The organism is uncultured Selenomonas sp., from assembly GCF_963528755.1.
Classification (GTDB): domain Bacteria; phylum Bacillota; class Negativicutes; order Selenomonadales; family Selenomonadaceae; genus Selenomonas.
The window spans coordinates 170,242-398,800 of record NZ_CAURXA010000002.1 but is presented as its reverse complement, the minus strand read 5'-3'; the positions used below and the strand labels follow the sequence as shown (position 1 = coordinate 398,800).

General features: G+C 56.8%; 204 protein-coding genes, 5 tRNA genes, 2 riboswitches and 1 other annotated feature. Of the genes, 168 read left to right on the top strand and 41 right to left on the bottom strand.

The window, feature by feature from the left end; translation table 11 throughout:
- From RWS31_RS04010 to RWS31_RS04000, 3 genes are all read left to right on the top strand, one after another.
- The coding region (locus RWS31_RS04010; RefSeq protein WP_314596268.1) for a hypothetical protein at positions 1-369 on the top strand (369 nt) is incomplete at its 5' end.
- A 256-nt stretch (positions 370-625) separates the two neighbouring features.
- Positions 626-829, top strand: coding sequence for a toxin-antitoxin system protein (locus RWS31_RS04005; RefSeq protein WP_314596267.1), 204 nt, complete (start codon positions 626-628; stop codon positions 827-829).
- A complete protein-coding gene (locus tag RWS31_RS04000) occupies positions 829-1,245 on the top strand; it encodes a PIN domain-containing protein (protein WP_314596310.1) in 417 nt (138 codons plus the stop codon). Before RWS31_RS04005 ends, RWS31_RS04000 begins: the two co-directional genes overlap by 1 nt.
- 72 nt (positions 1,246-1,317) lie before the next feature.
- Here the strand turns inward: RWS31_RS04000 and RWS31_RS03995 are convergent, their stop codons facing one another.
- The gene (locus RWS31_RS03995; protein WP_314596265.1) at positions 1,318-2,142 is read right to left on the bottom strand and encodes a flagellin; all 825 of its coding nucleotides are present in this window, start codon (positions 2,140-2,142) and stop codon (positions 1,318-1,320) included.
- 183 nt (positions 2,143-2,325) lie between these two features.
- On the opposite strand from RWS31_RS03995, the gene RWS31_RS03990 reads away from it, so the two are divergent.
- The 13 genes from RWS31_RS03990 (at position 2,326) to hydG (ending at position 16,868) form a co-directional block, all read left to right on the top strand.
- Complete coding sequence (locus tag RWS31_RS03990) at positions 2,326-2,478, top strand: hypothetical protein (RefSeq protein ID WP_314596263.1); 153 nt, start codon at positions 2,326-2,328, stop codon at positions 2,476-2,478.
- On the top strand, positions 2,475-2,888 hold the full coding sequence (locus tag RWS31_RS03985; protein WP_314596261.1) for a type II toxin-antitoxin system death-on-curing family toxin: 414 nt from the start codon (positions 2,475-2,477) through the stop codon (positions 2,886-2,888). Before RWS31_RS03990 ends, RWS31_RS03985 begins: the two co-directional genes overlap by 4 nt.
- On the top strand, positions 2,834-3,937 hold the full coding sequence (locus RWS31_RS03980) for an alcohol dehydrogenase catalytic domain-containing protein (RefSeq protein ID WP_314596259.1): 1,104 nt from the start codon (positions 2,834-2,836) through the stop codon (positions 3,935-3,937). The genes RWS31_RS03985 and RWS31_RS03980 overlap by 55 nt, the downstream gene beginning before the upstream one ends.
- Positions 3,930-5,798: a hypothetical protein gene (locus tag RWS31_RS03975; RefSeq protein ID WP_314596258.1), complete on the top strand. Its 1,869-nt coding sequence runs from the start codon at positions 3,930-3,932 to the stop codon at positions 5,796-5,798. The genes RWS31_RS03980 and RWS31_RS03975 overlap by 8 nt, the downstream gene beginning before the upstream one ends.
- A 135-nt stretch (positions 5,799-5,933) precedes the next feature.
- Entirely contained in the window at positions 5,934-6,869 is a 936-nt protein-coding gene (gene metA / locus RWS31_RS03970; protein WP_314596257.1) for a homoserine O-succinyltransferase, read from the top strand.
- Positions 6,870-6,909: 40 nt separating this feature from the next.
- Complete coding sequence (locus RWS31_RS03965; RefSeq protein ID WP_314596255.1) at positions 6,910-7,572, top strand: hypothetical protein; 663 nt, start codon at positions 6,910-6,912, stop codon at positions 7,570-7,572.
- The gene (gene hydE, locus RWS31_RS03960) at positions 7,538-8,578 is read left to right on the top strand and encodes a [FeFe] hydrogenase H-cluster radical SAM maturase HydE (RefSeq protein WP_314596253.1); all 1,041 of its coding nucleotides are present in this window, start codon (positions 7,538-7,540) and stop codon (positions 8,576-8,578) included. Before RWS31_RS03965 ends, hydE begins: the two co-directional genes overlap by 35 nt.
- 16 nt (positions 8,579-8,594) lie before the next feature.
- Positions 8,595-10,277 (top strand): biosynthetic-type acetolactate synthase large subunit, encoded by a 1,683-nt coding sequence (gene ilvB / locus RWS31_RS03955; protein WP_314596308.1) that lies wholly within the window; start codon positions 8,595-8,597, stop codon positions 10,275-10,277.
- 13 nt (positions 10,278-10,290) lie between these two features.
- A complete protein-coding gene (locus RWS31_RS03950) occupies positions 10,291-12,774 on the top strand; it encodes a sulfatase-like hydrolase/transferase (protein ID WP_314596251.1) in 2,484 nt (827 codons plus the stop codon).
- A gap of 62 nt (positions 12,775-12,836) precedes the next feature.
- Positions 12,837-13,337: an acetolactate synthase small subunit gene (ilvN, locus tag RWS31_RS03945; RefSeq protein ID WP_037367896.1), complete on the top strand. Its 501-nt coding sequence runs from the start codon at positions 12,837-12,839 to the stop codon at positions 13,335-13,337.
- 45 nt (positions 13,338-13,382) lie between these two features.
- Positions 13,383-14,510 carry a D-alanyl-D-alanine carboxypeptidase family protein gene (locus RWS31_RS03940; protein ID WP_314596249.1) on the top strand — a complete coding sequence of 376 codons (1,128 nt, stop codon included), beginning with the start codon at positions 13,383-13,385 and terminating at the stop codon, positions 14,508-14,510.
- An 18-nt stretch (positions 14,511-14,528) separates the two neighbouring features.
- On the top strand, positions 14,529-15,395 hold the full coding sequence (locus RWS31_RS03935; RefSeq protein WP_265070276.1) for a glycosyltransferase: 867 nt from the start codon (positions 14,529-14,531) through the stop codon (positions 15,393-15,395).
- 48 nt (positions 15,396-15,443) lie between these two features.
- The gene (gene hydG, locus RWS31_RS03930) at positions 15,444-16,868 is read left to right on the top strand and encodes a [FeFe] hydrogenase H-cluster radical SAM maturase HydG (protein WP_314596247.1); all 1,425 of its coding nucleotides are present in this window, start codon (positions 15,444-15,446) and stop codon (positions 16,866-16,868) included.
- Positions 16,869-16,947: 79 nt separating this feature from the next.
- Here hydG and RWS31_RS03925 read toward each other — a convergent pair whose 3' ends face one another.
- The 6 genes from RWS31_RS03925 to RWS31_RS03900 all read right to left on the bottom strand — a co-directional run bounded on the left by RWS31_RS03925 (position 16,948) and on the right by RWS31_RS03900 (position 24,380).
- A complete protein-coding gene (locus RWS31_RS03925) occupies positions 16,948-18,234 on the bottom strand; it encodes a hexokinase (protein ID WP_314596245.1) in 1,287 nt (428 codons plus the stop codon).
- A gap of 149 nt (positions 18,235-18,383) precedes the next feature.
- On the bottom strand, positions 18,384-19,157 hold the full coding sequence (locus RWS31_RS03920; protein WP_314596243.1) for an HAD family hydrolase: 774 nt from the start codon (positions 19,155-19,157) through the stop codon (positions 18,384-18,386).
- Entirely contained in the window at positions 19,154-20,818 is a 1,665-nt protein-coding gene (locus RWS31_RS03915) for an alpha-glucosidase (protein ID WP_314596241.1), read from the bottom strand. Before RWS31_RS03915 ends, RWS31_RS03920 begins: the two co-directional genes overlap by 4 nt.
- A gap of 63 nt (positions 20,819-20,881) precedes the next feature.
- Positions 20,882-22,996 carry an alpha-glucoside-specific PTS transporter subunit IIBC gene (locus RWS31_RS03910; protein WP_314596239.1) on the bottom strand — a complete coding sequence of 705 codons (2,115 nt, stop codon included), beginning with the start codon at positions 22,994-22,996 and terminating at the stop codon, positions 20,882-20,884.
- 177 nt (positions 22,997-23,173) lie between these two features.
- A complete protein-coding gene (locus RWS31_RS03905; protein ID WP_314596237.1) occupies positions 23,174-23,956 on the bottom strand; it encodes a MurR/RpiR family transcriptional regulator in 783 nt (260 codons plus the stop codon).
- A gap of 184 nt (positions 23,957-24,140) precedes the next feature.
- Positions 24,141-24,380 carry a DUF4405 domain-containing protein gene (locus RWS31_RS03900; protein WP_314596235.1) on the bottom strand — a complete coding sequence of 80 codons (240 nt, stop codon included), beginning with the start codon at positions 24,378-24,380 and terminating at the stop codon, positions 24,141-24,143.
- 394 nt (positions 24,381-24,774) lie between these two features.
- Here RWS31_RS03900 and RWS31_RS03895 point away from each other — a divergent pair.
- A tRNA-Tyr gene (locus RWS31_RS03895) sits at positions 24,775-24,860 on the top strand.
- 2 nt (positions 24,861-24,862) lie between these two features.
- Positions 24,863-24,939: transfer RNA gene (locus tag RWS31_RS03890), tRNA-Met, on the top strand.
- 49 nt (positions 24,940-24,988) lie between these two features.
- Here the strand turns inward: RWS31_RS03890 and RWS31_RS03885 are convergent.
- From RWS31_RS03885 to trpD, 4 genes are all read right to left on the bottom strand, one after another.
- On the bottom strand, positions 24,989-25,549 hold the full coding sequence (locus RWS31_RS03885; protein WP_314596234.1) for a LemA family protein: 561 nt from the start codon (positions 25,547-25,549) through the stop codon (positions 24,989-24,991).
- 112 nt (positions 25,550-25,661) lie between these two features.
- Positions 25,662-26,474, bottom strand: a complete 813-nt coding sequence (locus RWS31_RS03880; RefSeq protein WP_314596231.1) for a TPM domain-containing protein — start codon at positions 26,472-26,474, stop codon at positions 25,662-25,664.
- A 304-nt stretch (positions 26,475-26,778) separates the two neighbouring features.
- The gene (locus tag RWS31_RS03875; protein WP_314596229.1) at positions 26,779-28,056 is read right to left on the bottom strand and encodes an NAD(P)/FAD-dependent oxidoreductase; all 1,278 of its coding nucleotides are present in this window, start codon (positions 28,054-28,056) and stop codon (positions 26,779-26,781) included.
- Positions 28,057-28,228: 172 nt separating this feature from the next.
- A complete protein-coding gene (trpD, locus tag RWS31_RS03870) occupies positions 28,229-29,248 on the bottom strand; it encodes an anthranilate phosphoribosyltransferase (protein WP_314596227.1) in 1,020 nt (339 codons plus the stop codon).
- A 263-nt stretch (positions 29,249-29,511) separates the two neighbouring features.
- Here trpD and RWS31_RS03865 point away from each other — a divergent pair, with 263 nt between their 5' ends.
- From RWS31_RS03865 to RWS31_RS03790, 16 genes are all read left to right on the top strand, one after another.
- Entirely contained in the window at positions 29,512-30,372 is an 861-nt protein-coding gene (locus RWS31_RS03865) for a shikimate dehydrogenase (RefSeq protein ID WP_314596225.1), read from the top strand.
- A 161-nt stretch (positions 30,373-30,533) separates the two neighbouring features.
- A complete protein-coding gene (locus tag RWS31_RS03860) occupies positions 30,534-31,877 on the top strand; it encodes a GspE/PulE family protein (protein ID WP_314596223.1) in 1,344 nt (447 codons plus the stop codon).
- Positions 31,864-32,913 carry a PilT/PilU family type 4a pilus ATPase gene (locus RWS31_RS03855; protein ID WP_314596221.1) on the top strand — a complete coding sequence of 350 codons (1,050 nt, stop codon included), beginning with the start codon at positions 31,864-31,866 and terminating at the stop codon, positions 32,911-32,913. Before RWS31_RS03860 ends, RWS31_RS03855 begins: the two co-directional genes overlap by 14 nt.
- Positions 32,914-32,945: 32 nt before the next feature.
- Positions 32,946-34,139: a type II secretion system F family protein gene (locus tag RWS31_RS03850; protein ID WP_314596219.1), complete on the top strand. Its 1,194-nt coding sequence runs from the start codon at positions 32,946-32,948 to the stop codon at positions 34,137-34,139.
- 52 nt (positions 34,140-34,191) lie between these two features.
- Positions 34,192-34,725, top strand: a complete 534-nt coding sequence (locus RWS31_RS03845) for a prepilin-type N-terminal cleavage/methylation domain-containing protein (RefSeq protein ID WP_314596217.1) — start codon at positions 34,192-34,194, stop codon at positions 34,723-34,725.
- A 2-nt stretch (positions 34,726-34,727) separates the two neighbouring features.
- Positions 34,728-35,297 carry an A24 family peptidase gene (locus RWS31_RS03840; protein ID WP_314596305.1) on the top strand — a complete coding sequence of 190 codons (570 nt, stop codon included), beginning with the start codon at positions 34,728-34,730 and terminating at the stop codon, positions 35,295-35,297.
- Positions 35,297-35,779: a prepilin-type N-terminal cleavage/methylation domain-containing protein gene (locus tag RWS31_RS03835; protein ID WP_314596303.1), complete on the top strand. Its 483-nt coding sequence runs from the start codon at positions 35,297-35,299 to the stop codon at positions 35,777-35,779. Before RWS31_RS03840 ends, RWS31_RS03835 begins: the two co-directional genes overlap by 1 nt.
- Complete coding sequence (locus RWS31_RS03830; protein ID WP_314596216.1) at positions 35,776-36,171, top strand: TolQ protein; 396 nt, start codon at positions 35,776-35,778, stop codon at positions 36,169-36,171. The genes RWS31_RS03835 and RWS31_RS03830 overlap by 4 nt, the downstream gene beginning before the upstream one ends.
- Positions 36,158-36,778 (top strand): hypothetical protein, encoded by a 621-nt coding sequence (locus RWS31_RS03825; RefSeq protein WP_314596301.1) that lies wholly within the window; start codon positions 36,158-36,160, stop codon positions 36,776-36,778. Before RWS31_RS03830 ends, RWS31_RS03825 begins: the two co-directional genes overlap by 14 nt.
- On the top strand, positions 36,765-37,238 hold the full coding sequence (locus RWS31_RS03820; protein WP_314596214.1) for a transcriptional regulator: 474 nt from the start codon (positions 36,765-36,767) through the stop codon (positions 37,236-37,238). Before RWS31_RS03825 ends, RWS31_RS03820 begins: the two co-directional genes overlap by 14 nt.
- A gap of 21 nt (positions 37,239-37,259) precedes the next feature.
- On the top strand, positions 37,260-38,423 hold the full coding sequence (locus RWS31_RS03815) for a PilN domain-containing protein (protein WP_314596299.1): 1,164 nt from the start codon (positions 37,260-37,262) through the stop codon (positions 38,421-38,423).
- 25 nt (positions 38,424-38,448) lie between these two features.
- Positions 38,449-38,970, top strand: coding sequence for a type 4a pilus biogenesis protein PilO (locus tag RWS31_RS03810; RefSeq protein ID WP_314596212.1), 522 nt, complete (start codon positions 38,449-38,451; stop codon positions 38,968-38,970).
- Between the two features lie 277 nt (positions 38,971-39,247).
- Complete coding sequence (gene aroC / locus RWS31_RS03805; RefSeq protein WP_314596211.1) at positions 39,248-40,402, top strand: chorismate synthase; 1,155 nt, start codon at positions 39,248-39,250, stop codon at positions 40,400-40,402.
- Between the two features lies 1 nt (position 40,403).
- The gene (locus tag RWS31_RS03800) at positions 40,404-40,934 is read left to right on the top strand and encodes a shikimate kinase (RefSeq protein ID WP_314596209.1); all 531 of its coding nucleotides are present in this window, start codon (positions 40,404-40,406) and stop codon (positions 40,932-40,934) included.
- 1 nt (position 40,935) lies between these two features.
- On the top strand, positions 40,936-42,024 hold the full coding sequence (aroB, locus tag RWS31_RS03795; protein WP_314596297.1) for a 3-dehydroquinate synthase: 1,089 nt from the start codon (positions 40,936-40,938) through the stop codon (positions 42,022-42,024).
- Between the two features lie 290 nt (positions 42,025-42,314).
- Positions 42,315-42,515: a cold shock domain-containing protein gene (locus RWS31_RS03790; RefSeq protein WP_006190995.1), complete on the top strand. Its 201-nt coding sequence runs from the start codon at positions 42,315-42,317 to the stop codon at positions 42,513-42,515.
- Positions 42,516-42,890: 375 nt separating this feature from the next.
- Here the strand turns inward: RWS31_RS03790 and RWS31_RS03785 are convergent, their stop codons facing one another.
- Positions 42,891-43,934, bottom strand: coding sequence for a nuclease (locus RWS31_RS03785; RefSeq protein ID WP_314596296.1), 1,044 nt, complete (start codon positions 43,932-43,934; stop codon positions 42,891-42,893).
- A gap of 129 nt (positions 43,935-44,063) precedes the next feature.
- On the opposite strand from RWS31_RS03785, the gene hpf reads away from it, so the two are divergent.
- From hpf to RWS31_RS03720, 13 genes are all read left to right on the top strand, one after another.
- Positions 44,064-44,609 carry a ribosome hibernation-promoting factor, HPF/YfiA family gene (hpf, locus tag RWS31_RS03780; RefSeq protein ID WP_006190997.1) on the top strand — a complete coding sequence of 182 codons (546 nt, stop codon included), beginning with the start codon at positions 44,064-44,066 and terminating at the stop codon, positions 44,607-44,609.
- 474 nt (positions 44,610-45,083) lie between these two features.
- Positions 45,084-46,133 carry an MraY family glycosyltransferase gene (locus RWS31_RS03775; protein WP_314596206.1) on the top strand — a complete coding sequence of 350 codons (1,050 nt, stop codon included), beginning with the start codon at positions 45,084-45,086 and terminating at the stop codon, positions 46,131-46,133.
- 67 nt (positions 46,134-46,200) lie between these two features.
- A complete protein-coding gene (gene wecB, locus RWS31_RS03770) occupies positions 46,201-47,358 on the top strand; it encodes a non-hydrolyzing UDP-N-acetylglucosamine 2-epimerase (protein ID WP_314596204.1) in 1,158 nt (385 codons plus the stop codon).
- Positions 47,358-47,594, top strand: a complete 237-nt coding sequence (locus RWS31_RS03765; protein ID WP_314596202.1) for an AtpZ/AtpI family protein — start codon at positions 47,358-47,360, stop codon at positions 47,592-47,594. Before wecB ends, RWS31_RS03765 begins: the two co-directional genes overlap by 1 nt.
- Positions 47,595-48,118: 524 nt before the next feature.
- Positions 48,119-48,511 carry an ATP synthase subunit I gene (locus tag RWS31_RS03760; protein ID WP_314596200.1) on the top strand — a complete coding sequence of 131 codons (393 nt, stop codon included), beginning with the start codon at positions 48,119-48,121 and terminating at the stop codon, positions 48,509-48,511.
- A 68-nt stretch (positions 48,512-48,579) separates the two neighbouring features.
- Positions 48,580-49,338 carry a F0F1 ATP synthase subunit A gene (atpB, locus tag RWS31_RS03755; RefSeq protein ID WP_009647180.1) on the top strand — a complete coding sequence of 253 codons (759 nt, stop codon included), beginning with the start codon at positions 48,580-48,582 and terminating at the stop codon, positions 49,336-49,338.
- 58 nt (positions 49,339-49,396) lie between these two features.
- Positions 49,397-49,651: a F0F1 ATP synthase subunit C gene (gene atpE / locus RWS31_RS03750; RefSeq protein ID WP_009647169.1), complete on the top strand. Its 255-nt coding sequence runs from the start codon at positions 49,397-49,399 to the stop codon at positions 49,649-49,651.
- A 158-nt stretch (positions 49,652-49,809) separates the two neighbouring features.
- Complete coding sequence (gene atpF, locus RWS31_RS03745; protein WP_314596197.1) at positions 49,810-50,313, top strand: F0F1 ATP synthase subunit B; 504 nt, start codon at positions 49,810-49,812, stop codon at positions 50,311-50,313.
- Positions 50,307-50,849 (top strand): ATP synthase F1 subunit delta, encoded by a 543-nt coding sequence (gene atpH, locus RWS31_RS03740; protein ID WP_314596195.1) that lies wholly within the window; start codon positions 50,307-50,309, stop codon positions 50,847-50,849. Before atpF ends, atpH begins: the two co-directional genes overlap by 7 nt.
- A 22-nt stretch (positions 50,850-50,871) precedes the next feature.
- A complete protein-coding gene (gene atpA, locus RWS31_RS03735; protein ID WP_314596194.1) occupies positions 50,872-52,392 on the top strand; it encodes a F0F1 ATP synthase subunit alpha in 1,521 nt (506 codons plus the stop codon).
- Between the two features lie 17 nt (positions 52,393-52,409).
- On the top strand, positions 52,410-53,261 hold the full coding sequence (gene atpG, locus RWS31_RS03730; RefSeq protein ID WP_314596192.1) for an ATP synthase F1 subunit gamma: 852 nt from the start codon (positions 52,410-52,412) through the stop codon (positions 53,259-53,261).
- 12 nt (positions 53,262-53,273) lie between these two features.
- Positions 53,274-54,686: a F0F1 ATP synthase subunit beta gene (atpD, locus tag RWS31_RS03725; RefSeq protein WP_009647171.1), complete on the top strand. Its 1,413-nt coding sequence runs from the start codon at positions 53,274-53,276 to the stop codon at positions 54,684-54,686.
- 3 nt (positions 54,687-54,689) lie between these two features.
- Positions 54,690-55,115 carry a F0F1 ATP synthase subunit epsilon gene (locus tag RWS31_RS03720; RefSeq protein ID WP_314596189.1) on the top strand — a complete coding sequence of 142 codons (426 nt, stop codon included), beginning with the start codon at positions 54,690-54,692 and terminating at the stop codon, positions 55,113-55,115.
- Positions 55,116-55,192: 77 nt separating this feature from the next.
- Here RWS31_RS03720 and RWS31_RS03715 read toward each other — a convergent pair.
- Both RWS31_RS03715 and RWS31_RS03710 read right to left on the bottom strand, forming a co-directional pair.
- A tRNA-Ser gene (locus tag RWS31_RS03715) sits at positions 55,193-55,281 on the bottom strand.
- Between the two features lie 72 nt (positions 55,282-55,353).
- Positions 55,354-55,914: a TetR/AcrR family transcriptional regulator gene (locus RWS31_RS03710; protein ID WP_314596187.1), complete on the bottom strand. Its 561-nt coding sequence runs from the start codon at positions 55,912-55,914 to the stop codon at positions 55,354-55,356.
- A 181-nt stretch (positions 55,915-56,095) separates the two neighbouring features.
- On the opposite strand from RWS31_RS03710, the gene RWS31_RS03705 reads away from it, so the two are divergent.
- The 6 genes from RWS31_RS03705 to RWS31_RS03680 all read left to right on the top strand — a co-directional run bounded on the left by RWS31_RS03705 (position 56,096) and on the right by RWS31_RS03680 (position 81,287).
- Positions 56,096-58,075 (top strand): cation-translocating P-type ATPase, encoded by a 1,980-nt coding sequence (locus RWS31_RS03705; protein ID WP_314596185.1) that lies wholly within the window; start codon positions 56,096-56,098, stop codon positions 58,073-58,075.
- A 98-nt stretch (positions 58,076-58,173) separates the two neighbouring features.
- A riboswitch (cobalamin riboswitch) is annotated at positions 58,174-58,348 on the top strand.
- Between the two features lie 276 nt (positions 58,349-58,624).
- Positions 58,625-61,108 (top strand): TonB-dependent receptor plug domain-containing protein, encoded by a 2,484-nt coding sequence (locus tag RWS31_RS03700; RefSeq protein ID WP_314596183.1) that lies wholly within the window; start codon positions 58,625-58,627, stop codon positions 61,106-61,108.
- 12 nt (positions 61,109-61,120) lie between these two features.
- Positions 61,121-66,199 carry an autotransporter outer membrane beta-barrel domain-containing protein gene (locus RWS31_RS03695; RefSeq protein WP_314596181.1) on the top strand — a complete coding sequence of 1,693 codons (5,079 nt, stop codon included), beginning with the start codon at positions 61,121-61,123 and terminating at the stop codon, positions 66,197-66,199.
- A gap of 143 nt (positions 66,200-66,342) precedes the next feature.
- On the top strand, positions 66,343-77,565 hold the full coding sequence (locus RWS31_RS03690) for an autotransporter outer membrane beta-barrel domain-containing protein (RefSeq protein ID WP_314596179.1): 11,223 nt from the start codon (positions 66,343-66,345) through the stop codon (positions 77,563-77,565).
- A gap of 287 nt (positions 77,566-77,852) precedes the next feature.
- Positions 77,853-78,827, top strand: a complete 975-nt coding sequence (locus RWS31_RS03685) for a TIM barrel protein (protein WP_314596177.1) — start codon at positions 77,853-77,855, stop codon at positions 78,825-78,827.
- 119 nt (positions 78,828-78,946) lie between these two features.
- Positions 78,947-79,149: riboswitch (cobalamin riboswitch) on the top strand.
- Between the two features lie 227 nt (positions 79,150-79,376).
- On the top strand, positions 79,377-81,287 hold the full coding sequence (locus RWS31_RS03680; protein WP_314596175.1) for a TonB-dependent receptor: 1,911 nt from the start codon (positions 79,377-79,379) through the stop codon (positions 81,285-81,287).
- A gap of 242 nt (positions 81,288-81,529) precedes the next feature.
- Here the strand turns inward: RWS31_RS03680 and RWS31_RS03675 are convergent, their stop codons facing one another.
- The 4 genes from RWS31_RS03675 to RWS31_RS03660 form a co-directional block, all read right to left on the bottom strand.
- Positions 81,530-82,102 carry a chromate transporter gene (locus RWS31_RS03675; protein WP_314596173.1) on the bottom strand — a complete coding sequence of 191 codons (573 nt, stop codon included), beginning with the start codon at positions 82,100-82,102 and terminating at the stop codon, positions 81,530-81,532.
- A 12-nt stretch (positions 82,103-82,114) separates the two neighbouring features.
- On the bottom strand, positions 82,115-82,699 hold the full coding sequence (locus tag RWS31_RS03670; protein ID WP_314596171.1) for a chromate transporter: 585 nt from the start codon (positions 82,697-82,699) through the stop codon (positions 82,115-82,117).
- A gap of 131 nt (positions 82,700-82,830) precedes the next feature.
- A tRNA-Gly gene (locus RWS31_RS03665) sits at positions 82,831-82,904 on the bottom strand.
- A 90-nt stretch (positions 82,905-82,994) separates the two neighbouring features.
- The gene (locus tag RWS31_RS03660) at positions 82,995-85,595 is read right to left on the bottom strand and encodes a cell division FtsA domain-containing protein (protein ID WP_314596169.1); all 2,601 of its coding nucleotides are present in this window, start codon (positions 85,593-85,595) and stop codon (positions 82,995-82,997) included.
- A gap of 485 nt (positions 85,596-86,080) precedes the next feature.
- On the opposite strand from RWS31_RS03660, the gene RWS31_RS03655 reads away from it, so the two are divergent.
- Positions 86,081-87,346 carry a DAK2 domain-containing protein gene (locus tag RWS31_RS03655; RefSeq protein WP_314596167.1) on the top strand — a complete coding sequence of 422 codons (1,266 nt, stop codon included), beginning with the start codon at positions 86,081-86,083 and terminating at the stop codon, positions 87,344-87,346.
- 60 nt (positions 87,347-87,406) lie between these two features.
- On the opposite strand, the gene RWS31_RS03650 is transcribed toward RWS31_RS03655, so the two are convergent.
- Entirely contained in the window at positions 87,407-87,862 is a 456-nt protein-coding gene (locus tag RWS31_RS03650) for a DUF441 domain-containing protein (RefSeq protein ID WP_314596166.1), read from the bottom strand.
- Between the two features lie 110 nt (positions 87,863-87,972).
- Here RWS31_RS03650 and RWS31_RS03645 point away from each other — a divergent pair, with 110 nt between their 5' ends.
- Together RWS31_RS03645 and RWS31_RS03640 are read left to right on the top strand one after the other, a co-directional pair.
- Positions 87,973-88,287 carry a hypothetical protein gene (locus RWS31_RS03645; RefSeq protein WP_013740621.1) on the top strand — a complete coding sequence of 105 codons (315 nt, stop codon included), beginning with the start codon at positions 87,973-87,975 and terminating at the stop codon, positions 88,285-88,287.
- Between the two features lie 205 nt (positions 88,288-88,492).
- Positions 88,493-89,833, top strand: coding sequence for an anaerobic C4-dicarboxylate transporter (locus RWS31_RS03640; protein ID WP_314596164.1), 1,341 nt, complete (start codon positions 88,493-88,495; stop codon positions 89,831-89,833).
- 76 nt (positions 89,834-89,909) lie between these two features.
- Here the strand turns inward: RWS31_RS03640 and RWS31_RS03635 are convergent, their stop codons facing one another.
- The 4 genes from RWS31_RS03635 to RWS31_RS03620 form a co-directional block, all read right to left on the bottom strand.
- Positions 89,910-91,274, bottom strand: a complete 1,365-nt coding sequence (locus tag RWS31_RS03635; RefSeq protein WP_314596162.1) for a sodium:alanine symporter family protein — start codon at positions 91,272-91,274, stop codon at positions 89,910-89,912.
- Between the two features lie 341 nt (positions 91,275-91,615).
- Entirely contained in the window at positions 91,616-91,999 is a 384-nt protein-coding gene (panD, locus tag RWS31_RS03630) for an aspartate 1-decarboxylase (RefSeq protein ID WP_314596160.1), read from the bottom strand.
- Positions 91,990-92,850, bottom strand: a complete 861-nt coding sequence (panC, locus tag RWS31_RS03625) for a pantoate--beta-alanine ligase (RefSeq protein WP_314596158.1) — start codon at positions 92,848-92,850, stop codon at positions 91,990-91,992. Before panC ends, panD begins: the two co-directional genes overlap by 10 nt.
- A 21-nt stretch (positions 92,851-92,871) precedes the next feature.
- A complete protein-coding gene (locus RWS31_RS03620) occupies positions 92,872-93,837 on the bottom strand; it encodes a bile acid:sodium symporter family protein (RefSeq protein WP_314596293.1) in 966 nt (321 codons plus the stop codon).
- Positions 93,838-94,264: 427 nt separating this feature from the next.
- On the opposite strand from RWS31_RS03620, the gene RWS31_RS03615 reads away from it, so the two are divergent.
- From RWS31_RS03615 to RWS31_RS03570, 10 genes are all read left to right on the top strand, one after another.
- Entirely contained in the window at positions 94,265-95,185 is a 921-nt protein-coding gene (locus RWS31_RS03615) for a hypothetical protein (RefSeq protein ID WP_314596157.1), read from the top strand.
- 11 nt (positions 95,186-95,196) lie between these two features.
- Positions 95,197-96,750 (top strand): Tat pathway protein, encoded by a 1,554-nt coding sequence (locus RWS31_RS03610; protein WP_314596155.1) that lies wholly within the window; start codon positions 95,197-95,199, stop codon positions 96,748-96,750.
- A gap of 16 nt (positions 96,751-96,766) precedes the next feature.
- A complete protein-coding gene (locus tag RWS31_RS03605; RefSeq protein WP_314596153.1) occupies positions 96,767-97,774 on the top strand; it encodes a PfkB family carbohydrate kinase in 1,008 nt (335 codons plus the stop codon).
- A gap of 18 nt (positions 97,775-97,792) precedes the next feature.
- The gene (gene rfaE2, locus RWS31_RS03600) at positions 97,793-98,257 is read left to right on the top strand and encodes a D-glycero-beta-D-manno-heptose 1-phosphate adenylyltransferase (RefSeq protein ID WP_314596152.1); all 465 of its coding nucleotides are present in this window, start codon (positions 97,793-97,795) and stop codon (positions 98,255-98,257) included.
- A 33-nt stretch (positions 98,258-98,290) separates the two neighbouring features.
- Positions 98,291-99,313, top strand: coding sequence for a glycosyltransferase family 9 protein (locus RWS31_RS03595; protein ID WP_314596151.1), 1,023 nt, complete (start codon positions 98,291-98,293; stop codon positions 99,311-99,313).
- Between the two features lie 64 nt (positions 99,314-99,377).
- On the top strand, positions 99,378-100,493 hold the full coding sequence (locus RWS31_RS03590; protein WP_294176015.1) for a glycosyltransferase family 9 protein: 1,116 nt from the start codon (positions 99,378-99,380) through the stop codon (positions 100,491-100,493).
- A gap of 31 nt (positions 100,494-100,524) precedes the next feature.
- Entirely contained in the window at positions 100,525-101,523 is a 999-nt protein-coding gene (gene rfaE1 / locus RWS31_RS03585) for a D-glycero-beta-D-manno-heptose-7-phosphate kinase (RefSeq protein ID WP_294176013.1), read from the top strand.
- 54 nt (positions 101,524-101,577) lie between these two features.
- Complete coding sequence (rfaD, locus tag RWS31_RS03580; protein ID WP_294176012.1) at positions 101,578-102,549, top strand: ADP-glyceromanno-heptose 6-epimerase; 972 nt, start codon at positions 101,578-101,580, stop codon at positions 102,547-102,549.
- Complete coding sequence (locus RWS31_RS03575) at positions 102,539-103,057, top strand: HAD family hydrolase (protein WP_294176010.1); 519 nt, start codon at positions 102,539-102,541, stop codon at positions 103,055-103,057. Before rfaD ends, RWS31_RS03575 begins: the two co-directional genes overlap by 11 nt.
- 345 nt (positions 103,058-103,402) lie before the next feature.
- Complete coding sequence (locus RWS31_RS03570; RefSeq protein WP_314596149.1) at positions 103,403-104,578, top strand: glycosyltransferase; 1,176 nt, start codon at positions 103,403-103,405, stop codon at positions 104,576-104,578.
- Between the two features lie 78 nt (positions 104,579-104,656).
- On the opposite strand, the gene RWS31_RS03565 is transcribed toward RWS31_RS03570, so the two are convergent.
- From RWS31_RS03565 to RWS31_RS03555, 3 genes are read right to left on the bottom strand one after another with little or no spacing between them, the layout of a single operon-like run.
- Positions 104,657-105,694: a glycosyltransferase gene (locus tag RWS31_RS03565; RefSeq protein ID WP_314596148.1), complete on the bottom strand. Its 1,038-nt coding sequence runs from the start codon at positions 105,692-105,694 to the stop codon at positions 104,657-104,659.
- A complete protein-coding gene (locus tag RWS31_RS03560) occupies positions 105,691-106,746 on the bottom strand; it encodes a glycosyltransferase family 9 protein (RefSeq protein ID WP_294176005.1) in 1,056 nt (351 codons plus the stop codon). The genes RWS31_RS03565 and RWS31_RS03560 overlap by 4 nt, the downstream gene beginning before the upstream one ends.
- Positions 106,747-106,768: 22 nt before the next feature.
- Positions 106,769-107,731 (bottom strand): hypothetical protein, encoded by a 963-nt coding sequence (locus RWS31_RS03555; RefSeq protein WP_294176004.1) that lies wholly within the window; start codon positions 107,729-107,731, stop codon positions 106,769-106,771.
- 1,071 nt (positions 107,732-108,802) lie between these two features.
- Between RWS31_RS03555 and RWS31_RS03550 the strand changes: the two genes are divergently transcribed.
- The 9 genes from RWS31_RS03550 to RWS31_RS03510 all read left to right on the top strand — a co-directional run bounded on the left by RWS31_RS03550 (position 108,803) and on the right by RWS31_RS03510 (position 116,338).
- Positions 108,803-109,954 (top strand): LTA synthase family protein, encoded by a 1,152-nt coding sequence (locus RWS31_RS03550; RefSeq protein ID WP_314596144.1) that lies wholly within the window; start codon positions 108,803-108,805, stop codon positions 109,952-109,954.
- 12 nt (positions 109,955-109,966) lie between these two features.
- Positions 109,967-110,872 (top strand): beta-1,4-N-acetylgalactosaminyltransferase, encoded by a 906-nt coding sequence (locus tag RWS31_RS03545; RefSeq protein ID WP_294176000.1) that lies wholly within the window; start codon positions 109,967-109,969, stop codon positions 110,870-110,872.
- Positions 110,873-110,999: 127 nt separating this feature from the next.
- Positions 111,000-111,863: a VirK/YbjX family protein gene (locus tag RWS31_RS03540; protein ID WP_314596141.1), complete on the top strand. Its 864-nt coding sequence runs from the start codon at positions 111,000-111,002 to the stop codon at positions 111,861-111,863.
- A gap of 479 nt (positions 111,864-112,342) precedes the next feature.
- Complete coding sequence (locus RWS31_RS03535) at positions 112,343-113,569, top strand: AAA family ATPase (RefSeq protein ID WP_294175996.1); 1,227 nt, start codon at positions 112,343-112,345, stop codon at positions 113,567-113,569.
- Between the two features lie 12 nt (positions 113,570-113,581).
- Positions 113,582-114,238: a hypothetical protein gene (locus RWS31_RS03530; protein WP_314596139.1), complete on the top strand. Its 657-nt coding sequence runs from the start codon at positions 113,582-113,584 to the stop codon at positions 114,236-114,238.
- Between the two features lie 87 nt (positions 114,239-114,325).
- Entirely contained in the window at positions 114,326-114,640 is a 315-nt protein-coding gene (locus tag RWS31_RS03525; protein ID WP_294175992.1) for a nucleotidyltransferase family protein, read from the top strand.
- The gene (locus RWS31_RS03520) at positions 114,597-114,986 is read left to right on the top strand and encodes an HI0074 family nucleotidyltransferase substrate-binding subunit (protein ID WP_314596138.1); all 390 of its coding nucleotides are present in this window, start codon (positions 114,597-114,599) and stop codon (positions 114,984-114,986) included. The genes RWS31_RS03525 and RWS31_RS03520 overlap by 44 nt, the downstream gene beginning before the upstream one ends.
- A gap of 98 nt (positions 114,987-115,084) precedes the next feature.
- Positions 115,085-115,591 carry a flavin reductase family protein gene (locus RWS31_RS03515; RefSeq protein ID WP_294175990.1) on the top strand — a complete coding sequence of 169 codons (507 nt, stop codon included), beginning with the start codon at positions 115,085-115,087 and terminating at the stop codon, positions 115,589-115,591.
- Positions 115,592-115,609: 18 nt separating this feature from the next.
- A complete protein-coding gene (locus tag RWS31_RS03510; protein WP_294175988.1) occupies positions 115,610-116,338 on the top strand; it encodes a Crp/Fnr family transcriptional regulator in 729 nt (242 codons plus the stop codon).
- A gap of 67 nt (positions 116,339-116,405) precedes the next feature.
- Here the strand turns inward: RWS31_RS03510 and RWS31_RS03505 are convergent, their stop codons facing one another.
- The 3 genes from RWS31_RS03505 to RWS31_RS03495 form a co-directional block, all read right to left on the bottom strand.
- Complete coding sequence (locus tag RWS31_RS03505; protein ID WP_265070218.1) at positions 116,406-118,106, bottom strand: ribonuclease J; 1,701 nt, start codon at positions 118,104-118,106, stop codon at positions 116,406-116,408.
- A 240-nt stretch (positions 118,107-118,346) separates the two neighbouring features.
- On the bottom strand, positions 118,347-120,344 hold the full coding sequence (locus RWS31_RS03500; RefSeq protein ID WP_314596134.1) for a molybdopterin-dependent oxidoreductase: 1,998 nt from the start codon (positions 120,342-120,344) through the stop codon (positions 118,347-118,349).
- A 123-nt stretch (positions 120,345-120,467) separates the two neighbouring features.
- Complete coding sequence (locus RWS31_RS03495) at positions 120,468-122,243, bottom strand: MutS-related protein (protein WP_314596132.1); 1,776 nt, start codon at positions 122,241-122,243, stop codon at positions 120,468-120,470.
- Positions 122,244-122,413: 170 nt separating this feature from the next.
- Here RWS31_RS03495 and RWS31_RS03490 point away from each other — a divergent pair, with 170 nt between their 5' ends.
- From RWS31_RS03490 to RWS31_RS03445, 10 genes are all read left to right on the top strand, one after another.
- Entirely contained in the window at positions 122,414-122,680 is a 267-nt protein-coding gene (locus tag RWS31_RS03490; protein ID WP_314596131.1) for a type II toxin-antitoxin system RelB/DinJ family antitoxin, read from the top strand.
- 203 nt (positions 122,681-122,883) lie between these two features.
- Positions 122,884-123,537, top strand: coding sequence for a heme ABC exporter ATP-binding protein CcmA (gene ccmA, locus RWS31_RS03485; RefSeq protein WP_399553458.1), 654 nt, complete (start codon positions 122,884-122,886; stop codon positions 123,535-123,537).
- Positions 123,494-124,174 carry a heme exporter protein CcmB gene (locus RWS31_RS03480; protein WP_313971861.1) on the top strand — a complete coding sequence of 227 codons (681 nt, stop codon included), beginning with the start codon at positions 123,494-123,496 and terminating at the stop codon, positions 124,172-124,174. Before ccmA ends, RWS31_RS03480 begins: the two co-directional genes overlap by 44 nt.
- Positions 124,175-124,228: 54 nt before the next feature.
- Positions 124,229-124,846 carry a cytochrome c biogenesis protein CcsA gene (locus RWS31_RS03475; protein ID WP_313971860.1) on the top strand — a complete coding sequence of 206 codons (618 nt, stop codon included), beginning with the start codon at positions 124,229-124,231 and terminating at the stop codon, positions 124,844-124,846.
- A gap of 3 nt (positions 124,847-124,849) precedes the next feature.
- The gene (locus tag RWS31_RS03470; RefSeq protein WP_264919672.1) at positions 124,850-125,224 is read left to right on the top strand and encodes a cytochrome c maturation protein CcmE; all 375 of its coding nucleotides are present in this window, start codon (positions 124,850-124,852) and stop codon (positions 125,222-125,224) included.
- Positions 125,221-127,317 (top strand): cytochrome c biogenesis protein CcsA, encoded by a 2,097-nt coding sequence (gene ccsA / locus RWS31_RS03465; RefSeq protein ID WP_314596128.1) that lies wholly within the window; start codon positions 125,221-125,223, stop codon positions 127,315-127,317. Before RWS31_RS03470 ends, ccsA begins: the two co-directional genes overlap by 4 nt.
- 54 nt (positions 127,318-127,371) lie before the next feature.
- The gene (locus RWS31_RS03460; RefSeq protein WP_009645019.1) at positions 127,372-127,851 is read left to right on the top strand and encodes a NapC/NirT family cytochrome c; all 480 of its coding nucleotides are present in this window, start codon (positions 127,372-127,374) and stop codon (positions 127,849-127,851) included.
- The gene (locus RWS31_RS03455; protein ID WP_314596125.1) at positions 127,844-129,193 is read left to right on the top strand and encodes an ammonia-forming cytochrome c nitrite reductase subunit c552; all 1,350 of its coding nucleotides are present in this window, start codon (positions 127,844-127,846) and stop codon (positions 129,191-129,193) included. The genes RWS31_RS03460 and RWS31_RS03455 overlap by 8 nt, the downstream gene beginning before the upstream one ends.
- Positions 129,194-129,453: 260 nt before the next feature.
- Positions 129,454-133,503 carry an autotransporter domain-containing protein gene (locus tag RWS31_RS03450; RefSeq protein ID WP_314596123.1) on the top strand — a complete coding sequence of 1,350 codons (4,050 nt, stop codon included), beginning with the start codon at positions 129,454-129,456 and terminating at the stop codon, positions 133,501-133,503.
- A 195-nt stretch (positions 133,504-133,698) separates the two neighbouring features.
- Positions 133,699-134,991, top strand: coding sequence for an O-acetylhomoserine aminocarboxypropyltransferase/cysteine synthase family protein (locus RWS31_RS03445; RefSeq protein ID WP_314596121.1), 1,293 nt, complete (start codon positions 133,699-133,701; stop codon positions 134,989-134,991).
- Between the two features lie 62 nt (positions 134,992-135,053).
- On the opposite strand, the gene RWS31_RS03440 is transcribed toward RWS31_RS03445, so the two are convergent.
- Positions 135,054-135,488 (bottom strand): hypothetical protein, encoded by a 435-nt coding sequence (locus RWS31_RS03440; protein WP_009644940.1) that lies wholly within the window; start codon positions 135,486-135,488, stop codon positions 135,054-135,056.
- Positions 135,489-135,657: 169 nt separating this feature from the next.
- On the opposite strand from RWS31_RS03440, the gene RWS31_RS03435 reads away from it, so the two are divergent.
- Together RWS31_RS03435 and RWS31_RS03430 are read left to right on the top strand one after the other, a co-directional pair.
- Positions 135,658-136,584: a 2-dehydropantoate 2-reductase gene (locus RWS31_RS03435; protein WP_314596118.1), complete on the top strand. Its 927-nt coding sequence runs from the start codon at positions 135,658-135,660 to the stop codon at positions 136,582-136,584.
- Between the two features lie 16 nt (positions 136,585-136,600).
- A complete protein-coding gene (locus tag RWS31_RS03430) occupies positions 136,601-137,749 on the top strand; it encodes a glycerate kinase (protein WP_314596116.1) in 1,149 nt (382 codons plus the stop codon).
- Between the two features lie 54 nt (positions 137,750-137,803).
- On the opposite strand, the gene RWS31_RS03425 is transcribed toward RWS31_RS03430, so the two are convergent.
- Positions 137,804-137,880 (bottom strand) — tRNA-Val (locus RWS31_RS03425).
- 245 nt (positions 137,881-138,125) lie between these two features.
- On the opposite strand from RWS31_RS03425, the gene rnhA reads away from it, so the two are divergent.
- On the top strand, positions 138,126-138,830 hold the full coding sequence (gene rnhA / locus RWS31_RS03420; protein WP_314596114.1) for a ribonuclease HI: 705 nt from the start codon (positions 138,126-138,128) through the stop codon (positions 138,828-138,830).
- A gap of 36 nt (positions 138,831-138,866) precedes the next feature.
- Here rnhA and RWS31_RS03415 read toward each other — a convergent pair whose 3' ends face one another.
- The 3 genes from RWS31_RS03415 to RWS31_RS03405 are packed head-to-tail and all read right to left on the bottom strand — an operon-like array spanning position 138,867 to position 142,052.
- Complete coding sequence (locus RWS31_RS03415; RefSeq protein ID WP_314596112.1) at positions 138,867-140,333, bottom strand: DUF805 domain-containing protein; 1,467 nt, start codon at positions 140,331-140,333, stop codon at positions 138,867-138,869.
- Between the two features lie 21 nt (positions 140,334-140,354).
- A complete protein-coding gene (locus RWS31_RS03410) occupies positions 140,355-141,281 on the bottom strand; it encodes an exopolyphosphatase (protein ID WP_314596110.1) in 927 nt (308 codons plus the stop codon).
- 12 nt (positions 141,282-141,293) lie between these two features.
- A complete protein-coding gene (locus tag RWS31_RS03405; protein ID WP_314596108.1) occupies positions 141,294-142,052 on the bottom strand; it encodes a TSUP family transporter in 759 nt (252 codons plus the stop codon).
- A gap of 351 nt (positions 142,053-142,403) precedes the next feature.
- Between RWS31_RS03405 and uvrC the strand changes: the two genes are divergently transcribed.
- The 17 genes from uvrC (at position 142,404) to RWS31_RS03320 (ending at position 158,507) form a co-directional block, all read left to right on the top strand.
- Positions 142,404-144,227 carry an excinuclease ABC subunit UvrC gene (gene uvrC / locus RWS31_RS03400; RefSeq protein WP_314596106.1) on the top strand — a complete coding sequence of 608 codons (1,824 nt, stop codon included), beginning with the start codon at positions 142,404-142,406 and terminating at the stop codon, positions 144,225-144,227.
- A gap of 108 nt (positions 144,228-144,335) precedes the next feature.
- Positions 144,336-145,421 carry a recombinase RecA gene (gene recA, locus RWS31_RS03395; protein ID WP_314596104.1) on the top strand — a complete coding sequence of 362 codons (1,086 nt, stop codon included), beginning with the start codon at positions 144,336-144,338 and terminating at the stop codon, positions 145,419-145,421.
- Complete coding sequence (locus RWS31_RS03390) at positions 145,351-145,863, top strand: regulatory protein RecX (RefSeq protein WP_399553733.1); 513 nt, start codon at positions 145,351-145,353, stop codon at positions 145,861-145,863. The genes recA and RWS31_RS03390 overlap by 71 nt, the downstream gene beginning before the upstream one ends.
- Positions 145,864-145,876: 13 nt before the next feature.
- The gene (guaA, locus tag RWS31_RS03385) at positions 145,877-147,430 is read left to right on the top strand and encodes a glutamine-hydrolyzing GMP synthase (RefSeq protein ID WP_314596102.1); all 1,554 of its coding nucleotides are present in this window, start codon (positions 145,877-145,879) and stop codon (positions 147,428-147,430) included.
- A 294-nt stretch (positions 147,431-147,724) separates the two neighbouring features.
- Positions 147,725-148,063, top strand: a complete 339-nt coding sequence (locus tag RWS31_RS03380) for a transposase (protein WP_314596101.1) — start codon at positions 147,725-147,727, stop codon at positions 148,061-148,063.
- Entirely contained in the window at positions 148,060-148,968 is a 909-nt protein-coding gene (locus tag RWS31_RS03375) for an IS3 family transposase (protein WP_314595293.1), read from the top strand. The genes RWS31_RS03380 and RWS31_RS03375 overlap by 4 nt, the downstream gene beginning before the upstream one ends.
- A 311-nt stretch (positions 148,969-149,279) precedes the next feature.
- Positions 149,280-150,089, top strand: coding sequence for a hypothetical protein (locus tag RWS31_RS03370; RefSeq protein ID WP_314596099.1), 810 nt, complete (start codon positions 149,280-149,282; stop codon positions 150,087-150,089).
- Between the two features lie 311 nt (positions 150,090-150,400).
- Positions 150,401-151,054 carry a fructose-6-phosphate aldolase gene (gene fsa / locus RWS31_RS03365; protein ID WP_314596096.1) on the top strand — a complete coding sequence of 218 codons (654 nt, stop codon included), beginning with the start codon at positions 150,401-150,403 and terminating at the stop codon, positions 151,052-151,054.
- 15 nt (positions 151,055-151,069) lie between these two features.
- Entirely contained in the window at positions 151,070-151,906 is an 837-nt protein-coding gene (locus RWS31_RS03360) for a transketolase (protein ID WP_314596094.1), read from the top strand.
- The gene (locus tag RWS31_RS03355) at positions 151,894-152,853 is read left to right on the top strand and encodes a transketolase family protein (protein WP_314596093.1); all 960 of its coding nucleotides are present in this window, start codon (positions 151,894-151,896) and stop codon (positions 152,851-152,853) included. Before RWS31_RS03360 ends, RWS31_RS03355 begins: the two co-directional genes overlap by 13 nt.
- Positions 152,853-153,326: a ribose 5-phosphate isomerase B gene (rpiB, locus tag RWS31_RS03350; protein WP_314596092.1), complete on the top strand. Its 474-nt coding sequence runs from the start codon at positions 152,853-152,855 to the stop codon at positions 153,324-153,326. Before RWS31_RS03355 ends, rpiB begins: the two co-directional genes overlap by 1 nt.
- A gap of 41 nt (positions 153,327-153,367) precedes the next feature.
- Positions 153,368-154,630 carry a PTS transporter subunit IIC gene (locus tag RWS31_RS03345; RefSeq protein WP_314596090.1) on the top strand — a complete coding sequence of 421 codons (1,263 nt, stop codon included), beginning with the start codon at positions 153,368-153,370 and terminating at the stop codon, positions 154,628-154,630.
- A 223-nt stretch (positions 154,631-154,853) separates the two neighbouring features.
- Entirely contained in the window at positions 154,854-155,933 is a 1,080-nt protein-coding gene (locus tag RWS31_RS03340) for a 2-dehydropantoate 2-reductase N-terminal domain-containing protein (protein ID WP_314596088.1), read from the top strand.
- A gap of 17 nt (positions 155,934-155,950) precedes the next feature.
- A complete protein-coding gene (locus RWS31_RS03335) occupies positions 155,951-156,415 on the top strand; it encodes a PTS sugar transporter subunit IIA (protein ID WP_314596086.1) in 465 nt (154 codons plus the stop codon).
- Between the two features lie 15 nt (positions 156,416-156,430).
- Positions 156,431-156,733: a PTS sugar transporter subunit IIB gene (locus RWS31_RS03330; RefSeq protein WP_314596084.1), complete on the top strand. Its 303-nt coding sequence runs from the start codon at positions 156,431-156,433 to the stop codon at positions 156,731-156,733.
- 365 nt (positions 156,734-157,098) lie between these two features.
- On the top strand, positions 157,099-157,935 hold the full coding sequence (locus tag RWS31_RS03325; RefSeq protein WP_314596083.1) for a DeoR/GlpR family DNA-binding transcription regulator: 837 nt from the start codon (positions 157,099-157,101) through the stop codon (positions 157,933-157,935).
- A gap of 173 nt (positions 157,936-158,108) precedes the next feature.
- Positions 158,109-158,507: a hypothetical protein gene (locus tag RWS31_RS03320; RefSeq protein WP_314596081.1), complete on the top strand. Its 399-nt coding sequence runs from the start codon at positions 158,109-158,111 to the stop codon at positions 158,505-158,507.
- Positions 158,508-158,658: 151 nt separating this feature from the next.
- Here RWS31_RS03320 and RWS31_RS03315 read toward each other — a convergent pair whose 3' ends face one another.
- The 3 genes from RWS31_RS03315 to RWS31_RS03305 all read right to left on the bottom strand — a co-directional run bounded on the left by RWS31_RS03315 (position 158,659) and on the right by RWS31_RS03305 (position 160,636).
- Complete coding sequence (locus RWS31_RS03315; RefSeq protein ID WP_314596290.1) at positions 158,659-159,078, bottom strand: transposase; 420 nt, start codon at positions 159,076-159,078, stop codon at positions 158,659-158,661.
- Positions 159,075-159,602 carry a transposase gene (locus tag RWS31_RS03310; protein WP_314596080.1) on the bottom strand — a complete coding sequence of 176 codons (528 nt, stop codon included), beginning with the start codon at positions 159,600-159,602 and terminating at the stop codon, positions 159,075-159,077. Before RWS31_RS03310 ends, RWS31_RS03315 begins: the two co-directional genes overlap by 4 nt.
- Before the next feature lie 533 nt (positions 159,603-160,135).
- Positions 160,136-160,636 carry a methylated-DNA--[protein]-cysteine S-methyltransferase gene (locus RWS31_RS03305; RefSeq protein WP_294176975.1) on the bottom strand — a complete coding sequence of 167 codons (501 nt, stop codon included), beginning with the start codon at positions 160,634-160,636 and terminating at the stop codon, positions 160,136-160,138.
- 244 nt (positions 160,637-160,880) lie between these two features.
- Here RWS31_RS03305 and RWS31_RS03300 point away from each other — a divergent pair, with 244 nt between their 5' ends.
- The 16 genes from RWS31_RS03300 to RWS31_RS03225 all read left to right on the top strand — a co-directional run bounded on the left by RWS31_RS03300 (position 160,881) and on the right by RWS31_RS03225 (position 176,450).
- Positions 160,881-161,063: a hypothetical protein gene (locus RWS31_RS03300; protein ID WP_314596077.1), complete on the top strand. Its 183-nt coding sequence runs from the start codon at positions 160,881-160,883 to the stop codon at positions 161,061-161,063.
- 104 nt (positions 161,064-161,167) lie between these two features.
- Positions 161,168-161,482, top strand: a binding site (T-box leader).
- Positions 161,483-161,530: 48 nt separating this feature from the next.
- On the top strand, positions 161,531-162,151 hold the full coding sequence (locus tag RWS31_RS03295; RefSeq protein WP_314596075.1) for a phosphoribosylanthranilate isomerase: 621 nt from the start codon (positions 161,531-161,533) through the stop codon (positions 162,149-162,151).
- Positions 162,148-162,948, top strand: a complete 801-nt coding sequence (gene trpC, locus RWS31_RS03290) for an indole-3-glycerol phosphate synthase TrpC (RefSeq protein WP_314596073.1) — start codon at positions 162,148-162,150, stop codon at positions 162,946-162,948. The genes RWS31_RS03295 and trpC overlap by 4 nt, the downstream gene beginning before the upstream one ends.
- 57 nt (positions 162,949-163,005) lie before the next feature.
- Positions 163,006-164,193, top strand: coding sequence for a tryptophan synthase subunit beta (trpB, locus tag RWS31_RS03285; protein ID WP_314596071.1), 1,188 nt, complete (start codon positions 163,006-163,008; stop codon positions 164,191-164,193).
- Positions 164,190-164,987, top strand: coding sequence for a tryptophan synthase subunit alpha (trpA, locus tag RWS31_RS03280; protein ID WP_314596069.1), 798 nt, complete (start codon positions 164,190-164,192; stop codon positions 164,985-164,987). The genes trpB and trpA overlap by 4 nt, the downstream gene beginning before the upstream one ends.
- 16 nt (positions 164,988-165,003) lie before the next feature.
- Positions 165,004-166,500 carry an anthranilate synthase component I gene (gene trpE, locus RWS31_RS03275; RefSeq protein ID WP_399553734.1) on the top strand — a complete coding sequence of 499 codons (1,497 nt, stop codon included), beginning with the start codon at positions 165,004-165,006 and terminating at the stop codon, positions 166,498-166,500.
- Complete coding sequence (locus tag RWS31_RS03270; protein WP_294176960.1) at positions 166,484-167,053, top strand: aminodeoxychorismate/anthranilate synthase component II; 570 nt, start codon at positions 166,484-166,486, stop codon at positions 167,051-167,053. Before trpE ends, RWS31_RS03270 begins: the two co-directional genes overlap by 17 nt.
- Positions 167,054-167,337: 284 nt before the next feature.
- Entirely contained in the window at positions 167,338-167,703 is a 366-nt protein-coding gene (locus RWS31_RS03265; RefSeq protein ID WP_314596065.1) for a dihydropteroate synthase, read from the top strand.
- A 25-nt stretch (positions 167,704-167,728) separates the two neighbouring features.
- The gene (gene folB, locus RWS31_RS03260) at positions 167,729-168,091 is read left to right on the top strand and encodes a dihydroneopterin aldolase (protein WP_314596063.1); all 363 of its coding nucleotides are present in this window, start codon (positions 167,729-167,731) and stop codon (positions 168,089-168,091) included.
- Positions 168,092-168,153: 62 nt separating this feature from the next.
- Entirely contained in the window at positions 168,154-169,248 is a 1,095-nt protein-coding gene (gene dprA / locus RWS31_RS03255) for a DNA-processing protein DprA (RefSeq protein WP_314596060.1), read from the top strand.
- A 28-nt stretch (positions 169,249-169,276) separates the two neighbouring features.
- Entirely contained in the window at positions 169,277-171,730 is a 2,454-nt protein-coding gene (gene topA, locus RWS31_RS03250) for a type I DNA topoisomerase (RefSeq protein WP_314596058.1), read from the top strand.
- A complete protein-coding gene (trmFO, locus tag RWS31_RS03245; protein WP_314596057.1) occupies positions 171,727-173,040 on the top strand; it encodes a methylenetetrahydrofolate--tRNA-(uracil(54)-C(5))-methyltransferase (FADH(2)-oxidizing) TrmFO in 1,314 nt (437 codons plus the stop codon). The genes topA and trmFO overlap by 4 nt, the downstream gene beginning before the upstream one ends.
- Positions 173,041-173,051: 11 nt before the next feature.
- Positions 173,052-173,594, top strand: a complete 543-nt coding sequence (gene hslV, locus RWS31_RS03240; protein ID WP_009644931.1) for an ATP-dependent protease subunit HslV — start codon at positions 173,052-173,054, stop codon at positions 173,592-173,594.
- 19 nt (positions 173,595-173,613) lie between these two features.
- The gene (hslU, locus tag RWS31_RS03235; protein WP_314596288.1) at positions 173,614-175,014 is read left to right on the top strand and encodes an ATP-dependent protease ATPase subunit HslU; all 1,401 of its coding nucleotides are present in this window, start codon (positions 173,614-173,616) and stop codon (positions 175,012-175,014) included.
- Positions 175,015-175,041: 27 nt separating this feature from the next.
- Positions 175,042-175,473 carry a hypothetical protein gene (locus RWS31_RS03230; protein ID WP_314596054.1) on the top strand — a complete coding sequence of 144 codons (432 nt, stop codon included), beginning with the start codon at positions 175,042-175,044 and terminating at the stop codon, positions 175,471-175,473.
- A gap of 32 nt (positions 175,474-175,505) precedes the next feature.
- On the top strand, positions 175,506-176,450 hold the full coding sequence (locus RWS31_RS03225; protein ID WP_314596052.1) for a Dyp-type peroxidase: 945 nt from the start codon (positions 175,506-175,508) through the stop codon (positions 176,448-176,450).
- 97 nt (positions 176,451-176,547) lie between these two features.
- Here RWS31_RS03225 and RWS31_RS03220 read toward each other — a convergent pair whose 3' ends face one another.
- From RWS31_RS03220 to RWS31_RS03205, 4 genes are read right to left on the bottom strand one after another with little or no spacing between them, the layout of a single operon-like run.
- Complete coding sequence (locus tag RWS31_RS03220; RefSeq protein WP_314596051.1) at positions 176,548-177,669, bottom strand: ABC transporter permease; 1,122 nt, start codon at positions 177,667-177,669, stop codon at positions 176,548-176,550.
- Positions 177,666-178,787: an ABC transporter permease gene (locus tag RWS31_RS03215; RefSeq protein ID WP_314596050.1), complete on the bottom strand. Its 1,122-nt coding sequence runs from the start codon at positions 178,785-178,787 to the stop codon at positions 177,666-177,668. Before RWS31_RS03215 ends, RWS31_RS03220 begins: the two co-directional genes overlap by 4 nt.
- Positions 178,784-180,316, bottom strand: a complete 1,533-nt coding sequence (locus tag RWS31_RS03210) for an ATP-binding cassette domain-containing protein (protein ID WP_314596047.1) — start codon at positions 180,314-180,316, stop codon at positions 178,784-178,786. The genes RWS31_RS03215 and RWS31_RS03210 overlap by 4 nt, the downstream gene beginning before the upstream one ends.
- Positions 180,313-181,314, bottom strand: a complete 1,002-nt coding sequence (locus RWS31_RS03205; RefSeq protein WP_314596045.1) for an HlyD family efflux transporter periplasmic adaptor subunit — start codon at positions 181,312-181,314, stop codon at positions 180,313-180,315. Before RWS31_RS03205 ends, RWS31_RS03210 begins: the two co-directional genes overlap by 4 nt.
- A 218-nt stretch (positions 181,315-181,532) precedes the next feature.
- Between RWS31_RS03205 and RWS31_RS03200 the strand changes: the two genes are divergently transcribed.
- The 47 genes from RWS31_RS03200 (at position 181,533) to fliY (ending at position 228,458) form a co-directional block, all read left to right on the top strand.
- Positions 181,533-182,666, top strand: a complete 1,134-nt coding sequence (locus tag RWS31_RS03200; RefSeq protein WP_314596043.1) for an HD domain-containing phosphohydrolase — start codon at positions 181,533-181,535, stop codon at positions 182,664-182,666.
- A gap of 97 nt (positions 182,667-182,763) precedes the next feature.
- On the top strand, positions 182,764-183,264 hold the full coding sequence (locus RWS31_RS03195) for a DUF177 domain-containing protein (RefSeq protein ID WP_314596041.1): 501 nt from the start codon (positions 182,764-182,766) through the stop codon (positions 183,262-183,264).
- Between the two features lie 27 nt (positions 183,265-183,291).
- A complete protein-coding gene (gene rpmF, locus RWS31_RS03190; RefSeq protein ID WP_009644988.1) occupies positions 183,292-183,471 on the top strand; it encodes a 50S ribosomal protein L32 in 180 nt (59 codons plus the stop codon).
- Between the two features lie 132 nt (positions 183,472-183,603).
- Positions 183,604-184,674: a phosphate acyltransferase PlsX gene (gene plsX, locus RWS31_RS03185; protein ID WP_314596039.1), complete on the top strand. Its 1,071-nt coding sequence runs from the start codon at positions 183,604-183,606 to the stop codon at positions 184,672-184,674.
- A gap of 24 nt (positions 184,675-184,698) precedes the next feature.
- Positions 184,699-185,646, top strand: coding sequence for an enoyl-[acyl-carrier-protein] reductase FabK (gene fabK, locus RWS31_RS03180; RefSeq protein WP_314596037.1), 948 nt, complete (start codon positions 184,699-184,701; stop codon positions 185,644-185,646).
- A 46-nt stretch (positions 185,647-185,692) separates the two neighbouring features.
- Complete coding sequence (gene fabD, locus RWS31_RS03175; RefSeq protein ID WP_314596035.1) at positions 185,693-186,637, top strand: ACP S-malonyltransferase; 945 nt, start codon at positions 185,693-185,695, stop codon at positions 186,635-186,637.
- A gap of 1 nt (position 186,638) precedes the next feature.
- Positions 186,639-187,382, top strand: coding sequence for a 3-oxoacyl-[acyl-carrier-protein] reductase (gene fabG / locus RWS31_RS03170; protein ID WP_314596033.1), 744 nt, complete (start codon positions 186,639-186,641; stop codon positions 187,380-187,382).
- A 68-nt stretch (positions 187,383-187,450) separates the two neighbouring features.
- Positions 187,451-187,696 (top strand): acyl carrier protein, encoded by a 246-nt coding sequence (locus tag RWS31_RS03165; protein ID WP_006191257.1) that lies wholly within the window; start codon positions 187,451-187,453, stop codon positions 187,694-187,696.
- 410 nt (positions 187,697-188,106) lie between these two features.
- Positions 188,107-189,051 carry a nitronate monooxygenase gene (locus tag RWS31_RS03160; RefSeq protein WP_314596286.1) on the top strand — a complete coding sequence of 315 codons (945 nt, stop codon included), beginning with the start codon at positions 188,107-188,109 and terminating at the stop codon, positions 189,049-189,051.
- 59 nt (positions 189,052-189,110) lie between these two features.
- Positions 189,111-190,355: a beta-ketoacyl-ACP synthase II gene (gene fabF, locus RWS31_RS03155; protein WP_314596032.1), complete on the top strand. Its 1,245-nt coding sequence runs from the start codon at positions 189,111-189,113 to the stop codon at positions 190,353-190,355.
- Positions 190,352-191,080, top strand: coding sequence for a ribonuclease III (gene rnc, locus RWS31_RS03150; protein ID WP_314596030.1), 729 nt, complete (start codon positions 190,352-190,354; stop codon positions 191,078-191,080). The genes fabF and rnc overlap by 4 nt, the downstream gene beginning before the upstream one ends.
- 549 nt (positions 191,081-191,629) lie before the next feature.
- Positions 191,630-193,948, top strand: coding sequence for a TonB-dependent receptor (locus RWS31_RS03145; protein ID WP_314596028.1), 2,319 nt, complete (start codon positions 191,630-191,632; stop codon positions 193,946-193,948).
- Positions 193,949-194,037: 89 nt separating this feature from the next.
- On the top strand, positions 194,038-194,652 hold the full coding sequence (locus RWS31_RS03140; protein ID WP_314596026.1) for a MotA/TolQ/ExbB proton channel family protein: 615 nt from the start codon (positions 194,038-194,040) through the stop codon (positions 194,650-194,652).
- On the top strand, positions 194,649-195,053 hold the full coding sequence (locus RWS31_RS03135) for a biopolymer transporter ExbD (RefSeq protein WP_006191263.1): 405 nt from the start codon (positions 194,649-194,651) through the stop codon (positions 195,051-195,053). Before RWS31_RS03140 ends, RWS31_RS03135 begins: the two co-directional genes overlap by 4 nt.
- A 19-nt stretch (positions 195,054-195,072) precedes the next feature.
- Complete coding sequence (locus tag RWS31_RS03130; protein WP_314596024.1) at positions 195,073-195,909, top strand: TonB family protein; 837 nt, start codon at positions 195,073-195,075, stop codon at positions 195,907-195,909.
- A 169-nt stretch (positions 195,910-196,078) separates the two neighbouring features.
- Positions 196,079-196,594, top strand: a complete 516-nt coding sequence (locus RWS31_RS03125) for a flavodoxin family protein (RefSeq protein ID WP_314596023.1) — start codon at positions 196,079-196,081, stop codon at positions 196,592-196,594.
- A gap of 11 nt (positions 196,595-196,605) precedes the next feature.
- Complete coding sequence (gene hutW / locus RWS31_RS03120) at positions 196,606-198,231, top strand: heme anaerobic degradation radical SAM methyltransferase ChuW/HutW (RefSeq protein ID WP_314596021.1); 1,626 nt, start codon at positions 196,606-196,608, stop codon at positions 198,229-198,231.
- 242 nt (positions 198,232-198,473) lie between these two features.
- Positions 198,474-199,673, top strand: coding sequence for an efflux RND transporter periplasmic adaptor subunit (locus tag RWS31_RS03115; protein ID WP_314596019.1), 1,200 nt, complete (start codon positions 198,474-198,476; stop codon positions 199,671-199,673).
- A gap of 18 nt (positions 199,674-199,691) precedes the next feature.
- Entirely contained in the window at positions 199,692-202,889 is a 3,198-nt protein-coding gene (locus RWS31_RS03110) for a multidrug efflux RND transporter permease subunit (RefSeq protein ID WP_314596017.1), read from the top strand.
- A 176-nt stretch (positions 202,890-203,065) separates the two neighbouring features.
- Positions 203,066-203,173, top strand: coding sequence for a nitrate reductase (locus RWS31_RS03105; protein WP_314596016.1), 108 nt, complete (start codon positions 203,066-203,068; stop codon positions 203,171-203,173).
- Positions 203,174-203,460: 287 nt separating this feature from the next.
- Positions 203,461-204,105: an amino acid ABC transporter permease gene (locus RWS31_RS03100; protein ID WP_009644920.1), complete on the top strand. Its 645-nt coding sequence runs from the start codon at positions 203,461-203,463 to the stop codon at positions 204,103-204,105.
- Positions 204,086-204,862, top strand: a complete 777-nt coding sequence (locus tag RWS31_RS03095) for an amino acid ABC transporter ATP-binding protein (RefSeq protein ID WP_314596013.1) — start codon at positions 204,086-204,088, stop codon at positions 204,860-204,862. The genes RWS31_RS03100 and RWS31_RS03095 overlap by 20 nt, the downstream gene beginning before the upstream one ends.
- Positions 204,863-204,883: 21 nt before the next feature.
- Positions 204,884-206,065 carry an N-acetylmuramoyl-L-alanine amidase gene (locus RWS31_RS03090; RefSeq protein WP_314596011.1) on the top strand — a complete coding sequence of 394 codons (1,182 nt, stop codon included), beginning with the start codon at positions 204,884-204,886 and terminating at the stop codon, positions 206,063-206,065.
- 34 nt (positions 206,066-206,099) lie between these two features.
- Positions 206,100-207,191: a hypothetical protein gene (locus RWS31_RS03085; protein ID WP_314596009.1), complete on the top strand. Its 1,092-nt coding sequence runs from the start codon at positions 206,100-206,102 to the stop codon at positions 207,189-207,191.
- Between the two features lie 29 nt (positions 207,192-207,220).
- A complete protein-coding gene (locus tag RWS31_RS03080; RefSeq protein ID WP_314596007.1) occupies positions 207,221-208,168 on the top strand; it encodes a hypothetical protein in 948 nt (315 codons plus the stop codon).
- Positions 208,158-208,841 carry a glycosyltransferase family protein gene (locus RWS31_RS03075; protein ID WP_314596004.1) on the top strand — a complete coding sequence of 228 codons (684 nt, stop codon included), beginning with the start codon at positions 208,158-208,160 and terminating at the stop codon, positions 208,839-208,841. The genes RWS31_RS03080 and RWS31_RS03075 overlap by 11 nt, the downstream gene beginning before the upstream one ends.
- Before the next feature lie 26 nt (positions 208,842-208,867).
- Positions 208,868-210,976, top strand: a complete 2,109-nt coding sequence (locus RWS31_RS03070) for a hypothetical protein (RefSeq protein WP_314596001.1) — start codon at positions 208,868-208,870, stop codon at positions 210,974-210,976.
- 44 nt (positions 210,977-211,020) lie between these two features.
- Positions 211,021-211,764 carry an NAD-dependent protein deacylase gene (locus RWS31_RS03065; RefSeq protein WP_314595999.1) on the top strand — a complete coding sequence of 248 codons (744 nt, stop codon included), beginning with the start codon at positions 211,021-211,023 and terminating at the stop codon, positions 211,762-211,764.
- Between the two features lie 160 nt (positions 211,765-211,924).
- On the top strand, positions 211,925-212,701 hold the full coding sequence (gene codY / locus RWS31_RS03060) for a GTP-sensing pleiotropic transcriptional regulator CodY (RefSeq protein ID WP_314595998.1): 777 nt from the start codon (positions 211,925-211,927) through the stop codon (positions 212,699-212,701).
- A gap of 326 nt (positions 212,702-213,027) precedes the next feature.
- On the top strand, positions 213,028-213,441 hold the full coding sequence (flgB, locus tag RWS31_RS03055) for a flagellar basal body rod protein FlgB (protein WP_314595996.1): 414 nt from the start codon (positions 213,028-213,030) through the stop codon (positions 213,439-213,441).
- Positions 213,442-213,492: 51 nt separating this feature from the next.
- Entirely contained in the window at positions 213,493-213,936 is a 444-nt protein-coding gene (flgC, locus tag RWS31_RS03050) for a flagellar basal body rod protein FlgC (RefSeq protein WP_314595994.1), read from the top strand.
- A gap of 65 nt (positions 213,937-214,001) precedes the next feature.
- Positions 214,002-214,301, top strand: a complete 300-nt coding sequence (gene fliE / locus RWS31_RS03045) for a flagellar hook-basal body complex protein FliE (protein WP_006191290.1) — start codon at positions 214,002-214,004, stop codon at positions 214,299-214,301.
- Between the two features lie 73 nt (positions 214,302-214,374).
- Positions 214,375-215,964, top strand: a complete 1,590-nt coding sequence (gene fliF / locus RWS31_RS03040; RefSeq protein WP_314595992.1) for a flagellar basal-body MS-ring/collar protein FliF — start codon at positions 214,375-214,377, stop codon at positions 215,962-215,964.
- A 1-nt stretch (position 215,965) separates the two neighbouring features.
- Positions 215,966-216,982, top strand: coding sequence for a flagellar motor switch protein FliG (gene fliG, locus RWS31_RS03035; protein ID WP_314595990.1), 1,017 nt, complete (start codon positions 215,966-215,968; stop codon positions 216,980-216,982).
- Positions 216,983-216,998: 16 nt separating this feature from the next.
- Positions 216,999-217,766, top strand: coding sequence for a FliH/SctL family protein (locus RWS31_RS03030; protein WP_314595988.1), 768 nt, complete (start codon positions 216,999-217,001; stop codon positions 217,764-217,766).
- Positions 217,763-219,190 (top strand): flagellar protein export ATPase FliI, encoded by a 1,428-nt coding sequence (gene fliI / locus RWS31_RS03025; protein WP_314595986.1) that lies wholly within the window; start codon positions 217,763-217,765, stop codon positions 219,188-219,190. Before RWS31_RS03030 ends, fliI begins: the two co-directional genes overlap by 4 nt.
- Before the next feature lie 15 nt (positions 219,191-219,205).
- Positions 219,206-219,658, top strand: coding sequence for a flagellar FliJ family protein (locus tag RWS31_RS03020; protein WP_314595985.1), 453 nt, complete (start codon positions 219,206-219,208; stop codon positions 219,656-219,658).
- A 19-nt stretch (positions 219,659-219,677) separates the two neighbouring features.
- Positions 219,678-220,283, top strand: a complete 606-nt coding sequence (locus RWS31_RS03015; protein WP_314596284.1) for a lytic transglycosylase domain-containing protein — start codon at positions 219,678-219,680, stop codon at positions 220,281-220,283.
- 75 nt (positions 220,284-220,358) lie between these two features.
- A complete protein-coding gene (locus RWS31_RS03010; protein WP_314595983.1) occupies positions 220,359-220,985 on the top strand; it encodes a magnesium transporter MgtE N-terminal domain-containing protein in 627 nt (208 codons plus the stop codon).
- Positions 220,986-221,047: 62 nt separating this feature from the next.
- Positions 221,048-222,757 carry a flagellar hook-length control protein FliK gene (locus tag RWS31_RS03005; RefSeq protein ID WP_314595981.1) on the top strand — a complete coding sequence of 570 codons (1,710 nt, stop codon included), beginning with the start codon at positions 221,048-221,050 and terminating at the stop codon, positions 222,755-222,757.
- Between the two features lie 32 nt (positions 222,758-222,789).
- The gene (locus tag RWS31_RS03000) at positions 222,790-223,332 is read left to right on the top strand and encodes a flagellar hook capping FlgD N-terminal domain-containing protein (RefSeq protein WP_314595979.1); all 543 of its coding nucleotides are present in this window, start codon (positions 222,790-222,792) and stop codon (positions 223,330-223,332) included.
- 15 nt (positions 223,333-223,347) lie between these two features.
- Positions 223,348-223,722, top strand: a complete 375-nt coding sequence (locus RWS31_RS02995) for a TIGR02530 family flagellar biosynthesis protein (RefSeq protein WP_314595977.1) — start codon at positions 223,348-223,350, stop codon at positions 223,720-223,722.
- Between the two features lie 105 nt (positions 223,723-223,827).
- Complete coding sequence (locus RWS31_RS02990) at positions 223,828-225,321, top strand: flagellar hook protein FlgE (RefSeq protein WP_314595976.1); 1,494 nt, start codon at positions 223,828-223,830, stop codon at positions 225,319-225,321.
- A 156-nt stretch (positions 225,322-225,477) separates the two neighbouring features.
- Positions 225,478-225,678 carry a flagellar FlbD family protein gene (locus tag RWS31_RS02985; RefSeq protein WP_006191311.1) on the top strand — a complete coding sequence of 67 codons (201 nt, stop codon included), beginning with the start codon at positions 225,478-225,480 and terminating at the stop codon, positions 225,676-225,678.
- 58 nt (positions 225,679-225,736) lie between these two features.
- Positions 225,737-226,246: a flagellar basal body-associated FliL family protein gene (locus RWS31_RS02980; RefSeq protein ID WP_006191312.1), complete on the top strand. Its 510-nt coding sequence runs from the start codon at positions 225,737-225,739 to the stop codon at positions 226,244-226,246.
- A gap of 36 nt (positions 226,247-226,282) precedes the next feature.
- Positions 226,283-227,287, top strand: a complete 1,005-nt coding sequence (gene fliM / locus RWS31_RS02975; protein WP_314595971.1) for a flagellar motor switch protein FliM — start codon at positions 226,283-226,285, stop codon at positions 227,285-227,287.
- On the top strand, positions 227,280-228,458 hold the full coding sequence (gene fliY / locus RWS31_RS02970; RefSeq protein ID WP_314595968.1) for a flagellar motor switch phosphatase FliY: 1,179 nt from the start codon (positions 227,280-227,282) through the stop codon (positions 228,456-228,458). The genes fliM and fliY overlap by 8 nt, the downstream gene beginning before the upstream one ends.
- Positions 228,459-228,559: the final 101 nt, after the last annotated feature.

The following is a 228,559-nucleotide window of genomic DNA, read 5'->3' as shown; positions in this document are numbered from 1 at the left end:
GTTAAGCCGCAGGGCGCACAGTCTGGCGTAGCTGTCAGGCCGCAGGGTGCAGCAAGTGCTGTCGGTTCTGCAAGCAGCACTGTCGGTGCAGAAAGCGTCGTTGACCGCGGTCTTGCCGCAGCGGCGGGCATGAGCGTCGGCTCTTCGAGCGACGCTCGCACAGGCGCGAGCGGCAGTCGGCGGAGCACGGACTATTCGAGCGGTGCAGGCTCCTATGCGGACGGCTCTTCGAGAGCCGCTGACAGAGGCCTCGCCAATGCCCTGGGCAAGGGTGTGGGCAGTGCCGGCTACTACAGCGGCAAGGGCTACAGCCATACCAACGATGATGAAGAGGAGGAAATCAAGAAGAAGACGAAGGCGTCGGCATGATTGCCACGCGCGTCTGAGCATAAACTACACGCACAAACGTCCACTTTGTGGACATTGTGCGCCGCCCTTACCAGAAACCTAACCAATCAGTCTGCGCCCTTTGGGCTTGACCTCTTGGGGTTTCATGGTAAAGAAGGAGGCTCCCGCCGCAGCGGGAGCCTCCTTCTGCTATGTGCATGAGGGGTGGTTTATGATATAATGGAAATCGAAGAAGGGAGTGTTCGACATGAATGCATTACGTCAAGAGGCATTTCGTATGATGGAATCCATGCCCGACGAGGGAATGGCGGATTTGATCCGATACATGAATGAATATCATCGCAAATTCGCCGGGCGAGAGCAACGGCAATATGATGCTCGCGAGAAGGCATTCACCGTCTTGGAGAGCATGAAGCGCAAGGTTCCCGAGTTGGATTATGCTAGAGAACTTGCAGGGTACAGGGAGGAGAAGTATCTTTGATGCGGATCTTGCTGGACACGAACCTTTTGCTTGATTATTTAACGGAGCGAGAACCATTTTACCAGGCAGCATATCGAATTGTGTTAGGATGCAAAAATCGCGACTATGAGGGGATTGTGGCGGCTCATTCCATTGTGGATATGTTTTATATCCTTCGAAAGCATTTTACAAATTCGGAACGGCGCAAGCTTCTGTTGGCTTTTTTTGAAATTTTGCAAGTAGAGGCTGTTGATGGAGAGAAGTTGCGCACAGCTTTGAAAAATGGGATATTTGCTGATTTTGAGGACTGCTTGCAAGTCGAGTGTGCCAAATCTGCATCTGCTGATTTCATCATAACACGCAATGCCAAAGATTATGCTCTGAGTGATGTACCAATCTTGTCGCCAGAACAGTTCGTAGAGAAATTTGATAGATGAGAAGGCCTTTGAGTCATAAGGGAACCAGGCAATAAAAAATCCGACCGCGAGGTCGGATTTTTTTGTGCCATATCAGCGAAGCAGAGCCAGGGCAGAGTAGTGGGATGCCATCGTGTTCATCTGCGCCTTCTGAGCGAAGAGGAAGAGCTTCTGCTGCGTATCATTGTTCTTGAACTCGCTCGCGGCCTTTGCCATGTCGGTGCCGTTGCTCGTCGTCGAGGCGGCCGTGAGGTTTTCTTCCTGCGTGACGAAGTTTGCTGACTGGTAATTGAGGCGCTGCTGCGCCGCGCCGATGGTCGTCGCCTGGTCGAGTGTCTTATTGAGCGCCGTCGTGACCTTGTCGAGGGCATCGGCGATGCCGGCGTCCGTGCCGAGGTTCAGCGTGGACTTGCCGTTCGCGTCCGTCAAGCCGAGCGCGGAAGAGCGCATGTCACCGAGGTTCGTGATGCTCGTCGAGCCGTCGAGGGAGGCGACGTTCGCGGATTTCGAGCCGTCGAGGAGGTTCATGCCGTTGTACTGGATGCTGGCGTTGTCATTGAGCGTGGCGATCGTTTGATCGACCATCTTGCCGAGATCGTGGCGGTCGGAGTCACTGTTCGTACCGTTGGCGGCATTGAGGAGCGTCTGCTGCAGCTGGCCGAGCGCTTCGACGGAAGAGCTTACACCGCCCTCCGCCGTCTTGAGCATGGCGTTCGTGCGCTGCGAATTGGCATCCGACTGGCTGACGGAGGCGATATTCGCATTCATGCGCATGTCGATGGAATAGGCAGAAGGTCCGAATACGGCGGACGGGTGCTTCGTGCCGCTCGAAATCTGACGCGCGAGGTTGTTCGATGTATGGTTGATGCGGTTCAAGGTCGAGTGCTGGATGAGGTTGTTTCCGAGTGTGATCGCCATGAGGCTGCACATCCTTTCGTTGGTGACGATATGTTCATTCGTATACGCTCATTATAAAAGAAATTGAAAAAGAAAGCAAGACTTTTTAACTAGAAAAAGCAGAAGTAGGCGCGCACGGCAAAGTGTGGTATACTATAGGGCAAGGAAAAGAACGCATTTCCGAGGCGCGAGGAGGGGTGTGCCATGGGCAAGCCAATGACGAGTGCAAGAAATGAGGAAAAGATGGAAAGAAAGACGAGCCGGACGAGCCTCGAAGCGGCAAAGCTGATTCGGCAGGCTTCCATAGAGCTGATAAAGAAGAACGAGAAGCTCTACAAGGAGTTGGAGAACCGATGAGCAAGATTCAGTTGGTGGTGGACGATGTGCTTTATTTCCACGAGGAGATGGAACGCGCGTTCCGCATGGAGAAGGGCGTGCGCGACATGGGGCTGCTGGCCTCGGCGGTCAACGCGCCTTTCCAGAGCTTCGGCGGCGTGGAGCTTTATCCGACATTGACGGAGAAGGCGGCGCGGCTGTGCTACGGCATTGCGAAGAACCACCCGTTTTTTGACGGCAACAAGCGCACGGCGCTTCATTCGATGCTGGTGTTCCTTGCGGTCAATGGCTGTGCCTTGGAGGAAGAGGACGCTGTGCTCGAAGAGGTCATCATCGACGTGGCAGCGGGCAATATGGCGTCCGATGAGCTGGCAGCATGGCTGAGCGAGAAGATGCGGCGTCGGGAGATGGAAGGGATGTGGCATGGATGAAGGCATTGCGGCTGTACGGGGCGCGTGATCTGCGTCTGGAGGAAGTGGAGCGCCCCGAGCGCACGAAGGACGAGGTGTTGCTTGAGGTCAAGGCGTCGGGTATCAGCATGTCCGACGTCAAGAGCGTCTACGAGACGGGTGCGGCGGAGGGCAATGCGCCGCAGATTCTCGGTCATGAGTTCGCGGGGCGCATCGTCGAGGCGGAGGATGTCGCTCTTGTTGGCCGCGCAGCGGCGGCATATCCGATGCTCTTTTGCGGGCGCTGCATGGCGTGTCTTGACGGCAGGCCGCGCGACTGCGGCGAGATGCAGCTCTACGGCGCGGAGCGTGCGGGCGGTATGGCCGAGTTCGTGGCGGTGAAGAAGCAGAACCTCGTGTTTTTGCCGCCCGACGTGAGCTTTCGTGCGGCGGCGCTGACGGGAGCGGCTGCGGTGGCGCTGCATGCTTTCCGCAAGACGGGCGTAGGCCCTGGATCGACGCTCGTAGTCTTCGGACTCGGCTCGATCGGTCTGGCGCTGGCGAGCTGGGCGCGCGAGGCGGACGTCCGAAACATCGTGCTCGTGGCGCGAACGATGGAGAAGGCGGCGTTTGCTCGCTCGCTGGGCTTTTTGCAGTCGGTCGACATCGAGGGCTCGGACGTCTACAACTACGTCATGCGCCTGACGGGTGGGCGCGGCGCCGATGCGTGCATTGAGGGTCTCGGCGAGGGCGGTGCGCTGGAGACGGCGCTGCTGTCCGTGAAGCGCGGCGGGCGCGTCGTCGTCATGGGAAGGCCGGAGAAGAGCCTTGAGATGACGGGCCTCATGTACGATCTCTTGCTGCAGAAGGAGGTCGAGCTGCACGGCGCATGGAAGAGCAGCCTCAACACGCGCCCTGCCGAATGGCTCGACGCGATGAACGCGATGCGCAGCCATGCGGTCGATGCTGAGGCGCTCGTGACGCATACCTTTCCTTTTGAAAAATACGAGGAGGCGTTCGCCTTGCTGCACGACAAGCAGGAGATGTACTGCAAGGTGCTCTTCGTGAACGGGGAGGAAGCGCATGGCTAAGCGCGGCAAGCGTCAGAAGAGGGTGCAGGACGGCTCGGCGAAAAAGCCGCTTCCTGCGTCCGTAGGCGGCTCGCCTGCCGATTTGCTCGGCGAGGCGAGCCGCCTTTTTGCCGCCGCGCGGTACACGGATGTGCGTGCGCTGGCGGAGTCTGCGCTCGCCCCGACGGCGGGGGCGTCTGCCAGCGAGGCGGCTTTGCACGATCTCGTGGAGCTTCGCTATGTGTTGGCGGCGTCTCTCGTGCAGCTTGGCGACTATGGGGCGGCGCGTGCAGGAATCGCCCGTATTCGCGAGAGCGCTCCCGCACACCCCGGCGCGGCGCTGCAGGAGATCTACATCGAGAAAGCTGAGGGCAGGACGCGTACGGAGCTTAAGCATCTCGCGGCACTCATCTCGTATTTGGAGGAGCGTCTTGCTGAGAAGCTGCCCGCCCCGCTTGCCGCCTACTATCGAAAGTTCCTTGCGGAAAGCTATAGCCTTAGGGGTTCTGCGCTGACGCTCGCGGGAAGTGCCGCAGAGGGCGTCCGTGCTTTTCTCGCCGCGAGCCGAATGGAAGCGGATGAAGCGCAGGCCGTCGCGGAGTACAGCAACGCGCTCTTTGCGCTCAACTATGTCGCCGTGGAGAAGCGTGCGCCTTTTTCGGGGCTGGCCGAGGGCTTCGACGGCTTCTTTTCCCATGTGGAGCGCATGGCGCACACGAGGGTGCAGCACGCGCACGCGCGGCTTCGCATCGGCTATATCTCGCCCGATCTCCGCCATCACGCAGTCGCCTTCTTCCTGCTGCCGCTCCTTCGTGCCTTCGACCGCGAGCGGTTCGAGGTCTTCTGCTATGCGAACAACAGCGAGGACGCAGTGTCGCGCACGATGGCGCAGCAGCCGGGTGTTCACTGGAGGAATATCCTCGGGCTTTTGCCCGAGGAGGCAGCGCGGCTCGTCGCGGCAGACGAGATCGACATCCTCTGCGACCTCTCGGGGCACACGAAGGATAACTGCCTCGCCGTCCTCGCGCGAAAGCCCGCGCCCGTGCAGGTTACAGGGCTAGGCTACATGGGGCGCACGGGGCTTTCGACGATCGACTATTTGCTTGGGGATCGGGTGCTGGATGCGGCGGAGGAAGTGGAAGACGCGGCAGCCGAAAGGTGCCGCGGCGCGATGGAGGACGGCGCGTCGCAGGGCGCTCGGGAAGAGCGGAGCGAGCGTCCGCTCTCCCTGCCGCACAGTCACTTCTGCTACCTGCCGTTCGTCGCGATGCCAGACGTTGCGCCGCCGCCGTGCCTTTCGCGCGGGTATGTCACCTTCGGCTGCTTCAACAACTACAGCAAGGTCACGGACGCGATGCTGCTCCTATGGCGGCAGCTCTTGGCAGATGTGCCGGACGCGCGGCTGCTCTTGAAGAGCAGGCTCTTTGAGAGCGAAGAGGGGTGCTCGCTCGCCGTCGAGCGCTTCGAGCGGCTCGGCCTCGATGTGTCGCGCATCGAGCTTCGCGGCTTCTCTTCGGATTACCTCGCCGAGTACGCCGATATGGACATCGCACTCGACACTGCCCCTTATACGGGCGGCTTGACGACGTGCGAGGCGCTCTACATGGGCGTGCCCGTCGTGACGCTCAAGGGCGGGACGCATGGCGCAAGGTTCGGCGCGAGCCTCTTGAAGAATGCAGGGCTTGCCGAGCTTGTCGCCAAGAGTGAGCGAGAGTATGCGGAGATTGCCAAGCTCCTCGCCAGCTCGCCTGAAACGCTCCAAATGCTCCGAGAAAAACAGCGCGACATGCTCCTCGCCTCGCCGTTGATGAACTTTCGCCAATATGTGCAGGAAGTCGAGGCGGCATACGAAAAAGTATGGCAACGGTGGGAAGAGGCATAGAAAATTTCTTCGACGGCAGCTGTCGTTCTATAGGACGGGGAAAGGTTTAAAGGCGTTTGACACTTTTCCCTGTTCTATGCTAAACTGAATCACGATTGAGGCGGCTCGGCCGCTTGGGGAAAGCGAGGCGGTTTCGTGCCGATCAAAATACCGAATAGCTTGCCGGCGGCACATGTGCTGGAGAGCGAGAACATCTTCGTCATGGATGCGGAACGCGCCTACAGCCAGGACATCCGCCCGCTTAGGCTTCTGATCCTGAACCTCATGCCGAACAAGTCGGTGACGGAGACGCAGCTTCTGCGTCTTTTGGGCAATACGCCGCTGCAGGTCGAGGTCGACTTCATCTATACGGAGTCGTATGTGCCGCAGCATACGTCGCAGGACTATCTTGCGGAATTCTACGGCACGTTCGCCGAGGTGCGCCACAAGAAGTATGATGGCTTCATCATCACGGGTGCGCCCGTCGAGCAGATGGCCTTCGAGGAGGTCGCCTACTGGGAAGAGGTCGCCGAGATCATGGAGTGGAGCAAGAAGCACTGCTATTCGTCGTTCCATATCTGCTGGGGTGCGCAGGCGGGCCTCTACTACCACTACGGCATCGACAAGCAGGATACGGGAAAGAAGGTCTTCGGTGTCTACAAGCATCACCTTTGCGTCGAGCACGAGCGACTTTTCCGCGGTTTCGACGATGAGTTCTATGTGCCGCATTCGCGCCATACGGAGATGAAGAAGGCGGACATCAAGCGCGTGCCCGAGCTGACAATCCTCGCGGAGTCAGAGAGCCGCGCGGGCGTCTATGCGATTGCCAATATCGAAAAGAGGCAGTTCTTCATCACGGGTCATGCCGAGTATGATCCGCTTTCTTTGAAGCAGGAGTACGACCGCGATGTGGCGGCGGGGCTTCCGATCGAGATCCCACAGAATTACTACCCGGCGGACGATCCGACGCGGATGCCTGTCGTGCGCTGGCGCTCCGTGGCGAACCTCTTGTTTGCGAACTGGCTCAATTATTATGTGTATCAGGAGACTCCGTATGAACTGGACGGGCTCTATCATGCGGCGGATGATTGAGATTTTCTGTATGGCTGAAAGAAAAGGAGTGAAAGAAAAGATGAAGATGAAACGATGGATAGCCGCGCTCCTTCCCTTCGTTTTTTTCGCGGCGACGGCAGAGTCGGCGCCTCATGTGTCGCCGAATATCTATGAATGGGTGCAGTCCTCGGCGCGTGCCAATTACTTCTTCAACAAGAGCGTCATGCACTACGAGCTTCTTGCGAATGGTGTGTTGAACCCGCGCGTGCTCATCGTGCCGACCTTGCAGACATACGACGATGTGGCGATTGCCGATGTCGTTGCCAAGAGGCGCTGGCGCGGCGAATCGCTCGCTGGCTACGACGACCTTGTGGGTGAGGCGGAGTACTTGCGCATCGACCTTGCGGCGGGGACTTCGACCCTAGAGCGTGCCGACGATCTCAATAGCACATGGTCGTCCATCACGACGACGTTCCCAAAGAATGTAACGGTTATCAAGGATCTGCCTGAGAAGAGCTTGGAGCGCAAGTTCCTTGAAGCGGTACTCGCCTACGAACGAGGGCATCGCATGGAAATTGCCGCACAGACGAAGAAGACGCTGACGACGGATGATTTGAAGCGGATGGAAGAGCATGAGCGTGAGGATCTGACGGCGTCCTTGCTGGGAGGCTTCACACAGGCATCCAAAGAAAAGGTGCAAAAGGATCATGGGACAGAGGCTGATAGAAAAGGCGGAGAATGAGCATAGCTTGTGCGAGGAGGAGCTTGCCTGGCTTTTGACGTCTTCTGCTGCAGAAGAGCCTCTTGCCGCCGCTGCCGACCGTGTGCGGCGAAAGTATGTGGGCGACGGCGTGCATCTTCGCGGACTCATCGAGTTCACGAATATTTGCCGACAGAACTGCTTTTACTGCGGTCTGCGGCGCGAAAATGAAAGGGCAGAGCGCTATCGTCTGCGCCCGCGGGAGATCGTGCGTTTGGCACGAAATGCACGCAGCTATGGCTATCGGACGGTCGTGCTGCAGGGGGGCGAGGACGGCTATTGGCATGTCGAGCGGCTCGCCCCTGTCCTGCGCGAAATACGGGCTTTGGGGCTTGTCATCACGCTTTCCATCGGCGAGCGCACAAAAGAGGAGTATCGTGCGCTCAAGGAAGCGGGGGCAAGCCGTTTTTTGCTTCGTATTGAGACGACAGACCGCGAGCTTTACGAAAGGCTCGACCCGGGTATGAGCTGGGAGGCGCGCCGTGCATGCCTCGCTTCTCTGCGTGCACTCGGCTATGAGGTCGGCACAGGTTCGCTCGTGGGACTGCCTGGGCAGTCGGTCGAGTCTCTGGCTCGTGATATTCTCTTTTTTCGGGAGCTTGATGCGGACATGGTGGGCATCGGTCCCTTCATACCGAACGGCGATACGCCACTCGGCGAGGCGGCGGCGGGCGACATTCACTTGACGCGGCGCATGGTTTCGCTCTTGCGGCTTCTCCTGCCCGAGGCGAACATTCCGGCGACGACGGCGATGGAGACTTTGGAGCGCGGCGCACGTTCGCTCATCCTGCGCTCGGGCGCGAACGTCGTCATGCCGAATGTAACGGAGGGCGATTTTCGCCGCAAGTACGCGCTCTATCCGGGCAAGGCATGCGTCAAGGATACGCCCGAGCATTGCCGCGCGTGCTTGGGCGCACAGCTTTCGGTCATCGGTCGCTTCGTCGCCAAGGATGCGGGTTTTCGGCGCAGGAGAAGTATAGATTTGTGAGGTGTTTGCTTTGAAGATGAATGGGGCGCAGGCGGTTTTGGAGAGTCTGCGCAAGGAGGGTGTGCGCGTTGTTTTCGGCTATCCGGGCGGCGCGGTGCTTGACCTCTATGATGCGATTTACACGGAGAAGTTTCCCCATATCCTCGTGCGTCACGAGCAGGGAGCGGCTCATGCGGCGGACGGCTATGCGCGTGCGACAGGCGAGGTCGGCGTGTGCCTGGCGACGTCCGGCCCCGGCGGCACGAACCTCGTGACGGGCATCGCGACGGCGTACATGGATTCTGTCCCGCTCGTCTGTATCACGGGGCAGGTCGGCAATCCCTACATCGGCAAGGATTCCTTCCAAGAGGCGGACATCTGTGGCATCACGACACCGATCACGAAGCACAACTACCTCGTGAAGGCGGCGAAGGATTTGCCGCAAGTGCTGAAAGAAGCCTTTTTCATCGCGCGCACGGGGCGTCCGGGACCGGTTACAGTCGACATTGCCAAGGACGTCTTTACGCAGGAGCTGGATTATGTCTATCCTGAGAAGGTACACTTGAAGGGATATACGGCGGACTTTACGGGTGATGCATCGGAGGTCGAGGCGGCGGCTTTGGCGATCGCCGAGGCGAAACGGCCTCTCCTCATCCTCGGCGGCGGTGTGACGCTCTCAGACACGGCCGAGGATGTGCGCGAGATCCTGGATCTCACGGGGATTCCCTCGGTGACGACGCTCATGGGCATCGGCTGCGTGCCGGCTGCACGTGAAAACTTCCTCGGCATGGCGGGTATGCACGGCACATACGCGGCAAATATGGCGATCCAGGAATGCGATCTGCTCATCGCTGTCGGCATGCGTTTCGATGACCGCGTGACGAGCAGGATTCAGGGCTTCGCGCCTCGTGCGAAGATCGTGCACTTCGAGGTTGACCCCGTCGAGGTGAACAAGAATGTCGTCGTTGACTGCCGCGTGCTCGGCGACCTGCGCTGGTCATTGCCTCTCCTCAAGGAGAAGCTGGCAGCTCTGGGCGATTTGCGTGCACGCTTTTCCGGGTGGAGCCGCTACACGGTCGAGATGAACAATGAACAGCCGCTTTCCTACAAGAAGAAGGAAGGATGCATCATGCCGCAGCAGCTGATTGAGATGGTCAGCGAGCTTGCCGCTGACGATGCGATCATCGTGACTGACGTCGGCCAGCACCAGATGTGGGCGGCGCAGTACTACGATGCGAAGGAGCCGCGCCGCTTTCTGACGTCGGGCGGTCTCGGCACGATGGGCTACGGCCTGCCCGCCGCCATCGGCGCGAAGGTCGCGCGGCCCGGCCAGCAGGTCATCCTTTTCACGGGCGACGGAAGCATCATGATGAACTGTCAGGAGATGGCGACGGCAGCGGCGAACGGTGTTGCCGTGAAGATCATCGTCGTGCACAACCGCGTGCTCGGCATGGTCACGCAGTGGCAGCGCATGTTCTACGACAAGCATTACTCCCAGACGCTCCTGCCGGGCAGCACGGACTTCGTAAAGCTCGCCGAGGCGATGGGTGTCCAGGCTTGCCGCCTCCAAGATCCGGCAAGTCTCAAGGTGGATCTGGCAGCGGCCTTGACAAGCGATGTGCCAATACTCATCGACGTCATCGTGCCGGGCAATGTCGACGTCCTGCCGATGGTGCCGGGCGGCAAGTGTCTCGACGAAATGGTCTTGGAGAGCGAGTAGGGGAGAACGCGGGATGAATGAGAAAGAGGTGCAGCTGATCGGGCAGCTGCAGGAGGCGGCTGCTGCGGGAAAGGCGGAAGCCTTTCGGACAACGGTTCTGGCGCTCATGGAAGCGTACAACCGTGCGCCCGATGAGGAGCTTTTTTCTCTGTTGCATGATTTGCTCTATGTGCCGAATGCCGATGCTATGCGCGCGAACTATGAAAGAGCACGCACGACACTTTTCGATCGGGCGGTGAGACTGTCGGAAGTGGGGGCATCTCCGCAGGAATTTCCTGCGTATGAGGAACTGCCGTGTCGCTTGTTTCCCATTGATGCGGATGCTTCCGTGTTTTTCCTGAATGATGGGAAGTGCTTCTTGCTTCATGAAAGTGGTGCGCGTCTTTTGGATGCTGTGCAGAAGATGCTGCTTGATGCGCCGGAGTCTGAGCTTCTTCCACTCATGGCGGATGCTTTGCGCGAACAGCGCACGAATGCTCTTAGGCGGCAGCTTTTCTCGTGGCTTGAGCAACGCTCCTTTCCTCCTTCGGCGGAAGCAGCATTGGCAGAGTTCGCCGCCTTGAGCCATGATGCGTCTGCGCCTTTGCATATCGAAGCGGCTCTTCGTTTTGCAGCGGGCGATTTGACCGGAGCGCGTGTTTTGGCGGAGCGTGCGTATGCGCTTCGCCCTGTCCATGTGAGTTTGTGGCGGCTGCTCGTCGATCTCTATGACGCACAGGGCGAAGAAGAGCTTGCTGCGCGCTTCAAGGGGCTTTGCCACAAGCATACAGGGGAATTGCCGGGGCTGCCTATTCGCCTTGAGGACATGGCTGTGCGGCGTGCTTTTCTGATGGGAAGGCTGACGGTCTTTCAGACGCCTTTTTACGAGGAAGTCGAGCTGCTTCCCCAGGGAGGGATGGAGACGCATCGGCACACCTTGTTCGGCAGGTTTCTCCTTTCACCGAAAAAGAGAGGGAGAAGGCTGTGGTGCGGCATCTACAATACCGACATCTTTTTCAATATGCGTGCGGTGCGTTTGGCTTATCTGGAGTGTTCAGGCAGGAAAGATTTGGAGATTTACTCGAATATCACTTTTGACCTGCGAAAAGCGATGACGGAAACTTCTTTGACCGTTCATGTATCGCCTGATGTGCCTGTTCTTGTTGCTGTCGCTGTCACACCGCTCAAAGCCCAAAAAAAGGCTGCCATCACGCTCGATGACGGACGGATGCGCGGAGATTTCTATACGGGGGTCGGGGAATTCGGTCTTTTGCGCATGGAGAGAGACACGCGCCTTGTCTCTTCGGATGGTCCTTTCGTTGTGACGGAACCTGTGCGGCTCGTGCACAGTCCCAAGCGCAAGCGCCTGATTTTGAATCTTCTGCTCGATGGCTTGTCCTGGACGGCGATGCGCCGCGATGGATTCCACGCCATGCCGAATCTCATGCGCTTTTTTTCCAAAGGCGTGATCTTTGATCAGGCTTTTTCCGTCGCTGAGTACACATTTGCTTCTCTCAGTACGATGGAAACGGGAATGCATATGCATAGAAGCCAGGTTTTCCATGGGGATGTGTGGATGGAAATCCCTGCCGAAAACAAGGTGCTTTCCGAGCGCATGAAGGAGCTTGGCTACCATTGCGTGCAGACCATGGGAGACGCCACAGGCATAGACAATGGGCTCAAACGCGGTTATGACCGCATCGTCGCAGCTCCGTACATCACGTTTTCGGCGTACGAGGGCGTCAAGCGGACGATCGATCATCTCGATGCTTTTGATGAATGCGACAATTATGTATTCCTGCATGTGTCGGACTCGCATCCGGTCGTATCCTATGCCATTCCACCCCAGCCGAAAACGCAGGCGAAGCTTCCTTGGCAGGAACGTGTCTATGAAGGCGTGCCGAGAGAAAGGGCATTCGATCTCAATGGAAAACTGCGCAATGTGTATGACAACATGGCTGCCATCGAGCGCATGGACAGGGCGCTCGGTGAGCTTTTCCGCTATATCGAGGATCACTACGGGGAGGATGAGTACATCATCAACGCCTATTCCGACCATGGGGTTTCTATTCACAGCGAAGACCCGTTCTTCTTTAGCGACGAGCGCTGCGGCACGGCGTTCATGATGCGCGGTGCGGGCGTTCCCACCCTCGGTATGACGGATGAGCTCGTGAGCCTTCTCGATCTCCATGCCGTCGTCATGCACGAGGCGGGACTGCCCATGGATGAAACGCTTGATGCGAACCTGCCCGCCGCGTTTGGCGGCAGGGCGCGCGAATATGTGATCTCGAATTCCGTCTTCCCTGGGCAGACGTACAAGCTTGCAATCCGCACGAAGGAACATGAGTTTCGTTTGGAAACGAAGGAGTTTACGCGCATGGACGGCACGATCGATATGAGCGCCTATGTATGGCATCTGTATGAGCGAGAGGGGCATCGAGAGATTTGGAGCGACGCCTTGCGCGACAAGTTCCTCGCGATTGCGTGGCAGCATGTGGCATCGTTCGCCCATGTGTGATATGATGAGAGTGTCGCCTGAGATTCCTCCAGGCGGCGGGAAGGGCGGTTGAATCAAACATGATGCAGAAATTTTTCCTTGCGGCGCTCCTCGACAACAAGCCGGGCGTCCTCACGCATATATCGGGGCTGATCAGCCGCCGCGCGTTCAACATCGAGAGCATTTCGGCAGGCTATACGGAAGAACCGGACGTGACGCGCATCAACATCGTCGTGTCGGTCGAGGACGAACGCGAGCTAGCGCAGGTCACGACGCAGCTCGCGAAGCTCATCGACGTCATCAAGATCGTCAACCTCAGCGAGGTGGACTCGATCAAGCGTGAACTCGTCTTGATTAAGGTGCGCGCGACGAAGGAGACGCGCGCCGACATCATCAACGTCGTCAACATCTTCCGCGCACGTATCGTCGATGTGAGCAAGGAGAATGTCGTCATCGAGCTGACGGGCGAAGGCGACAAGATCGACGCTTTGTCCGAGGTGCTTTCGGAGTATGGCATCATCGAGATTGCACGCACGGGTGCCATCGCGCTGTCGCGCGGTCCTGTGCCGGTCAAGGAGATGTAAGGGGCGCGCTAGATCTAGCCGTGTTTCTGTAAGGGGGCAATTCTTTTGTTGGGACGTAAGGATTTCTTCTCTTTTCGTGGGTTCAAGCCGGACGGCGTGCGCCTTTTGGGACGTCACGCTTTGCGCACGACTGCGGGGGCGCTCGCGCTTTCGTATGCGCTACTGGGGGGCGTGCCCGCGCTCGCCGCGCACGCGCCCGTCGCGGTCGGCGAGCGTGCGCACGATGTCGGACAGACCGAGGTGCATACCGAACGGCAGCACGCCAGCTCGGCGCAGCGCACGATCGCCTTGGGGAAGTCGTCGCGGGAGCATGCGCCGAATGCCGAGCCAAAGACAGTTGAAGCCGCTGTGCCCGACGCCGCCCCTGCTACTTCCCTTGCGCCGTCTGTGTCGTCCGCAGCACTCGCCGCGCCGCCTGCCTCTGTGCGCTCGATGACGGCGGATGCGGCAATTCTCATGAACGCGAGGACGGGCGAGGTGCTCTACGAGAAGAACGGCGACAAGCGTGAGTACCCCGCGAGCATGACGAAGATGATGACATGCATCCTTTCGGTCGAGAGCGGCAGATCCGACCTCGCTGTGACGATCACGCCGTTTGCCGCCGACGTCGAGACGACGCGCGTGCGCCCGGGCGAGCAGGCGCGGCTTCGAGATCTCACGCGTCAGATGATGCTGATTTCCGATAACGGCGCGGCGCTCGCCATCGCCGAGACGCTCGGCGGATCGGAGGCGCAGTTCGCGGCGATGATGAATCGGAAGGCGCGGGAGATCGGCGCTTTTCATACGCATTTCGTCAATCCGAACGGCATGCCCGATGCGAACCATTATTCGACGGCGCATGACATCGCCCTCATTGCCGCCTATGGCCTCCGAAATCCTGAGTTCCGCAAGATCGTTGGCACGAAGGCGAGCACGATCTACTACTTGCAGCCCGCAGGCTACAAAACGTACTGCGAGAACACGAATGCGCTGCTCTACTCCTACCCGGGCTGCACGGGACTCAAGACGGGCTGGACGCGTGCGGCAGGGGGCTGCCTCGCAGCATCCGCCATGCGCGGCGATACGGAGCTGATCGCCGTCGTCATGCACTCGAACGACGAGGAGACGCGAGCATCGGAGGCCGCCGCGCTCCTTGACTACGGCTTCAGCGCCTTGGCAGAGGGGCGCTCATGATGGAGAGGAAGATTGAGAGTGAGATCATGGATGGAAAAGGGAAAATCGCATCAGCCGCTGGTTTCCATCGTCTTGCCCGTCTATAACGGAGAGAAGTATCTGCGTGAATCTTTGGATAGCATCTTGGCGCAGACGATGCAGGATTGGGAACTCATCGCTGTCGACGACTGCTCGCAGGATACGACGCCGCAGATCCTTGCCGAATATGCTGCGCACGACAGCCGCATTCGCATCGTGCGCAACAAGGAGAATCAACGTTTGCCGCGCTCTTTGAATATCGGCTTTGCCGAAGCGCACGGCATGTTTTTCACATGGACGAGCGATGATAATGCGTACGCACCCGAAGCACTTCACGAGATGGTTTCTTATCTGCAGCGTTTTCCCGAGTATATGATGGTCAATGCGGCGATGGAGCTTCTGTTTGAAGATGTGTCTGGAAAACAGCATCTTGTGGATACGGATCGCTTTGATGCTGATCCGTGGAAGATGCTTGTTCAGAATCGCATTGGTGCATGTTTCCTTTACCGTCGCAGCGTTCCGCAGGAAATTGGTGGTTATGATCCCGAGATGTTTCTCCTGGAAGATTATGACTACTGGCTGCGTATCCTCCTTCGCTATGGAAGGATCGGGCATATCAAAAAGGTTCTTTATCGATATCGTATTCATGAAGGAAGCCTTTCGGCGACGAAAGAAAAGGAGAGGGATAAGCAGGAGGTTCGCCTCATGCATAAGTGTTTGCCCGACATAACGTACCGTTTGCGCAATCATCCCGAAATCTTTCGCAAATATTTCTTGTTAGGCGTGCAGTCGGGGGAATGGAGCGAAGAGGAGATGACGCTCTTCCGTCGCGATTTGCCCGCACTCGTCGAAGAGGCGGGTTTGTAGGCAGACGACCTGGCATCTCGCCTGACCGATGTTTGAGGGGGCATAAGCATGACAACGTACGATCCGAAGTCCGCGCGTGCTGAGGAGTTCATCCATCACGAAGAAATCCTCGCGACGCTCGCGTGGGCGGAAGAGAACAAGGGAAATCGCGCACTCGTGGAGCAGCTTCTTTCGCGTGCCAAGGACTGCAGGGGACTCACGCACCGCGAGGCGGCGCTGCTGCTTGCCGTCGACGCGCCTGATCTCGTCGAGCGGATGCTCGCGCTCGCCAAGGAGATCAAGGAGGAGCTTTACGGCAAGCGCATCGTGCTCTTTGCACCGCTCTATCTGTCGAACTATTGCGTGAATGGCTGTGTTTACTGTCCCTACCATGCGAAGAACAAGCACATCCATCGCAAGAAGCTCACACAGGACGAGATTCGCCGTGAGGTCATCGCGTTGCAGGATATGGGGCACAAGCGCCTCGCGCTGGAGACAGGAGAAGACCCGCTGCATAATCCTTTAGAATACGTCCTGGAAAGCATCAAGACGATCTACTCAATCAAGCACAAGAACGGCGCGATCCGCCGCGTGAATGTCAACATCGCGGCGACGACGGTCGAAGACTACCGAAAGCTCAAGGAAGCGGGTATCGGCACTTATATCCTTTTTCAGGAGACGTACCACAAGGAAAATTACGAAAAGCTCCATCCGACAGGCCCAAAGCACGACTACGCATGGCATACGGAGGCGATGGACCGCGCGATGGAGGGCGGCATCGACGACGTGGGCTGCGGCGTGCTCTTCGGTCTCAATATGTACCGCTACGACTTCGTCGGCCTGCTGATGCATGCTGAGCATCTGGAAGCGCGTTTCGGCGTCGGCCCGCATACGATCAGCGTACCGCGCATTCGGCCAGCGGACGACATCGATCCAGGCGCGTTCTCCAACGCCATCGACGACGATACCTTCGCGAAGATCGTCGCCGTCATCCGCATCGCCGTGCCTTATACGGGCATGATCGTCTCGACGAGAGAGTCCGAGGAAAGCCGCAGGCGCGTCCTCGATCTCGGCATCTCGCAGATTTCGGGAGCATCCTCGACGAGCGTCGGCGGCTATGAGAAGCGGGAGAGTCCAGAGGAAAATTCAGCGCAGTTCGATGTCAACGACACGCGCACGCTGGACGAGGTCATCGAATGGCTCTTAGACCTCGGCTATGTGCCGAGCTTTTGCACCGCGTGCTACCGCGCGGGACGCACGGGCGACCGCTTCATGAGCCTCTGTAAGAGCGGGCAGATCAAGAACTGCTGTCTGCCGAACGCCCTGATGACCTTGAAGGAATACTTGGAGGACTACGCGAAGAAGACGACGCAGGAAAAGGGCGAGCGCGTCATACAGGAGCAGTGGCAGGACATCCCGAACCCCGCCGTCAAGAAGAAGGCGGCGCTCTACCTTAAGGAACTCGGCGACGGCATGAGAGACTTCCGCTTTTGAGGGGTGAAGGAAAGAAAAAGGCACTGCTGCATGGAATGTGTTTGTTCCATGCAGCAGCGCTTTTTTCTTTATAGGAAACTCACCCTTCCACCGTCATGGCGGCGGCGAGGGCGGCGCCGAGGGCGGAGCCGGTGTTTTCAAGGACGATGTGGATCTTTTCTGCTTCGTCGCCGAGGAGGTCGGTGAGCGCCTTCTTGAGGTTTTCGGCGACGAGGGGCATCTTTTCATAGACGGAGCCGTCGATGGCGATGTGCTGTTCCTTGATCTCCGCGCCATGTGTGCGATGGCGCACGATGCCTGCGAAGGTCGCGGCGACGAGGCGGGCGGAGCGCGCGATGATGATGCCCGCGAGATCTTGCAGCAGGTTCAGCTCAAGTGCATTGAATTTCTTGCCCGTCTTTTCTTCGAGGATGGCAGCGGCTTCGTGACGATCGAGGTAGGCATCGGCGACGATTGTGGACAGGTCGATGCTCGTGAAGGAGAAAGGAGCGGCCTTGCCGAGGATGTCGGCGAGCGCCTCGCCGTAGATTTCGCCGAGGTAGCGTCCCGAGACCATCTTTTCGAGGTGCTGTGCGCCGGGCTTTTCGGAGGTTTCGTCGATGTGCCTGTCATACTTCGTCGGGCGCAGCTTGCCGAAGCCGCCCGACTCCATGTTGATGACGGTGGGCGTTTCGGAGCCGTCGGGAAATTCTTCGAAGTAGCAGGTGTTCTGCCCCGTGGCGTAGATCGAGCCGATGTAGGCATTCGGCTTCTTGTAGGCGGCGGCGAGGAGCGTGGCGACGGTGTCGTTGATGACGGCGACGGGGATGACGTTTCTCGCGCCGCGCCGTGCGAGGGCTTCTTTGAGCAGGTCGTTGACGACCTTGCCCTCGACGCCCTGCGTCGCGAACTCCTTCGTCCAAGTGATGAGCTTGGCGTTGTAGAGGTCGGTCTGTACCGACGGGAAGGAGAAGGTGTGACCGAGCAGGTACGTCGTCGAGCGGTTGCTCTCGATGGCCTCGTCGATGAGTTCGGCGAGGAAGTCGAACATCTCTTCGGCAGTGGCGCTTTCAGCCACATAGTCGTAGACGCCCGGCTCGGTCAGGGGCTTCGCCGCCTTCTTGATGACCTGATACCTGCCGCCTCCGTGCAGGAGGATGTGCAGGGCGCGCACGTTCGTGCCGCCGAAATCGAGCGCGAGGAAATCGCCGATTTCCTTGCCCGTCGGCAGGGAGACATAGGAGCGCAGCATGCGCAGCGTGGAATCTTCGCCCTCAAGTCCCGCCTGCATTTCCGCTTCGAAGTCGGCGGAAATCTTCTGAAGCTCGTCGTCACTGATGCTGAAGTCGGCGAGCACTTCGTCGTATTTCTTCTTGTCCATGGTCATGGCTGCTCCTCCTTTAAAATGAGGGTTTCTCCGCTGAGCGGACCCCGGGTGGTCAACGTCAGCCAATCGCGCTTCGCCTTCGGCTCGCGTTCTTGGGACGTTTTCACATGCGACCTATTGCCTGTGCGGCTGCGCCCTTCGGGCTTGCCTTACAGATAGGTCAGCATCATTGCGCCGACGCTCGGGAAAACTTCCTTCGCCTGCTTCTGAATCGCTTCTCGCGCCGTCGTCAGTGTATAGCCGTCGAATGCCTTGAGCATCGGCAGGTCGTTCGTTTCGTCGCCGATGGCGAAAACTTCTGCGCCGTCCCAGCCCATGACGGAGAGCAGCGTGCGTATGCCCTGATCTTTGCCGACGCCGACGGGCGTGATGTCGAGGCTGCAGGCGTTCGGGTAGGCGTGGATCTTATCGCCGAGCCTCGCGTTGAGCGCGGCGGCGCAGGCGTCGGATTCGGCGGGAAGCGGGAAGCCCATGGAGAACTGTTGGATCTTCTTGAGCGTGCCGATCTCGGATTCCTCGATGTAGATGATGGGATAGTCCCATTCCTTTGCCTCACGCTCGATCCAAGAGCCTTCCGATTGGTGGCAAAGGTACGTCACGTCGGCCGCTGAAAAGGCAAAGTGGAAGGATTTTGTCGCCAGAGGCTCTTCGGCAATGGCGGCGAGGGCGGCCGGTTCGATCTCGGCCTGGAAGCGCACCGCCTCTTTCGCGTCGCGGATGATGCCGCCGTTGTTGCAGACCGTGTAGTCGAATTCCAGCCCGAACGCGAAGAGCTGCGGCACGAGCATACCGTAGTCGCGCCCCGAGATGACGCCGAACTTGTTGCCCGCCGCACGCCACTTCTTGACGGCCTGCAGCGTTTCCTCGTCGATCTTGCCGCCCCTGAGGAGCGTCCCGTCGTAATCGCTTGCAGCTACCTTCATTGTATCTCCTCCTCGTAAATCACGGCTTCCAATGGACGAAGCGAAGTCGTCGGCGCGTCCGCGTAGCTTCCGGCAAGGCGCGTGCCGCGAAGGAAACTTGCGGGAAGCGCCGCGTCCTTCGTGCTGAAGTTGACCGCCGTCTTGATGCGTGTCTTTCCCAGTGTGCGCGAGAACGCATAAATCTGCTCATTTTCTGTAAGAAGCTCTTCGTATACGCCGTCCAAAAGCGCAGGAATCGTTTCGCGCAGCTTGGCGAGATGGCGGTAGAAGTGCAGCACGGAGTCAGCGTCCTTTTCCTCGGCGGCAGCGTTGAGCGTGCGATAGTTCTCGTTGACGGGCAGCCATGGCGTGCCGCTCGTGAAGCCCGCATGTCTTTCGGCCGTCCACTGCATCGGCGTGCGTGCGTTGTCTCGGCTGTTGAAGTGGACGAAGCCCAGCGCTTCCTTCTTGGAGAAGCCATCTTCCAAAGCGAGCGCGTACTGGCCGTGCGACGAAATGTCGTCGTAGGCGTCGATGGAATCCCAAGCCACGTTCGTCATGCCGAGTTCTTCGCCCTCGTAGATGAAGGGCGTGCCGCGCAGCGTGAAGAGGACGGCGGCGAGCGCCTTGGCCGCGAGCTTCTTGTCCGCGCCCTTGGGGAAGAAGTAGTTGACGGAGCGTGCGCGGTCGTGGTTCTCGAAGTAGATGGGAAACCAACCTTCCTTGGCGGTGGCGTGTTGGCTAGCCGTGAGCGCGCGCTTGAGCTTTGTTAGAGGCCACGGCTGCGCCTTGTGCCAACATTCGCCGCCCTCGTAAGGAACGAGAACGTGGCTGAACTCGAAGAGCATGGAGAAGACGCCGTTCTCGCCGACCCACAGCGACAGCTCCTCGGGCGTGACGCCGTTCGCCTCGCCGACGGTGAAGATGTCGTGCCCGTCGAAGACGCGTGCGCGGAACTCGTGCAGGAAGTCGAGGATGCCCGGCGTGTTCGCCGTCATCTCGTGGATGCTCGTCATGCCGTCCGCCGCGTCCGGCTCGCCGTCTGCAAAGACGGCGGGCTTCTTGATGTAGGTGATGGCGTCGATGCGGAAGCCGCCGACGCCCTTTGCGAGCCAGAAGTTTGCGGCAGCAAAGAGCGCTTCCCTGACCTCGGGGTTCTCCCAGTTGAGATCGGGCTGCGCCTCGGCGAAGGTGTGCAGGTAGTATTGGCCGCGCTCCTCGCAGTACGTCCACGCAGAGCCGCCGAAGATGCCGCGCCAGTTCGTCGGGGCGCTGCCGTCCTCCTTCGCGTCGTGCCAGATATACCAGTCGCTCTTCGCGTTCGTGCGGCTCTTCTTCGACTCCAAGAACCACGGGTGCTGGTCGGAGGTGTGGTTGTAGACGAGATCCATGACGATGCGCATGCCGCGCTTCTTCGCTTCTGCGATCAGCTCTTCCATGTCGGCGAGCGTGCCGAAGTCGGGGTTGATGCCGCAATAGTCGCTGATGTCGTAGCCGTTGTCGACCATGGGTGACGGGTAGACGGGCGTGAGCCAAAGCGCGCCCGCGCCGAGCGACCTTAGATAGTCGAGCTTTTCCGTGATGCCGCGAAGATCGCCCGTGCCCTTGCCGTGCGTGTCGTTGAAGCTCTTCGGATAAATCTGGTAGACGGCGGTGTTCTGCCACCAATGCGTTGCTTTCATACGTTTTTCCTTTCCATTCAGCCCCCTGCCGTACGGGCAGGGGGCTGCGAGATTTGCCGTGCGTCAGAAGGTCAGGACGTCCGTCTTGCCGGCTTCTGCCGTCATGCCCGTATGCTTTTTCATCAGCGGGTATTCGCCCGAGTTTGTCACTGCCATGATGACCGTGTCCTGGTAGCCGGCTTCCTTGATCGTCGCGCGGTCGAACTTCACGAGCGGCGCACCCTGGCCGACCTTGTCGCCCGCACGGACGAGAAGCTCGAAGCCCTTGCCGCCGAGCTTCACCGTGTCGATTCCGATGTGGATGAGCATTTCCGCGCCGTTCGCGAGACGCAGTCCGACGGCGTGCAGCGAATCCTCCATGACCATCGTGACCTCGGCGGCGGCGGGCGCGACGACGAGATTGCCCGTCGGCTCGATGGCGACGCCGTCGCCCATCATCTTCTGCGAGAACATCTCATCCTTGACCTCGCTCATGTCGATGACCTTGCCGTCGGCGACTGCCGCGAAGGAAAGGGATTTTTCCGTGCCGACGGCGAGCTCCGTCGCATCGGATGCAGGCGCTGCGAGAAGCGCCTCGAAGCGCTCGCGCACCTGCGGCACGGAGAGGCCGACAATGACCTGAAACGCATGTCCGTTCCGCACGAGCCCGTGTGCACCCGCACGGGTGAAGACGGCGACTGGCTGCACGAGATCGGGATCTTCTACCGTCACGCGCAGGCGCGTCGCGCAGTTCGTGACGTCCTTGATGTTCGCGGGGCCGCCGAGTCCTTCGAGGAAGACCTTCGCCTTCACGTCGCGCTCGTCGAGCTTCATATCGGGTGCGGCGCCTGCAGCGGCGCCCGCAGCGTCCGCCTGCTTCGCCTTGTAGTCGGCTTTCGTGAAGAGCTTGTCCTCGACGTCGTCGTCCGTCCTGCCCGGCGTCTTGTAATCCTTGAAGCGGATGACAGCGCGGAAGACGAAGAAGTAGATGGCGGTGAAGCACAGGCCGACGCCGATCTGCGTGAGGTATGTCGCATAGTGGTAGGAGAAAAGAGGAATCCAGTTCTGCACGAAGCAGTCGATGAGGCCGCCGCCGAAGTTGCCCGAAAGCCCGATGGCGTAGAGCGTCGCCGAAAGCGTCGCCGAGAGGATCGCGTGCAGCAGGTAAAGGAGAGGCGCGACGAAGAGGAAGGTGAATTCCAGAGGCTCCGTGATGCCGCAGAGCATCGCCGTGATCGTCGCAGGAATCAGGAGAGCCGCCGTCTTCTTGCGCTTTTCAGGCTTGGCGCACGCGTAGATGGCGAGTGCCGCGCCTGGCAGCCCGAAGACTTTGCCGCTGCCGTGCAGCGCGAAGCCGCCCTCAGGGAAGAGGTCGCGCAAAGACTGCGCGCTCGTCATGAAGTCGTTGATGTGACCGAGCCAGTAGGCTTGGATGCCGCCGTCGACGACGGCAGGGCCGAACATGAACGGCAGGTAGATGAAGTGATGGAGGCCGGCGGGCAGCAGGATTTTTTCCGAGAACGTGTACGCCCAGACGCCGACGATGCCGCTCGTCTTGAGGAAGAACTGAAACTGCTCGATCGCGTGCTGTATCATCGGCCAGACGCAGCAGAAGATGAGAGCCATGGGGATCATGACGACGAAGCCGACGGCGACGACGAAGGCAGGGCCTTTGAAAATGCCGAGCCAATCGGGGATGTTCGTGTCGTAGAAGTGGTTGTGCAGATACGCCGTGCAGCACGCGATGAAGATCGCGCCGAGCATGCCCATGTCGAGCGTCTTGATGTTCGCGATCATGGCAAGTCCCGTGCCGGCGCCCGCCGCCTGGCTGTAGTCGACGCCGAATGCGCTGCCGTGCAGCGTGAGGATGGCGGAGATGAAGTAGTTGAAGAGCATGTAGATGACGAAGGATTCCATAGCGCAGCGCGCAGGCTCCTTCTTCGCGAAGCCGATGGGGACGGCGATGGCGAAGAGAATCGGCATCTGCACGAACACCGTCCACGCGCCTTGCTCGACGATGTACCAGAAATCGTACCATAGCGTGCCTTCGGCGGCGATTGCGCCGAGCAGCCCCGTGTTCTTGCAGACGATGGACACCGCCACCGTCAGACCGAAGAACGCGAACAGGATGACGGGCGTATACATCGCGCCGCCAAACCGCTGCATGTTCTGCATGAAGACGTCCTTGCTGAGTGACATGAGCTTACCTCCTCTGAAACACTGAAAACCCTTGTCTATTACGATAAAGGAAAATCGTTGAAAAAGCAAGCATTTCATGCCATTCGGGAGGCATGTACAGAGGTTGCAAGAAGGTACGAGCAGTGAAACTTGTTACAGAAGCCCCAAGAGGTCAAGCCAAAGGCGTAGACCGATTGGCTAGGCTTCTGTAAGGCTATTTTCCTGCTCGCTGCGGTAGAGACGGTAGTGGACGTAGAAGATCTCAAGCAGCAGGAAGTAGGCGAGCATGGACTTGAACGGCAGCCGCTCCTCGCTCTTGGGCAGGTTGAAGGCGGCGGGCACGACGTAGAGGTTCTCCGTCGAGCGGCTCGCGAGCGTGTTGTGCTGCATCTGTGTGATGGCGAGAAGCGGCACGCCCTTGAGATTCAGCTTCTCGGAGAACTCCTTGACGCGCTCGGACTCGCCCGAAAGCGAGATGAAGACGAAAAGATCGTCCGGCCCCGCCGTCTGATAGACGGAATAGAACTCCTCGCGCCCTGCAATCTCGCAGATGAAGACATTGTCGTAGAGGAAGAGGCGCTTGAGCTCCTGCATGACGTTCGTCTGCACATAGCCCGAAGCGTAGGCAAAGACACGGTGCGCCTCGTGGACGAGACGGCTCGCGCCGCGATAGTCGCGTGCCATGAGTTCGCGCCACGACTGGTCGTAGAATTGGCTCAGCGACGTCAGAATGTCGCGGTCGGGCTTTCCGCGCTCTTCGAGTTCCATCTTGAGCACCGTCTTCATCTCGCCGAAGCCATCGAAGCCGATCTTCTGCGCGAAGCGCACGACGGAAGCGCTCGAAACGGCGCAGAGCCGCGCGAGGTCATGGATGGAGGCGCGGCATGCCGTCTCCTTGTGGCTCTCGATGAAGCGCCAGATGCTCTTGTCGGCATCGCTGAGTTCGTTCAAGTGGAGATTGATGCGCTCAGGAAGCTGCATATTGCTCCGCTCCTTTCGTCGGTTTTGGCAAAAAACTTTATTTTAGTTAATCTTAACGTGTTTTCAGATGGCAGGCAAGTCACAATGCAAAAAAGTTGCACTTGACTTGATAATTCGCCAATAAAAAAGGAACCGGATGCGAAGCCACAGGGCTTTGTATCCGGTTCCTTTGCATCCGCCGAGGTTATTTGTGCTCTTTCTTGCCGAATATTTCCTTTGTCGTGCTGCGGAGCCACTTCCTGTTCCAGGTGAGGTGAAAAATGACGCCGATGGTCAGGAGATATGAAACATAGATATGAATGTTCTTGTTGACGCTCTTAGCGGGGCCGTCGGCGAAGACATGGAGATACATGAAGGTGCCCGTCACAAGGCAGATGATTATGCCGACAGCTAAGCCAAGAATCAGATAATAATTTTTTTTCATTGTCATTGCCTCCCAATGCAGATTGCTTATTTAAGAGAAGGACTATCAAATTCATTTTAGCACAAAATATTTTTTGTGTCATAAAAATACGGCAGTTTCTTCCAAAGTTTCGTCCAATTTTCCAGAATATGATTTGCCGCGCATAGAGAACGGCAAATTGCACCGATCTGATGCATTTCAGGTATCAGTATTTTTGATAAGGTATCAGAAGAAGAAAATTTTCTGGTATAGAAAGCTCATTTGAGAATAATATTTTTGGTATGCCGCAAAGAGAAATTTTTTCTCCTAAAGTTGGTGCATACGCCAAGGGCTAGCGTATGCACCGATTTTTCGCTTGACAGCCCGCAGAAAAGTCGCTATAATGACAATGCTTCGTCTTGCACGGGGCGTCCATGGGTAGGTGCCCGAGTGGTTAAAGGGAACAGACTGTAAATCTGTCATCTTCGGATTACGATGGTTCGAATCCATCCCTGCCCACCATCGGCGGCATAGCTCAGTTGGCTAGAGCATGCGGTTCATACCCGCAGTGTCCGGAGTTCAAATCTCTGTGCCGCCACCATGAAATGTAAAGCCCCCGCGCCGAAAGGTGCGGGGGCTTTTTGTGATTCTTAGAACTTCACTTCGGGGACGGCGTCTGCGCCCTCCTTCGCTTGGAACTGAGGCTTCTTCGTCATGCCCATGAAACCGGCGAGGAATACGCCGGGGAAGGTCGAGATGCGCACGTTGTATTCGCGCACTGCCTCGTTGTAGTCGCGCCGCGCGACGGCGATACGGTTCTCCGAGCCGGCCAGTTCGCGCATGAGTTCGAGGTACTGCGTGTTTGCCTTGAGATCGGGATATGCCTCGGCGATGGCGAAGAGGCGGCCGAGTGCGCCGGAAAGCTCTGCGTTTGCCGCATCCATCTGCTCGACGCCCTGCGCACCTGCGAGTTTGGTGCGTGCATTGACGACTTCCTCAATGACAGCCTTTTCGTGGACGTCATATCCCTTGACCGTATTCACGAGGTTCGGAATGAGGTCGCTGCGTCGCTGCATTTGGTTCTCGACCTGTCCGTACGACGCGTCGACGCTGATTTCAGATTCCTTCAGTCCGTTGTACAGGGAGAAAAAGCCGCCTACGACAATGATGACGACGACGACAGCGCCGAGCGCGATCAGTCCTTTGTTCATGTTGAAAACTCCTTTCTATTCCTGTAAAATACCGTGAAGTTTAGTGTGAAACTCCAAGAGGTCAAGCAGTAACTGCAGACCGATTGGCCAGGCTTCTGTAAGTGCGTGTAGTTTACCAGCCGTCTGACGCGCCGCCGCCGCCGGAAGAGCCGCCGCCGTAGTCGCCGCGCGAAGAACTGCCGCCGGAAGAGCTGCCGCCGTAGCCGCCGCCGTAATCGCCGCGCGAGGAGCCGCCGCCGGGGCCGAGCGCTTGGTTGAGGATGCCGAGAAGCCAGTTCAGGATGACGCCGAGCAGGATCATGCCGATGATGGCGAGGAAGAAGATGAAGACATTCATCAGGATGCTCGGTTCCTCTTCTTCATTCGTGGACGCTTTTTCAATCGTCTCGCTCACATCAGCGCCTGGTGCGACTCCTGCAGCACGGTAGGCGTAGGCGGCGAGCTTCTGATAGGCATTGAGCACGCCCTCGGAGTACTTCTCATCGCGGAAGTACGGCTTCATCTTGTCGAGGATCTCGCCCGCTCTGCCGTCCGTGATTTCGCCTTCAAGCCCGTAGCCGACTTCGATGCGGAACTTGCGATCCTCCTTGGCGATGAGCAGAAGGACACCGTTGTTTTGCTTCGCGTCGCCGATGCCCCAACTGCGGAAGAGTTCGTTTGCGTACGATTCGATGTCCGTGCCGTCCAAGGTGGCGACGGTCACGACGACGATTTCTGCCTTCGTTTTTTCGCGCAGCTCTTCGCCGATCTTCTCGATCTGTGCGCGATCCTCTGCTGAAACGATGTCTGCTGTGTCGACGATATATTCGCGCTGCGAGGGCTTAGGAAGCACGGCGGCATCGGCGGCTGAGCTGGCAAGCGCGAGGAGGCTGACGATGACGAAGAGGAAGGCGCATAGCTGTCGACGTGCGTGGAAGGTGTTCATTCGCTTCACATCCTTTTGTAGTGTATGTCTCCTGTGGGGAGTAGGAAGAGAGAAAACTGGTATGAATAGTATACGATAATTTTCGCTTATTATAGCATACGGGAAAACGATCGTATATCGGACAGAGTTCTTAATGTATCCATGGCTTGAAGTGAATTCCTTGCCGGTATCCTGTTTTCGGACCAAATAAAATTCTATTATATTTTACTCGAAGAGGAGAATTTGATTGTATCGATATCCTTGTGTTGACAAAACAGCCCGCCAAGGTTTTGCGCCTTGGCGGGCTGTTTGCGGTTCATGAGGGTTAGCGTGTGATCATGCGTCCGAGACGCGTGCCGAAGAGGTAGTTGAAGAACCATTTGAATGTGACGGAGACGTTGGCATGGAAGCCCGCCTTCGTCAGGAGGTGAATCCAAAGCCATGCCGACCACGCGAGGAAGCCTCTGCCGACGAGAGGGCCTGCAGACATGACGGCCTCGCTGTTGCCGATGATCGCCATGACGCCCTTGCTCTTGTAGTCGAGATGCTCAAGCGGCTCGCCCTTGAGCTTGTGCAGGATGTTGGCGGCGGCGACGTCGCCTCCAGCGAGTGCGACGGGCGCGAGCGTCGGCAGTGGATGTTCTTCGCCCGGTGGCGTGAAGCTTGAGCAGTCGCCGGCGGCGTAGATATTCTCGAAGCCTATGGCGTGCATCGTGTCATCGACGACGATACGGTGGCCACGGTCTTTTTGCACGTCAAGTCCGTCGAGGCAGTCGACGGGGCGCACGCCCGCCGCCCAGACGACGGTGCGCGTCCTGATTTCTTGCAGCGGCGCATCCTTGGGAGCGCTGAAGGGCTTGTAGCGAAGCGTTTCGCCGTCGTAGTCCGTGACCATCATCGAGCACTGCACGGCGACCTTTTTCTTTTCAAGCACGCGCACGGTCTCGTCGCGCAGCTTCTCAGGCATCATCATGAGGACGCCGGGGTCTGCGCCGATGAGATGGATTTCGACCTCGCTGAAGTCGATCGTATGGTACTCCTTTTGAAAGACGTCGTAGATGAGCTCTGAGAGGCCGCCCGAGCCTTCGACGCCGATGGGGCCTGCGCCGACAAAGACGAAGGTCAGAAGAGCCTTGCGCTTTGCCGCATCCTTTTCACGCGAGGCTTCTTCGAAGACCTTGAGGACGTGGCTGCGGATCTCGATGGAGTCGACGAGCGTCTTCAAGGGCAGGGAGTTTTCCTCGATGCTCTTCGAGCCGAAGAAGTTCGGCGTCGAGCCGAGCGCGATGATGAGATGATCGTAGTCGATCTCGCCCTGATCGGTGCGCACGGTCTGCGCCGCCGCGTCGATTCCCTCGATTTCGGCGAGCAGGAAGTTGACGTTCGAAGCGCTGCGGAAAAAGCCTCGGATCGGGTAGATGACCTCGTCCGCCGAGAGCATCGAGGTCGCCACCTGATAGAGCAGCGGCTGAAAGACCTGATAGTTGTTGTGGTCGATGATGAGGACATCGACCGCCTCGTTCGCGAGCTTTCGTGCCGCGCGTATGCCTGCAATGCCGCCGCCCAAGATGACGATGCGTGGTTTCGCTGCCTTTTCCGTCATGATTCATACCGCCTTTCCAGAAAAGTTTGTGGGGAACATTGTGAATCTTATGTGTTTTTCATTATACATCATTTTTATGGAAATGTAACATATCAATAATTTATATTGATATAAATAGCGGCAGGAAAGGCGTGAAGAAGCCCCCCAAGACTGCGGCTTGGGGGGCTTTTTCTCAGGCATTCGACTGTTCGATGAACTCCTGCAGTTTCTTCTCTGCCGCGCCGCTCTCGATGAGCGTGCGGGCTTTTTCGACGCCTTCCTTGATGGAGTCAGCCTTGCCGCCGATGTAGATGGCCGCGCCGGCATTCAAAAGCACGATGTTGGTCTTCGCGCCTTGCGCTCCCGTGAGGATGGCACGCGTCACGGCGGCGTTTTCTTTCGCCATGCCGCCGACGATCGCCGTCTTCTCGGCACGCTCGAGGCCGAAGTCCTCTGGAGCGATCATATACGTCTTGTACCAGCCGTCCTTGAACTCGGAGACCTTCGTCGGGGCGCTGATGGAGATCTCGTCGAGGCAGTCCGTGCCGTAGATGACCATGCCGCGCTGAACGCCGAGGTCGATGAGCACGCGGGTCAGCGGCTCCAGCAGATATTCATCGTAGACGCCGAGGATCATGCGCTCGGGGCGCGCGGGATTCGTCAAGGGGCCGAGGATGTTGAATACGGTGCGGATGCCGAGTTCCTTGCGGATAGCACCGACGTATTTCATTGAAGTGTGATACTTCTGCGCGAACATGAAGCACAGGCCGATGCTCTTGAGAAGCTTTGTGCATGTTTTGGGCGCGAGGTCGATGTTGACGCCGAGTGCTTCGAGGCAGTCGGCGGCGCCGCTTTTCGATGACGCTGCGCGGTTGCCGTGCTTAGCGACGGCGATGCCGGCGGCGGCGATGATGAAGGAGGCCGTCGTCGATATGTTGATGCTGCCCGCATGATCGCCGCCCGTACCGACGATTTCAAGCACTTCGATGCCAGGATGTTCGACGGCGAGTGCATGCTCGCGCATGGCGGCGGCAGAGCCGGCGATTTCTGCTGTCGTCTCAGCCTTGGCGCTCTTCGTCGAGAGTGCGGCGAGGTAGGCGGCGTTCTCAGTCGGACTCGTTTCGCCGCTCATGATTTCGTTCATTACGCAGTAAGCTTCTTCGTAGGTCAGATCGTGCTTGTTGACGATCTTTTGGATGGCTTCTTTTATCATGGCATAGCGCTCCTTTTCTGTTGGACATGTCCCTGCATTTTGGCACGGCAGGGTTGAATGTCATTTAGTATACTATGTGGGTAGGTTTTTTGCAACAAAGGACAGTGTTGAAAGAAGAGGGCTCTTTACAAAAAGATGTTTCCTTGCTACGATGAATAAAAAAGTGGCAGACAAGTAAATAGTAGGAAAAATTTAAAAATTCTAGGATAAATCCCCTATTGTGGAAAAAAGTGCTGCTTGCTACAATAAAGGAGAATACAATGATGTTTACAGGGAAGACAAAAAATCTTGCCGTCATCGGCTTGCCGATCGAGCATTCGCTTTCGCCGGCGATGCAGAATGCAGCGATTCGGGCGGCGGGAATGGACTATGCCTATGTCGCCTTGCCCGTCCTGCCCGAGAGGCTGGAAGACGGCGTGCGCGGCCTTCGTGCGCTGGGGTTTCGCGGCTTCAATGTGACGATTCCGCACAAGTCGGCGATCTTGCCGTTGTTGGATGAGGCAGACGAGGCGGCGCGTGCCATCGGGGCGGTCAATACGGTCGTGTGCGAGGCAGGCCGTCTCAAGGGCTTTAACACCGATGTGGAGGGTTTCCTTGGTGCGCTTGCGGCACGCGGTTTTTCCGTCGAGGGAAAGCGCGTCGTGTTCTTGGGCGCGGGCGGCGCGGCACGCGCGGCGCTTTACGGTTTGCTGCGCTCGGGCGCGGCGGAGGTCACGCTCGGCGTGCGAAATGCCCCGAAGGCGCGTCTCTTGGCTGAGGAATTCGCGCAGTACGGCGGGGTATGCGCTCTCGACTGGAACGAGGCGGCGTTCGAGGAAGCCGTCAGAAAGGCGGATCTCGTCGTCAATACGACGCCGCTCGGCATGGCGCCGCAGACGCAGGCGATGCCGCCCGTTCCTTGGCAGGCAGTGCATGAACGGACGTTTTTCTACGACATCATCTATACGCCCGCGAAGACGCAGTTCCTGCAGCGTGCGGAGTCGCTGGGCTGCCCGACGCTGAACGGCGAGGCGATGCTCGTGGGTCAGGGGGCGGCGGCGTTTCGCCTGTGGACGGGACGAGAGGCTGATTTTGCCGTGATGACGCACGCCCTGCGCGAGGCGCTGGAAGGAAAAAGGAAGTAACGCAAAGAAACAAAACAAAGAAGCAAAATAAAGAAAGTCAGCACGAAAGCCGAAGCAAGATGTTCATGGATAAGGAAGCGCGGATCAATGAAGTCGCCCGGATATGTGAAGACGGGTGACCGAATTTATCCGTGATTCCGCAGTCTTTTGGAGGCTCGAAGATGCAGAGGACAGAAGAGGATTCGTATCAGAGGCTGCTCCATCGCCTCGTACAGAGCGTGCGCACGGGAAGTGCGAGCCGTGCTCTGCCGAGGCAGGGAGAGCCGGGACGCGTGCCCGTCGTGGAGTTTGTCGATCGCATGATCGCGGAGGCTCTGCGCCTGCGGGCGAGCGATATCCACATAGAGCCTTTCGAGGGCGCCGTCCGCATCCGTTACCGTGTTGATGGAAGTTTATTGGAAACGCATGCACCGATCCCCCGGGAGGTGCATGCGTTTTTGCTTGCGCGATTGAAGGTCATGGCACATCTTGAAAGCGTGGAGCGCCGCGTGGCGCAGGACGGGCGCATATCGTATGTGCCGCCTGAGGGCGGCGAAGCCGTCGATCTTCGCCTGGCTACCTTGCCGCTCCTCGCGGGGGAGAAGGCGGTTCTTCGCATCCTGAACCGCTCGCACGCGCTTCTTTCCGTAGGGAATCTCGGGTTTTCCGTGCAGAATGAGATGATTTTCCGCCGCTTGTGCCATCAGCCCGGCGGCATGGTTCTGATCACGGGGCCGGTCAATTCGGGCAAGACGACGACGCTCTATGCGGCTCTCTCGGAGATCAATACGCCCGAACGCAACATCATGACGATCGAAGATCCGCCCGAGTACCGCATCGAGGGCGTCAATCAGATCCAGGTGAACAAGAAGACGGGCATGACGTATGCCGCAGGTCTTCGCGCCATGCTGCGCTCGGACATCGACGAGATCGTGCTCGGCGAGATCCGCGATGCGGAGACGGCGGAGATGGCGGTGCGTGCTGCGCTGACGGGTCATCTGCTCTTTTCGACGCTGCATACGAAGGACGCGCTCGGCGCGGTTTTCCGTCTGCTCGACATGGGCGTGCCCGCGTATCTTCTCGCGGCGGCTCTGACGGGCGTCGTTGCCCAGCGTCTCGTGCGCCGCTTGTGTCCGCACTGCCGCGAGCCGTCCGAGGAGGCGCTGCCCGCATGGGCCGAGGGGGCGTCGTCGACCAGACGGCTGTGGCGAGCCGCAGGCTGCGCGGCTTGCGGCGGCACGGGCTTTTCGGGGCGGCTCGCGCTGCAGGAACTGCTCGTCGTCGACGCGGCTCTGCAGCAGGCAATTGTGCATAGAGCGGGGCTTGAGGAGATGCGCGAGCTTGCCAAGCGGCAGGGCATGAGGACGCTGGCGGAGGACGGCATCGAAAAGGCGCTGCAAGGCCAGACGACGCTTTCGGAGGTGGTGCGCGTGCTCTACGGCGAGGCGGACGCAGCGGATTTTTCAGGAAATTTTTCGAGAGCGGCGAGAGGGCTTTGCGGAGGGGCTGACGATGGCGACATCTAGGATAGCGGACATCTTCACCGAAGGCTTTGCGCGAGGGGCGTCGGACGTGCATCTCGCAGCAGGGCAGCGTCCGTTTCTGCGGCTCGATGGCGAGATGACGCCGCTATCGGAGGATTCTTTGACGCAGACGGAGCTGCAGGATTTTCTCGCGCATATTCTGACCGAGGCGGAGCATGAGCGTCTGCGGCAGGAGAAGAGTCTGGATATTCCCCTCGCGCTCGAAGAGAGGCACTGTCGTGCGCATGTGTACGGCATGGGCGGTTCTTGGGCGATTGCCGTGCGCCTCCTGCCGCGAGAGATTCCGGCGCTTTCGAGCCTCGGCGTGCCGCCCGTGCTTTTTTCGCTCCTTAGGGCGCGAGACGGCCTGATTCTCGTCGGCGGGCGCACGGGAGCGGGCAAGTCGACGACGCTTGCGGCATTTATCGAGGAGATGAACAAAAGCCGCGCCGCGCACATCATCACGCTGGAAGATCCCGTCGAGTACGCTTTCGTGCCGAAGCGCTGCTTCATCAGTCAGCGCACGCTCGGCAGGGATTTTCCGTCGTTCCCGGCGGGGCTTCGGGATGCTTTGAGAGAAGATCCCGACGTGATCCTCATCGGAGAGATGCGCGAGCGCGAAACGGTGCGCATCGCGCTGCAGGCGGCGGAGTCGGGCTGCCTCGTTCTGGCGACGCTTCACACGAGGGATGCGGCGGAGGCGGTCCTTCGCATCGAGGGGATGTTCGCGGGCGAGGAGCAGCAGATGCGCCATCAGCTCGCGCTCGTGCTTCGCGCCATTTTCTCACAGCGGCTTCTGCCGCAGGCGGGCGGCGGGCGCGTGCTGGCGGCCGAAGCGCTCGTCGCCGCGCCCGCCGTGCGAAACCTCATCCGCACGGGCAGGGTCGCGCAGCTCCGAGGAGCTGTCCTCTCGGGCGGGGCGCAGGGCATGCAGACGATGGCGCAGTCCGTCGAGGGACTGCTTCGCGCGGGCAAGCTTACGCGCGAAGCGGCAGAGGCGGCGCTTGCCGACGGCGACGCCTTTGGCGAGGGGTGCTAGTACAGGGGGCTTGCGCGAAGGGAGGCGGCGATTTGGCGTCCTTTTCTTATACGGCGCGGACGGAAGCGGGAGACTTGCGGCGAGGCGAGGTGGAAGCCGCCACGCGCACGGAGGCGGCGCGGCTCATTCAGGCGCACGGACTCTTCGCCGTGGCTCTGCGGCGAAAGTCTGCGCTGCATCTCGCCCGCCGCCGCGCGGCAGATCGCAAGTACGCCATGGTGTTCTGCCGCGAGTTGGCGCTGATGCTTGCGGCGGGACTTGCCGCGAACGAGAGCCTGCAGCTCCTCGCGGCGGATGCGCCGCAAAAGAGGCGTGCGATGCTTTCGGATATGGCGCGGCGCATGGCGCATGGCGCGACGCTCGCCGAGGCGATGGCGCAGCACGGCGAGGTGTTCCCGCCGGCGATTTCCTCCCTCGTCTGTGCGGGGGAAGCGGGCGGCAGTCTGGAGCCTCTGTTGAAGCGCCTCGCCGACAAGGAGGAAAAGAGCTGGCGCGTGCGGGAGAAATTGCAGACGGCGCTCGTTTATCCTGCGCTGCTCGCATTGGCGGCGGTGTTCGCCGTGACGTTCATCTTCATTTTCGTGCTGCCGAACTTCGTCCACATGCTCGACGGTCTTGCCGTGGAGCTGCCCCTGCCGACGCGGCTCGTGCTCGGAATCGGCAGTCTCTTCGAGCGGCACGGCGGCGCAGTCCTTGCGGCTCTTTTCGTTTTCCCCTTGGCGCTTCGGCTTTTCTATCGCGAGAGACGGCTGCATTTTTTCGCTGACCGCCTTCTTTTGCGCCTGCCGCTTTTCGGCAGGCTGCGCCTCGACTTGGAGCTTATGACGCTCTTCGACACGCTCGCCGTCCTCATGGAGAGCGGCAGTGCGCTCCACGAGGCGCTTGCCGCTTCCGAAGGCGTCGTGCAGAACCGTTTCCTCGCCGCGCTTTTTTCGAGGGCGAGGCGCGAGGTTGAGCGCGGCGGTACGCTGGCCGCCGCCTTGGCGGGCAGCGTTGTGCCGCCGCTCGTCTGGGAGCTTGTGCGTGCGGGCGAGCATACGGGCGAGCTTGCGGCGATGCTCGAAAAGGCGGCCGATTTCTGCCGCTTTGCGGGCGAGATGCGCGCCGAGCGCATGGAGGCGATGTTGGAACCTCTGCTCGTGCTCTTTCTGGGAGCGATCGTCGGAACAGTTGTACTTGCAGTAGCTCTGCCATTGTTGGAGATGATCGGCTCTTACGGCTATTGAAAAGGATTGCATCGTATGACGGTTGAAGATTTTGAGATGGGAGGGATGTCGTATGTACGGATGTATGCTGCTCAAAAAGAAAATACGGCAGAAGGAGAGTGGGCGGCAAGGGGCGATGGCCGGCGCATTCGAGGCGCGGGACGAGAGTCGATGCAGGAGCGGACGAAAGAGGCGCAGCCCCTTAGGCGAGGAGGGCTTCACGCTCCTTGAAATGCTCCTCGTCATCTGCATCATCGGCGTGCTCGCCGCAGTCGCCGTGCCGAAGTTCTCGCAATCGATGACACTCGCGAATACGTCGAAGATTCAGGCCGACCTCAGCACGCTCAACACGGCGGTGGGGCTTTACCGCGCGGAAAAAGGCGTCGATCCGACGAAGCTTGATCAACTGAAGGATTACATCGTCAATCTCGATGCGCTGAAACCGCCGTCGGGAAGCTACTTCCTGCGCGATGGAAAGACGGAGGAGAAGGCTGGCGCAAGCTACGCGCTGACGAAAGGTTCGGACGGTGAGACGCAGGCGACACTGGACGAGCACCGCGTACAGGATTTCGGCAGGGCGGAAAAGAAAGAAGCGTCGGGCACTTGACGATGCACGGTTTTCAGCGCGTGAAGCCGCTGCCCTTTTGCGGCGAGGCGGCATTTGTCGGCGGGACGCTCTGTGCGGCGTTGTTTCTCTGGCGCATGGACGGTTTCGGCATGGTGTTCTTCCAGCGCTGGCTTTTCTTCGCATTTCTCTGGCGCATCTCCCTGCTCGACTGGCGGCACGGCCTCGTTTTTGACCGCCTCGTTTTGCCGTTCGGCGTCATCGGCATTGCGTTCTCGCTGTTTTCAGGCGCTCTGCCGCCGGAAAACTTCGTGTTCGCCGCTTTTCTCGCTGGCGGCTTCCTTTACCTCCTGCGCCTTGTTTCTCGCGGCGGCATGGGCGGCGGCGATGTGAAGCTTGGCTTCGCGCTGGGACCTTGGCTCGGCTTGGAGGGCGTCGCGCTCGCGCTCTTCCTCGCCTTTTTCAGCGGCGGACTCGCAGCCTTCTGCCTGCTGCTCTTCGGGCGTGAAAAGCGCGGGCGACGCATCGCCTTCGCGCCGTTTCTTGCCTTGGGCGCGGTTCTTTCCCTGCTTTTTGCCGACGATCTTCTTGCCTTTTATGGAGGGCTTCTGTGATGAAGGAGGAAGGCTTCACCCTTTTGGAATTGCTCGTCGTCTGCCTCATCCTCGCGCTTCTTGCAGCGTTTTCCGTGCCCGTCGTACGCGTGACGGAGCGCATGCGCTTGGAGCGCGAGGCGGCGCTTCTGGCAAGCGATTTTCGCTATCTGCAGGAGATTTCGCGCACGGAGCGCACGGCGGACGGCAAGGGCGAATGGAGGCTGCGCCCGAAACTCGTCGTGGAGGCGCATCGCTATTATTTCCTTCTGCCGTGGGCGGCGGGCGAGGTTTTGACGCATTCCTTTCCCGAAGACGTCTACGCTGTGCCGAGCGGTTCGAGTGCGCAGTCTGCGGCGACGTATTCGTTTGATTCGTCGGGCGATCCGAGCGGGACGAGCGCCTTGGGACACACGATCGAGCTGCAGTCGCCGCACTATTCGCTCGACGTCATCATCGATGAGGCGGGGCGCGTGCGCACGGAAAGCAGGCGATTGCCTTGAAGAGGTTGGACGAAGGCGGCTTCCTCGCCGCAGAGGTCGCTGTGCTCGCTTTCCTGTTGCTTTTTGCCGTGGCATCGCTCGCAGCTTTGGAGCACTCCGCCGCTCTCTTGGCGCACAGCGAGGCGGAAACGAGCGCGATGTTCTTGGCAGGAGGCGAGCTGGCAAGGATGGAGCAGCAGGCGAGGGCGCAGGGAAGCGGCGCGTCGTTGGGCGAACGGCAGCCGCATGAAGTCGAGGCGAATGGCAGAAATTTCACTTTGACGCCAAAGTTTTCTGCGCCGGGGGCGAGTCCTTCCGTTTGTCAGGCGAGCGTGCGCGTGACATGGCTTGAAAAAGGAGAAGTGCAGGAACTTTCCCTTGAAAGGACGGTGCAGTTTGGTGGCGGACGATAAGGGGCGAATCGTGCGGGAAAAATCGTGCGGGACGTGCCGGGAGAGCCGCGCTTCCTCCTTGAAGGAGGAGGGCGGCTATGTGCTGCTGGAGTTTCTGACGAGCTTTCCCGTTTACATCGTGCTGCTTGTCAGCCTTTTTGCGGTATGGCTGTTCTTTCTCAAGAGCTATGTCGTGCTCCTGGGCGACTGGGAACTGCAGCAGGAGATGCGCCTGACGCTTGAGCGCATCGCGCAGGATGCGTCGATGGCGACGCGCATCGAGTGCAGCGATCTGCATGCACTTCACATCGAGCGGTATGTCAATGGGAAGAAATCGACGACGGACTATGTGCTGCGCGAGGGCAGGAAGGGGCAGCCGCCGTACATCAGCAAGAAGGTATCGGGCGAAGACCATGGCTACTACGCGCCGCAGCCCATGACGGGCGGCAGCAACATCTTCGGCAATCTAGCCGTCGTCGATTTTCAATGTGTGCCGGAGAAGGGGCTTTTGCACCTGAGTCTTACGGGGGAGAATCGGCGCACGAAGAAGCGCGTGACATTTTCGACCGCCATCTGCCTGCCGCCGAAAGAGAAAGATAAGAAGGAGGCGCAAGGTGGCAAGACTTGATGAATGCGGCATGGCGTCTGCCTTCGCCCTTGCCGCCGTCCTGCTGCTGCTCGCGGGCACGGCGGCTCTGCTCGTGCTCTCCGGACACAACCGTCTCGCCGCGCGGGAGGCCGTGCAGACGACGCGCCTTCTGGAATCCGCGCGGAGCGGTGTGCGGCTGGGCGCGGCGCAGTTGGAAGAGGAGGCGGCTCTTCGGCGGCAGTTGGAGGAGGGAGCGCCTGAGGTGGAGGCGGCGTCCGGCCTTTTGGAGACAAATGACGCCTTCTATCGCGTGACGGTCAAGCGTTTGCCGACAGCAGATACGACGGACGGCGCGGCATATTTGCTGACGGCGGCAAGCTGGCCGAGGGCGGGGAGTGAGCGGCAGGCGACAGCGGAGATTTCCAGCAAGCGTGCGTATGCGGCGGCGCTCTACCACCTTGAGGGGACGCGGCTCTCATTCGTGCGCTGGGAGAGGTGAGGAGGAGATGCTTTGCGAAACATGCTGAGAAAGATGCGTGCGCTGCTGCGTGAGCCGCAGCGCGGGACAGTGGGCGTCTCTTTGACGGATGGCGGAATCTGTCTCGCCTGTCTTGCAGGAACGGAAGAATTTCAACGCAGGGAGGAGACGCTGCATCTTCCCTTGCCGCCGACAGAGGCGAAGGAGTCGCTTTGGCAGGAGGCGGCGGGCGTCATCCAAGTCGCTCTTGCCAAGCGCGGCTGGGAGAAGAGCCGCATCGCCGTCTGCCTGACGGAAGACGAGGTCTTTTCCTACAGCAGGGAGTTTCCTCCTTTGTCCGAGCGGGAGATGCGCGAGGCCGCGCGTTGGGATTTGCTTGCGAGTCTGCCGGATGCTCATGAGGAGGCGGCGTACTCGCTGGATTTTCGGCGCGTGGGCGAGAGGGAGGTCGTTCTGGCGGCCTTGCCGCGCGAAAAGGTGCGGGAAATTCATCGCGCTTTCTCGCATGAGGGACTCTGCCTTGCGTCCCTGTGCTTCTTGCCGACAGGAGCCGAAAGGGAAGCACCGGGCGCTTTTGCCGCAGACGGAATGAATTTGGCGGCGGACGATTTGCCGCAGGAAGAGGACGGGGCTGCTTTTTTGGCGGCGCAGGAAATCCTTTCGCGAGAGAAAAGTCACTTGGAACTGCTGCCTGAGTCGATGCGTCCGGCGGATTGGGCGTTCGGCAGGCTGGCCTCCCTGCTTGCGGGCATTTTCTTTTTCTGCATGGCGTCGATTTATGGCTGGAACGCTTGGCGCATCCATGAGCTGCAGGGAGAGGCGCAGAAAACCGCGCACGAGATGACGCTCCTCTCCGCTGAGAGGGCACGCATGGAGCAAGAGGCGCAGGAGGATGGACGCGCCGCGCAAAAGGAGCGCCAGCTCATTTCCTTGTCGAAAGGCGCTCTGCCGTGCCGCAGTCTCTTGGTGCATTTCGGCACGCGCACGGTCGAAGGCGCTTGGATTCGCGGACTGCGCGTCGTTGACGGTCATGCGGTCGAACTTGAGGGCGCGGCGACGAGCTACGACGCTCTGGCGGATTTCGTGCGCGTGTTGGAGGAGGACAAGGGCTTCTTCCGGGCGGCTCCCGTGCTGAAGAAGTCGGAGCGCAAGCAGGAAGCGGCGGGAGGCTCGCTCGTTTATTTTTCGTTGGAATTGAAGATATAGGGAATTTTCCAGAAAGGGTGAAGAAATGCGTTCGAAGATGCTTCTCTCGGCAATCTTTGCGCTGGCGCTGCTTCTGTGCACGGCATTCTTCCAACTGTGCTTTTTGCCGCAGCGTGCGGAAATCGCGAGGCTGGAGGAGGAAGCGGCGAAAGAGAAGGACGCGCTCGTCGCCGTGCAGAACTTCATGAACGCGCACGGCGACGGGGCGGAACGCGTAAAAGAGCGTGCCGCACGCAGCTCTGCGTTGGAAAAGCGCCTGCCCGCTCGCATGGGACAGGGCGATTTCCTCTCGCTCTTGGAGCGTGAAGCGCAGCATGAGAAGCTGACGCTCGCCGCCGTTGCACCCGGGCAGATCGAAGAGGAGGGCGGCGTTTCGCGCCTGCCGCTCGATGTGGAGTTGGACGGCGAATACTTTCATCTTCTTGCTTTTTTGAAGGATTTGGAAAAGAGCGAGCGCTTCGTCCGCATGGAGAGCACGGAGATCAAGAGCGAGGACGGCAGGCTTCATGTGAAGATGCGGCTTTCGATTTTTGCCGAGAAGGAATGAACGTCCCCTCAGCAGATATTTTAGGGGGTGCACAGGGGACGCTTCCTATTGTGCGCCGCCCTTAACGAAAGTTATCCAATCAGTCTACGCCCTTTGGGCTTGACTTCTTGGACTTTCATAGTAAGCTACACGCACAAACGTCCACTTCGTGGACATTGTGCGCCGCCCTTAATGAAAGTTACCCAATCAGTCTGCGCCCTTCGGGCTTGACTTCTTGGACTTTCATAGTAGACTAAATAAAGTTGGAAGGTTGTATTTTTGAAAGTGGGAAATCATATTGAGCACATTGCGTTTTTTGACGGCGGGCGAATCGCACGGCCCGTCTTTGACAGCCATCTTGGAGGGTATTCCAGCGGGGCTTTCGCTGAGATTGGAAAACATCAACCGTGACCTGGCGCGTCGCCAGCAGGGCTACGGGCGCGGCGGACGCATGAAGATCGAAACGGATACGGTGCGAATTCTCTCGGGCGTGCGCTTCGGCGAGACGATCGGCTCTCCTATTACGCTCTCGGTCGAGAACCGCGATTGGCAGAACTGGCAGGAACGCATGGCGGCGTTTGGCGAGGCGCACGGCGAGAAGGTGACGGCGGCGCGTCCCGGACACGCAGACCTCACGGGCGTTCGGAAGTACGCGCGTGAGGACATCCGCGACATCTTGGAGCGGGCGAGCGCGAGAGAGACGGCGATGCGCGTCGCCGTCGGCGCCGTGGCGAAGGAGCTTCTCTTCGCACTCGGCGTCACGGTCGAATCCGCTGTGCTCGACATCGGCGGCGTCGCTGCTGATGCAGCCAAGCGCGAGACGGGCGCGGCGCATAAGATGGCGTCGGAACTCAACTGCTTTGATGCTGAGGCTGAAGAGCGCATGAAAGAGAAGATTCGCGCGGCGAAAGAGGCGGGCGATACGCTCGGCGGCATCTTCGAGGTGCGAATCGCGGGTGCGCCGCTCGGACTCGGCAGCCACATCCAGTGGGACAGGCGTCTCGACGCGCGGTTTGCCGCCGCCATGATGTCGATTCAGGCCATCAAGGGCGTCGAGATTGGCGCTGGCTTCGGCTATGCGGCGCTCCCTGGCAGCGAGGCGCACGACGAGATGTTCTTGGGCGAGAACGACTCCGTCGTGCGCAGGACGAACCGCGCGGGCGGCCTTGAGGGCGGCATGACGAACGGCGAGGATATCGTCATTCGCGCCGTCATGAAGCCGATTCCGACGCTGATGAAGCCGCTTCATTCCGTTGACATCGAAAAAAAAGCGCCCGTGCTTGCCTCGAAGGAGCGCAGCGACGTCTGCGCCGTGCCCGCCGCCTCTGTCGTCGGCGAGGCGATGGCGGCCTTTGTGCTCGCCGAAGCCTTCATCGAGAAGTTTGACAGCGACAATATGCGCGACATGAAAGCGGATGTCGAAGCGTACAAGAAGCGCACGGAGGAGGCGTGAGATGAAGAACGTCGTATTGATCGGCTTCATGGGTACGGGCAAGACGAGCACGGGACGTGCGCTTGCACAGCGTCTCGGCCGTGCCTTCGTCGATCTCGACCGCATGATCGAGGAAGAGGCGGGGCGTTCGATTCCCGAGATCTTCGCCTCTGAGGGTGAGGCGGCTTTCCGCGCTTTGGAAAGGGAGGCGGTCAGGCGCACGGCCAAGCGCCGCGCTCTCGTGATTTCGACGGGCGGCGGCACGGTCAAAGACGCAGCGAATGTGGCGCTGCTCAAGGAGAACGGCGCGATCATCTGTTTGACGGCCTCTGTTGACGCCGTGCTCGCACGCACGGCTCATGTGGGCGATCGTCCCGTGCTCGATGCAAAGGATGCAGGAGATCGCCGGCAGGCGGTGGCAGACCTCATGGCGGAGCGCAGGGAGCTTTATGAGGTTGCGGATTACAGCGTTGACACGAGCGATCTTTCGCCGCTGCAGGTCGTCGATGACATCGCCGGCTATTTGAAGAGGGAAGGTGTTTTTCGTGCGTGAGATGCACAAGGTGCGCGTGGAACTTGGCGCGGCGAGTTACGACATCTTTATCGGCGAGAATCTTCTGCCGGAAATTTCCGATTTCGCAAAGGTGCAGAATTTCTCGCACAAGGCGCTCGTCATCTCCGATGAGAATGTCGGGAAGATTTATGGCGAGAGGACATTGGCAGCCTTGCGCGAGGCGGGATTGGAACCTGCGCTCCATCTCGTGCCCGCGGGTGAAGCCTCGAAGTCGCTTGTCGTTGTCGACGAGATTTTTACGCACGCCATCGAGCTGGGACTTGACCGCCGCTCGCCCGTATTCGCCTTGGGCGGCGGTGTCGTCGGCGACCTAGCGGGATTCATCGCTGCGACGTACATGCGCGGCGTGCCCTTCGTACAGCTGCCGACGAGCCTTCTCGCTCAGGTCGATTCAAGCGTCGGCGGCAAGGTCGCCGTCAACCATCGCCTCGGCAAGAATCTCATCGGAGCTTTCTACCAGCCCGCCGCCGTTTTCGCCGATCTCGCGACATTCGCCACTCTGCCCGAGCGTGAGATCCGCACAGGACTCGGCGAGATCATTAAGTATGGCATCATCTTTGACGCGGAAATTTTCGCCTATCTCGAAGATCATGCGGCAGACGTACTGCGCCTTTCGTATGATGCGGCGCTCTTCATGGTCGAGCGCTCGTGCGAAATCAAGGCGGAGGTTGTCGCCAAGGACGAGAAGGAAGGTGGCCTGCGCCGCATTTTGAACTACGGGCACACCATCGCTCATGCCATCGAGAAGGAAACGGGCTATGCGCGCTACAATCACGGCGAGGCCGTCGCCATCGGATCTTTGGGCGCGGCATACATCAGTGAGGCGCTCGGCATGATCGATGATGCCGACGTCCTGCGCGTGCGCCGTCTGACAGAGCGTCTGGGACTGCCCCTATTTGCCGAAGACTGCACGGTCGAAGGCCTCTATGCGGCGATCTTCCACGACAAGAAGACGGTCGACGGCAAAGTCAACTGGGTGCTCATGGAAGGCATCGGCAAGGTCTGCGTGCGAGACGATGTGCCAGAGAGCATCGTGCGCACGGCGATGGCACGTTGCTTGAGAATTTAGGGAGCGCTGATAAATTCAGCCGCCCATCTTCACGCATCTGCGCTGTCCTCTCGTCGTCGACAAATCCTCGACGTAGCACCGCTACGCCTGCGGTTTGTCTCCTCGACAGATACAGCGCATCTGTGCAAATCTGGGCGACCTCATTTTATCAGCGTTCCCTTAGAAAAAATGTGGCTTCCTCGTAATCATTTCTCCTATTTGATTGACAGATTAGATGGTAGGGTCTATAATGAAATTGCGTGAGTATCAGGCGCGGTTCTGCAACACACCAAGAAACAGGAGGAATTACTATGGTTGGTAAGGTCAAATGGTTCAGCGCAGAAAAGGGCTATGGTTTCATCGAGAGGGAAGACGGCGATGATGTTTTTGTCCATTTCTCTGCAATCCAGGGCGATGGATTCAAGACGTTGGCTGAGGGTCAGGGCGTAGAATTCGAGATCGTCGAAGGCGCACGCGGCCCGCAGGCTTCTAATGTCGTGAAGACGGCGTAAGCTACGCGAAAGCATATCGTGCTCCCTCAGAGAACGTTGATTGAACCACGCGTTTTCTGAAGTTTGGCAAAGACCGGCTCCGTTTGGAGCCGGTTCTTTTGTTTTCAAGCGAGGGGAACGAGTCGCTGAAAGAGAAATCTAAGGCTGGCACATGGAGCGGAGCGGTTCGCTTCATGTGCCAGCCTTAGATTTAAAGAAGCACTGATAAATTCAGCTACCCATCTTCACACATCTACACTGCCCTGTCGTCGTCGACAAATCCTCGATGTAGCCACTGCTACGCCTGCGGTTTGTCTCCTAGACAGGAACAGCGTATCTATGCAAATCTGGGCAACTTCATTTTATCAACGTTTCCTTAAGGCAAATTATATTCGTTCAAGATGGTTGGTTCTCCATTTTTAAGGCACGTATCTTGTCTGCCGATAAATTTGTGATGCGTGCGATCATTTCAATGGGTAAATTTTCTTTGAGCATCGAAAGGACAGTCGCTGTGCGATTGGTTTCGATTCCCTGCTCGATTCCTTGCTCGATTCCCTGCTCATAAATCCCCGTACTCAAATTGCACATTGTACTCAACTCCTCCTCTATATCGGTAGTCGTATCCAGATCAAATTCATCTTTCAGAAGTTTCTTTTTCTCTGCCATCGTCATTCTTGTATTCTTGAACAAGAGGCGCAGGAAGCGGATGAGCCAATCTTCGTGTGATTTTCGTTCTTCGCCAAGATAAATCGTTACAATGCTCATCAGGTCGTAATCGGTATGATTTTCCTTGTGACTGTTTAGAACGTGATGCTCGTTGATATCGTAGCGATTGATGGCGCTATTGCCATCGGGAGCATCCATGCAGAGCCAGATGGAGTAGACTTTCTTGATTTCGTCATAAGAAGATCCTGTGAACTCCGTTTCCTTTTGAGAAGAAAGTAAACGGCTTGCATAGTAGATGGCACGGCGCAAAAGTGCGTAACCAAGTTTTGTTCGACGCTGCGTTCTCTGTGCCTCGACGTTGATGATCAAGGTGATGAGTTCGCCTGATTTTGGAGCACGCGCGTGAAAGAGGATGTCGAAGCGAATCCAGCCTTCTGTGATGCCGACACTTTCCGTGGCATCGCCAAGAAATTCTTTTGGCGTATGCAGTGCGTTCCTTGCGGCATTCGTCTTGTCCCGCGCAACGGGAATCTCGCTGATTTGCGGCGAGCCTTCGATGTACTTTTCAGCTATGTCAGCGATGGCGACATCTTTGAATTCCGGCACGGTTCGCTTGAGCAGCCGAGCCATGATGGTTCTTTGTGAAAGCAGGCGTTTGGCGTGTTGGTCATAGGTTGGATTTTGATAAAGCGGCACATGACTCGCCGTCGAAGAACGGTCCTCTTGCTGCACGAAATCACCTTCTTTGTGCTTATTATAGCATTGAATATTCATTCCAGCCAGTGAAAACACATTGGATGACCCTCGTGAAAATTTTCAGAAACATTCTTTTCCAAAAGAAGGGTTTTGCGAGCGGAGGGAGAATATATACAGCAGAAGATACAGGAAAGGGGACATGTCACTATGGCCACATTCACGGTACGAGGGAAAAACATTGAGATCACCCCGTCGCTCAAGGATTATGTCGAGAAGCGTGTCGGCAAAATCACGAAGTATTTCGACGAGGTGGGCGAAATCTCGGTGCTCCTCACGGTTTCCAAAGGACGCCATATTGTCGAAGTCACTGTGCCCATCCCGGGTGGTGTTCTGCTTCGGGGCGAGGAGGCCACGATGGATATGTACACCTCCATCGACCTCGTCGTCGAGAAGCTTGAGCGTCAGATTCGCAAGCAGAAGACGCGCCTTGCCAAGCGTTTCCGCGGCGGCGGCTTCAAAGAAGAGGCCGTGCAGCAGATGGGTGCGATTCCCGTACAGGAGGAGGAAGGCGAGTTCCCGCTCGTAAAGACGAAGCGCTTCGTCGTGAAGCCCATGGATGTGCAGGAGGCAATCATGCAGATGAACCTCTTGAATCACAACTTCTTCGTGTTCCGCAACGCTGAGTCGGAGGAGATCAACGTCGTTTATCGCCGCACGGACGGCAAGTACGCCTTGATCGAGCCGGGAAATTAAGTTTTGTGTTTTGTGTTTGACTGCCCGCCGGTGCTTCGCGCCGGCGGGCTTTTCAATCAGTCTGCGCCCTACGGGCTTGACTTCTTGGGCTTTCATGATAAGCTACACGCACAAACGTCCACTTTGTGGACATTGTGCGCCGCCCTTATATGAAAGCAGCCAATCGATCTGCGCCCTGCGGGCTTGACTTCTTGGGCTTTCATGATAAACTTGATGGACATATGTTCAGCCGTCGCGCAAAGAGGCGCGGTTTATTTTTTGTGTCCGTTTCCAGCGATGGCGGCATCAAAACATCTCACTGTACATATGTCCACCCGCCTTATATGAAAGCAGCCAATCAGTCTGCGCCCTACGGGCTTGACTTCTTGGGCTTTCATGATACAATGGTTCATGAAAAAGTGGAGTGGCTGTTGAAAAGAAACGGTGACGCTTTTGGATGCGTCCTACGGGTATATAAAAGGGGTGCTGTTTTCCATGCCGAATCACGTTTTGGCGTTCCTCGTCGCCATGGTTGTCGCGGTTGCCGTGACGCCGGCGGTCATTTTTTTTGCGGAAAAAACGGGGGCGCTCGATGCGCCAGACGCGCGCAAGGTTCATAAGAAGCCGGTGCCGCGCATCGGTGGCGTCGGCATCTACATCGCCTTTATGGCTGCGATGCTCGGATTTATGGCATACGGGGAACTCTCGGATGAGGTTTTGACTGAACTGGCAGGACTCATGACGGGCGGCTCTCTCATCGTGCTTCTGGGACTCATCGACGACTACAAGAATCTGCCCGCGAAGGTCAAGCTCCTCGGGCAGATCGTCTGTGCCTGCGTGCTTGTCGCTTTCGATGTGCGCATCGACTTCATCACCGATCCGTTCGGCGATTATCTTTACCTTGAGTATCTTGCCATACCCGCGACGATTTTCTGGATCGTCGGTCTAACGAATACCGTGAACCTCATCGACGGCCTCGACGGCTTGGCGGCGGGCGTCGCCACCATCGCGTCTGTGACCATCTGTCTCGTCGCCCTGCAGCAGGGCTATGCGCTCGTCGCCGTGCTGACGGCGGCGCTTGCGGGAGCTGCCATCGGCTTCCTTTTCTACAACTTCAATCCGGCGAAGATCTTCATGGGGGACACGGGCAGCATGTTCCTCGGCTTCATGCTCGCGGGCATCTCCGTCATCGGTGCCGTCAAGAGCGCGGCGACGATCGCTCTCATCGTGCCGATCCTCGCGCTCGGGCTTCCTATCATGGATACGACATTCGCCATCGTGCGCCGCTATCGCGGCGGCGTGCCGATCTTCAAGCCGGACAAGGGACACCTGCATCACCGCCTGCTCGATCTCGGCTTCACGCAGCGCCAGGCGGTGCTCTTGATGTATATCATCAGCGCCCTCTTGGGTCTGAGTGCCGTCGCTTTGACGGAGGTTTCGGGCGGCATAGCGCTTCTCATCTTCGCTGGCGTCGTCGTCTCCGTGCTCTTCGGCGCGAAGAAGCTCGGTATCTTCCGCATGAACGATTCCGCCCAGACGCATTGATGCGGGGCGGAGTTTCTGCCATACTTTCCACGCGTTCGTTCCAGTGAGGGAAAAGGAGAACAAACCTATGAAGAAGATCAAGGTCATGACGGTTTTCGGCACGCGCCCCGAGGCGATCAAGATGGCGCCGATCGTACTCGAACTCAAGAAGCATGAGGCAGAGATAACGCCGCTCGTCGCTGTGACGGCGCAGCACCGCGAGATGCTCGATCAGGTGCTTTCGCTCTTTTCCATCACGCCCGACTACGATCTCGACATCATGGCGCAGGGACAGACGCTCTTCGACATTACGTCGAAGGCGCTCCTAGGACTCGATGGCGTTCTCACGAAGGAGAAGCCCGACATCGTACTCGTGCATGGCGACACGACGACGACGTTTGCAGGAGCATTGGCTTCTTACTATCATCAGACGGCAGTCGGCCATGTGGAGGCGGGGCTTCGTACACAGGACAAGTATTCGCCGTTTCCCGAGGAGATGAATCGCAAGCTCACGGGAGCGATCGCCGACCTCCATTTTGCGCCGACGATGACGGCAAAGGCGAATCTTCTGCGAGAGGGCGTGAGTGAAAGCCGCATCTTCGTCACGGGCAATACGGTCATCGACGCCCTGCAGCAGACGGTGCGCGAGGATTTCCGCTTCGACGATGCACTGCTCGACGGCCTCGGCGGCGGGGGGCGGCGCGTCGTTCTCGTGACGACGCATCGGCGTGAAAATCTCGGCGAGCCTATGCGTCACGCCTATAAGGCGCTCAAGGAGCTTGTAGAGGAACTTCCCGACATCGAAGCGGTGTTCCCTATGCACAAGAATCCCAAGGTGCGTGAAGTTGCCCGCGAAGAGCTCGGCGGCCTCGACCGCGTCCACCTCATTGATCCGTTGGACTACGAGCCGTTCGCAAACCTTATGGCACGGTCGCACCTTATTCTTACGGATTCGGGAGGCGTGCAGGAGGAGGCGCCGGCGCTCGGCAAGCCTGTGCTCGTGCTGCGCAATACGACGGAGCGGCCCGAAGCCGTGGAAGCGGGGACGGTGCGCCTCGTTGGCACGGATAAGGAGCGCGTCTACAGGGAAGCGAAGGAACTTCTGACCGACAACGCTGCTTACCAACGCATGAGTGGCGCCTGCAATCCTTACGGAGACGGTGAGGCCGCGCGCCGTATCATCCAGGCGATTCTCTACCACGCGGGTCTTTCCCATGAAAAGCCCGACATCTTCTCTGCTTGCTGATGGAACGGCAAACATCGCCGAAGGAGAAAGGGGCGCTCCGTCAAGCGCTCGACGCCTACCTCTTTTTGAGCGGCATCGGTATTTTCTTCTGCGCCGTTCTCGGCATTTGCATGTACGCGGGAAGTCTGGCTGATGAGGCCTTCGCTTTGGGACACAAGGGAATCTTTGCGGGAATCCTCGTGGGGTTTCCGCTCGCCCTCTTTTCCGTCTATCGGCGCGTGCGCCGTATGCGCTGACGATGTCGCGGGCAGTTTTCGCGCGGTGCATGAAGAAACACAGAAATAAGAAAAATTTTTCAAGAAAACTTAGAAGATGCTTAAGTGTAGCTCTCTTTTCTGCGATACATAGGTATAATGTCGCGTTCTCGTATAGCGGAAAATACTTGCCATTTCGTCGCTGCAAAGAGAGAAGCCAAGGCGAGTCTCTGCCGCGAATATTGACAAGATGAATTTATGAACTCTGCTATAATTCATATTGATTATTCGTTTATGAAAAGATAGACATTGTTTATATAATTGCTGTCTATTTTTAGCTATTTTATCATTTTTTAATTTTATATAGATTTCCGCTTGTTTTCGGCAGGGGAATAGCTTCTTTTGTCGAAACAGTAAAATAGCTGTGAAGGTTTCTTTAAAGGAAGAGCTGAGTTTATCAGTGATTTCTTAAGAAAGTGATGCGGCGGTTTGGGAATGCTGAGACATTCAGCGATTCCTTACAATGATATTCGCACCACGGCGCTTTTCCGCCGAAGGAGGAATATGTGAGGGAAGTCTTATCGGTATATATGAAGCGGCTCGCTGCATGGCTTCTTGGCTTTGCACTCATGGCACTTGCTTCGTTCGCCGCTGGCGGACGCGTGGGTCTCATTGGCGCATGGCTTATCGGCTATCTGGCGGCGGCAGTCTGTCTGTGGAATCTCGTATGGCGCACATGGCGGAGCACGACGCTGACCGCCGAACGCGCCAAGCGCGAGATGCGGCAGGGATTTGTTCTGCGGCTCGTCACGATTTTCATCGTGTTTTGGGCTGCCGTGCAGATCTCGACCGAGGTGTTCTTTACGGTGGTTTCGGGCTTTGCTCTATGCTACGTCGTGACGATGCTCCACATCATGCTGCTCGCGCTCGAAACGACCGATAGGGGAAAGGCGGACTGAGTCCGCGCTTTCTGGGGAGATGCTTTTCGGCGCTCTCCGAGATTTATCCGAAAGGGAGGTAGTTAAACATGCATGAAATCGGTGTTCGCGAAGTTATTCAGTTCGCCGGCATGACCTTCAATGAGGAAACCTTGATCATGACATGGATCACCATGGCGGTCGTCCTTCTCATCGCGATTCTCGCGACGCGCAATTTACAGCTCATTCCCTCGGGCTGGCAGAATGTGCTGGAGATGGTCGTCGTGTGGCTGCATGAGCAGATGGATGCGACGCTCGGACCGAAAGGCCGCTGGCTCGCACCGATGATCATCACCTTGTTCATGTTTCTCTTGGTTTCCAACTGGATCGGCCTCGTGCCGAAGATGGCGTCGCCGACGAATGACTTGAACACCACGTTGGGGCTAGCACTCTTTGTCGTCGCCTTGGTGCATGGCCTGGGCCTCTATATGGGAGGCATGAAGTACATCAAGCACTTCTTCCAGCCAACACCCGTCTTCGTCATCCTTAATATCATTGAGGAATTAGCGAAGCCCATTACTCTGGCCTTTCGTCTATTCGGCAATATCCTTGCAGGCGAGATACTCATCATCATCCTGCTGAAGCTCTTGCCGATTTGGATGCCTGTGCCGTCCGTCCTCTGGCTTGCTTTCAGTATCTTCATTGGTATGGTGCAGGCCGTCATTTTTACAATGCTTTCGATAGCGTACCTGTCAAATTCTTTCCATGCGAGTGAGGGAGAAGATCATGGACACGGCGTCAACGCCATGAGCGAGGGCGGTGCCCTGCTCGATGCGGCGGAAGCTATCCGCGCAGGCGGGGAGCATTGAAAGTGATGAGGATAGTTCCTTTCTGTTTTTGTATTGTACTTTAAGGAGGAAATTTTTCATGGAAAACGCGATTATGGTAGCAGCCGCTTTGATTGGCGCAGGTATTACGATGGGTCTTGCTGCGATCGGCGCTGGCATCGGCGACGGCCTTGTCACGGCGCGCTTCATCGAAGGCATCACGCGTCAGCCGGAGGCGAAGAATACCCTCTTCACGAATACGCTGATCTCCGTCGGTTTGATTGAGGCTATGGCGATCATCGCGACGGTTGTTGCCCTGATCATGCTCTATGCGAACCCGCTTCTGACGAAGTAAGGAGAGGCAAACATCTCTTTACTATGAAAGTCCAAGAAGTCAAGCCCGTAGGGCGCAGACTGAATGGGTAACTTTCATTAAGGGCGGCGCACTTTTGTCCACGAAGTGGACGTTTGTGCGCGTAGCTTACTTATTCGAAGAAAAGGGGGTACAGCAAATTGATCGATATAAATTGGACCCTTGCGGCTCAGATCCTGAACTTCCTGATTCTTGTCGTGCTGCTTCGCGCCTTTGCCTATAAGCCGATCGTCAACATGCTCGAGGAGCGTCAGAAGAAGATCGAAATGAGCCTTGCCAAAGCGGACGAGGACGTGGAAAAGGCCGAAGCCCTCAAGAAGGAATACGAGGATCAGCTCGCGAGCGCCCGCGTCAAGGCGCAAAACATCATCGACTCCGCTTCGCGTCAGGCGGCGGAAGAGCGCGATGAGAACGTCGTGAAGACGAAGCGCGATATTGAGCAGATGAAGAAGTCTGCGGCGGAGGAGATCGAGCGCGAGCGCCGCGCGGCAGCGGAGACGCTTCGCGCCGAGGTCGTTGCCCTTTCGATGGCGGCGGCGAGCAAGGTCATCGCGAAGAACCTCGACGAGAAGGCGAACGAGAGCCTCATCGCCGAGTTCGCCGATCGACTCGGCAACGAAAAGCTTGGTGATCTCTCATGCTGAATCTGCAACTGGCGAAAAAGTATTCGCGCGCCATTTTCGAGATTGCCGCGGATGAGAAGAAACTCAAGGAGTACGGCGAAGAACTCACGGGCGTGACGCGCACCGTATTCGATGAGCCGATGCTCCGAGGCTTCGCAACGAATCCGCAGGTGCCGCCTGAAGCGAAGAAATCGCTGTTCAAGAAGATTTTCTCGGGCGAACTCTCCTCGGATATTGAGAACTTCATCATGCTCTTGATCGACAAGCATCGCATGGACCTTCTGGAGGTCATAGATGCCCAGTATCAAGATTTTTCCAACGAGGCGCAGGGCATCGTCGTCGCGGACATCACGACGGCGCAACCGTTGACGGGAGAGCTGGAAAAGCTTCTTGCCGAAAAGCTCGAAAAGGCGACGGGGCGCAGCGTGAAGCTCAGGAAGCACATCGACGCCGCCATCATCGGCGGTGCGATCGCTCAGATCGGCGACAAGCGCATCGACGGCAGCGTACAGGGCAGACTTGCAGCACTGCGCGCCGAGATACTGGCGAACAAGTGAGAAATTGGGGTGACAGCATAAGATGAAAATGAATCCGGAAGAAATAACAGCCATCATCAAAGACCAGATCAAGAACTACAACGTCGATCTGAACGTTGATGATGTCGGCACTGTTATCGAGATCGGTGACGGCATCGCCCATATCCACGGCCTCACGAAAGCCATGGCAGGCGAGCTGCTCGATTTCGGCAATGATATATACGGTCTTGCCCTGAACCTCGATCAGGACGACGTCGGCGCCGTTATCTTGGGCGGCGACACGGAAATCAAGGAAGGTGCGACGGTCAAGTGCACGAAGAAGATCATGCAGGTGCCTGTCGGAGAAAACATGGTCGGCCGCGTCGTCGACGCTCTCGGGCGTCCGATCGACGGCAAGGGTCCCATTCAGGCGGCAGAGCATCGCGCTGTCGAGTTCCCCGCGCCGGGCATCGCGGACAGAAAGTCCGTCCATGAGCCGCTGCAGACAGGCCTCAAGGCGATCGACGGCCTCGTGCCGATCGGCCGCGGCCAGCGCGAGCTCATCATCGGCGACCGCGGCACGGGCAAGACGGCGATCGCCGTCGATACGATTTTGAACCAGAAGGGGCAGAACTGCATCTGCGTCTATGTTGCCATCGGCCAGAAGGCGTCGACGGTAGCACGCGTCGTCAAGACGCTCGAAGACGCTGGCGCGATGGAATATTCTATCGTCGTCGCTGCGACGGCGGCGGATAGCGCTCCCTTGCAATACCTTGCGCCGTACGCGGGCGTCGCTATGGCGGAGTACTTCATGTACAAGGGCGGTCATGCACTCTGCGTTTACGACGATTTGACGAAGCATGCCGCCGCTTACCGCGCGATGTCGCTTCTCCTGCGCCGTCCGCCGGGGCGTGAAGCCTATCCGGGCGATGTCTTCTACCTGCACTCGCGCCTCTTGGAGCGCGCGGCGAAGCTCTCCGATGAGCTTGGCGCAGGCTCCATCACGGCTCTGCCTGTCATCGAGACGCTGGCGGGCGACCTTTCGGCGTACATCCCGACGAACGTCATCTCCATCACCGACGGTCAGATCATGCTCGAAACCGACGCGTTCTACTCGGGCATCCGCCCAGCGATCAACGTCGGTCTCTCCGTCTCACGCGTCGGCGGTTCGGCGCAGATCAAGGCGATGAAGCAGGTCGCGGGCACGTTGCGCCTCGACCTCGCACAGTACCGTGAGCTCGCTGCCTTCGCGCAGTTCGGCTCTGACCTCGACAAGGCGACGAAGGAGCAGCTCGATCGCGGCGCACGCATGGTTGAGACCTTGAAGCAGCCGCAGTACACGCCGCTCGCCGTCGAGGATCAGGTGCTCGTGCTCTTCACAGCCGTGCGCGGCTTCCTCGCGGACATCCCCGTCGAGAAAGTCGTCAAGTTCCAAGAGGACTTCATCAAGTTCATGCACGCAAGCCATGCCGATATCGGTAAGAAAATCGCTGAGCAGAAGAAGCTTGACGATGCTTTGGAAGCCGAGATCAAGAAGTGCATCGAGGGGTTCAAGGAGACGATTTCTTACAGGGTCAAAGAATAATAGCGAGGTGATTCATTTTGGCTAGCTTGCAGGATATACGCCGAAGGATCAAGAGCGTAAAAAGCATCCAGCAGATCACGAACGCTATGAATATGATCGCGACCTCAAGGCTGCGCCGAGCCAAGGATGCGGCGACGAACAACCGCCCCTACGCGGAAAAGATGGCTGAGGTGGTCAAGGACATCGCGGCGAATGCCGGCGATTTCAGCCATCCGCTGTTGGAGACGCATCCGGACGGCAAGACGCTCTATCTCGTCTGCGCCGCTGACAAAGGGCTTGCGGGTGCTTATTCGAGCAACGTATTCAAGCTCGTCGCAAGTCTCATAGAGGACAAGTCGAAGACGACGCTTGTGACCGTGGGCCGCAAGGCGCGCGATCATTTCAAGCACAGAGGCTTCGATGTCGCGGAATCCTACATCGGCATCAGCGAGCGTCCGACTTACGAAGAAGCGCGCACGATCGCCCAAGATCTTACGAATCGCTTCACCGAAGGCGGCATCAAGGAGATCCACATGGTCTACACGCGCTTCATCTCGTCGATCAGCTGCGTGCCGGAAACGATGCAGCTCCTGCCCTTTGCAGGGCTCGGCGAGGCGAAGGAAGGCCCTCATGCGGAGTACATCTACGAGCCGTCGGCCGAGGAAGTCCTGGGCTTCCTGCTGCCGCAGTACCTCGTAACAACGGTGTACGCGGCGCTCTTGCAGTCCGCCGCGAGCGAACTCAGCTCCCGCATGAACGCGATGAGCAACGCGACGGACAACGCCGAAGAGCTCATCCGTAAGCTCGACCTGCACTACAACAAAGTGCGTCAGGCTGGCATAACCCGCGAGATCACCGAGATCGTGGGCGGTGCGGAAGCCTTGAAGTAAGGAGGTTTAGCATTGGCTAAAGGTAAAGTGGTACAGGTCATCGGACCTGTCGTAGATATCGAATTTCCAGCGGGAGAGCTGCCGGCCATCCTCAATGCCATTACGATCCAGGGTAAGGTGGAAGACCTCGACATCGACCTCGTCGTCGAAGTCATGCAGCATCTCGGCGACAGCGTCACGCGCTGCATCGCCATGAGCTCGACGGACGGCCTCATGCGTGGCATGGAAGCCGAAGACACGGGCGCGCCGATCAAGGTGCCCGTCGGCGATGCGTGCCTCGGGCGCGTTTTCAACGTGCTCGGCCGCACGGTCGACCACAATCCCGCTCCCGTCGGCAACAAGGAGTCGTGGCCGATCCATCGTCCGGCTCCGAAGTTCGATGAGCAGGAGACGTCGACGCAGATCCTTGAGACGGGCATCAAAGTCGTCGACCTCATCGCCCCGTACTCGCGCGGCGGCAAGATTGGCCTCTTCGGCGGTGCGGGCGTCGGCAAGACGGTTCTCATCATGGAGCTTATCCATAACATCGCGACCGAGCACGGCGGCTACTCCGTATTCGCCGGCGTCGGCGAGCGTACGCGTGAAGGCAACGACCTCTGGTCAGAAATGACGGAGTCTGGCGTTATCGACAAGACGGCGCTCGTCTACGGTCAGATGAACGAGCCGCCGGGAGCACGTATGCGCGTCGCCCTGACGGGTCTGACGATGGCGGAATACTTCCGCGATGTGCAGGGGCAGGACGTTCTGCTCTTCATCGACAACATCTTCCGCTTCATTCAGGCGGGTTCCGAGGTTTCGGCTCTTCTCGGCCGCATGCCTTCCGCCGTCGGCTACCAGCCGACATTGACGACGGACGTCGGCGCTCTGCAGGAGCGCATCACTTCGACGAAGAAAGGCTCGATCACGTCCGTGCAGGCGGTATATGTGCCTGCCGACGACTTGACGGACCCGGCGCCTGCAGCGACGTTCACGCATCTCGATGCGACGACCGTTCTTTCGCGCCAGATCGCCGAGCTCGGCATCTATCCCGCCGTCGATCCTTTGGATTCCACCTCGCGCATCCTCGACCCGAACGTCATCGGCGAGGATCACTACGAAGTCGCGCGCGGCGTGCAGGCGGTGCTTCAGAAGTACAAGGAGCTGCAGGACATCATCGCGATCCTCGGCATGGAGGAGCTTTCCGACGAGGACAAGCTCACCGTTGCGCGTGCGCGTAAGATCCAGCGCTTCCTGTCGCAGCCCTTTGCCGTCGCCGAAGTCTTCACGGGCTCGCCCGGCAAGTATGTGCCGCTGAAGGAAACGATCCGCGGCTTCAAGGAAATTCTCGAAGGCAAGTACGACGATCTGCCCGAGAACGCGTTCTACATGGTCGGCAACATCGACGAGGTCATCGAAAAAGCGGACAAGATCAAAAAGGAGGGATGATTCGTGGCTTCCATCAAGCTCGAAATTGTCTCCCCCGACCGGGTTGTCTACAGCGACGACATCGCCATGCTCATCGTGCGCTCGACGGGCGGTGAGCTCGGCATCCTGCCGCATCACGCGCCGCTTGTCACGGGACTGCTGCCCCATGCCATGCATGTGAAGTTCCCCGACCGCGAAGAACTCATCGCCGTCTCTGGCGGCTTCATGGAAGTGCAGCCCGAAAAGATCACGGTGCTCGCCTCGGCCGCCGAAGAGCCGATCGACATCGACATCAATCGCGCCCAGCGTGCTTATCAGAGAGCGAAGGAGCGCATCGAAGCGTTCCGCAGTGCCTCGGCGTCGAAGGAGATCGACCTCCAGCGTGCCGAAGCAGCTCTGAGCCGCGCCATCGCGCGGCTCGATGCGACGAAGACATCCTACGACAAGTAAGCAACCTCAAAAAAGACGGTGCATGAATCCGAAGATTCATGCACCGTCTTTTTATCTATGCGTCGTTTATTTCATCATGGCGGAGAGGGTGGGATTCGAACCCACGGTGCATTGCTGCATCACCGGTTTTCAAGACCGGCTCCATAAACCGCTCGGACACCTCTCCGTGACTTGCTGTACCATTTTAGCAAAAGGGGCGTGGACTGTCAATGCCTTTGTAGAGGTCGTTATAGCTATGTTAGAGAATCGGCTCAATCACGGCGCGAAAGCAGCGGTCGAGATCTTCGGGCGTCATCTTCCGGCCGCCCTTGATCCACCACAGTACCATTTCGACGAAGCTGCCCGTGATGTGGTTGACGAGGAAATCCTGCGGCACGGCGGGATTTTTCCTTCCGTGCGCGACGATGTGCAGGCGCACGAGCTCCTTCAAGCTGTCCTTGAAATAGCGCAGGATGATGTCGCTGCTCGCAGATGACAGCAGTCCGAGGATATTGCTGTCGTTTTCTTCGAGATGCTGCAGGAGGTGCAGGAAGACGGAGTGGGGCGCTTGGCCATCCGAGTACAGTCCGTGCGTGTGCGTGCGGTCCATTGCGCTGCCGACGATGTGGCCGAAAAGCTCCTCGCACAGAGCCTTGAGGAGATCGTCCTTCGTTTCGAAGTGCGCGTAGAAGGTCGTGCGTCCGATGTCGGCGCTGTCGATGATCTCCTGCACCGTGATCTTGTTGTAGCTCTTTTTTGCCGCAAGCTCGCTGAAAGCGGCAAAGATCGCCGCCTTCGTCTTTTTCTGCCGTCTGTCCATGGAATTCCCCTTCGCCGTACAAATTTATTGAGATGTTCCGTAAGAAACGCGGTGCTTCAATCATCCGTTGTTTTCTTGCGGACGTTTGCTTAGAATAATAAAGAACATTATGTTCTCTATTGCATTTATTGTACGAAAAAGGATGTCACCTTGTCAAGGAATAAGGAAATGGGGGATCTTTATGGCAGAAGCGAATGCGGTACAGGGAAAGAAACCTTTGCAGTCAAGCGGCTATGACTGCGACAGACTGCAAAGTGCGGCGGCGTTTCTCAAGAAGCTCAACGATTTTCTCGCGAGCCTTTCCATGACGCTCGTGGCAGCGGTGTTTCTGCTGCTCGATCTCGTGCCGCATGTGATGGAAGAGTTCGGCGCGGAAGCGGCGCCCATGCAGATTTTGCCGTTCGACCCCGCATGGGTTACGGTCGTCATCTGCGGCATTCCGCTGCTCTATCTGTCCGTTTGGCGCATCATTTACAATCGCGGCATCAGCAAGATCTCGTCGGCGCTTCTGATCTCGATGGCGATGCTTGCAGCGATCGCCATCGGCGATCTTTTCGCGGCGGGCGAGGTCGCCTTCATCATGGCGCTCGGTGCACTTCTCGAAGAGGCGATTACGGAGCGTGCGAAGAAGGGGCTGAAGAATCTCCTCGCGCTTTCGCCGACGCAGGGCCGGAGAATCCGAAACGGCAGGGAGGAAATGATCGCGCTCGAAGAGATCGTGCGCGGCGATGTGCTGCGCATCCTGCCCGGCGAACGGATTCCCGTGGACGGTACGATTCTCATAGGCGAGACTTCCATCGATCAGTCCGTCATGACGGGCGAATCCCTGCCCGTCGACAAGGGTGCAGGTGAAGAGGTCTTCTGCGGCACGCTCAACTGCTTCGGCTCAGTCGATGTCGAAGTGAAGGAGGTCGGCGAGTCGAGCTCCCTGCAAAGACTCATCCGCATGGTGCAGGAGGCCGAGGAGAAGCAGGCACCGATGCAGCGCATCGCCGACCGTTGGGCGAGCTGGCTCGTTCCCATCGTGCTTGTGCTCGCCGTCGGCGCCTATGCTGCGACGGCGAACATCATCATCGCCGTTACGCTGATGGTCGTCTTTTGCCCGTGCGCTCTCGTCTTGGCGACGCCCACGGCGATCATGGCGGCGATCGGACAGGCGACGAAGCGCGGCGTCATCATCAAATCGGGCGAGACCTTGGAAAAGATGGGCAAGGTCGATACGATCGCCTTCGACAAGACGGGCACATTGACCTGTGGCAAACTTTCCGTCAGCGATGTCCTGCCCTTTGATGAAGCTATCAAAGAAGAGGAATTGCTCCAAATCGTCGCCTCCGCTGAGGCGAGGAGCGAGCATCCGCTGGGCAAGGCGATCGTCACCCATGCGAAGGCACAGGACGTCGCGCTTGCGTCTTCGGAGGATTTTCGCATGACGGCAGGCAGGGGCGTCTCGGCAAAGGTCGCAGGGAGAAAACTCTTATGCGGCAGCGAGAGATACCTCGCGGAAAACGGCATCATGCCGGAAGCGTCGATGCGTGAAGCTTTGGAGCGCCTGCGCGCCGAAGGCAAGGCGCTCGTGCTCGCGGCGGAAGGGGAGAGGTGCATCGGTGCGCTCGCCCTCTCCGATACGCTGCGTCCCGAGGCGAAGGCGATGGTCGAGCGCCTGCACGCTATGGATGTGCGCACCGTACTCCTGACGGGCGACAACAAGGAAGCCGCCGCCTACTTTGCGAGCCAAGTCGGAATCGACGAGGTTCATGCGGGGCTTCTGCCCGAAGATAAGGTCGCACACGTCAGGAAACTGCAGGAAAAGGGGCGCAAGGTTCTGATGATCGGCGACGGCGTGAACGACGCACCCGCCTTGAAGTGTGCTGACGTCAGTGCGGCGATGGGCGCGATGGGAAGCGATATCGCCGTCGAAGCCGCTGACATAGCGCTGATGCGTGACGATGTTGGCGAGGTGCCCTACCTCAAGCGCCTCGCCAATGCCACGGCGACGACGATCAAGCTCAGCATAACGCTCTCAATGTGCATCAATTTCGCCGCCATCGTCCTGTCGCTCATGCAGAAGCTCAATCCTACGACGGGTGCACTCGTGCACAATGCCGGCTCGTGCTTCGTCGTCCTGATTGCGGCGCTGCTCTACGATAGGAAATTTGACTAGAGTTTTGCACATGGGATGTCGAATGAACTATACACAAAAAGAATCGTTGACAAACACGAAAGACTGTATTAAACTAGGACTAATGAAGTCATAAAAAATGAATATGACAGGGAATAGGTGTCGCAAGACTTAATAGGGAATCCGGTAGAAGCCGGAGCGGTCCCGCCACTGTAAGAGGAGTCCGCCAAGAAATACCACTGGAAAGCTTTCTGGGAAGGTTTGGCAGGGCGATGAATCTAAGCCAGGAGAACTGCCTGTTTCAACATCACCGTCGGCTTTGAGCTTTCCTCGAAGCCGGTACCTGCGAGCGATGGGTAGGGGATTTCGTCTATGAGTTTCGGGATAGATTTATCTCCGGTGCGTTTTGTCGCACCGTTTTTCTTTTCCATGAAAAATTCTGGCCGTCTGAACCTATGCTGTGGGTGCAGACGGTCTTTTTATTCGGGAGGGATAAATATATAAGACGGCATATCAAGAAGATATAGGAATTATTATCTATCTATTCTGAATATGATAGGACTATTTTGGGAAGGGCAAGGAGGCTGAATTATGTCAACAAGGAAAGAAAGGCGACTCATCGCAGGTGTTCTGTCAATGCTTACCGCAGGTGCATGGTTCTATCCAGCGACGGCGGGCGCGGCGAATGTGCCACAGGCGGCAGGGGAAGCGCAAGCGGCGGATGCCAAGGCGCAATACTATGAGACGGAGCCGATCACCGTCGAGGCGAAGCGTCCCGATTGGGAGGAAACGCTGTCGCCGGGTACGGTGACGGTCATTCGCCCCGAGGAGTTTCAGGGCGAGCAGAAGACGCTGCCCGATTTTCTCAAGATGGTGCCGGGTGTCCATGTACGTGAGGTCAACGGCAAGGGGCAGTATACGACGGTGACCGTGCGCGGCTCGACGGCAGCGCAGGTCGGCGTCTTCGTCGACGGCGTGCTGACGAACCTCGGCGGCGACGCGGCGGTCGACATCTCGACGATCCCCGTCAGCAACGTCGAGCGCATCGAAGTCTACCGCGGCTACATCCCCGCACGCTTCGGCGGCACCTTCATCGGCGGCGTCATCAACGTCGTGACGAAAAAGCCGACGGGCGCACACGGCTCGGCAGAAATCGGCCCCGGCTCCTTCGGCTCAAGGAAGGCGTCGGTCGAGATTACGGCGCCTGTCGGCTCGGGCAGTTTGCTCTTCGGATTGAATCACGAGTCGCGCGACGGGGATTTCCCGTATCACAGCTATGCGGCGGATCAGTGGTTTACGAATACGCAGGTGGGAAAGGACTACCTTGCGAATCAAAGCGAGCTGAATCAGCTTCTCGCAATGACACCGACAGAAATAGCGGCATATGAGGCTGCAAATGGCGGTTCCGGTATATGGCAAGCTACGATAGATGCCGACAGGCAGGCGCTCAGCGACAGCGAGAGCCTCGCAGAGGCGGCACGGAATGCAGAGCGCCGTCGACAATATAACGATTACAAGAATACCGATCTCCTCGTCAAATGGCAGAATAACGACTGGATGATCAAGGGAACCTACAAAACGGTCAACAGACACCTGCCCGACAGTCTCTGGGTTGATATGAAAAGTTACTACGACATGATTACGCCGGGACTGAAGGTCGATCGGGAAGATCTCTACAAACAAGACAGCCGGCGTCAGAAGATTCGCGCCTCGGAGCTCTTAGTGCAGCGCCGTTACATCGGGAAGCGCTTCGAATGGGGGTGGATGGCTGACTATCTGAACCAGAAAAAAGATTATCGCGCCGAGCACCTCTACACAGACACGACAAAAAAGTGGGATAACGTCCCCATGCGCGAGTGGAGTGAATATCGCTCGAATAAGTACAATGTGCAGCTCGATGGAACATACGAACTGGATAAACGCAATATGCTCGACTTCCAGATGAACTACTCGCACGAGCGCATGAATATACGCGGAGATGGCCTCGATAAGGTTATCGACGATGTGCAGGCGCAGATCGGTAACCTTTGGACGCAGATGCGCGATCAATTTGACCAGGACATCTTCAACATACAGATTCAGGATACGATCACGCTCGACAGGGAAAGTACATGGCAGCTGACGCCCGCCATCCGCTACAATCGCTCGAAGATCACGGGTTACAGCCGCTTCGGCAGATTCAATCCGGCAAAGACATACCATTGGATTCATCCGAAGGACGATCAGGTCGATGCGAAGGTGACATGGCAGCTTGCACTGAAAAAGAAATTCAATGACAGCTTCTCCATGCGCATGACGGGCGGCACCTATTTCCGCCTGCTCAATATGTACGAGATCGCGGGCGACGGCGCAGGCATCCTTCCCTCGCCGCGAGATTTCCGCGGCGAGAGCGCGGTGTTCCCGCAGCCGGAGGAAGGCAAGCAGTTTGACCTCAGCGCAATATGGAACGGCAAGGCGCTTGGCGCGGACAATCGGACGACGCTCACCTACTTCTGGCGCGATACGGATCGCATGCTCATGCTCTATCGCGCGGGACTTACGTATAGCTCTTATTTCAACGATGCGCGCGGCAAGGCGCACGGCATTGAGCTGCAGACGAATTTCCACTGGAAGAAGTTCGACCTTGATCTCGAGGGCACTTATCTCAAGATGAGTGCACAGCGCAAGGATTCAACGGTTCATTACGACTGGATGGACGTGCATCCGACCTTCCAGCCGGAATGGGAGGGAAATCTGCGCCTGACGTATCGTCCGACAAGCCAATGGCTCTTTTTCGGCGAGGCGCATTATCTCTCGAAGTACTACACGCATTATGCGCTTCCGACAACGAACGATGCCACTGAGCGCGAGCTTGCGGGTCGTCCGACGGAGCCGCTGACTACCGTCAACCTCGGTCTCAAGTGGTCGCCGCGCAAGGATATGACACTTTCGCTCGGCTGTAACGACGTGTTCGATCGAGGCCCGAAGCAGCGCGTCAACAGCCTGCAGCGCTTCGGCAGTGACCCGGGCAGCGTAAACATCGAGTATCCGCTGCAAGGACGCAGTTACTATATGACATTCCGCTATGAATTCTAGGGAGGGAATATTATGAAACCGCATTTTATCAAAGAGCAGCATGTGCGACTGACGGCGCTCGTCCTGGGTGGACTTCTCTACGGCTCAACTGCGTCTGCAGCAAACCTCGTCTCTACCATCCCATCCGACTACGGCAACAGCGAGATGGGGGCTGTGACAGGCTCGCGCGTGACGACGCATATCGATGCCGAAGGACATCCCGGCGTGCTGAAGAATCTGAACCGTGATCCTGCCTCCTTTGGTCTGCATCTGGCCGGCAAGAGCATGGTGTTTTTGCGCCAGTACACGTACAGTACGACGGAGCTTGAAGGGAATCTCCTCATCGATCCAAACTCCGAGGGTGCTGCAGCAGCTGTGGCGAGAGGCAAAGTCCTCGCCGTCCCGAATGCGCACGCAGCGGCAGGTACGGACACCCATATCTATGTGACGGGCTACGATCTCGGCAAGATCGGCGTCGTGCGACGTGTCGGCAACAAACTCTTTGAGAATCGTCCGGCAACCGTCGACCTCAAGGAGGACATCAAGAAATACTGCGGCTATAACTTCACGGAAACCTTCCAGAACCTTGACGAGGACAAGAACGGCGTAAAGGGCATGACCTATACGGGCGATCCCGCAAAGGCGGCGGTGCACGGCGAGGCGCTGCTCACCGTGGGGAAAAAACTCTATGTGGCGGCATCCGTCAACCCGCTCGGCGGCTATGACCCCTACGACGACGGCTTCCTCATGCAGTACGATATTCAGGATGACGGTACCCTGAAATTTGGCAGCTATACGCGCATCAGCCGCAATATCGACCAGGGCAGGCTCAACCGCTTCAACGATCATCTCCTCGTTTCGTGCATCGGCGGCTATCAGCACTACAACGGGACGGGAAACACACATTATACTGCCCTCAGCGTCGCAAAGATCGACGACAGCGGCAAATTGGTCGGCACGGAAAAGCGCAGCGTCAAACTGCCGACCGATGTGACGGCAACAGGTCAGGATATGCGCGATCTCAAGATCCTGCCCAACGGTACGGCCTATGTCATGACGTACAACCTCAGTCCGTCCGGCAGCAAAATCAGTGCGCATGTCTATCAGACGACCGTATCGAATCTGCTCTCCGATGATCCGAAGCCGTGGACCGATATTGTCGCCGTTGAGAATGAGGAAGGCTGGTTCGGCAAGCTCAATGCCGAGTACTATACGAAGCGCCTCTGGCTTGAGCTCGGCGATACGCTGCGCGCCTATGAGGATGGCGACGACACAGAGAGATACAAATGGCAGGCGAAAGATTTCTCCGACAACAAGGCATTCTCGCGCTTCAACAAGATCACGATGCTTGAGCCAGATCATGTCTATGGCGATACGGCATCCGTCGTGCTCGTGGCACCTGCGGCAGCAAACGATAAGGCTGTATGGAAGAGCGGCGCGGCACTTACGGACTCCGTCACGCAGACGCGGAACTTCGGCAGCGATGCCGTCATCAGCCTCGGCAAGGAGAAGCTCGGCGATTACAAGACGAATGTACTTGCAGGTATCTATGCTGATACGAAAGATGTTACGGTCACCACGCCTGGCACGCTGCATCTCCAAGTCGAGAACACTGTCGGCAATCCGACGGGAATCTATGCGGGCAAGGGGAAAAATGTCACGGTGAACGCCGGTGAAGTCAATATCGTCACCAAGGGATTTGCGGGCGGCAATACGCTGACGAATGCCATCCAGCTTGATGCAGCGAAGAACAAGGCTGCACAGATCATGCTCAATGCGCCCGTCAACATCTCAATGACGGGCGGTCTCGGCGGCAACGGTGTCGCTGTGCAGAAGAGCGACCGTCTCGGCGAAAAATCTTACGAGGCGAAAAAAGAGTCTTCCATTAGGATTGCCAAGGATTTGAAGATCGCGGGAGGATCAACCGACCAATGGGGTATTCCCATCAACCGTGAGAACGTATTCTCGCGCTTCAACAACGCCGGCATCCTCACGCAAGTCGAGAAGAGCAAAGTGACTGTAGACGGTAATGTGGATATGACCGTCTACGGCAACGGCGTAACGACGAATGCGAAGGACAGTAGTGTTCAGATTAGCGGCGGCTCGATCCAGGTTCCCGCTGGCATGAAATACAGCTACTATGCGCTCGGAGCTTATCAGGGCACGATCAATATGAATACGGGCGCAGACGGCGCTACACCTGGCACGCGGGATGTCCGCCTCGACGGCGACCTCTTCGCGCTGCCCACAGGTAAGCTGAATGTCGCCCTCACGACGGCGAATTCCAGACTACACGGACTCGTTGACAATGGCGGCACGGCGAGTCTCTATCTGCAGAACGGTGCTCTGTGGCAGAATGAGGGCCGCAATACGCGCTACTATCAGGATATTGAGGATGTTGGTGCAGGAACAGCGACCGGCACGGGAGCGGGAGCATCCTATATTGGCAAGAGCCGCGTCACAAACTTCCGCGGAGGTGCAACGGAGGCAGCACGCGGCGTCATCTTCCAAAAGGATGCGAATCCACTCAATATTGAAAACTACAGCGGTCACACACGTGTGCTTTTCGCTCATGAGGCAACGACACCGACGACGATACATGGCGGTGATCTCGTCATTGCACGTGCTGCTGCGAATAGCTCCATCACGTTGACGACGGATGCGACAGGATTGAATACCGAATCGAAGAAGGCAGTGGACAAGAATCTTGTGAGTGCGACGCTGAATGCACTGGCGAACAAGCTCTATTATATGGCATATACGACGAATGAACGTAATCTGACAGGCAAGACGGAAATCGCCGAGGGCCTTACGACGTCGGCGGTAAGCAGACGTGTGGAAAACATTACGTTCAACGCAGCAAATGGACAGGGGGGCTATGCTTACGCGCCCGCAGTCGATCCCAATCCGAAGCCGCAGCCCGATCCGAAGCCGCAGCCCGACCCGAAGCCGCAGCCTGATCCGAAGCCGCAGCCCGACCCGAAGCCGCAGCCTGATCCGAAGCCGCAGCCTGATCCGAAGCCGCAGCCCGACCCGAAGCCGCAGCCTGATCCGAAGCCGCAGCCTGATCCGAAGCCGCAGCCCGAACAAAGGACAGAATTCATGACGGGAATCACTGGCGGCGCTTCGGATACCGAGTATATCCAAGGCGGCGTGAAGAAGGCTGACGGCACATACGTTTTTCAGCGGACGGCGACGATCAAGACACCGACAGGCATTACGTCTTCAACGTCTTCCCCAGTCACCGTAACGATGGGAAGTGATGCGACTTTGAACATCCATGCTTCAAGGTACGGCGTCAATGCGGGCGAAAACAGCCGTGTGACCATAAGTGGCAGCCGCATTTCCATCGATATGGGAGATGTCACGAGCCGCCGCGTGATTCGCGCAGCAGCAGGTGCTATTGTTAATATCTCTTCAGGCTTTGACATCAAAGGCTCTATTGAGAACAGAGGCGGCGCCGTCACGTTGAGCGACATGGGCAAGACGAGCATGCTCGATGGTGATATCACGCAGTCGGACGGTACTCTGAATCTGAAGCTCAGAGGTGACAATTCCACGCTTCGGGGCAATATCCGTGCACGCGGCACGGTCGATATCGACCTTGCGGGAAAGAACGCCGTCTTTACGGGCAGCGTCAAAGAGCTGACACAGGCAGCAGCACTCCTGCGCGCAGCTGGGATGACAGCCGTCTCGTCAGACAGCTCATCAACGCGTAACGTCACGCTTGGCCCTACGGCGAAGTGGAATGTCACAGGAGCGTCTGACCTCACAAGCTTGAATGCACGGGGCGGCACGATTGTTCGTCAAGCGAATGGCGACTTGAATATCGTGAATTTCCAAGGCAAGGCGAAAGTCTTTTACAAGGGAAGCGCGACGGCGGACGGGACGTTGATGCTTACGCATGATGGGAAATTCACCGTGCAGAATGTGCTGGGTACAGGCAATGCCATTGCCTTCGTGACAGATGCTTTCAGCGGCAGCGATGAAGCTGACGAGAAAGTTGCAAAGTCTTTGGCGCAGCGTTTCGAATATCGCGGAGATGCAGCGAACATCGTGAAACAGAATGTCAATGGCCTGGGACTTGGCGTGACAATCGGAGACGGTATCACGAAATCCACGAAGCGTTATGCCATGCTTCTGAACACGAACGGTACGGCAGATGGCGTTATTGATATCGCAAAGACGGAATATGGCGATTATGAGACGAAGCTCATGAGCGGTGTCAAGTCGGCGATGACGGCATCGACGATGGCGTGGCGCGCTGAGGCGAACGATCTCATGAAACGCATGGGCGACCTCAGGCTCTCGCCGGAAGATGAAGGCGTCTGGGCGCGCGTCTACCGTGGCAAGTCGTCGAGCAACAAGGACAAGACAGACTTCCAGATGAACTACACGACGATCCAGGTCGGCTACGATAAGAAGGTCGGAGACGACTGGCGCGTCGGCATCGCCGGAAGCTACATGAAGGGAAGCTCCTCCTATGCGAGCGGCAATGGCAAAAACAAGGAAGGCAACTTCGGCGTCTACGGTACATGGACAGGGAAGAACGGCGAGTACGTCGACCTCATTGCGAAGATCGGCAGGCTCACAAACGAGTACACTGTCTACAACGACTTCGGTCACTACGTCAAGGGCGACTTCCACACATGGGGCGGCTCGCTCTCGGCAGAATACGGCAGGCGCATCAGCCTGAAGGGCGGCAGCTTCATCGAGCCGCAGATCGAGCTGATCTACAGCCATCTGAACGGCGTTGACTACACGGGCGACACGGACTATGTTGGCAGGAAGATGCATGTGCGCCAAGGGGCGATGAACAGCTTCGTCAGCCGCCTCGGTATCGGCTTCGGCCAGGAGACGGAGCGCGGCACATGGTTTTTGAAGGCGTCACTCTACCACGAATTTGCGGGCGACCTTTCGACGGACTACTCCGACGGCTTCACGCCGAAGAGCACGACACAGAGAGGCAGGGACACATGGGTCGGCATCCAGTTCGGCGGCACGATGAAGCTCAATGACAGGACGAGTCTCTACGGCGATTTTGAGAAGACCTTCGGCGGCGACATCAAGACCGATTGGCGCATTGACGCAGGACTTCGCTGGAGTTTCTAAAGAGTTTCATATTTTGAACGACAGCAGTTGAAATGTTGTGGGAAAACAAGAAGCCGCTTTACTTCAAGCTTCTTGTTTTCTCAATAACATGATAGTTTCTGGTCATGTGATTCGTGATTTAAAAAGAATAGGAGGCGGAAAGTATGAAGAAAGGGAGCTTTTTCAGACGGAAGCATTTGCCGCTGAGTGCGCTCGTTCTTGGCGGGTTGCTATATGCTTCGACCGCAAGCGCAGCGACGCTTGTGACGAGCATTGCGACGGACTATTCGGATGGTCAGATGGGCAGCTTGTCCGGCTCGCAGACGAATGGCTTCACGGACGATTCTCCGCAGGAGGGTGTTCTTAAGAATCTGGGCGGAGATGCATCTGTATTCAATTTTCATCAGCAGGGCACGAGCAAACTCCTGCTGAAGTACAGCTTGGGCGGTGAGACGACATATCGCCTCCTCGACCCGGATGCTCTCGGAGAATCATCCGAAGGAGCGAAGGGGAAACTGACTTCGGTGCAGAATCCTCATGCGGTGGCGGCAACAGACAACTTCATTTATGCGACGGGCTATGATCTCGGGAAGATCGGCGTCATTCGTGAAGACGGCGGCGCACTCAAGGAGCAGACGGCTACTGTCATCGATCTGAAAAATGATATCAAGCAGCATGCCGGTTATCAATTCACGGAAAGCTATACGAACAACGATACGGGAGAGACGGAGACAGGCAATCCCGCAGCTGCAAAGGTGCATGGCGAGGCGCTCCTCGTCGACGGACGCAATCTCTATGCAGCGGTCTCAGTCAATCCGACGGGCAGTTGGAACAGCTATGACGACGGCTTCCTCATGCAGTATAAGATCAAGGATGACGGCAGCCTGGAATTCGGCAGCTATACGCGCATCGGACGTAATACGGATCAAGCGCGGCTGAACAAGTTCAACGACCATATATTGCTCACGGCAATCGGCGGCAAGCAGAACAACGGTGCAGGCAATGCTTCCCATACGGAGATCAGTATTGCGCAAATAGGTACTGAGGGCAAACTATCGAGCATGGTGCAGAAGAAGGTGGAACTTCCTGCGGCTGTGAAATCGACGGGCGAAGATATGCGAGATTTGAAAGTCATGCCGAACGGCACGGCGTATGTCATGACGTACAATTTGTCGACATCTGGCGGTATTGATGCGCACGTCTATCAGACGACCGTATCGAACCTGCTCTCTGCTTCCCCGCAGGAATGGACGGAAGTGGCGTCTGCTCAAGGCATGGATGGCTATTTCGGCAAGCTTGATGCCGATCAGACCACACGGAATCTCTGGCTGGAGCTGGGCAATACGCTGCAGCGTTATGGAGACGGAGACAGTACGGCGACAGCCACTTGGCAGGCGAAAGATTTTTCTGCCAATAAGAATCATGCGAATTTCAACAAATTCCTTATGGTCAAGTCGGATCAGGTCAGCGGGAAGACGGCCTCTGTCGTACTTACGCTGCCGAAGGAACTTGGCGCTGTGACAAGGACTGCGGAAAGGAATGGAGATGCCGAATGGCTTGGTTATCCGGACATTACGGAATCTATCACAGAATCCCAAGACATTGATGCAGATACCGTTGTATCCATCGGAAAGGATAAGATTGGCAATCCCACCACAAACGTCGTAGCGGCCATCTATGCCAAGACGAATGACGTAACGATAAATGCAGATACGAATCCCCTGCAGCTTCAGGTGGAGAATACCGTAGGCAATCCAACGGGAATCTATGCTGGAGAAGGGAGCAACCTGACGCTGACAGCGGACAAGATCAATATCATCACGAAGGGTCTTGAAGGCGGCAACAGTTTGACGAATGCGATTCAGTTGGATGATTCGGCGGAGACCGGTCCGACTATGACGCTCAACGGTGATGTGAATATCTCAATGTCGGGCGGCCTTGGCGGCAACGGTGTAGCCGTTCAAATGCATGATCGCTTTGGAGAGCCGTCTGTAGGGACGGTTTCAGGTGCAGGCATCGACATCAATGGAAACCTGAAGATCGCTGGCACGGATACGGGGAAATGGGGTATCCCGCTCAATCGCGAGAACGTATTCTCGCGCTACAACAATGCCGGCATATTGACGCATACGAGCGGTTCTTATGTCAACGTCTCCGGTGACGTCGATATGACGGTCTACGGCAATGGCGTGTCGGCAGGGCGAGGCGGTGAAGGCGCTACGACGGTCACGATTGCCGGCGGCGGCAGGATTCAAGTGCCTGCCGGAACGAAGTACAGTTACTACGCTCTCGCTGCCTATGGCGGAGAGATCCGGATGAACTTGGGCGCTGATGGCAGGACGCCCGGCACGAGAGACGTACAGCTCGACGGCGACCTTTTTGCAGACAAGGACAGGGGAGGGGTGGGCGTTGCCCTCACAACAGACAAATCATGGCTGCACGGCCTCGTCGATACACAGTTCTCGAATCTTTACCTGCAAAACGGCGCGAAATGGCTCAACGAAGCACGAAACGAACGTTACTATCAGGACATAGAGGACATCGGCGCAGGTGAAGTCGTTGGTACGGGAAAAAGCAAGCGCTACATTGGCAGAAGCAATATTGGTCAATTCTTCGGCGGCACGAGTGCAGAAAAGCGCGGCATCATCTATCAGAAAGATGCGAAGCCCATCACGATGGGAAATTACAGCGGACATACGGTCGCTGTCTACGATCACGATGCGGCTGCCCCGACGACGTTTAAAGCCGGCGACATCGTCATCAACAAGGCGGTAGGTACGGAGAATGTCTTCACGCTCTTCACGGATGCGGGCGGCGTGACGGCAGCGAATCAGAACACGGTTCTCAATGCACTGGCGAACAAGCTGACGTACAAGAGCTATGCAGACGGCAAACTCTCGGGCAAGCTTTCCATCGGCGAGGGATTGACGCTTTCCTCCATCAACAAGGACATCACTTTCGCGAGTGAGAAGGGCAGCTACTCGGCAGGATCGCCGCCGACGCCTCCTTCGGGCAATGAGCAGACGACGACGGAGTTCACGAAGCGTCTCTTCGGTACGACGGATCAGGAATATGTCGATGCACATGTCAAGCAGGCGGACGGCACGTATCGCTTCACGAAGGATTCGACGATCACTTACAGGAATGGGGCAGCGATGACTCGGGGCGCGATCGCACCGAGTGCAGACGTCAAAATCGACGCGACGGGCCGCACCCTGACCGTAAAGACCGGCGGAGGGAGGGCAACCGTCAAGGAGTCGGCAGCCATCCAAAACGACAGCAAATCGCTCGACATCAAGGCCGGGACGCTGCGTCTCATCGCCAATGACACGATCTCGGCTGCCCCTTTGGGGTCCGCATGGGGCATCCGCACAGCGGGCGGCACGACGAATATTTCCGGCATGACAGAGATTGACGTCAGCGGTACGAAGGTCAGTAAGGCGGTGCAGGCGTTCAATGGCACAGTGACGCTTGACGGCTTGACGGCGGCGACGAATGACGCTGCCGAGGATGCGGCGTCCCTCGACGCGCGGAACAGCGGCAGGATCAATGTCAACATCGAAGATGACGTTGAAGGCGACAGCACGGTCAAGCTGAGCGGCAACATTGTTGCGCACGATGCAGGAAGCCGCGTCGATGCGGCACTCACGGGAGCCGACTCCTATCTGAAAGGACTTGCTTTTGGCAGCGGTACGCTCAACCTGTGGTTGAAGAACGGCGCAGCATGGCATAATGCGAATCGGAGCACTGTGCTGCCGACGGGGTACGCAGGCGGACGCATCGCGAAGCTGACTGGCGGCGATTCGGCGGCAGAGGCGGGCGTGATTTTCCAGAACGATGCGAAGGATATCACGATTGGAGATTACAGCGGCTATACGCGTGTATTCTACAAGCACGATGCGTCTGCGCCGAAAAACATCATCGGCGGCGCACTGCGCATCGCGCGCTCAGAGGCGGACAGCGGCGTCACGCTGACGACGGATCATGCGGGACTCGCTATGGATTCGACGGATGAAGATGATGTGAAGCTTGTTGATGAGACACTGAATGCGCTTGCAAACAAGCTCTGGTATGATGCGTACAAGACGAACGAGCGCAATCTCACAGGCAAGGTGGAGATCGCTGAGGGTCTGACCACGGCGTCTGCGAGCAAGCGCATTGAGAACATCACATTCGACCAGGCGACGGGGCAAGGCGGCTATACACCAGCGGCGGCAGGACAGACGACGACGGAGTTCACCACGCAGCTGACGGGTGACGAAGACAAGGATGAGGAATACGTCGATGCAAGGGTTCGTCAGGACGATGACAGCTATCGGTTCACGAAGGATTCGACGATTGCCTATCAAAACAATTCGCCTTCAAGAAGCGGCGCGATTCTTTCCAAAAAGAATCTGAATATCGACGCTTCGGATCATGTGCTGACGATCAAGACCGGCGGCGAGAGCGACAGAGTCACGGAATCTGCCGGCATCTGCCTCGCGCCCAAGAAGAAGGTCAATATCAAAGCAGGCACGCTTCGCTTGTTTGTGAACGATGAAAATTCTGCTGGCCCACTGAAAATGGCGTATGGCATCAAGGGTGATAAGGGGACACTCACCACTTCCGGCATGACCGAGATGGATGTTGGCGGTTCGGAAGTCAGCCATGGCGTCCATGCTTATATGGATGATGCCATGACACTGGACGGTCTCAGCGTCAAGGTGAACAAGGCGGCTGCGGATGCGGCGGCTCTCTATGCCGGCTATACGGGACGTCTCGGCATCAATGTCAAAGACGGTGCGGCAGGCAGCAGCGCCGTCCGCCTCGACGGAAACGTCGTCTCGCAGGATATGCAGAGCCGTATCGATGTCGCGCTTACAAACTCTTCATCGTACATCAAGGGTCTTGCCTACGGTGACGGCACACTCAACATGTGGCTGCAGAACGGCGCCGTATGGCGCAACGTGAACCAGGGCGCGGCGTTGCCGAAAGCCTATTGGGGCAGCCGCATCACCACGCTTGTCGGCGGCGCTTCGCCCGAGCGTGCGGGAATGATTTTCCAGAACGAGGCCAATACCATCGCTGTCGATCAGTACAGCGGCTACATGCGCGCGTTCTACGGGCATGACGCTGCCAATCCAAAGAAGGTCATCGGCGGTGCGCTGCTGATCGGCCATGCGAAGACGGGCAGCGGCATTACCATGACGACGGACAGCACGGGTTTGAATACAGCTGCCGGAGCATCTGCAGCCGAAAAGAAACTCGTGGATGAGACGCTCGGCGCACTGGCGAACAAACTTTGGTATCGTGCTTACAAGGACGGCGAGCGGAATCTTACGGGCAAGGTAGAAATCGCCGAAGGACTTACGGCGTCGTCTGCAAGCAAGCGCATTGAAAATATCGCGTTTGACGAGAATACCGGCAAGGGCGTTTACGGTACGCCGACTGCGCCCGGACAAGCGAAGACCGAGTTCACCACGGGCATCACAGGCGAGGCTTCACGAGATGTCGAATATACGGATGCCGGTGTACGTCAGGAAGACGGAAGTTACGTCTTTACGAAAGATACGAAGATCACGGCGGGAGAGACCGAGATCAAGGCCGGTGCGTGGCTGACCACATTCAGCGCAGCAATCTCGAATTCCGACGTAAAGACCCCTGTAAACATTGACCTCAAGGGCAAGAACCTCACGGTCAATACGAAGACCGATATCAGCACGGTGGGCATCACTGCGATTGGCAACGGGGCGCAGCTGAATATCGAGAACGCCGGCGCGATTACCGTCAATGCAGAAAATACGGGCGGTTCTCAGACAGCGGCGGTCTATGCCAACAGCGGCGGCAAGGTTCATATCAAAAACGGCGGCGGAGACCTTGAATCCAAGGTTCTCAAGGTGCGCGCCAACAATGTGAATACGAAGACGAACGTCGCCGTCATCAAGACGATGAACGGCGTGCCGGGCGCCGAGTCCAATATCACGATTGATGGACTCGTCGATGTCCTAGCGGAAGGCAACAAGGACAAGAACAGCGGTGCGAACGAAGCCGTTAGTGCCGTTGCCTCTACTATCGACATCGGCGGCGGCACGATCAAGACAGTCGGCGACACGTGGGCGGCGATTCGCGCCTATGGCGAATTCGTCACACAGAATACCGGCGTGGTCAATTTTAACGTCACGAAAGACGCATCCGGCATGGCGACCGGAGCCGGTAAGAACCGTGCCATCATCGAGGGCGATTTCTCCACGAACGGCGGCATGGGCACGAAGGGGCGCATCAGCGTCGGTCTCTCTACGCCCGAATCGTACTGGCACGGCAACTATGTCGATACGCACGGTTACGGCGTGACGCAGGGGCAATATGGCAGCGTCAACCTCTTCATGAAGAACGGATCCCATTGGAAGGGTTTTGCGAGCGGCGTTATGAACGTCGAGATGTCGGGTGCTGATACGAAGTGGACCGGCTTCAACATCGAAGACAATATGAAGCTTACGCTCAAGGACGGCGCGACATGGTACAATGCCGTCACCCCTGAGCAGAAGGGGTGGAAGGACGTCGCCGCCATCAGTCGGGTGAAAAACTTCAGCGGCAGCGGCGGCTTCATCGACATGACAGGCATGAATCGCTTCCTCGGTCTTGGTGACAGTCTCGACCAGACCGGCGTCCCAGGCGCCGCGGTACAGGGAAAATGCTCGGCCATCATTGAGAAGGGGGTCGGCGAAACGGGTAACCTCGAAATCGAGGAGTTCAGCGGCGATACGACCGTGCGCTACCGTCACGATGCCGCAGCGCCGACGACGGTCTATGGCGGCACGACCACCATCAAGAAAGCCGCGGCAGGCAGCAAGATCACGATGCTGACGGACAATGCCGGCCTCAATACAGAATCGACCAAGGCGGCGGATGTGAACCTCGTGAGCGCGACGCTGGATTCCCTTGCAAAGAAGCTCTGGTACGACGCCTACAAGACGAACGAGCGCAATCTCACGGGAAGGGCGACCATCGCTGAAGGTCTTACGGCATCGTCTGCAACGAAGCGCATCGAGAATATCACGTTCGACAAGACGACAGGGCAGGGCGGTTATGTTTATACGCCGCAGGCAGAAATATCGACCGACCCGATCACGAAGTCGGAGACGTTGACCTATGATCGTCAGGCGCTTGCAACACAGCCGAACGCGAAAGGCGGGACGGTTGTATCGGCACTCTATACGGACAATACGGCCTATGATAAGCAGCATCCGATGCTGGTCGATATGAACGGGCACAGCTTAAATATTGAAGCGAACAGCACAGTCAAGATTGCTGATGCAGTCTATATCGGCAGCAACAAGCATGTGAAAATCGTGAACAGTGGTGCAGGAAAGACGCTGACCGTCAGGGCCACGAATACGGATACGCGTGCCGCCAACGGCATCTATGCAGATGCGAATGCCAGCCTGCAGATTGATGCTCCCGTCAAGATCGAAGAAGTTCATACCAAAGGGTATAATGCGACAGCGATACAGACAACGAGCACGATCGGTACGAAGAGCAGTGTTGCCATCAATGGCGATCTTACGGTCGGTTCCGTTCGGGCGGATCGCGTGGACACTAAAAAACATCTTGCGGATGATGGACGCAACCTGGCGGCTTTGCAGACGACGGGTGATGAAACTTCCATCACGGTAAAAGGCAATGTTGATATCCAAAACATCAAGGGCAGCGTGTTGAAGGCGGTCGGAGCGAACAGTCTCATCGATGTTGGCGGCGGTACGATTTCAGCTGCCGAGGATGGCGACCACACGAAACAGTACTATGCTGTGCATGCTGAAAAGGGTACGGTGAATATCAACAGCCCCGCAGGCGTCAGCGGAAACCGGAAGACAAATATCACGGGCGATATGTATGTCACGCATGAATATGGCAAGAAAACCGTCGAGTACAGCGGCGGGCAGCTTGTGGACTTCGCCTCGAAAGGCGTGTTGAATGCGTCGTTGACGACGGTGGACTCTTCATGGACGGGAGCAGCGACATACGATGTCAATCGGACGGACTTCCAGAAGGGAGGCTTTTTGGCGCATGATGTTGGTCAGTTCAACTTGACCCTACGGAATAGTGCGCTCTGGACGAATGAACTGAGATCCAGTGCTGCGGACGCATGGAAGGGAAGCCACGTCACACATCTGACGGGCGGTTCATCGGAAGATCGTGCCGGGGTGATCTTCCAAAAGAATGACAAGGACATCACAATCGATGACTATATCGGTTATATGAAGATTCTCTTTGCGCATGACACAGCTGCACCGACGCAGATGAAGGGCGGCAATGTCGTCATCAACAAGGCGGCAGGGGGAAGCCGAGTCACACTGCGCACGGACAGCAACGGTCTTCGTACGGACTCGACGCTCATCGAAGATAAGAATCTCGTGAGTGCGACGCTGAACGCCCTCGCGAACAAGCTCTATTATACAGCGTATAAGAACGGTGAGAAGAGCCTGAGCGGCAAGGTGGAAATTGCTGAGGGGCTTACTTCGTCTGCCGCAGCGAAGCGCATTGAGGACATCACGTTTGACGCTGCGACGGGCAGAGGCGGCTACTCGTATACGCCGCTGCTCCCTCCGCCGCCATCGCAGACACAGAGCGATTTCACGACCGCCATCAACGGTGAGGAGACGCACGACACCGTATATGCAAACGCAGGTGTCCGCAGGTCGGATGGGCGCTATATCTTTACAAAAGACTCCACGATTACGACAGGCAAGGACATGATCGCAGCAGGCGCATGGATGAGCAATATCAGCGCGGCAATCTCAAGCGCCAATACGGGAAAGACGCTTGATGTCGATCTGGGCGGTAAGAACCTCGCCGTCAAGACGAAGACGGATGTCAGTACGACGGGCATCTCCGCCATCGGTAAGGGCTCCAAGGTTGACATCAAGAACGCTGGTACCATCTCCATCGATGCGGAGAGCACGAACTATGGACAGACAGCGACGCTCTTTGTCAACGGCGGCGGTGCGATCCATATCGCTAACGGCGGCGGCAATCTTGAGGACAAGGTGCTCAAGGTTCGTGCAAACGGGAACTATAAGACGAACGTCGCCGTCATCAAGTCGATGAATGGCGTGACGGGCGCTGAATCGAACATCACCATCGACGGTCTTGTCGACGTGCTCGCGGACGGAAACGACGCAGCAAATGGCAAGGGTGCGAACGAAGCGGTCAGCGCTGTCGCCTCGACCATCAACATCGGCGGCGGCACGATCAAGGCTGTAAACGGTGCATGGGCGGCGATCCGCGCCTACGGCGAGTTTGTATCGGACAACTATGGCACGGTCAACTTCAACGTCACAAAGGACGCCGGCGGTCTCGCGAACGGTGCTGGCACGAATCGCGCCGTCATCGAAGGCGATATCGTCACGAACGGCGGCATGGGTACGAAGGGGCGCGTTTCCGTCGGGCTTTCGACGGCAGACTCGCACTGGATTGGCAACTATGCCGATACGCGCGGCTACGGCGTGACGCCGGGGCAGCTCGGCGCCGTCAACCTCTTCATGAAGAACGGCTCCTATTGGAAGGGTTTTGCCAACGGCTCCATGAAGGTGGAGATGAGCGGTGCGGGCACGACGTGGACAGGCTTCCATATCGGCGAAAACCTGCAGCTCAAGCTCGCTAACGGCGCCATCTGGCACAACGCCATCACGCCGGAGCAGAAGGATCAGGACAGTAAGTCGGCAATCAGTAGGGTCAAGTACTTCACGGGCAGCGGCGGCTTCATCGACATGACAGGGACATACCGCTTCCTCGCATCAAGCAACAGCCTCTCCGGCGCACCCGTACAGACGGGATCGTCTGCAATCGAAGAAAAGGGTCTGGGCGAGACGGGTGACCTTACGATTGACAGCTACAGCGGCAATACGAAGGTACTCTATCGCCATGATGCCACGATGCCGACGACGGTTTACGGCGGTAGGCTCATGATCAAGAAAGCGGAGGCGAACAGCGCCATTACTCTGACGACGGACAACGCCGGACTCAATACGGAATCGACGAAGGCAACGGACAAGAACCTCGTGAGCCAGACGCTGAACTCCCTTGCGAACAAGCTCTGGTACGACGCGTACAAGGAGAGCGAGCGCAACCTCACAGGCAAGGCGGAGATCGCCGAAGGCCTCACGACATCGTCTGCAAGTAAGCGGTTGGAGAACATCACGTTCGATGAAGCGACGGGTCAAGGCGCCTACAAGTACACGCCGGCGGAGGATCCGAAACCAGATCCGAAGCCAGATCCGAAGCCGGATCCGAAACCAGATCCGAAACCAGATCCGAAGCCGGATCCGAAGCCGGATCCGAAACCGGATCCGAAGCCGGATCCGAAACCAGATCCGAAACCAGATCCGAAGCCGGATCCGAAACCAGATCCCAAGCCAGATCCGAAACCGAATCCGAAGCCGAATCCCAAGCCCAATCCGAAACCGAATCCGGATTCGAAGATTGAATACGGTGACTATGAGACGAAGCTTATGAGCGGCGTCAAATCGGCGATGACGGCATCGACGATGGCGTGGCGTGCCGAGGCGAACGATCTCATGAAGCGCATGGGCGATCTCAGGCTCTCGCCAGAAGGTGAGGGAATCTGGGCGCGTGTCTACCGCGGCAAGTCGTCGAGTAACAAGGACAAGATGAACTTCCAGATGAACTACACGACGATTCAGGTCGGCTACGACAAGAAGGTTGGAGACGACTGGCGTGTCGGGGTTGCCGGAAGCTACATGAAGGGAAGCTCCTCCTATGTGAGCGGTAATGGTACGAACAAGGAAGGTAATCTCGGTATCTATGGCACATGGACAGGCAAGAACGGTGAATATGTCGACATCATTGCGAAGATCGGCAGGCTCACGAACGAGTACACCGTCTACAATGATTTCGGTCACTATGTCAAGGGTGATTTCCACACATGGGGCGGATCGCTCTCGGCAGAATACGGCAGGCGCATCAGTCTGAAGGGCGGCAGCTTCATCGAACCGCAGATCGAGCTGATCTACAGCCATCTGAACGGTGTCAACTATACAGGTGAAACGGACTATGCTGGGCAGAAAATGTATGTGCGTCAAGGCGCGATGAACAGCTTCGTTGGCCGCCTCGGCGTCGGCTTCGGACAGGAGACGGAGCGTAGCACGTGGTTCCTGAAGGCGTCGCTCTATCATGAATTCGCGGGAGACCTCTCGACGGACTACTCCGACGGGTCTAGCCCATGGAAGACGACGCATCAGGACGGCAAGGACACCTGGGTTGGCATTCAGCTCGGCGGTACGACAAAATTGGGTGACAGGACGAGTCTCTACGGCACGTTCGAGAAGACCTTCGGCGGCGATATCAAGACGAATTGGCGCGTCGATGCGGGACTTCGTTGGAGCTTCTAAGGAATCCGCCGAAAGGAAGGACGAAAGAATGGAGGAGAATGGCGCCGCCGTAGGAACGGCATAAAAGAAAAAGAAGCGAAAAGCAGGGATTCTGCACGAAAAAGATTTCGTGCAGAATCCCTGTTATACTTTTGGAAGGAGCCGACATAAGAGGTCCGAGCTTATGTGCGGCTCCTTCTTCCTCCCCTCCAGATTCTTGACGTTGGATGTTCGTCTATGATAGACTGAACTTGCCATGTTTTTCAAAATGAAGGAATTTTTCAGACGATAATGAATCAGGAGATTTTATGCTGGAACTGGTGAATATATCGAATGCAGGCTGCGATATAGAGAACTTGCTGCAAAATAAAACGGAGGCCCTCCATGAATTCATTCAGCGCTACGGACTCGATGGCATCGAATTCATGCTCTGTGCGCCGTGGGATCGAGCGATGTATCCGCCCACGTATATCAAGGGCGTACATCTCCTTTTCTGGCCGTCGTGGCTGGATTTTTGGCGCGGGGATAAAGCTGCGCTCCTTGCAGAGTTCGGCACGGAGGAAAATATTCGCGCCTACTACGGCTCTCTTGATGTTGATGACTGGGTGGAATCGTGGAAAGAGAATCTGCGCCAAGCGGCGACTTGTCGGCCGCAGTATCTCGTCTTTCATGTCGCGCACAATGTGACATCGGAGATGTATACGCGCGAGTTCGCTCATACCGATGAGGAGGTCATCGAAGGGACGATCGATCTTGTCAATGAGATCGCAGCTGAGATACCGCAGGGAACGCGCCTGCTCTTTGAAAATCTCTGGTGGCCAGGGTTGACCTTTCAAAAGCCGCAGCTCGCGAGTGCGCTTTTGGAGCGCGTTTCCCATGCGGACACGGGCTTTATGCTTGATGTCGGGCATCTGATGAATACGAATGTCGATCTCACGAGCGAGGAAGATGGTGTACGCTATGTGAAGGAGATTTATCAAAACCTTGGTGAACTTGGCAAGCGAATCTACGGCGTGCATCTTCATCAATCGCTTTCGGGAAGTTATACGAAGCGCATGATGGAGGAGCATGCGGGCGAGCATCGCAGCCTGTCTTGGCAAGAAGCCATGGAATACGTCCTGCAGGTCGACCGCCATCAGCCATTTCAGACGGATGCGGCGCGGCGCATCGTCGATCTTATCTACCCTGACTATCTTGTGCACGAGTTCATACAGCGCTCGCGTACCGATTGGGAAGAAAAGCTGCAAACACAGCAAGAAGCTTTGCGGAATACGATTTCATAGAAACTGAATGTGTCTGTGCTTCCTTAAAGATCAGAGGTGCATACATTCATACATTCTGATATTCCTACTTGACAAGAGCATTGTTCAATGCTACGCTATTTTTTAGAAATCGATAAAACTTCATACAGATTGGATCAGGTGTCGCAAGACTTAATAGGGAATCCGGTATATGCCGGAGCGGTCCCGCCACTGTAGCAGCGAGCCGGTCTGCACGAGAGAATTTTGTGTTTCTTGAGATGGTCACTGAGGAGTCAATCCTTGGGAAGGCGCAGACAGGTGATGAACTGAAGCCAGGAGAACTGCCTGATCGACAGTCACCGTTTGACCTGCGAGCGATGGGGAGGAGATTTTCGGCAACGTATTTGCCTTTGGTCAAAGCGGCTTTTGCGATGCCGTTGTGATGGGAGTGCGCCCTTTCTGCGATGCAGGGAGGGCTTTTTTGTGTAGAAATGGGAATGTGTACTATTCTTGGTATTTATCCGTCGATAAAGCAAGAGCGGCGGCTGAATATAAATTTGTCTGTGGACAGAGTTTTAGGAGGAGATTGAAATGGGAAGAACAGGGTCGAGGAAGAAACTCGGCGCGACGGTGGCGGCGACACTTATGTTCACTGCTTTGTATCCTGTGGGAGGACAGGCGTTTGCTGCAGAATCGGAGTCGACGCAGGACGCCGTATCGGAGCATTCGCTCGACGAGACGGTCGTCACGGCGACGCGTACGCCAGTGCAAGAGCTCAAGGCGAATGCAAACATCACGGTCATCACGGGAAAGGATATAGAAAAGCGCCACTATACGGATCTGACGCAGGCTCTGCGCGATGTCCCGGGCGTCACGGTCAATGAGTATGCGCCGGCAGGGTATAATAACACCAATAAACTTTCAATCAATGGTTCTGATGCTGTCGTTGTTTTAGTCGATGGCGTGCGGCAAAATTATGCCGGCGGTGCGGGGGTGTCCTTGACATCGGCGCTGAAGGATCTCAGCGGCATTGACCGCATCGAAGTGCTGCACGGCTCGGCATCTACGCTCTATGGTTCGGATGCCAAGGGCGGCGTCATCAACATTATCACGAAGAAGGCGAAGAACGCGAAGGCGAAGGTCAGAGCCGCCTATGGCAGTTTCGGTAAGCAGCTTTACGGCATCGCCTACGAAGGCAGTGAGAATGGTCTTGATTGGCGGCTCAAATATCAGAAGGATAAGAGCAACGATTTCAAAGACGGGCATGGCAATAAAACCCCGTCTGCACAGAATGATGATTCGGTCAACGTGCATCTCGGCAAACAACTGAGCAAGGCATCCTATCTGGCATTCAATCTGCGCACCTATCAAGATGAGAGCCGTTACTTCAACGTATATGGGTGGCCTGCTCCAAAGATTGAGGATGTAGATGTCCATCACATCGCCGGCGATCTGCGTTGGGAGATTCAGATGGACGATACAACGAAAAACCAGATGATCTATGGTCGCAGCAAATATGATTATACGATAGGTAGCTCTGGCTCTACTATTTGGACGACGAAATTTAGCGATCAGTTGGATAAGCAAATCGGCGATCATACGTTGACGGTTGGCTTTGATTTTACAAAGGATGATACCCAGGGAAGCTCGCTGACAAATACCGGTCTGATAAATCGCTCCTTCTATTTGCAGGATCAGTGGAATATCCTACCTGTATTGAATCTCACGGCAGGCATTCGTCATGACAGCAGTTCCGGCTTTGGCAGCCATACAAGTCCGAGCGTCAGCCTTGGCTATGACATCACGCCGAAGACACACGCGTATGTGTCTTACAGTGGATATTTTTTAACACCGACACCGTATCAGCTCTATGCAAAGAATACATGGGGCGGTTCTGTTGATCCTGGAAATCCGAATCTTAAAGCAGAGTCGGGTAATACACAGGAGATCGGCATTGCTCATGACTTTGGCAAAGGACTGATCGCCACAGCACATTATTATCGTCGTCACTCCAAAGATCGTATCGGTTGGAGCACAAATAAATATCAAAATGTCGGTGATGAGGATGCGCATGGCTGGGATCTGCAGCTTGCGAAGCGCTTTGACTCGCATGTGAGCGTACGTCTTGGTTATACGAATACGCATGTTGATGCGACTGAGTCGCGCGAAGCAAATGTTGATGGTTATCTGCCGAAGCATCAGTGGAATATTGGTGTAGACTATCGCAATCGTGCGTTTGATTCCTCGCTTTTGGTGCGCGGCGTCTTTGATCTTAAGGGGAAAGATGTCAGCGGTTATGACTTTTTCCCTGCCAAGAACTATTGGGTCGTTGATCTCGGCATGAACTACAAGGTCATGGACACGACGAGGATTTATCTCAAGATCAATAATCTCTTCAATCAGTTCTATGCCGAGCAGTCTGCTGCAGATCCTACCCATCCTGAACGCTGGTATACGGCTCCGGGACGCAGCTTTGTCGTCGGTGTGGAGCATAGTTTCTAATCATTAAAAAGTGTCAAGCATATACCTTACGTCTATTCATATCGTCTGATTTATGGTATGGTAAGCCACACAAAAAAATGTCCAATTCGTGGATGTTGTGCGCCGCCATTACATGAAACCAGCAATCAGCCGGTGCACGTTGGGTTTGACCTGGCAGCCACGTCGAGGGAAAAGCGAACGAATCTATAAAAAGGAGCATCTGCGCGGGAAAATCCCTGCAGATGCTCCTTTTTGTTTTGTGGTTACATGCCGCCGTTCTTCAATATGCCGAAGAGCACGCCGAGCACGCCGGAGGCGGCGAGAATCGTGATGACGCCATATTTGTAGTGCATGGCGATCAGGGCGAAGGCGATGATGACGATGCTGCTCCATTCGGTCGCATCAAAACTTGTGGGAAGGCTCTCCGTGTTCCAGACGGCGAGCAGGATGAAGTCGATCGCCGCGCCGCAAATGAGAGCGATGACGGCGGGGCGCAGACCGTTCAGTATGCCGCGGATCGAGCCGATGTCGCCATACTTGAAGAAGAGCTTGGCGAGTGCGATGCCGAGGATCAGCGACGGGAAGGCGAAGCCCGCTGTCGCCGCGACGGCGCCCCAGGTGCCCGCGACTTTCATGCCCGCGAAGGTTGCGGCGTTGATGCCGATGGGACCGGGCGTCATCTGTGAGATCGTGAAGATGTCGATGAACTGGGCAAGCGTCAGCCAGCCGCGCTCATCGACGACGGCAGCTTGGATGAGCGGCATGGAAGCGTAGCCGCCGCCGACGCAGAAGATGCTGACCTTGGCAAACTCGAAGAAAAGCTGAAGATATATCATGATCGTGCCCCCTCAGCCGAATTTCCTGTCCTGCATGAGGACGAGGCCGATGATGCCGTCGATGATGATGAGCAGCATGATGTTGACATCGAAGAACACGTTGGCGACGAAAGTCGCGAGGATGATCGCCATGGGCAGCAGGAGGCGCGTTTTCGCCTGCTTGATGAAGAGGTCGATGGCGACCTTTAGGATGAGAGCTGTCGCGCCGCACTGCATACCTTTCAATGCGAGTTGCACCGTCGGATTGCTGGCAAAAGCGTCGTAGCAGCGAGCGATGACAGAAAGCGTGATGAGGGGCGGCAGCACCGTTGCGAGGAGCGCCGTCAAGGAGCCTGCGAGTCCCGCCATGCGGTAGCCGAGGATGATGCAGGCGTTGACGGCGACGATGCCCGGCATGGATTGCGCGATGGCGACCATGTCGAGAGCCTCCTTGTCGTCAATCCAGCCGTATTCATCGACGTACTTCGCCTTCAACAGTGGGATGATGACGAAACCGCCGCCGATGGTGACGGCACTGATGATGAAGGTGGAAGAAAAGAGCTTCCAGTAAAAATGCTTGGCATCACGAGGCGATGCCGGAACTTCTGTCTGCTTCATTGGGATTGCTCCTTTTTGAGGATCAGTCAGTTTCTGGCAAATGCAGTGCGAAATAATCGCAAAGCCTGCATTTTAGTGTGTGAGTTCTATACAAAAAGAGCTGCCGTTTCCGACAGCTCTAGGTTCTCGCATGGAGCGGGCAATGGGAGTCGAACCCACCTCTAAAGCTTGGGAAGCTTTCATTCTACCGATGAACTATGCCCGCGAACGTTACGCAGGATATTGTATCATAGATTGATGAGCGTGGCAAGGGGGAGTTTCAGAGGGCTTCGCCGCGTGCGGACTGCGCCCCGCTTTACGACTGCGTGGCTGCGCCTGGGATGCCGCTGAAGCCCGCGGGAGTCGTGGGCGCGGGCAAGGGCTTGATGACGATGTCGAGACGGTCGCCGTTCTTGATGGGGTCGGTGAAGACGACGGGACGGCGGTTGACGAAGATGGAGACGCTGACGCGGCTCGTGGCGGGCGGCGGCTCAAAGCCGACAGCGAGCAGAGCTTCGTTGACGGTCGTCGCCTTTTTTTCGGAAATTCTGTAGTAGACGGCGCTGCCGTCTTCGAGGTAGGTGCCGGGCGACGCCTTGTGACCGTTGACCTCAAGTTCCAGGGAGGCGGAGGGAATTTCGTACTCCTGATCGTTGTAGATGATGGTGACGGCGGACTGCAGGCGCGAGATGTCGAGCACGTCGCTGAGCTTTGGCTCTGCCGTCATTTGATATTCGATGCGATCGCCTTCATGAATCGGCTCGGAGATCGTTGCGGGCGCGTCGTTCAGCAGAATTTCGGGTGATACGACGTACTGCGCGGTGTTGTCATTGAGCGTGTAGCGGATCTTGCGGCCCGTCGGTGGGTAGCCGGCGGCTTTCAGAGCCTCGCCCAAGGTGCGCGGCTCCTTGCTCTCGACGATGTCGTTGTCGGCGAGCAGTCGATCAGGAGCGGCGGCTTCGCCGTTGACGTAGGCGGCCTGGTGGATGTGCGTCTCCTTGCCGTTGATTTCCAGCGGGAAGTCCGGCTCGATTTGCAGGAGGTCGGCGAGGCGCACTTCGGGCGTCTCGCCGTCCTTGCCGTGCGCGACGGTGATGCGGCAGCCCGCCTTGACGAGGGCGTCGAGCGTCGTGTCCTCTCCGTCGAGCTTCAGGATCGCCATGGAAGGAAGCGAGCCAGGGAAGAATTTCTTCTCGCCGTTGACTGTGACCATGAGGCCGAGTCCGGGACGACCGTTGTATTTCTTGAGCTGAATGCCGGCATTCAGAAGGGCGTCAGAGACGGTGAGGTCGCGGAAATTGAAGAGATTGATTTCCTGCTCATTGACATAGACGGAGAGAAAGTGCAGCAGGTTGATCGAGGCGATCTTCAGGATGCCCAAAGGGGTGACTGCATCGGGCGTTTGCAGTTCTGCTGGGATGGCCTCGACGCCGATGACACTTTCAGGATGGCGCACGGCGACGCGATTCTCTGGCACGGAGAGTGCCTTGGCGACGAGCGCGGCAAGTCCTGGTGTCTGCGATCCGCCGCCAACGAGCATGACAGCCTGCGGCGAGTCACCGTTGAGTTCGAGCACCTGGCGTGCGATGGAGTCGGCAAGGTTCTGGATATTCGGCATGATCGGTCCGATGACGTCGGAGGGGCCGAGGTCGTATTCCGTGCCGAGGATGTCGGTGAATTTCGATTCTCGCCCGGCGGAGGCGTTGCGCTTGACGTCTTCCGCCACGTTGAAGTCGAGGAGGTAGCGCTGGCTGATGGCCTCGGTGATCTCATCGCCCGCTAGAGGAACCATGCCGTAGGCGATGATGGAGCCGTTCTTCGTGATGGCGACGTCGGACGTACCTGCGCCGATGTCGACGAGCACGAGGTTTAGGTGACGCATCGTCGGCGGGATGAGGACGTTGATGGCGGCGATCGGCTCTAAGGTAAGCGCGTGCATCTCAAGGCCGACGTCCCGCAGAGCCGACTGCATGGAATCGATGACCTGGCGCGGCAAGAAGGTAGCGATGACGGTCGCTCTGGCGATTTTGCCGCGCTGACCGACGAGGCTCTTCAAGGGGATGTCATCGAGCGTGTACTGGATCGTACTATAGCCGACGCAATAGTAACGACCGGGGTCTTCGATGTCCTTGGAACTGGCGAGTTTCGCCTGCGCTGCCTGCACGCCCGAGAAGTCGAGGGCGCGCTGCTGCTCGTCGGTGATGACGCCGTTGATCTCGACGGAGGCTTCAGCGGTCATGGTGTAGAGGGCGCGGCCAGCAGCGGCGACGGAAGCGGACTTCAAAGGTCCCGTCGTCTTTTCCAGCTCGCGCTTGACCTCGCGGATGAGGTCGGCGACCTGCGGCACGTCGTGAATCTGGCCGTCGAGCATGGCGCGCGTCTTGTGCTCGCGGCGCACAGTCGCGAGGATGCGCATTTGCTCGTTGTCGAGTTTTTCAGCGACGATGCCGATGATGCTGCGCGTGCCGATGTCGAGCGCGAAGATCGGCTCGCCGTGCGGCTTCTTCTTCGTTCTTGCAGTCGAGGGTTCGGCAGTATTCTTTTTGGCGGTGCGCTTCGTCGTCTTCTTGGTGGCAGCTTTCGTGCCCTTGGCGCGCGTGCTCCTCGTCGCCGTCTTGGCGGCGGGCTTCCTGCCGCGTTTTTTGGCGGCGGGTTTTGCCGTATCGATAGGCGCTTCATCTGCAGCGTTGTTCGCTTCTTCCTTTGCGACGACCGCTACCGTATCGTTTGCATTGGCAGCGGTTTCTTCTCGTGTCTTTGCCGCATCCGGTGCGGAGAGTGCAGAGGTCTGCGTCCCCGCGGTTTCCGTTTCGTTTGGAAGGACACTCTCGCCTGAGGCGGCTTCGGAAACAATGGCTTCCGTGGCGAGACCTTTCAGTTCTTTTGTTTTCGCCGAGGTCTTTCTTGTTCTAGGCATCGAATGACTCCTTTGCTCGTCTCGCTTCCGCACGGCGCAGACATTTGTCGGCGCTTCTCCTGTGCCTTTCATGAGAAACTACACGCACAGACGTCCACTTTGTGGACATTGTGCGCCGCCCTTACATGAAAGAGCCAATCCGTCTGCGCCCTTTGGGCTTGCCTTCTTGGACTTTCATAGTAAACTTTCTGGACATATGTTCAGCCGCCGCGCGAAGCAGCACGAGTCATGTTCTTGCCCGGTTCCTGCGACAGCGCACCAAAGAGGCACATTGTACATATGTCCACACGCCTTACATGAAAGAGCCAATCAGTCTGCGCCCTTTGGGCTTGACTTCTTGGACTTTCATAGTAATTTAAATTGCGGAAATGGATTTATTGAGGTTTTATAGAAGGTTAATTCTCTTATTTCGCGAATACTATAAAAGAATCCTGTTTCTTGCAGGAAATTTTCTACAAATTATTTGAATGGAGAGAAGGGATCCTATGACGGGCAATCGAGAAGTCATTACGGGAAGCGACTTCAAACGCATGTTGAGTGGCGCTTACGGGGAGTTTCTTCTGGAATATGAGGGCATTGACGCGCTTTCAAGAAAGAGACAGGGGGAGCGCTCGGCGCTTCCAGGCACGCATGTGCTGCGCACGATGGGTGCGGCGGTCATGCCGCTCGTCGACGTGAAGGATGAGAGTATCGGCGGCCTTGCAAGGCGTGTGGCGAGCGCGGCGGTGCTTGGAGCGCGCGGTACGTCGGGTGTCGTGCTCGCACAGCTCCTGCGCGGCATCGCGAAGGGGCTGTCGGGAAAGAATGACGCGACTTCGTCAGAATTCGGCAAGGCGTTCCAGTACGGCATTCTCTACGCGCAGCGCGTACTGCCTCCGACAGTGGAAACGGTGCTTGTCGCCGCCGCCAAGGCAGTGGCGAAGGGCGCGTACCATGCGGTGCGCGCAAATCTTCCGATCGCAGAGATCCTGCAGACGGCGATTGACGAGGGACGGAAGGCTCTGGCGGAGGAAAAGCGCGAAGAGCCGGGGGCGCTCGTCATGCAGACGTTTTTGCAGGGTTGTATGAAGGGTCTCGATGGGCACTTCGTCTCGCCGGCTGTGAGCCTGTCGCTCGGTATGGGAGAAGATCGGCTTTCGATTCCTGACCCGCGCCGCGACCTTGTGCGCCCGTACTGCGTGACGTTTCGTATCGTTGAAAGCAAGGCGCGTGCGCGTGACGTCGAGCATCGCCTGCAGGAGGATTGCCGCTTCGTCGCCGTCGTGCACGATGAGCGCTCCCTGCTCGTCCATGTGCACACCGATCATCCGGGCGCCGTCGTCGAGCAGGCGATCGGCTGGGGCAAGCTGCAGTCGTTCCGTGTGACAGACATGGCGGAGGCGCATGCCTTGACGGCGGACTATGAGTCGCTACTGCCCGTCGCGCTCCTCGCCGTCGCGTCGGATGCAGCGCGCGGCCTGCGCTTGACGGAACTCGGCGCAAACGTCATCGTGCCGGGCAGGCGCGAGGAATGCCCGTCGGTAGCGGAACTCCTGCACGCGGCGCACAGCGACCTCGCGCGAACGTATGTGATCGTTGCGAGTGATTCCTCGATGGAGCTTGTGCTACGCCAGGCGAAACGCATCCTCGGCGAGCGCGTCGAGCTTGTGCTCGCAAAGGATGAGGCAGAGCAGGACAAGGCGGTCGCCCTCTACGACAAGAAGCGCACCGCCAAGGAGAATGCCAAGGCGATGCGCAAATTGTTGGAATGAAAGCCGTATGATTTAGGTAGTGAGAATGTGCCGGGATGCAGTTTGGCTGAGGTGAGCGAGCTATTTGATAGAGGCGAAAAGCTTCATCAGTGCGTAGGTCATGCCGCCCGCGATTAGAGGCCCGACGGCGACACCCTTGAAGAAGCACACGCCGATGATCGTGCCGATGATGAGTGCGGCGACGATGTGCGGATCATTTTTCAGTAGCTCGACGCCGCCGCCGCCCGCCATGGCGGCGAGAACGCCGCAGACGATGGCGGCGACGCCCAAGGGACTCTTGAAGGCGTCGATCATGTTGGCGATGGTCACGTCGCCCGTTGCAATCGGCACGAGGATGGCAGCCAAAAGAAGTACGATGCCCCAGTTCAGCCCATTGACGGAAAGGATGTCGAGCATTACCGTCAGCCCGAGAAGCTTCAGAACGAGCACGATGATGACGGCATAGGCGACCGTCGTATTGTGACCGATGATGCCGAGGGCGAGGATCAGGAGCAGCATGAGGTATTCGGAATACATGAAGAGCACCTTCTTTGTGTAGATGGAGAGAACATTGCCGCTGAGCCGGCGGATTTTCTATTGTATATATAGTATAGCGGAAAAACGAAGATAAGGAAAGGTGATAAAGCGTGTCAACGACTTACAGCGTAGCGATTCAGTACAAGAAGGAACTCGGCTACATCGAATACGATGCGGAAAAGAAGGCGGCAACCGTCGTCTTGGATGATGAGGACGGCCGTTGCGCCGTGGAAAAATATCTGGCCGAGAAGCATGAGATTGGCGTGCCGCACGAGAATCTGCGCGATTTCAGCAAGGAAATGATCGACCCGACGGCCGATGTCGAGAGCTTCAAGACAGCTCTGACGCGTCTTTGGGAAGCTACGGACGTCCACGTCGATTGGAGCCGTCCCGTTGACTATGTGAAGGAACATCGCAAGTATTGAGGAATGAAGGGAAAATTTTTTTCGGGGGGACGCTGCGGCGTCCTCTTTTTATTGCCTGTGGACGATTATTGTATTATAATCGTGCTATATGATCGGCAAGGCTTCTGAAATTCCATACGGAGGGAAGGATTTTGGTTTCCCCGATCAAGGCTGTTTGGGAAGGCGTCTTCTTGCGCTGCCCCGTGGGATTTTAGGAGGAATCTTTATGGAAATGGTTCTGGGCTTTCTCGTGATGCTCGGCTGTCTGCTCTTTGGTGTGCATCACGGCGGCATCGGGCTTGCCGTCATCAGCGGCATCGGACTTGCCGTTTACACCTTCGTCTTCGGCTACCAGCCGGGCGTGCCACCGATCTCCGTCATGCTGACGATTCTCGCGGTTGTCACATGCGCGGGCTTTTTGCAGACTTCGGGCGGCCTCACGGTCATGCTCAAGTACGCGGAGAGGCTTCTGCGCAACAACCCGAAGCAGGTCACGATCTTCGCACCCGTCACGACGTGGCTCCTGACGGTGCTCTGCGGCACGGGGCACGTTGTCTACACGATGTTTCCCATCATCTACGACGTGGCGATCAAGCAGGGCATCCGCCCCGAGCGCCCCATGGCGGTTTCTTCCGTCGCGGCGCAGATGGGAATATGCGGCTCGCCCGTGTCCGTTGCGGTCGTTTCCATCATCGCCTTTATGGCGCAGGCGGGGCACCATGTCTCCGTGCTGCAGGTGCTCGGCGTGACGATTCCGGCGACTTTGACTGGCGTCGTCTGCGCGGCGCTCTGGAGCTACCGCCGCGGCAAGGATCTGGAAAAGGACGAGGCGTTCCAAGAGTTCATCAAGGATCCGAAGAACAAGGAGTATGTCTACGGCGACTCGGAGAGTCTGCAGGGGCAGGAACTGCCGCGCTCGTATTACCATGCGATGTTCATCTTCTTCTTCGGCATCCTCGTCATCGCGATCCTTGGCAACGATCCCGATCTTCTGCCGCACTTTCCCGACAAACTCGGGCAGATGAAGGCGATTGACATGACCGAGGTCATCCAGATGATCATGCTCCTGATTGCTGCCGCCATCCTCCTTTTCTGCAAGGTGAAGGCGAAGGAGGTCGGCAACAGCCAGGTCTTCCGCTCGGGTATGGTTGCTCTGCTTTCCGTCTACGGCGTCGCGTGGATGGCGAACACGTACTTCAGCGCACATATGGCGATTCTCAAGGACTTCCTCGGCACGACCGTGCAGGCTTACCCGTGGGCCTATGCCATCATCGCTTTCTTCACGTCGAAGCTTGTCAACTCGCAGGCGGCGGCCATCGCCATCGTCGTGCCGATGGCGCTCAACGTCGGCGTCGACCCCGTGCTCATTATGTCGTTCATCTCTGCGTGCTACGGTTACTTCTTCCTGCCCACGTATCCTTCTGACCTCGCGTGCATCGGCTTTGATCGTTCGGGCACGACGCGCATCGGCAAGTATCTGCTGAACCACAGCTTCATGATCCCCGGCCTCATCGGCGTCATCTCCGGCTGCTGCGTAGGTTACGTGGTCGCGCATCTGATCTTCTGAGTTTGCAAAAACAAACGCCCTCGCGATACCATCCGTTTCTGGTATGGCGAGGGCGTTTCTTGCTTCGGTTCGAAGTTTACGAGTGTTTGATTCTCGAATGGCGCGAGACGTATTCCATGTAGAGTTTCGTTTCGCGCACGATGACGCCCGAGAGCAGGAGGAGCGCGATGAGGTTTGGAATCGCCATGAGGCCATTCACGATGTCGGCGAGAATCCAGATCGCTTCGAGTTTCAAGAATGCGCCCGAGGCGACGAGTGCGATGAAGATCAGGCGATACGGCAGCACGCCTTTGCGCTCGAAGAGGTAGATAATTGCGCGTTCGCCGTAGTAGTTCCAGCCGAGGATCGTCGTGAACGCGAAGAGCACGAGGGCGATCGTCAGAAGGTGGCTGCCGATTGCGCCGTAGCTTGCCGAGAAGGCGGCGCTCGTCATGGCGGCGCCCGCCGTATCCCCCGACCAGACGCCCGTCAGGACGAGTGCGAGTCCCGTCATCGTGCAGATGATGATCGTGTCGATGAAGGTGCCCGTCATGGAGATCAAGCCCTGCTCGGCCGGACGCTTCGTCTTCGAGGCGGCGGACGCAATCGGCGCTGAGCCGAGTCCCGATTCGTTCGAGAAGACGCCGCGCGCGATGCCGTTCTGCATTGCCATCATGATGGTTGAGCCGGCGAAGCCGCCGACAGCCGCTTCACCTGTAAAAGCGCTCTCGAGGATGAGGGCGATGGCGTGCGGCAGTGCGTCGATATTCACGACGATGAGGACGAGGGAAAGCGCGATGTAGGAAAGCGCCATGAAGGGGACGATGGCGGCGGCGACGCGCGCGATGCTCTTGAGGCCGCCGAGCGTGATGGCGGCGATGAGCGCCGTGATGGCGAAGTCCGTCGCCCAGCGCGGCACGCCGAACGAGATCTCGACACTGTCGACGATGGCGTTGACCTGCGGGAAGGTGCCGATGCCGAAGAAGGCGACGAGCACGCAGGCACACGCGAAGAAGATCGCCATGGGACGCCACGAGTGCCCGAGTCCCTTTTCGATGTAGAACATCGGGCCGCCCGCGATGTCGCCGTGGCTGTCCGTCGTGCGGTACTTGATGGCGAGCAGTCCTTCGGCGTACTTCGTCGCCATGCCGAAGAAGGCCGCCATCCACATCCAGAAGATCGCGCCCGGGCCGCCCGCCTTGACCGCCGTCGCAACGCCGACAATGTTGCCCGTGCCGACGGTCGCTGCGAGCGCGACGCACAGCGCCTTGAAGCTCGATACGTCGCCCTCGCCGCGATTCCTTGCGCGGAAGATCAAGGACAGTGCGAGCGGCAGGTGCACGACCTGCAGGAGGCGCAGGCGTACGGTAAGGAAGATGCCCGTCCCCACGAGCAGGGTGATGAGAGGCGGTCCCCAAAGCACCGAATCGATGGAATTGAGAAGAGGTATTAGATTTTCCATAAAATTCCCTCCATTGACAAAGGACAATAGTATATAAAATAACGAATTTTATGGTATCATAACTTACCTTGATTTGTAAAGGCTTTGAAAGAGAAAAACTCTCTGCGATGGAAAACTTTCAGGACATGTGTTCAGCCGTCGCACGGAGCAACATAGTTGCTTTTTCGCCCGTTTCTCGCAAAAGTCTCATCAAAGCGGCACGCTGTACACATGTCCTCACGCCCTTACAGAAGCCTATCCAATCGGTCTGCGCCTGCGGCTTGACCGATTGGGGCTTCATGGTAAACTTCTCCTCGCAGGGAGTTTTCTGCTCAGAAGGTGCGGCATGCAGCTGTCATTCGCTATGCGATCGTGCCGTGCTCTTCTGCTCCGCGCACTTCTCTCTGCTGATTCTTTTCGTCGAGCATGACGACGATGGGAGTGTGGGCGCGCGCTTCTTCTTCGGTCATCATGGCGTATGACATGATGATGACGATATCGCCGGGCTGCACGCAGCGTGCGGCAGCTCCGTTCAGGCATACGACGCCGGAGCCGCGTGCGCCTTTGATCACATACGTTTCGAGGCGTGCGCCGTTGTTGTTGTTGACGACTTGCACGCGTTCGTGCGGCAAGATGTGCGCTGCCTCCATGAGCGCTTCATCGATAGTGATGCTGCCCATGTAGGCGAGATTCGCTTCCGTGACGGTTGCACAATGGATTTTCGATTTCATCAAGTTCAGCAGCATGTTTCTTCCCCCAAAATGATATTGTCGATGAGGCGCGTCTTGCCGATGTATACAGCGACGGCGAGGAGCGCGCGCGCCTTTATTGTCTCGATTTCTTCAAGCTCCGGAAAGGAGTAAAGCTCTACATAGTCGATCTTTGCCAAGGGTTCTTTTGCAAGCTCAACGGCGGTAATCTCCTTGAGTACTTTCGTACGCTTTTCGCCTGTTTCGTAGGCATCGCGTGCTTCTCGCAGACTGCGCGAGAGGACGAGGGCGGCGGTGCGTTCATCGGGCGATAGGTAGGTGTTGCGCGAGCTGAGCGCAAGGCCTGATGCTTCGCGCACGATGGGCGCCATGACGATCTCGGCCGTGACGCCGAGGTCGGCGGTCATGCGGCGCAGGACGGCGACCTGCTGCGCGTCCTTTTGTCCGAAGAAAGCTCGGTCTGCGTGCGAGAGCAAGAGGAGCTTCAAGACGACGGTCGCCACGCCGCGAAAGTGCCCGGGACGTTTTGCACCGCAAAGTTTTTCCGTGAGCGTGCCCGTGACCTCGACATAGGTCGCATAGCCTGCGGGGTACATCGCCTCGGGGGCGGGGTGAAAGACGGCGTCGACGCCCGCAGCTTCGAGCTTTTCCGCATCGGCTTCAAAGGTGCGCGGGTAGGCGGCGAAGTCCTCGTTCGGGCCGAACTGCACGGGGTTGACAAAGATGGAAACGATGACGCGGTCGGCACTCTTTCGCGCCGCTTCGACGAGTGAGAGGTGCCCTGCGTGGAGTGCTCCCATCGTTGGTACGAGGGCGATCGTTTCCTTTGCGTTCTTGACGCTTTGCGCATAGGATTGGAGTTCTTTCGGTGTGGTCAGGATTTTCATCGGATTGCCTCCTGTGGCTTGTCAGAGGGAAACATCGGCGGAAATCTTGCTTTCGTCTGCATCATGGCGCGTGAACCAGTTCGCTGCAAGCGAGCCGGAAATGTTGTGCCAGACGCTGAAGAGCGCCGCGGGAATCGCGGCGGCGGGATTGAAGTAGAGGAGCGCGAGCGATGCCGCCATGCCGGAGTTCTGCATGCCGACTTCGATGCCGATGGCGCGTCGTTTCGGTGCAGAAAGTCCAAGCAGCCCGGCGAGTGCGTAGCCGAGTACGAGGCCGAATCCGTTGTGCAGGACGACGGCGAGGGCGACGAGCGTCCCGACTTCGGCAAGGCGCGGTGCGCTCATGGAGACGACGACGCCGACCAAGAGGGCGACGAGCAGAGCGGAGATGAGTGGCAGAACCGTCAGCGCGTATGCGACACGACGGCGGAAGAAATGGTTGAGTGCCGCGCCTAAGAGGACGGGCAGGAGCACCATTTCGGCGATGGAGAGCATCATCGCGGGAGCGTTGACGGCAATCTCTTCACCCGCTAAGAGGAGCGTCAGAAACGGTGTGACGAAGGGGGCGAGAAGCGTCGTCGCCATAGTCATGGTGACCGACAGGGCTACGTCGCCTTTGGCAAGGTAGGTGATGACGTTTGACGCCGTGCCTCCCGGGCAGGTGCCGACGAGAATTACGCCGACGGCAAGATCGGGCGACAGGGAAAACGCTTGGGTAAGGAGATAGGCGACGAGCGGCATGATGGTAAACTGTGCGAGTATGCCGATGCCCACATCCCACGGGTGATACACCAGATGGCGAAAGTCTTTGAGCTCGATCGTCATGCCCATGCCGAACATGACGATCCCAAGGAGAAGCGGCACCTGCGGCGCAATCCAAGAGAGCGACGCAGGAAAGACCGCACCCGCCGCGCCGACGAGAACGACGAGCCAGACCATGTTCTTGACGATGAAGCGACCAATGTTTTGCAAATGGATTCCTCCCATCAAAAAAGCCTTCCTGCCAGAAGACAGAAAGGTCAAAATGCATGCAGAACCAGCACGGCTATGTACCGTGCGTGCTGAAATTTTGTGCGACACCTTGCTGTCTCAGTCCCGAGGGATCTAAGCAGATGTTTACCGCTGCGGTATTTATTTGTGGCAGGGCGTGAAGCAGGGCGGGCGTCGCTCGCGCCTGCACGGTAAATACAGCGAAGTACGATTCCCTGAGGATATCATCTTCGCGACTCTTAAGATAGCATATCGGGTGGGAAAATGCAAGGGAATGTGTCGATCGTCTTTCGACGGAGGGATACGCGCTTATCCGAGTTTAGTGGACTTTTAAGGGAGGATTTCCCCGCTGTTTGCAGAATAAGGCATAAGAGAAATTCTATTTCGTAGGGAAAACTATGTTTGTCATAAAGGAGGAACTTCCATGTTCTTGAAAAAAATCATGAGCACGACTCTTTGCGCCGCGCTTTTTGTGACACAAGTCGGCATGGCGAGCGCCGCAGAGGAGACGGTGCAGGGAAAGCTTGCTGCCGTTGAGACGGAGACGTGGGGCGCGGAGCAGACGGGCGCGTTCCTCGACCGCATCAATCATTTGGAGAAGGACTATCTCGGCAAACACAACAAAGGATCCATGCTCGACCGCGTCAATATCGTCTACGATGACATCTACGACAACACGACAGGGCCCGGCCTCTTGACGCAGCTCAATGCCGTCGAATGGGGACTCATGCACGAGGTCAGCCCCAAGGCGGTGGATAAGCGCGTGACGGAGATGGAGATGGCGGTCGCAGGAAAGACGAGCGCAGGCACTTACAAGAAGCGCATCCAGGATCTCGGAACGGCGGCTTTCGGAGGCTACAGCGTGCCGCTTGAGCAGGTGACCGTGCCGAAGAACACTGTGATCAAGATCGCCTTGACGCAGGAGGTCAATGCGAAGAACCTCAAGGCGGGAGATACCATCCGCTACAAGGTCGCGGAGGATGTCGTGCAGGGTGGTATGCTTGTATTCGCCAAGGGGCAGCCAGGCGTGGGCACAGTGAAAAAGGTCACGCAGGCGCGCAACTTCGGCCGCGATGCGGAGATCGATGTAGACTTCCATACGACGAAGGCGATGGATGGCACTGAGGTAAAGACGTTCGTCGGCGAGGAATCGAAGCAGGAGATGAAGAGCTACGCCATAGCTGCCGGCGCGAGTGTTGCGGGTATGTTGCTTTTAGGGCCGATTGGCATCATCGGTGGCGCGTTCGTCAAGGGGAAGAATATCGAATTGCCGGAAGGGACGGAGCTCTTCATCCAGACGCAGGATGAGACCGTCCTCTATGCGATACCGACGACGGAAAAGTGAGAGGAATTTTCATGAAGATGATGGTTCGGCGCGATTTTCCTCGAAAGAGCGCCTTTTTGGCCGCAGTTTTTGCGACGTCCTGTCTGCCTTCGGTGGCGTTTGCGGAGTACCATTCGTCGACAGATACGGCGGCGGATGTCCTCGACTACATCGAAAACGAGCGGCGTGCGGCAAGGGAGAATCGCTTGTCGGAAGCGCAGGAACAGCTCGTCCGAGATACGGCAGCGATGCAGGCGCATCTGCGCCAGCCCATGGAAGCCCACCTGAAGCCTTTGCCCACAGCTTTCGAGGGCGACGAGCTGTTTTATGATCAGGTGACGGGCGAATTCTTCGCGCGAGGCAGCGTGAAGGTCACGGAGATCGACAATCGCCGCGTGCTTTCCGATGAGATCAAGGGAAACGCTCTCACGCAGGACGTGGTCGTCGAGAACGAGGCGCACATCCTGCAGGTGACGCCGGACATGGCACAAGTGGATGTTCGTGGCTGGAAGCTCTCCTACAACTACGGCACGGGCATCGGCAAGATCGAGGATGCTTCGGGAAAGGTTAACCATCAGTACGTCTCAGGCAAGCGCATCGAGGTCTATCCCGACAAGGTCATCATCCACGAGGGTCGCGCGACGAAATGTCATGCGAAGACGCCAGACTACAGTGTGAGTGCCGAGCGCATTGAGATTTATCCGAACGATAAGATCGTCTTCTACAACAGCGATCTTTGGCTCAAGAAGACGCGTGTCGGTCATCGCGATAAGTATACGGCAGACCTCCGTCCCGGGCACGAGGAGGCGCCGCCCTTCCCTTCGGTGAGGTACACGAAGTCGGACGGGCTCATTATCGAGCAGGATTTCGCATTTCCTGTGGCGAATCGTCTAGACTTTATCCCGACGCTCTTGGTATCGACGAAGGAAGGCGTGCATGGCAGGGCGGAACTTCGCTATGGTGGGCGCTATGGGACGCTGAGCCTGCAGTATGGCTATTGGCAGGACAACGATGACAGGTGGATTCGCCGTGAGCCAAGCCTGCATTACGAGTTTGGTTACCATTTCAAGGATGCGCCGATCGGCTGGGGAATCGAAGCAGACCACGGACGCTGGTACAACGACGGGATCAAGAGTACGCACACCTATGGAAAGATCGGTGTCTACCACGATCCGATTCCCTTGGGGAACGGGGCGGCGCTTTCGTTTGCGGCGGATTATTCCGTGAGGAAGGAATCATACGATCGATCGAAGATCTCGGGGTTCAGTTGGTCGGCTACGCTCGTGAAGAAGTTCAACGACCGATTGACGGCCTATGGAAAGTACAGTTACGCACAGATCTATGCAGGGAATTCGCTCTTCTACTACGATGTGGCGGATTACCATCGTGCGCTCTATGCAGGATTCAGCTATCAGCTGACGGAGCGCGACCGTTTCGTCTGTGGTACGGCGTATGACATCGACCGACACACGTTGGGTGACGTCGACTATTATTGGTATCATGATATGCATTGTGTGCAGCTCGTCACGCGCTACCGTGCGAAGCGCGACAGTTGGAGCATCCGGTTGAACTTCACGCCGTGGTGAGCAGAGGAGTGTGGGAATGGCAGCATCGGCAAAAGATCTGGTAGCGGCGGCAGAATGCCTGAGGGGCACACGCGTCTTGATTCTCGGCGATATGGTCGCCGACATCTACCTCGACGGGCGCATTTCGCGCATATCAAGGGAGGCGCCTGTGCTCGTCTTGGAGGAGATGGGTGAGCGTGTTGTCGCTGGCGGTGCGGCGAACGTCGCGCACAACGCTGCGACTTTGGGCGGCGCGGTATGCGCCTTCGGCATCTTGGGCGAAGATGCGGGCGGTGCGGGAATTTCTTCGGTGCTCTCTCATGCGGGTGTCGATACGGCGGGACTTCTGACTACTTCTGAACGACCGACGATTTCTAAGACGCGCGTCATCGCGGGCGGCAGGGCAACGGTCAGCCAGCAGATCGTGCGCATCGACAAGGAGAGCCGTGAGCCGCTTTCCTCTGCGCTGGCAGAGGAGTTGGAAGAGCGGCTCTTGCAGGCGTTGGCGCACGTCGATGCCGTCGTCCTGAGCGACTACGGCTCGGGTACGATCACGCAGGGAATTCGCGAGCGGCTTCTCGTTGCCTGCCGTGGGCGCGGCGTCCCGACGATCGTTGATTCGCGCTACAGCGTGCGATCTTTCTCGGGCGTCGACTATGTGAAACAGAACGACGCAGAGCTTGCCGCCGCCTTCGAGCGTCACTTCGATACGAAAGATGCGCTCGAAGAGGCGGCACGCGAGCTCATCGCCGAACTCGGTGCGAAAGGGGCGCTCATCACGCGCGGCGAAAAGGGTATGATGCTCTTTCTTGCCGACGGTGCAAGGCATGAGATTCCCGTGTCGGACAAGAGTGAAGTTTACGATGTCTCAGGCGCGGGTGATACGTGCGTCGCGGCGTTTATCCTCGCGCTCGCGGGCGGCGCCTTGCCGCTCGCGGCGGCGCAGCTGTCGAACATCGCCTCAGGTATCGCCGTGCGGAAGTTCGGCACGGCGACGGTCAGTGCAGCGGAACTTACGAGGAAGGTACGGGAGCTTTCCGTCTAAAATCTTAGGGGGATTCACATGCTGATACCGAAGGAAAGGATCGAGGACTTCTGCGCGACGCTGCGCGAAGCGGGGCAGCGCGTCGTCTTCACAAACGGCTGCTTCGACATCCTGCACGCAGGTCATGTGCGTTATTTGGAGGCGGCGCGTGCCTTGGGCGACTGCCTCGTGCTCGGACTTAATACCGACGCTTCCGTGCGCCGCTTGAAGGGCGAGACGCGCCCTGTCAACACGGAGCTTGATCGTGCGGCAGTCGTGGGTGCGCTCGTCGCCGTCGACTACGTCGTGCTCTTCGACGAGCCGACGGCGGAGTTGCTCATAGAGAAGGTGCGTCCTGCTGTTTATGCCAAGGGCGGCGACTACACGCGCGAGACTTTGCCTGAGGCGAAGATTGTTGAAAAATACGGCGGTGAGGTGCATTTCATCGACCTCGTGCCCGGACGCTCGACGACGAAGATCATCGAGAAGATTCATCAGAGATAGAAACAGGCTTGCAGGAGAAAGGCGGGAAGCTGCATGAAAAACATCCTCGTCGTCAAACTCAGCGCCATCGGCGACGTCATCCATGCGCTTCCCGTCTCCTATGCTGTCAAGGAGACGTTTCCGGATGCGCATCTGACGTGGGTCGTCGAACCGACAGCGTATGACATCTTGGCGGGCAATCCCTTCATTGACAACATCATCCTCTTTGAAAAGAAGCGATTCCGCACTGTGCGCGGCTTTCTCGAAGAGTTCCGCCCTTTCCGCCATGCGCTTCGCGCGAGAAAGTACGATGCGGCGCTCGACCTGCAGGGACTTTTCAAGTCGGCGGCAATTGTCGCGCAATCGGGTGCGAAACTGCGTCTTGGCACGGCGAACATGCGCGAAGGCTCCGCCTATGTGAGCCACTCTATCAAGGGAGCGCACGCCTCGGGACATATCGTCGAGCGCTACCTCGATGTCGCGCGCGCCCTTGGCTGCCGCGTTGATGAGGTGCGTTTTCCCGTTGCCGTCTCCCCTGCGGAAGCCGCTTCGGCGGACGCGCTGCTTGCCGCCGAGGGCGTGCGTGAAGACAACCGCTTCGCCGTTCTCGCCATCGGCGCGAACTGGCCGAATAAACGTTGGCCCGTCAAGTATTTCGCCGTTCTCGCCGATTGGCTCTACAGCGAGAAACTCATCCCCGTGCTCGTCGGCGGCGGTCGCCTCGACGAAAGCCTCGTGCGTGACATCGAGACGCTCACCGAAGTGCCGCCCGTCAACCTCGTCGGGCGCACGAGCCTCAAGAAACTCGCGCACATCTTCAAGCGTGCCGACCTCGTCCTCGGCGGTGATACTGGCCCTGTCCACCTCGCCGCAGGACTCGGCACGAAGACGGTCATGCTCATGGGCCCGACCGACGCTAACCGCAACGGCCCTTACGGACAGCAGGAAAACGCCATGGAGATCCCGCGCTCCTGCAAGGCGTGCTGGAAGAGGAGATGTCCCAAGGGACTCGACTGCCTCGCGATCCTCTCTGTCGAGGAAGTAAAAGGTAAGATTCAGGAGGTTCTGGCACGGTGAAAACAGTAATGGCAGACGAAAAGAAGTTTTTTGCCTGCCGCCAGTCATTATAAGGAAGCATTCTATGCAGCAGAAAAACTACGACAACATCCTCGTCATCAACCTCATGCACATCGGCGACCTCATGCTCGTGACGCCCGTCCTCCGAACGCTTCGGACGAACTTCCCGAAGGCGCGCATCACGCTTCTCGCAGACAAGAAGCTCGCCGATCTCGTCGTCTGCAACAAGCATATCGACGGCTGTCTTTTGCTCGACAAGAAGGGAGCGGATAATCATCCGCTCGCTTTTTTGCGCTTTATCCGCCGTGTTCGCCGCGAGCATTTCGACCTCGTCATCAACCTGCACCGCAACGAGCGCGCTTCGGCGCTCGCGGCCTTCTCGGGCGCAGGGCGCATCGTCGGCTACGCAAAGCCCATCTTTTCCGCCTTCTTTGACAAGGTTATGGAAAACAAGAAGGCGGTCAAGCACCAGATCCATTCCCACTTCGATGTGCTGCAAGAAGCCGTCGGCATCGAGCGTATCGACGATGGCGGCTTAGAGATGTGGCTGCCCGAAGGCGCGACAGAAAGCGCTGCGAAGCTCTGGCAGGACGCCTTTTCTGTGGGAGCGAAGGTTATCGCCTTGAACATCGGTGCGAGTTGGAAGACGAAGCGCTGGATTGACGATTATTTTGCGCAAACCGCCGATTACTTTCTGGAAAAGGGTTATGGAGTCGCCTTCTTCGGAGGCCCGATGGATGAAGAACTCGTCCGCGCCTGCCGTGCCAAGATGCGCCATGGCGATCATGCGATGCTGCAGACCTTCACGGGGCGCGTCACGCTCGCAGAACTTGCAGCGCTCCTCAAGAAGTGTGCGCTCTTCATTACGACGGATTCCGGCCCCATGCACGTCGGCGTCGCGATGAACGTGCCCATCGTCACGATGTTCGGCGCAAGCCCCGTGCCAGGGTTTTACCCCTACGACGCCAAGGACATTCTCTTGAAGACGCCCGAAGCCTGCCATCCGTGCGGCAAGCACGAATGTCCGAGAGCGGGGGCAGAAAATATGGCGTGCATGAAGAACATCCCCGTCAAGGAAGTGCTGCGCTATGCGGAGGAACTTCTGCACGAGTATGAAAATAAAGTCGGCCATATCCCCGCGCACGATGGACAATATCGCTGCAAGGTTGTAGAATTATAAGAGAAATCATCTCGTTGGAAGGGAGCTTTCTATGGACATCGAAAAAATGCTTACCCTCGTCGAGGAGCGCCTTTCTCGCTGCAAGATTCTCGTCACAGGCGACGTTATGCTCGACAAATATTACTACGGCGAAGTCACACGCATCTCGCCCGAAGCGCCCGTGCCGATCAACCACATCACGCGCCAGAAGGAGACGCTCGGCGGCGCGGCAAACGTTGCGCACAACCTCGCGCTCCTCGGCTGCGACACGCTTCTCGCGGGCTTTGTCGGCGAGGACTACCATTGCCGCTCCTTGAAGGAAAAGCTTGTAGAAAACGGCATCGACCATGCGGGACTCGTACCGACAAACCGCCCGACGACGACGAAGATGCGCATCATCGGCGGCCATCAGCAAATGATGCGGCTCGATTTCGAGAGCACGGAGCCGCTCGAAAAGATCTACATCGACAAATTCCTCGCCTTCGTGCGCTGCAAGCTCGCTGAGAGTATCGACGCCATCGTCGTTTCCGACTATGCGAAGGGAACGTGCAGCGAGGTCACGACGACGGCGATCATCGAAGCGGCGCACGCGCACGGCGTGCCTGTCATCATCGACCCCAAGGGCGCGAACTGGACGAAGTACCGCGGCGCCGACTACATCACACCGAACGTCAAGGAAATCAACGAGATCCTTATCGACCCCATCAAGAATACGGATGCCGAGGTGCTCAAGGCCGCCCATTACATCATGCGCAAGTATCGAATCAAGAATGTACTCGCGACGCGTTCAGAAAACGGCGTGACGCTCGTGCGCGAGGGTGAAGAGGTTCATATTCCGACGCGGGCGCAGGAAGTCTTCGATGTATCGGGCGCGGGCGATACGGTCATCGCCGTCCTTGCCGCAGGCCTTGCGGGCGGACTTAAGGGCAGGGACGCTGCCTTCCTTGCCAACCTCGCGGCAAGCGTCGTCGTAAGAAAGCTTGGCACCTACGCCGTGAGTCGTGAGGAACTGAAGGAAGAGCTGAGGGAACTGCCGCGCGAAGAAGCATGAGTTTGGCAGGCGCATTCTGTACGCGCCTTACATGAAAAGAGAGAGGGGATCTTCATGATCATCGTCACAGGCGGTGCCGGGTTCATCGGCAGCAATATCGTCAAGGAACTCAATCGCAAGGGAAGGAACGACATCCTCATCGTCGATGACCTCAAAGATGGGGAGAACTACAAGAACCTGCGCGGACTTCACTTCATCGACTACCGTCACAAGGACGACTTTTTAGAGAGCATCGAAGATGACGAATTCGGCGGCAGTGACATCGATGCCGTATTTCACGAAGGCGCCTGCTCCGATACGATGGAGTACGACGTCAACTACATGATGAAGGTCAACTACGAATACTCGAAGACGCTGCTGCACTTCTGCCTGCTGCACCGCGTGCCGTTCCTCTACGCCTCGTCTGCCTCGACGTACGGCGCAGGCCGTCACGGCTTCACTGAGAATGACGCGGCGGAAGACGCTCTGAATCCCTACGCCTACAGCAAGCTCGCTTTCGACCGTTATGTGCGACAGGTCATGCGCGAGAGCCGCAGTCAAATCGTCGGTCTGCGCTACTTCAACGTCTTCGGCCCGCAGGAGCAGCACAAGGGTAAGATGGCATCAATCTTCTACCAACTCTACCGCCAGCTCAAGGAAACGGGCGAAGCGCGACTGTTTCGCGGCACGGACGGCTTCGACGATGGCGAGCAGCGACGTGACTTTATTTACGTTAAGGATGTCGTCAAGGTCAACTTCTGGTTCTGGGAAAACAAGGGGCCGTCTGGTATCTACAACTGCGGCACGGGCAAGGCACATACCTACAACGAAGCCGCCGATGCCGTCATCGCTGCCTTGGGCAAGGGATATATCGGCTACCGCGATTTCCCCGAAGTGCTCAAAGGCAAGTATCAGAGCTTCACTGAAGCCGATCCGAAGAAGCTCCTAAAGGCTGGCTACGACGGAGGCTTCCACGCCTTCCGCACTGCTGTCAAGGAATACGTCGACTTCCTTGAGGACGGAGGCTACTTCTGCTATGCCGAGTAAGGGTGCCCCCGCTGTATTCTTCGACCGCGACGGTACGCTGAATGTCGATATTCATTACTTGCATCGTCCTGAGGATTTCATCTGGACGCCCGATGCTCGCGCCGCCATCCGCCGCCTCAACGAGTGCGGCATCCTCACTGTCGTCGTCACGAACCAATCGGGCGTGGCGCGCGGCTACTACCCGGAAGAGGACGTCCGCCGCCTACATGACTGGATGAATGAAGAACTGAAAAAAGAGGGCGCACACTTGGACGCCCTCTTCTATTGCCCGCACCATATTGACGGCAAGATTCCCGAGTACACGAAAGCCTGCAACTGCCGAAAGCCCGCCACGGGCATGATCGATGCGGCCTGTGCAAAGTACGACATAGACCGGACGCGTGCCGTCCTCATTGGCGATAGCGAAAGCGACATGGAATGTGCGAAAAGGGCAGGTGTGCGGGGCGTGCGGTATGAGGACGGGAGCTTGCTTGAAGTGGTGGAGCGGGTGCTGGGGTGGTTGGAGTAAAACCAGAACCCTTGTCGCTGATCAACCAACGCTATATATTGATGTTTAGGCAAGGCCCCGCTTTTGTCATCATCGAGGGTCGGAGATGCATCTCATAGAAATTAAAGACGAGGTTACCAAAGACGCTTTTTGGCAACTGTAGGATACGTCATTCCAAGGAAAGACTGGAAAACATTTTCGAGTTGCTGAAATTGGTCAAGGTAGGAGTCGAAATTAAAGTACTTGTGGAAAAAGATGACGTGATATGATGCTCGAACGAGTGGGCATTGGAGTTTTAGAGAATCATTTGGGCAGCCGGTGGAAGAGGTTTGTGATGTTGGAGAAAGAAATGAGGCGGGCAATCTCATGAGGCTCTTGTTGGCGAATTTTTCTAAGATGGTGGGTGACACTGGCGGCGTAGCGAAGGTGCATTGCAGCTTTGCAAATGAAATGAAGCGACGCGGTCATGATGTGGCAATGGTATTTTTCGATGACAAGGTGGGTAAGCCATTCTTTCCAGTCGACGATGGCGTTGAATTATACAACTTGCAGCATTACGAAGACACGGATGTCGTTTTTCCGACGTGTTTGAAAGTTAAGCGAGAGATTGTTCGCGCGTTTAGTACGCGAAGAGGGCGTGCTGTGAACAATGAGTTTGTTAAAAAGTATCTGCTTGTTCCGACGAAATGTGTTCTGGAAAGATGTATGCCCGATATTATTGTTACTTGGCAAACAGCTGCCAGTAAGGTGTTTCTTTGTGATTTGGAAACTAAGATTCCTGTAATTACCATGTCGCATGGCGACCCAGAGGATATCTTCCATACATACCCGCAGGAAGAAATCCCAGCTTTGGGCAAGAGTGCAGCATGTCAAGTCTTGCTGCCGTCCTTCGCGGAAGCGATAAAGAAACGTTTTCCAAACATGAAGACGGTGGCCATCGGCAACGTGGTTCCGCAGTATGAGGAAGAAGCAGATTTGGGATGTGAAAAAGAACGATACAAGATCATTTTCATCGGGCGTCTAGTGAAGAATCATAAAAGGCCGCATCTGCTGATTGAAGCTTTTGCCAAGCTTGCCGATGATTTCCCCGATTGGATTGTGGAAATCTGGGGCGGTGGTGCGAAGAAGTCGTATCAAAAAAATCTGGAAGCGTTGATTCAGCGTGCGGGGTTGGAGCAGCGAGTTTTTTTGAAGGGTACGACGCATGATGTTGCTTCTGTTTTGCAAAAGGGCGATTTATTCGTTTTTCCCAGTGCATACGAGGGTTTCGGTTTGACCTTGGCCGAGGGAATGAGCATGGGACTGCCGGTGGTTGGCTATAAGAATTGTGTCGCTGTGAATGAACTGATTCAAGATGGCATCACTGGATTTCTTGCTGAAGATGGTGTAGATGGTATGGTACACAGTATGAAAATACTTATGGAAAATCAAGATTTGCGGGTGAGGATGGGGATGGCAGCAAGGGAATCAATGCGCCAGTATGAAGCCTCCGTAATTTGGGATGAATGGGAAAGCTTACTGGATGAATGTAGGAAATATTAAGGTGCTGGGAAAATTTCCTTTGCGTAATCATAGTGGATCAATCTGGTAATGCTTATTTTCGTTAATATGACTTCAACTTTAAAAATTATCCATCTCAGGACAGATTCTGCTTTGGACGAAAGAACGGATCGAGGTGTGGGGAATGGCATCTTTATATCCTTTTTGAGCGATTTCTTGGCGTAATTTTTCATGACTTAAGTAATATTTTATTTTTTCTATAAGATCATATTCGTTGAGAAAAGAGATCATAGAATCTGCTCGCAATATGCCGTCATCGATGCCTTTTTTGTAGATATGATCTGTCAATTGGAAAGAGCCTGTTGCTAGAATCTCGAATGTTCGTGGATTTAAGCAAACATGTTCTATTTCACCTAAGTTTAAGCAGATTTTACTGTGCCGATAGATTTTGGCAACTACTATATTGTTAATATAATGATTGATTAAGTAGGGGAATAAGTAGGGATGCTTGTGAGAGTATTGAAATTTTTTCCAAAAATATTTTTTATCATACCACAATCCAGCAACAAAGAGTTTTAAATTCTCTTGGTGACAATATTCTCCCACTTTATCAAGTAATAATACTCGTTGGGGGTTAGGATTGCCGATAAAGCAAATATCTATATCTTTTTTTGTTTTGATAAAGGAGAAAGCATCTTCATCATATCCTAAGGGGCAATAAGAGGTGGGACGTGAATATTTCTCTTGGATATAAAGGACATCTGCTTTTTCGAAACAAAAGATATGAGAAAAATGTGGAATGAGTCTTTCTAAACCTGGAAATCTTTCTATTCCATCCCAAAGCCATAAAAATCTTGGAATTTTTAGACTGGTTAGGTAATCTAATAGCAAGTTATCGATATAAAGTCCGCTGAGAGCGAGTAATAAATCTGGATTGAAATCTTCATAGCAAATTCTCAAACGTTTGCATTGCGCTTCTTCATACTGGTGTTTCAGTGAAGTATAACCTAATTTATAAAGCTTCCTTTGTAAATACTTGCAATCCGAATAAAACTCATTGCAAGTAAAGAGAAGTACGTTGTATCCGAGTTTTTGTAAGGCTTTTTGTACTCCTTGGGGATGTGGAAGTAGGGGGGGGGCTAGGAGTAGGATTCTCATGGCGTAACCTCTTTTTGGGACGAAAAAAGAATCTCATCTATTGCATTATGAATCATGTCAACGGTGATGCCGTTTAAACAGCCCATCTTTAAACAGGTTTTCGATTTTTCCGAGTTGCAGGTTGAACTGCATGTCATGTGCATGCTGATGGGATGACAAAAAGGGCCCGCCCATCGTGAAGGTACATCTGTCGTAAAGAGCGCGATGGTCGGCGTTTTCCTTGCACATGCTATATGCATGGGACCGCTATCTGTAGCAATGACTAATTGAGCACGATCCAACAAGGCTATGAGTTCACGTAAGGAGAGACAGCCGCTTAAATCATATATGTTGTTCGTTCCTTCTTGTTGCTTTAATGATTGTAGATATGACAACGGATGATCGTGGGATAAGACAATCTCATAAGGATAGTTTTTTTGAAGATGTTCAATTGCTGCCGTGACTAAGGATGGAGGAATTGATTGAGCGGTTCTGCCTACTGGGGCAAATACAATATATGGTTTCTCCTCGTTCAAGGATCGCCCTAACTGATGAAGCTTCGTTTTTACGGAATGCCACTCTTCTTCTGTTGGAGTAGATACATCGTAATGTGCGTCTATGGACAATTGCATGCCTAAAGCTTGCTCTAACTGATTGGCAATGGATTGGGGGCGATACTGTGTACCATAAGAGTCTAAATGAGGTAAGACGAGATGAAAATATTTCCGCTTGAGGTATTTTTCTTTGCATACGCCTGCACAAAAGGAGACTCTCAGAAACTTCAGCATACGAGCGTATAGCGATTGCCATGTGGTGAAGACGATGATATCTTGTTGGTGCAGTAGTCGAGCCGTTTTTAGGATTCCTGTGACAGATTTATCAATGGGACAAACACGAGAGACGTAGGGTAGACGATCCACCATTTTTAAATTTCCTGGATGTGACATGATGGTGATTTCACATTCGGGAAATTGGTTTTTCAGTTCACGTAAGGCAGGCGTCAGCATAATCAGGTCACCCATGCCAGGAGTACTTTCAACCAATAATCGCACATTGTTCAGATTGATTTCCATGAAGGGGAACCCTCCTCTGTTGTCAAATATCTTGCTCGGGATAGAAATATCTCTTGCATTCGACAAGGAAAGAATCAACGGCATCATCGTTTTCCTTGTGCATCTTATGGATTCGCTCAAACATCTTTTCGCGTGTAGCTAAGGCGTATTCAATCGCCTCTGGTGTATTGCCCCAAGCAATGCCGTAGCCTTCTTCTTCTTTTCCAATGCAATCGGTGCGTGTTTTTCCTTCTTCAAGCATGACGATCGGGATGCAGCCGCACATGGCGGCGATGAGACTGTAGGAAGTGTACATATCGTAACAATAGCAATATTTTTTCTGATTGAGGATTTCTGCAATCTCATGTTTGGAAAGTTTGTCGATGACGGGTCCGTCAAACTGCTTGGGCAAGTCTGCGCGGTCATGTCCTTTGTGCACGATGTAGCAGCAGCCGGAACGCTCTCCGAAATTTGTCTGTTTCCACATGTCTTCGTCTAGAGCTTGTAGATATAATTTGCGTCCAAAAGGGTTTAATGTCTCGTCATTAAACAGTTCATGATAAGTAAAAATGAGAGCATCCTTTGCGTAAGCGTTAGCGTCACCCTTGTAGGGATTGAAAAATAAAAGCCAGTAAATGGTTTTCTTGGCACATAAAGGGTTTCCATAGACGATTTCAGGATAGATTACAATGGTTTCGTCATCAATTGTTGGAAGATACTTTTGCTGGCAGCCTTTTACTGGAAAGTACGCGTAGCCGTTGTAGCGAGGTTTTTTGGTGAACTTCGCCTTGGGAAATAATTGTGCTTTGAGTCGTCGAGGAATATCATGCCGTAAGAAGCAAATATGATCGAATAAAAACGTGGCATAGGATATAGGATATTTTCTGTCAAATGCGGTATAAAAAATTTTTGCATCATGGCCGTGATCCATCAATAGTTTGCATAGGATATGAAGAACAATAGCTCCTCCACTGGTTTGACGTGGACTGACAATGAGAAATTTCATATGGATGGACATCCTTTCGATTGTTGGCTTAATGCTGAATTTCGTTAACTTGCTCTGTTAAGTATAACTAAGAATCATGAATATTTCAATGGGCATGGGGGTGGTGGTATGACTTCGAAACGTGTTTATCAGAACGAGGGCAGTTTTTTGAGTGTTGTTTGCAGCAGACCTCGGAAGTCCCTTTTTTGACAGGGGTTCTTGTGATATACTTTGAGATGACAGTTTTCGACTGCATTCACCATACGAGGAGGCCTGGCATTGCGGCTTGAACGGTTTTTTGCGAATCTGCAGAAGGATTTGAAGGTTTTTCTATTCCTTCTCCTTATTATATGTTTTTATCGTGTATATTTCATGGTATATATGTCGGAATCGATAGCGCCGACCACTTCGATGGGGGAGGTGTTTCTGGCGCTTTGGCTGGGGTTTCGTCTCAGTCTGAAATCAGCGGGGGCGATCGCGCTTCTTGGTTTTGTTTTCTGCTCTTTGCCGGAACTAGTTCTGCCGAAGCTGCGGCTTGCTCGTTTGCGGCTTTGGCTCGGAACGGCGGGGAGTGCGCTTCTTGCCGTGCTCTTTCAGGCGCGGTTTCCGTATTATGAGGTTTTTCATGCGACGTTTGGCAGGGAGATCGTGCAAGGGCTGCACGATGATACGCAGACAATCTTCTCGATGTTAGTTGAATCGTATGCGCTGCCGATGCGCCTTTTGGCAGCCGTTGTTTTGACTGTGGCTTCCTATTTTCTGCTTCGTCGTCTGCTGCGTACGGAAACGATACCTTTGCCGAAATGGTTGAATCGGCGGGCGGTAGGCGTGGGGCTGTTTTTATTCATTCCGATATTTTTTATCTTTATTCGCTTCGGGGGAAGTTTTAATTATGAGCATTCGATCAATTGGGAGAATGCTTCAGTCACAAAAGACCCTTTTCTTAATGAGTGTATTCTGGATGATCTTCAGGCGATGTATCGCGTACGAGATTTTTATCTTAATATGCAAAAGAATGGCGGTCTTGGTCTCATTGATGTATCGCGTGCTGAGGAATATAGTAGTTTCTTAAGAGGAGACAGGGCTAAGGGAGTGGGGCTTGAGGCGAGTCTCATGCGCACGGCGAGGGGGGCGCGACTGCCGAAGCCAAAGCATATTTTCATCATCCTTGGCGAAACGTATGCGCAATGGCCGATGCTCCCCGAGTATGCGGATCTTCATGGCGCCGATGGCATTAAGAGTCTGATTGCTGAGGATCGAGCTTTTTATACGCAGTCCTTTATGCCGAACGGTACGTTTACATTGGTGGCGATCACGGGACTTGTCACGGGTCTCAGCGATGTCGGCATGGATTTGAATTATCAGCCGAAGAGCTATCAGGAGGTGTACCTCACTTCGATGGCGCCGCAGTTTCATCGCTTAGGCTATCGTGTGGAGTTTTGGTATGGGGGCTATCCTGAATGGGATTCCATCAAGAAACTGTCACTCGCCCAAGGGTTCGATGCATTTTACGGTGCGCCGGATTATAATGCGCCGCAGCAAAATATTTGGGGGACGACAGACGGTCATCTCTTCGAGGCGCTTTACGATCATTTGGCGGAGGAAGAACCGACGGTTCATCTCATCATGACGATTTCCAATCATCCGCCTTACGATGTCAATCTTGCTGCAGAGGGCATTGATACGGCGGATTTGGAAAGTGCGCTGCAGGGACGCACAGAGCATCCGAAGCAGCTGGCATTGGAAGTGGGGCACTACCGCTATATGGATAAGGTGGTGACAGATTTCGTGCGCAGGACGATGACGGCGTACCCGGACAGCATTTTCGTGATTACGGGTGATCATTCGATTCGCATGGATCCGACAGCGCAGCCGACACTTTTTGAGCACGAAAGCGTGCCATTCGTTTTGTATGGCAACGGCGTGACGAAGGATATCTTGCCCAAGGATGCTGTAGGTGGGCATACGGCGATTGTACCGACGCTGATCGAGCTGATCGCACCTGAGGGCTTTTCGTACACGTCGATTGCACGCAGCATGACGGAAGGAACGAAGTATGCGTTCAACTCGGATTGTTGGATTAGTCGTGAAGCTATAGGCAATATCGATGACGACCGCATGGAGATTTTGCCGGGAATTGCATCGCCGCAGGAAGATCTTGCAGCAGAGCGAGAGGCAGCGCTCTATGAGGTTGCTGCGATGAGGACGCTTTCGCGAATCTTAATTGGGGATAAGGGAAAGTGAGGATGCAGGATATTGGCGATTTACGATTGTTTTACGTTTTATAACGAATATGAACTTCTTGAATGGCGTTTGAAGATGCTTTACGATGTTGTCGATTTGTTTGTCATTGTCGAGGGAAATCGTACGTTTCAAAATAAGCCTAAAGAGTTTAATTTCCCTAAATATGAGATGCTCTTTGCACCTTACGAGAAAAAAATTCGCTATGTGGCGATTGAGGAAGAAATGCCATATGAAAGCGACTGGTCAATTGAGATTTTTCAGCGAAATTATATCAAGAATGCTCTTGTTGACTGCAAGGCCGACGATATTATCCTTTTGTCCGATGTCGATGAATTTGCTACGCCGGAGCTTTTGCAACAAGTGAAAGATGGCTTGGGTGAAGTTCATATTTTTTCTACGTTCGAACGTGTGGCAGAGCGTGAGGGGCTGCGCGGTTTGTCGCGCAATACGCGTTGTTTTTTGCGGTCATTGCCTTATATGAGAAAACGATCGTCCATACGGGAGTTCTTGCGGTATAGCCCTGTGGTATGTGAGCAGACGATGTATAATTTTTTTATCAATTATCAAAGAGATTCGAACTGGTGCGGTTTGATTCTTGCGGAATATGGGCAGATCACGGATATGCAAACGCTGCGTTCACGGCGTAATCAGTTTCCGCTGGTATACGGCGGCTGGCACTTTTCATCTTTGGGTGGTCTGAAGATGATTCGCAATAAGATCAACTCGACATCCGACGGAATGTGCAATCCCATTTATAGTTTGCCAGAAGAAGAGCAGAATCAAGTGATCGAAGAAGCGCTGGAGAAAGGCTATATTTGGTGGCGAGATGAGTATTTGAAAAAACGTACCTTGGAGGATATGGATATTCCGTGGATTGAATGGTTTGCGAAGAAGTATCCGTATATGTATCATGGCTGAGAACCATGATTGAGTTTGATTTTAAAGAAACAATGATAAATGCAGCATCGTATAATGAAATGGGTTTGGATGCTAAGGAGAACAAGCTGTGCAGAGTTTTTGGAGCTTAGGGAAGAAAATATATAACATGTCGAATCCGCGCGAAGCGCGTCGCTGCGTGGTGTTTTGTGCGCGTGCGATGGCGAATCGCTCGCGGATGCGGCAGATTGACGCTTTTTTTCAGCAGGATGCAGTCTTGCAGCAGGTGGCAGATGTGTGTCCGTTCGTCTATGAGCAGCCGACGCGGGCGTTTTTCTATAACAAGTCCACGTTTGAGGAACGCGCTGCGCTTGTTGAGACGCATATAAGGTTCTTGCGGAATGTGTTGGCAGAGGATATCCTACTAGATCTTTATCGGCATAAATCCGTGCCGCTCTGGCATGGTGCGGCATGCATGGAGAAAGAACTCGCTGCGTTTCTTCTTTTCGAACCGGGACAGCGCAAGGAGGGGCTTCTTTCCGTCATGCTGCGACTTGGTGAGAGTGCGCTTTATCAGATCATCTTCTGGCTGAATGAAGCGCCGGATGGCGAGATGGCGATGTGGATCGGTGCGATGCAGGGGCCGAATATGGAAAATGCGAAGGATGTCGTCAAGCAGGTGACGAAGGCGTGTCATGCCTACCGCACGAAGAATCTCATCCTCTATATGACGCAGGCAGTTGCAAGAGCTTTGGGGCTTAAGCATATTTATGCCGTATCGAACGAGGGCTATTACGCGAACAACCATATCCGTCGCGACCGCAAGCTCAAGACGGATTTCGGCGCTTTCTGGGAAGAAGCGGGCGGCCATGTGCTGGTGGATGCACGCTTCTATGAACTTCCGCTCGTTGAGACACGAAAGACGATGGAGGAAGTGCCGACGAGAAAGCGCGCCGTTTACCGTCGCCGCTTTGTTTTTTTAGATGATGTGGATGTGCAGATTGCGGAGAATATGGGGAAGCTCTTGAAATAAGGGAAGACGATGTTCTCGGACGAGGATGCAAGATGACGATGCATGGATGTAAGCGAGTGGCGGAATTTGTTGCATATGATTGAACAATGTAACAAAGATGTAAATGTGTGTTATGTTGTTGTGCTGATGTTATAAAATTTAGGTAACAAACTATAAAATGTTATAAACTATATAAAACTATTGAACAAGAATGGTGTTTCTGTTATCGTTTTACCATGAAGCCCCAAGAGGTCAAGCCGAAGGCGCAGACCGATTGGCTAGGCTTCTGTAAGGGCGGCGCACAATGTCCACAAAGTGGACGTTTGTGCGTGTAGTTTACCATGAAGCCCCAAGAGGTCAAGCCGAAGGCGCAGACTGGGAGGTTTTTCGATGAATCTGCCGAAATCTATCCGCGAGGGGAGCGGCAGAGCTGTTATCATTGCAGTATATTGTCTGTTGTGTTTTTTGGTACGCGAGTGCGCGGAGAAGGAGAGGATTTGATGGGGAAAATTCTGGGGATGGGGATCCAAAATTATGGGTCATTGAAAAATATCAAAATGGGGAAGCTTCTCAGTGATACGAGCAACGAGGAATTCGGCAATATGGTCGCAATTATCGGGCAGAGCGGAAACGGGAAGAGCACATTGGCGGATGCGTTCGGCTTCCTATCGGATTGCTTGTCCACGGATGTGGAAACTGCTTGCGATGCAAATAATCGTGGGGGATATGATCAATTGCTTTCGCAAGGCAGCCAAGAAGCTATCCATTTTGAAATATATTATCGAGAAACATCGAATACACGTCCTATAACCTATGAGCTTACGATTGATAAGGATGATGCGGGCAGACCTTATGTGAAAGAGGAGCGATTGAGGCAACGCCGCATGGGGCATAAAAGCGGTAGACCACTTTCTTTTTTGTATCTGAAAGAAGGCCGTGGCTATGCTTTCGAAGGTGATGATGGTGGTATGGACGATGACTGCGGCATTGATCGCGGCGAGAAGAAAGATGTGCGCCTTGCCGATTTGCGCAAATTGGGGGTTGTAACACTCGGGGCGATGAAGCAATATTCGCGTATTGAAAAGTTTCTGAATTTCTTGCAGAGTTGGTATTTATGCTATTTTACTCCCGATGCTGCGCGTCAGGTACAGACGGTCGTGCCAAGTCCGTATCTGAATCGCACGGGAAGCAATCTGAATAATGTTGCGCAGTATATGTACCGTGAAAATCCCAAGGCATTCAAGAAAGTCTTGGAAGAAATAAAGGGCAAGATACCGAATATCGAGAGAATCGAGCCGCTCAAACTGCCGAATGGTCAAATGGTTTTGGAGTTTTGGCAGAAAGGGTTCGAGAAACCGTTTTTTTCACAAAGAATGTCCGATGGTACGTTGAAGCTCTTTGCTTATTATCTCTTGCTCAATGAGAGGAATCCAAGGCAGCTTGTATTTGTGGAAGAGCCGGAAAATGGTCTGTATCATAAATATTTGGGAAAACTTGCTGAAGAAATGGATAAGAATGTGGGCACGGGATATGCGAAGCAGGTATTTGTGACAACGCACAGTCCTTTTTTCGTCAATGCATTGCAGCCGAAGCAGGTATGGGTGTTGGAAAAAGACTCGCAGGGATTTTCTACAATCAAGCGCGCATCGGATTATCGCTTCGTTAATGCTTTGGTCGAAGAGGGCGTTTGCTTGGGCGATTTATGGTACGATACATATTTTGGTTGAGGAGTCGATCTTGTGCATATTCAATTCATGATTGAGGACTCATCGAGTGCCGCTTTGATCGAGGTGCTGATAGGGAAGCTGAAGGATAGCGTCTCTTTGCTGACGTATGATGTTAAGCATTTTCATGGGATTGGCGGTTTCACTAGGAAAAATACGGTGAAGGAGATAAAGACAGGAAAATTGCTCAATGATCTGGCCACCTATTTGCGAGGTTTTTCTAAAAGTTTGCAGGGCATCCAAGCAGCCATTTTTGTGATTGTGGATAACGATGACCGCGATACGGCGGAATTTCGTCTCGCGTTGGAAGAGGTTGCCGTTAAAAACCATATCGCAGTCGACCGAGTGTTCTGCATCGCGGTGGAAGAGGTGGAGGCGTGGTTATTAGGGGATAAAGCAGCCATCTACAAGGCGTATCCTCTGGCGAAAAAGCAGGTGTTGGACAGCTATGAACAAGACAGTATTTGCGGGACATGGGAAGTTCTGGCGGAAGCGATTCATAAGGGTGGTCTCAGAAACTTAAAAAAGTCGTGCGCTTCTTATCGGGAAATTGGTTCGCGCAAGAAAGAGTGGGCGGAGAAGATCGGCAAGTATATGGACTGTGCTACAAATGAATCTCCGAGTTTTCGATATTTTTGGCAGGAATTGCAAAAACGACTTCTTGCTTGCTGAATGGCAGCAGTCTGCAGGCATAGCGGGAGAGGATGGAAACTGCGAGGGTATGGCGTATGGAATAGGCGCAGACTGGGAGGTTTTTCGATGAATCTGCCGAATACTATTCGCGAAGGAATCGTGCGGCTCGCACGCAAGTATGGCTTGTCACGCGTTGTGCTCTTCGGCTCGCGGGCGCGCGGGGACAACTGGGAGCGCAGCGATGTCGATCTCGCGGTTGCAGGCGGCGACGTTGTGCGGTTTTCGCTCGATGTAGACGAAGAGCTGCCGACACTCTTGATGTTCGATGTCGTCAACTTGGATGGTCCTGTGCAGCCGGAGCTTTTGGAAGAGATTCAGAGGGATGGTGTTTTGCTTTATGAAAAAGGCAGAGAATTTCTTCAAGGCACTACAGAATCTTAAGGAGATCAAGGGGAAGAAGCCTCCCTATGATACGATTGCGACGGCGGGCATGGTGTCGCTTTTCGAGATATGCTTCGAGCAGGCATGGAAAGCGATGAAAGAACAGCTGGAATTGAGCGGCTATGGTGAGCATAAGAGCGGCTCGCCGAAGAGCGTCATCGAGTTGGCGTATCAGGCGCGGATGGTCAAGGATGAAGAACTTTGGCTTGCGGCCTTACAGGCGCGTAACAATGTGGCGCACTTTTGCAGTGAGCCAATCGCGCTTTCCATTATTCGTGACAGTCAGGAGAAGTTCATCGCGATGTTCGAGCAGCTGGCGGAGGAGCTGCGGGAGAGGTGGCTGTGATAGAAGTTTGATGTTTATAAAATGCTCATTTTAGCAAAGATCAGGTGTAGGAGAAAAGGCGAATAGAGCCTGAGGAACCAATGAAGGAGGAACATAATATGGCATTCAAGGAGATTCAGCCGCAGGATTTGCAGGATAATGTATTTACGCTGATCGGCAAGGATTGGCTCGTCGTCTGCGGCGAGAAGAATGGCAAGGCGAACGCGATGACGGCCTCTTGGGGCGGCATGGGTGTGCTCTGGGGCAAGCCGGTCGTGTTCATCTTCATCCGTCCGCAGCGCTATACGAAGGAGTTCGTTGATGGGGCAGAAGGCTTCACGCTTTCCGTGCTCGACGAGTCGAAGCGCAAGGTCTTGAACTACCTTGGAACGGTGTCGGGGCGCGATGAGGCGAAGATCGAGAAGGCGGGACTTACGCCGCTTTCGGAAGGGGGCTTCACCTACTTTTCGGAGGCGCGGCTGGCGCTCTTTTGCCGCAAGCTCTATGCGCAGGAGCTGCAGCCCGAGTGCTTCATCGAGCGCGAATGCGATGTGAAGTGGTATCCCGAGAAGGATTACCATACGATGTATGCGGCGGAGATCGAGAAGGTTCTCGTTCGCGGCTAAGAGTTCTGGGAGGCAGACATGCGTCAGGAAATCAAGGAGCAGCTCAAGGGAACGAGCCTTGCGCGCGGCATGACGGATGAGGATGTTGAGGCGCTTCTCGCATCGAGCCAAGTGCGTCTCGTGCACTACAAGAAGGGCGAGATCATCTTTCACGAGGGTGATGTGCCCGAGCGCCTTTTTCTGCTCGTCTCAGGCGCTGTGCGCATACTGAAGGACACGTATTCGGGGCGGCAGATCTTCTTAGGGGAGATACGAAAACCCGGAGTGATGTTCGGCGAGGTATATCTCTTCATCGAGCGCCATGCCTACGATATGTTCACGCAGGCGCTCGCAGCGACGGAGCTTTTGGAGATTTCGAGCCGCATGTTGACGCAGGGCGCTGCGGAGGACGATTTCGGCGAGGCAGACGATCCGGAAAGAGCGCAGCGCGTGCGCCTGCAGGGACTCCTGCAGCGCAATCTGCTGCGTGATTTCGCACGCAAGGCGTACCAGATGAACAATATGCTTAAGGTGCTCGCGAGCGGCTCTTTGCGCGGCAAAATCGCACGCTATCTGATGTTGCAGCCGCAGAAGGCGGACGGTAAGATCTGCTTATCGGAGAGCCGCGAGTCTACGGCGATCTATCTCGCAGTGTCGCGCCCAGCTCTTTCGCGCGAGCTGAGCGCCATGCAGAAGGAGGGCATCCTCGCAGTGGAGTCGCGCACGATTCATATCTTGGATCGAGAGAAGTTGGAGGAGTATCTGTAAGTAATAAAAAAGGCGTACAGACCGTGGATTTTGGTCTGTACGCTTTTTTGTCTTGTGTGTACGATGGTTACGCTTCCATGATGATCGGCAGGATCATGGGGCGGCGGCGCGTGGCGTCGAAGATGAAGCGTCCGAGAACGTCGCGGATGGTCGTCTTGATGGAGGACCATTCGGTTATGTGCTCATCCTCGCACTTCTTGAGGGCGCTGAACACGCGCTTTCTGGCGGTATCCATGAGTTCTTCGGATTCGCGCACGTAGACGAAGCCGCGCGACACGAAGTCAGGGCCAGAGACTATGCGTCCGGAAGAGCGGTTGATTGTCACGACGACGATGATGACGCCTTCGCGCGAGAGCTGTTGGCGGTCGCGCAGGACGATGTTGCCGACATCGCCGACGCCGAGGCCGTCGATGAGCACGATGCCTGCTTGCACCTTGCCGTTGAGTTTCGCCGAGTTGCGCGTGAATTCAAGAATGCCACCGTTTTCGTTGAGAAAGATGTTCTCCTTGGGCATGCCGAGGCTCTCTGCAAGCTTGGCATGGCGCACAAGCATGCGGTACTCGCCGTGTACGGGCATGAAGTAGCGCGGGCGGATCAAATTGTGCATGAGCTTCAAGGCGTCCTGGCCGGCATGGCCGGAGACATGGATGCCCTCGCTCCTGCCGTAGACGACGTCAGCGCCGAGCTTCAGGAGAAGATCGATGGTCTTGCCGACGTAACGTTCGTTGCCGGGGATCGGCGTCGCCGAGATGATGATGGTGTCCATCGGCGTGATGTTGACCTTGCGATGTGAGCTCATCGCCATGCGCGTCAGGGCGGACATCGGCTCGCCTTGGCTGCCCGTCGTCGCGATGACGATCTGGTTGTCGTTGTAGCGGCCGATCTCGTCGATGTCGACGATCGTTCCCTCGGGCGCGGTCAGATAGCCAAGTTCCATAGCGATGTTCGTGACGTTGACCATGCTTCGACCGAGGATCGCCACCTTGCGGCGGTAGCGCACGGCGGAGTCGATGATCTGCTGGATGCGCGAGACGTTCGAGGAGAAGGTCGCGACGATGATGCGCCCGCGTGCGCGCCGAAATACGCGGTCGAAGGCGACGCCGACGGTCGCTTCGCTCGGTACAGGCTCTGTGCGCTCGGCGTTCGTGCTGTCGGCAAGCATGAGCAGCACGCTCTTGTTGCCGATTTCCGAGAGCGTCTTGAAGTCCGTGAGCTTTCCGTCGACGGGCGTGTAGTCCATCTTGAAGTCGCCCGTGTGGAAGATCGTGCCGAGCGGCGTGCGGATCGCGAGCGCCACGGCATCGGGGATGCTGTGGTTCACGCGCACGAACTTGATGGCGAAACAGCCGAGCCGCAGCTGATCGCCCGCCATGATAGGATGGAGGTTCTGCGTTGAAACGCCGCGCTCCTCCAAGCGTCCCTTGAGAATGCCGAGTGTCAGCGGCGTGCCGTAGACGGGAACGTCGATCTGCGTGAGGACGTACGGCAGAGCGCCGATGTGATCCTCGTGACCGTGCGTCAGCACGATGCCTTTGATACAGTCGCGGTTTTCCAACAGATACGTGATGTCCGGAATGACGAGGTCGATGCCGAGCATATCCTCCGTCGGGAACATCAGTCCCGCGTCGATGACGAGGATATCATTGCCGAAGCGCAATACCGTCATGTTCTTGCCGATTTCCCCGAGTCCGCCCAAGGGGATGACCTGTAACTTTTTTGCGTTGGCCGAATGATTGGCAGAATGTGTGTTTGAAGAATTTGAAGCCAAAAAATATACACCTCCGAAAAATTTGTTTTAGGAAGCGCTAAATATATACGTGCTTCCTTTCGTGTCCTGTGTGATAGCTGAACATACGTCCAGCAAGTTTTAGCCGATCAATACACATCTCATAGTATTATATAACACATGAACTCTTTTTGCAAAAGAAAACGACAAAAAGCCGCCCGTGAAGGCGGCGGGAATGTCATCGCAGTTCTTGAAGTTTCTGCAGGGCAGGGAGTCGTGAATTTACGACTCCCTTTCGATGCGGACGTTTACGTCGTAGAAGGTGCTGCCGCCGCCCTTGTCGGTCAGGCGTTGGCTGGTCAGCATATTGAGGCCGCGCCTTCCTTTGCAGTAGGCACGCCACCAGACGCCTTCGCTGACGAGCGTGCCGGGGCGGACGCGGCGGCTCAGGGCGAGTGTAAAGCTGGCCGCGCCGCGCTCGTTGCTGCATACGACGGGATCGCCGTCCGCAAGCTCGAGCTTTTCTGCATCGTCGGGATGCATCAGCAGTTCCATGACCTTGCCGCGCGAGAGTTCTTCGCGCTCGTTGAAGGAGGAGTCGAGGATGCGTGGATCGGGAGCGCTGATGAATTGGAACGGTTCGTCGTCGCCGTGGGCGGGGAAGTAGTCGGGCAGGGGCGGCTCTTCCTTCGGGTTCAGCAGTTCGATCTTGCCCGAGGGCGTTTTGAAGTCGAGCTTGTAATTCTCGGGCAGAGGAAGGTCGACGGGCAGTCCTGCGGCGAGCGCTGCCTTGTCTACGGGAAGTGGCCAGGCGTCGGTTGAGGCGATCAGCTCGTCGATGAGATCATCCTCGCTTTTTTTGAAGAACGGGTCGTCAAGCCCTAAGGCATCGGCCAGCAGGCAGGCGACCGCCCAGTTCGGCTTCGACTCGCCGACGGGCGGAATAACGGCTTCGCCGCGCTGGATTGTGTAGTGTCCATAGGCTGCATAGATGTCGCTGTGCTCGAGCGAGGTCGTCGCCGGCAGCACGATGTCGGCATAGAGCGCCGTGTCGGTCAGGAAGCGTTCGTGTACGACGGTGAAGAGGTTATCGCGCAGAAGCCCTTCGGTCACTTTCTTCTGGTCGGGCGCGGTGCAGGCAGGATTCGAGGAGTAGACGAAGAGGCTCTTGATGGGCGGCTCCGAGGCGGAGGTCAAGGCGTTGCCGATTTCACACATGTTGACGAGGCGCACGTTTTTCCGCAGGTCGGGGCGCTGCACGATGTCCTTGCTGAAGGCGCGGCTGCCCGGCACGGAGGAGAGGAGGCCGCCGCCCGGCTTCTTCCATGCGCCGACGGCGGCGGGCAGAGCGAGCAGGAGTCGCGTCGTCATCGCGCCGTTCGTATAGCGCGAGAAGCCGCTGCCAAGACGTATGAAGGGCGCGCGCGCCTGGCCGTAGGCGAGGGCAAGTTCGCGTATGGCCTCGGGAGAAAGTCCCGTGACGGCAGCGGCGCTTTCTGGGGTATGGTGCGGCAGGACATCCTTTTTCAGTTCTTGCCAGCCTTGGACATGCGCGGCGAGGAAAGCCTCGTCTGTGAGGCCCTCTTTTTCCAGCACGTGGAGCAGTGCGAGCGCGAGTGCGCCGTCCGTGCCAGGATGCACGAAGAAGGCGCGGTCAGCCTGGCGTGCCGTTGCCGTCTCGTATGTATCGACGCACCAGATTATGGCGCCGCGCTTTTTCGCCACCTGCACATCGTGTGCGAAGTGGATGTCCGTCGCGAGCATGGAGAGACTCCAGAGGATGATGAGATCGCTTTGCTGTGCTTCCTGCGGGCGGATGGCGAGGGTCGCTCCCATGACGGAATTCCAGCCATGACGCTTTGCGGGGGAGCAGATCGTGCGGTCAAGCTCTGCCGCTCCGAGTGCGCGAAAGAGCGCGTGATAGGCGTCGTGCTGCAAGAGCCCCATCGTTCCTGCGTAGGAGTAGGGCTGTATGGCCTCCGCGCCGTACTGCGCGATGATTTCCTGCCAGCGTGCGGCGATCTCCTGCACCGCTTCGGGCCAGGAAATCGGGCGGAACTCGCCTGCACCCTTCTTTCCTGTGCGCTTGAGCGGCGTGAGGAGACGGCGCGGCGAATGGACGGTGCGCTCGTAATGTGCCATTTTTGGACAGAGCGTGCCGCGCGTGAAGCTGTGTGCGGGGTCGCCTTTGACCTTTCGTGCCAGCCCACCCTCGACCTCGACGAGAAGGCCGCAGCAATCGGGACAGTCGTAGGGACAGACCGAGCGCAGGATTTCCATGATGATTCCTCCTAACAAGCAGAGTGAAGATAAGGCCGTGCACGAGCGTCCGCAAAGCGGGGCGTGTGCGTGCAGGCTATAAGCATAGCAGACAAAATCGCGGCTGGCAAGGCTTTTCCCGTATCACTCCATGATGCCCGCCATCTTCAGCAGATACTGAGCGTTGCGCGTCGTGCAGCGTCCTTCTTTGATCTTATAGTCGAAGAGGAGTTTGTCGTCCTCGTAGCTTTCTTCAAAGTGCCAGTTCGTTACGGGGGCGGCGTCGCTCTCGATCTCGCAAAGCTCGAAGTCGTGCGTGGAGACGAGGGTGATGAAGTCCGCGCCTGTGAGGCGCGAAATGGCTTCTCTTGCGCCGATGAGGCGATCGGCGCTGTTCGTGCCCTTGAAGATTTCGTCGATGACGATGAGCATGGGCAGGCTCTTTTCCTTGAACGCCATCATGCTCTTGATGCGCAGGATTTCGGCATAGAAGGTGGAAAGGCCGTGCGCCGCGTCGTCCGTCACGCGGATCGAGGTGAAGATGTGAAGCGGCGAGAGGCAAAAGCGTTCGACCGGCACGGGTGCGCCCGCGTAGGCGAGGACGCAGGCGCTTGCGACGGTTCTGAGGTACGTCGTCTTGCCTGACATGTTCGATCCTGTGATGATGCGCGTGCCTGCCGTCGCGTCGATGTCGTTCGGCACGGCCTTCTCCTCGGGAATCAGGAGATGGGTCAAGTTCTTGGCTTCGAGGCGCGGCGAAGCGTCTTCGAGGAGTTTGGGGAACGCGTACACTTCGCGCACGAGTCCCACGGTCGAGAAGGAGAGGAGCACTTCGGTCTCCGCCCAGACGGCGAGCCAGTCGCCGAGGTGCGCGGAGGCCTTTTCCTGCCAGTGTGCGATGCGGTGCGCGAAGTGCAGGTCGCTGAGGAAGAAGGCGTTGGCGAGCAGCAGGAAGATGAGATTGTGACGTGTGTGCGCATGATCGGCGAGGGCGGCGAGGCGGCGCAGGGAGCGCGCGGAGCCGCCCGCCTTGAGCTGCGCCTGCAGTGCGATAAGGTGCGGGCTTTGGAATGTCGCATCTTCGAGGCGCGAAAAGAGACGCTCGTAGAGGCGCAGCTCGCGGTGCATGGCGGCGAGCGGCTTCTGCGCGGATGCCGTGCGCCTGCCGAGCGCGAAGGCGATGAGGAACTGCAGCAGCACGAGTATGGCGGGCATTGTCCAGCCGATGAGGGAGAGCGATGCGCCGACGATGGCGAGCGCGAGGGCGGCGGGAAGAACCCACGCGATGAAGGCCGTGCCCGCGTAGGGCTTCTCTGTATTTCTTTGCAGCGCTGCGAGGAGCGGCTTTGTATCGTGGCCGTCAGGCAGAAGAGCGGCCGCCGCCGTGAGGTCGAGGACGAGCCTGGGGCGGGCGATGAGTTCCTCGACGGCTTTCTGCCTCTTCCTTGCAAGCGCGAGATCAGCAGGGAAGGGGGAGAGCGTGTCGGCGAGACGATCACGCCCCGCCTTCGTACGTGCGGCGCAAAGATACTGGTAGATGGAATCAGCGCCGAAGAGGCTTAGATCCTGCGCCTGCGGCAATTCGTCCCTCAGATATTCCGCGCCCGTCACAGGAAAGTTGTGCCACTCTCCCGAAAATCGTGCAAGAAAGTTTGAAAGCGCGGCGATGTGGCTCTCCAAGAGCAGGCGCTGCTCGAAGAGCCTGCCGTGACGGCGCAGGAGCGCGGTGAAGCAGCAGGCGAGCGCGACGGCGACCAGATATATCTCGAGTGCGCTCGTGTCCCAGGCGGCGGCAAGCGCGAGAAGGCACAGGAAAAACGTCGTGAGGCGCAGCCAGGAAAGCATCTGCCCGCGCCGATCCAGCCGCCGCTTCTCGGCGAGATCCGTCTCTCGCGCCGTTTGGAAGAAATTTTTGTTCATAAAGCATCGTCCTCGTCTTTAACCGATATATAATCCGTCTTTCCCTATATTATAAGCGTGAAAGTCATCTGCGTCCAGTTCTCAGCAGCAGAATTCGCGGGGAATTTTGTTTGAGGATTCACTGGCAATGGTATATAATGAAAGAAATAAAGCTTATGGAGGTGCGTCGAATGGCACAGGATATTGTTGTATCCATGGACGATGATTTGAAGTCGAATTTTGAAGAAGTGTGTGCGGATATCGGACTTTCTGCGCCTTCCGCTATCTTGATCTTTGCGCGGCGCGTCGCGCGGGAGCGCAGGATTCCATTTGAATTGAGAGCCGCTCCTCTGACGGATTCGCTCTATTCGGAGAAGAGCCTGGCACGTTTGCGTCGCGGCATTGCGCAGCTTGATGCTGGGAAAGGCGTGCAGCACGATTTGAATCACTATGATTGACAATACCGCATTTTTGAAATGGTTTGCATAGGCTTCGGCGATGCATTTGTTTCAAGAGTGCGGTTTTTTGATACAAAATCATAGGAAATCATAAAAAACTGCTAGCGTATGGAAAAAATTATATTATAATATATTTGTATCATAACATAAGTTAAATCGATAACGTTTCTTGTTGTGACGAAGTGCGAAGGAGTGTGTTGCCGTTGGAAAATTCCTTGACGCTTTCCTTCGAGGATGCGAGCATATCCTTCGCGGGTCGCAGCGTACTTCGGGGGCTTTCCTTCGAGCTTGCAGGCGGCATCGTCGCCAGCGTGCGCGGGGCGAACGGCAGCGGCAAGTCCACGCTTCTGCGTCTGGCGGCGGGGCTTTTGCGGCCGACAAAAGGGCGCGTCGCGCTGCGGACGGCGGCGGGAGAGGCCGAGGGAGCGATGTGGCAGGCGAATCTCGCCTATCTCTCGCCCGAGCTTTCACTCTATCCGCTGCTAACGGCGGCGGAGAACCTCGACTTCTTCCTCGGACTGCGCGGCATTGCGCTTTCCGATGCCTCGCGTCGGACGCTTCTCGCGCGCGTGGGACTCAAGGGGGCGCAAGATTGGCGGATGCAGACGGCAAGCTTCTCGACGGGCATGCGCCAGCGTTTGAAGCTCGCCGTGCTGCTCGGCGCGGATGCGCCCTTCTGGCTGCTCGACGAACCGGGCGCGAACCTCGATGAGGAAGGGCGCACGCTCCTCGCCTCGCTCGCACGCGAAGCGGCGGCAGAAGGCCGGCTCGTGCTCTGGGCGACGAACGAGCAAAAGGAGGAGGTGACTGCCGATGCAAGGATCTGCATTGCAGGGGGCGCGGCTCATCTTTCGTAGGGAGGTCGCCTGTGCCATGCGTAGCTGCTCCTCTTGGGCGGCGATGTTCATGTTTTCGTTGACGGCGATCGCGGCGCTTTCCTTTGCGCTTCGTTGTGCGCCGCCTGAGCCGCAGGTAGCGGCGGGACTCTTGTGGGTCGTGCTGTTTTTCTCGGCGGAGGCGGGCGTCGGCCGGGCGTTCTACGAGGAGGCGGCGAGCGGCACGCTGCTCGCCCTGCGCATCTATGCCGGAGCGCAGGCGGTGTTCGTCGGCAAATTCTGCTACACGCTCTTCATGCTCACGGCGCTCGCCGTCTTTGACCTAGCGCTCTTTCAAGTCTTTCTCGGCTTTTCGCTGGCGGACTTCTTCGCCGCCATGGTCTTTCTCCTCGTCGTATTCTTGGGCATCTGGGGTTTGGCGGCGGCGGGCGTCATCGTCTCGGCGCTGACGGTCGGCGCGGGCGCGAAGAGCGGGCTGTTCTCCGTGTTGCTGCTGCCCGTCGTTTTGCCCGTGTTCCTGCCCGCGCTCAATCTCACAGGCGAGCTTTTCAGCTCCCTTCTGCCGTCCTCTTCCCTGCTCGGCGCGATGGCGCTCTACGACATGATTCTGACGCTCGGCGCTTCGTGGCTCTTCGACTTCGTATGGCAGGAAATTTGAAGCGGCGGCGAGAAAGAATGTTCGCCGGCTCTTTCAAGAATAAGGGGTGAATCTATGCTTCGCGTCCTCATCATTGTGTTGACAGCAGCGCTCTTCGCCGCTGTATTCTTCCTCGTGCCGCCCGCAGAAGGCTTGGGCGACTATGTGCGCCTCGTCTTCTTCCATGTTCCGGCGGCGTGGGTCTCGGTTCTCGCCTTTCTTTTGAGTGCGTGGTGGGCGCTTCGCTTCCTGCGATGTCGCAGGGAGCGCTTCGACGCGCTGAGCGCACGCTCGGCGAAGCTGGGCTTCTTCTTCGTGATATTCGCCACGGTGACGGGAGCGCTCTTCAGCCGCCTGTCGTGGGGCGCATGGTGGAATTGGGATCCGCGCCAGACGACGATCTTCGTACTCATCCTTATCTACGGCGCATATCTCACGCTGCGCTCGGCTGTGCCCGAAAACCGTGGGCGCGCGCTCGTCTCGGCGGTCTACTCGCTCTTTTCCTTTCTGACCGTGCCGTTCCTCGTCTTCCTTTTGCCGCGCCTCTACTTCTCGCTGCATCCCGAGCCTCTTCTGAATAGCGGCGCACATGTGGCGATGGAGCCGTTGATGATCGGCGTGCTCGCGCTCGGCCTTGTCGACGCGACCTTGCTCTATTTCGCACTGCTCTTTCGGTCTGTCAAGGAGGACTGACGCATGAAAAAATCGTATGTGCTCTTCGGACTCATCGCCCTCTTCGTCCTCTATGCGGGCTGGGCGTTCGCCGACAGCATCACGCCCTATGTCGACATCGCCGAGGCGCGGTCGGCGCACGGCTCCGTGCAGGTCAAGGGGCTTCTCGATCCGGATGCTCCGGCACCCGCACAGAAGGGGAAGGATTTCGTCTTCGGACTCGTCGATGAATCGGGAGAAAAGATGGAAGTGCATTATCACGGCACGGAGCCTGACCAATTCCGCTCGGCGCATCACATCGTTGCCGTCGGCTCGTACAAGGACGGCGCGTTCGAGGCGGATCGGCTGCTCATCAAGTGTCCGTCGAAGTATGAAAAGATGAAAGGCGGTTCATTATGACAGCCGGCACGGCATTCCTCGTACTCTCGCTCATCTTCGCACTGGCGGCAGCATTTTCATGGATGCGCGGAAAGGCGGCAACGGGCAAGGCGCTCGCACTCGCCTCCTTCTTCGCGGCGGCCTTGGCGAGCGCATGGCTCTTCTGGCTGATTCTGCACGATCGCTTCGACATCGACTATGTGTGGAGCTATTCCTCGCTCGATCTGCCGCTCGTCTACAAGGTTTCTGCCTTCTGGGCAGGGCAGCAAGGCTCATTCCTCTTGTGGCTTTTCTTCCATGCGGCGGCGGGCGCGGCGCTTGCCCTTCGCGCACGGCTCGGGAATGCAGGTCAGGCCGTGTTCTTCTTTCTGCAGGCTCTTTTGGCGGCGCTCGTCCTCTTCTACAGTCCGTTTGCTGTGACGGAGGGCTATACGCCTGCTGACGGTGCGGGAATGAATCCGCTCCTGCAAGACCCATGGATGGCAATTCATCCGCCGCTCGTGTTCTTTGGCTACGCGCTGCTCGCCGTGCCGTATGCGGCGTCCTTGGGGGCGCTGCTGTCTGAAAAGGCGGACAGCACGGCGTGGCTCGCGCTTGCGCGAAGCTGGGCGCTCGCTGCATGGGCGCTCCTCGGCGCGGGTATCTTCGTCGGCGCTTTCTGGGCGTACAAGGTGCTCGGCTGGGGTGGTTGGTGGGGCTGGGATCCCGTGGAGAACTCTTCGCTCGTGCCGTGGCTCGCGGCGGGCGTCCTCGTCCACCTGCTCTCTGCCGCTCGCGTGCGCCCGACGAATCTCGCACTCGCTCACCTTTCTGCTATCTTCTCCTATGCGCTTGCGCTCTACGGCACGTTCCTCGCGCGAAGCGGCCTTTTGGGCGACTTCTCCGTGCATTCTTTCAGCGGCACGGGCGTCGGCCTCTGGCTCGTCGCCGTCGATGCGATCGTAGCGCTGGCGGGGCTTTCGCTTCTCGTCTGGCGTGCGGGAAAGTTCCCCAAAGGCTCTCCGTACCCGGTGCATCGAAGCCGCGAATTCTTCCTCTTGCTCGGCTGTCTTGCCCTGACCTTTCTCGCCATCATCGTATTCATCGGCATGTCGATGCCGCTTCTCACAGGGCTTGGCGGCGATTCCGCCGCCGTCGACACGGGCTTCTACGTCAAGACGAGCCTGCCGCTCGCCATCTGTATGCTGCTTGCGATGGCAGTTGGCTCCTTGCTGCACTATGGCGAGGGTCAGGCATCGCTGCCAAAGGCTCTCATCGGTGCTATATTCGCGGGTGCGGCGGCGGCAGGACTCGCAGGCGTCCGAGAAGTCTCCTCGCTCGTCCTCGCGGGCGCTGCGGCTGCCGCCGTCTTCGCGAGTGTTCTCGCCTGGCGCGGCGGTGCACTTCGCCTTGCCGCAGCCGTCGCACACGCGGGCGCGGCTCTGGCTCTTTTTACGATAGCGCTCGCCGCGGCGGGAACGAGCACGACGCTTGAGTTTGTGCCGGATGAGCCGCAGTCCTTCGGCAGAAACTCGATTCTCTACGAGGGCATGGATCTTTCTGAAAGCCGCAGGGAGAAGGAGTATGTGTTCCGCGTCGACGGCGAGGAAGTGCGCGCCTTGACGAAACTCAGTGCGAGCGGCGAGGATGCGGCGAGAGAGCCTGCTATCGCGCACGGCGCGGCGGGCGACATCTACATTGCTCCCTCGCCTGCTGCCGTCGGTCACGAGATCGTGCTGCAGCGCGGCAAGGCCATTTTGGAGGGGGATGTAGCCTACCGTCTGGAGCATGTCATAGAAGAAGAGCCCGATGATGAGGGCCGCCGCCTCTTTCTCGCGGACATCGCCGTCACTGACGGCGAGACCGTCGACCTCGCCGAAGTCAGTTTGACGGCTGCAGGCATGAAGGCGGCGACGGAATCCTTTGCCGTTCTCAATGGCAAGAGGCGATTGCGCCTCTTGGGCATCTCCGAGGACAAGAAGAGCATCATGCTGCAAATACTGCCGGCAATCGAGGAGGAAGCACGGCTGCCGCTGACGGCGTCCGTCAGCAACAAGCCACTGCTCTGGCTTCTGTGGCTCGGTGCGGCATTCACCTTTTTCGGCACATCGTGCGCCCTAAGGAGGAGATGCTAGGCATATATTTTTGAGGAGACGAACCCCTTTGTTTATGGAAAGGAGGGAAGGGGATTGGAAGCAAAGGAATTCTTTCAGAAGAACACGCTGAAGTGCATCATCGGAGGCTTCGCCGCAGGCGTCATCTTTTCCGTCTGCACTTCGGCGGGGCTGTCGTTTTCCGGCTCTCCCACATTTTGTGGACAGTGCCATGCGATGAAGATGGAGAAGGCGACGTTCATGGAATCGTCGCACCGGGAGCGCGAGTGCGTGGACTGCCACCTGCCGCACGACAGCATGACGGCGTACTTCGTCGAGAAGGGACGAAGCGGCATGATCGACGTTTACCACGAGCTGAAGCGCGACTATCCTGCCAAGATCCGCATCTCGGAAGACGCAGAAAAGATCGTGAACGGCAACTGCCTGCGCTGCCACAGCGCGACGATGGCAGTCGTCCACGCAGGTCCGATGGACGCCAATACCGATTGCCTGAAGTGCCACAGGAGCGTGGCACATGGCTCCAATCACCTGGAAGGAGGGATCAAAGTTGAGTAAGCTGCAAAAGTGTTTGCTGGGCGTCATCGTCGTCTGCGTTGCGTTCTTCGGTTTCGTCATCGTGCGCATCGGCATCGCCCAGCCATCGAGTTCCGTCAAGCTCGCTCAGATACCGACGGAGAACAATGCCCATCTCGGCATGGAAGCCTTCAAGGAGGCATATCCGCTCGAATACGAATCGTATCAGATGACGGCGAGCGATTCGCCGACCCCGACGGGCTACGGCAGTTCTGGCGTCCATTCGAGGCTCATGGACGAACCCGAGATGATCGAAAACTGGAAGGGCTATGCCTTTTCCCTGCAGTATGACGATGACCGCGGCCATGTCTACGCGCTTGAGGACGTCAAGAACTCGCTGCGCACGACCAAGGTCAATCAGTCGGGCTCTTGCATCACCTGTAAGAGCGCCTATACGAAAGACGTTTTTTTCGACACGATGGGCTGGGACTACACGCTGAAGGATTTCAAGGAGCTTGCCGATCAAGTGCCGAACGACGCTTCGATCGCCTGCGCGACGTGCCACGACGTCAAGACGATGAAGCTGCGTCTCGTCATTCCTGCGCAGATCGAAGATCTTGAGCGCAACTGGGGCAAGACATGGGACGAGCTCAGCGACAACGACAAGCGCGCCCTCGTCTGCGGCCAGTGCCATACGGAGTATTACTTCGAGCAGGGCAAGAAGGGCCGCGTCGTGTTCCCGCGCGACAACGGCTACACGGCGGAGCAGATGTACGAGTACTACAAGCGCACCGATCTGCCGGGCGGCTTCAAGGGCGACTGGAAGCATCCCGACTCGGGCGCGATGATGCTCAAGGCGCAGCATCCCGACTACGACGTCTGGAAGACGAGCGTCCATGCGGATGCGGGCGTCACCTGCATCGACTGCCACATGCCGTACATGCGCAAGAACGGGCAGAAGTACACGTCGCACTATATTTCCAGCCCGTTGAAGTACGTCGAGGACGCATGCCTCAAGTGCCACGATGAAAGCAAGGAAGTGCTCATCGCACGCGTCAAGACGATCCACGACAACACCTTCAAGCTGCAGAGGACGGCGGGCATCACGTGCGCCAAGGCGCATCTCGCCATCAAGGCGGCGGCAGAAGCCGGCGCGACGGACGAGCAGCTCGCTCCCGCGCGTGAGCTGATTCGCGAAGCGCAGTGGTATTGGGACTACGTCGAAGCCGAAAACGGCGTCGGCTTCCACAATCCCGACCAGTGCATGAGAACGCTCGGCCTCTCGATCGACCGCGCACATCAGGCGATCGAGGCCGCAAATGCCGCCACGCGCGGCGCGTTCCCGATGGATAATCTGCCGGACAAGCCGTTTGATCATCTCTGAGCGACGGTTTTGTCAAACGAAGATAAGGTGGAATAAGAGCAACTTGCTACTCAAAGACGCCCGTGCATGTGCCTTGCTTGGTGTATGCACGGGCGTTTTCCTTGTGTGTCGAAAAATATGATTTTGTGAAATCCCTCCTTAAAAATTAAAATTCGCCGAGTTTTAATTTTTAAGGGGGATTTTTTAATATAATGGCGAAGTGTATATCTATATAAATCTACGCAGCGATTCACATGGAAATGCCAAAGGAGATGGGGATAGTGAAGCGAAAGGATCAAAGGATTGCACGCGCCATCTTGGCCAGTCTCGCCGCAGGCTCTATGACAGGTGTGCTGGGGACAGGCGATGCTTCGGCGATGACACTCGATGAATACAAGCAGGCGTTGGCAGAGGGTAAGGTTCTGGTTGATTATCGGGAAACGAATGATGAAGGAAAACCCAAACGAGTAACCATAGGTGAGCTTAACCAAAAGGACATAAAACAGGCTAGAGTTGTCGGTCAGGCTTGGATTTCCGTAGATTTGCAAGGTGGCGACAAAGCGAATGCTATGGAACTTAGGACGAGCGGCGAGCATATCGATGCTGATGGAAATGTGACCGTTGCCAAAGAGGGCGGCGAAATGACATTCAGCTTCGGTGCCGACTATGAGAAAATTGCTGCGAAAGATCCAAACGGCCTTAAAGACACGGATGCTATCGCTGACATGCGGAATGTGACATTCAAGTCGGACGACGGAGCGTTCCATCTCTATAACGGTACAGTCATCGCCCGCCCGGAAAATATCTATGGACACAGCGGCAGCGGATTTGACATTGGGACTTTCATTGAGGGAAATTCCGGTGAAAAAGGCACGGCGCTAGAAAGAACCCATCCCACGTTGAAGCTTGAAGCCGGGGCGGATTCGCATTTCAATACTGAGTGGCGAGATGAAGTTGGCAATACATATCACGGAAGCAATTTCATCCATTTAAATAAGAATGGCACGCTTGAGACCCCGTCTGCTCTGATTTTTCGAAAGGGTCTTGGCGAGGACGGTCTTGAAGAAAATCCTGATGCGATGCGCGACGATGCCAGAAAGGCAATCCGGTTTAACGGCGGAACGCTAGCTCTTAGTGACGCACGCTACAATGAGAACTATCTCCTCAATGCCACTGATTTGTTGAAAGATCAGCCTGTCACACTGCGCATGGGGGTGGGGGCAACGAAAAGCGTGATCAATGTGCCGACAGGAAAGCACGAGCATTTTACCGCCGCAGCCATCAAGGAAAAGGGCATCTTAAAAGTACGTGACGTCGGACAGGGTTGGACAACAATCGATCTCAAAAACGGCGATAAGCTGAACCGCTTGGAACTTATGGTCGCGGAAGGCGACGGGCCGGATGGCAGAGAGGGAGGCGCTGTTACGCTTCACTTCGGTTCGCCTGATTGGAGCAAGGGGCCAGATGCCATCAAAGAGACAGTGAAGGATATGGATGATACTGCTGATTTCTCCAATGTGACGTTTAATACCAATCGCGGCGACATCAATCTTCTCAACGGCACGATTGAGGCACAGGCGAAAAACTTCAAGAGCGGTAAGGGTAGATTCAATGTCATGTTCCATCCTGAGGATGCCCATGCATATGAGGGACTGCAAACACATGCTACGCTGCGTCTTGTTGGCGATTCGGATTTTCCGAAAAAAGCAACGGAAGATGGTGCGCCTGTTCAGCTGAACCCCAACGGCACACTTCGGGGAAAATCCAAGCTCTTTTTCACGAAGGGGTTGATCGCAACAGGCACGAATGAAAACCCCGAAGGTCTGCGTAAAAACTTTACCGACAACGTCATGATCAATGGCGGCAGACTTGTGCTCGACGATGGTTTCTACAATGATGCATATCTTGAAAAAGCAAAGGGGCTTATCCAAGCGCAGAATTCGAATGCAACTGTAGAGATGTGGAACGGCGCGAGGAAGACATTGCAGTATGCACAGTGGGTCGATGCGCTGGGGATGGGTGCCGATGCCGAGTCTTCTGCCGCACGTACGACAGAGCAGAACATCACGACGACGGCGGGCAAGATCCACAATATCCAAACCATCGATTTTGAAGAAGGCGCGGGCGGGGAAAAGACGCATAAAGTTACCGTCACGAACGGCACGACATTGAATCTCGGCTACAAAGATGCCAGCGGTGATTTCATTACGGTCAACGGCGAGGTCCCGTCGGATGAAACGGCAAAGAAAGTATCCGTCGTCGTGGAAAAGGGCGGTGAGCTGCAACTTGGACGCGGTGACAAATCGCTCATCGGTAATACGAATGCCGATATCTCGCTCGCTGCCAGTGAAGCGGGCATAGGTGCTTCGAAGGCGAAATTGAAAGTTGTGAGTGGGCAGCAAACAGTGCGCTCTGTTCAAGCGAAGGAAAATACGAGTGTGACAGTTGACAAAGATGCACTGCTCAAGGTGAAAAACGGCATTACGCTGGAAAAGAATGCTACGCTCGATATCGAAGGAAGCATATACGATACTGTAGTCAATGCCGATGATGGTGTAAAAATCAATATTGGTAATAATGATAACGCTGGTAAACTGCTCCTCGCTCAAGGATCAAAGCTTACGAATGCCGATGTATTCCTCGACCCGAATTGGATTAATAATGTGCCAAACCATATCGAAAATGCTTCCAAATTCGTCAATCCAAGTGCTGAGCTTGACTACCGTCTGACCGTTGGACGCAACTCTGTAGCTTCGCTCGGTGCTGACAATGAAACAGTCGCTGAAGAGGCTTTCGAGAAGTCAGGAAAAACGTGGGGTGAACAAGGGATTACGGCGGCACTCTACCTCGGTAAGCATCTCAAGATCAATGCGACGGGCGGTGTCAAAGTCGACGGCTCCCTTGCGACAGGCACTGCTTTGGCTGACCTCGCGACAGCGGGAAATATCACGTTCAAGGCAAAGTCGCTCTTGATCGCCGATGCCGCTGCGTTTACAGGTCCTTCCAACTCACTTGCCACTGGCACGGAAACGACGACCATATCCGTCGATCCGACTTCGCGCTTGCAGCTGACGGGTATACTCACACCGGGAATCGCGTACAATATTATCAACGGTACTACGATCAAAAATGCTGATCCAACAGTAAATAACTGGTTGACGAAGCCACGTGAGGAGAATGTCATCCTGCCGAAGAATTATCGTTTCAGCACAGAAGCAGCCGATGCGGATAAGTTGGTTTTCCGGCGCGTGGCTGCTGTCGAGGCAATGCCGCAGGGTAATCGTGCTGTTACTAATATCGTTGATGCCGTATCGGCGGTTACATCGAGCACAAGCCCTTACTATGCTGGCGCCAGAAAATTTGTCTCGGTTGCCACCAATCCTCGCTACTCTGATGTAGTCGCCAATGCAGGTGTGCAGCCTGCCGAGGCGGCAGGTGTTTCCTATATGGCGACGCGTTCTGTCTTCGATCTTGCCTCAGATGCCCAGCAGCGCCTGTCCTTCCTCAATGCGGACGATAAAATAGTTCCGCAGAGTTTATGGGTCAAATATGGACATAGTCACGTTAACGTCGATGGACTTAATCTTGAGGGCATGGATGCCAATTTTGATGGTAATACAAACAGTATCACGATTGGTTACGATTTTGCAGGAAAGAATAAGCTACGCGGCGGAATTGCGGCGAGCTATGTGAAAGGTTCGACCTCAGGCCGAGTGGAGAATAATGATTTGCGCATGGGCGGTGTACATGCTTATGCAGGCCTGCGAAACGGCAACAACAACCTCCTGTTCGATATCGGCGCTTACAAGGCGACGAACGAGGTGGATGGCTTCATTTCTGCCGATGCTGATCTCGATCTCTTCACGCTCGGTGTCACGCATGAAACGCGTATTGCAAGCGGAAATCAGGTGATCATCCCGCACATCGGTCTGCGCTGGACAAACGTTGATATGGGAGCTTATGACGGTTATTGCGATGGTCAGATGGCACTCCGTTATGAGCCAGGTCGCAAGAGCCTCGTGACGCTTCCCGTGGGTGTCGGTATTCAAAGTGTTTCCAAGTCGAAAGACTGGACGCACAAGTTCTACGCCGACCTTTCCTACATCGCCGCTCTCGGTGGCACGGAAGCTGATATGCGCGTATCTGTTCCGGGTGTTGACGGCGCATCGGGCGTTGTTCACTATGATATCCATGACCAATCGACGATCGCCGGCAGTATCGGTGTGAATGCTGAAAGCAAGACGATGTCATGGGGAATCGGCTACCAATATCGCCACAGTGACGATTCCGACAGTCATAATCTCATGGCACAGTTGAATTTCCGTTTCTAGGAAGATAGGATAGAAGAGGCGATACATGAATCGATTTGATATATGTGTCGTCTCTTTCTCTTGTATGGACATAGATGTTGTTAACTTTTATAAAACCTATTGACAAAGTATGATATTATGCTATAATAAGCCTAACCTACGAATCAGGTATGTTTTCTTGTATTGCGGGCAAGCCCGAGGAAAGAGGAGATTTTGATGAGCGACGAGAGAAAGTATAAGTTTGAAACCCTGCAGCTCCATGTCGGGCAGGAGGAAGCTGATCCGGCGACGGATTCGCGCGCTGTGCCGATCTACCAGACGACGTCGTATGTGTTCCGCAATTCGCAGCATGCGGCGGATCGTTTCAGCTTGAAGGATGCGGGCAATGTCTACGGCAGACTCATGAACCCGACGCAGGATGTGCTCGAAAAGCGCGTGGCGGCGCTTGAGGGCGGCGTTGCGGCGCTCGCCTTTGCCTCGGGTGCAGCGGCCGTGACGACAGCGCTGCAGGGACTCGTTCATGCGGGGCAGCACATCGTCGCCGAGACGACGATCTATGGCGGCACCTACAATCTTCTTGCGCACACCTTCCCTGATTTCGGCATTGAGACTACGTTTGTCGATCCGGCAGGCGGCGCGGCGGCCTTCGAGGCGGCAATTCGGGAAAATACGCAGGTCATCTACATCGAGTCCATCGGCAATCCGAACGCGAACCTCGTCGACATCGAGGCGGTCGCCGCCGTCGCGCACAAGCACGGCATTCCGCTCGTCGTCGATTCGACGTTTGCGACGCCGTATCAACTGCGTCCCATCGAGCACGGCGCGGACATCGTCGTCCATTCGGCGACGAAGTTCATCGGCGGTCACGGCACGACGCTCGGCGGCATCGTCGTCGATAGCGGCAAGTTCGACTGGGCGACATCGGGGCGCTTCCCGTGGCTCGTCGAGCCGAACGCGAGCTACCATGGCCTTTCCTTTGCGAAGGACGTCGGCGCCGCCGCTTTCGTCGTTTATTTGCGTGCGCTCCTTCTGCGTGACACGGGCGCGACGATCTCGCCGTTCAATGCGTTCCTCCTGCTGCAGGGCGTTGAGACGCTTTCCTTGCGCGTTGAGCGCCATGTGGAGAACGCCTTGAAGGTTGTCGATTATCTCGCGAAACATCCTCAGGTCGAGAAGGTCAACCATCCCTCGCTCGCCTCGCATCCCGATCATGTGCTCTACGAACGCTACTTCCCACAGGGCGGAATCTCCATCTTCACCTTCGAGGTCAAGGGCGGCGGCAAGGCGGCGCAGAAGTTCATCGACCATCTCAAGGTATTCAGCCTGCTTGCCAATGTTGCCGACGTGAAGTCGCTTGTCATCCATCCGGCGAGCACGACGCACTCCCAGATGAATGAGGAGGAATTGAAAAAGAGCGGCATCGCGCCTGGTACGATCCGCCTTTCCATCGGTACGGAGCATATTGACGACATTCTCTACGATTTGGAGCAGGCATTTAAGGCACTCTGATGAAAAGGAAATACGGCAGGGGCTTTTGCGAAGCCTCTGCCGTATTTTTTTGCAGTGCGTTTTCAACGCTGCAGCGCTCTGACCTTGGCGATCATGGCGTCACGCTTCTTCCTCTCTTCGCGCGCGCGCGCGACTGCCCGCGCCTTGAAGGCGGCGAGTTCCTCTTCATCCACCATCTCTACAGCGCCTTCCGTGCGGCGGCACGCGATGTAGAGGAGTGTGATCGTCAGCGCCGTTGCCGTGATCGCGATGAAGGAATGCGGATATCCCGTCGCTTCGACGAAGCGCGGCCCCAAGATCCAGAGGACGGCAACGGGCAGCCATGCGGCGAGCATCGTGAAGGCGAAGCCCAGCACGAACGTGTTCTTCATCTTCCCTGAGGAAAGCACGCGGATGGAATAGCCAAAATGGTGCAGCACCGCCATGACGACGTACTGACCGACGAAAAAACCGATGATCGATATGACGACCCAAGCGGCCTGTGGTATCTCTCCCATGACAAAAGCCTCCCTGCATTATCTAATCGTCTTTTATTATACCATAAGAATTGAATTTTCCCAAGGGCAGGAAAAAACTTTCCGTGTGCCGTTTGATTTTCTCTTCGATGATTTATGATATAATGAAAAAGCAGTTTTTTGTTTCTGTATACGGAGGGAGGCATTTACAATGAAATTTGCGATGTTCGGCGCGGGCGGCACGGGCGGAGTGCTCGGCGGCTATCTTGCACTCGCGGGGCACGATGTGACGCTGATTGCACGCGGCAGGCACTTGGAGGCTCTTCAGAAGAACGGTCTGACGATCGAGTCGGCGCACCGAGGTACGCTCCAGATCAAGAACGTGAAGGCGCAGACGGCGGAGGCTTACGACGAGACACCCGATGTGCTCTTCGTTTGCTGCAAGTACTACGCGCTTCCCGACGCCATCGCCTTCGCGAAGCGTGCGGCAGGCCCGGATACGCTCATCATCCCGATCTTGAACGTCTTCGGCACGGGCGAGGTCATGCAGAGGGAGTTGCCGGGGCTGACCGTGCTCGACGGCTGCATTTACATCTTCGGCAATCTGAAGGCGCCGGGCGTATTGGAACAGCCGCAGAAGATTCTGCGCGTGATCTTCGGCTTCCGTCCCGATCAGGACAAGCGTTTGGAGGAGAAGGCGAAGGCACTCGAAAAGCTTCTGCAGGGTGCCGACATTCGCGGGCACTACAGCCTCGACATCCGCCGCGACGCGCTGACGAAGTTCGGCTTCGTCTCGCCGATGGGCGCGGCAGGGCTTTATCACGATGCGACGAGCGAGGCGTTTCAGAAGGAAGGCGCGGTGCGCGACACGTATCTCGGCCTGATCCGTGAGGTCGAGGCGCTCGGCAAGGCGATGGGGATTGTCTTCGAGAAAGACCTCGTGGCGACGGGCATCGCCTTCATCGATGCGTTCGAGCCAGGACTCAAGACGAGCATGCAGCGCGATGTGGAAAAGGGCGGGCTTTCCGAGTTCGACGGACTCGTGAACCGCATCGTTGCTCTTGGTGAACGTTATCATGTGCCCGTGCCGCTCTACAAGAAGATCAGCGACTGGGGCAAGGCGAAGGGCATCAAATGAAATGGGACGGGAAATCATGAAAATCATCGTGGCGATTGATTCTTTCAAGGGAAGTCTTTCCTCTCTTACGGCGGGCGAGACGGCAGCGCAGGCGGCACGCGAGGTGTTTCCCGAGGCCGATGTGGAGGTCTTTCCGCTGGCGGACGGCGGCGAGGGCACGGTCGATGCGCTTGTCGAGGGACTTTCAGGCGAGATCGTGCATCTCGCCGTCACGGGTCCTTTGGAAAAGCCCGTCGAGAGCCGCTTCGGCTTCCTGCCCGAGTTGCATACGGCGGTCATCGAAATGGCGGATGCGGCAGGATTGCCGCTCGTGCCCGAAGGCGAGCGCGATCCGCGCCGCACGACGACGTACGGACTCGGCGAGCTCATGCTCGCCGCCATCGATCGCGGCTGCCGTGACTTCATCATCGGCATCGGCGGCAGTGCGACGAACGACTGCGGACTCGGCATGCTCACGGCGCTCGGCGCACGCTTTTTCGATGCGGCGGGAAAGGCTGTGGGAAGGACGGGCGGCGATGTCGCCGCCGTGCGGCGCATCGACCTTGCGGGGCTTCATCCTGCGCTCAAGGAGTGCCGTATCCACGTCGCCTGCGACGTGACGAATCCGCTCTATGGCCCTTTGGGCTGCTCGCATGTCTACGGCCCGCAGAAAGGAGCGACGCCTGAGGTCGTCGAGGAGATGGATGCGGCGATCCGGGATTTCGCCGGATTGGCGGAAAGGGAACTTGGTATCGAGGGTGCACAGGTGCCCGGCGCGGGAGCGGCGGGCGGGCTCGGCTTTGCTTTTCACTCGTTTCTCAAGGCGGAGTTGAAGCCCGGTATCACGCTCGTGCTCGACGCTTTGGGCATAGAGAAGGCGCTCGCGGACGCAGACATCCTCCTGACGGGAGAGGGGCGCATGGATCGGCAGACCGCGATGGGAAAAGCGCCGGTCGGCGTCGCCAAGCTCGCCAAGGCGAAGAGTCCGAAACTCAAGGCGATTGCGCTGTGCGGCTGCGCCCTGCCCGATGCCGAGGCGGTGAACGAAGAAGGCATTGACGCCTACTTTCCGATTCTCCACATGCCGATGACGGTCGCAGAAGCGATGGAAGAAGAAACGGCGTGCCGCAATCTCAGGCAGACAGTGCGGCAGGCGCTTCTGCTCTATCGGGCGGCGCAAGGATAGCAAACCTCTTGGATATAAGAAAAGCCGCTGCGCGAGGCGCAGCGGCGAAGATTCTGGTGCTCATGGAGGGACTCGAACCCCCGACTTCCACCATGTGAGGGTGACACTCTAACCAACTGAGTTACATGAGCAGTATTGGGTTGAACATAAGATGTATTATACACGATTTTTCGTCCTTTGACTAGCCCTGAAAAGCAAAAAAATCGTTGTTATACACATTTTTTTGTGGATAAAAGAGGCGACTCTGTGGATAAACCTTGAAATGCGCTCAACCATTCGCTGGTTATCCACAGGGATTTGGGGGATTTTGTGGAGAATGTGCAAATTGGTCGTTTCTGCCTAAAGAAGGAAAAGAATAGTTATGGAGGTCTAATCGTTGGCTCAAAAATTTTATGCCGTACGTGCGGGACGTGCGACGGGAATCTTTCTTACGTGGGAGGACTGCCGCGCGCAGGTAGAAGGCTTTCGAGGCGCACGCTACAAGAGCTTTCCGACGGAGGAGAAGGCCCGCGCCTGGCTTACGGCGGCGCAGCCTTTGTCGGCGCTCTTCGATGAAGAAGAAGCCGCGCCGAGGCGCCGTGCGCCTGTGCGCAAAAAAAGCGCCGCAATGGGCGGCGCAGCGAATGAAGCGGCGGACGATGACAGCCTCTGCCATGTCTATACGGACGGCTCGTGCCTTCGGAATCCGAACGGGCCGGGCGGCTGGGCGGTCTGTATCGTGCGCCCGGGCGAGGAGATGGAGACGCTTTCGGGCGGCAATCCTTCGACGACGAATAACCGCATGGAGATGACGGCGGCAATCGAGGCGCTGCGTCATCTGCCCAAGCGAGAGCCGATCGTGCTGTCGACGGACAGCCAGTATCTGAAGAACGGCATCACGAAGTGGATCTTTAGCTGGAAACGGCGCGGCTGGAAAAAGGCGGACGGCACTCCCGTTCTCAATCAGGAGCTTTGGCAGGAACTTGATGGCCTGATTGCCGGGCGAAGCATCATTTTCCGCTGGGTCAAGGGTCATGCGGGGCATAAGTACAATGAGATCTGCGACATGTTGGCGAAGAAGGAAGCGCAGGCGTATAGCTAGCTTGGATGCAGCCTATCACCGTGCAAACTTGTCTTCCTACTGCCGTTCCAACGTCGATTCGCCATAATTGTTGACGGTCACGGAGCCTTTTATGAAGACGAGGGCGGCAAGCAGGAAGACCTCGTAGATTTCGAGGATGAAGGCGGCGGCGATGATTTCGAGGCCGAATGGTTCGCGTGCGAGGATGCGAGGGTCGCAGCCGAAGAACGCGAGGCAGCCGATGAAAGCGAGTGTGAGCGCGAGCGGTACGCCCGCGAGCCAGCCGCTTCTGCCGATGTCGTGCAGACGCTGTGTGACGATGCCGATGGGCAGGATGGCGGTTAGAGCGCAGGAGACCGATGTGCCGTAGCGAGCGACAAGATTGCCGAGGGGCTGCGGCAGGCGCTCCGCCGTCTCCAGTACGACGAAGACGAGCAGCGCGATGAAGAAGAGGAGGAAGAGCAGGCGCAGCAGGAAGCGCTTGCGGTTCATCCTGCCCTTGAGCTGGATCATGCGCAGGAAGAACGGATAGTCCTCCTTGGGGTGCTCCGCGATATGGGGGCGCAAATCAGCGGCGCTTTCGGGTGAGCCGGAAGCATTGCTCGAAAACTCTCCTTCGGCAAAGATCAGATAGACGTGCAGGAGGATGAGCAGGGCGAGCGCCGCGCCCCCATAGGGCAGGGCGCTCTTGAGCAGCAGATGATTAGGAGCGACGCCCAAAAGCGGCGGCAGATCGAGGAAGAGGAGCAGTACGCGTCCCTCTTCGGCAAGCGCGAGGATAATGAGCGGGCAGATGACGGCGATGAGCCATGTCGTATCGCCGTAGCCGAGGTCGTGCCAGCGCCGCATGGCCGCGCGTAAGAATACAAGCAGGAGCAGTGCGAGAGGCACGCTGATGAAGAGGATGGCGGCGAAAGCCGCCGCGAGCGAGATGTTTTCCGACGGCATGGGGCGGCCTGCGCCGAGCCAGGAGAGGACGGCAGCCGTCACACCCGTGACGAGCGCGGCAAGACCTGCCGCTGCGACGAGACTGCCGACGAGGTGCAGGACGAAAAGCTTCTGCCCCATGCGGCCTTCGGGCGAGAGCCATTTTTCGAAAAGTCCTTGCAGGAAGCCGCCGCGCGGCGGCGGCTTCTTTTCTTCTTCCAATTCAGCAGCCATCTCGCTGCGCGTTTCCTCGTCTGCGAGCAATTCCTGCAAGAGTTCGGCGGCACTCTGGCGCGGCCGCGCTTCGCCGCTCGGCAGCGTTCTTTCCTCGATGTCGTCTTTTGCTGCCTGTGTCTGTCTTTCTTCCGGTATTTCTGCCGTGTCAAGGCTGTTCGTGTCGGTTCGCCTGTCCAGCCTGTCCAGCCTGTCCAGCTCGTCTATGTCCTCAGAGCCATCACTGTCGTCTGTCGGTGGTTCTTTTGCTTTTTCCGAAGGGAGCAGCATTTCTTCGAGCGCCGCTTCACTCGAAAAGCTCTCGCGTCTCAGGCGTTCCAGGATGCTTTCCGTATCTTCTGCCGCTTTGCCTGTTTTTGCCATCGGTCATGTCTCTCCTTCGATTCATATCGTTCTCCTGCTTGATTTCTTCAAGATGCGGTCGTAGATGTAGCCTTCGCGTACGCCCGAGTCGCTGTAGGCGATGGCAGGAAGGGCGAAGCGTTCGGTGAGGAGACCGGCGATGACGAGGCCGGGCAGGAGCGTGTGCATGCGGTCGGGAACGGTGCGCATGAGATGCACGGCGTCATCTTCTGTGAGCGGGCAATCGCGCAGGAAGCGCGCGAGCAGCGCATCGATTGCCGCGCGTGTGATCGTCCGGCCGTCCGAGAGGGGAAAGAGCGCGGCAGAGAGCGCCGCCGCTCCCTTGAAAGTGCCGCCGATGCCGCAGGCGGGAAGCCCCTGGAGTCCTGTGAAATCTGCGGCGGAATCGAGGATGCGTGCGGCGTCCGTGCGCATCTTCGCGAGTTCCTCGCGGGACGGCAGGAGTTCTTTCGTGAATTTCGTGTGCAGGTAGAGAGAGCCGACGGGAAGGCTCGTCTTGCGCACGATTTTTTGCGCCTTGTAGTGAACCATCTCCGTGCTTGCACCGCCGATGTCGAAGAGCAGTCCTTCTTCAGCGGCAAGATCGTGCGTCGCGCCGATGAAGTCGAGTTCCGCTTCTTCCTCGCCGCGAATTACATAAATATCCAGTCCTGTGCGTGCTTTGATTTCCTCGATTGCCTCGCGGCTGTTCGCGGCGTTCCTCAGAGCGCCCGTTGTGAAAATCGAGACGTTCTCGATGTGCAGCGCCGCAAGGAACTTTTGGAAATCTTCGAGCGCGTAGACGAGCCGCTTGGTGCCGCGCTCTTCGAGCACGTTGTCGTGCATAAACGAGGCGAGTCCCACCGTCGTGTCCTTTTTCTTCATGATTTGCTCCACGGCGCTGTCCTTGATTTGGTAGACCGCCATGCGCACGGTATTGGAGCCGATGTCGATGATTGCGTGTATCATGGGAATCCTCCGTTACTTGCCGAAAAGGTCGAAGAGCTGCTTGCCGATGAGCACGGTCGTCACGGCGATGAAGAGCGGCCGTACGTAGGAACTTCCCTTCTTGATGGCGAGGTGTGCACCGCACCAGGCGCCGACGATCATGGATATGCCCATGGGGATGGCGTAGGTGAAATCGACGAGACCAAAGGAGGCGAAGAGCACGACGGCGGCGAGGTTGCTCGCAAAATTCAGTGCGCGCGCGTTTGCCGCCGCGCCGAGAAAGTCGAAGCCCACGAGCAGGAAGGCGAAGAGCATGAAGGAGCCTGTACCCGGCCCGAAGAAGCCGTCGTAGAAGCCGAAGGTGAAGGCGACGACGGCGGAGAGCAGGAGAACGCGGCGTGTCATGCCACGGTACTTGTTCTCGCGCCCCCAGTCGCGGCGGAATATGCTGTAGAGGAGCACGAGCACGAGCATGACGACGACGAGGGGGCGCAGGAAGTCGGGCGGCACCTGCCGCACGACGAGCACACCGACGGCGGAGCCGAGGAGCGTGATGGGAAAGAGCAGGCGGATGAGCTTCATATCGACCTTGCCGCTCTTGATGAAGGAGATGAAGCTAGTGCACGCGCCCATGACGGCAGCCGCCTTGTTCGTGCCGAGCACCTCTAGGAGCGGCAGCCCCGTCATCATCAGCGCAGGGATAGAGATCAGCCCACCGCCGCCGACGACAGCGTCGATGAACGCTGAAAAGAAGCCCATGATAGAGATGAAGAGCAGCATTTCCAAGCCCATGATTCAAGCCTCCTGAAAGGGAAATTCCGACGCAAACAGCCGACCTTCCCACTAATGTTGTATTTATATAGTACTATGAAAGTCCAAGAAGTCAAGCCCGAAGGGCGCAGACTGATTGGGTAACTTTCATTAAGGGCGGCGCACAATGTCCACAAAGTGGACGTTTGTGCGTGTAGTTTACTATGAAAGTCCAAGAAGTCAAGCCCGAAGGGCGCAGACTGATTGGGTAACTTTCATTAAGGGCGGCGCACAATGTCCACAAACCTCTGCCGCGGCAGGAATTTCCTGCTGCGCGGCGAATAATATCGCGTCAAGCATTGAACAACGCACGCGGAAAGCGAGGGGAAGCAAGTGACGGAAATCGTGGAAGAGAAGCTCAGGCTGCTGCCGGATTCGCCCGGCGTTTACATCATGAAGGACGCGAAAGGGCGCATCATCTACGTTGGCAAGGCCGTCGTCCTCAAGAACCGCGTGCGGCAGTACTTTCAGAGCGGCAAGCATCAAGCGCCGAAGGTGCGAGCTATGGTCGCGAAGATTGCCGACTTCGAGACGATTCTCACACATTCGGAGGTCGAGGCGCTGATCTTGGAATGCAACCTCATCAAGAAGCACCGCCCGCGCTACAACATCAGCCTCAAGGATGACAAGAGCTATCCATACCTCAAGGTCACGCTGGCCGACGAGTATCCGCGCGTCGTGGTCACGCGGCGCGTCACGAAGGATGGCTCGCGCTACTTCGGCCCCTATACGTCGGCGGGCGCGATGCACGAGAGCGTGAAGCTCCTGAAGAGACTCTTCCCGCTGCGCACATGCAAGAACATGAAGGTCGAGCGCCCATGCTTGGAGTATCACATCAAGCGCTGTCTTGCGCCGTGCTGCGAGCCGGTGGACAAGGAGGAGTACGGCGCGATGATCCGCGAGGTCTGCCTGTTCCTCGAAGGTCGGACGGAGCAGGTGGAGAAGGAACTTTCGCGCCGCATGACGGAGGCGGCGGAGGACTACGACTTCGAGCGGGCGGCGCGTCTGCGCGATCAGCTCGCCGCCGTGCGCAAGGTGGCGGAAAAGCAGAACATCGTGACGGGATCGGGCGACCAGGATGCCATCGGCATGGCGCGATCGGGGCTGGGCGCGGTCGTCATGGTCTTTCTCATACGTGCGGGCAAAATGGTCGGGCGCGAGCACTTTCTGCTCTCGGGCAGTGAGGAGGAGACGGACGAGGCGCTTCTTACGGCATTCTTGAAGCAGTACTACCATCGCGCGGCTTTCGTACCGCGCGAGATCCTGCTGCCGTTTCCCATCGAGGAGACGGAACTTTTGGAGGGTTGGCTCGCCGAGCGCAAAGGGGCGAAGGTGGCGCTCGCCGTACCGCAGCGCGGCACGAAGCACGACGTCGTCGAAATGGCTCGCTCCAACGCGGAAAAGTACATCGCGGATGAGGCCGCGCGCATCGAGCAGGCGAACGATCAGACGCTCGGCGCGGTTCGAGAGCTTGGTCGCTATCTCGGACTCAAGGAAGAGCCGATGCGCATGGAGTGCTTCGACATCTCGCACAATCAAGGCTCGGAGACGGTCGCCTCGATGGTCGTCTTCGAGGGCGGCTTGCCGAAGAAGTCCGACTATCGGCGCTTTAAGATCCGAAGCGCCGAGGGAAAGCCCGACGATTTCCTCTCGATGCGCGAGGTGACGGAGCGTCGCTACACCAAGCTCGCGGAAGATGAAATGCCCGACCTCATCATCATCGACGGCGGCAAGGGACAGCTTTCGTCCGCACTGGAAATCATTCGTGGCGCAGGCCACTTGACCGTGCCCGTCGTCGGGCTTGCCAAGCAGTTCGAGTACATCTTCACCGAGGGAAGTTCCGATCCTGTGATCCTGCCGCGCCGCAGCCAGGCGCTCTACCTCATCGAGCGTATTCGCGACGAGGCGCACCGCTTCGCCATCACCTACCACCGCAAACTGCGCGGCAAGCGCAATCTCGTCTCCGTACTCGACCATATCACGGGCATCGGCCCCAAGCGGCGTAAGGCGCTCTGGAATCACTTCGGCACGATCGCGAAGCTCAAGGCGGCGAGCGTCGAGGAGCTTGCCGCCGTCGACGGTATGACGCTTCCTGCAGCGGAAGCCGTGAAGAATTTCTTCCTCGCGCAGGCGAAGATGCTTGCGGGGGAGGAATAGTGCATATCACTGCGTTTCGAGTGATTTCTTTTTTGAAGACGTTGCGTAAAGAATCGCTGTTCTATATAATAGGGGAAAGAGTCAATCGAAGGAGGAGATCATACTTTTATGGATAGAGAAGAAGCTTTGGCAAATGCCTTAAAGCATATAGAGAAAGAATTTGGCAAAGGATCGATCATGCGCCTTGGCGAGGCGTCGGCAAACATGAACGTGGAGACGATTCCGACGGGCATTCTGCCGCTCGACGTCGCGCTCGGCGTCGGCGGTCTGCCGCGCGGGCGCATCGTCGAGGTTTATGGCCCTGAAAGCTCGGGCAAGACGACGGTCACCTTGCACATGATCGCTGAGGCGCAGAAGAATGGCGGCATCGCGGCATTCATTGATGCCGAGCACGCGCTCGATCCCGTCTATGCGAAGAAGCTCGGCGTCAATATCGACGAGCTTTTGATTTCGCAGCCCGATACGGGCGAGCAGGCGCTTGACATCGTTGACGCTCTCGTGCGCAGCGGCGCGATTGACATCATCGTCGTCGACTCCGTGGCGGCACTCGTGCCGAAGGCGGAGATCGACGGCGATATGGGCGATCAGGTCGTCGGCATGCACGCGCGTCTCATGAGCCGCGCCATGCGAAAGCTCACGGGATTCATCAGCAAGTCGCGCACGGTCGCCGTCTTCATCAACCAGATTCGTGAGAAGGTCGGTGTCATGTTCGGCAGCCCCGAGACGACGACGGGTGGCCGTGCCCTGAAGTTCTATTCGACCGTGCGCCTCGACGTGCGCAAGACGGACAAGATCATGCAGGGGCAGGAGATGATCGGCAACCGCACGAAGGTCCGGGTCGTCAAGAACAAGGTTGCGCCTCCTTTCAAGACGGCAGAGTTCGACATCATGTACGGCGAGGGCGTCTCGCGCGTCGGCACGGTGCTCGATATTGCGACAGACTTTGACATCATCGAAAAGAGCGGCTCGTGGTATTCCTATGACGGTTCGCGCCTCGGCCAGGGCAAGGAAAATGCGAAGAAGGCTCTGAAAGAAAAGCCCGAGCTGGCCGCCGAGATCGAGGAGAAGGTGCGCGCCAAGCTCATGGAGCAGGCGACGGCAGCAAAAGATGGGGAGGTAGAGCGTGTCCCCGACGACGAGAATGAGCGAGAAGCCACAGGAAAACAGCCGGAAGCGGCAGCGGACGAAGATTGAGAAGACGGCGCTGATGAAGGCGGTCGACCTCCTCGCGCGTGCTGAACACAGCACGGCGCACCTCGCGCGAAAGCTCGCACAGCGCGGCTATGAGGAGGAGGAAATCAAAGCGGCGCTCGCCACATTGACGGAGCGCGGCTATCTCGACGACGAGGAGGCGTGCCGCCACCAGTTTGCGTTTCTTTACGAAGAGAGTCGCCAGAGTGTGCGCCAGATCACGGCGAAGCTCATGCAGAAGGGCTTTCCCTCGGCGCTCGTCGCCGAATGCGTGCCGGACGATACCTTTGAGCGCGAGCGCTCTGCGGCGGGGCGATGCCTTGTCCTGCATTTCAAGAAAAATGCCGATGCGCAGAAAATGCTGCAGCATCTTTATCGGCGCGGCTTCTCGACTGCCGTCTGCCGCGCCGCCGTCGCTGATTTCACCGAAGAGGAAGAAGAATGAAGGAGGATTTGCCTTGCAGAAGGATAGCCATGAATTGATTGTCGTACTGGACTTTGGCGGTCAGTACAACCAACTGATTGCGCGCCGCGTGCGCGAGTGTAGCGTCTACTGCGAGGTGCATCCGCATACGCTCCCGCTGGAGAAGCTTCGTGCGCTCGCGCCAAGGGCGATCATCTTTACGGGCGGCCCCGAGAGCGTCTACAAGGAGGATTCTGCGACGTACAGCGAGGAAATTTTCTCCCTTGGCGTGCCCGTCCTCGGTATATGCTACGGTTCGCAGCTCATGGCACACAAACTCGGCGGCAAGGTTGAGACGGCGCCTGTCAGCGAGTACGGCAGGACGGAGCTTCAAGTTACGGACGGGGCGTCCGTGCTCTTCGCTGATGTACCGCAAAAGAGCGTCTGTTGGATGAGTCACACCGACTACATCGCCGAAGCGCCCAAAGGCTTTCGCGTGACGGCAAAGACAGCGAACTGCCCCGTCGCGGCGATGGAAGATGCGGCACGAAAGCTCTATGCCGTGCAGTTCCATCCCGAGGTCATGCACACGGAATACGGCACGAAGATCCTTGAAAACTTTGTGCGCCGCGTCGCGCTGTGCAAGGGCGATTGGCAGATGTCGTCCTTCGTCAAGACGACGGTTGAAGCTTTGCGCGAGAAGATCGGAGCGGGCAAGGCGCTCTGTGCACTTTCGGGCGGCGTCGACTCCTCCGTGGCGGCGGTCTTGCTTTCGAAGGCGATCGGCAAGCAGCTGACGTGCGTCTTCGTCGATCACGGCCTCCTCAGAAAGGACGAGGGCGACGAGGTCGAGGCCGTGTTCGGCGCGGACGGCCCGTACGATTTGAACTTTATCCGCGTCGATGCCAAGGAGCGTTTCTATGAAAAACTCAAGGGCGTGACCGAGCCGGAGAAGAAGCGCAAGATCATCGGCGAGGAATTCATCCGTGTCTTTGAAGCCGAAGCGAAGAAAATCGGCAAGGTCGATTTCCTCGTGCAGGGGACGATCTATCCCGATGTCATTGAGAGCGGTCTCGGCAAGTCCGCCGTCATCAAGAGCCACCACAATGTCGGCGGCCTGCCCGACTGCGTCGACTTCAAGGAGATCGTCGAGCCGCTGCGCCTCTTGTTCAAGGACGAGGTGCGAAAGGCTGGCCGCGAGCTTGGCATCCCCGAGCATCTCGTCAATCGCCAGCCGTTCCCCGGCCCCGGCCTCGGCATCCGCATCATCGGCGAGGTCACAGCGGAGAAGGTCAAGATTGTGCAGGAGGCCGATGCTATCTATCGCGAAGAGATCGCCAGAGCCGGCATCGACAAGACACTCGGTCAATACTTCGCCGCGCTCACGAACATGCGAAGCGTCGGCGTCATGGGCGACGGCAGGACGTACGACCATGCCATAGCGCTCAGAGCCGTCCTCACGAGCGACTTCATGACCGCTGAGAGCGCGCCTCTCCCTTGGGACGTCTTGCAGAAGGTCACGAGCCGCATCGTCAACGAGGTCAAGGGCGTCAACCGCGTGCTCTACGACTGCACAGGCAAGCCGCCGGGGACGATCGAGTTCGAGTAGTTTCCAAAAACCAGCAATCCCTTGAAATATAAGGGTTTGCTGGTTTTTGTTTTGCCCCGTGCCCCCCGTATGACCCCCGAAAATAATTTTAGGGAGAAGGCGGAGGAGGGGCGTCTGCATTTTTCTGCTTTGTCGGGAAGCTGATGGTTACATCCTTTTCCATGATGTCCAATGCTTCATCACGCTCTTGCGGATAAAGATGCGCGTAGGTGTGAAGTGATGTTGTATAAATAAAGTTGACAACTTCTTCGCAAGGAATAGATGTATAATGAACGATGAGAAGGAGAGGTCAAAATGGCAACAAACAAGCAATATGATCACGAGTTCAAAGTTCAAGCAGTAAAACTCGCCCAAGAAATCGGTCAGGCGAAGGCTGCTAGTGAATTGGGGATTTCAAAAAACACCATGTACACGTGGAGCCGTGCCCACCGTATGGGATATCTTGATCTTGGACACGGTACACAAACACCCACGAGCGCCATGTCCCTGCATGAAGAAATCACCCAGCTTCGTGCACAACTCAAAGCGCAGGATAAAGAGATTCGGCGGCTAAAGAAAGAGAACGACTTTCTGGAAGAAGCAAGCGCTTTTTTCGCCGCCAGCCGTCTGAAGTCAACAAAAACGAACGCATGAATTTCATCGCGATCAAGACCTCAGATGGCGCAATCAAAGGAAACATCAGCTTCTATTGCAAGATTCTCGATATCACGAGGCAGGGATTCTATCAGTACTTGTCAAACAAAGATCGTCCGTGGAAATATCAGGCGCTAGCCGATGCCATGATGCAGATTCATGCGGAGGATGAATGCAATGACACCTACGGAAGAATCCGCATGTGGCAAGCACTCAAAATCAAGCAGCCGGAAGGCGTCCATATCCCGAGCGGGCGAACGGTTTACCGCGTCATGGAAGAAATCGGACTTAGCCATCGCCCCAACCGAAAGCCGAACGGTATCACCAAAGCAGATCGAGCGGCACAAATGTCGGAAGATCTTCTGCGGCGCGATTTTCATGCCGATACGCCTCTTTCCAAATGCATTACGGACGTGACGGAAATCAAGGCATGTGATGGAAAACTCTATATTTCAGCGCTCTTCGATTGCTTTGACTCTGGTGTACTCGGTCTTTCCGTGGATACGAACATGAAAGCCCCCTTGTGTGTCAAGATGCTCGCTAACGCTATGCTTTCCTATCCGAAACTCAAAGGGGCAATTCTGCATTCCGATCGCGGCAGCCAATATACGAGTCAGTTATATCGAAAAGCTGTTCAAGACTACGGGATTCAGCAAAGCATGAACAGCGCTGGTGGTCGCTGTCATGACAACGCACGCTGTGAGAGCATGTGGGCTCGAATGAAGTCGGAACTGCTTTATGGTCGTTATGACACGCAAAAGGTGACGACGGAAGAATTGAAGGTGTTAATTTGGCGATATTTCATGAGCTATTGGAACAACCGCCGAATTTGTTCAAGAAATGGCGGACTTCCTCCGATGGTGAAACGCCAACAGTTCTATGATTCCCTGGACGTAGTTTCTTAAGATTTCATTTCCTTGTGGGGAATTTGTCAACTGATCTTGACAATATCATATTTTCTCGTATGGCTATGTTCGGCAAATTGCAGTTTAATCGTTGCAAGCGCCTCGTTAAACTGAACCGCTGGATGAGACGATGTCCAGGAAATTTACGGATATCTGAGAAGTATTTTATCCCCGGGGAGACGCTTTTATCGCGCATATGAAATTCCGTCTTGCCGCCAAGGTGATTCGATGCTATCCTATCCTTGCACGCATTTCCACGCTCTCTGCAAGGATGCATGTCATCGGTATCATTTTTGAAAGAAGGTGCACGGATGGAGATCCTTAAACATACATCCCGAATGTCGGCCGGATCCGAGCCAATTCCCGACAGCATCGTTGGGTTTCGTATCACGCAAGATGCGGCATGCCGGGCGGCGCGCCATACATTGTGCGGTGCCTGGTGGAAGCGTTCCTCTGCATTCGATGCGGTGCTCGAGCCGCGGGCTTTTCGCGCGATCTATGTTCCCTTTTGGTACTTTTATGGAACGGCGGAATGCGCCTATACGGGCGAGTGGGGCGAGGAGGAAGATTTCCGTGACAGCGATGGCAACTGGCAGACCGATACATATTGGCACTCCATCCGCGGAGAATCCTCGTATGATCTTGACAGCGCCATGCTTCTCTGCTCCGCTTGCACATCCACCGCACATTTGGCGGGACTCTTCCCCTACGATATGACAGATGCCGAAGCCTATGCGCCGGAAGCGGTCGGGAACGCTTCGCGCGCCGCTTGTACGCGCACATGGGAAGAAGCGTGGAAAATCGCACAAAAGACCGCTCTCGAAATGTGCCGATCGAGGATCCGTGCGGAATTGGGGCAGGCGTATGACACGGATCTCATATCCGTGCAGTCGGTCGAGGCGTCTTATCCCGATCTTGTGCCCGAACTCATCCTGCTGCCGCTATGGGAATGTTCCTTTGTGCATGGCGGAACAACTTATGTCATCCATGTCAACGGGCAGACCGGACGCGTGCGAGGCGAGCTGCCGACCTCATGGCTGCGCGTGAGCCTCTTGGCCATGGCGGCGCTCGGCACGCTTCTTTTGCCGCTTCTCTTTGCAATGTTCGTATTGAGCCGGTAGGCGCTTCACGTATCCCGCATGCCACGGAACCGTCGATGACTCGTTTTTCACCCCGAACGATGCGTTACAACCAACGTATAAACGTATACCGCTAAAGGAACCGCTGCGTGAAATGACGTTCATGCAGCGGTTTCTTTTTTATCCTTCTAAAATTATTGTATCATATTGAATTTTATCTATTACCATTTACCTATTCTATAAAAATAGCAAAGAATTTTCGCAAAATATCTTGCAATCGCCAATAATAAATGATATAATGCACAACATAAAGACAACAATCATTTGTAATCGCTAAAAAAGGAGGCGTGCGGATGAAGTTCTTTCTTGATACGGCGAAGGTGGAGGACATACGCAAGGCGAACGAAATGGGCGTCATTGCGGGCGTGACGACGAATCCTTCCCTGATCGCCAAGGAGGGTCGGGATTTTCGCGAGGTGATCGAGGAGATCGCTTCGATTATCGGGGGACCGATCAGCGGCGAAGTCAAGGCGACGACGACGGACGCCGCGGGCATGGTCGCCGAAGGGCGTGAGATCGCGGCAATCCATGAGAACATGGTTGTGAAAATTCCGATGACGACCGAAGGGCTGAAAGCCGTGAAAATCCTCTCCGCCGAGGGCGTCAAGACGAACGTCACGCTGATCTTCAATGCGGCGCAGGCGCTCCTGGCCGCACGAGCGGGTGCATCGTATGTATCGCCGTTTCTCGGACGGCTCGACGATATTTCCGTGCCGGGCGTTGATTTAGTACGCACGATTGCCGAAATATTCCGTATTCATGAAATCAAGACGGAGATTATTTCCGCCAGCGTGCGCCATCCGATCCATGTCATCGACTGCGCGCTCGCCGGGGCGGACATCGCGACGATTCCTTACAAGGTGCTCGAGCAGATGACGCACCATCCGCTTACGGATCAGGGGATCGAGAAATTCCGACAGGACTATGAAGCCGTTTTCGGCGCATAAAGGGATGGGATGCATATGGATATTCTAAAACTGAAGCAGACGGCAAACCGTGTGCGAAAGAACATCATCGAGGCCGTCCATGCGGCGAAGTCCGGGCATCCGGGCGGCTCGCTCTCGGCGGCGGATGTCTTGACCTATCTGTACTTCGAGGAATTGCACATCGACCCGCAAAAGCCCGAGATGGAGGAGCGCGACCGCTTCGTGCTCTCCAAGGGGCATGTGACGCCCGCATATTACGGCGTTTTGGCCGAGCGCGGCTTCTTTCCGCGCGAAGATCTCAAGAGCTTCCGCCATACGGGCTCCTACTTGCAGGGCCATCCGGACCGAAAGCATACGCCGGGTGTGGATATGAGCTCCGGCTCCCTAGGACAGGGTTTTTCTGTCGCCGTCGGCATGGCACTCTCCGCGCAACTTTCGGAGCGCAAGTACCGCACCTATGCGCTTTTGGGCGACGGAGAGCTCGAAGAGGGGCAGATCTGGGAAGCCGCCATGTTTGCGGGGGCGCGCGGGCTTGACCGGCTCGTTGCCATCGTGGACAACAACGGGCTGCAAATCGACGGTGCGGTCGAGGATGTTTGCTCGCCTTACCCGATCGCTGCAAAGTTCGCGGCTTTCAACTTCCATGTGATTGAGGCGGCGGGGCACGACTTCGCAGCCTTGCGGCGTGCGTTTGACGAGGCACGGCAGACGGCGGGCAAGTCGACAGCCATCATCTTAAAGAGCGTGAAGGGCAAGGGCGTTTCCTTCATGGAAAACGAGGTTTCGTGGCACGGCAGCGCGCCGAACGATGAGCAATACCGTGCCGCGATGGCTGAATTGGAACGGGAGGGGGATGCGCTGTGCCGGAGCTGAAGAAAATCGCCACGCGCGAAAGCTATGGGCAGGCTCTCGTGGAGCTCGGGGAGCGCTACGACGATCTCATCGTGCTCGACGCGGATCTCGCGGCAGCGACGAAAACGGGGCTTTTCAAAAAGGCTTTCCCCGAACGCCATATCGACTGCGGCATCGCCGAAGCCAATATGATGGGCGTCGCAGCGGGACTTTCGCTGACAGGCAAGGTGCCTTTTGCGAGCACGTTCGCGATGTTTGCAGCCGGGCGCGCCTACGAGCAGGTCCGCAACACGATCGGCTATCCACATCTCAACGTGAAGATCGGCGCGACGCACGCAGGAATTTCGGTCGGCGAGGATGGCGCTTCGCATCAGTGTTTGGAAGATTTGGCGCTCATGCGCATGATCCCGGGCATGACGGTCATGTGTCCGGCGGACGACATCGAAGCGCGGGCGATGGTCGAGGCCGCGTATCATTTTGACGGCCCCGTATACATGCGCTTTGGCCGCCTCGCCGTAGAAGAGGTCAACGATGCCGCTACCTATCGCTTCGAGTGGGGCAAGGGGCGCGTGCTGCAAGAAGGCGGCGATGTCGCCATCTTCGCGACAGGGCTCATGGTAGCGCCGGCACTTGCAGCAGCCAAGCGGCTCAAAAAGGAGCTGCACATAGAGGCGAGCATCACCAACATCCATACGATCAAGCCGCTCGATGAAGCACTCGTCCTCGAACAAGCCGATAAAGCAAAGTTCGTCGTGACGGCGGAAGAGCACTCGATCCTCGGCGGCCTTGGCGGCGCGATAGCGGAACTCTTGACAGAGAAAGCTCCGAAGCGTCTTTTGCGCATCGGCGTTCGCGACACGTTCGGCGAATCGGGCCCCGCAACGGAGCTTTTGCAAAAGTATAAGCTCGACGAAGCGGGCGTGTATGAAGCGGTGCGAGAAGCACTGAAAAACGAGGGGGTGTTTTGATGGAAAAGATAGCAATCGGCTGTGACGAGGCCGCATATCGGCTGAAAGTGGAAATCATGAAGTACCTGGACGGCAAGGGGATTGCCTACGATGATTTCGGCGCGGCGGAGGGCGAAACCGTCCTCTACCCGGACGTGGCCTTCAAGGTGACGGAAGCGGTCGCCGCAGGGAGGTACAAGCGGGCCGTGCTGGTCTGCGGCACGGGCATCGGCATGTGCATCTGCGCGAACAAGGTCCCGGGCGTGCGCGCAGCCGTCTGCCACGACCCGTTTTCCGCCGAGCGGGCGCGCAAGAGCAACAATGCGCAGATCCTCTGCATGGGCGAGCGCGTCATCGGCGTCGAACTTGCAAAGATGATCCTCGACGTGTGGTTTGCTGCGGAATTCGACGAAAAATCCCGCTCCATGCCAAAGGTCGCACGCATTGATGAAAAAGAAAGAGAGTGGAAGGAACGCGGCAGAGTTAGTGGATAAGTAATTTTTTTGAGTCAAGCAGAAAGGAGCTGTCATACAAAATGGATGCAATCTTGTCCGTCATCAAGTTTATTCTTGATTTAGGGCCGACCATCATGATGCCGATCATTATCACGATCATGGGACTGGCCTTCCGCCAGTCGATACCGAAAGCGATCCGTTCGGGACTGACCGTCGGTATGGGATTCGCCGGCATCTTTCTCGTCATCGGACTTTTCTCTACCAATCTTTCGCCGGCAGCCAAGGCGATGGTCGATAATTTCGGACTGCACCTCAATGTATTGGACGTGGGCTGGCCGGTTCATGCGGCGATTAGTTTTGGAACGCCGATTGTGCCGCTGGTGTTCCTCATGGGAATTTTAATCAACGCCGTGATGCTGGCTTTCAACTGGACGAAGACGATGGATATCGACCTGTGGAACTATTGGCACTTTATTTTCGGCGGCGCGCTCGTCATGTATCTTACAGGCAGCACGGCTCTCGGCCTCTTGACCGCGGCGATTACGATCGTTGTCGTGTTGAAACTTGCGGATTATACGCAGCCCTATATTGAGAACTTTTTCAAAATGCCGGGCATCTCGCTGCCGCATACGGAAGATATCGGCTGGGTGCCGCTGGTTCTTGTACTGAACAAGATCATCGACAAGATTCCCGTCATCAATAAGATTGAAATCAATGCAGAAAAGGTGCAGCACCGGTTTGGTGTTATCGGCGAACCGATGTTTATCGGCATCGTGCTCGGCGGCTTGATCGGCGTTTTAGCCGGATATGACATCAAGGGCATCATCCAACTCGGGATTAATATGGCGGCAGTCATGTTCCTCCTGCCGCGCATGTCAAAGATCTTGATGGAAGGGCTCGTGCCGCTTTCAGAAAGTGCCCGAGAGTTCTTAAACAGTCGGTTCCCCGGCAAAGAGGTTTTCATCGGCTTGGATACGGCCGTGGTCGTTGGACATCCTTCCGTCATGTCCGTATGCATTTTGATGATTCCCATCACGTTGATCTTGGCGGCTGTTTTACCGGGCAATCGGGTGCTTCCTTTCACGGATCTGGCAGGCTTGTGCTTCTGCCTGATGTGGTCCGTCGGGGCGACGAACGGAAATGTATTCCGCGGACTCATCATCAGCACGGTCTTGATGGTGCTCATCTTGTGGATTGGCACGGATATTGCGGCCGTGAGCACGACGATGGCGCACGAAGTCGGCTTCCCCTTCCCGGAAGGCACGCTGGAAGTTTCATCGCTGGATGGCGGTTCACATATCATTTCCTACATCATTTATAAAATTGTAGAATTCATTTACTAAAGACTGCGCATAACGTACAATAGAGGTGAGTAAGATGTTCTTTGAGCAAATGGTGCATTGGATGACTGGGCCCTACCTCGGAGGTTTTATTGACTGGTATTGCGAGAATCAGGATGTGCTGAACACGGTTCTCGTCGTTGGCGCGGGTGCGTGGCTTTTCTTTCAAGACAGCAGAAAGCAGGTTTCGGCGACAATCCCGCAAAAGAAAGGGTGAGCAGCTGTTATGGCTAAAATTGCAGTGATCGGTGCCGGCGCGATGGGGAGCGCCTTTTGCCAGCCGTTGGCGGATAACGGCAACGACGTTCGCCTGTGGGGCACGCATCTCGACGATGCCATTATCGACGAGCTGAAAGCAGGAAGGAAGCATCCCAAGCATCAATACCTTTTGCCGCAAAGCGTGCGCCCGTTTTACCACGGGGAATTGGCTGAGGCGGTTCAGGATGTCCAGGTCATCGTCATGGCCGTGACATCGGACGCGCTGGGAAAGGTGTTTGAGCAGGTTACGCCGTACTTGCACCCGGGCATGATCGTCGGCAGCGTATCGAAGGGATTTGACTATGCGAAGAGTGGCGAAGTCGCATTGTTGCCGGATATTTTGGAGGAACGTCTGCCCGTCGATTTGCAAGGGGAAATAGATTTTGTCTTCGTTGCAGGCCCTTGCAAGGCCATCGAAGTTCTTTGGCATGTACCTACTTCTGTGACTTATGCGAGCAGGAATTTGGAAGCTGCGAAGACAATGCAACAGATCGCGCAAACCGAATTTTACAATGTTGACGTGTCGACGGACGTCATTGGCACGGAAATCTGCGCGGCGATGAAGAATGCGTACTGCGTGGGTCTGGGGATGGCGGAAGGCTTTCCAAAGCAAAAGGATGGTTTTCTGCATAAGAATACAAAAGGATCGCTCTTCACTTATGCTGTCAATGAGATGGGCATCCTTTCCAAGGCTTTGGGCGGCACATGGGGACCGGTTTTGGGTTTGCCGGGCATTGGCGATTTGGAACTCACGGGCGAGGCTGGGCGCAACCGCACGCTGGGTGAGGTGCTTGGCGGGGGAAAATCGGCGACGGAAGCAATGGCGGAAATGCGGGAAAAGGATATCACCGTCGAAGGCTACCCTGCCGTTCGCTTTGGTTGGGAGTTGGCACAAAAATTGGCAAGGGAAGGCAGGCTCAAACTGGAAAAACTGCCGTTTTTGGCAGGCCTATACGAGATTCTCTATAAGGATGTGCCGAGCTATCCTGCCATCAAGCGGCTGGTGACGGCTTGCACGGCGACGAATCTGAGTGCACGCAATATATGAAGCTGGGAGGGGCGACGATGCTGTTTCAGTTTGATCCGCAAGTGAACCATGTCGGCATGGAAGCGACTTCGGCACAGGATGCCATCCGGCAAATCGGTGAAGGACTCTTTCGTACCGGCTATGTAAAGGAAAGTTATGTAGAGGCTGTGCTTGAGCGTGAAAAAAACTACCCGACAGGCCTGCCGTTCGAAGGAGCGGGCATCGCCCTGCCACATACGGATGCAGAGCATGTCATGCGGCCAATCATCGCCATAGCGACACTGAAAAGAACCGTGCCGTTTCAAAACATGGGCGATGCGAGTCAATCGGTAGATACGGCCATCGTCGTGATGCTCGCGATGAAAAACAGCGAATTTCAGCTCACGCTGCTTTCGCGTCTGATAGAAACCTTGCAGGATACGGCCTTTGTGAGAGAATTGTTAGCGGCAGAGTCGCAGGAGGCCTTGGCGAGCAAGATGTCGGATAAGATCAACGGGCAATAAGGGAGGAACATCATCATGAAGTACAGGATTTTAACCATCTGCGGCTCCGGTATCGCAACTTCTACGGTCGCGGCCGAAAAGATGCGCCAGATGCTCAATGACAAAGGATACGATGTAGAAGTTGTCGAGTGTAACGCTTTGGATGTCCCTGCAAAGTTGGATACCTTTTCCCCACATGCCGTAGTGCCGACCACAACGATTTCCGACTCGGTTCTGCGCGGTATCAAACGCTTCCAAGGCTTGCCCTTCATTACGGGTCTGGGGATGGAGAAGACGATTGACGAGATCGCTGCCTATCTCGATACGATCCAAGAATAGAAAGCCCATAACCCTCCAAGCATAAGGAAGAAGAACCGTCGTTCCCCATGGCGGTTCTTCTTCCTTCTTGCTCTGCACGTACGGTTTTCTCCCTGCCTGGATTCTTCCCCGCTTTGCACTATAGAGCGGTCCATTTCTTTTTCTTGATTATACTACATTTTGCATTTTTGCGACAAGATGAAAATACAGCGGTATGTGTCGGACGTTCTCAGCGGCCGTGTGCTGCCGGCTTTTTGGCGATTTTAGTTATTTTAGCGTTTTTAGTTGTTTTTCTATGCAATTCGAGATAAAATAAAGGAGAATACCAGTATGGAATGCGCAGAAGGGGAAGCGGCGCTAGGCTTTCTCGTGAAAGGATGCTCCGAATGTTTGCGATTGAACGAAGAGAAAAGATACAACAGCTGCTGCAAGAGCAGGGGACGGTCAAGACAGCGGAGCTTTGCACATTGCTCGGCGCTTCTCCCGCGACGGTGCGCAACGATCTCAACCTCATGGCGCGTCAAGGGATGATCCACAAGATTCATGGCGGGGCGTCGCTCCTGCCGGGACAGCAGCCGTCCACGCCTGCTCCGACGAGGGCGGCCGGCATGTCGCGCCCGGACATGTTCAGCTTCCAAACGCGCGAGATGCAAAATGCCGAGACGAAGAATGCGATCGCCGAGGCGGCGCTCTCTTACATCAAGGACAACCAGTGCATTCTCCTCGATGCGAGCTCTACGGCGCTGACACTTGCGAAGAAGCTCGCGCGCTTCAGAAAGCTCCTCGTCGTGACGAACGGCGTCTATACGATGCTGGCGCTCAAAGATACGCCAAACATCGACACGATCATCATCGGCGGCATCGTGCGCAAGAATTCTGGATTCATCGAAGGGACGCTCGGAGCCGACATCCTGCGCCACTTCCATATTGATGTCGCTTTCGTGTCCGCCAACGGTTTTTCGGAAAAGGAGGGCTTGACGGATTTCAACATCTACGAGGTGGAGCTGAAGCGCAAGATGCTGGAAAACTGCAACCACATCATCGCGATGATTGATTCGTCAAAATTCGCGCGGGTGTCCTCTTCCAGCTTCCTGTCGACAAAGGCCATAGACGTGCTCCTGACGGACGACAAGATCTCCCCGAGTCTCTTGGAAGGGTATCGAAGCGCGGGCATCAACATACAGGTGTGTACGGGCGAAAAAGCGCCGCAATTGCTCGCATAGCCTTTGGCTGGTGCGGGTGAACAGGCAGCAAAGCGGACAACAGGGCAAAGCAACAGGGCTGCGGTACGAATGCGCTTCGTGCCGCAGCCCTGTTTTGCGTTATGGGTCGTGACCCAGTGTCGCATGCAAAGCATGCGACACAATAAACCACCCGCTATGCGGGTGGAAGACAAATGGAAAATGGGAAAATTGGCATACTGGCGAAGCAAGTTCGCCATCCGCGACCTATTTTGGTTGTTTATGAGCCGAAAAATGCGGTAGGCACATATCGTGCGAGATTTTATATTATAGATCGGAATGGAAATGTGCTGCCTGATGCAGAGGCAAATAAAATTGTTTTGCCGTCCGATAGCGGCTCTGGAAATGAAATCAAGCCGTTTCCCAATTCAAGAAGGGGAAATATGACGCGCTCGCGTATTGCCGAGATGCTGTATTTTATTGCATTTGGAAAGCAGTATTATGGCGATTTAGATCCGTACCAATATCGTACTTATGGCGGCGAGGTCGTTGGCTATATCGAGGTGTATAACCCTTACACAGAAGATGTGTATGAGCGCTGCAAGGGACTATGAGAAAGCGAAGCGTATATATGGTAATATCGAAGTTTGGTATAGGGCATATTTTTTCTCATTGTAAGTATTGATTTCTAACTCAAACTTCGCACATCAAAAACGTTCCACAGACCTTGAAAACACTGACTTTATGCCAATGAAAATACTCCCTTTATGCACATTTTCGTAGTTTTTGCGACAACAGTACAGGCAGCTCTTTCAAGAAGCCTTTCAGCTGCCCCTGGATCTCCCCTTCATCCAGCATAGGCTTCTCTTGGAGTCGTTCAACAAACAGCAGCAAAAGGAGGCGCATGGCTTCCACGAAGCACACATCCGGCAACTCATCCACAGATAGGTAGAACAGCTTCCCCAGACTTCGTGCATCCTTGCACTCGCGCTGCTCCAGTGCCAGGAACATGTACCGCGTGAACACGATGGAGACATGCGCTGTCATCGCGTCATACGAAAGAGAGCGGCAGTCCTTCTCCAAGCGCAGGAAACTCTTGCACACCTTGAAGAACACCTCGATGCCCCAGCGCTTGCCGTAGATGCGGATGACTTCTTCCGCCGTGAGGCTCATGTCCGTCGTCACCAATACCAGCCAGTCCTTCCGATGGTTGCGATTGCGGACAAAGACAAGGCGCACAGGGAGGGATTCTTCGCCCTTGACGACAGCGGCTTCCACACGCAGCAGATACTTCGAGCGGCCACGCCGCTTTCATAGGAGAACTCCTTCTTGGCGTGGTCGTAGAGACGGGCGAGAAGCTCCACCTTCTTGGAACGGGCGCGATGGTAGATGGAATCGTCGAGGATGAGCACGTTGATGCGATCCGCCTGATTCAGGGGAGCGAGCGTGGCATGAATGATGGCGGCGGCAAGCTCTGTCGTGAACCTGCGCCAGTGGATTCGACAAGAGTTCATGAAGCGGTAGAACGTATCCTTGCCGAAAGGCATGGCGGTGCGCTGGAGATGCATCTGCGTGTAGACGGAACGCTGCTGGAACACCATGCGGAAAACCAGGAGGAAGATGCTAAGGACAGAGACGCCGCGAAGCTTGTACGCATTTGCCGCACGGAGGATGCGACTGACTTGATAGCGACGGAAAAAGACCTGCATTTTCTTAGGGAATCACTGATAAATTCAGCCACCCATCTTCACACATCTGCGCTGTCCTCTCGTCGTCGACAAATCCTCGACGTAGCACCGCTACGCCTGCGGTTTGTCTCCTCGATAGATACAGCGCATCTGTGCAAATCTGGGCGACCTCATTTATCAGCGCTTCCCTAGAAAGCAGTTCCTCGTCTTGGTGGTTTTGTGTTATACTGTTCATAGCATGAGCCTCCATTGGATGTTTTTGGTTGACACTTAAAATTATACCAAATGGATGTTGCTCATGCTATTTTATTTGCCAAGACGATAGATATTTCAAGGGTTACAGCAGATTATTCATCTGCGAAGTTTGAGATAATAAGCTTTATTGGAAGGCGGCTCAAACTGGAACTGGAGAAGCGTGAGGATGGGAAAGAGAATGTCCCGACGTGAAGCTACACGCTTCGTGTCGGGGCATTCTCTTTTCAGGAAATCCGGGACGGGGAATCTGGAAGCTATTTACCATTGTCGTGCGAGTTCATACTGCATGTGGTCAATGATTACGGCATAAAGAACTGCGTCATATCTACGCCTTCGAGCGTCAAGAGTTGCACCTTCTTGTCGATGCCGTCGGCGTAGCCTGTGAGACTGCCGCTAGTGCCGACGACGCGGTGGCAGGGGACGATGACGGAGATGGGGTTGTGTGCGACGGCGCCGCCGACGGCATGGGCGGCTTTTTTCATGCCGATGCGGCGGGCGATCGCGCCGTAGGTCATCGTTTCACCGTAGGGAATCGAGAGCAAGACGTCCCAGACTTTTTGACGAAACGGCGTTGCTTTTGGTGCGAGCGGCGGCAGAAAGTCGGGCTTCTTTCCGCTGAAGTAGAGTTCGAGCCAGCGACGTGTCTCTTGGAATATGGGGAGGCTTTTTTGTTTGTGCTCCTCTTCGAGCGTAGCGGCGAAGTATTTCTGCCCGTCGAACCAAAGGCCGACGAGCGCCGTGCCGTCGCTGGCGAGGGTCATGGAGCCGAATGGCGAGTCGTAATGTTCTGTGTATTGCATGGAGATGCTTCCTTTCATATAGTGAAATTTTTAGATGTTTTGACGCAATGCCCTTTAATTATTATAAAGCAAAGATGAGAGGAATCCCAGTTGTATTTTGATGAGGATATCATCAGAATATTGCTGAAATTCTATTGAATAATACTATGCATCATGATATTGTATAGAAGGAATATATTTGCTTTGTTTATCTCATGTGCACTCGTGCTGCTCATTGCGGGGCAGAGCGAGGCGGAGATGGGAATTGAGTGAGGAGCATTTTTACCGTGCAGGTGAGGAGATTTTTGCTTGTGGCCAACATTATCCGAGCAAAGATCTGATCATCCTTCAAGAAAAAGGGATTGTGACAGGTCTCGGGCTTCTCCTGGAGAGCGAGAGGCACTTTGATCGCTCCAGTCTCGGTGTGGAGGATGTGCCTTCGGCTTGACCTCTTGTGGTTTCATAGAAAAATAATGGGATAAAGTGCTTGACAGAGTGTGCAGCTCTGTTTTATAATGGCAACATCGATTTTCGAGTCGTCAAGTGTATATATGTAAATCGTAGAGCAGGAAATAGTAGCCTTGTAAACTTTCCTACAGCGAGCCGGTGACCCCTCGGGGAGGTGTGATGATCGGCGGGAAGCGCATGGTGAATGGTCCTGTGAGAGTCCACCGAAAGGCTGTGCCGAGTAGGCTGGAACGGTTGCCACCGTTATCGGGCTAGGGTATCGGCTTTTCCTGTACCCGAAACGAGAAGTCAATTTTAGGGTGGCAGCGAATCCATTTCGTCCCGAGGCGGCGAAGTGGCTTTTTTGTTTTCCGAACTTGACTTGAAAAGGGTGGCACCGCGAAATATTTCGCCCCTTGCAGGATTGTGATTTCTGCAAGGGGCGATTTTTTTGAAGGAGTGAGTGGTATGAAGGTCAAGATTTGCGGCTTGCGCACAGAAGCGGCGGTGCTCGCGGCGGAGGACGCGGGGGCGGACTTTTTGGGTTTTATCTTTTACGGGAAGAGCCATCGCCATGTTTTGCCGGAAGAGGTGCGCGGCCTGACGAAGCATGTGCAGCGCGCCAAGACGGTCGGGGTGTTCGTCGATGCACCGCTCGACGAGGTCAATGCCGCCGCAGATTTCTGCAGTCTTGACTTCGTGCAGCTCCACGGGCATGAGAGCGCCGCCTATGCGCGTTCGGTTTGCCGCCCCGTCATCAAGGCGTTTCGCTGGGGCGACGACTTTTCGGCGGAGGAAGCGAACGACTATCCGGCGGAGCTCATCCTGCTCGACAGCTTTTCCAAAGGCGCTGTCGGCGGCACGGGGCAGCGCTTCCGCTGGCGCGAGGCTGCGGAAGAAACGGCGCGTCTCGAAAAGCCCCTGTTGGTCGCGGGCGGTATTGCGAGCGGCAATGTGCGGGAGGCAGAAGAGGTTTTCCGCCCCTACGGCGTCGATGTTTCGGGCAGTCTTGAGATCGAGAAGCGGAAATCCATCGAGAAGATACGAGAATTTATGGCAGTTGTGCAGAAACGGAGGGTTCCGGAATGAAAGATATTTTAGCGGAAATCGTGGAAAAGAAGCGTGACTTGGTGGCGGAGGCGAAGCGACGGTTGCCCATTGCCGAGCTCAAGGCGAGGGCGAGGGAGCGCTGCGGCGGCTTTTATATGACGAAGCGCTTTCAGGCGCGCGACTGGAATCTCATTGCCGAGTGCAAGTTGCAGTCGCCTGCCAAAGGAAGGCTGTGCCGCACACATACGGTGGATGAGCTCGCGCGCATCTACGCGGAGAACGGCGCTTCGATGCTTTCGGTTCATACCGATCCGCATTTTCTCGGCGCGAACGAGGACTTGACGCGCGTGCGCTCGCTCGTCGATCTGCCGCTCCTGCGCAAGGATTTCATCATCGACGAGTACCAGATCTTCGAGGCGCGCATGCTCGGCGCAGACGCCGTTCTCTTGATCGCGCGCATCCTCTCGCCCGCCCAGCTTTTGGAGTATGTGTTCCGCGCTTGGGAGATCGGCCTCGATGTGCTCGTCGAGGTGCACGATGAGGCGGACATGAAGGCCGCCCTGGCGACGCCGGCCGAGTTCATCGGCATCAACAACCGCAATTTGCAGACGTTCACGACCTCGATCGAGAACACCTTGGAGCTTTTGCCGAAGGCGGAGGAAAGCCGTACATTTATCAGCGAGAGCGGCATTTTCAGCGCTGCGGATGCGCGCCGCCTGCAGGAGGCGGGCTGCGGCGGCATCCTCGTGGGCGAGGGGCTCGTGCGTGCCGATGATGTTGCGGAGATGACGCGGCGCCTGGCGGAGCCGTGCGCGCTCGCCAAGGAGAGCGCATGAGTGGGGCGAAAGAAATAGATTTTTGTTTTGACAGTAGAAGAAAGTTGAGGGAAATATATGGCTAAGAAGGGAAGATTCGGGGCATACGGCGGACAGTATGTGCCGGAAATCGTCATGCCGGCGCTGCAGGAATTGGAAGCTGCCTATGCGAGATGCAGGGAGGACGAGGAGTTTCAAGCGGAGTTCCGGCGCTATCTGCAAGAGTACGCAGGCCGTCCGACGCGATTGTACTTTGCCGAGAAGCTTACCGAACATTACGGCAAGGCGCGTATCTTCCTCAAGCGCGAGGATCTTCTGCATACGGGAGCACACAAGATCAACAATGCGCTCGGGCAGGCGCTGCTCGCAAAGCGCATGGGCAAGAAGCGCATCGTCGCCGAGACGGGTGCAGGGCAGCACGGCGTCGCTTCGGCGACGGTCGCGGCGCTCTTCGGCATGGAGTGCCATGTTTTCATGGGGGAGGAGGACGTCAAGCGCCAGCGCCTCAACGTCTTCCGCATGGAGCTTCTGGGTGCGAAGGTCATTCCTGTCGCGAGCGGCACGGGCACGCTCAAGGACGCGACGAGCGAGGCGATCCGCTATTGGGCGACGAATATCACGGACACCTACTACATCATTGGCTCGGCGGTCGGGCCGCACCCGTACCCGAGCATGGTGCGCGACTTCCAGAAGATGATCGGCGAGGAGATCCGCACACAGGTCCAGGCGGCGTGTGGACAGCTTCCCGATGCGCTCGTCGCCTGCGTCGGCGGCGGCAGCAACGCCATCGGCACGTTCTATGATTTCAAGGACGAGGCTTCCGTCAAGAAGTACGGCGTCGAGGCCGGTGGGCGCGGCGAGGCTCCCGTCGACAACGCGCGCACCTTGAGCGGCGCCGGTGAGCCGGGCGTTCTGCACGGCGCTTACAGCTACCTGCTGCAGGATGCGGACGGACAGGTCGTCGAGGCGTATTCCATTTCCGCAGGGCTCGATTATCCGGGCGTCGGCCCCGAGCATTCCTACTTCAAGGACCAAGGCATCGTGGAGTACGTTTCGGTCACGGACGAGGAGGCGCTCGCGGCGTTTCAGCGGCTTTGCCGCCTGGAAGGCATCGTGCCCGCCATGGAAAGCTCCCATGCGCTCGCGTACCTTGAGAAACTGATGCCCGGGACGAAGGAGCATGAGGTCGTCGTCGTCTGCCTCTCGGGGCGCGGCGACAAAGATGTGCAGATGGTCGCAAAAGCATTGGGGAGGGAAAGCGAATGAGCACGCGTTTGGATCATGTATTGAACGGTCTGAAAGAAAAGGGCAGGAAAGGGCTCATCATCTATCTGACGGCGGGCATGCCCGATGCGGAAGGCACGATCGATGCGGTGCGCCGTGCAGAAGAGGCAGGCGCCGATGTCATAGAACTCGGGCTGCCGTTTTCCGACCCGATGGCGGACGGTCCCGTCATCCAGACGGCTTCCGTCGCCGCTTTGAAGGGCGGCATGACGCTCGCGAAAGTGCGCGAAATCGTGCAGGCGATTCGCCGTTTCTCCGAGATGCCGCTCGTGGGCATGGGCTATGTCAACAATATGCTGCACTACGGCTTCCCCCGTTTCGTTGAGGATTTCAAGGCGGCGGGCATGGACGGCGTCATCATCCCCGATGTGCCGCACGAGGAGTCGGGTGAGATGCGCGAAATTTGCGCGGCGCACGACTTTCCCTTGATGGAGTTCATCACACCGGGCACGACATCCGAGCGTATGAAGGAGACGTGCGCGAGCGCTGCAGGCTTCATCTACTGCGTGTCCAACAACGGCGTCACGGGCGTCAAGAAGGTCGACTACAGCCGGATCGGCAAGATCGTCAAGGGGGCGCGCGCCTATACGAAGACGCCTCTGGCGGTCGGCTTCGGCATCGGCTCGCCCGAGGCGGCTGTCGAAGCGGCGGCGGAAGCCGACGCTGTCATCGTGGGCAGCGCCGTCGTCAAGCTCCTGCTCGCGGACAGGCGGGACGAGGCGGCGGACTTGATCGCGGCGATGCGCAAAGCTCTCGATGCGGCGTATCATGGCTGAGGGGGTGCAGAAAATGATGACTTTGCAGCCAGCGTTGGCGCGTTTTAAGGAATTGGCAAAGGCGGCGAATCTCATCGCCGTCACGGCGGAGCTCTCCATGGATCTCGATACGCCCGTCTCCGTCTTTTGCAAGCTCGTCGGTGAGGCGGAGGGCTTCATCCTCGAATCCGTCGACACGACGCATCAGCAGTTTGGGCGCTATTCGTTCATCGGCGCCGAGCCGTTCATTCGACTGCAGGTTTTCAAGGATCGCCTGATGATCCGCGAAAACGATTTGATGAAATGCCTCGACGGCACGCCGCAGGAAACGCTCAAAAAATACATGGAAGGCTTCCGACCTGCGGTGGAGGACGAGGAGCTGCCGCTGGCGAACGGCGGTATGGTCGGCTATCTGAACTATGAAATCGCCGCGACCTTCGACCGCGTGCGCACAATGACGCTCGGCGAAGATGAACTTCTCGGGCAGTTCATGGTCTGTCGTCACCTGGTGGTCTTCGACGCCTTGAAAAATACGGCGCGGCTCATCCATCTCGCGCGCGTCACGGAGGAAACGGCGGATGCTGCGTATGAAGAGGCGGCGCGAAAGATGGAAACGATCGCAGAACGGCTGCGTGCGCCCGTCGCGCCTGCCGCCAAAACGGCTGCGAAGCGAGGGGTGCCGCTCGACTTCCTCGCGAAGTATGAAAGCGATTCCGGCGATTTTATTGCTGCCGTCGAAAAGGCGAAGGAGCATATCTTCGCCGGCGACATCTTCCAAGTCGTGCCGTCGCGCCAGTTCCGCGAGAAGATCACGAAGCCGAGCTTCCACTTCTATCGCCGCCTGCGACAGGTCAATCCGTCGCCCTACATGTTCTATCTGAACTTCGGCAGCGTCAAGCTCGTCGGCGCTTCGCCCGAGATGCTCGTGAAGGTGGCGGGCGACAAGATCTTCACCTACCCGATCGCGGGCACGCGCCGGCGTGGCAGGAACGATGAGGAAGACGCGGCGCTCGCTGCCGATCTCAAGGCGGACGGCAAGGAGTGTGCCGAGCACGCGATGCTCGTCGACCTCGCGCGCAACGACATCGGGCGCATCAGCGAGGCGGGCAGCGTGCGCGTGACGAAGTTCAAGGAGATCGAGAAGTTCAGCCATGTGCTCCACATGGTCTCCGAGGTCGTCGGACGGCTCAAGAAGGAATGCCGCCCTCTGGACGTCTTGGCGGCGGCATTTCCCGCAGGCACGGTCAGCGGTGCGCCGAAGCTGCGCGCCATGGAGATCATCCGCGAGCTTGAGCCTGTAAAGCGCAACACGTATGCGGGCACGGTCGGCTATATGGACTTCTACGGCAATATGGACATGTGCATCACCTTGCGCACGATGCGCATTGAAAACGACGAAACCGCCGTGATCCAAGCGGGGGCGGGCATCGTCGCGGATTCCGTGCCCGAAAACGAATATCGGGAGATTCTGCAGAAGGCGCGGGCGCTGTTTGAAGTTGTCGAGGAGGTGGAAAACGATGTTGTTGCTTTTTGACAACTACGATTCATTTACATACAATATCTACCAGCTTCTCGCTTCCCTCGGCGCAGAGGTTGAGGTCGTGCGCAACGATGACGTGACGCCCGAGGACGTGTTGGCGGCGCACTACGAAGCCGTGATCCTCTCGCCGGGGCCGGGGCTGCCGAAGGATGCGGGCAATCTTGAAGCGCTGATCGAAGCGGCGAAGGGCAAGGTGCCGCTCCTCGGCATCTGCCTCGGGCATCAGGCAATCGGCGAAGTCTTCGGCGGCCGCATCGTGCGCGCCAAGGAGATCGTGCATGGCAAGCCTTCCCCCATCCGCCACGATGGGCAGGGCCTTTACGCAGGACTGCCAGAGAAAGCGGCAGTCGGTCGCTATCACTCGCTCATCATCGAGCGCGAATCCCTGCCCGACTGCCTCGCCGTCACCGCCGAACTGGAAGACGGCACGATCATGGGCGTGCGCCACAAGGAGTACGCCATCGAGGGAATCCAGTTCCATCCCGAGTCCATTCTGACGCCCGACGGCGAGAAGATCATGCGGAACTTCCTGCAAGGATTGGCTTGAGGCGGAGGATGGATAAGAAACAGCGATTTATCATATGGGAATCCTCACGGAAACGGCAGGACGGGGCTGCGCTCACTTCATTGTGTGCACAGCCCCGTCCTTGTATGATTACCGAGTGAAAAGCTCGTCCCAGAATGTATAGGCGAGCATGAGGAAGATGAGGAAGAGCAGGAAGACGTCGCTCATGGAGTTCACCCCGTTTGTCGCTACTTAGCAAATTTTTCGTACCGTTTCCGTTCTCTTTATGATACAATGAGAGGAAATGAAGCGCAAGGGGGGATTTCGTGGAGCGGAAAGGTTTTGCGCTTGAGCGCATGGAGCCTTGGGGCAGGGAGACGGCGGCAGCGGCCATGCGCGAGATCGGCTGCACGGAAGCGGGCGTCGCGATCATGCGCGACAAGGCCGTCTTCTGCGTGATCCGCGTGCATGATTTGCCGACGAAGGCGGCGAACGTCGTCAAGCAGACGTTCCTGTCGAAGGGGGCGGACGCCGCCGTATCGTGCCATGCCGTCGACCTCAGCGAGGAGCGCACGGATGTCCTGCTCTTCGCGACGCTCGCGCAGTACCGTGCGGCCGCCGCCGTGCTTCTGCGTCAGCCGTGGGGGCTTGACGTCTTGGCTCGCGACATCCTGGCGCTTTTGGAGATGTAAAACGTGGGAGAAGGAGTGGATTTTCATGGCAAAGATCAGAATGATGAACATGATGTTTTATGGCTTTCAGGGCGTTTATGAATACGAGAAGGAGCAGGGCGCAAAACTCAACGTCGATGTCGAGATGGTGACGCGCGACGACAAGGCCTGCGATACGGATCGGATCGAAGACGGCGCTGTGGACGCAGCGGCGGTCTATCCTCTGATCGAAGATACAGTGGAGGAGACGAAGGTCAACCTCTTGATGACGCTCGCGGCGAAGACGGGCGACCGCATCTTGAAAAAGTTCCCGCAGGTCGTCGAGGTCACGACGCGTGTACGCAAGCATGCCGTGCTCATCCACGGGCCGTTGGATTACGTCGAGGTCGAGGTCACGCGCAAGGCGTAAGGACACCTTCGCGGGATTCACGTGACGCATGAAGGCGCAAAGAGGTGGAGAGGAGTGACTTCATGGAGCGATTCTTCCTCGCGGCTCTTTGCCGTGCTCCGGGCGTGGGAAGCCGTGTGGCGGCCTCTCTCGTGCGCGTTTTTGGGTCGGCGCAGGACGCGTGGCACGCACGCGCCGAGGCGCTTCGTGCAGCGCATCTTTCGCCTGAGCGTGCGGCGGCGCTGTACGATTTCTGCCGCAGGAACGAAGCTCTGCCCGAGAAGATTGCGGCTGCGTGCGAAAAGGGCGGTATCTCGCTCTTCGTCCCGTCAGATGAGGCGTATCCCGCTCGGTTGAAGGAGATCTACAATCCGCCGCAGACGCTCTTTTGCCGCGGCTCGCTCGATTGCCTGAAGCATCCCGCCGTCGCCATGGTCGGCGCACGCCACGCGAGCGCCTATGGCAAGGGGGCGGCGGAGGACATCGCGCTCGGTCTTGCCGAGCGCGGTTTTGTCGTCGTGAGCGGCGCGGCGCGCGGCATCGACACGGCTTCGCACAAGGGCGCTTTGCAGGCGGGCGCGACGGTCGCCGTGCTCGGCTGCGGCGTCGATGTCGCCTATCCGCGCGAGAATGCGCGGCTTCTGACGGAGATTGCCGAGAAGGGCGCGGTCATTTCCGAGTATGCGCCGGGCACGGCGCCGCTCGCGGCCTTTTTCCCCGCGCGGAACCGCATCATCAGCGGCGTTGCGCACGGCACAATCGTCGTCGAGGCGGCGGAGCGGAGCGGCTCTTTGATCACGGCGGAGTTTGCCCTGAGCGAGGGGCGCGACGTCTTTGCCGTGCCCGGCAGCATCTACTCGGTGACGAGCCGTGGCTGCCATCGCCTGATTCAGCAGGGGGCGCGGCTTGTCGTCTCAGCGGCGGACGTTGCCGCTGAGTACGAGGACGGCGCGCCGCGAACGAGCGCACCGCCCCCGCAGGAATTGACTGAGGAGGAAGCGGCGGTCTACGCGCTCCTTTCGCGTGAGGCGGCGCTTTCTCTCGACGAGCTGATCTGCCGCCTGCAGGGCAAGGCCGCAAACGTCGCATTCCTCTTGCTGGGACTGCGCGTCAAGGGGCTTGTCGAGGAGACGCCCGTGCGCACATACATCCGCAGTGCCAAGGGGAAGAGTGTTTGAGTATCTAAGTAGTTGAGGAGGGGCGATCTTGCCGACAGCGCAGAAAAAGACGCCGCAAGAGAAGAATAGGGAAGCCGCAGGGCAAGCGGAGAAAAAAGAAGGGAAGACAGCCGCCGTGGAAAAGCCGGCGGTGAAGAAGTCTGCCGTAAAGAAGGCTTCGGCGAAGAAGACGGCGACTAAGAAATCCGCTGCGAGGGATTCCGCCGCGACGGCATCTGCCGCTGAGAAGAAGCCTGCCGCAAAAAAGTCAGCGCCGAAGAAGACTGCTGCGAAGAAGACCGCGGCGAAAAAGACTGCCGCGAAGAAGGAAACTCCGCAGACCTTGGTCGTTGTCGAGTCGCCGGCGAAGGCGAAGACGATTGAGAAGTATCTCGGCAAGAAATACATGGTGCGAGCGTCCATGGGGCATCTGCGCGATCTTCCGAAGAGCCAGTTCGGCATCGACGTTGAGAACGACTTCGCGCCGAAGTACATCAACATTCGTGGCAAGGGCGATCTCATCAAGGCGCTGAAGAAGGATGCGAAGCGCGCCGCCAAGATTTATCTGGCAAGCGATCCTGACCGCGAAGGCGAGGCGATCGCTTGGCATCTCGCGCACATTCTGGGCATCGACCCGAACGAGAATTGCCGCATCGTCTTCAACGAGATTACGAAGCCCGCCATACAGGCGGCGGTCAAGGAGCCGTACCCGATCAACCTCGACCGCGTGGACGCGCAGCAGGCGCGCCGCATGCTCGACCGCATCGTCGGCTACAAGCTCAGCCCGCTCCTCTGGCGCAAGATCAAGAAGGGGCTTTCCGCCGGCCGCGTGCAGTCGGTGACGGTCAAGCTTATATGCGACCGCGAGAAGGAGATCCAGGCATTCGTGCCCGAGGAATACTGGACGGTCGGCATGAAGCTCAAGAAGGGGCGCGGCGCACAGTTTGCCGCTGAACTTGCGACCGTCGACGGCAAGAAGCTCGCGCTGCACTCGAAAGAAGAAACGTCAGCTCTCGTCAAGGATATGGCGAAACAGAGCTTTTCGGTCAAGGAGGTCAAAAAGCGTGAGCGCAGGCGCAATCCTGTCGCGCCCTTTACGACGAGCAGCATGCAGCAGGACGCATCGAGGAAGCTCGGCTTCACGTCGCGCCGCACGATGATGATCGCCCAGCAGCTCTATGAAGGCGTCGAACTTGGCCGGCGCGGCCCCGTCGGCCTCATCACCTACATGCGCACGGATTCGACGCGCCTTTCCGACCTCGCGCTCGATGAGGTACGCGGCTACGTCGGCACGTCGTTCGGCGCGGATTACTTGCCCGAAAAGCCCAATATCTATGCGGCGGGCAAGAAGGCGCAGGACGCGCACGAGGCGATTCGGCCGACGAGTGTCGAGAACACGCCCGAGCTTATGGAAAAATATTTGTCGCGTGAGCAGCTTCGCCTCTACACCCTGATCTGGCAGCGCTTCGTCGCGAGCCAGATGACGCCCGCCGTCTTCGATACGGTGAGCGTCAGCGTGGCGGCAGGCGAGCGCTACATCGCGCGCGCTTCCGGCTCGACGCTGAAGTTCCCGGGTTTCCTCGCCGTCTATGCCGACAACAAGAAGGAAAAGGACGTGCTCCTGCCCGAACTTGCGGCAGGGGAAGCGCTTTCCCTCGTGGATCTCCTGCCCGAGCAGCACTTCACGGAACCGCCGCCGCGATACAACGAGGCGTCGCTCGTCAAGACGCTTGAGGAAGAGGACATCGGCCGTCCGAGCACCTATGCGCCGATCATCGAGACGATCTTGGCACGCGGTTACGTCGTGCGCCAGGACAAGCATTTCCAGCCGACCGACCTCGGCTTCCTCGTCAACGACATGCTCGAAGAACATTTCAAGGACATCGTCGACGTGCAGTTCACTGCGGGACTGGAAAACGAGCTTGACGAAATCGCCGAGGGAAAGGTGGACAAGAACGACCTTCTGCGCGGCTTTTACGAGCCGTTTGAAAAGACGCTCGAAGAGGCGGACGAGGCGATCGGCGAGGTCGAGATTCCCGAGGAGGTTTCCGACGTCATCTGCGAGAAGTGCGGCAGGAACATGGTCGTCAAGCAGGGACGCTACGGCAAGTTCCTCGCGTGCCCGGGCTTTCCCGATTGCCGCAACACGAAGCCGCTTTTGAAAGATACGGGCGTGCCGTGCCCCAAGTGTGGCGGCAGGATCGTCGAGCGCCGCTCAAGGCGCGGGCAGGCGTTCTACGGCTGCGAAAATTATCCCGCGTGCGACTATGTGACATGGGATCAGCCATTGACGGAAAAGTGCTCGGAATGCGGCGCTTTCATGCTGCGCCATCGCTACAAGAACGGAAGAATCCTGCCTTACTGCAGCAACGAGGAATGCAAGACGCGCATCGATCACCCAATCAACAAGGAGATTGAGAAGAGCCGCGCACGCTTGGAAGCGAAGAAGGCGAAGGAAGCTGCAGCGGCGGAAAAGGCGGCGGAGGCGGAGGCAACAAAGTGAAGAAAGTCATTGTCGTGGGCGCGGGGCTTGCGGGCAGCGAAGCCGCGTGGCAGGCGGCCGAGAGCGGCGCTCAGGTCACGCTCTATGAGATGCGCCCCGCAGCCTCAAGTCCCGCGCACAAGACGGCGGACTTTGCTGAACTCGTCTGCAGCAATTCTCTGCGCGGCGCAGGTCTTGAGAACGCCGTCGGCGTCCTCAAGGAGGAGATGCGCCGCCTCGGCTCTCTCGTCATGGCAGCGGCGGACGCGACTCGCGTGCCGGCGGGCGGTGCGCTCGCCGTCGACCGCGAGGGCTTCTCGCGCTTTATTACCGAGAAGCTCACGGCGCACCCGCGCGTCGAGGTCGTGCGGATGCGCGTCGAGACGATTCCGCGAGAAGAGGACGCCGTGACCATCGTGGCATCCGGCCCTCTGACGGACGGTGCGCTCGCCGCCTGCCTGCGCGAGATGATGGGCGATGCGTCCTTTTACTTTTACGATGCGGCGGCACCCATCGTGACGCTCGAATCCATCGACATGACGAAGGCATACCGCGCTTCGCGCTACGGCAAGGGCGAGCCTGCCTACATCAACTGCCCGATGACAGAAGAGGAGTACCGCGCCTTCTGGCAGGCGTTGACGACGGCGGAAACGGCGGAGCTGCACAGCTTTGAAAAGCCCGTGTTCTTCGAGGGCTGTATGCCCGTCGAGGTCATGGCTTCGCGCGGGGAAAGCACGCTTCTCTTCGGCCCTTTGAAGCCCGTCGGCCTCGAAGACCCGAAGACGGGCGTGCGCCCGCATGCCGTCGTGCAGCTTCGCCAGGACAATGCCGCGGGCACGCTCTACAACATCGTGGGCTTTCAGACGCATTTGAAATGGGGCGAGCAGCGGCGCGTCTTCTGCATGATCCCGGGACTGGAAAATGCCGAGTTCATGCGCTACGGCGTCATGCACCGCAACACATACATCGATTCGCCGCGCCTTCTCGCGCCGACGTATCAGCTCAAGAAGGAGGCGGAGCTTCTCTTCGCCGGACAGATGACGGGCGTCGAGGGCTACGTCGAGTCAGCGGCCTCGGGTCTTGTCGCAGGAATCAATGCCGCGCGGCTCGCAAAGGGGCAGAGGCCGCTCGTGTTTCCGCGCGAGACGTGCCACGGCGCGCTCGCTGCCTACATCACGGAGGCGGATTCGCGTCACTTCCAGCCGATGAACGTCAACTTCGGGCTGCTGCCGCCCTTGGAGGGACGCATCCGCGACAAGAAGCGCAAGAAGGAAATGCTCGCCGAGCGTGCGCTTTGCGCGCTTGAAGATTTTCGCGGCCAGATGGAGTAGGAGGACAAGCTATGGAACAGACATTTCACGCGACGACCATCGTCGCCGTGCGCCAGAAGGGAAAGACGGCGATTGCGGGCGACGGGCAGGTCACGTTCGGACAGAGCGCCATCATGAAATCGACGGCGCGCAAGGTGCGCCGCCTTTACCACGGCAAGGTCGTCGCGGGCTTCGCCGGCTCGGTTGCCGACGCCTTCACGCTCTTCGAGAAGTTTGAGGCGAAACTGGAGGAATTCAACGGCAATCTGATGCGCGCTTCGGTCGAGCTTGCCAAGGAGTGGCGCACGGATCGCGTGCTCCGAAAGCTCGAAGCGCTGCTTCTCGTCGCCGATGCCGAGACTCTCTTGATGATCTCGGGCGGCGGCGAGGTCATCGAGCCGGACGGCGACGTCGCGGCGATCGGCTCGGGCGGCTTCTACGCGCTCGCGGCAGCGCGCGCCCTCGTCAAGCACACGGACATGGAAGCGGCGGAAATCGCCAAGGAAGCCTTGACGCTCGCCGCCGATATATGCGTCTTCACGAATCACAACATCAAGGTAGAGGAGCTGGATTGACTTGCAGGAAAAGGTCGAAATGGAAGAGAGCATGCTGAACGAGCAGACGCCGCGCCAGATCGTCGAGGAGCTTGACCGCTATATCGTCGGGCAGAAGGAAGCGAAGCGAGCCGTCGCCATCGCGCTCAGAAACCGCTGGCGCAGCCGACAGCTTGACGTCGCCATGCAGGACGATGTCATACCGAAAAACATCCTGATGATCGGCTCGACGGGCGTCGGCAAGACCGAGATCGCGCGTCGTCTGGCGAGACTCGTCAAGGCGCCGTTCATCAAGGTCGAGGCGACGAAGTTCACGGAAGTCGGCTATGTGGGGCGCGACGTCGAGTCCATCGTGCGCGACCTCGCCGAGACGGCCGTGCGCATGGTGCGCCAGGAACGCATGGAAAAGGTGCAGGAAAGGGCAGCCGAGCTGGCTGAGGAGCGCATCCTCGACGTATTCGTGCCGCAGCCGAAGAAGTCGCAGAACCCCTTGGGCAAGCTCTTCGGCGGATCTGACGACGAGGAAAAGGAATCGTCGGAGGAGAATAAGGAGCCGAAGTATGCGGCGGGGCGCGAGTGGGTCAGAAAGCGCCTCTCGAAGGGCGAGCTGGAAAAAGAAGTCATCGAGATCGAGATCGAGGACTCGGGAAAGCCAATGGGCAGCATGTTCGCAGGTTCGAGCCTTGAGAGCATGGGCGACAATCTGCAGGACATGATGGCGAACCTCATGCCGAAGAAGCACAAGAAACGCAAGGTCTCCGTGGCGGCGGCACGCAAGCTCTTCTGCCAGGAAGAGGCCGCGAAGCTCGTCGATATGGAGGAGGTCAAGGACGCCGCCATTCGCGCGGCGGAAAAGAGCGGCATCGTCTTCCTCGACGAGATCGACAAGGTCGCCGTCAAGGGGCAGGGCTCAGGTCCCGACGTCTCGCGCGAAGGCGTGCAGCGAGACATCCTGCCGATCGTCGAAGGCTCGACCGTCGTGACGAAGTACGGTCCCGTCAAGACCGACCATATCCTCTTCATCGCGGCGGGCGCATTCCACACGGCGAAGCCGTCCGATCTCATTCCCGAGCTGCAGGGACGCTTCCCGATTCGCGTCGAGCTGAAGTCGCTGCAGAAGGAAGACTTCCAGCGCATCCTGACCGAGCCGCAGAACGCTCTTTTGAAGCAGTACAAGGCGCTTCTCGCGACCGAGGGCATCTCGCTCGACTTCGCGGACGACGCCATCGAGCGCCTCGCGCAGCTCGCCTGCGACGTCAACGCTCAGACCGAGAACATCGGCGCACGCCGCCTGCATACGATTCTGGAAAAGCTCCTCGAAGACCTCTCCTTCGATGCTCCCGAGATGGAAGAAAAGGAAGTCCGCGTCGATGCCGCCTACGTCGACAAGAAGCTCAAGGACATCGCCGTCGACCGCGATTTGAGCCATTTCATTTTGTAAGGTTCTTCGAAAAAAGGTGGGATTTGTATGAATCTGAATCTCAGCAGGAAAGTTTTTGCCGCCGTTTTTACATTTTGCCTTGCGATCTGCACATCGACGGCTTTTGCCGATCTGCCTGAAGCCGATGTAGCTCCCGGCATCTACAGCTACGACGGCGATCCGAATTTCATCGTATGGGACAGCGGCTCTCACGCGAAATCGGTGGCCGATGTGAGTTCGGCATACATCATGAGCGAGGGTGAGGACTACGAAGACTTCGCGTTCCTCTCCTTTACCTGTTGGTGGAGCAGCAGCGATGGTACGATGACGGTAGAGCCGCAGGATACCATCGTGTTCCGGTATAAGAAGGATACGGATGAATACTATATGCCGTCGTCGAAATTTGGCTCTGCCGTAAACAAAAGGGACGCAGGCAAGCTCGAATATCTTCGGGCAGCCGCGCACGAACATAGCGACTGAAAACGATTTTTTAAGAAAGGGAGGCGAACAACATGGAGGTCAATGCGAATCTGGCACAGGACGTATTCAAGGATGCAGGTGAGAGCGTTATCTTTTTGATGCTTTCGCTGAAAAGAGAGGACAAGGAGAAGGAGTGCGAGATCATCGCTGATATGGCGGATCGCATCGGGGCGATCCAGCGCTCGATGAACATCCGCGTTGCGCCGGAGACGGTGAAACTCACGCTGGGTTTCAGCAATCAGGCGTGGGAATATCTCTTTCCCAAGGCGAAGAAACCGAGAGAATTGGAGGATTTCCAGGGCGTCAACGGGGATCAGCACACGGCGCCTGCGACGAAGGCGGATCTTTTCCTTCATGTCCGCGCGGGCGAGGCAGCGACGACGTACCTCGTGGTCGATCAGATCATGGGATTTTTGCGTCCCATTGTCGATGTCGTCGATGAGACGCACGGTTTTCACTATCGTGAGGGCAGAGCGATCGTCGATTTCATCGACGGTACGGAAAATCCCGTCGGCGAGGAGGCGAAGGAGTGGGCGATCATCGGCGAGGAAGATCCAGACTTCATCAACGGATCGTATGCCTTTGCCCAGAAGTATGTGCATGATCTCGACGCTTGGCGCGCCCTGCCGACCGAGGTGCAGGAGAAGTACATCGGCCGCAGGAAGTACAGCGACATCGAGCTGGAGGACGATGAGAAGGATCCGCGTGCGCACAACGTCATCTCGCAGGACAACCGCGATGGTGAGGAGCACAAGATTGTGCGCATGAATGTCGTCTTTGCGAATCCCGGAGAGGGCGTGCGCGGCACGTATTTCATCGGCTACGCGCGTCATTGGGATGTGACGCGCCAGATGCTCACGAACATGTTCACGAAGAATGACCGACTGTTGGAGTATTCGACGGCGCAGAAGGGACAGCTTTTCTTCATCCCGTCGAAGGAGACCCTTGACAAGATTGCTGAGGGCGAGATGTTCTGATTTCGGTCGGAAATGAAAGAAAAGAGCTTGCTGCAGGAAAGAAGGCGGCAAGCTCTTTTTGTTTGGGACGCATAGAGGAAAGACAGCCCGTCGTGCACTAGATTGCGCGGCTGCGAAAGAGCCGCATGGCGAGGGGCAGCGTGAAGGCGGCGATGAGGAGCAGGGGGATGTAGTCGCCGATGAGGTCGGCGGCGACGGCGCCTTCCAGGTAGACGCGCCGCACGGCCTCGACGGCGAAGCGCAGAGGGTCGATGTAGGTGAGGATCTGCAGGATGCGCGGCATGTTGGCGACGGGTGTTGCGATACCTGAGAGAAGGGCGAGCGGCAGCAGGAGGACGAAGAGGTAGACGAGGACTTGCTGCATGCTGCGTGCGACGGCGGAGACGCACAGACCGATGCCCGTCGAGCTGAGGATGAAGAGGAAGAGCGTCAGATAGAGCGTAAGGAAGGAGCCGGCAAACGGAATCTCGAACCAAAAGAGGGAAATGAGCAGGAGAAGCGTGCTCTGCACAAGTCCGATGAGCATGGGCGGAAGCGCCTTGCCGATGAGGATCTCCACGGGGGCGAGCGGCGTGACGAGAAGCTGATCGAAGGTGCCCTGTTCGCGCTCTCGGGCGATGGAGAGTCCAGCGAGCATGATGACCTGCACGAAGGAGATCATGGCGATGATGCTCGGCAGGAAGGTCCAGCGCGTGATCTGGTTCTCGTTGTACCATGTGCGGCTCGTCAGTGTGATGGCGGGCGCGGCATGCAGTCTCTCTGCGTTCCAGCGCGCGATGATGGCTGCTGCATAGCCTGTGGCGAGCGTCGATGTGAGCGCGTTGCGGCCGTCGGTGATGACCTCGACAGGGGTGGTCTCGCCGCGTGCGAGACGAGCTTCAAAGTCTGCGGGGACGATGAGTGCCATGAGAATGGTCTCGGAGTTGATCAAAGGCTCAATCTCGGCAGGGACGGCAAGCGTCGCCGTGCGCGAAAATGCGGGCGAGCCGTCGAAGTGCGCGATCAAGCTCTGCGAGGCTTCGCTTCTCGATGCGTCGACGACGGCGTAGGGTACGGAGTCGAGGTTGTAGTTGGCGACGTAGCCGAAGAGCAGCCCCTGGGTGAAGACGGGCATGATCAGAGCGAGGCGCATGCGCGGATCCTTCAAGATGGCCAGGAGTTCCTTGTGCCCGAGGTAGTAGAGATGTGTGAAGAAGATGCGGATGCGCTGCATGTTCATTCTCCCACCTTCTTTCGTGTCAGATGAAAGGCGGCGCCGACGAAGAGTGCGGCAAAGCCCGCAAGCACGGCTGTGTTTTTGATGATGAGCGGCCAATAATTTCCCGTGAGCAGCAGAGACTTCAACATTTGCAGGAAGTAGGGCATGGGCAGGAAACGGCTGATGATGCGGATGCCGAGCGGTGCTGTATGCAGATCGTAGAGGAAGCCCGACAGCATGATCGTGGGCAGGAAACTTAGAAGAAGTGCCATCTGGCATGCGAGAAATTGATTCTTCGTCATAGCAGAAATCACGAGTCCGAGACCGAGCGTCATGACGAGGTAAAGCATCGTCGTGCCGAGAATCAAGATGAGGGAGCCGCGCATGGGGAGCTCGTAGAGCAGGTGTCCGGTGATCAGGCACAGGATCATGCCTGTCATGGCAACGAGGAAGTAGGGAATCATCTTGGCGAGAATGAGTTCGAGGCGCTGTACAGGCGTGACGAAGAGCGATTCGAACGTGCCGCGCTCCCATTCGCGCGCCATGACGACGGAGGTGAGGAAGACGCCGACGATGGTCAGGACGAGCATCAAGAGGCCTGGAACGAAAAACCATGTGCTCGTGTTGGCGTCGTTGAACCAGACGCGGCTGACGATTTCGGCGCGCCCGACGTTTTGTTTCGCCAAGGCGCTTTCTGCCGCTTTTTTCAGCACGACCGACTCGAAGTAGCCTTGCGCCGAGGCGGCAGTCGTTGCCTCGATGCCGCTCAGAAGCAGCTCGATTCTGGCCGTGCCGCGAGGAAGATTTCGGCTGAAATCCGTGGGGATGATGAGGGCGGCGTCGACTTCGCCGCGCCGCATCATCGCTTCCGCTTCCTGTTTTGAGTGAACGTAAGCAGGGGCGAAATAGTCGCTGCCGTCAAGAAAGCGGACCGCGGCGCGCGCCGTGGGTGAGCTGTCTTCCAGGGCGACGGCGGTACGCACGTTTTTCACGTCGAGCGACAGGCCGTAGCCGATGATGAGGATGAGGGCGAGCGGCAGGACGACGCCAAGCAGGATGCTGCCGCGGTCGCGTTTCATCTGCTGAAATTCCTTGCGCGTGAGGGCGAAGAGCCGCCGAAGAAAAGCACGGAGATTCATATTGTTTCCTCCTCCCGTCGGCGCGCTTCTTCGACGATGCGGATGAAGACATCGTTCATATCGGCAGCGGGCATCTTCATGCGCGCGCGGATCTCGGCGGGGCTGCCGAGGACGAGCATTGTGCCGTGATCTTGGATGAGGATGCGCGTGCAGTATTCGGCTTCCTCCATGAAGTGCGTCGTGATGATGACCGTCGTGCCCCTCTTTGAAAGCGCGTCGATCTTCTGCCAGAAGAGACGGCGCGCACGCGGGTCGATGCCGCTCGTCGGCTCGTCGAGGAAGAGGAGCGGAGGCTCGTGCAGGAGCGCTGCCGCCATGGCGAGCCGCTGTTTGTAGCCGCCGGGAAGATCGCCCGCGCGATCGTTTTTGCGCTCTTTCAGATCGAATTCGGCGAGGACGGCTTCGATGCGTGCGGCAAGAGCCTTGGGATGAAGCCCGTAAATGCCGCCGAAGAAGCGCAGGTTTTCGAGTGCCGTGAGGTTCTGATAGAGGGAGAATTTCTGCGCGACGTAGCCGATCTGTGCGCGAGCCTCCGTGCGTGCGCGCGCGAGGTCGACGCCCGCCACGCGCAGTTTGCCCGATGTCGCGGGCAAGAGTCCGCAAAGCATGCGAAAGGTCGTGGTCTTGCCTGCGCCGTTTGGTCCGAGGAGGCCGAAGACTTCTCCCTTATACACTTGGAACGAGGTGTTGTTGACGGCTGTGAAGTCACCGAATTTTTTTACGAGGTCGCGCACCTCGATGATGGCAGAGCGCTTTTCTCCCGAAGCGGCGTCTTCCAACTGCGCCTGTGCCGCGCTTGTAGGCGATGTGCCGAATATGCTGTGCAGGGGGCGGCGCACTTCGTCGGGCGTCCCGGCGGCGAGGATGCGCCCGCGATCGAGGAGGATGACCTTCTGACAAAGAGCCGCCTCCGACATGTAGGCAGTCGCGCAGAGAACGGAAAGGCAGGCTTCTCTCGCCTGCTCTTGGAGGATTTCCCACAGTTCACGCCTCGACAGGGGGTCGACGCCAGCGGTTGGCTCGTCGAGCAGCAGGAGGTCGGGCGAGCGCACGAGGGTGCAGAGGAGTCCGAGCTTCTGCTTCATGCCGCCCGAAAGATTGCCCGCGAGCCGACCGGTGAACGGAGCGAGCCCCGTCATGTGCAGGAGGCGCGGGAAGCGCGTGTGCCGCTCCTCTTGCGCTATGCCGTGCAGATCGGCGTAGAGCTGCATGTTTTCCTCGACGGTCAGATCTTCGTAGAGACCGAACTTCTGCGGCATGTAACTGAGGCGGCTCTGCACCTTCTGCGGCTCTTTTGCGACATCGTGTCCGAGGACGAGAAGGTTTCCTGCCGTCTTGTCGAGCAGCCCCGCGATGAGCCGCAGCAGTGTCGTCTTGCCCGCGCCGTCCGGGCCGACGAGCGCCGTGAGCTCGCCTGCGGACACCGAGAAGTCAAGGCCTCTGAGCGCTGTGACGGTGCGGGCGTTCTTCGGCGTGAAGGACTTGACGAGTGCCGTGGCCTCCACGGCGGGTGCAGTTTTGCCCCTCATAGGTCTATCCGCGCATTCACGGGCATGCCGAGGCGCAGGCGGTTGTCGGGATCGTCGACCGAGATGCGCACTTCGTAGACGAGAGATGTTCGAAGATCCTCGGTCTCGACCGTCTTGGGCGTGAACTCCGCCGTTGATGCAATGAAGCCGACCGTCCCGGTGAGCGGCTTGTCGGCTTCACTCGTCATCGTGATGAGCGCCTTTTGTCCTTCGTGGATGCGGCTGAGATCAGCTTCCGATACATAGACGCGTACTTGCTTTCGCTCGATGAGGGAGAGCTTGAAGACAGGCATGGCGGGCGAAGCCATGTCGCCGACTTCGAGGAGGCGCGATCGAATGACGCCCGCCGACGGCGCACGAAGCTCGTACTGTGTGAGCAGGTGGGCGAGGCGCTCCTCTTCTGCGCGGAGTGCGGCAAGCGTCGCTTCCGCCTGTTGGATGTCCTCGCCTCGTGCGCCTGTACGCGCTTCTTCGAGCGCAGCTTCGGCGGCTCTCGTCTTCGCTTCGGCAGAATCGGCTGTGGCGCGCGCGTTGTCGAGCTCCTGCAGGCTGATGCCCTCGCTCGTCTCGTAGATTTCCAACATGCGTGCGTAGATGCCCCTGGCGTTGGCGGAAGCGGCCGCTGCGGCGCGCACGTTTTCCTGCGCCTGGAGGATCTCTTCACTGCGCGTGCCGTTTTTCAGTTTCTCCAAGACGGCCTCTTGCGCCTTGGTTTGCGCCTTTGCTTTTTGCAGGTTCAGTGCAAGTTCTGCCGCATCGAGCCGTGCGAGAAGCTGGCCCTCCTCGACAGAATCACCCTCGTCCACGAGGATTTCGGAGATGCGTTCGCTCGGACGGAAGGCGAGCGTGACCTCACGGATGTCGACGTTGCCCGAGAGCCTGAGGTGCGCTGCACGCTCGTGCTGCATGGCGGATTCGTGCGCATGATAGAGGTACGCGCCGCTCCCCGCTGTGAGCAGCATGAGAGAGAAGAGCAGGAGTTTTGTTCGCATCTTCATGGAGAATGGCCTCCTTCGTTTGCAGGATCTATACTTATGCCCTCATCATAGCAGATTGCATAGGAGGCTGCAAATGAATCACATTAAGGAAGCTCGCACATAGAAATTTTTCATAATCTATGAAGGATTGGTAGCATTAGAAAAAAATTTATGTTATAATTGGGACTGTGAACCTAGGGATGTAAGAATTGGTTTTCAAGCGAAGGAGTGCAGGCGGAATGCTGAAGAAGTATGCGGTAGACCAGCTCAAGGAAGGCATGGTCGTCGGACAGGCAGTATATAAGGAAGATATGTCTGTCCTCTTGGGAGAGGGTACGGTGCTCAATCAGCAGATGATCGACTCCTTGTCTGAGAGGAATATTGTCTCCGTGGAAATTCGGGAAGAAGACGGAGAAGAGGCTCTAGCTCCCATGCCCCAGAAGTCGCAGGGAGTGCAGGGGGCACCAGCGAAAACCATTCCGCTGAAGGAGCCGATTCTAGACGAAGGGTACGTAAGGGATTATGGCGATTGCTTCATCGAGTTGAAGTCTCTCTTTGAGGTCACGAAGGCGCACGGCTCTGTCGACAAAGATTCAGCAGAAACCCTGGCGCAGAACATCCTGCCGCTTTGTTCGGGCGCGAAAGCTGTCGCGCACATCCACAACATGACACCCAAAGGCGAGTACACTATCCATCACAGTCTCCATGTCGCCATTTTGGCAGGGCTTATGGGCAAGTGGCTCAAGATGCCGCGGAAAGATCAGCTGCGCCTCATTACGGCGGGTGCTCTCATTCTTATTGGCAACTTGCGCATAGAGCAGGCGATGCTCGATAAGGAGGGCGTCTTGACGCCTGATGAGCGCAAGATCATGCAGGAACATCCGAAATTCGGGCATGAGCTGATCATGGCGGGAGGCTTGGGTGAGGACAAGGAGATCGCCGAGGCCGTGCTGCAATATCATGAGAGAGGCGATGGTTCGGGCTATCCCAGAGGTCTCGTCAAGGAAGAGATCGGCAAATTCGCACGCATCCTCGCTATCATGGACATGTACGATGCGATGGCATCGGACCGCTCCTACGCGAAGAAACGCTCGCCTTTCGAAGTGTTCAACATTTTGTCAGACGACATTATGAATGGGCAGCTCGACACGGAATTCGGCTTCCGTTTCATTCGTCGCGTCTGCCATTCTTTGAACGGAAACTGGGTCAAGCTTTCGAATGACGAAGCGGGCAAGATCATTTATATCGACGAGTCACGCCTCGCGGCACTTCCTGTCGTGCAGACGATGGATGGCGAGTTTATGGATCTCAACCTGCGCACAGATGTCAAGGTCGAGTATCTACTGACGAGTCGCGAGATTGAGGAAGAATGAGCGGCAGGCATCCGCAGGAGTGGCAAGCGGAAGGTCTCCTGGCATTTTCTTGACAAATAAAATACGCCTTGCTATAATACCTTGAGGTCGATGCAGAATGATGATGGTTTGTATTGCTGATGCAAACGCCGCGATGGGCAGGGGCGTTTCTTTTTCGTTTGTCACGACGGCAGAAGAGCTTGATGCCGAGCCGGAGGATTGCCGCATAGAAGGGCCTGTCGAGGTCACGGGCGAAATTCTCCACACGGGCGAGGCCTACCGGCTCACAGGTTGCGTGCGCTGCGAAAGAAAAGCCGTCTGCGATCGATGCCTTGAGCATTTCTCCGCTGAGGAGAATTATGCGTTTGATGAAGAAGTCCGACGAACGGACGACGAAAGCGGTCTTTCTATCGTTGACGACAAGATGGACATTTCGCCGCTGATTCGGGATACGCTTCTTGCTGCTCAGCCGATTCACAATGTTTGTCGGCCGGATTGTCTCGGGCTTTGCCCAAAATGTGGTGCAAACCTCAATGAGGGTGAGTGCGGCTGTGACCGTGCCGTGCCTGATCCGAGGCTTGCGGCTTTGGAGCAGCTTTTGAAGAAGCAGAAGATTTGATGCACACAGTAAGGAGGTGTTTCCCGAATGGCAGTACCTAAGCGTAAGATGTCGAAAGCACGCCGCGATTCGCGCCGTGCGAATTGGAAGCTCACGGCTCCTGGCTTCGTTTCGTGCCCGCAATGTCATGAGCCGAAGATGCCCCATCGTGTTTGCCCCGAGTGCGGTTACTACGATGGCAGAGAAGTCGTTGCTGCGGACGAGTAAGAAATTTGGGGTGAGCAGGATGTAAGCGATTATGTCCTGCTCATTCTTTTATTTTATATTCTTAAAAGGAATTATCGCAAAGACAGCGAAGATACTAGAATGAGGCATGTGTCTGGGGAGGAAAGATCGTTCGTGAAGATTGCAGTGGATGCCATGGGCGGGGATTATGCGCCGGAGCAGATCGTCTTCGGTGCAGTTCGGGCTGCGAAGGAATATGGCTGCGAGATCGTTCTCGTCGGGGATGAGAAGAAGATCATGCGGGTTCTTGCCAAAGAGGAAGGCTGGCAGAACTTGGGCATTTCTGTGCTGCACGCGAGCGAGGTCATAGAGATGGGGGAACATCCCGTCACTGCCGTGCGCAAAAAGAAGGACTCTTCCGTCGTCGTCGCGACGCGGCTCGTCAAGGAAGGTGCCTGCGATGCCGTGCTCTCCGCCGGCTCGACAGGCGGCGCAGTGGCGGCGGCGCAGTTTATCCTCGGACGCATTGCGGGCGCGGATCGCCCGACAATCGCGACGCCGATGCCGACGCCAAAGGGCGTGACGCTCCTCCTCGATTCGGGAGCGAACGTCGACAGCAAGCCTAAGCATCTTGTGCAGGGCGCCATCATGGGCGCGCTTTACGCTGAGCATGTCTTCGGCATAGAGAAGCCGCGCGTCGGTCTGCTGAATATCGGCGAGGAAGAGACGAAGGGCAACGAACAGGCGCAGGCGACGTACCCGCTATTGAAGTCCATGACGACGGTGAACTTCTGCGGCAACGCGGAAGGGCGGGACATTCCCAAGGGGAATTTTGATGTCGTCGTTTGTGATGGATTTGTCGGCAATGTTGTGCTAAAATTTGCGGAGGGGTTGGCGAAGACGCTCGTGCGTCTCGCGAAGGATGCCGTGAAGAATGGAGGAATTTTCGCGAGACTCGGCGCGTTCCTATTGCTGCCGGCGCTGAAGAAGCTCGGCAAGACGATCGACGTGTCGGAATACGGTGGCGCCCCCCTTCTCGGTGTGCGTGGCTGCTGTCTCATCGCGCATGGCTCGTCCAACGCGAAGTCCATCGCGAGCGCCATACGCGTCGCCAAGGACTACGTGGAGAGCGACGTCCTCACGCATATCAAGGAAAATCTGGCACGCGAAGCGGCCTTGGCCGACAGCAGGAAGTGTCCTGCAGCGAACGGGGAAGAGCTTGCTGCAGAAGCCGTCCGATCGTGAGATGGGTGTATAGGAGGATCAGGGATGTTTGAAGAAAATCGTATTTGTCAGATGCTGCGGATAAAGTATCCAATCTTCCAGGGAGGCATGGCTTGGATCGGCACGGCGGAGCTTGCTTCTGCCGTCTCGAACGCCGGGGGGCTCGGTATCATCGGCGCAGGACACATGCCGCCCGACGTCCTGCGCGCGGAAATTCAAAAGTGCAAGGGCTGGACAGAGAAGCCGTTCGGCGTCAATATCATGCTCATGTCGCCCTTCGTCAAGGAAGTCATGCAGGTTGTCGTCGATGAGCGCGTGCCCGTCGTGACGACAGGAGCGGGCAATCCCGGAGAGTACATTCCAGCGCTCAAGGAGATCGGCAGCAAGGTCATCCCTGTCGTCGCTTCTGTCGCACTTGCCAAGCGCCTCGTTAGGACGGGCGTCGACGCACTCATTGCCGAGGGTACGGAGTCGGGCGGTCACGTCGGCGAGATCACGACGATGGCGCTCGTACCGCAGGTCGTCGATGCTGTCGATGTTCCTGTCATCGCAGCGGGTGGTATCGGTGATTCACGCGGCATGGCGGCGGCGCTCGCCCTCGGTGCATGGGGCGTGCAGATGGGCACGCGCTTCGTCCTGTCGAAGGAGTGTATCGCGCACGAAAACTACAAGAAGTTCGTCTTGAAGGCGCGTGATCGCTCGACAGTCGTCACGGGGCGCTCGACGGGTCATCCTGTGCGCGTCCTCGCGAATAAGCTCACGCGTGAATTCGAGGAGATGGAGCGGAGCGGTGCCTCGACGGAAGAGCTTGACAAGCTCGGCGCAGGCAAGCTCAACCTTGCGACGCACAAGGGCGACATCGAGAACGGCTCCGTGATGATCGGACAGATTTCGGGCATGCTCAATAATATTCTGCCCGTCGCAGACATTATCCATAATATCGTGGAGGGGTTGCCTGGCGCTGTCAACAGCGCCGAGGCGCATTGCAAATAAAAGTAAAGAAGAGGTGTTCACGCTAAATGAAAGAGAGGTCGGTTCGATGAACAAGCTCGCATTCGTATTCCCCGGACAGGGTGCTCAGCAGGTCGGCATGGGCAAGGATTTCTACGAGAAGTATGATGTGGCGAAGAAGCTGTTTCGTGAGGCGGACGAGGCACTCGGCTATTCCATCATGGCGATGTGCTTCGATGGTCCAGAAGAGGATCTGCGCCTAACAGCGAACACGCAGCCGGCGATTCTCACCGTCAGCGTGATCGCAAACGAGATCCTCAAGGAGCATGGAATCCAGCCCGAGATCACGGGCGGACACAGCCTCGGCGAATACTCGGCACTCGTCGCAGCCGACGTACTCGACTTCTCTGATGCCGTACTCCTCGTACATAAGCGCGGCTCCTTCATGCAGGAAGCCGTCCCGGTCGGTGAGGGTGGTATGGCGGCCGTCATGGGGCTTGAGCGCGAAAAGATCGTCGAGGTCTGCGAGAAGGTTTCGGCGGATGTTGGCGCTGTGCAGGCGGTCAACTTCAACTGCCCTGGACAGATCGTCATCGCGGGAACGATGGCGGGTGTCGAGAAGGCGGCGGCTCTCTTGGGTGAGGCGGGTGCGAGAAAGAGCGTAATCCTGCCCGTCAGCGCACCGTTTCACAGCACCTTGATGCAGCCGGCGGCGGAAAAGCTTGCCGCAGAACTCGATAAGGTCGAGATTCGCGATGCGAAGATCCCGGTCGTCGCCAATGTCTCGGCTGAGATCCTCACGAAGGCGGCGGACATCAAGGAGAGTCTCGTCAAGCAGGCAGCGAGTCCCGTGAAATGGGAGGATTGCGTCTTGAAGATGAAGGAGTTCGGCGCCGATACCTTCGTTGAGGCGGGGCCGGGGAAGACGCTTTGTGGCTTCAATAAGCGCATCGACCGCAAACTTACGAGCATGAACGTCGAAAATCTGGAAACTTTGCAAAAAACGCTTGACTATTTCAAGGAGGTTCGCTAATATGCTTTTAGACGGCAAGACGGCGCTCGTGACGGGTGCGTCGCGCGGTATCGGACGCGCCATCGCCCTCTGCCTCGCGGCTGAGGGCGCACGCGTTGCCATCAACTATGCGGGTAATGTCAGGGCCGCCGAGGAAGTCAAGACTGCAATCGAGGCGGCGGGCGGTACGGCGATCCTTTGCCAGGCGGATATTGCAGACAGCTCGGCTGTCGAGGCGATGGTCGCCAATGTGGTCAAGGAGTTCGGCACGATCGACATTCTTGTGAACAATGCTGGCATCACGCGCGACGCCTTGCTCATGCGAATGAAAGATGAGGACTTCACGAAGGTTCTGAATACGAACCTCAAGGGTGTGTTCTACTGCACGAAGGCGGTCTCGAAGCTCATGATGAAGAAGCGTTCGGGCCGCATCGTCAACATGGCGTCCGTCGTCGGTCTTGTGGGCAACGCCGGACAGACGAACTATGCGGCGGCAAAAGCGGGTGTCATCGGCTTCTCGAAGTCGGCGGCGAAGGAGCTCGCTTCGCGTGGCATCACGGTCAACGTCGTCGCTCCGGGCTTCATCGGCACGGATATGACGGCGGGATTGCCGGAATCTGTCAAGGAGAAGATGCTCACGGATATCCCGCTCGGCAGAATGGGAGAGGCGGAGGATGTGGCGAACGCCGTCCTTTTCCTCGCATCGGATCAGGCGTCCTATATCACGGGGCAGGTCGTCAATGTAGACGGCGGCATGGTCATGTGATATAAATATAGAGGGAAACATTGAAAAAGGCAGTGAATCCCGAGAACAACGGAGGGAGGTGAATTGTAGTGGCGACTTTTGATAAAGTGAAGGATATCGTTGTGGAGCAGCTCGGCGTCGAGGCGGACGAGGTTTCCATCGATTCTACTTTTATTGACGATCTGGGAGCAGATTCCCTGGACATCGTTGAGCTCATCATGGCATTCGAAGAGGAGTTCGGAATCGAGATTCCGGACGAGGCAGCGGAAAAGATCAAGACCGTTCAGGATGTCGTAACTTACATTGACCAGCACAAAGAAGACGAGGGCAAGTAAATCCCTGTGCTCGTCTTGCCTTTCTTGAAGAAAATCCCGTGAAGTTTCTTCACGGGATTTTCTCAAGGAAGCGATGATAAAATGAGGTCGCCCAGATTTGCACAGATGCGCTGTATCTATAGCGGTCAACGTCAACCAATCATGCGGCGCGCTTCGCACTTGCATTCTTGGGACGTTTTCGCATACGAGCCGTTGCCCAATCGTCTGCGTCCTTCGGACTTGACTCTTGGACGGCTCAGCAAGGAGACAAACCGCAGGCGTAGCGGTGCTACGTCGAGGATTTGTCGACGACGAGAGGACAGTGCAGATGTGCGAAGATGGGTGGCTGAATTTATCGGAGCTTCCGCAAAAAAGAGAAATATTCTAGGGAAGCTCAGATATCAGAACTTCCCTCGATTGGAGGAGTGAAGTTGAAGCTTCCGGAGCTGAAAATTGGCGAAAAGATAGCAAAGATTCCCATCATTCAAGGTGGCATGGCGATTCGCCTATCGACGGCAAAACTGGCGGCTGCTGTGGCCAGTCAGGGGGGCATCGGCCTCATCGCCGCTTCGGGCTTGAGCGATGCAGAACTGCGCTATGAGATCCGATTGGCGCGCTCTTTGACGAAGGGCGTCATCGGCATCAATATCATGGTGGCGGCGCGGGAATTCGCACGAGTTGTGAAGACGGCAATCAGCGAGGGCATCGACCTCGTCGTGGCGGGCGCAGGCTTTTCGCGCGACGTGTTCGGTCTGGGCAAGGAGTCGGGAACACCGATCGTGCCCATTGTCTCCTCTGTTAAACTTGCGAAAATTTCACAGCGTCTTGGCGCCTCGGCGATCGTCGTCGAAGGCAAGGAAGCTGGCGGTCACCTCGGTACGGACACATCCGTGCGCGAGCTGATTCCCGACATCCGCAAAGCCGTGGACATTCCCGTCATAGCAGCGGGCGGTGTTCTCACGGGTCAGGACATTGTTGATCTCATACAGATGGGCGCCAATGGCGTGCAGATGGGCTCGCGCTTCGCCGCGAGCGAGGAATCGAATGCGGCTCCCGCATTGAAGGAGTTTTATTTGAAGGCGCAACCCGAGGACGTCGTCCTCATCCACAGCCCCGTGGGGCTGCCGGGGCGAGCCGTCCGAAATCCCTTCGCGGAGCGCATCCTCAAGGGCAATGTGCCGCCCAAGCAGTGCGACAACTGTCTCAAGGAATGCGCGCATAATTTCTGCATCATCCGTGCGCTCATTCGTGCCGAGCAAGGCGATGTGGAAACGGGACTCGTCTTCACGGGTGAGTATATCTCCCGAATCAAGGAGATTCTTTCGGTCAAGGAGATTTTCCGCCGTCTGACCGCCGAGGTTGCGGCCATCGGCTAGGAAGTTTCATGAGACAGAGGAAATAGTTTTTATGGAAAGACAGAGTGAGGTGTCATAGCTTGAGCAATCGTGTAGTCATAACGGGTCTGGGCGCGATCACGCCGATTGGCATCGGCAAGGAAGCCTTCTGGCAGGCGCTTCTTGCAGGAAAGAACGGCATCGATAAGATCACGCATTTCGATGCATCGGGCTGCCACGCGCAGATCGCGGGCGAGGTCACGGACTTCGATCCTGCCGCGTACATCGACAAGAAGGAAGCGAAGCGTATGGACCGCTATACGCAGTTCGCTGTCGCAGCGGCAAAGCTTGCCATCGAGGATGCGAAGCTCGATCTCGAAAAAGAGAACAAGGAGCGCATCGGTACGTTCATTGGCGCCGGCATCGGCGGCATCGAGACGATGCACAGCCAGTACCAGAAACTCTTCGACAAGGGACCGTCGAAGGTCAGCCCGTTCTTCATCCCGATGATGATTGCGAACATGGCAGCTGGACAGGTCGCCATCACTTACGGTCTGCACGGTCCTTCGGCGTGCATCGTGACGGCCTGTGCAACGGGTACGGACTGCATTGGTCATGCGTTCCGCGCCATCGAGATCGGCAAGGCGGACGTCGCCGTCGCTGGCGGTACGGAGGCTAGCATCTCGGAGGCCGCTGTCGCGGGCTTCTGCGCGATGAAGGCTCTTTGCGCCGATCACAACGACGATCCTGCACATGCCTCTCGTCCCTTTGACAAAAACCGCAGCGGCTTCGTCATGGGCGAGGGTGCAGGACTCGTGGTTTTGGAAAGCCTGGAGCATGCCGAGAAGCGCGGTGCGCACATCTACGCCGAGCTTGTCGGCTACGGTGCGAATGCCGACGCCTACCACGTCACAAGCCCTGCGCCGCACGGTGAATATCAGGCGAAGTGCATGACGCGCGCCATCGAGGATGCGGGACTTACGCCCGCTGACATCGACTATGTCAACGCGCACGGCACGTCGACGCACATGAACGACAAGGGTGAGACCGAGGCGATCAAGACGACGTTTGGTGCGGCGGCGAAGGATATTTCCGTCAGCTCCATCAAGTCCATGACGGGTCATCTCCTCGGTGCCGCCGGCGGCGTCGAGTGCATCGCGACGGCGCTCGCCGTAGAAAACGACATGCTGCCGCCGACGATTAATTACGAAACCCCCGACGAGGGGCTTGACCTCGACTATGTGCCGAACAAGGCGAAGCAGAAGACCGTGCGCGCGGCGATCTCCAACTCCTTCGGCTTCGGCGGTCATAACGCCTGCCTCGTACTCAAGAAGTTCCAGGCATGAAAAAGGCGGCGGAGGTTTTGTCCAAAACGCGCCGGGAAGCTCTCATAGAGCTTTCCGACCATCTCGGCATCGAGTTTCAGAACATCGTGCTGCTGCATGAAGCGCTCACGCATACCTCCTACGCAAACGAGGCGAAAAACAAGGGCGTTGTGCACAACGAGCGCCTGGAGTTTCTGGGTGATGCCGTTCTGGAACTGGCGACGAGCACCTACCTCTTCGAGCGCTTTCCCAACCGTCCCGAAGGCGAGCTGACGAAGGCGCGCGCCTCCATCGTGCGCGAGGCGACGCTCTCAAGGCGCGCGGCGGAGCTCAAGCTCGGCGAATATCTGCTGCTCGGTCACGGCGAGGCGTCGATGGGCGGCGGACATCGCCCGTCGATGCTCGCCGACGCCTTCGAGGCGGTCATCGGCGCGATTTACCTCGACCGCGGCTGGCAGACGGCATACGACTACGTCCTCAAACAGCTACACGATGAGCTTCTGACCATCGACAGCGGCGAGAACATGAAAGATTACAAGACGACCTTGCAGGAAGTCGTGCAGAAGCACGTCGACAGCAAGATCGCCTACGAGCTTCTGACGGAAACGGGACCCGACCACGACAAGACTTTTGAGTTTGCCGTGCGCATTAACGATGCGGTCTACGGCACGGGCAAGGGGCGCAACAAGAAGGAAGCCGAGCAGGGCGCTGCGCGAGAAGCGCTGCGCAAGATGAAGAAGCTTTGAAAAGTCCATATATGCCCGAAGAAAGGGGCTGTGCATGGGTCTGGAAAGACCTGTGTGCAGCCTCGTTTGTTTTGCACTGCGAATACCTCCTACGTCTGCGGGAATTTCTATGTTGCATAAATATCATTTATATAAGATGGGAATGGAGAGCTGGGGATATCGAAAAAACTGGATAGGATATATTTTCGATTATCGCGACACAATTTGAAATAATGCATATTTATTGAAGAATACTTGATTGATTTATGGAAAACTGTTTTATTTTCCATAAGGAGAAAGAAAAATATTCTCGAAAAAAGCATAAAAAGATATTGACAATCCTTATCCTCGATGCTAAAATACAGAACGTATCATTAATATCATTTATAATAATGAATGGCGTTCAAGGATGTATGCCGTTCACCTTTACGAATGGAGGCAATGGAATGAGAATGAGGAATAGACTGAGAAAGCGCAGGTACGCGGCACTTGGTGCAGCGATGTGGATGCTTTGGGGATCTTCAGCGCTTTGTGCAGCGGGGGGGGGATAATGGTTCTTCTTCAGAACGTGTGACGACGGAAGCCGTCAATGTCGAGGCGAACTATGAGAAGGAACTTCTCAAGGAGGAGCCGGAGACGAAGACCATCATCACGCGAGAGGATCTCGACCGCAAGGGGGCGCGCACGCTCTCCGACGCGCTGGCTGCCGAGCAGAGCATCCAGATGGGTACGGACAACATGGGGCGCAAGACCATCTCTATCCGTGGGGCTGAGGCGCGCCACACATTGATCCTCGTCGACGGAAGGCGGCTCGCGGGTGGCCTCAGCAAGTATTACGGCGCGACGGACGAGGCAAACCGTCTCGGCGTCGACAACATCGACCACATCGAAGTCATCCGCGGCTCGGGCACGGCACGCTACGGCGCCGACGCCATCGGCGGCGTCATCAATATCGTCACAAAGATGCCGCATAAGGCGGGCGCTACGCTCACGACGGAAGGTTCATGGCTCGACCAGGGCGGCAGCCAGTACAACCACAACATCAATTTCTCGACGGGCAATATGGGCGAAGGCATCTATATGGACTTCTCTATCGGCAAGAGCAAGACGGCGCCATTCCTCTACGATAGTGATGGTTCGTCGATGCAGTACTACGGTGAGCGCATGCCGATGAGCGCACGTATGGAAGTTACGCTCGGAAAAGGGGAATCGCTGCTCTTTTCTGCAGACCGTCTCGATGAGGACCTGCAGAAGGATACACCGCTGGGCACGATGTTCACGATGAACGCGCAGGAGGATGCGTGGCGCAGGAATTACAGCATCGATTGGAAGAAGCAGACCGATCGCGCGGATTTCCGCGTGCGCACTTATAGAACACAGTATAATTCTGACGTGGATTTTTTTGCACGCGCATTGAATCCGCGTCTGCCGTACAAGCATTCCTATTTTGATTACTTGGACAGGGAAGATCGTGTCATCGAAGCCTCCATGGGAATCATGGCAGGGAATGACCACTATATGACATTCGGCGCTGATTATCATGAAGAGAGCGGTGAGGGTACGAGGATCAAGGTGCCGGGGAAGACTGGGCGTGAAGTATCGCGGCTCTATGTTCGTCCCAATCCGTCCGATCCGTCCGATCCGACCAAGGTTACGGCGAAAGGGACGGTTTACGATACGACGCTGCATTATTACAGCGCATATCTGATGGATAGCTGGCAGGCAGGCAAGAAGCTTTTGTTGGTTCCGTCCCTTCGCTATACGAACCACAGCCATTTCGGTGTGAATCTCTCGCCCGCCATCGGTGCGACATACAAGGTGCGTCCAGATCTTCGCGTCAAGGCGAATATCGGCACGAGTTTCTCGACGGGCGGCATTGCGGAACTTTATCATGATTGGGAAATGTACGAGCCTTCCCTGAATCAAAAACCGCCTTTTCGCAATGGCTGGCTGTTTGAAGGTAATCCTGAACTCAAGCCTGAAAAGGCACTAAATATGGATCTTTCCATCGAAAAGGACTTCGACAAGAAGACGAGCGCCAAGCTCACGTTGTTCCGAAATGACTTCGACGACTATATGCAGATCATGTATACAGGTGAGAAGGAATCGAAGAATCTCAACGGTTTCACGCATTACGATTATTTCATGCGCTATCCGAAGGAGGATCCTTGGTCTGGAACGACCTATGATTTTGATGATGTCGTCAATGCACTCAAAAGTGCAGGGTCATGGAGTGACAAGGACGACATTATCTATGAGCAGACCGATTATGTGAAGGGTGTTCCGTCCATGGATGACGTATACACCTATAGGAACATCTCCAAAGCGCGTACGCAGGGGATTGAGCTTGAAGCAACACGAGAGTTTTCGAGAGATTTCAACGTGAAGTTCGGCTATACATTCCTTGACGCCAAAGACCGCGATACGAATAAGCGTCTCGAGGGGCGCGCACGTCACATGCTCAATCTTACGCTGAATTACAACGATCGCAAGAACGGCTGGCGTGCGACATTCTGGGGTGATTACGCTTGGAATTACCTCGATATTCGTGACCGTATCGCAACGGGACGCATCATAGGGAAGAATGGCGAGACCATTGGCAGGAGCTATACGTTCCCCGGAGAAGGGAGCGATACAGGAAAAACGTACTATCTGTTTGAAAATCAAGCGGATGCAGAAAGATATATGAAAGGCGACATTGAGCATGGCTTCACGCGTGAAAAGATTGCTCGCGAGAAAAATTACGGCCTTTGGAATCTGATGGTCGAGAAGGACATCACGAAGAATGCTACGGTCTATGCGGGCATCACGAACCTGTTCAATGCCTATGATCCGTACCTCGGCATGGCGGGGCGCATCTATCGCTTAGGCATGCGCATGACTTTCTAAGTTGGCAAGGGGCGCTGCATGATTTACGGCGAAGCTTGACTTCATGCAGCGGCCAAGAATATTTTTAATTTTTAAGGAGTGGTTGACAAATGGAAAACTTTATTCATCTTTTTAACAGCGGCGGCTTCGTCATGTATCCGCTGCTCATCCTCTCGCTGATCACATTGGCGATTGCGGTCGAGAGGTTCTATTATTTCCGCAATAATCGCAAGGGATCGAAGACCTTCTTCCACGGCGTCTATCATGCGGCTGCGGCGAAGGACTGGGACGTCGTGCGCCAGCTTTGCTCGGAGTTTCCCTCGGCTCTGAGCCGAGTCATCGCGAGCGGCATGGCGCATGACAAGTCGGAAGCAGCGATGAAGAGTGCTTTTGAGGATCGCATGTCGATGGAGTCGATCAGCTTCCATCGCTATCTTGACTATCTCAGTGCTATTGTCACGATTTCGCCGCTCCTCGGTCTCCTCGGCACGGTCACGGGCATGATCCAGACCTTCAGCGTGCTTGATAACGGTGGCGGCGCGGCGGCGATCACGGGCGGCGTCGGCGAGGCGCTCGTCGCGACGGCGAGCGGTCTCTGCGTGGCGATTATCGCCTTCTGCTTCTATACGTACTTCGATCATCAGCTCGATACGCTTGTCACGGACACGGAGCGCCTTTGCTCGACGGTCCTCGGGGCGAAAAAAGAAAGTTGGGATGAGGCATGAACTTCAGTAAGCATCGCACGGGAAAAAAGCCGGTCTTTATGATCATCCCGATGATTGATATCATCTTCTTCCTGCTCGTGTTCTTCATGATGAACAGTCTGCAGACGGTAGCGCAGAAGGCACTTGCCGTGCAGCTGCCTCAGGCGCAGAGCGCATCCGCGCCCGCACAGCTGCCGATCATCATGACGCTCGACGAGGAAGGTCACATCACGATCGACAATAAGCCTGTGAGCATTCAGGAATCGGCGACGATCATGAAGCAGCACATGCAGGAAAACGCCAATGCGGCGGTCGTTCTGCAGGCGGACAAGCGTACGGCGCACGGTCAGGTCGTCGCCGTCATGGACATGCTCAAGACTTCCGGGGTGACGCGCTTGTCGATTGCCGCTGAACAAAAGTGAATGAGGGAAGGAAGAAGATATGGAGCAAAACCTTTCATGGAAAAAAGCGTACCTTGCTTCCGCCTTGCTTCACGTTGTCATCGCCGTGCTCTTTGCCATCGGGCTGGCGGAGATTGTCGCGGAGAAAGAACAGCAGACGTATGTCGTCGATCTCGCGACTTCGAACTTCAGCCAGGGCAGCGGGCATGAAGGCGGGGGCGGCGGCGCGGCTGCCTTTCCTGAGCCGCTGAAGCCAGAAGAAGTGGCAAAGCGTGTGGAGACGGTGCAGCAGGCACAGACGCAGACACAGCCGGTCGTAACGGAGCCTGCGCCCGTACAGACTCCCGATGCGGTGCCGTCGCCCACGCCCAGCCCGACGACGAGCGCGCCGTCGAGCGGCGCCCCTTCTGCCTCGTCGGCGGGCGGTACAGGCGAGGGCACGGGCAGCGGCACGGGCACGGGCAGCGGCACAGGCTCGGGCAGCGGCACAGGCTCGGGCAGCGGTTCCGGCTCCGGCTCGGGGACGGGCGACGGACATGGCTACGGCGAAGGCTCGGGGGCAGGACAAGGCTCGGGCGACGGCAATGTTTCGGGTACGGGCACGTCGCCTTTCGATGCGGCGGGCTTCCGCGCAGCGATCGATGCGAACAAGCAGTACCCTTACATGGCGATCAAGCGCCGCTTGGAGGGATCGGCGTCGGTCATCTGCACGATCGACACGAGCGGCAGCATCGTCAGCGTCTCACTCGGCAGTTCATCGGGCAGCGACATCCTCGACGATGCCGCACTTGAGGCGGCGCGTGCGGTCGGCAGTTTCCCGAATCCGACGGGGCAGACCGTCACGGTCTCGACGCCTGTGAACTTCTACCTGAACTGACTTTGAAGCATCGAGAGCAAAGGAAGCAGTGCAGAAAGCAGGGGGTGGCGGGAGGAAAGGGTAGAGAAATTTTTCTTCTCGCCGCTTCCCTTTGCGGGATTATATGTTATAATATGAATATCGAACTAAGTATATTCATGAATTACATTCAGAAAAAGGAGAATTTTCTATGCGTACGATTGTTGTATATTCGTCCCTTACGGGAAACACGAAGAAGGTCGGCGAGGCGATTGCGAGCGGTCTGCCCGTAGGAACCGAGGCGGTCTCCGTCAAGGACGTGCCAGCCGATCTTGCCGACTATGACTGCGTATTTGTCGGCTTCTGGGTTGACCGCGGTACGGCGGATAAGGCGACGGCGGATCTTTTGCCGAAGCTGAGGAACAAGCATGTGGCGCTCTTCGCGACGCTCGGTGCAAATCCGAAGTCGCCTCATGCAGCTGAGAGCTTGGACAAAGCGGCAGAGCTTCTGCCCAAGGGCAAGACGCCTGTTGGCAAGTTCATCTGCCAGGGCGCCGTCGATCCCAAGGTCATCGAGATGATGTACAAGATGTATCCGAAAGGGCATGCCCATGGGCAGTCGCCTGAACGCGATGCGCTTCATGCCGAGGCGGCGAAGCATCCCGATGAGGCCGATTTGGCGGCAGCGAAGAAGTTCGCCGAGGAGACGATGGCGAAGATTTCATGAGGTGAAGCGTAATGGCTTATAAATTGAAAGATATGTTCGCTGCCGATACTGAGGAACAGCGCGAGCTGCAGTTCGGCAGGGCGGCGAACGACCCGCTGACGGAAGCGTTTCCGAGAAAGCGCGTCGTTCATGCAGGCGTGCGCGGTGAGGTCGTGCCGCCCGCTGAGGCGCAGGAAACGTGGCTGCGCATCATGAACACGCCCGCGAAGAAGGGCGAGGTGCAGGCGGCATACATCCACATCCCATTCTGCAAGACGAAGTGCCTCTACTGCGGCTTTTTCCAAAATGCCGCGCATCAGTCGGCGGAGGATGACTATGTCGAGGCTCTGATCGAGGAGATCGAAGCGTCCGAGGACGCGCCGCGCCTCAAGGGCGGCCTCATACACGCCGTCTTCATCGGTGGCGGCACGCCGACATCGCTTTCGGCGGAAAATGCTGCGCGCGTCCTCAGCACGCTGCGTCGCGTCCTGCCCTTGGCAAACGATTATGAGCTGACGCTCGAAGGCCGCATCCATGACCTCGTGCCAGAGAAGATCGAGGCGTGGCTCGCGAACGGCGTCAACCGCATCTCGCTCGGCGTGCAGTCGTTTGATACGAAGGTGCGCCAGTCGCAAGGCAGGATTGAAACGAGGGAGGAAGTCCTCGAACGGCTCAAGCTTCTGAAGTCTTACGAGCAGTGCTCGGTCGTGCTCGACCTCATATTCGGTCTGCCTGGTCAGTCGATGGAGGTCTGGCAGCAGGATCTCGACGACCTCATTGCCTCGGGCATCGACGGCGCGGACTTCTATCAGCTCAACGTCTTTGAAGGAAGCGACCTCAACAAGCGCATCGCCGAAGGCAAGCTCGATCCTGCGGCGACGACGAAGGAACAGGCGAAGATGTACGCTTTCGCGCACGACTACATGAAGAAGCGCGGTTGGCGTCAGCTCAGCATGTGCCACTGGGCTAGCAGTAATCGCGAGCGTAGTCTCTACAACGCGCTTGCGAAGAAGGGTGTGCCGATGTTCCCCTTCGGTAGCAGCGCAGGCGGCTTCCTCGAAGGCTACGCTGTCATGCTGCATCGCGTGCTGCAGCCTTACGCCATGCTCGTGGCGAGCAATCAGAAACCCATCATGGGTCTCGTCAGGCAATCGGAGATCCAGCCGTTTTCCAACTGCGCCGTCAACATGTTGGAACAGGGCTGGATGGACGTCTCACGCTTCACAGCGATGGACGAGCGTCTCGAAGACCTGCGCTGGCTCTATGAGCTTTGGGCAGAGCGCGGACTCGTCGACTTCAACGGCGTGCAGTACGAGCTGACGGTCGCGGGAAAGTTCTGGGAGGTCAATATCGCGCAGACGACGGTCGAGTGCATACAGTACCTGCTGACGGGCGAGAACGAGATGAGCGTTGAGCGCATCGCGGCGCAGGACAAGAAGCATGGCGAAGCGAAGGAAAAGATGCACGGCGTCGGTATGAACGGCGTGCCGTCCATCGAGATGATGCAGCGCATGCAGAAAATGGCGAAGGGCGGTATGCCGTCCTTGAAGGTGCTCAAGGAGTTCGCTAAGGAAGTCGGCATCCAGGGCATGCCAACGATGGAAGATATGCGGCGTCTTCAGAAGATGATGGAAGAGCGGAAAGTCGAGGAGAAATAGGGATTTTTCGGGGCGGTGCGAAAGAAGGAAGTCCGTCCGATTGGCACGGAATTTCTTCACGCTTCTCAGGGTAGGGTGTAGTCGTTTTACGGCTTGCCCTGCCTTTCTTTTCTTGACTTTTCCATTTTATTCATATACTATTGAAAGCTATAAGGGTGGTTTTTCCCTTCCGAAAGGTGAAAATTTTGAAGCGCCCCGCAGTCTCGGAAAGCAGGCGAGGGGAAGAAGGGGGCAGAGGAATCTTGTTTTTCCTACAGAAGAAAACGGTCGGTTTTTCCATGCTTTTGGTGGCATCCGTTCTCTCTTTCGCCGTACTCTTGAGCGGCTGCGGAGGACAGCAGGGTATGCAGAAGGGACCGGCACAGGTTAAGGTCATGAAGGCCATGCAGCAGGATGCGCCGATCACGAGCGAGTATGCGGGGCAGATTGCAGGCAAGGACGAGGTCAAGGTGCAGTCGAAGGTTTCGGGTGCCGTCGTCGAGAAGTATGTGAAGGGCGGCGACTTCGTCACAGCGGGGCAGCCGCTCTATCGCATTGATTCGCGTCAGTACGAGTCCGCTGTCTGGCAGGCACAGGCAGCGCTCGCGCAGACGGAGGCGACCTTGAGCAACGCACGCGTCGATCTCTCACGCTACGAGGCTCTCTACGAGGCAGCAGCGATTCCGGAGCAGACGGTGGCGACGCAGCGTGCGAACGTCAGCGCCTACGAGTCGGCGGCTGAGGCGAACGCAGCGCTTCTTCGCCGCGCGCAGCAGGATCTCGCCGACACGACGATCTACGCGCCGATGATGGGGCAGCTCGCCGTCGACGATGTCGCCGTCGGCACGTTCGTCACGGCGGGCAATACGACGCTCGTGACGGTCGGCACGAACGATCCCGTCTACGCGACGTTCAGCATCAGCGAGACGGATTACTTGAAGTTCATGGGTGCCGCCATGCGCGGCGAGGGAGCCCCTTCGACACGCGTGTCGCTGACGCTTGCGGACGGCACGGCATATCCGATCGACGGACGCATCGTCGAGACGGATCGCGCCTTAAAGGATAATACAGGAACTTTGAAGATCAAGGCGCTCTTCGACAATCCTGGCGGCCTTTTGCTGCCTGGCATGTTCGCACGCGTGAAGATCTCGGGTCAGACGGTGCCGAACGCCATCCTCGTGCCGGAGCGCGCTGTGCAGCAGCTTCTCGACAAGTCCTTCGTGATGGTCATGGAGGACGGCAAGTCGAAGGCGCGCACCGTGACGCTTGGCGACAAGGTGGGCAGCTTCTACATCGTCAAGGACGGTGTCTCGGCGAATGATCTCGTCGTCGTCGAAGGTCTGACGAATCTGCAGGAGGGCGTCGAGCTTTCTCCGACGGAGGTCACGGCAGAGGACATGGGCTTCTCACTCGAAAACGATATGAAGGCATTTGATTCCAGTGTGAGCACGTTGGGCAAATAGGCATAGGAGGGCATAAGCTTGGCAAAGTTTTTTATCCATCGGCCGATTTTTGCCATCGTCATCGCGCTTCTGATCGTTATCTGCGGCGTTATCGCGGGGCTTCAGCTGCCGATCGCGCAGTACCCGCAGATCTCGCCGCCGACGGTCACCGTCGGCACGATGTATACGGGCGCGAGCGCGAGCGTCGTCAATCAGACGGTCGCGCAGATCATTGAGGATCAGGTCAACGGCACGCAGGGCATGGACTACATGAGCTCCAACTCGGACGACACGGGGCGCTATAGTCTTACGGTCACGTTCGAGACCGGATCGGACGGCGACATGGATTCGGTCAAGGTGCAGAACAATGTTGCCGTGGCGACGGCGAGCCTGCCCGACGACGTCAAGACGGTTGGCGTCACGACGAAGAAGGCCTCGAACGACATGGCGATGATGGTCTCCATGTATTCGGATAGCGACCTCTACGACAGTACGTTCCTCAAGAATTACGCGACGATCTATCTCCTCGATAAGATCAAGCGTGTGCATGGCGTCGGCGACGTCCAGATCTTCGGCTCGGACTATTCGATGCGCGTCTGGCTCAATCCCGACAAGCTCGCAGAACTCGGCTTGACGGTCTCCGACGTTGCAGCTGCGATCAAGGAGCAGAATATACAGGCGCCGGCGGGTACAATCGGCGCGATGCCCGTGCCCGAGATGCAGGAAAAGCAGGCGACGGGCAAGGTCAACGGCCGTCTCGTGACGCCCGAGCAGTTTGGTAATATCATCGTGCGCGCTTCGGGCGACGGCAGCTTCGTGCGCCTCAAGGATGTCGCGCGCGTGGAGACGGGCGCGAAGACGAACAACATCATCGTCAAGGCGAATGGACATCCGGCGCTTGCCATGGGCGTTCAGCTCACGAGTGATGCCAATGCCATGCAGACGGTCGCCGCTGTCAAACAGGTCATTGACGAGGCACGGCCGAACTTTCCGCCTGAGATGCGCTGCGATACGATCGTGGACAGCACGAACTATATCCGTGAATCCATCACGGAGGTCGTGCACACCTTCGTCGAGGCGCTTCTCCTCGTCGTGCTCGTCATCTTCGTCTTTTTGCAGAGCTGGCGCGCGACGCTCATACCGCTCCTGGCTGTGCCCGTATCCTTGATCGGCACGTTCATCGCGTTCATCGCGCTTGACTTCAGCATCAACACATTGACGCTCTTCGCGATGGTTCTCGCCATCGGTCTCGTCGTCGACGACGCCATCGTCGTCATCGAAAACGTCGAGCATCATATGAGCGAGGGTCTGAGTGTCGTCGATGCCACGGAGCGCGCGATGGACGAGGTGCAGGGACCTGTCGTGGCGATCGCCTTCGTGCTCGCCGCCGTCTTCGTCCCTGTCGCCTTCTTGGGCGGCATGATGGGCGTGCTCTACAAGCAGTTCGCCCTGACCATCGCCATCTCCATGGCAATCTCGGCCTTTGTCGCCCTGTCGTTGACGCCGGCCCTTTGCGCTTTGATCTTGAAGCCGCACGCGAAGGACAAGGCAGACAAGAAGGGCATTCTCGATCGCTTCTTCGCGGGCTTCAATACGTGGTTTGACAAGACGAAGAGCGGCTACTTGGGCATTGTCGCCAAGATGATTCGCAAGTCGCGCTTCGCCGTACTCTTCATGATTCTCGTTTGCGCCCTTACGGCGATCGTCTACAAGAACATGCCTTCGACCTTCGTGCCGGATGAGGATCAGGGATTTTATATCGTTTCCGTAAGCCTGCCGCCCGGCACGTCGACCAACGTCACGCAGGAGAGCATAGACAAAGTGCAGGCCTCTCTCAAGGAGCTGCCCGGCGTCGATATGGTCATGGCTATCAACGGTTTCGATATCCTGTCCTTCGGCGCGAAATCGAACGCGGGCACGTTCTTCGTCGGACTCGATCCGTGGAGTGAGCGCACGACGGTGGAGACGAACATCAACATGCTCATCGGCAAGACCTTTGGCATCGGTGCGAAGGTCGCGCCCGAGGCGCAGGTGATCGCGTTCAACATGCCGGCGCTGCCGGGACTCGGCATGGTCGGCGGCTGGACGATGCAGCTGCAGGATATGTCAGGGCATACGGAAGAGGAGCTTGATGCAATTACGAAACAGGTCTTGCAGGCGATGAATCAGCGGCCTGAGTTGCAGGGCGTGCGGACGACGTACAGTACCGATGCGCCAATCTATAATTTCGAAATCGACCGCGAGAGGGTCAAGCAGCTCGGCGTACAGATGAGTGATGTGTTCACGGCGCTGCAGGTCAATTTCGGCGGCTATCAGGTCAATGATTTCAACCAGTTCGGCCGTACCTACAAGGTCATGATGCAGGCGGATATGCCGTATCGCTCGGAGGTTGAGGCGACGCGCTTCATCTTCGTCAAGTCGAGCGCGGGCACGATGGTGCCGCTTGATACGCTCCTGAAGCCGAAGCGCGGCACGGGCGCACCGATTATCTCGCGCTTCAATTCGGCGCGTGCCGTTCAGATCCAAGGCAACGCAGCCTCGGGCTACAGCTCGGGCGACGCAATGCGTGCGGCGGAAGAAGTCGTCTCTGAAGTGGCTCCTGCGGGCTTCAACGTCGAGTGGTCGGGGCAGAGCCGCGAGGAGAAGACGGCGGGAAGCTCGACGCTTCGCGTGCTCGCCCTGTGCCTCGTCTTCGTATTCTTGTGCCTCGCAGCTCTCTACGAGAGCTGGAGCGTGCCATTTGCCGTACTTTTGACGGTGCCTACGGGCATCCTGGGTGCACTCCTTTCCGAGTACGTGCTCGGCATGGGCGGCATGATCCTGTTCCACCACATGAATTCGGGGCTGCAGGACAGCATCTACATGCAGATCGGCATCATCATGATCATCGGTCTGGCGGCGAAGAACGCGATCCTCATTGTCGAGTTTGCGAAGGTGCGCGTCGACCGCGGCATGGAGCCGGTCAAGGCGGCGATTGAGGCGGCGGGCTTGCGCCTGCGTCCAATCCTCATGACGAGCTTCGCGTTCATCATCGGCTGCCTGCCGCTGGCCGTTGCCACGGGTGCGGGCGCTTCTGCGAGAAACGGCATGGGCGTCGCCGTCGTCGGCGGCATGCTTTTCGCGACGATTCTCGGCGTGTTCCTGATCCCCGTGTTCTACGTCATCGTGGCATGGATTTCCGCAAAACTCGGCACGCTCAAGCAGGCGAAGAAGAAGACGCCTCTCGATTATATGTGATAGTGTTGGAAGATGCTGCTTGCTGCACTTCCTAAAAAAAGAAGCCGTCCTGCGGGGCGGCTTCTTTTCATGTAGGCTATACATACAAATGTTCGCTTCAATAGCGCGAGACGGCAAAATATGATATACTGTACAGGTTGCCGCCCCTATACATGGCAATGGAAAGGGGGGTATCGGTGTCAATCATCACATTCATTCTTTCCATCTTGGCTGGTGTAATTGCCAATTACGTTAGCAAACGGCTCGATGAGAGGGAGACCGACGGCGATGAGCCTAGGGATTAAGCCCACCTGCAATAAGGGAACAGAAAGACCCCCAAGGTGCAACTTGGGGGTCTTTCGTGTATCGGTTATGACAATCATCACATTTGCCACTCGTAGTATAGCATATTTCGCTAATCATGTGCAAGTCGTTTTTCCATGTAGACGGCTGACGCTTCGCGTATTTCCCTATGCTGCATATCTATTTTCTCCTAAAAATATGGGCGAAAGGGAAAATTTGTGATAAGATAGAGAGGCAATCGTCGGAGTGGCGCAAAAAGCGATGCTTCCGAAAATAAGGAGAGAAATTTATGGAACAAATCATGGGGACGGCGCTCTTGATGATGGAGGGCGCACAAATCACGCTGGAAATCTTCTGCGTGACGCTCCTCTTGTCACTGCCCTTGGGGCTTCTCGTCGCGCTCTGCCGCATATCGAAGCTCGGGCCTTTGCGCCTTCTGATGGAGTTCTACATCTGGCTCATGCGCGGCACGCCGCTGATGCTGCAGCTTCTCTTCGTCTACTTCGCCCTGCCGATGGTCGGCATACGTCTGCCCGATATCGCGGCGGCGCTCCTCGCGTTTACGCTCAACTATGCGGCGTACTTCGCGGAAATCTTCCGCGCGGGCATTCAGTCGATCGGGCGCGGGCAGTATGAAGCAGCGAAGTCGCTCGGCATGACGTACACGCAGACGATGCGGCGCATCATCGTGCCGCAGATGATCCGCCACGTCCTGCCGCCTGTGAGCAACGAGACGATCAACCTCGTCAAGGATACGTCGCTCATCTACATCCTGGCGATGAACGATCTCTTGCGCGTGGCGCGTACGATCGTGCAGCGCGAGTTCGACATGACGCCGTTCTTCGTGGCGGCTGTCTTCTATCTCGCGATGACGTTCGTTCTGACGTGGGGATTCAAGAAATTGGAGGCGTACTATGGCAAGTACGATGAATGAGCCGGCAATCCGCATGCACGGCATCCATAAGAGCTTCGGGGCGAACGAGGTGCTGCGCGGCATTGACCTCGCAGCCCAACGCGGCGAGACGCTTTCCATCATTGGGCCTTCAGGCTCAGGCAAGTCGACGCTGCTGCGCTGCATCAATCGGCTCGAGGACATCGACAAGGGTTCGATCGAGATCGATGGGGATTTCCTCGCTGCAGAGAACGAGGACGGTCATACGGAGTACGCTTCGAGCGGGAAGTGCCGCACACTTCTGTTGAAGATGGGCATGGTCTTTCAGCAGTTCAACCTCTTCCCGCACATGACGGTGCTGCAGAATCTGTTGGAGGCGCCTGTCGAGGTCAAGGGCATGAAGCGCGAAGAAGTCCTGCCGACGGCGGAGGAACTTCTCCGAAAGGTCGGGCTTTTTGACAAGCGCGACGCCTACCCTGCACGCCTGTCGGGCGGGCAGCAGCAGCGTGTCGCCATCGCGCGCGCGCTTGCCATGCGTCCTGAGATCATGCTGTTCGACGAACCGACGTCGGCGCTCGATCCCGAACTCACGGGTGAGGTCTTGAAGACGATGCGTGAGTTGGCGGCAGAGCACATGACGATGGTCGTCGTGACGCATGAGATGGCGTTCGCGCGTGAGGTTTCGCAGCAAGTGGTGTTCATGGCGGACGGTACGATCGTGGAGCAGGGGAAGCCCCGAGACCTTTTCCAACAGCCGCAGGAAGAGCGCACGCAGGCGTTCCTGCGCAACATGCTTTGAGGTTTGACAGGAGGGGTTCGCATGAACGTGTCGTTTCGTTGGCTTTTCTTTTTCGTTTTCGCTGCGGGCGCTTTTTTCTTGAGCTTCCCAGCATTTTCGACGGCGCAGGCGGCGCCTTTGACTCAGATCAAGAACGTGCGTGTCCATGCGGATAAGGAGAAGGTGCGCATCGTCGTCGATGCGGACGGCGAGGTTGACTACAAGTCGATGACGCTCGCCTCGCCTGGACGCGTTGTCGTCGACATCTCGGGCGCACGCATTTCGTCTTCCGTTGCAAAGAGCCAGAAGATTGAGAGTCAGTTCGCGACGAAGGTGCGCCTCGGACAGTTCAATCCGACTACGGTGCGTATCGTCGTGGAGACGGAGATGTACAAGAGCAGCAGCAATTACGACGTGTTTTCTCTGGAAGGCGGCCCTGTGCCGTATCGCGTGGTCATGGATTTTGGAAATCTTTCAGGCAGTGCGGGCAGTAGCACGTCCTCCGCAGGAGGCGCTTCTTCGGGCGGTTCGAACATCGACTTCGGCCATGGGACAGGTTCGTCCGATGATTCAGGCAGTTCCTCGGATGGCGGACAATCTTCTTCGGGGATGACGCGTTCGAGAAGCCAGAGCAGCGCAGCGCCGGGCATTGGCGGCAAGCGCATCGTCCTTGATCCTGGGCACGGCGGCAGCGACACGGGTGCCATCGGACCGACGGGCGTGACGGAAAAGAGCATCGCGCTTCGCATCGCGAAAAGACTCAAGGCGCTCTTGGAAGCAGAGGGGGCAGAGGTCATTTTGACGCGCACGGAGGACACGGAGGTTTCGCCGAAGAAGGCGAAGGCGACGGATGTGGAGGAACTGCAGGCGCGTTGCGACATCGCGAATCAAAATTCGGCGGACATCTTCCTCAGCATACATCTCGATGCTTTCTCAGGGCCTGAAGCGCACGGCACGACGGGCTACTACTACGAGATGGGATCGGCTGACAGCACGCGCCTTGCCGACTGCGTCAAGCGCGGTGTGCTGCGCCGCCTCGGTACGCTCGACCGCGGCACGAAGCCGTGCGCCTTCTATGTGTGCCGTCATACGGATATGCCTGCAATGCTTTTGGAGACGGCCTTTGTTTCCAATCCGCGCGAAGAGCAGATGATGAATTCGGAGGAGGGCGTGGAGAATGCCGCGCAGGGCATTGCGGCGGGAATTGCCGAGTATTTCCAATGAGATGAGATGCGCCTGCTGCGGTGGGAAGGCCACATTGAGAAAGGAAGATTTCATGGAGAAGAAGGCGAGATTGGATGGAATCCTGATGGGCGAGGAGGAGCGTAGAAAGCGATTTTATCGCCGCGCACTGCCCGAAAACCGCACGCTCAAGGAGGCTCTGGGTTGCCTTTCGCGCGAAGAGCTGGACGACTTGGCGTACAACCTCTGCCTGGAGGGGACGGAGGGCATGACGTTGCCTGCGCTCATCGACACTCTTTTGCCTGCCGCCGTGCAGTTTGCCGAGCGCTGGCTGCCATCGGCGTTTGAGGAGCAGTACCAGGCGTTTCGCCATATACAGGAGAAGGGTGGGCTTGCCAATGACTTCCGCGAGGACGATGTGCGCATCGACTACCTGTGCGGACTCGGCATCATGGCGGTCGGTGCGGATGAGGGCAAGCTCTATTGGTACATGCCCGAGGAGATGGCCGAAATCTTTAAGAAGCTCGATTCCGCAGTTTATGAAGATGCCGTGCGTCTCAATACGGAGATCATGCGCCTCGCGACAGGACTTCTCTTCTACTATGGCTTCCTCGACTACGACCAGCTTTTCGCCATGGTCAACGCTTATCTGGAAGAGAGTCAGCGCCTTGACTTCGCCGCCTTCATGGGCGTGATGCTCAACGGCTCCTGCTGGCACAAGGAAGTCATTGGCACGGAGCGAGGCTTGGCGTATCATACGCTTTTGAGCGCGCCGTGGCTCGAAAGAGAGCAGAAGGAGAAGGAGAATCTTCCTTTTGCCGAGATTCCTTACGGCAAGGTTTACGATGCGGGAGAAGAGGGATATATCGAGGCGACGCTCGCCTACAAGAAGCTTGCGCAGTTCTTCATGGCGAAGCTCTCGATGGAAGTCCTGCAGGCGGCGGAAGCCGTCGGGAAGATTCTCCTGCTCTTCCAGAACGGCGGCAGTATGAAGGATGTCGCCGCGTTTTTGGAAACGTTGGACAAGCTTGACGATGAGGCGGCAGAGGAGGAGATGACGAAACTCGTGATCGCTCTGCACGCGACGACACGCCTGTGGCGGCTCAAGGGTCATACGCCGGACGAACTCAAGGAGAATGCGCGCGAGATGGCGCGCAAGATGCATTGAGGGACGCGGGTGAAGAGCGGGGCGATCTCATGGAATACGGCGGCGGCTTGCTGCGCTTTCTCGCGCCGACGCGCGCCGCTCTCTCTGTGCTCGTCGTGGAAAGCCTCGCCTATCTGCCGAAACTGCGTGAGATGATGCCCGCCGCCGCTCTCTTTGCCGTGACGGCGGAAACGGATGACACCGATGCATCCGAACTGCAGGGTCTTGACGTCTCCTGGTTCTTCCTCGACTACCGCGATACGCCCCTGCCGTTTGAGAGAGAGAGTTTCGACTATATCCTCGCTGATCGCTGTCTGGAAACGGCGGGAAATCCGCAGGACATTGCTGCGGGATTCGGACTCTTCCTGCGGCCGACGGGATATCTCCTGATGAGCTTCTTGAACGTGCGCCATTGGAGCGTCATCGAGGATCTGCGCGACGGGCATTTCTATGCAATCGTGCGCCGCCTCTTCGCTCGTCCCGAAATGGAGACGCTGCTTGCGGCTTCCTTTTATAAGGAAGTCTCTTTTCTTCCCGTATGGCGCGAAGCGCCGCAGGGCGTGATCGAGCGGTTGGAAGCGGCGGGATTTGAAAATCTGGGGCGCGACTTGGAAGCGAAGTTTTGGCTCTGCCGTGCGAGGCGCACATCGGACGAGGTCGCACCTCTGAAGGAGTGCTTCACGCCCACCGTGCGACGAACGCTCGTGACGCTCCTGCGCCGCCTTGAGTACGGTATTGAGGTGGAGGAAAATGCAGCGGCTCTCTGGCAGCTCTGCCGCGAGGAAGGAATCTTCCTCGAATACCTCGTGGACTTTGCCGCGCAGACCATCGTGCATCGGAAGGATCTCCTGCACGTGCTCCTACAGACGGCAGAGCCGCAGCTGGCGCGAGAACTTGCCGAGGCGGCACGACGCAGGCTTCCGCGCGGCGAGGTGCGGGATGTACTGCAGAAACTTGCGGCAGAAAGTGTGAAAGGAGCGGCGGAAGATGAAGGATGATAGGGCGATCGCCTTCATCACCTGCGTCAACGATGAGGTATGGTACGCGGAGTGTCTGCTCTACCTGCGCCATCTGCGTTTGCCCGAAGGCTTTCGCGCCGAGTATATCGCCGTGCGCGGTGCCTCGTCGATGGCTGCGGGGTACAACGAGGGCATGGCGAGGTCGCGCGCGCGCTACAAGGTCTATCTGCATCAGGACACCTTGCTCGTCAACAAGGATTTTCCACGGGCGATGTTGAATATCTTTGCAGATGAGAGCATCGGCATGATTGGCGTCATCGGCTGCCGTTCGTTGCCCGAAAGCGGCGTGTGGTGGGACGGGCTTCGCTGCTATGGACGCGTACTTCATGCGTGCGAGGCGGAGAGCATCGTCGACACGCGCATGAAGGAGCCGGACGGCGAGAGCATCGATGTCGAAGCGGCGGACGGGCTCTTCCTTGCGACGCAGTACGACGTGCCCTGGCGCGAAGATCTTTTCACGGGCTGGCATCTCTACGACACGTCGCAGTGCAAGGAGTTCTCCAGGCTCGGGTTTCGGACGGTCGTGCCGAATCAGGAGGCGGGATTTTGGTGCATCCACTGTCCCGTGGAGAAGCCGCTCGCCAAAAGCTATAAGGAGTATCAGAAGATCTTTCTCCGAGAGTACGGAGCAGAATTGTGCCCGGAGGTTTAGACTATACTTGTTGGAGCGTGTGCTTTATGGACGATAGAGAGAATTGGATCGGAATAGCCAACCGATTCGCAAACCAGGGCGATTTTCGCGGCATGCGCGCTTCGGCGAAGGAGATTCTGCAGATCATGCCGGAGGACGCGGACGCCTATGCCATCATGGCAGAGGCGTCCTTCTATATGGATGAGCGCGAGCAGGCGAAGGAATACATGGCGCGTGCCGAAGAGCGCGAGCTGGGGAATTTGCGTGCGCGTCTCGTACGCGCCGCATTCTTCTCCGCGGATTTCGCGTTGGAGGAGGAAATCAAGGAGCTTCTCTCCATCGTGCAGGCGACGGAGAAGGTCGCCGAATCGCTTTGGTCGCAGTCGCTTCGCTACGTGCGCTTCAAGGCGCTCGCATGGCTCTCCGACGCGTGGCTTCTCGCGGCGGAGCCGGAGTTGGCTATGAACACGCTTCTGGCAGCGAGTGATATGCTGACGGGAGAGGAGGCGGCGGAGTGCTACAGCAAGGCACTCTTCTGCTCGAATTACCGTGCGAGGACGCCCGCCGAATCCCTGCGCCTCCATCGCGGCTACGAAAAATTTTTTGAAGGCGTCAAGGTCTGTCATCCATATCGCATCAAGGCGGCAGAGGCGGGGGCATTGCAGCCGAAGGCGGCGCTTTCCGTCGGGGAGGCCATGGCGGCGGCCAGAGCGGAGGCCGATTGCGAGCGGCGCGGTGTAGCGCTTGTGGCGCAGCAGGCGAAGCAGGAACGCGAGCCTCTTTCGCGTCTCACGCAGAAGGCCTTGCCGAAGCCGCAGAATGAGGATTCACTTCGTCTCTGGGCCTGGGAAGCGCGGGCAAATCAAAGGCGCATGGAAGAGGAGAAGGAGTACGAGGCGTTCAAGAAGGAATTGGAAGAGGAGCGAAGAAGCAAGGAACGGCGAGAGGCTCGCGCCGCCTCGCTTTTTAGCGGCGCACGCCTTTCGCCGTCGCCGGCGCAGAGAATTCAGATGGCGTCTGTCCGCGTCCAGCCGACGGCGCCGCCCATGGAAAAGAGGTGCGTGCGCACCTTCAGCCGCAAATTGCGCATCGGTTACATCTCGCCCGATTTCCGCCTTCATGCGGCGGCGTATTTCTTCATGCCGCTCGTGCGCGATTTTGATGCCGCTTCTTTTGAAGTCACCTGCTATGCACGGGGCAAGCGCGACCGTGTGACTTCGCTCTTTCGCCAGAAAAGAGTACAGTGGAAGGACGTCTCGCGCCTTTCGGCGAGGGATGCGGCACGGCTCATCGAGCGGGATGGCATCGACATCCTCGTCGACCTCGCCGGGCACACGCAGGGAAGTGGTCTGCCCGTGCTCGCCCGGCGGCCTGCGCCCGTGCAGATGACGGCGATCGGCTACATGGCGACGACGGGGCTTCGTGCGGTCGATTACTTTCTTTCCGACATCTATTGCTCGCCGTGGGACATGGGGGCGCGCGGCTTTTCAGAGAAGGTACTGCGTATGCCGCACAGTCACCTCTGTTATGCGCCCGTGCTGCGCGATATGCCGAAGAGTGGCGGGGAGGCGCCGTTTGTGAAGAACGGCTATATTACGTTTGGCAGTTTCAACAACTTCTCCAAGGTGTCGGACGATATGCTCGCCTTGTGGCGCGGCGTGCTTGAGCGCATGAAGGGGGCGCGGCTCGTCGTCAAGAGCAAGATCTGCAGCATTGCGGCGGGCAGGAAGATTGTAAAGGATCGTCTGCAGCGCTTCGGCATACCGCTCGCACAGGTCGAGCTTCGTCCGTACAGCCCCGATTATCTTGAGCAGTACACGGACATTGACATCGCGCTCGACACATTCCCGTATACGGGCGGCGTCACGACGTGCGAGGCACTCTACATGGGCGTGCCCGTCATCACGAAAGCGGGCGGCACGCACGGCTCGCGCTTTTCGACAAGCATCTTGGAAAATGCGGGGCTTTCACAGCTCGTAGCGCGAGGCGATATGGAATACGTGCGAAAAGCCGTGGAGCTTGCGGACTCGCCCGACATCCTGCGCCGCCTGCATCGCGACCTGCGCGCGCGCACGGAAGCCTCGCCGCTGATGGATGCGAAGGGCTATATGAAGGACTTGGAGGATATATACCGCGAGATTGCTGAGGACGTTTGAATTTGCAGGATGCACGGAAAATGGCAGAAGAGGGGGCGAAAGCAATGGAGAATGAAAAGATCGCCGTGTTCCATGATTTATTGAAGGAAAGTGACAACATCGTATTCTTCGGCGGCGCCGGCGTTTCGACGGAATCGGGCATTCCAGATTTTCGCAGCGCCACAGGAATCTACAGCAAGATGCTCGCACAGCACGTTTCTCCCGAAGAGCTTGTCTCGCATACGTTTTTCGAGCGCTGCCCTGAGGAATTCTTCGATTTTTATCGCAAGCGGCTCGTTTATACGGAAGCAAAACCGAACGATTGCCACAAGGCGCTCGCCGAACTTGAGCGCATGGGAAAACTCAAGGCCGTCGTCACGCAGAACATCGACGGACTGCACCAGGAAGCCGGCTCTTCGCGCGTGCTGGAACTGCATGGATCGATCCGGCGCAGTTACTGCATGGACTGCCGTGCGTTTTATGATGAAAGGTTTCTGCAGGCGAGCGAAGGTGTACCGCATTGTACGAAGTGCGGCGGCATCGTGAAGCCAGATGTCGTGCTCTATGAGGAAAGCCTCGACGCCGATGTGCTTGACGCTGCCGTACGCGCGATTTCTGCGGCGGATCTCCTCATTGTTGGTGGCACATCGCTCGTCGTCTATCCAGCGGCGGGACTTCTGCGCTGTTTCAAAGGCAGGCGTCTCGTGCTCATCAACAAGACGGCGACGAAGGCGGACGAAAGGGCGGATCTCGTGATTCACGATTCCTTGGGCAAGGTGTTCCGCGAGGTGATGGTCGGCTTGACATGAAAGTGTGGGCGTCTCGTGTGTCATTGACGAAAAAATCAAGAAAAATTCAACATTTCTTTCCCGCATCTTTGATTATTTAGAAAAATGTGTTAAAATGAAGGTGCAGGCAATAGCCTGAATTTGGAAGTCGTATTGCCGTGGAGAAAGGAATGGAGTTTGCATGGCGACATTACTGGAGAAAACGAGGAAGATCAACCGTCTGCTGCAGCGCGCGGAAAGCGTCGAGTACGACAGCATATCGCGTGTCTTGAGTGCGGTGATCGATGCGAATGTCTATATTGTGAACAAGGCGGGCAAGATCTTCGGGCATGCCTTCATCGATGATTTCGAGTGCGACCTGATGCTTGCGAACGTCGTGCAGCAAGGAAACTTTCCCAAGCGGTATGTGAGTTGGCTGCTGAAGATGGACGAGACTTCGCCGAACTTGAAGTCGAAGACGGGAATCTGTGCCTTCACGGAGGATACGGACTGTCGATTTGAGGGAAAGAATACCACGATCGTGCCGATCTATGGTGTAGGTGACCGCATCGGCACATTGATCATCGCGAAGTATGACACGGACTTTACGGAAGCCGATCTGATCCTTGCCGAGTACGGCGCAACGGTCGTCGGCATGGAGATGCTGCGCGACCGCACGCAGCAGATCGAGATCGAGGCACGCAAGAAGGCGACGGTGCAGATCGCTCTGGCGACGCTCTCCTTCTCGGAGGTCAAGGCGGCGAAGAGCATTTTTGGCGAACTGGAAGGTTCCGAGGGACTGCTCGTCGCCTCGAAGATTGCGGACCGCGCGAAGATCACGCGCTCCGTTATTGTCAATGCGCTGAGAAAATTCGAGTCGGCGGGGCTCATTCAATCGAAGTCACTCGGCATGAAGGGAACGCACATCAAGGTGCTCAATCCTTATTTGCTCGAAGAACTTCAACGGGTGGAAAACTGAAGAAACAAGGAAGGGGTCTGGGGCATGCCGAGGCATGAACCCGCCCCTTTTTTCTTGTCTCTTATAGGACTATTTTACAGTCGTTAAAAAAAACTGAGAAATGGAGTGAATCATTTCCGATTTTATGGTAGAATAGAAAGTGCAAAATCACGATGGATAAATTTGTTAATCACGATGCATAGATTTGGGTAATGATTTTCAGCCTGTACGCGAAGCAAGTTTGCTTTTGCTTCGCCTTTTTGAAAAAAGAAGTTCGGCGGAAAAGGATTTTTTCTCATTCCGTCGAACTTTAGAGAGAGTTAAGGGAAAGGATGTGGAACACCGCAATGCTGGAGCAAATCGTAGGCAACAGGGCGCTCGACGTTATGCAGCGCGGTATGGGGGCGGCGAACCTTCGACAAGAGGTCATCAGCCACAACATCGCCAATGTTAACACGCCGAATTTCAAGAAGAGCAACGTCGTGTTCGAGGATCTTCTTGCGAAGGAGCTTGATCTCGATGCTGAGGGCGGGCTCAAGATTGTGCGCACGCATGATCGCCACATGCCCATTTCTTTCCGGGGCAGGGCTTTAGCGAAGATTGAACTGGACCAGTCATCTTCCATGCGTTACGACAAAAACAATGTGGATATTGATGTCGAGATGGCGTCTCTGGCCAAGAACAGCCTGTACTTCAATGCTTTGGCCAGGCAGGTCGGGGCTGGGTTCTCTCAGATGAGAAGCGTCATTACCGGGCAGTGATTCGCCGGGTGTGTGATGCAGGATTTCGGATGATGCAAGGAGAGTAGAAAAATGAGTATGTTTGGAGGAATCGATGCTTCCGCTTCCGGACTTACGGCGGAGCGTCTGCGCATGGATGTGATTTCAAACAATATCGCGAATGCGAACACGACACGTTCAGTTGAGGGCGGTCCATATCACAGGCGTTACGTCGTTTTTCAGCCGCGTGAGAGAGGTAAGGCGGACTTCGCTTCTACCTTGCGCCAGAAACTCGATAATCAGGCGGGAAATGGTGTGCGTGCCATGAAGATTGAAGAAGATCGGTCACAGGGACCACTGGTTTACGACCCCGGCCATCCTGATGCGAATGCGGATGGCTATGTCGAGCGCCCAAACATCAATATCGTGCAGGAGATGGTGGACATGATTACGGCTTCGCGTGCCTACGAGGCGAATGTGACGGCGATCAACGCCGCCAAGGGTATGGCGCAGAATGCGCTGAATATCGGCAAGTAAAGAAAAAGGCTGCACGACGCGTGCACCGGAAATAGTAAGCGGTTACGGATTGAGGTGGAAAGAACATGCAGGTGGAAGCGCTGCAAATGACGCCGGTGCAGATGACTGGCCAAAGTCATCTGGGGGAGACCGAACAGAGGGAAGTGAAACCTTTTCATGAGTTCCTTACGGACTCCCTTGGCGAGGTCAACGGACTGATCAAGGAGTCCGAACGACTCAATATGGAACTTGCGGCAGGACGCATTACCGATGTGTCCGAAGTCGTCATTGCGAGTGAGAAAGCGGGCATTGCCACGCAGCTCACAATGCAGGTGCGAAATCGTGCGGTTGAGGCCTATCAGGAAATTATGCGCATGCAGGTCTAAGCCTTGGGCAGGAACGATCAGCCAAAGCCAGGCAGGGCTTCGGCAAGCATATTGAGGCGAAGGGATTGAGGAAATGGCAGAGTGGAAAGAGCGCTACCTGGAGCTCTGGAATAATTACAGCAAGCGGCAGCGATATATGATCATCGGCGCCGCAGCTCTCGTATTCATTGCCATTGTTGCCGGCAGCATCATCTATGGCGGCAAGCCGGACATGGTGCCCTTGTTCACAAATATGGAAGCGAAGGATGCCGGCGAAGTCGCGGCGAAGCTCAAAGAGAACAAGGTGAATTACGAGATACAGGAAGGCGGGCAGGGCACGACGATCCTCGTTCCTGCGAAGAGCGTCGACAGCACGCGCCTGGATTTGGCTGCCGAAGGTCTGCCCAGGGGTAATAAGGGCTTCGAACTTTTTGATGACAGTAAGCTCGGCGTGACGGAGTTCCAAAACAAGGTTAATTACCTGCAGGCGCTGCAAGGCGAACTTACGCGCACGATCGAACAGCTCGACGCAGTTGAGAAGGCACGCGTACACATCGTCCTGCCGGAGGACAGCCTTTACAAGAAAAATGAAAAGCCGGCGACAGCATCTATCATGCTGAAGCTCAAGGCGAACATGCAGTTGTCCAAGAAAGAGGTTAAGGGCATTGTGAATCTTGCTGCACATAGTGTGCAGGGATTGACGCCTGAAAATATCACGATCGTTGATGAGTCGGGCAAGATCTTGAACGATCCCGATGAGAACAATGATGACGGTGTGGGTCAGAAGACGCTGACGCAGATGGAGATGACAAAGAAAGTCCAGGACAATCTGCAGAAGAACGTCCAGAGCCTTCTTGATGCATCGCTCGGTGAGGGCAAGTCGTTCGTACGGATCAGCGTTGAGCTTGACTTCGACCAGAAGACGACGGACTCCCAGATTTACACGCCTGTCGTCGATGAGTCGGGCATCGTGCGCAGCCAGCAAACCACGAGCGAGAGTTATGCTGGCACATCGACGCAGCCTGGCGGCCCTGCCGGTACACAGTCCAATGTGCCTGGCTATGTGGAACAGAACAACAACTCACAGGCACAGTATGAGCGCAAGGAGAATACGACGAATTACGAGGTCAACGAGGAGAAGCGCAAGGTTGTTGCCTCGCCTGGTTCGATTCGCCGCTTGACGGTCGCCGTCCTCGTCAATGACGATGTGACGCAAGCACAGCAGGAGAGCATCCTGCGCTCCGTGCGTTCCGCCGCTGGCATTAATCCTGATCGAGGAGATACGGTCTCCGTCGAGCCGCTGCCGTTCAGCACCGAGGCACGTGACAAAAAGCTCGCCGACGAACAGGCGGAACGCGATCGACTCGACCGCGAGTTTTACCTGCAGCTCGCCGCGTTCCTTCTCGTCATTGCACTGATCGTCGGCAGCATCCTCATGTATCGCCGCAAGAAACGTTTGGAGCAGGAGGCTATCGAAGAGCAGCGCCGTCAGGAAGAGCTCGAGAGACAGCGTCTCGCCGAGGAACGCGCTGCGCAGATCGAGGCGGGCGAGGTTACGGAGGAAGAGCTTACGGAAGAAGAGCAGCGCCAACTGACCGAGATGCAGGCGATCGAAGAGATGATCATGCATACGCCGGAAGACGCGGCTATGCTGGTCAAGCAGTGGCTTGCGGGGGATGATTGATATGGCGGAACAGAAGAATCCGCCCTTGACGGGGCGGCAGAAAGCGGCAGTTCTCTTCATCGCGCTCGGAGCCGAGAGTTCAGCGCTTCTCTTCCAACATATGAATGAGGAAGAGATTGAGTCTGTAACGCTTCAAATCGCAAATCAGAAGAAGATACCGGCTGACCAGAAAAAGGCGGTCATCAGTGAGTTCTACCAGATGCTCATGGCGAAGAGTTACTTGTCGGCCGGTGGTCTTGAGTATGCACAGAATATCTTGGAGAAGGCTCTTGGTACAGAGAAGGCGAAGCTCATCCTTAGTCGCCTGACGGCGAGCCTGCAGGCGCGTCCGTTCGACTTTTTACACAAGACCGATCCAAGTCAGCTCATGAATTTCATTCAGAATGAGCATCCGCAGACGATCGCTCTGATCATGGCTTACCTCGATCCCGATCAGGCAGCGATTCTCATGGGATCTCTGCCACCCGACAAGCAGGCGGAGGTCACGAAGCGCATCGCGACGATGGATCGCACGTCACCGGACATTATACGAGAGGTGGAGAAGGTCTTGGAGCGCAAATTGTCCTCGCTCGTCACGCAGGACTTCACCTCGGCGGGCGGCGTAAAGGCTGTCGTCGAGATCCTGAACCGCGTCGACCGTACGACGGAAAAGACGATCACGGAAACACTCGAGGTCGACAATCCCGAACTTACGGAAGAGATCAAGCGCCTCATGTTCGTTTTCGAGGACATCGTCATACTCGACGATCGCTCATTGCAAATGGTGCTCAGAGAGGTCGACACGAAGGATTTGTCGCTCGCCCTCAAGGCTACGCCAAAGGAAGTTGCCGACAAGCTCTACAAGAATATGTCGAAGCGCGCAGCCGATATGCTGCGTGAAGAAATCGAGTTTATGGGTCCTGTCAAGATTCGCGACGTCGAAGAGGCGCAGCAGAAGGTTGTCAATGTCATCCGCAGCTTGGAGGACAAGGGTGAGATCGTCGTTGCGCGTGGAAAGGGTGACGAGATGATTGTCTAGGATAATCAGAACCACGATGTGGCAGGAAGAAGCTCGTATCGTTGAGCCACCGCCTCCACCGCCGAAGCCCAAGGTGCTCCCGAAGGAACTAGAGGGTGTTACGGAGGAATCGCTTGCCGAGCGCCTTGCCCATGTAAGAGAAAAGGAGCTGAAGGCAGAGAGCTTGCTTGAAGAGACGCGCGAGAAGTGTGCGATGATGGTGCAGGATGCCGAGTACGCGAGCGAACGCAGCGAGGCGGATGCGCGCAATCTCGCCGAGGAAATCAAGGAAGAGGCGCGCGAAGCGGGCAAAGCGGAAGGCTTCGAAGAAGGGCACAAAGCGGGGATGAAGAAGGCCACAGAAGAGTGTGAGGACATCCTTGCGGCGGCGAATGATAAGGCGGGTGCCTTGATGAGTGCGGCGCTTGAAGCTCGCAAAACCTATCTGCAAATGGCGGAAGAGGATGTCACAAGTATAGCGATGCACGTCGTCGAGCAGATCCTGCCGCAGCATTTCATCGATGCGCCGCAGATCGTCCTGCCTCTCGTGCGCAAGGCCTTGATGAAGGTGCGCGATCAGGCGGAAGTCGTTGTCTACGTCGCGCCGGACTCCTACGAATTCGTGCTTATGGCACAGTCGGAGTTTCAGCAGATGCTTGAAGGACAGGCGGTGCTCCTCGTCAAGTCGGATGCCGGACTCAAGCCTGGCGACTGCGTGCTTGAGACACCGAATGGCAATGTCGATGCGCGTTTGGCGACGCAGATCGAATTGGTGAAGAAAGCAATACAGGAAGTGTGTCTATGAATGACTTGCAGGAAGTTCGCGGGGCTTCTGAATGGGAAACTTCATCATGGGAGGACGAGGTGCAGTCTGTCGTCTTTGACGACGGAGGCGACGCCGTCCTGACGGGGGATGGGCGTCTGCGCATCAACGTGCAAAAGTTCCTCGACGCCGTAAGCACCTGCGAGTCAATCAAGATGAGCGGCAAGATCGTGCAGGTCATCGGACTTGTTATTGAGTCTGCAGGGCCGAACGTGAGCATGGGAGAACTTTGCTATGTGAAGTCGCGCTTCCCACATGTCGAACCGATACCGGCAGAGGTCGTGGGCTTTCGCGATGGACATGTGCTGCTGATGCCCATCGGCGAGATGCAGGGAATCGGTCCTGGTTGCGAGGTCGTTTCGGCACAGAAGACTTTGCAGGTGCAAGTTGGCCTGGAACTTCTGGGGCGCGTCCTTGACGGACTCGGCGAGCCGATCGACGGCAAGGGACCGCTCCTTTGCAAGCGCGACTATCCACTGCAGGCTGATCCACCGTCGCCGCTCGAACGGCCGCGCATACAAGACTCGCTCTACGTTGGCGTGCGTGCCATCGATGGGCTTATCACACTCGGCGATGGGCAGCGCATCGGCATCATGGCAGGGTCGGGTGTTGGCAAGTCGACGCTCCTCTCCATGATCGCGCGCAATACGGAAGCCGACATCAGCGTCATTGCGCTCGTCGGTGAGCGCGGGCGCGAGGTCAAGGAGTTCATCGAACGCGACCTCGGCGAGGAGGGCTTAAAGCGCTCCGTCGTCGTCGTCGCTACGTCGGATAAGCCGGCGCTCGTACGCATCAAGGGAGCGATGACGGCGACCGCCATCGCCGAGTACTTCCGTGACCAGGGCAAGCGCGTCGTGCTCATGATGGATTCCGTCACACGCTTCGCCATGGCGCAGCGCGAGGTCGGTCTGACAATTGGCGAGCCACCGGCGACGCGCGGTTATACGCCGTCGGTGTTCGCACTCCTGCCGCGCCTCTTGGAACGTGCAGGGACGAGCCGCAAAGGGTCGATCACAGGCATCTACACTGTGCTCGTCGATGGCGATGACATGAACGAGCCGATCGCTGACGCCGTGCGCAGCATCCTCGATGGTCATATCGTCCTGTCGCGTGCCATTGCCGCGCAGAACCATTTCCCTGCTATCGACGTGCTCGCGAGTGTCTCGCGCGTCATGAACGAGGTTGTCGATGATGCACACCTCAAGGCGGCGCAGAACTTGCGCGCCTTGATGGCGGTCTACAAGGAGGCGGAGGATCTCATTCACATCGGTGCCTATGTCAAGGGGTCGAGCCAAAAGATCGATACAGCAGTCGCGAAGATCGATGCAATTAACGACTTTCTCTGCCAAGGGATTTTCGAACAGAGTTCCTACGAAGAGACGGAAAAGGCGTTGGAAGCAATCTGATGAGGGGTGCGCCTGATGAAGAGATTTCGCTTCAAATTGGAAACCCTGCTGAAGGTCACACGTTCGAAAAAGGAAGAGGCCGAAGTGCAGTTTGCTGAGGCGTCGAGGAGGCTCGAAGCGGACAAGGAGAAACTTGGTGAACTTCTGGCAGAAATGCAGCAAGGCAAGAAGGATTATGATCGATTGACGGACGGACATACGATTTCCCTCGGACGTCTCTTGACGTTCAACAGTTTCTTTGAATGGAAAAGGGGACAGATTGAAAATCAACAGGAGCGGATTCTCAGAAGCCGCGCGGAACGGCAAAAAAGACTCAAAGCACTCCTGCTGATTATGAACAAGCTTAAGAGCATCGAGCAACTCAAGGCGAAGCGGCTTCAGCAATACAAGGAAGAGGCACTCCTCGAGGAGCAGAAACTTTTGGATGAGATCGGCTTGCAGCTCTATATGCGGGGTATAAACGTGTAGGATAAGGAGAATGAACGTGATGGAACTCTCGGGCGTTGAGGCAATACAGGCGAGAATATCTGAAATCCAGAGGAGATTCGGCATCGAAGGTCCCGTGCCCGGCACGACGGTCGGCTTCCAGCGAGCATTGGATGCTGAACTCAAGAAGAACGACGGTGCGACCCCGTCGCAGACGGTTGGGGGAGGAGCGACAGCAAAGGCGGATACCGCAAAGATGACGCCCGCTGAGGCTTCCACACAGCTTTCTAGCGCATCGAATGAGACGACACGATTCATCCAGGAAGCCGCGGCGAAGTACGGACTTGACTCGCGCCTCGTCGCTGCTGTCGCAGAAGCGGAATCAAGCGGCAATCAGAGCGAGGTATCCGACGCTGGAGCCGTTGGCGTCATGCAGTTGATGCCAGATACGGCGGCAGCGCTCGGTGTTAATCCCTACGACGAGAAACAGAATATCGAGGGCGGTGCGCATTATCTCAAGCAGATGCTCGACACTTTCGGCGGCGACATGAAGAAAGCGATTGCTGCCTACAACGCAGGTCCTCAGGCAGTTAAGGACTACGGCGGCGTACCGCCTTACGCTGAGACGCAGAATTATGTGAATAAGGTTCTCGACCTCTATCGATAAAGAGATGCGGGGAATGAAGGAGGGACTTTTCGCTGGGAGAGTCCTGCGCAGTCCCGAAAGGAGCAGAAGCCCGAAATGAAGAAGATGGTCAAAATCGCACTCGCCGCAATATTGCTGCTCGTGCTTGTCGTGGGAGGCTTCCTGCTCGGCGTGTACTTGCAGATCTTTGATGCGAGTACGATGAATGAGAAACTGAAATTATACGATATGCCTATCATCGGGGAATTCTTCGTAAAGCCTGCGCCTGAGACGGGAGAGATGCCGAAGGAAGAGTCGGTGGGAAAGACGAAGGAAGAAATGACGGACAGCAAGCCGAATCCCGACAAAGATAAGGAAAAAGGGACATCGAAACCCAAGGTGCTGACGAAGGAAGAAATCGAGAAGCAGATGAAGGAGCGCGAGGCGCAGGAGAAGAAGCGTGTCTCGAAGCTCGCGCGCGTTTACAACGAGATGAAACCGCAGCAGGCGGCCGAGGTCATGAAAGATCTCGACGATGATCTCTCTGTTGCCATCTTACAGAAGATGGATGAATCACAGGCGGCGAAAACACTTGCTGCGATGGATGCCGACCAGTCGGCTCGTTTGACGAAACTCATGTATACAGGCGTGCCAAAGAAGGTCATCTCGCCCCTCGACCGTCAAGGACAGAATCCACAGAATGCAGCGGATGAAAGTCAGACGACAGATGAGACGGCGCAATGAAAACAGCAAGCAGCAGGCTCTGCCTGATGCTATATAAGCTTATTTGAAAGGAGGTGATAAAGATGAATGATGTACAGGTGAATCTCATGAATGTTGCACCAGCACCGAATACGACGATGAAGGCGAATGCCGTCGAGGCTGTGCGTCCTGCAAGTCAGGCGGGGACGACGGCTGATCGCGGGGCGAAGAATCCGTCGTTCGACAAGACGCTTGCAAAGCTCAAGACGCTGAAACAGAGTCTTGCCGAGGCGGTGGAAGGCATGGAAAAGGATCCTTTGGCTGCATCGCTTGCTGCTTCGCAGCAAACGAAACAAGCGGATCTCAGTACTGGGAATCCGGCGGCAGAAGCGGTGGAAACCGTGGAGGCCGTTGAAGGGGATGCTGCGGTGAAGAACTTCGTTGCTGTTGGTGAAGCCACACAGCTGGAAGCGTCCATTTTGACGGCGCTGCCCGCGTCCGTGGAGGAGGTAACAGGGTCTGCATCAATCGCTTTGCCGGACGAAGCTGCAATACAACAAGGGGACGTGGAACTTTCGCCACAGGACGAGATGCCCGTGGATGAAACAAAGGCGGCAGTTTTGCAGGACAAGGTCGGCGCTGGCGCTGCGAAGATGCAGGAGGAGCCTCAGAACAAGGCTGCGGATATAAACCATCTTGCTGCACTGCTTTCACGCAGCGAAAAGCCGGAACAGGACTTGCTCCGAGCGCTTCCTCGCAGGACTTTGCTGCCGGCGTCGCAGATAGAAGCGGACATCTTCACTGCAGAATCGATGGAGGCTTCTTTGCTGGCGGATATGAATTTGGCGGAAGCTGACGCGGAATTGCCCGATGCGCTTTTGCGTACCCTGGCCCGACAGCCGATGACTTCGGTCACGACGGGGACAACAGAAAACTCGCGTCAGACTGCAGCTCCTTCGACTCTGAATGGAGAAGCGACGCCGCTGCCTGTTTCGGCTATGGACACCAAGGTCGCTCCGATGCAGTCTGCTAATCTAGCAGAAGGGGGGCAAGATCTGACACAAAGTTCTTCGAATGGGAACTTTGCCGGGTTCTTCAACGAGCAGCAGGCACCACAGGATGACAAGGCGCAGGAAAACGATGTGTTTTTCCAGACTGCAGCAACACAGGCATTGGGTGGAAGCACAGCGAAGCCGAAAGCGAGCTCTGCCATGCAGCTTTTTACAGAAGCTGCACAGACTCCGCAGGGAGTCCAGGAAGTGGGTCATGCTTCCCAGGCGAATCCCAGCGTGACGTTCCAGACTGCATTGCAGGAAACTGCCGAAGTGCAGCCGACAGCACCCGCAGCTCCACAGAAAGACTACGAGGTGGCAAGGCAGATCGTCGAGCAGGCAAGGCTTCTGCGCATGCCCGAACAGACAGAGATGGTCATCCGCTTGAAGCCCGAGCATCTTGGCGAACTGACGCTCAAGGTTTCCGTCGCCGCAGGCGGCGCGGTCAATGCGACGTTCCACACGGACAATGCTTCTGTGCGCGCCATCATCGAGACTTCGATGATCCAGCTCAAACACGAGCTGCAGGCGCAGGGATTGAAGGTCGACAATGTTGGCGTTTATGCAGGTCTTGGCGACAATTCGCTGATGGATGGTCAGCAGGACGCGAACGCTCGTTATGCACAGCATAGCGGTCAGGGCAGCAGCCAGGGACGTGACGCTCAGCAGGCTCTTGCATCCTTTGAAGAGGAACAGCAGGCTCTCGCAGCGAATGCGCAGCAGGGAGTGCTCGCACAGGATGGTGTGGACTATCGCGTCTGATGATTTCAAGATAATGAAGAAAGGAGAAAGGTATGAACGGAACGAATCTCAATACTGTCACGGTCGACGGTGTGAAGTATGATCGTGCCAAGTATGAAGCGTCTCAAACAAAGACGGCAAAGAAGAACGACTCGCTCGGCAAGGACGCCTTCCTGCAGCTTCTCGTCACGCAGCTTAGGCATCAGGATCCTCTGAGCCCAGACGATAACACGCAGTACATTGCCCAGCTTGCGCAGTTCTCGTCGCTCGAGCAGATGACACAGATGGTCAAAGGCTTTGAAAACGTCTCGAAGCTTGTATCGAACATCGACAGCTCCGTGCTTGTCGGCTCTTTGAGCAATATGATCGGCAAGAACATCCAGTGGACACACGTGACGAAGACGAAGGATGCGGAGGGCAATCCCAAGACCAATTCGGAAACCTTTGCAGGAAATGTCCGAGGCGTTAAGGTTTTGAACGGCAAGCCGATGGTCGTCGCGCAGGATGCGAAGGGCAAGCTGCATGAGGTCGAGGTTTCGGAAATTGAAGCGATTGCCGATCCGTCGACGAAGAAAGCCTCCGCATCGGGAACGTGAAGCACGGAGGAGAATATGGCTGACGCAAGAATTTACCTTTCGTCCCAGCCGCTCCTGCCGCAGATGCCTGCCGCAAAGCAGCCGGCATCGCAGAAGAATGCCCCGTCCTTTGCAGCGGAGCTCGAAAGAGCCAAGTCCGAGGTCAGCTTTTCGGCTCATGCCGCAGAACGCATGAGAGCGCGCGGTATCGACCTCAGCGACGAAGAACTTTCAAAACTCGATGATGCCGTCAGCAAGATGGCTTTGAAGGGTGCAAGGGAATCCCTGATCTATATGAACGACGTCGCGCTCGTCGTGAGCATCAGGAACAGGACGGTCATCACGGCCATGGACGGCATGAGCGCCAAGGACAATATTTTCACGAACATCGACAGTGCAGCGATTCTCTGAGCTGGTCCTTCGGGAGGCTTTGGCTCGCCGACTGACAGAAGCGAGCCGGGGAAGGCGGGTTCGCCCGCCCTTCCAGCTGCACCAAATAAAGGAGATTGATACATTATGATGCGTTCTCTTTTCTCCGGCGTATCGGGGCTCAAGAGCCACCAGACGCGCATGGACGTCATCGGCAACAACATCGCGAACGTCAACACGATTGGCTTCAAGTCGAGCCGCGTGACGTTTGCCGACACGCTTTACCAGATGCAAGCGGGCGCTGCCGCGCCGACAGGAACCGTCGGCGGTACGAACCCCAAGCAGATTGGTCTTGGTGTTGGCGTCGCGAGTGTCGACCTGCTCTTTAATGATGCCTCGCCGCAGGCTACGGGAAAGAATACGGATTTGGCTCTTTCGGGCAACGGTCTCTTCGTTGTTTCACGCGACGCGGGAGGCAAGGACAAGTACTATACGCGCGCGGGCAACTTCTCCTTCGATGCGAACTACAACTATGTCGTGCCGGGTTCGGGTTACCACGTCGTCGGTTGGAACGCCGATGAGAACGGTAGCATCGATACAAAGGGTACGCCCGAGGGAATTAAAATCAAGGATGCCATGCGCAGCATGGGGGCGAAGGCGACGACGACGATCAGCTATAAGGGCAACATGAATTCGTCTGTGCCGACGATTACGTCGATTCGCAACCAGACGGGGGCCGTGGTCGCCAGTCCTGCCAAGGTGGATGGCGTGACGAATACATCGCTGACGCTGACCCTTTCTGACGGCACGACGCAGACGGTCACAGCGAAGAGTAACTATGAGTATCGCACGAAATGCAGCATGCCGATTACGACGATTGCCAATGTTTACGACAGCCTCGGCAATCTGCACAAGGTGCCGTTCCTCTTCACGAAAGTGCCAGGTACCGGCACGCCTCCCTTGAAGTACGATGAATGGGAAGTCTCCTTGAGTCCGGCGACGACATCCGGCGGTGCGCTTGATCCTCTGGGTCAATGCTCCATCAAGGAAGATGACGGTTCGTGGACGACGGTCAAGATGACCACGAAGAGGTTGAAGTTCGACCAGAACGGCAAATACGCCTCGGGTGCAGGAGATCCGGAACTCACGTTGGAGAACGGTGCGGGTTCCACGTCGCCGACACCTCCGTCACCCGTGCCTACGATGACGGCTACGGTCGATCTCAAGAGCCTTACGCAGTACAGCGGCAGCGATACGATCAAGGCAGACTACGACGGACATGCTGCAGGCACCTTGAAGGAGATTAATACCGATCAGAGCGGCATCCTCACGGGCACTTACACGAACGGTGAGAAACGTGCACTGGCGCAGGTAGCTGTCGCGCAGTTCGATAATGCGCCGGGTCTCACGAAGGCGGGCGCGAATCTCTATACTGAGTCGAACAACTCGGGCACGGCGAACATCAAGACGGTCAGTGCTCTCGGTCTGACCCTTACACCGTCGGCGCTTGAGATGTCGAATGTCGATATCGCCAACGAGTTCGCTGACATGGTCGTGACGCAGAGGGGCTTCCAATCCAACTCGAAGGTTATCACGGTTGGCGATGAGATGCTCGAGACTGTCATCAACATGAAGCGTTGATAATAGCCTGAACTGAGAGGCCGCAGTGTACGCGGCATCTCGGCTCTTATAAGGACAGGGAGGTGTGGGGGTCCTCCTCCGCCCTGTCCCCGCACTTATTCTTAAGGAGCACGGCTGGATTTTTGCCCGTACTTCTTACGGCGAAAGGATGGGCGAATGATCAAACTGACAAAGTTCAAGTCGGAGGCGCACAAAAAAGGGGAATTCGTCCTCAACGCCGAAATAATAGAAACGGTGGAGGAAACGCCCGATACGGTCGTCACCCTCACGAATGGAAAGAAACTCATCGTGGAAGAGTCGATGGAGGAGATCGTGCGGCGTGTCATGGAATACCGCCGCAGCATGCATGGTTTGTGATTCCGGGGTTTTCTCGGATGATTGATGATAGAGAGAAGAGTTAGGAGGAGGAAGTTTCATGGCGGAAGAAAAAGAAGTGCAGGCCATTGCTCCAGAGCCGAGCAAGAAATCCCCGATCATCTTGATCGTTGTCATCGTCGTCGTGGCGTTGGCCGCGGCAGTCGGTATTTCCTTTTTCATCACGCAGCATATGATGGCGAACAATGCTGGTGACGGCGGCCCTTCGAGGCTGAGTCACGATCCAGGCGTCTTCATCAAGCTCGGCGATCCCAAGGATGGTATACTCGTCAACGTCGGCGGCCTCAAAGCAGGGCGCTTCTTGAAGACGAGTATTGTCCTGGAGATGAACCCTGGCAAGAAGGATAATATTGCCGATGGCAAGCTTTTGGCGCCGGCGGAGACGAAGGTCATGGATGTGACACTGCAGACGCTGCGCTCTCTAAAGGTTGAGGAACTCGACGCGGGCAAGCAGGATGAGTTGAAGACGACCTTGCGCGACAGCCTGAACAAGGCGTTGGGTGAGGGGTCAGTGTATGAGGTCTACATCACGAGTTTCCTTATGCAGTGATGGGTCATCTGAGCATGGGAGAAAGGAGGAGGAAGATTGGCAGAAGATGTCTTGTCACAAAACGAGATAGACAAACTTCTCTCAGCTCTGTCGACCGGTGAGGTTTCCGCCGAGGAAGTGCAGGCGGAAGAGGAAGAGAGAAAGGTCAAGACATACGACTTCAAGCGGCCGGACAAGTTCTCGAAGGATCAGATCCGTACGCTGAACATGCTCTATGAGAACTTCGCGCGTCTCTTGAACACCCACCTATCTACCCATTTGCGGACGATGGTCAACGTGGAAGTCGTTTCTGTGGAGCAGCTCACTTACCAGGAATTCCTGCAGTCTTTGAGCAATCCGAGTGTCATCGGCGTCATGGCGTTGCCGCCTTTGAAGGGCAACATCATTATGGAGGTCAACACGGGTATTGCTTTTGCCTACATCGACCGCGTATTTGGAGGCTTGGGGGAGAATACGTTAAAGCCACGCATCCTCACGGAGATTGAAGAAGCGGTCATGCGCAAGTTTATCGCGAAGGCGAGCGAGTTTCTCAAGGAATCTTGGGCGAATGTGACTGAGATCAATCCGATTCTCGAGGCAATCGAGGCGAATCCGGGATTCGTGCAGATCGTGCCGCCGAGCGACATGGTCATCATCGTCACCGTGAAGGTCAAGATCGGTGAGGTTGAGGGGCTTATGACTCTCTGCATCCCGTATCTTGTCTTGGAGCCCGTCATGTCGAAACTCTCGACTTCCTTCTGGGTGGCGGCTTCCGTCGCGAAGGACAACAACCCGGATAAGATTCGCGCGCTTGAGAAGAAGATTCATAAGTCGCCAATTCCTTTGATTGTGGAACTCGGCACCATCAACATGACGATTCGCGAATTTTTGACCTTGGGCTTCGGCGATGTGCTGCAGCTCGATACGAAGGTCAAGGATGAATTGAAGATCCTCGTCGGGCAGAAGCCCAAGTTCCTTTGCCGGCCGGGCACTCAAGGCAAGCGTTCGGCAGTCCAGATTACACAAGTAGCCTTTGAAGGGGATGAAGATACGGATGAGTGATGATTTAATTTCGCAAGAGGAAATTGATGCGTTATTAAACGGCGGCGGCGACAGCACGGCAGCAGCCGATGCCCCGGCGGATAACCCGGCGCCCGCGGAAGGTTCTCCATCTCAAGAAGGGGATGCTCTGACGGACATGGAGCGCGACGCGCTCGGAGAAATAGGCAACATTTCCATGGGGAGCGCGGCGACGACGCTCTCGGTTCTCTTAGGACACAAGGTTTCTATCACGACACCGACAGTGTCGGTGGATACGCTGGCCTCGATCAAAGACCAGTACCCGATGCCTTACCTCATCGTGGAGGTCGGCTATACGGTTGGCATCGACGGAAACAACGTGCTCGCCATCCAGGCGCAGGACGCCTCGATCATCGCCGATCTTATGATGGGCGGCGACGGCACGAACCCGACGCAGGAACTCAATGAGATTCATATGAGCGCCGTCGGCGAATCGATGAATCAGATGATGGGATCGGTCGCCACATCGTTGTCGACGATGTTCAACAAAAAGATTGATATCTCGCCGCCGAAGGTCAATATGATCGATCTCGGTTCGGAAGATAAGGTCACGGAGATCGTTTCGGCAGAAGACCCAATCGCGAAGATTTCGTTTCGCATGGAAGTCGATGGGTTGATCGATAGCGAGATCATGCAAATTCTGCCGATTCCTGTCGCACAGGAGATGGTGGGATATTTGTTGAACAACGAAGCAGAGGAGGAAGAGCCAATGCCAGCACCAACACCGGCAGCACCCGCGCCAACGCCGGCAGCAGCGGCTCCGCCGCCGGCAGCGCCGATGATGGGCGCTGCTCCGGCCTACGGTGCGCCGCCGACACCGCATGTGGCGTCGAATGTGCCCGTACAGCCTGCGATGTTTGCGCCGCTTTCTACGGCTCCCGTGCAGGTCAATGATGCGAATATCGGCTTGATTCTTGATGTGCCGCTTCAGGTAACCGTGGAGCTCGGTCGCACGAAAAAGACGATCAAGGATATTCTGGAACTTACGAACGGCTCCATTGTCGAGCTTGATAAGCTCGCGGGCGAGCCGGTTGACATCATGGTCAACGGCAAGTTCTTAGCAAAGGGCGAAGTTGTCGTCATTGACGAGAACTTCGGCGTGCGCATCACCGATATCGTAAGTCCGGCGGAAAGGGCGCAACAGCTGCAATAAGCGTGCGCCTCACTGGACATTTTCAGGTGATTCATATACAATAGGATGTACGATGTGATTTACATCGCGGACTGCGCCAAAAGCCGTGGCCGGCTCTAGCT

Bases quoted from the DNA above. Each gene is read 5' to 3' on its own strand.
- RWS31_RS04005 (WP_314596267.1), top strand. From the start codon at position 626: ATGATGGAATCCATGCCCGACGAGGGAATGGCGGATTTGATCCGATAC.
- RWS31_RS04000 (WP_314596310.1), top strand. From the start codon at position 829: ATGCGGATCTTGCTGGACACGAACCTTTTGCTTGATTATTTAACGGAG.
- RWS31_RS03995 (WP_314596265.1), bottom strand. From the start codon at position 2,142: ATGGCGATCACACTCGGAAACAACCTCATCCAGCACTCGACCTTGAAC.
- RWS31_RS03990 (WP_314596263.1), top strand. From the start codon at position 2,326: ATGGGCAAGCCAATGACGAGTGCAAGAAATGAGGAAAAGATGGAAAGA.
- RWS31_RS03985 (WP_314596261.1), top strand. From the start codon at position 2,475: ATGAGCAAGATTCAGTTGGTGGTGGACGATGTGCTTTATTTCCACGAG.
- RWS31_RS03980 (WP_314596259.1), top strand. From the start codon at position 2,834: ATGGCTGAGCGAGAAGATGCGGCGTCGGGAGATGGAAGGGATGTGGCA.
- RWS31_RS03975 (WP_314596258.1), top strand. From the start codon at position 3,930: ATGGCTAAGCGCGGCAAGCGTCAGAAGAGGGTGCAGGACGGCTCGGCG.
- RWS31_RS03965 (WP_314596255.1), top strand. From the start codon at position 6,910: ATGAAGATGAAACGATGGATAGCCGCGCTCCTTCCCTTCGTTTTTTTC.
- hydE (WP_314596253.1), top strand. From the start codon at position 7,538: ATGGGACAGAGGCTGATAGAAAAGGCGGAGAATGAGCATAGCTTGTGC.
- ilvB (WP_314596308.1), top strand. From the start codon at position 8,595: ATGAATGGGGCGCAGGCGGTTTTGGAGAGTCTGCGCAAGGAGGGTGTG.
- RWS31_RS03950 (WP_314596251.1), top strand. From the start codon at position 10,291: ATGAATGAGAAAGAGGTGCAGCTGATCGGGCAGCTGCAGGAGGCGGCT.
- ilvN (WP_037367896.1), top strand. From the start codon at position 12,837: ATGCAGAAATTTTTCCTTGCGGCGCTCCTCGACAACAAGCCGGGCGTC.
- hydG (WP_314596247.1), top strand. From the start codon at position 15,444: ATGACAACGTACGATCCGAAGTCCGCGCGTGCTGAGGAGTTCATCCAT.
- RWS31_RS03925 (WP_314596245.1), bottom strand. From the start codon at position 18,234: ATGACCATGGACAAGAAGAAATACGACGAAGTGCTCGCCGACTTCAGC.
- RWS31_RS03920 (WP_314596243.1), bottom strand. From the start codon at position 19,157: ATGAAGGTAGCTGCAAGCGATTACGACGGGACGCTCCTCAGGGGCGGC.
- RWS31_RS03915 (WP_314596241.1), bottom strand. From the start codon at position 20,818: ATGAAAGCAACGCATTGGTGGCAGAACACCGCCGTCTACCAGATTTAT.
- RWS31_RS03910 (WP_314596239.1), bottom strand. From the start codon at position 22,996: ATGTCACTCAGCAAGGACGTCTTCATGCAGAACATGCAGCGGTTTGGC.
- RWS31_RS03905 (WP_314596237.1), bottom strand. From the start codon at position 23,956: ATGCAGCTTCCTGAGCGCATCAATCTCCACTTGAACGAACTCAGCGAT.
- RWS31_RS03900 (WP_314596235.1), bottom strand. From the start codon at position 24,380: ATGAAAAAAAATTATTATCTGATTCTTGGCTTAGCTGTCGGCATAATC.
- RWS31_RS03885 (WP_314596234.1), bottom strand. From the start codon at position 25,549: ATGAACAAAGGACTGATCGCGCTCGGCGCTGTCGTCGTCGTCATCATT.
- RWS31_RS03880 (WP_314596231.1), bottom strand. From the start codon at position 26,474: ATGAACACCTTCCACGCACGTCGACAGCTATGCGCCTTCCTCTTCGTC.
- RWS31_RS03875 (WP_314596229.1), bottom strand. From the start codon at position 28,056: ATGACGGAAAAGGCAGCGAAACCACGCATCGTCATCTTGGGCGGCGGC.
- trpD (WP_314596227.1), bottom strand. From the start codon at position 29,248: ATGATAAAAGAAGCCATCCAAAAGATCGTCAACAAGCACGATCTGACC.
- RWS31_RS03865 (WP_314596225.1), top strand. From the start codon at position 29,512: ATGTTTACAGGGAAGACAAAAAATCTTGCCGTCATCGGCTTGCCGATC.
- RWS31_RS03860 (WP_314596223.1), top strand. From the start codon at position 30,534: ATGCAGAGGACAGAAGAGGATTCGTATCAGAGGCTGCTCCATCGCCTC.
- RWS31_RS03855 (WP_314596221.1), top strand. From the start codon at position 31,864: ATGGCGACATCTAGGATAGCGGACATCTTCACCGAAGGCTTTGCGCGA.
- RWS31_RS03845 (WP_314596217.1), top strand. From the start codon at position 34,192: ATGTACGGATGTATGCTGCTCAAAAAGAAAATACGGCAGAAGGAGAGT.
- RWS31_RS03840 (WP_314596305.1), top strand. From the start codon at position 34,728: ATGCACGGTTTTCAGCGCGTGAAGCCGCTGCCCTTTTGCGGCGAGGCG.
- RWS31_RS03835 (WP_314596303.1), top strand. From the start codon at position 35,297: ATGAAGGAGGAAGGCTTCACCCTTTTGGAATTGCTCGTCGTCTGCCTC.
- RWS31_RS03815 (WP_314596299.1), top strand. From the start codon at position 37,260: ATGCTGAGAAAGATGCGTGCGCTGCTGCGTGAGCCGCAGCGCGGGACA.
- RWS31_RS03810 (WP_314596212.1), top strand. From the start codon at position 38,449: ATGCGTTCGAAGATGCTTCTCTCGGCAATCTTTGCGCTGGCGCTGCTT.
- RWS31_RS03800 (WP_314596209.1), top strand. From the start codon at position 40,404: ATGAAGAACGTCGTATTGATCGGCTTCATGGGTACGGGCAAGACGAGC.
- aroB (WP_314596297.1), top strand. From the start codon at position 40,936: ATGCACAAGGTGCGCGTGGAACTTGGCGCGGCGAGTTACGACATCTTT.
- RWS31_RS03790 (WP_006190995.1), top strand. From the start codon at position 42,315: ATGGTTGGTAAGGTCAAATGGTTCAGCGCAGAAAAGGGCTATGGTTTC.
- RWS31_RS03785 (WP_314596296.1), bottom strand. From the start codon at position 43,934: ATGAATATTCAATGCTATAATAAGCACAAAGAAGGTGATTTCGTGCAG.
- hpf (WP_006190997.1), top strand. From the start codon at position 44,064: ATGGCCACATTCACGGTACGAGGGAAAAACATTGAGATCACCCCGTCG.
- RWS31_RS03775 (WP_314596206.1), top strand. From the start codon at position 45,084: ATGCCGAATCACGTTTTGGCGTTCCTCGTCGCCATGGTTGTCGCGGTT.
- wecB (WP_314596204.1), top strand. From the start codon at position 46,201: ATGAAGAAGATCAAGGTCATGACGGTTTTCGGCACGCGCCCCGAGGCG.
- RWS31_RS03765 (WP_314596202.1), top strand. From the start codon at position 47,358: ATGGAACGGCAAACATCGCCGAAGGAGAAAGGGGCGCTCCGTCAAGCG.
- atpB (WP_009647180.1), top strand. From the start codon at position 48,580: ATGCATGAAATCGGTGTTCGCGAAGTTATTCAGTTCGCCGGCATGACC.
- atpE (WP_009647169.1), top strand. From the start codon at position 49,397: ATGGAAAACGCGATTATGGTAGCAGCCGCTTTGATTGGCGCAGGTATT.
- atpH (WP_314596195.1), top strand. From the start codon at position 50,307: ATGCTGAATCTGCAACTGGCGAAAAAGTATTCGCGCGCCATTTTCGAG.
- atpA (WP_314596194.1), top strand. From the start codon at position 50,872: ATGAAAATGAATCCGGAAGAAATAACAGCCATCATCAAAGACCAGATC.
- RWS31_RS03710 (WP_314596187.1), bottom strand. From the start codon at position 55,914: ATGGACAGACGGCAGAAAAAGACGAAGGCGGCGATCTTTGCCGCTTTC.
- RWS31_RS03705 (WP_314596185.1), top strand. From the start codon at position 56,096: ATGGCAGAAGCGAATGCGGTACAGGGAAAGAAACCTTTGCAGTCAAGC.
- RWS31_RS03700 (WP_314596183.1), top strand. From the start codon at position 58,625: ATGTCAACAAGGAAAGAAAGGCGACTCATCGCAGGTGTTCTGTCAATG.
- RWS31_RS03695 (WP_314596181.1), top strand. From the start codon at position 61,121: ATGAAACCGCATTTTATCAAAGAGCAGCATGTGCGACTGACGGCGCTC.
- RWS31_RS03690 (WP_314596179.1), top strand. From the start codon at position 66,343: ATGAAGAAAGGGAGCTTTTTCAGACGGAAGCATTTGCCGCTGAGTGCG.
- RWS31_RS03685 (WP_314596177.1), top strand. From the start codon at position 77,853: ATGCTGGAACTGGTGAATATATCGAATGCAGGCTGCGATATAGAGAAC.
- RWS31_RS03680 (WP_314596175.1), top strand. From the start codon at position 79,377: ATGGGAAGAACAGGGTCGAGGAAGAAACTCGGCGCGACGGTGGCGGCG.
- RWS31_RS03675 (WP_314596173.1), bottom strand. From the start codon at position 82,102: ATGATATATCTTCAGCTTTTCTTCGAGTTTGCCAAGGTCAGCATCTTC.
- RWS31_RS03670 (WP_314596171.1), bottom strand. From the start codon at position 82,699: ATGAAGCAGACAGAAGTTCCGGCATCGCCTCGTGATGCCAAGCATTTT.
- RWS31_RS03660 (WP_314596169.1), bottom strand. From the start codon at position 85,595: ATGCCTAGAACAAGAAAGACCTCGGCGAAAACAAAAGAACTGAAAGGT.
- RWS31_RS03655 (WP_314596167.1), top strand. From the start codon at position 86,081: ATGACGGGCAATCGAGAAGTCATTACGGGAAGCGACTTCAAACGCATG.
- RWS31_RS03650 (WP_314596166.1), bottom strand. From the start codon at position 87,862: ATGTATTCCGAATACCTCATGCTGCTCCTGATCCTCGCCCTCGGCATC.
- RWS31_RS03640 (WP_314596164.1), top strand. From the start codon at position 88,493: ATGGAAATGGTTCTGGGCTTTCTCGTGATGCTCGGCTGTCTGCTCTTT.
- RWS31_RS03635 (WP_314596162.1), bottom strand. From the start codon at position 91,274: ATGGAAAATCTAATACCTCTTCTCAATTCCATCGATTCGGTGCTTTGG.
- panD (WP_314596160.1), bottom strand. From the start codon at position 91,999: ATGCTGCTGAACTTGATGAAATCGAAAATCCATTGTGCAACCGTCACG.
- panC (WP_314596158.1), bottom strand. From the start codon at position 92,850: ATGAAAATCCTGACCACACCGAAAGAACTCCAATCCTATGCGCAAAGC.
- RWS31_RS03620 (WP_314596293.1), bottom strand. From the start codon at position 93,837: ATGGGAGGAATCCATTTGCAAAACATTGGTCGCTTCATCGTCAAGAAC.
- RWS31_RS03615 (WP_314596157.1), top strand. From the start codon at position 94,265: ATGTTCTTGAAAAAAATCATGAGCACGACTCTTTGCGCCGCGCTTTTT.
- RWS31_RS03610 (WP_314596155.1), top strand. From the start codon at position 95,197: ATGAAGATGATGGTTCGGCGCGATTTTCCTCGAAAGAGCGCCTTTTTG.
- RWS31_RS03605 (WP_314596153.1), top strand. From the start codon at position 96,767: ATGGCAGCATCGGCAAAAGATCTGGTAGCGGCGGCAGAATGCCTGAGG.
- rfaE2 (WP_314596152.1), top strand. From the start codon at position 97,793: ATGCTGATACCGAAGGAAAGGATCGAGGACTTCTGCGCGACGCTGCGC.
- RWS31_RS03595 (WP_314596151.1), top strand. From the start codon at position 98,291: ATGAAAAACATCCTCGTCGTCAAACTCAGCGCCATCGGCGACGTCATC.
- RWS31_RS03590 (WP_294176015.1), top strand. From the start codon at position 99,378: ATGCAGCAGAAAAACTACGACAACATCCTCGTCATCAACCTCATGCAC.
- rfaE1 (WP_294176013.1), top strand. From the start codon at position 100,525: ATGGACATCGAAAAAATGCTTACCCTCGTCGAGGAGCGCCTTTCTCGC.
- rfaD (WP_294176012.1), top strand. From the start codon at position 101,578: ATGATCATCGTCACAGGCGGTGCCGGGTTCATCGGCAGCAATATCGTC.
- RWS31_RS03575 (WP_294176010.1), top strand. From the start codon at position 102,539: ATGCCGAGTAAGGGTGCCCCCGCTGTATTCTTCGACCGCGACGGTACG.
- RWS31_RS03570 (WP_314596149.1), top strand. From the start codon at position 103,403: ATGAGGCTCTTGTTGGCGAATTTTTCTAAGATGGTGGGTGACACTGGC.
- RWS31_RS03565 (WP_314596148.1), bottom strand. From the start codon at position 105,694: ATGAGAATCCTACTCCTAGCCCCCCCCCTACTTCCACATCCCCAAGGA.
- RWS31_RS03560 (WP_294176005.1), bottom strand. From the start codon at position 106,746: ATGGAAATCAATCTGAACAATGTGCGATTATTGGTTGAAAGTACTCCT.
- RWS31_RS03555 (WP_294176004.1), bottom strand. From the start codon at position 107,731: ATGAAATTTCTCATTGTCAGTCCACGTCAAACCAGTGGAGGAGCTATT.
- RWS31_RS03540 (WP_314596141.1), top strand. From the start codon at position 111,000: ATGTCGAATCCGCGCGAAGCGCGTCGCTGCGTGGTGTTTTGTGCGCGT.
- RWS31_RS03535 (WP_294175996.1), top strand. From the start codon at position 112,343: ATGGGGAAAATTCTGGGGATGGGGATCCAAAATTATGGGTCATTGAAA.
- RWS31_RS03525 (WP_294175992.1), top strand. From the start codon at position 114,326: ATGAATCTGCCGAATACTATTCGCGAAGGAATCGTGCGGCTCGCACGC.
- RWS31_RS03520 (WP_314596138.1), top strand. From the start codon at position 114,597: ATGAAAAAGGCAGAGAATTTCTTCAAGGCACTACAGAATCTTAAGGAG.
- RWS31_RS03515 (WP_294175990.1), top strand. From the start codon at position 115,085: ATGGCATTCAAGGAGATTCAGCCGCAGGATTTGCAGGATAATGTATTT.
- RWS31_RS03510 (WP_294175988.1), top strand. From the start codon at position 115,610: ATGCGTCAGGAAATCAAGGAGCAGCTCAAGGGAACGAGCCTTGCGCGC.
- RWS31_RS03500 (WP_314596134.1), bottom strand. From the start codon at position 120,344: ATGGAAATCCTGCGCTCGGTCTGTCCCTACGACTGTCCCGATTGCTGC.
- RWS31_RS03495 (WP_314596132.1), bottom strand. From the start codon at position 122,243: ATGAACAAAAATTTCTTCCAAACGGCGCGAGAGACGGATCTCGCCGAG.
- RWS31_RS03490 (WP_314596131.1), top strand. From the start codon at position 122,414: ATGGCACAGGATATTGTTGTATCCATGGACGATGATTTGAAGTCGAAT.
- RWS31_RS03480 (WP_313971861.1), top strand. From the start codon at position 123,494: ATGCAAGGATCTGCATTGCAGGGGGCGCGGCTCATCTTTCGTAGGGAG.
- RWS31_RS03475 (WP_313971860.1), top strand. From the start codon at position 124,229: ATGCTTCGCGTCCTCATCATTGTGTTGACAGCAGCGCTCTTCGCCGCT.
- RWS31_RS03470 (WP_264919672.1), top strand. From the start codon at position 124,850: ATGAAAAAATCGTATGTGCTCTTCGGACTCATCGCCCTCTTCGTCCTC.
- ccsA (WP_314596128.1), top strand. From the start codon at position 125,221: ATGACAGCCGGCACGGCATTCCTCGTACTCTCGCTCATCTTCGCACTG.
- RWS31_RS03445 (WP_314596121.1), top strand. From the start codon at position 133,699: ATGAGCGACGAGAGAAAGTATAAGTTTGAAACCCTGCAGCTCCATGTC.
- RWS31_RS03440 (WP_009644940.1), bottom strand. From the start codon at position 135,488: ATGGGAGAGATACCACAGGCCGCTTGGGTCGTCATATCGATCATCGGT.
- RWS31_RS03435 (WP_314596118.1), top strand. From the start codon at position 135,658: ATGAAATTTGCGATGTTCGGCGCGGGCGGCACGGGCGGAGTGCTCGGC.
- RWS31_RS03430 (WP_314596116.1), top strand. From the start codon at position 136,601: ATGAAAATCATCGTGGCGATTGATTCTTTCAAGGGAAGTCTTTCCTCT.
- RWS31_RS03415 (WP_314596112.1), bottom strand. From the start codon at position 140,333: ATGGCAAAAACAGGCAAAGCGGCAGAAGATACGGAAAGCATCCTGGAA.
- RWS31_RS03410 (WP_314596110.1), bottom strand. From the start codon at position 141,281: ATGATACACGCAATCATCGACATCGGCTCCAATACCGTGCGCATGGCG.
- RWS31_RS03405 (WP_314596108.1), bottom strand. From the start codon at position 142,052: ATGGGCTTGGAAATGCTGCTCTTCATCTCTATCATGGGCTTCTTTTCA.
- recA (WP_314596104.1), top strand. From the start codon at position 144,336: ATGGATAGAGAAGAAGCTTTGGCAAATGCCTTAAAGCATATAGAGAAA.
- RWS31_RS03380 (WP_314596101.1), top strand. From the start codon at position 147,725: ATGGCAACAAACAAGCAATATGATCACGAGTTCAAAGTTCAAGCAGTA.
- RWS31_RS03375 (WP_314595293.1), top strand. From the start codon at position 148,060: ATGAATTTCATCGCGATCAAGACCTCAGATGGCGCAATCAAAGGAAAC.
- RWS31_RS03370 (WP_314596099.1), top strand. From the start codon at position 149,280: ATGGAGATCCTTAAACATACATCCCGAATGTCGGCCGGATCCGAGCCA.
- fsa (WP_314596096.1), top strand. From the start codon at position 150,401: ATGAAGTTCTTTCTTGATACGGCGAAGGTGGAGGACATACGCAAGGCG.
- RWS31_RS03360 (WP_314596094.1), top strand. From the start codon at position 151,070: ATGGATATTCTAAAACTGAAGCAGACGGCAAACCGTGTGCGAAAGAAC.
- rpiB (WP_314596092.1), top strand. From the start codon at position 152,853: ATGGAAAAGATAGCAATCGGCTGTGACGAGGCCGCATATCGGCTGAAA.
- RWS31_RS03345 (WP_314596090.1), top strand. From the start codon at position 153,368: ATGGATGCAATCTTGTCCGTCATCAAGTTTATTCTTGATTTAGGGCCG.
- RWS31_RS03340 (WP_314596088.1), top strand. From the start codon at position 154,854: ATGGCTAAAATTGCAGTGATCGGTGCCGGCGCGATGGGGAGCGCCTTT.
- RWS31_RS03335 (WP_314596086.1), top strand. From the start codon at position 155,951: ATGCTGTTTCAGTTTGATCCGCAAGTGAACCATGTCGGCATGGAAGCG.
- RWS31_RS03330 (WP_314596084.1), top strand. From the start codon at position 156,431: ATGAAGTACAGGATTTTAACCATCTGCGGCTCCGGTATCGCAACTTCT.
- RWS31_RS03325 (WP_314596083.1), top strand. From the start codon at position 157,099: ATGTTTGCGATTGAACGAAGAGAAAAGATACAACAGCTGCTGCAAGAG.
- RWS31_RS03320 (WP_314596081.1), top strand. From the start codon at position 158,109: ATGGAAAATGGGAAAATTGGCATACTGGCGAAGCAAGTTCGCCATCCG.
- RWS31_RS03310 (WP_314596080.1), bottom strand. From the start codon at position 159,602: ATGCAGGTCTTTTTCCGTCGCTATCAAGTCAGTCGCATCCTCCGTGCG.
- RWS31_RS03305 (WP_294176975.1), bottom strand. From the start codon at position 160,636: ATGCAATACACAGAACATTACGACTCGCCATTCGGCTCCATGACCCTC.
- RWS31_RS03295 (WP_314596075.1), top strand. From the start codon at position 161,531: ATGAAGGTCAAGATTTGCGGCTTGCGCACAGAAGCGGCGGTGCTCGCG.
- trpC (WP_314596073.1), top strand. From the start codon at position 162,148: ATGAAAGATATTTTAGCGGAAATCGTGGAAAAGAAGCGTGACTTGGTG.
- trpB (WP_314596071.1), top strand. From the start codon at position 163,006: ATGGCTAAGAAGGGAAGATTCGGGGCATACGGCGGACAGTATGTGCCG.
- trpA (WP_314596069.1), top strand. From the start codon at position 164,190: ATGAGCACGCGTTTGGATCATGTATTGAACGGTCTGAAAGAAAAGGGC.
- trpE (WP_399553734.1), top strand. From the start codon at position 165,004: ATGACTTTGCAGCCAGCGTTGGCGCGTTTTAAGGAATTGGCAAAGGCG.
- RWS31_RS03270 (WP_294176960.1), top strand. From the start codon at position 166,484: ATGTTGTTGCTTTTTGACAACTACGATTCATTTACATACAATATCTAC.
- folB (WP_314596063.1), top strand. From the start codon at position 167,729: ATGGCAAAGATCAGAATGATGAACATGATGTTTTATGGCTTTCAGGGC.
- dprA (WP_314596060.1), top strand. From the start codon at position 168,154: ATGGAGCGATTCTTCCTCGCGGCTCTTTGCCGTGCTCCGGGCGTGGGA.
- hslV (WP_009644931.1), top strand. From the start codon at position 173,052: ATGGAACAGACATTTCACGCGACGACCATCGTCGCCGTGCGCCAGAAG.
- hslU (WP_314596288.1), top strand. From the start codon at position 173,614: ATGGAAGAGAGCATGCTGAACGAGCAGACGCCGCGCCAGATCGTCGAG.
- RWS31_RS03230 (WP_314596054.1), top strand. From the start codon at position 175,042: ATGAATCTGAATCTCAGCAGGAAAGTTTTTGCCGCCGTTTTTACATTT.
- RWS31_RS03225 (WP_314596052.1), top strand. From the start codon at position 175,506: ATGGAGGTCAATGCGAATCTGGCACAGGACGTATTCAAGGATGCAGGT.
- RWS31_RS03220 (WP_314596051.1), bottom strand. From the start codon at position 177,669: ATGAACATGCAGCGCATCCGCATCTTCTTCACACATCTCTACTACCTC.
- RWS31_RS03215 (WP_314596050.1), bottom strand. From the start codon at position 178,787: ATGAATCTCCGTGCTTTTCTTCGGCGGCTCTTCGCCCTCACGCGCAAG.
- RWS31_RS03210 (WP_314596047.1), bottom strand. From the start codon at position 180,316: ATGAGGGGCAAAACTGCACCCGCCGTGGAGGCCACGGCACTCGTCAAG.
- RWS31_RS03205 (WP_314596045.1), bottom strand. From the start codon at position 181,314: ATGAAGATGCGAACAAAACTCCTGCTCTTCTCTCTCATGCTGCTCACA.
- RWS31_RS03200 (WP_314596043.1), top strand. From the start codon at position 181,533: ATGCTGAAGAAGTATGCGGTAGACCAGCTCAAGGAAGGCATGGTCGTC.
- RWS31_RS03195 (WP_314596041.1), top strand. From the start codon at position 182,764: ATGATGATGGTTTGTATTGCTGATGCAAACGCCGCGATGGGCAGGGGC.
- rpmF (WP_009644988.1), top strand. From the start codon at position 183,292: ATGGCAGTACCTAAGCGTAAGATGTCGAAAGCACGCCGCGATTCGCGC.
- fabK (WP_314596037.1), top strand. From the start codon at position 184,699: ATGTTTGAAGAAAATCGTATTTGTCAGATGCTGCGGATAAAGTATCCA.
- fabD (WP_314596035.1), top strand. From the start codon at position 185,693: ATGAACAAGCTCGCATTCGTATTCCCCGGACAGGGTGCTCAGCAGGTC.
- fabG (WP_314596033.1), top strand. From the start codon at position 186,639: ATGCTTTTAGACGGCAAGACGGCGCTCGTGACGGGTGCGTCGCGCGGT.
- rnc (WP_314596030.1), top strand. From the start codon at position 190,352: ATGAAAAAGGCGGCGGAGGTTTTGTCCAAAACGCGCCGGGAAGCTCTC.
- RWS31_RS03140 (WP_314596026.1), top strand. From the start codon at position 194,038: ATGGAAAACTTTATTCATCTTTTTAACAGCGGCGGCTTCGTCATGTAT.
- RWS31_RS03135 (WP_006191263.1), top strand. From the start codon at position 194,649: ATGAACTTCAGTAAGCATCGCACGGGAAAAAAGCCGGTCTTTATGATC.
- RWS31_RS03130 (WP_314596024.1), top strand. From the start codon at position 195,073: ATGGAGCAAAACCTTTCATGGAAAAAAGCGTACCTTGCTTCCGCCTTG.
- RWS31_RS03125 (WP_314596023.1), top strand. From the start codon at position 196,079: ATGCGTACGATTGTTGTATATTCGTCCCTTACGGGAAACACGAAGAAG.
- hutW (WP_314596021.1), top strand. From the start codon at position 196,606: ATGGCTTATAAATTGAAAGATATGTTCGCTGCCGATACTGAGGAACAG.
- RWS31_RS03100 (WP_009644920.1), top strand. From the start codon at position 203,461: ATGGAACAAATCATGGGGACGGCGCTCTTGATGATGGAGGGCGCACAA.
- RWS31_RS03095 (WP_314596013.1), top strand. From the start codon at position 204,086: ATGGCAAGTACGATGAATGAGCCGGCAATCCGCATGCACGGCATCCAT.
- RWS31_RS03090 (WP_314596011.1), top strand. From the start codon at position 204,884: ATGAACGTGTCGTTTCGTTGGCTTTTCTTTTTCGTTTTCGCTGCGGGC.
- RWS31_RS03080 (WP_314596007.1), top strand. From the start codon at position 207,221: ATGGAATACGGCGGCGGCTTGCTGCGCTTTCTCGCGCCGACGCGCGCC.
- RWS31_RS03075 (WP_314596004.1), top strand. From the start codon at position 208,158: ATGAAGGATGATAGGGCGATCGCCTTCATCACCTGCGTCAACGATGAG.
- RWS31_RS03070 (WP_314596001.1), top strand. From the start codon at position 208,868: ATGGACGATAGAGAGAATTGGATCGGAATAGCCAACCGATTCGCAAAC.
- RWS31_RS03065 (WP_314595999.1), top strand. From the start codon at position 211,021: ATGGAGAATGAAAAGATCGCCGTGTTCCATGATTTATTGAAGGAAAGT.
- codY (WP_314595998.1), top strand. From the start codon at position 211,925: ATGGCGACATTACTGGAGAAAACGAGGAAGATCAACCGTCTGCTGCAG.
- flgB (WP_314595996.1), top strand. From the start codon at position 213,028: ATGCTGGAGCAAATCGTAGGCAACAGGGCGCTCGACGTTATGCAGCGC.
- flgC (WP_314595994.1), top strand. From the start codon at position 213,493: ATGAGTATGTTTGGAGGAATCGATGCTTCCGCTTCCGGACTTACGGCG.
- fliE (WP_006191290.1), top strand. From the start codon at position 214,002: ATGCAGGTGGAAGCGCTGCAAATGACGCCGGTGCAGATGACTGGCCAA.
- fliF (WP_314595992.1), top strand. From the start codon at position 214,375: ATGGCAGAGTGGAAAGAGCGCTACCTGGAGCTCTGGAATAATTACAGC.
- fliG (WP_314595990.1), top strand. From the start codon at position 215,966: ATGGCGGAACAGAAGAATCCGCCCTTGACGGGGCGGCAGAAAGCGGCA.
- RWS31_RS03030 (WP_314595988.1), top strand. From the start codon at position 216,999: ATGTGGCAGGAAGAAGCTCGTATCGTTGAGCCACCGCCTCCACCGCCG.
- fliI (WP_314595986.1), top strand. From the start codon at position 217,763: ATGAATGACTTGCAGGAAGTTCGCGGGGCTTCTGAATGGGAAACTTCA.
- RWS31_RS03020 (WP_314595985.1), top strand. From the start codon at position 219,206: ATGAAGAGATTTCGCTTCAAATTGGAAACCCTGCTGAAGGTCACACGT.
- RWS31_RS03015 (WP_314596284.1), top strand. From the start codon at position 219,678: ATGGAACTCTCGGGCGTTGAGGCAATACAGGCGAGAATATCTGAAATC.
- RWS31_RS03010 (WP_314595983.1), top strand. From the start codon at position 220,359: ATGAAGAAGATGGTCAAAATCGCACTCGCCGCAATATTGCTGCTCGTG.
- RWS31_RS03005 (WP_314595981.1), top strand. From the start codon at position 221,048: ATGAATGATGTACAGGTGAATCTCATGAATGTTGCACCAGCACCGAAT.
- RWS31_RS03000 (WP_314595979.1), top strand. From the start codon at position 222,790: ATGAACGGAACGAATCTCAATACTGTCACGGTCGACGGTGTGAAGTAT.
- RWS31_RS02995 (WP_314595977.1), top strand. From the start codon at position 223,348: ATGGCTGACGCAAGAATTTACCTTTCGTCCCAGCCGCTCCTGCCGCAG.
- RWS31_RS02990 (WP_314595976.1), top strand. From the start codon at position 223,828: ATGATGCGTTCTCTTTTCTCCGGCGTATCGGGGCTCAAGAGCCACCAG.
- RWS31_RS02985 (WP_006191311.1), top strand. From the start codon at position 225,478: ATGATCAAACTGACAAAGTTCAAGTCGGAGGCGCACAAAAAAGGGGAA.
- RWS31_RS02980 (WP_006191312.1), top strand. From the start codon at position 225,737: ATGGCGGAAGAAAAAGAAGTGCAGGCCATTGCTCCAGAGCCGAGCAAG.
- fliY (WP_314595968.1), top strand. From the start codon at position 227,280: ATGAGTGATGATTTAATTTCGCAAGAGGAAATTGATGCGTTATTAAAC.